The following is a 179233-nucleotide window of genomic DNA, read 5'->3' on the forward strand; positions in this document are numbered from 1 at the left end:
GATGTCCAAAACGCTGCCATCTTGCAACAAGTCAATGAGAACGGCATGACCACTTGTCAAGCCAGTGTCAGCATGACGCTACCAAGTGAAGACTTGTATCAAGCCAGTCAGGTACAAGCGGCCAATAATCAGCCAAGCTTACAATCACGTTTAGCGCAAGACAATATCCGTATCAATAACAATATGCTCGTTGATGACGCTTTCACTTACATCGTCGGTACTCAAGGCGGTCAAGTGCGTACGCGTATTGCAGGTCAGCCTGCTTTGATTACTGTCGTTGCAGATGTGATGGCAGGTTCTGTATTTAAAACTGCAATGGATGAGCAACGTGCCCAACGTGCTGCTGAGCGCCGTGCAACACAGAACAACGATACGACTCAAACAGCCCCAATCCGTCAGCCAAGAACCGTAACGCCAGTTGAGCCAATTCGTCCAACTGAACCTACGCCGCCACCAACCATCAATAAGCCTGCTGAAAATCAGAGCAGTTCGACTGCAAACACTCAAGCAGCAGCTGCTGAGCCTAGTAAGCCCGCCACACCAAAAGCCGTACCTAAAGATGAAACCATCGATATGGTCATCATTGAAGACAACAGCGCGACTTATTAATTGGTCATTGTAGTAAGAGATAGTGATTTCTAGTAAGCCGAATTGCTATCGCTCAATAATAAAAACCCCGCAACAATTATGTCGCGGGGTTTTTAGTGTTTAAGTGTTTAAGCTATTTATTGTCAAATACTTAGTTTGTCTTATTGATTTTCAGTGAACGTTTTCAATGCTTGACTGTCCCACAACACCTCAGAGACTTTTTCTGGGTCTGTACAAAAGCGTGCAGCGACAAATAACCAATCAGATAAGCGATTGATAAAGCTGACAGCAGTACTTCGAATCGCTTGTGGACGCTGCTGTTGCAATATCACAGCTTGACGTTCAGCGCGGCGACACACACTACGCGCCACGTGTAATTGACTCACCAATATAGAACCTGTTGGCAAAACAAAGTCTTTTAACGGTGGCAATGTGGCATTCATCATATCTATTTGCTGCTCTAACCATTCAATATGAGTGGCATTAACTCCTTCATATTCTGGCATGGCAAGCTCGCCGCCTATATTGAATAACAAGTGCTGAATGATGACCAGGGCTTCAGAGAACTCTTTCTCTATAGATTGACCTTTATTATGCTTTAATTGCGCACGTACCAAGCCGATATGCGAGTTGAGCTCGTCGATGTCACCCATGACGCTAAATAGATCGTCCGCTTTACTAAGGCGGCTGCCATCAGCCATACCAGTGCTGCCGTCATCTCCAGTACGTGTGTATATTTTGCTTAAGCGATTGCCCATCTTTACATCCTTAACGGTTTTTATGATTGAATAGCGTTAGTTGCACGCTCATTGTAGTATTTTACGCCTGTTTTCGCTAAGATAATGGGTTACGTTTTATATCACGACGTTTTTTAGTCTGAATTTTTTATTTTCTGGATTTATAGTCACAGTCGTTGGTATGGCTTATTCATACACCGCGGCTGAGATTTCACATTTCTCTATTTTATTTACGTTACAAGGCTTTTTTACTATGACCACACCACTTGCAGATGCGATGTCCCAACTTGCCATTTACGATTCATTGACTGGCAGCAAGCGTCAGTTTGTACCACTCAAAGCAGGGCAGGTTGGTATGTATGTGTGCGGCATGACCGTTTATGACTATTGTCATATTGGTCATGCGCGAGTGATGGTCGGTTTTGATATGGCCGTTCGTTGGTTGACACGTTTGGGTTATGACGTGAACTACGTACGTAATATCACTGATATCGATGATAAAATCATTGCTCGTGCTGCTGAAAACGGTGAAGAGATTGGTACATTGACGCAGCGTTTTATTGAAGCGATGCATGAAGACGCGACTGCCCTTGGTTGCGAGATGCCAAATGCTGAGCCACGTGCGACTGATCATATCGATGACATGCAGGATATGATTAAGACGTTAGTCACTGGCAACTACGCGTATGCAGGCGACAACGGTGATGTCTACTATGCTGTTGATAGCTTTGACGGTTATGGCAAATTATCAAAGCGCAATCTGGACGATATGCAGGCAGGTTCGCGAGTCGAAGTTGAGAATGATAAGCGCAATCCATTTGACTTCGTACTATGGAAAGCAGCAAAACCTGACGAGCCACAGTGGGCATCACCATGGGGTCAAGGGCGTCCAGGCTGGCATATTGAATGTTCAGCGATGTCGACTAAGTGCTTAGGTAGTACTTTTGATATTCATGGCGGTGGTCATGACTTACAGTTCCCGCATCATGAAAACGAAATCGCGCAGTCTGAGGCAGCAACTGGTTGTGAGTATGCTCGTAACTGGATGCATGTTGGTTTTATCAATGTCGATGGCGAAAAAATGTCTAAATCATTGGGCAACTTTTTTACCATTCGCGATGTAATGGCAAAGTACTTACCTGAGACGGTGCGTTTTTTCTTATTATCGAGCCATTACCGCAGCCAAGTTAACTTCTCTGATAGCGCATTGGATGAAGCACATAATAGCCTAAGCAGACTATACAATGCACTAAAACTGGCTGAACAACAAAAAGGACAGTCAATCGTAATCAATGAAGACTTAGTGGCAGAAGCTTACAATAGCGCGGTTGGTCAAGACTTCATCAAGGCGATGAATGACGACTTTAATAGCTCGACGGCTATCAGCGTCTTATTCGGATTGGCTCGTGATATCAACAAAGCCATCAAAGCGGAAGACGTCGATACCGCATGGCAATTAGCCCAGCAACTAAAAGCATTGGCTCAGGTATTAAATATTTTACAGCAGCCAGTGCAGCAGTTTTTGCAAGCAGTGACTGGTGATCAGGCAGAAGATGGTTTAACGGATGCAGTTATTGATAATTTAATTATCGAACGTGCAGAGTCTAAAGCCAACAAAAACTTTGCCCGTGCTGATGAGATACGTGAGCAACTAAAAGAGGCGGGTATTGAGCTCGAAGATAGCCGTGCTGGCACGACATGGCGCCGCGCTTAAAATAATTTTTGCCGCTTATAAGGTAAATAGCTACAAATCTCGTAATAAATTAAGTCAGCTTTAGGCTGGCTTTTTTTTGCTTACTGAATTAGGTTAAAGCAGCAACGATATATTTTTATACTTTCCTTTTGTAGACTGATGGCTTTGAAAACATGAATACTCTTAAAAACAATCCTATGGACCATCATTGTGCCGTTTTGCGCTCAGATGATAATCATCAAGTAGATGTAGAGAAACATCGTTTTCAAAGCCATGTGCTGCAAGTATTGTTGGGCTTTTTGATTGTCGCTCTAAGTGTCATCTATACACCTGTTTACGCAGCAAATAGTGAGAGCGGGCAGAATGCGAGCGAGTCAGAAAAACAAACGCCTAGTAAGCCTGATAGTTTTACTGAATATGCGGCTCAGCAAGTCAATGCGCTTAAAGATGAAAGTGTCAGTATTTCTGGTATTACTGAAGAGATATTCGACCCTACTGAGCGTAACGCAGTGGAGCAGGCAGGCAGGTTACAAGGTGATACGGCACTGACCGGAGAATATAGTGAGAGCTACTATATACTCGATAAACTAAATGCAGGGTTGCCGCCGTTATCTGAGCCACCTAACTTGGAGACGCCGCTTGCAGCCTTAGAGTTTTTTCAATCAGCGTTAATGAAGCAGCAGTATGATTTGGCCGCTTACGCGCTAAACATGAATTTGATTGATGAGAAAAGCCAACGTAGCCGTGCGCTTGATCTCACAAAGCGATTGGATTTCTTATTGTCCGAAAAAGAGCTCTATGTATTCGACGATATGCCAGATCGCCCCGATGGCTTAATTGAACCACCGCTTGGTAATAATAGCAGTGTCATGGGTATTGCCAGACGTTCTATTCAGCTTGGCTATGTCGATTATCGCGAGCGCCGTGTTCCTATCTATTTGCAGCGAGTGCGGGTAGGGGATGAAGCCCCTGTCTGGGTGTTTTCGGCGCAGACAGTAGGTAATATTGATAATCTCTATGAGCAGTATCATCCAGCCGAGTTTGAGCGTTATTTGCCCACTTGGTTAAAGCTAAAGTTTTTTGGAATTGCGCTATGGGAGTTTTCAGCGCTGATATTGTTCTTTTTATTAACCATGGGTATGGGTTGGCTACTGAGTAAAGGTACTGCAAAAATCATCAATCATTATATCGATGAAGAAAAATACAGCATGTATGTTGGCAGTACCAACGGCGTCGCAGATTTGGTTAGCAAGCTGACAGTACCATTAACCTTTACCATCAGTTTTTCACTGGTTTTTACCTTGGTTTCTGGTGGTTTTCCTTATTTAGATGCAGTCGCCTCATCTATTCGTCCATTGATTTGGATTGGACTGGTATTTAGTACCATGTGGTTAGGCATTCGTATCATTAACTTTTTTGCCAATCGCTATCAAGACATGCAGATTGAAAATTTGGCTGCAGAGCATTTCGATAAAGAACGTCGCCGCCGTACTTATGTATCAATATTTCGCCGTGTGTTTATTTTCGCGATGATTTTGGGAAGCTTCTGGATAGGTCTTAGTGAATTTGCCAATATGGAAGGCCTTGGCAAAACTTTATTGACTTCAGCGGGTATTGCAGGTGTGGTTATCGGTATTGCGGCACAGCCAATATTAGGGAATATCATCGCTGGTGTACAGGTAGCAGTGACGCAGCCAGTGCGAATCGGCGATAGTGTGATAATGGACGGTAATTTTAGTACGGTTGAAGACCTGCGTTACACGTATGCCGTGTTAAAAACATGGGATGAGCGACGATTGATCGTGCCAATGCGTGAGCTAATCACTGAACGAGTGGAAAACTGGTCACATACGGAAGTTCATCAGACCTGTCCTGTGTTTTTATATATCGATTATGGCGCAGATATCGACGCTATCCGAGAAGAGTTTATATCGATGGTCAAGGACAATAAGCTTTGGGATAATAAAACAGAACCCGAAATGTATGTGGTTGATGTGACCGAAAATACTATTCAACTGCGCGGCGCTGTTTCATCGGTAGGGCCTATAGAAGCATGGACGCTAGCCTGTGAGATACGGGAGCAAATGCTTGGTTACCTGCATGCGCAGCAAAACAAGTATCTACCCACAGAGCGTTTTACGTTAACAAAAGGCGATTAGAGATTGGGAATAGCGATGAGCTTTGCGAACTTGATTAGCTTCAAAGGCGAGCTATTAATGGTTTAAGACATGACTGACATCGATAAAGACGCACTTGTGTAAAATAATCTGACAAATATAGTGTGTCAGTGAGGCGCTTATTTGTTATAATGTGGCGTTATTTTTATAGGATAACTGAGTGGTTGGCTATGAGTCGGCACTGTGCTTGCAGCTGCAATGATTGATACGCTTAACCCTGAGCTCCTACCCATCAAAATAACCACCACTAGGGGTCTGTATGTTGCGAATTGTCGATGAAGCCTTAACCTTTGATGACGTTTTATTATTACCAGCCTATTCTGAAGTTCTGCCAAAAACTGCTGATCTGTCTACTCGTTTGACCAAAAACATCACACTTAATCTTCCGCTAATCTCTGCGGCGATGGATACTGTGACTGAGTCTGAAATGGCTATCACTATGGCACAGCTTGGTGGCATGGGTATTTTGCATAAAAGCATGGATATCGAGAAGCAGGCCACACAAGTACGCCGTGTCAAAAAATTTGAAGCGGGTACCGTCGTTGATCCTATCACTGTGCATCCAGAGATGACGATCGGTGAATTGCTACGTTTGACTCAAGATAACAATATCTCAGGTGTGCCTGTGGTCGAAAAAGGCACAGATAACGTTGTAGGTATTGTTACTCATAGAGATTGGCGTTTTGAGACCAATTTGTCATTGCCAGTTAGCCAGATCATGACGCCTAAAGAGCAGCTAGTAACTGTACATGAAGGTGAAAGCAACGAGAATATCAAAAGATTGTTGCATGAGCATCGCATCGAAAAAGTCATCGTTATTGACGATAATTTCCGCCTGCGTGGTTTGATTACTGTTAATGATTTTGCCAAAGCTGAAAACAATCCAAATGCATGTAAAGACGAGCAAGGTCGCCTACGTGTTGGCGCAGCTGTTGGTACAGGCGCAGACACTCAAGCACGCGTCGAAGCATTAATCGCTGCTGATGTCGACGTTATCGTCGTTGATACTGCGCACGGTCACTCAAAAGGCGTGATCGACAAAGTCTCTTGGATCAAGAAAAACTACCCGCATGTACAAGTAATCGGTGGCAACATCGCAACAGGTGAGGCAGCAATCGCTTTACGTGACGCAGGTGCTGATGCAGTAAAAGTAGGTATCGGCCCTGGCTCTATCTGTACCACCCGTATTATCGCAGGTATCGGTGTTCCACAAATCTCAGCGATTGATAACGTTGCTAGTGCTTTAAAAGATAGCATTCCATTGATTGCTGATGGTGGTATTCGTTATTCAGGTGACATGGCAAAAGCAATCGCTGCTGGTGCATCATGCATCATGGTTGGTTCACTCATGGCTGGTACCGAAGAAGCACCAGGTGAAGTTGAGCTGTTCCAAGGTCGCTACTATAAAGCGTATCGCGGTATGGGTAGTTTAGGTGCAATGTCAGGATCAAACGGTTCTTCAGACCGCTACTTCCAAGATGCAAAAGACGGCGTAGAGAAGCTAGTACCAGAAGGTATCGAAGGCCGTGTTCCTTATAAAGGACCAGTTGCGGGTATTGTTAATCAGTTGGTTGGTGGCTTACGTTCATCAATGGGTTATACGGGCTCTGCCACGATTGAAGATATGCGTACCAATCCGCAGTTTATCAAAGTAACCTCAGCGGGTATGAAAGAGTCGCATGTGCATGATGTGCAAATCACTAAAGAAGCACCGAACTATCGAGTAAACTAGATCGTTCCGTGAAATACTTCTCTTTTATAGTTTTAAAATGTATTGATGTTAGCTGAGACGTAAGGCTGCAGCGAGCTTAAGATACAAACAGCCAACAATGCTCTGTTATTGTTGGCTGTTTTTTTTGTAAAATACAGAAACAGATTATTACAACAATAGCATTGCCTGCGTATACGTTTGGCCTTTTATTTTTTTGACTTGAGGAACACATAATGAGCTATTTTGGCACTGATGGAATTCGCGGAAAATTTGGTGAATTACCAATTACACCAGACTTTATTTTAAAACTAGGCTATGTCACCGGGCTTGTCCTCATAGAAAAAAATGAAAATCCTACGCGTAAGCCAAGTGTGGTGATTGGTAAAGATACGCGTCTGTCAGGCTATGTGATAGAGGGAGCATTACAAGCAGGTTTTAATGCGGCTGGTGTTGATGTTTATATGCTTGGTCCATTGCCGACTCCAGCGATTGCGCATTTGACCCGTAGTTTCAATGCAGATGCTGGCGTGGTTATCTCAGCCTCGCACAACCCTTATTACGATAATGGTATCAAGTTTTTCTCAGGTGACGGCAAAAAACTTACTGATGAGATGCAAACTGCAATCAATGATAAATTGACGGCAATTATGAACGACGTTGGTAATGACGTTGCTATGATGCCTATTCTTGATCCTGCAAATTTAGGTAAGAACAATCGTATTAATGATGCAAAAGGTCGCTATATTGAGTTTTGCAAAGGCAGCTTCCCTTATCAATATGACCTCAGTCATCTGACGGTAGTAGTGGATTGTGCCAATGGCGCAGGCTATAGCGTAGCACCTAGAGTGATGCGCGAGTTGGGGGCCAACGTGATTGCCATCAATAATACGCCAGACGGCATCAATATCAATGCTGAATGTGGTTCTACCCATCCTGAGAGCTTACAGAAGGCTGTGCTTGAGCATGACGCAGATGTTGGTATTGCGCTAGATGGTGATGGTGACCGTATCGTAATGGTTGATGAGACGGGTAAGCTAGTCGACGGCGACGGTATTTTATATGTGCTTGCTACCCAAGGTAAAACCAAAGCTGAAGGTGTTGTCGGCACACTCATGAGCAATATGGGGTTAGAGCTGGCGCTAAAAGATGCAGACATCCACTTTACCCGTGCAAAGGTGGGTGATCGCTATGTGATGCAGGACTTAGAAGCTAATGGTTGGATATTGGGCGGTGAGCCATCTGGTCATATTCTCTGCTTAGATAAAAGTCGCACAGGGGACGCTATCATTGCTGGTTTGCAAGTACTGGCAGTGATGCAAGCCAGAGAGCGTGCGTTAAGTGAACTTGTTGAAGGTTTTGAAGTGTTGCCGCAAAAGTTAGTCAATGTACGCTTATCTCAAATGCAAGACCCATTCAAACATGAGGAGCTGGTTGCTGCTTTTGATAAAGCACAGGCAACGCTAGAGGGTCGTGGTCGTCTATTGATACGTCAGTCAGGTACAGAGCCTATGATTCGCGTGATGGTAGAGTCAGATGATGAAATTGAATGCGATGTAATGGCTAATGACTTAGCTGATCTTATAAAATCAGTACTAGGCTAATACTATTTAAGGCAATAATTGGTATTCAAAATAGTAACTGGTATTTAAGATAACAATATTATAGTTTTCAAATAAGGAACTGCTATGAGCATGGACTTTACCGACCAACGCCTCTCATACGAGAAAGGTGAGCTTGACCAACAGTCAGTACCAACGTCACCATTCGAGCTTTTTAAAGCTTGGATGAATGAGGCGTTAGCACAAAAGGTGCAAGAGCCTTATGCAATGAGTTTGGCGACATGTGGCGCAGACAATAAGCCTAGCGCCCGTATTGTGCTACTACGTGAGATTACTGAGACAGGTATCGTTTTTTATACCAATTATGAAAGCGCAAAAGGGCAAGATATTGCAGAAAATCCTAACGCTGAAGCGTTATTCTTTTGGCATGAGCTGGAGCGTCAAGTCCGTATCAGCGGTAGTATCGCTAAAATTGCTGTTGATAAATCGGCTGCTTACTTCCAAAAGCGTCCCCATGATAGTCAAGTAGGTGCTTGGGTGAGTCAACCGCAAAGTGGTGAAGTGGCCAATCGTGAAGTCATGGAGCAAACGTTTGAACAGCTGCAAGCAGCACACCCTGACAATACTACCGTGCCAACGCCAGAGTTTTGGGGTGGGTATGAGATTACGATTGAAAGTATTGAATTTTGGCAAGGTCGCGCCAATCGAATGCATGACCGAATTGTGTATACGCAGAGTAGCGACGACGACAGTGAAGGCAATAAAGGCTGGACAACTAAACGCTTATTGCCATAGTTGTTATAGCCTCAAGCTATAGATTATAGAAAACTAAAAAAGCCACTCTAAATCCAAGTTCTTTGGTGTCTAAAGTGGCTTTTTTACGTTAACTACTATTTACCTTGTTTGGCATTATTTCGTATTTAACTTTTTATTCAACCTTTCATTTAATATTGGTATCGACATCTACTGAGACTGACATGCCAGGACGTAAGCGTGCAAGTTCAGGCTGGTTTTGGTCTAGGTCGATGCGTACAGGAATACGTTGAGCGATTTTTATGTAGTTACCTGTCGCAGGGTTGGCAGCAGCAGCACTAAACTCGCTACCAGTCGCTGGCGAGATATTACTCACGTGACCCGTAAATTTGGCACCGCCAAGCGCATCGACATGAATGGTCGCAGGCTCACCGATTGCCATATTGGCTATTTGAGTTTCCTTAAAGTTTGCAATGATCCAAATGCCTTTTGGCACGATATACATGAGCTGCGTACCAGCGCTGACGTATTGACCTTCTTTGACACTGACTTGGCTTAGCTGGCCAGATTCAGGCGCAGTGATGATAGTATTGTCTAGATTGATTTGCGCTTGCTTGACGCCTGCTTCAGCATTTTTGATATTTGCGTCCAGCGATGAGCGACTGCCGCTAGTCTTTTCACGGTTTTCTTGAGCGGCTTGCAAATTAGCCTCTGCTTGCTGTACACCTGCTTGTGCTTGAGCCAATTGCGCCTTGATATGAGCAACTTCTGCTTTCGATACCGCACCAATAGCATCCAAACCTTGATAACGGTTGACATCTTCACGCGCGCTTTCTACATTGAGTTTGGCACTATATAAATCAGCTCTACGTGCTTCGATTTGCGCTTGGCTGGTTTGCGTATCTTGGTCATTGGTAGAGCGGTTAGTAAGGGCTACTTCGGTATTTGCTTGGGCTTGTTCGAGCTGCTGCTGAAAGGTTCGATCATCTATCTTTATGAGTAAGTCGCCAGCTTTTACGTTGGCGAAGTCTTGCACGGCTACCTTGGTGACATAGCCAGAAACTTGCGGGCTAATAATAGTCGTCTGACCTTTGACAAAAGCATTATTGGTTTGCTGTACCGTTGGGGTAAATGGTGGGAGCTTCCACGCATACAAAATCAATGTCACGCCAATGACAATCAATAAAATTAATAAGCCTAAGTTTAGATAGGATTTTTTCTTAGGCGACCAACCAGTAGTATCGGGTATTGGCTCTTTTGGTGGCATCGGTGGTTCATTGCTGTCTGAACTGCTTTCTATATCACCTTCTGCTGTCTTAGTTGCTGATGGCGAAGAAGTTGCAGCAGACTCTTCTTTGCTTATATCGGACGCTAGAGGTGTGTCTGTTGCTGGAGCATCAGTTGACGTCTGAGGTATTTTATTAAGCTCATTTGGTTTTTCTTGGCTCATGAAATGCTCCTAAATGTTAATAAGCAGATATCTGATGGGTCTGACTATAAATGAATATGATAAAAAATCACTAAGATAATAAGTTGAATTATTTTGTTTCGCGCATCTTGGCGATGACGGCGAGCTCTTTGGCCAGTGGATTGCGCTTGTGGTAACGGTTATAAAAATAGTTGATCAATAAAATGGCTGTAACGAAAGTAGCAAAACTGGCCATCAAAAAGAACAAATCGCTATAAGCGGAGACAGTTGCTTGGCGTTGAATCCCTTGCAACACTTGACTCATTGCAGCCACATTCGCTTGCGCTGCGTCCGTCGTTTGGTTTGACAATACACTACGAGTACCAGCAATTTGAGCGTTGAACGTAGGATCACCCAAGTTCAGTGAGCTGACCATATCTGCATAATGCACTTGTGTACGAATGGTCGTAAATGCCTGAATAGCCGCTGCACCTGCCAATCCGCCAACCGTTTGAGAAATACCAAAGATAACCGAAAAACTAATGATATAAGCAGGACCACTAGCAATAGCCCGCAGAAATCCTTCGAAAACCAAAGGTCCCATAAAATATACCGCGGCAAATGCAATCAAAAACTGGCTAATATAAAACATATAAGGTGCGGAGTTGATAGAGACCCCAACGTCCATCCAAGAACCTAAGGCAATCAATGCTACTGCAAAAATAACGGGACGGCGCAAGTCCATTGGATTGGTACTAAAAATACTAATGACCAAAGCCAGCACACTGGCAGCCATTATGACAGCATAAAAAGTAACCAGCTGATCGTTACCATAACCCAAATTAGCAAGTAGGCCTGCAGCACCGACATTTTGTTCAGATAGCAAAATTCGCATAACAGCGCCGGTAATCATAAAGGCAATAATATTGCGGCTACGCATCCAGCGGACTTGTAACATTGGGTTTTTGCGATGTGTTTCAATCCATAGAGCGATGCCAATCCCAACAATAGCAATCATAAGTGGATAGACGAGCCAAGGCGTCGTCCACCATAAAATCCTACCTTGCACCAAAATTACAGCCAGTGCCGCCAAACCGCTCGCAAAAAAAGCAAAGCTTAAAAAATCGAGTTTCTCAAATACTTTTTCGGTATTACCTGGCGGTAACTCCAATATGTTAATCAGTCCAAAACAAATCAATGCTAAACCAAATTGAAATAAAAATAAATTCTCAAGCTGACCGTCGATGGCGAGATAGGGCGAGATGATTCGTGATAATGGAATACCAAACTGCACCAAGCCAAAACCCAATATTAAGCCACTGGTCCGCTTGACGGTTGGCATGCCTTGCAAACAGTAGAATAACCCTAAAATGGTCATGCCACTTGCCACCATACCACTAAGTCCCCTGGCGACAATCTCTAGGTAATAAGGCTCAATTCCTATATTAGGCGTATCTAATAAGTGACTACTGATTAGCCACTGTAAACTCGTGGCGGCCAACAAAAAGAACAGAGTGATTTTGCTAAAAAGTGACATACCAAATTGTTGGCGAATTTTGTACAGCAGAACGGTGATACAGGCATTGGTCATATTATAGCTAACAGATATCCAGCCACCTTCAGCTGGCGTTAAGCCCAGTTGACCCTGAATTTGAGTAAGATTTGCGACGAGCAGACCGTTTTGGAAACTGGCAGTGAGACCAACGAAAATTCCGATCAGTAAGTAAAATAATTTGCGGCGTGCAGGATGATCAGGATTGGCAGGAGAGCCCACCATTATCGGTTGTTCGTGGGGCTTAAACTGATATTCATTACTCATGGACGTACCATAATCTGTATAAGGAAATAGAATGGCATAGAACAGATTCCAGACGCAAAATCAGGTCAGTACGATGAATGTTCATAGCTTAAAAACAGCGGAGTTACTGATATAAATGCTGGTCAAACTGGAAAGATAACCCAAGAAATGCAGGGCATATTTTATCATAATCTTTATAGCGCTTTTGTCATTAGCGCGTAACTCATTGGCGCTATTGAATAAAGATATAGCAGTATTTCGTGCAATATGACGAACATTAAAACAAGCGATGCAACAAGTAAAAAATGCTATACGCATAAAAAACAGCTCTATACAGAGCTGTTTGTGTGTATCGGAAAGTTGGTCTGTCAGTTATGATGCAATGCTAAACGGATTGGTCGTACTTAGCCTCTAGCTGCATAGCGCGCTGATAGCTATTGAGACTGGCAAGCGCTTCAGCATACTGCCTGATATTCGGGTAAGCGTCGAGTTTTTGACGCTTAGCGAGAATGATTAAGTCAAATGACAACATAAAGTCAGCACCACTTAGCTTATCACCCACAATGAACGACTTACCTTTAACCGAAGCATCCAGATATTCAAACAATCTGGTTTTTTCTGTATCGATATAGCCACTCAAAAACTCATTGTCATCAATGCCTGCTTTTTTGGTAAATAGCTCAAGCATTAATGGCAACATTAGCGAGCTTTCTGCAAAGTCAATCCACTGCAGATAATATCCATAATCTGAACTATCTGTAGCAGGGCGCAGACGCTCTGGCGCAAATCGTTCAATCAATAACTCTGTAATCGCACCGGACTCAGCGTAAATCTGTCCATCCATCTCGATAACCGGAGATTTACCGAGTGGGTGAACTGCCTTCAGGGAATCTGGTGCCAAATGAGTTTTGGCATCGCGCTGATGACTGATCACTTCATAAGGCACGCCTAGCTCTTCTAAGAGCCAAAGCGTACGCAACGAACGTGACTGATTAAGGTGATGTAAGCGAATCATGATATTAACCTTTGAGCTTGTTGATCAAACGCTTAGCCGCTTCTTCTGATGAGGCTGGGTTTTGACCTGTGATCAATAAACCATCTTCGACCACAAACTCTTCCCAATCAGCGGCTTTTTCATAGTTACCACCGTTGGCTTTCAAGACATCTTCTACTAAGAAAGGCACCACGTCTGTTAGGCCAGCCGCTTCTTCTTCTGAGTTGGTAAAGCCAGTAACGGTTTTACCTTTTACTAAGTACTCGCCATCAACTTTGACGCTTTTAAGCGCGCCAGGTGCATGACAAACAAAAGCAACAGGCTTGTCTTGCTTGACGAAACTCTCGATCAATTCGATAGAGTTCTTATCTACTGCCAAGTCCCACAATGGACCGTGACCACCTGGATAAAAGACTGAATCAAAATCTTCTACTTTCATGTCAGCAAGTTTCTTGGTATTGGCCAAGTGCTCTTGCGCCTCTTTGTCGTCTTTAAAACGCTTGGTATCTTTAGTTTGTGTATCTTCAGTATCGCTACTAGGATCTAGTGGTGGCTGACCACCTGCAGGAGACGCTAGAGTGACATTAGCACCCGCATCGAGAAACGCATAGTAAGGAGCTGCAAATTCTTCTAGCCAAAATCCTGTCTTTTTACCAGTATCGCCTAGACGGTCGTGTGAGGTTAGTACCATTAAAATATTCATAATTATCCTTATTTATTGTTTATATGTGAGTAAAACAAATTATTAACAGCCACATTTTTATTGATAGGGGATTCATTCAAATGGCAAGCCAGATGACCAAAACGTTATCAGTATAAGTGGTGACCGCTAATATTATTCCTGCTTCAGACGTAACTTTCAGTAGTGATCTTAGCAAGTTATGTTGTTAAGTTGTTATTAACAATAGTTATTACCTATCGTCAATTATTTAACAGTCAATTATTTAACATAAGTTACTGAACGTCAGAGACCTTAACCACTGTTTTACCAAAGTTATCACCGTTTAACATACCGACAAAGGCTTCTGGTGCATTTTCTAGACCATCAGCGATGTATTCTTTGGTTTTGACGTCGCCTGACTCTACCCATTTGCTCATGGTTTCTAAGAACTCTGGGAAGTGGTCGCCATACTCTTCAAAGATAATGAAGCCTTTGATGGTGAGGCGGCGGCTTAAGATAAGGCCAGTCAATACGCTCAAACGATCTTTACCTTCAGGCAGTTCGGTCGCATTGTACTGGGCAACAAGGCCACAGACAGGAATGCGAGCATGAGCATTGAGTAAAGGCATGACCGCATCAAACACGTGCCCACCGACGTTTTCATAATAGATATCGATACCATCTGGGCAGGCCGCTTTTAATTGCTCAGCAAAGTCATCGGCTCTGTGGTCGATACAGACATCAAAGCCAAGCTCGTTGACCGCGAAATCGCATTTCTCTTTGCCGCCTGCCACACCGACAGTGCGCAGACCATGTTGATTACCCACTTGACCGACCGTAGCACCGACAGGTCCAGTGGCTGCAGCGACAACTAACGTTTCGCCTTTCTGTGGTTTGCCGATATCAGTCAGACCCATGTAACCAGTGAAGCCGGGCATACCTAACACACCTAAACCATAAGAAGGGTTTGCCATGTTTTTGTCCAGTTTCAGGACGCCTTCGCCATCACTGACACTGTAGTCCTGCCAGCCGGAATTTGATACGACCAAATCACCGACAGCAAATTTATCGATATTAGACTCAACCACTTGAGCGACTGTGCCACCCATGATGACGTCACCGACTGCTAATGGGTCTGCATAGCTTTTTGCATCGCTCATACGTCCACGCATATATGGGTCTAATGACAGATATACCGTGCGTAATAACATCTCGTTATCGTTTGGCGTTGGGATGTCGCTGGTTGTCATGTCAAAGTTGTCAGCGGTTGGTTCGCCGTTCGGGCGGCTGGCAAGTTTGATTTGACGGTTGGTTTGTTGATTCTGTTGTTTGTCGAAGCTCATAGTAGGACTCCTTTATATTTATTAATTGTCATTATTATGGTGGTGTTAAATGTAGTAGCTACTCAGCATGGAATAGCTACTACTATAAATAGCATAACGATATGTACTTATTGTTACTGTCGCGATTTTTCTTATAATTCTTCTGACGGTTCTTGCTAAAGCGCTTATTAAGACGCTTTGCTAGTTACAGCGCGCTGCAAGATACGACGTGATACTTCTAAGTCGTTGGTACCATGTTCACCAAGCTTGACCATGTTATGCACTTCAAGCTGCTTGATGATTGGATCAATCGCTGATTCAGTCAAGTCAACGTCTTCTAGGCTAACTGGCAACCCAAGCTCGCGGAAGAAGTTTTCAGTGTAAACAATAGCCGTTTCGATAATGGCATCATCGTCTAGGTCAGTATCAGTAATGTTCCATACGTTACGCGCATACTGAAGCAGTTTTTCTTTTTTGCTTTCTTTTAGCTCACGCATGACTGATGGCAATACAATGGTTAGCGTACGTGCATGATCGATAGCGTGTAATGATGTCAGCTCATGACCAACCATGTGAGTTGTCCAGTCTTGTGGCACACCAGTACCGATCAGACCGTTCAATGCCATGGTCGCTGTCCACATAATGTTCTTACGTGTTTCTAGGTTTTCTGGATCTTGCTTAACCACTAGACCTTCATCAATAAGGATTTTAAGCAAGCTCTCAGCAAAGGCATCTTGTACTTTCGCGTTTACTGGGTAAGTCAGATATTGTTCCATTACATGAACAAATGCATCAGCCACACCATTCATAACCTGACGTTCAGGCAAGGTAAGTGTTTTGAGTGGATCTAGAATTGAGAATTTAGGGAAGGCAAGTGGGTTACCAAACGGTAGTTTTGCTTGACGTTCACTATAGTTGATCACGCCGCCTGAGTTCATCTCAGAACCTGTGGCTGGGATAGTCAATACAGCACCCAAGTCGACAGCAGAATCGATGTTTTTGCAATAACCAGTTAAGGCATCCCAAGCTTGGTCACGTGAGACAGTGCCGTCTTCTTCAGTTAATGAAGAAACGAGTGCGACAAATTTGCTACCGTCAATCACAGAACCACCGCCAACTGCTAATAAGAAGTCGATGTTGTGCTCATTAACCATATCAGCGGCTTTAAGTAGCGTGGTAAATTCTGGGTTGGCTTCAATGCCACCAAATTCAAATACAGTACGGTTACCGCTTGCTGCTAATGCAGTTTTTACTTCGTCTAAAGTACCAGTACGCTGTGCTGAACCACCACCATAAGTAATGAGTACACGCGCATCAGTAGGGACTAGATCTGATAATTGCTCGATTTGACCTTCACCAAAAACGATACGGACTGGGTTGTAGTATTGGAAGTTATTCATAAGATTCCTAATTAGTAATAAAAAGTTTTTAATAAAAACGATTCAATTAAATTGTTTTGACATGGGATATTGTCTGATATCAATCAATGAATGAAATGATAAGCAATGCTCGTATAGGCATTCATTCTTAATATTTGTGCGCATTGTACACCAATTAGACCAGTCGTCTAGCGATGTTTACAAAACTATCGTATAACTGTTTAAGTCATATGCAGATGTCATTAAGAAATTTGTTTAAAAAAGAGAAGGCAATAAAGCACACTGAACACTCAAGCATAGTACTGACAGCTGCTATCTATGAGTATTATGAATATTCAATGTGCTTTAATGGCTACGTTAGAAGTGCGGTCGATAGAAATTCAAACGGTTAACTATCAGCGTCCCATTTGGGTCGTGGTCATCTGCCAGATTTCTGCTAAAGGGGTATTGGTTTGGCTAATCTTTGCAATCAAGCTTGCGCCAAGCCATGCAAAATACCAACGCTTGGCCATACTCTCAGCCGAGATGTTATCGTGACGAGGGACAGACTCATCGAGCCAGCCAGCTTTGATCTGCTTAGCAAGCCACATGGTCGTCTGCTGATAGCCAGTATCAAGTGCCTTACGCATGGTTTCTGACATATCGGCTACCTCTGCGCTGAGCTTCACTACCAAGCATTTTTCATGGTCACAGCCGTTCTGCTGGGTGTCATACCAGTTTTGAAAATAGTCATATAGTTTTTGCTGTGCACTGACATCTTGTGCATCGATGACATCCAACCGAGTCTTATATAAACTAAAATAATGATTAATAATGGCTTCACCAAAGGCTTCTTTAGAAGCAAAGTAATGATAAAAAGAACCCTTTGGCACACCTGCTGTATCTAAAATCTGCTTTAGACCAACAGCGGTAAAGCCTTTTTTGGCTATTAATTGATAACCAGTCGCAAGTAAGTGCGTTTTGGTGTCTGATGTAGTAGCGTCTGTATTAGACATAAATAGGATTGTCTCCCTTGATGGTTCTGTGTATTAAGTAGTCAGTCGAAACAGTTAGCGTTCACTTGAACGTCATGTTGATGGCGTATTGTAATAGGATATAGTTATATGTGTTACGTTTTATCAACAATACTCACTGACAAAGTAGTCTTGTTTTATTAATAGCTATGGTAGCATTAGACCAGTCGTCTAGCAAGGTGGGTTTTATTCTCATCAGTCACTGGTTAGATATTTATTTTATCTCATAGCTTAATAAAGACTTTAAACCTACTACTTACAAGACAGCTTTAACCACTCTATTTAGATTATTAACAATAAATTCGTCAAACAACAAAGCAAAATAAGGATGATTATGTCAACCAACGATAGTAACAATAGCGCCTACAATGATTTTCACTTGCAATTCATCGCAGGCGAATGGCAAAAAGGTAAAGATGATAGCATCAATACCAATACCAATCCCTACAATGGCGATACGCTCGTAGAGATTCAGCAAGCGACCAAAGATCAGCTTAATGAAGCCTATGATACTGCGACCCAAGCTCAAGAAGCGTGGGCCAAGCAGACACCAGCAGAGCGTTCTGCAGTGTTGTATAAAGTCGTGCATATACTCGATCAACGCCAAGAAGAAATCGTCGATTGGTTGATTAAAGAATCAGGTAGTACCCGTATCAAAGCGATGGTTGAGTTCGGGGCTACACGCGCGATTACCCTGGAAGCAGCGACATTCCCTAATCGTGTCCATGGTGAGATTCGCCCATCAAATACTCCTGGCAAAGAAAACTTTATTTATCGTGAGCCAATCGGTGTTGTCGCTGTTATTAGCCCATGGAACTTTCCACTACATTTAACTCAACGCTCTATCGCGCCAGCCTTAGCACTTGGCAATGCAGTGGTACTCAAGCCTGCTAGCGATACGCCAGTGACTGGTGGTTTGCTATTGGCCAAAGTATTTGAAGAAGCGGGTCTACCAAAAGGCCTGTTAAACGTGGTTGTGGGTTCAGGCAGCGAGATAGGCGATGCAATCGTTGAACACAAAGCGTCAAGTTTTGTGTCATTCACAGGATCAACTTCAGTGGGTAAACACATCGGTGAGCTAGCTAATGGTGGTGAGCATATCAAACAAGTGGCACTTGAGTTAGGTGGAAACAGTCCATTTGTTGTACTCAAGGATGCAGATATTGATCAGGCAGTAAAAGCAGCCGTGTTCGGTAAGTTCTTGCATCAAGGCCAGATTTGTATGGCTATTAACCGAATTATTGTTGAAAATGAAGTGTACGATGAGTTTGTAGAGCGTTTCTTGTCTCATGTTAAAACGTTACAGGTAGGTGATCCTAACGATCAAGGTACTGCTATTGGCCCAATTATCAATGAGAAACAAGTTCAGTCACTTAGAGATAAGATTGATGAGGCACAGAAAGAAGGCGCAAAAATGCTCTTGAGCGGTGAAATCAATGGTCAATTAGTCCCACCCCATGTCTTTACCGAAGTTACTAGAGAGATGGATATTGCCTATAATGAAATATTTGGACCATTGATAGGCATTATTCGAGCCAAAAATGAAGAGGATGCTTTGTCGATAGCTAATGATTCTATGTATGGCTTATCTAGTGCGGTGTTTACCGCAGACATGCAAAAAGGTTTACGTTTCGCTCGTGGTATCCGAGCAGGTATGACCCATATAAATGATATTCCAGTAAACGATGAAAGTAACGTGGCTTTTGGTGGTGAGAAAAATTCAGGTATCGGCCGTTTCAACGGTGAGTGGGTACTAGAAGAATTCACCAGAACACATTGGATCTCAATGCAAAATGAGCCACGTGAATATCCGTTCTAATTGTCCTAAAATAGAATGCTAATAGCTAGTAAAAAAGACCGCTTTGATAGCGGTCTTTTTTTGTGAGACATTCAGTGTTTTACTGAGAGCGATATATTTGAAAGCTAGTCAATAAGTTATCTGGCATGAAAGCCAAGTAATCCTTCAATTTCTTCCATCGTCATCCGTCTTACCAGTGCTTGCTCTTCTACTGACAAGCGGTTGGTATGTTCTTTTATCATCGTATGAATACTTCGTGATATCTCAGAGGTGGTCGCGTAATACATTTGAGGCTGCTCTTTTGTCAACCTCATCAAAAATCGATTGATAAGTTTACGCTTTTCATCTGATTTATTTTCTTCAGCCGTAGTCTTATTTTGAGTCATGGTGTTCTCCTAGAGGTAAGTCATTTAAGCACTCAGACATATGAGAATCGATGCTTATAAGTGGTTTCTGGGGCTGACCTCATTGCCTTACAAGTATTAGGTTAGCATCATGGTTGAATGCTAAGTATGTTGGATATCGTATATGATATTTTGAGCTTAAAGTTTAAAAGTAATAAATAAGCGTTAAATAGCCAGAAGGATAGGGTATGTCAAATCAAGCAGCAAACAACTCAGAGAACAACAATGTTACATTGGTGTTATTTCACAATGACTTGCGATTAGCGGACAATGCAACTTTGCTAAAAGCATCTAAGATATCCATTAATGGAAAGCTGCTGTTTGTTTATGCCTCATCGTTGACAGATATATTAGACGATAAAGACCATTATGAGTCTATCGTTATGAGGCTATGGGTCAAGCTCGTCAGCAGTTTTTGCATGAGAGCTTGGCTGATTTAAATGCATCATTGATACAGCGTGGTAATAGGTTGCTGTATTTACAGAAAGGCGATGAAGCATTGAACGTCTTTACTCAGTTGAATGATCTAATTGCGCAGCAACAAGTGACGGATATCTGCATCAGTCAAACGGCAGATTATAATCAAAACAAAGTATATGACCTTTTACAGGCGAAGCATCTGGAGATACAGTGGCATGTTCAAACAACAGCGACTTTGTTTGATGAGTTGCCGTTAGAGCAGTTGCCCAAAAGCTTTACGCAATTTCGTAAACAAATCGAAACCGATTATGATTTGCTGCATGCAGAAAAAGATATAGCCATTTCTCCAACGCCAGCATCATTTGCTCCATTGCCTGATAATATGTTGAGTAGGGACGAGTGCTTTTTTGAATCGCAGTTGTCTAATCAGGCAGAGGTTGATAAGCCATCACAGCAGCCATCCAGTTTTACAGGTGGTGAGTCAAATGGTCTCAATCACTTAGATGCCTATTTCGATTCCGATGCGCCCAGCACTTATAAAACTACCCGAAACGCGCTAGATGAGTGGGCGCATTCCACAAAGTTTTCCGCTTGGCTTGCAAACGGCTCGCTATCTGTAAACACAATATTAAATCGTTTGCGTCGATATGAGCGCGATATCATCGCAAATGATTCTACCTACTGGATATGGTTTGAGCTGCTGTGGCGTGAGTATTTCTATTGGTATGCTGTGACCCATCGGCAAAATTTATTTTGGTTTAAGGGTATCGCTCAGCACGCGCCTTCAACTCAATTGATTGAGAGTCTGTTAGCGCAATGGAAAAATGGTACGACACCATATCCTATCGTCAATGCTTGTATGAACCAATTGCGCATGACAGGTTACATGTCGAATCGCGGACGACAACTGGTTGCCAGCTGCTTTATCCATGAGCTAGGGCTTGATTGGCGTTACGGGGCAGCTTACTTTGAGCAACATCTTGTTGATTATGATGTCGGCAGTAATTGGGGCAATTGGCAATATCTGGCAGGCGTCGGCGCTGACCCAAGAGGATGCAGACAGTTTAATCTCGACAAGCAAACTCAGCAATACGATCCAAACGGTGAGTTTATCTGTCAATGGCAAGGCAATACTCAAGAGGGCGATTAATGTATATTGAAAACTCTCACTCGACAGATGATAGCTATTATTAGACTAATTATAAGATAGGTTTAAACAATGAAGAAACCCAGTCCTTATCTCACTTTTGCAGGTGCTATTCCGTTTGTCGCCTGTGCATTTTTATTGATGGTAGACGTTGTTACCGTGCCTATACTTGGCTCAGTAGTCGATGTGTTAAGTGCTTATGGTCTAGTAATTGCATCATTTATGGCAGGCGCGCATTGGGGTAATCATTTAGATTTAGCTGAAGACAATAAGTGGGCAGTTAGGCTTCCACTGTATAGCAATGTCATTGGGCTTGGCCTTTGGCTTGGGTTTTTAATCTTATCAGCCAGTAGTTTTAGTTGGCTATTAGTGATTGGGTTTATAAGTCTGTTGGTTATTGATTATAATCTGCATCGAGCGCAGATTATCTGTCATGCTTACTTTAAAGTAAGGCAGTATGTCACAGCGATAGTGGTCATATCGTTAGTCGTTGCGGCATTACAGTTGTAAGTGGTATTGACTAAGTCATGGCTAAATAATAGTTAAAGAACAGCCAGATTGCTTTCTCTATTTTTATATAGTCAAATCCATATAAATCCGCTACATCGTCATCCTCGCTAAGCATACTAATGTATAACTTGCGCTCGGTTTCCTTGTATCGAAATTATTTGAATTCAACTATACTTGAGATTTTGCTTCTAGAGATTTCCGTAGGCGCTGCACTTTAATGGATAGAATATTTCAATAATCAGACTAAAGATTTATAAAGTTCATTTAAAATGAATGTTATAATTAAAGCCATCTATATTCTTTAAGAAGATGGCTATGCACTCTATCAAGTTACCTAGCAAACCACCAAGATCTCCGCATCCTATCTTTAATTTGAGCTTTCGCATATTTTTTAGTGCTGCTGCGCTATTTTCCGTAGTAACGATGCTGCTATGGGTGTTTGCGTTCACTGGTCACACCGATATCGATGCACAGGTTTTGAACCCGTTATACTGGCACGGCCATGAAATGGTGTATGGTTATGCTCTGGCAGTGGTAGCCGGGTTCTTGCTAACTGCGGTCAAGACATGGACAGGGGTAATGATGCCGCATGGTTATAAGCTGCTAGGCATCTTTGCCTGTTGGTTGTTAGCACGTCTGAGCTGGCTAAGTTTTGGGCTTGGCATAACGCTCATAGGTGATAGTATGTCGTGGTTATATATAGCAGTCCTTTTTGATGTAGTATTTGTCGCCTCGATGGCATATGTGATATGTCGAGCGGTATGGCAAGTTAAGCAATACAAGCAAATGGGTATCTTGGCAAAACTGGCACTGCTGACCTTTGGCAACGGACTCTGCTATTGGGGAATTATCAATGCTGATATGAATACAACTAAGATAGGGATTTATTTTGGGTTTTACTTGATCATTGGGTTAGTGCTAACGATTGGCCGACGTGTGGTGCCATTTTTTATTGAACGTGGTCTTAGTATAGATATGGAAACGTCAGAACCCATTAAACTACGTAATAGTAAGACACAAGATATCGCAAGCTTAGGATTTTTCTTCGCCTTTTTTATTAGTGATGTATTTTATCCAAACCAGTATCTCTTGACGGTTACCGCGCTCGGTGTAGCAGTGATTAATATCGTTCGTCTGATAGGGTGGTATCATCACGGTATTTGGCAAAAACCATTACTTTGGTCGTTGTATATTGCATTTTTAGGTATGTGTTTGAGTTTCTTATTGTATGCACTACAGCCTTGGCTCGGTTATCCGCACAGCATTGCTATGCATGGACTGGCGATTGCTGGTGTTGGTATGATGACGTTAGCAATGATGACTAGAGTATCTCTGGGACATACGGGTCGCAGTATTCATCAACCGCCAAAAATGGTAGGCGTTATGTACGGTTTGATGGTATTAGTATTTATCAGCCGCGTACTACTACCGCTAGTCGATATGAGTCATTACCTAGTATGGATTATGATTGCACAAAGCGCTTGGATGGCTTGTTTTGTGCTATTTTGCATCAGTTATCTGCCTATGCTGGCGCGTCCTCGGCCAGATGGTTTATTTGGTTAAAGCGGACTAATGATACTATTACCAGAAATATGATTTACTTTGTTCAAAATAATGTGTTTAAAATATTTATAAAAATAGGAGCGCAAGTACATGCGACTGACCAACTATAGTGACTACGCGCTACGCTCATTAATTTATCTGGCTGTGAGACCAGATCCGTCGCTGCTTGCCAATATTAGCGATATTGCTGACAGCTATGGTATTTCTAAAAGTCATTTGACTAAGATTATTCATCAGCTGGGTCAGCTTGGTTATATAGAAAGTGTGCGTGGCAAAAACGGTGGCATACGCTTGGCACGTGCGCCTAAAGATATTAATTTGGGCGTATTGATCAAACAGATAGAGCCTGATTTTAATTTGGTAGAGTGCTTTGCCGTACCAGCGTCTCATAAGGATAGTGAGCAGGGCGCTCATCCGGCGGATTTGCCAGTGACATTCATTGAGGAAAAAAAGAATAAATCACTAGGCTGCGTGATTAGTCCAGCCTGTCAGCTTAAAAGCGTGTTCTTTGAAGCGCTCACCGCATTTGTTAATGTGCTTGAGCGTTATACATTAGCAGATATTCTGAACAATGAGGATGAGCTGGCTACTTTGCTATTTCGGTAGTAGCTTCGATAATAGTTTCGATATGATTATAACCAGCTCACAAAAATGGGTCGCTACATTAGTAAGCACAGTAATAGCGACCCGTTTTTATGTTTGTCAAAAATATATGTCTAAGGTGTGAGAAGTTAGGCGTTTTCTAGTTTTGGACGTGCTTTCTTAACGGCTTTCACCAGTGCTTTCTCAAACCCACCTTCTTTGAACTGAACAAGATAAGAATGCGCAGCACAGAAATTGCGTACGTCACGCCATTCATGAGCCAAATTGGTCGCCCAGTCGCAGTATTGCGCGCCAGCGTTTGGCTCGTTTTTCAGTGCTTTTTTGGTTGTAGGATGCAGTATTAGCTCAGGCAATACAGCTTCTAATAGCTTCGTTGGTGGACTCATAAAAGTATCATCTACGTGCAAGCTTTGACTGGCAGGATGATAAGCCAATAAAGAACCTGCATGGATCATCTCATTGGGCGAAATATAGTAAATGCCCTCTGACATTGAAAACTTAAGTTCAGGATAGCGTGCAGCGACTGCGTCACTTTCTACCAAATCATCTGCCCAGTTGATTCCTGGCACTTTTTTATGGTGACGGCTACTGCCATAAAACGTCGCTTGCGGGAAGTCTTTGGCCATTTGAGCACAGCTGACTGTATGAAAAGGATGTACGTTCAGCACCGCTTCGACATCTTGACCATTGTTAGTGAGTGCCATGACCTCATCTCGAACATCACCGGTGAGGGCGTAACTGTCCAAAAAGATAAATTTTCCTGATGATAGCTTGACTAGCGAGCATTGAGTGCCGATATTTAGCACGCCACCGAGACGGAATGTTCCGCGTATGTTCCAAAATCCTGCGCCTAAATCATGAATGTGATCAGTCATTTATAATTTTCCTCGTCTAGTTAATTAAATAAAATATGTAAATAAAACGAAGCTACTTTTTCACCGTAAACTTTGTTTTTCGAGTTGTTTTAGTAGTATGCGTTCTAACTCTTTACACCTTTATGTTTGTTTTTATGCCTTCTCAAGCTCAGGGCGAGCCAGATCAATCGCTGATATAAGTGCTGACTCAAATTGACCTTCATCAAATACAACCAATCCCGAGTGGGCACCGCAAAAATGACGACCATCACGCCATTTGTGTGCCAGCTCTACTGCCCAATCACAATAGTGCTTAGCTGCGTTTGGCTCAGCTTTGAGCGCTTTTTTGGTAGTAGGGTGTAAGCCTAGGTTAGGCTGCACGGCATTTATTAACTTGGAAGGGGGTATCTCAAAGGTATCATCGACATAAATGCTCTGGCTAGCAGGATGATAGACCAACAATGAGCTGGCATGAACCGTCTCGTCAGGTGAAATGTAATGGATGCCTTGAGGTATAGAAAATTGGAGTTCAGGGTAACGCGCAGCAATGGCATCGCTTTCGACCAAGTCGTCTGCCCAATTGACTTCAGGTACTTGTCTCGGATGTCGGCTACTCCCATAAAACGTCGCTTGCGGAAAGTCTTTGGCCATTTGAGCACAGTGTACTGTATGAAACGGATGAACATTGAGGACGGCTTCGACATTTTGACCATCATTGGTCAATGCCATGACTTGCTGACGCACATCACCAGTTAATGTATAGCTATCTAAAAAGATAAATCGCTCTGATGATAGTCTTATGAGCGCACATTGGACACCGATATCAAGGATACCGTTTTTGATAAATGATCCTCGAATACTCCAAAATCCTGCACCTAAATCATACATTTCATCAGTCATCAACATTGCTCCTTAATCGTTCATTTATTCAATCATTTTACTTGTTTGTAGCACCCTACAGTCGGTCCAATATAATTTGGATACAAGGAAAGCGAGTGAAAGTACTACAAGTTGTAGACTAAGCAGGCCTGACACCGTATCCAATTTATAGAAGATTGACTATATGATTATTAATTTTTATAGCAGTAATGTCTGTAAGAAAAAAGATAGAAGCAATGTAAATGTGTAAAAATAAAAAAGAGTTGTTATTCAAATGTCATCATCAGCAGTGAAGGCTGTTCTCCCTTTCGTAAGTAGATTGAAAATAGCTTATAAACAGTCTTCGTAATCATAGGCTGAGATACGAGGATCATTTTTGTAGCTTTCATTGCCACATAAGAATTTATCGAAACGGGTATCACCATTAATATAACGTTGCATCCATGCGATAGCAGGCTTACTCAATAGCTTTTCGTTAAAACGATGACTGGCACAGAAATGACTGCCGTTGTTAATCTCGACCTTCATTTTTGGACCGTCAGCTTTTTGATAAAAGATATTGGTATATTTTTTATTCGGGGCGATACGGTCATTTTCACAAGCGATGAATAGAGCAGGCGTATCCATCGCGCCATAGCTCGTATCGTGATAGGGCGTTTGTGCAATGATGGCTTGCACCGTACTGCGCTTGGTTGCCAATCGTAGCGCTCCGCCGCCGCCCATTGACCAGCCAATCGCGCCCAAACGATTTTGATCTATCATATGACCCACTGTTTCATCAGCGAGGAGATGATCGAGAGCTGCGCTCAATTGCTCAGCACGGCTATCTGGATTGTCGTAAATGGAGCTAGTATTAATAGTAATAACGACAAATCCCCAAGAGGCCAAACGCGGTCCCCACCATTTGATAGAAGACTCATACGACACGTAACCTGGTACTACCGCGATACCACCTAGCAGACCACAGTTAGTAGCATCCGTTGGATAGTGTATGGTACCGCCACCGAAGCCATTGGCTGATTGACGACTCACGTGCTTGGTACTGATAGAAAACGGACCGTTATCGCGTGTTTTTGTGAGCTCAGTAGCAGTGATAGCGTCATCCTTTATACAGTCTACTGCCGCTAGTGAGTTTGTAGCGTCGAGTGATGATCCAACTGGGTTGAGACTTTTAACGCTAGTTTCGGTCACAGTTACTTCTGCTACAGCCATCGTAGAGAAAACCAATATACTCATCGCGATAATAATTTGTGAAAGCACCATATTTTTTGTCATAGTAAATCGTATTCTAAAAAGTTGTGTGGTCGTGTATGTCTATGGGTTAGAAAAGATAAACGTAGGTAGTGTTTGTTAACTGTCAACGTCATCAATCGTTAAAGCAGTTAAGTACTTAACAAGTGCGCAAATAGCATCTAACCATACTATCCTGTATGTGCAATAAACGTAACGTTGATCTTGACCTCCTGAGTCGAAAACTGTCTTCACCGTCTCAAGTCGAAATGTGATTCCTAGTCAAGTTTTTCTACGATAATCTCGAATCCAAATAAAGAATCTATCAAGAGGCAATAACACTTTTAAACCTGAGTATATTGGTGAATGTGCTACCATAATTTGCTTGTCATTATGATGAGCATTTATCGTTTAATAATGGTGATTTTTGCTTATACATTGAGCAAAAATCACCGTTATTCCTCTCTATCATCCACGCCAGTGACGGTTATTATTTACAGTCATGGTATAACCAATATAGTCAGATCCCCTGTGAATAATTCTAAAGATCAGATCCAAGATATAACAGCTGTGCCACCAGCTCCCTCCAATCATTCAACGTCATGGATATTGAAGCTCACAATTGGTCTAATAGGTATGTTTGCTTTTTTGCAAGTGTACTCTATCCAAGCGGTGCTACCAGTCATGATGGTGGACTTTGCTGCGACTGAAGTACAGGCTGGCATGATCGTTGGTGCCACTGTATTGGCAATCGCCATCATGTCACCATTTCTGGGTATGCTCTCAGATGCGGTCGGGCGCAAGTCGTTTATCGTTGGCGCTTTATTGTTTTTAGCGATACCAACAGCACTCATTGCCCAGAGCTCGAGCATTGAATGGGTCGGCATTTGGCGCTTCATGCAAGGATTGTCCGTACCGGGTATTACGGTGGTGACAATTGCCTATATCGGTGAGGAGTTTGAGGGCCGAGCAATGACTGAGCTGATGTCCTTTTATGTGTCAGGATGCGTGCTTGGCGGCTTTATGGGTCGGTTCTTGTTGGGGCATTTGCATGAGCTGATAGGCTGGCGTCATGGCTACTATGTGATGACGGCGATGACGCTATTGGGGGCAATATGGGTCGGCAAGATGCTACCATCGTCTCGTCACTTTGTGGCCAATCCTAATTTTCGCTCAGCGATACAGACGCTGGGTGAGCATGTCACCAATCGCTATGTGGTAACAGCATGTCTGCTTGGCGCTTGCGTGCTGTTCTCCCTTGTAGGCTGCTTCACTTTTATCAATTTACATTTGGCAGATAAGCCTTATGAGCTTGGTACTGGTGCGCTCGCCAATATTTTTGCGGTATATTTGCTTGGTGTTATTATCACGCCATTATCTACGACATTGCTACGCCGATTTGGATCGGCGCGTACAGTACGGGTGGCTATCGTCGTATCTATGGTTGGGGTGTTATTGACTCTGGTCACGCCATTATGGGGGGTGATTATAGGACTGGCTATTATGTCATCTGGTGTGTTTATTACGCAGTCAGCGACTATTAGTTATATAGCGGTCAATGTGAAAAAGGGTCGCTCATTAGCTTCGGGTCTATATTATATGGGCTACTATACAGGCGGTACGCTAGGGGCATGGCTGGGTGGCATAGCTTATGCGCGAGGGCAGTGGTCTCTTACCGTATGGTTGTTATTGTTTGTGCAGGTAATGGCGTTATTAATAGCCAGTTTTGGAATGATTAAAACCACAGTACGGGCAAAGTGATTGGCTGTCTGATTTAATGTAGGCTCGGTCGGCCATCTTATGATACTTAATGTAAGACCGCTTTACACAGCGCCGCTTTTTTCTTACTATCAATAACGATGTTATTATAAAAACTAAAATGGTTAGCGCAGTAGGTTTTATGCTGCTATTAACTTGATTGTTATTGTTATTTATCCCTTATCAGTACGACAAACAAGGAAGTCAGATCTATGTCAAACATTTACCACAGTGCACCATCTGCCTACGATTATCCATTACTGGTCAAGCAGTTATTAAGCCGTGCCAAAACGGTATCGCAAGATCAAGAGATTGTGTATGCGGACAAAAAGCGCCTGACTTATAAAGAGTTGTTTGAGCGTATCAATCGCCTGGCCAATGTATTGGCAGACTTAAAGCTTGATGCAGGTGATGTGGTTGCCGTGATGGATTGGGACAGTCATCGCTATCTTGAGTCTTATTTTGCCGTGCCAATGTCAGAGTATGTTTTACAGACCGTCAATATCCGTTTATCGCCTGAGAAAATCCTTTATACCATCAACCATGCCAAGCCTAAAGTGCTCATGCTCAATTCTGAGTTTGCGCCATTGGTTAAAGACTATCAGTTTGAAAATTCAAGTATTGAGCATATTATCTGGCTAGATGACAATGGTGTCACGGCTGAAGGTATCTTTGGTAGCAATCAAAGCCGTGTCACAGGCGAATATGAAGCGCTATTAGAAGCTGCCAATAGCGATTTTGATTTCCCAGATTTTGATGAAAATACCATTGCGACGACCTTTTATACCTCAGGCACGACAGGTGATCCAAAAGGGGTTTTCTTTAGCCATCGTCAGCTAGTGCTACATACACTAGCAGAAGCGGCAACCTTGGGTATGCTGCCTGATAAGCAAGGCGTGAGCTATGGTGATGTCTATATGCCGATGACGCCAATGTTCCATGTGCATGCATGGGGTTTTCCATTTACAGCGACCATGGTAGGTCTAAAGCAAGTCTATCCAGGTCGTTATGCGCCTGATACGTTAATGGATTTGATTGTCAATGAAAAGGTCAGTATCACCCATTGTGTACCAACGATTTTGCAAATGGTACTCAAAGAAGCACAAGATCGCGACGCTAGCTTTAATGGTCTAAAAATGATTATTGGTGGTTCAAGACTGACAGAAAGTCTAGCCAAAACGGCCATGGCCCAAGGCATTGAGGTCTATACAGGCTATGGTATGTCGGAGACAGCGCCGCTTATTAGTTTAACGGGATTTAGCCTCGATGAGCCTGAAATGACTGAAGAAGAAGACATTGCCCGTCGTTGTATGACAGGTAAACCAGTGCTTATGGTTGATGCTCAGGTATGGGGTGAAGGCAATAAGTCAGTAGGAACTGGACCAGACAATACAGGCGAGCTGGTATTGCGTGCACCTTGGTTGACCCAAAGCTATCTCAAAAATGACGACGCTGGCAAAGAGTTATGGGAAAATGGCTATATGCATACCCAAGATATCGCTTACATACGTCCTGATGGCTATATCAAAATCACCGATCGCTTAAAGGATGTGATCAAATCAGGTGGTGAGTGGATTTCATCACTAGAGATTGAGACTATTTTATCACTACATCCGTCAGTAGCCGATGTGTCAGTGATTGGGGTGCGTGATAAGCAATGGGGCGAGCGTCCGTTGGCTTTGGTGGTGCTAAAGCCTGATGCTAAGGATACTAGTGCTGATGATATCAAAGCGATTGCAGAAAAAGCGGTAGAGCGCGGTATCATTCCTAAGTATGGTGTGCCAAGCCAGTTTAAGTTCGTTGATGAGCTACCAAAAACCTCTGTTGGTAAACATGACAAAAAAGTCATGCGTGAGATGTATGCCAATCAAACTGAGATATAATTAGTATTAGTTAAATGTTCAAATATTTGTATTCGTCAAAATGTAGCGCGTATTACACACTTAATAGTTGACCTTTCCGATAGGCTCTGCTACATTTTAAACCGATACGATATGTATCGGTTTTTTAATTCTGGCAAGGATGACCAGTATTTACTAAGACATGGTTTTTTATAGTTGAAGCATTTTAGAGTTGGTAACAGCCAATTGCACGCAGACAGTGCACCGTGCGAGGTGAGTACCGTGACAACTTATTGAGTGCCTTAACTATAAAATACTATTGCCTCATTTCTCGTTTATGCTAAGGACAGCTACTATGAGCGACCATTCCCTATCCCCAGTTTCCACCCAAACGACAGACACGCCAAACTTCGCTGATATTTATCATGAGTCTATTACGGATCGAGAGCAGTTTTGGGCTGAGCAGGCGAAGCGTATCTATTGGCATAAAGAGCCTGAGCAAATTCTAGATGACAGTAATCTGCCTTTTGCCAAATGGTTCGTCGGCGGTGAGACAAATCTTTGTTATAACTGCGTCGATCGCCATCTAGCAGACCGGGCAGAGCAAGATGCTTTTGTGTGGGTGTCATCAGAGATTAATCAAGAATTGATAGAAACCTTTCCAGCGGTCGTTGATTCGTTTAAAGATTTAGGTAACAACGTTGAGTTTTATACAGACTATACCAAGCGACGCCTGACTTATAATGACTTGTATAAAGAAGTTAATTATTTCGCAGATGTGCTACAACGTCACGGTATTGGCAAGGGTGACCGTGTCATTATCTATATGCCGATGATATTGGAAGCCGCTTATGCCATGCTGGCTTGTGCGCGTATTGGTGCCGTCCATTCAGTCGTGTTTGGTGGGTTTGCCGCCCATAACTTGGCTATCCGTATGGATGATGCCGAAGCAAAAATGGTCATTACCGTAGATGCAGGGCTACGCGGCGGTAAGGTCGTCAATTATAAAAACCTAGTCAATCAAGGCGTCGAGCAAGCATCTGTTAAGCCAGAGCATGTACTGGTGGTCAATCGCGGTATATTGCCATTTGAGGCAAAAGACATCGATGTCGATTATGCGACCGAGCGTCGTCATAGTTGTGAGGCCAATGCAGTCGTAGATCCAGTTTGGCTTGAGTCAAACACCCCGTCTTATCTGCTTTATACTTCTGGTACTACTGGCACACCAAAAGGGGTGCAGCGGGATACAGGCGGTCATGCAGTTGCGCTGACGACGTCAATGGATTATGTCTATGATGGCAAGGCGGGCGAGACGTTTTGGGCAATATCTGATATTGGTTGGGCCGTTGGGCACTCTTATACGATCTATGCGCCGTTACTGGCGGGTATGACCAGTATCATGTATGAGGGCTTACCGCATATGCCAAACCCTGGCATCTGGTGGCGCATCGTTGAAGCAAATAAAGTCAATATTCTATTCACCGCACCCACAGGTGTGCGCATGCTCAAAAAACAAGACGAAAGCTGGATGACGCGTTACGATGTGTCTAGTGTGAAGTCGTTCTTTCTCGCAGGTGAACCACTTGATGAGTCAACGGCTAGTTGGTTGACTCAGCACCTAGGCGTGCCAATTTTAGATCACTATTGGCAGACAGAGTCTGGTTGGCCAATCTTGAGCCATACGCCAAAGTTCAATCATAAGCCGCACAAGCAGGGGTCACCTGGTTACCCGATGTATGGCTATGAAGCGCATGTCATCAATGAGGAGACTGGCGATTCTTGTCAGGCTGGCGAAAAAGGATTGCTTGCAATTAAAGCACCACTACCGCCTGGTTGTCTCACCACGGTATGGCGTAACGACGAGCGCTTTATTAGCAGCTACTTTGGTCTGTTTGATGGTCAGCAGTACTCAACCTCGGACTATGCAGTGACAGATGAAGAGGGTTATTTTTATATCTTAGGTCGTACTGATGACGTGATTAATGTCGCAGGACATCGTATAGGCACACAAGAGATTGAAGAGGCAATCAGTACGCATCCAGAGATGGCAGAGTGTGCCGTGGTGGGTATTCAAGACGAGCTAAAAGGTGAGCTACCTATTGCGTTCTGCGTCCTAAAAGATCAAACGCAAATTGAAACCACCGAAAACCGTTTCCGTATCGAGCAACAAGTGATAGGCGCTGTCGTCAAATCTTTGGGCGGCATTGCCCGACCAGCTGCTATCTACTTCCCGCAGGCACTGCCAAAAACTCGCTCTGGTAAAATCTTACGTCGCTCAATTCGTGCTCTAGCGGAAAACCAACCGACAGGAGATATGTCAACGCTTGATAACCCAACTGCTATTGATGCGATCAAGCAGGCGATGAAAGATTATTGATTGGTATAAATTAGCCTCATACAAAAATAGTGATGTTGTTCATCGCGTATCAAAGTCAGGTTAATTTCAAAAAGCTCATGAGTCATCATGGGCTTTTTTGTTTTTGTTATTTAAACAATTTTTATAAGAGCACGTGCTATTAAAATAAACTTAGCAAAAATTTCGATAAAGCGCTTGACCGTAAAAATGATTTATTGTTATAGTCAATAACGATACAAAATAAATCATTTTAAAATTTAGTTTTTAATAATGTTTTATAGTCAGATACTCATCGCTTTTATTTTTCTAATAAATATCTAGGTGCCGTCACACGGTAGTCTCGCAAAAAAGATAAGGATATCTTATGCACCACGTTCAACAGCTCATCAATGGTCAGTTCGTACAATCAAACACCGACGAATGGATTGATATCACTGATCCAGCGACGCAAGAAGTCATTGCCAAAGTGCCACAAACTACTAATGATGAGATTAACCAAGCTGTCGCAGCCGCACAGACTGCGTTTGAGACATGGCGCAAAACGCCAATCACCACGCGTGCGCGTATCTTTTTAAAGTATCAGTCTCTGATTCGTGATCATATGGATGAGTTGGCAGAAATCTTGACCGCAGAGCAAGGAAAGACGATTGCTGATGCACGCGGTGATGTGTTCCGCGGTTTAGAAGTGGTAGAGCATGCCGCTGGTATCGCCAATTTGCAAATCGGCGACTTTGTAGAAAACGTCGCATCAGGCGTTGATACTTATAGTATTTGGCAACCACTCGGTGTTTGTGCTGGTATTACGCCATTTAACTTCCCCGCGATGATTCCGCTATGGATGTTCCCAATGGCGATTGCTACGGGTAATACATTCATCCTAAAACCGTCTGAACAAGATCCGATGGTGACTATGCGCTTAGTTGAGCTAGCGATTGAAGCGGGCGTACCAGAAGGCGTGCTGAATGTGGTACATGGTGGTAAAGCAACCGTCGATGCTATCTGCGACCATCCAGATATCAAAGCCGTTTCTTTCGTAGGTTCTACTAACGTTGGCAAACATGTCTATGAGCGTGCAAGCCAGTCAGGTAAGCGTGCCCAGTGCATGATGGGTGCCAAAAATCATGGCGTTATCCTGCCTGATGCCAATAAAGAGCAAACGCTCAATCAGCTAGCAGGCGCAGCATTCGGTGCAGCGGGTCAACGCTGTATGGCGCTGTCGGTCGTCGTACTAGTAGGCTCAGCTGGCGAGTGGATTGATGAAATTAAAGCAAAAGCGGAAAGCTTGGTCGTCTCAGCTGGGAAAAATGACAAAGACTTGGGGCCACTTATTTCTCCTGCCGCAAAGGCCCGTGTCGAGCATTTGATTGGGACTGGCGTAGAAGAAGGTGCGAGCTTGATTCTAGACGGTCGAGGAATTACCGTTGAAGGGTTCGAAAAAGGTAACTTCGTTGGCCCAACTATCTTTGATAATGTCACAAGTGATATGCAAATTTATAAAGAAGAAATCTTTGGCCCAGTACTATGTATCATGCGTGCTAATAGCTTGGACGAAGCGATTGAACTACTGAACGCCAATCCACATGGCAACGGTACGGCGATATTTACTCAGTCAGGGGCGGCTGCACATAAATTCCAGCAAGACATTCAAGTTGGTCAAATCGGTATTAACTTGCCAATCCCTGTGCCACTTCCAATGTTCTCCTTCTCAGGCTCACGTGGCAGCAAGCTTGGTGACTTAGGTCCTTATGGTAAGCAAGCGGTCCAGTTCTATACTCAGACCAAGACTGTGACGGCACGTTGGTTTGATGATGAAGCAAGCCGCGGTGTCAACACAACGATTTCAATTTAATCGTCAGCTCATTGTCTTTTCAGTATGACATTTTGTGTTTTCGGTATGACGATCATGCGACTTGCGGTACTATTAAACGCACTTTTATTATCGTTATGCCGCTATCATGTCGCGCTAATGTCTTATAAAATCTCTGACCAACATTTTCATTAGAGCTTTTATTAACGTTTATCTGAGATTTAAGCCCTATATTTGATCTATAAGAACAAGGATGACCCTATGGATTTTTCATTGACCGATGACCAAGTCGCCTTTCGCCAAACCGCCCGTCAGTTTGCGCAAAAAGAGCTAAAGCCAAATGCTGCTGAATGGGATCGTAACTCGCATTTCCCAATAGATGTGATCAAAAAATCTGGTGAGCTTGGATTTTTGGGGCTATACACCAATCCAGAGTATGATGGCTTGGGCCTGCCAAGACTGGACTCAGCGATGGTATTCGAAGAGCTTGCATGGGGCGACACGGCTGTAGCAGCGTATATGAGTATTCATAACATGGCCGCATGGATGATTGGTGAATATGGCAGCGATACGCTATGCAAAAAATATCTGCCCAATATGGTCAGCGGTGAGTGGCTTGGCAGCTATTGCTTAACAGAACCAAACGCAGGGTCTGATGCAGCTTCTTTACGTACCAAAGCGGAGAAGCAAGGCGAGCATTACGTACTGAACGGTGAAAAAACCTTCATTTCTGGCGCAGGCTCAACCGATGTATTGGTAGTGATGGCGCGTACTGGTGATGCTGGGCCAAAAGGCGTGTCAGCGTTCGTTGTAGACGCCAATAGTGCTGGTATCGAATATGGCAAAAACGAGCACAAAATGGGCTGGAAAGCACAGCCGACACGCACGACTAGCTTTAAAGATGTAAAAGTGCCAGTAGAGAACCTGATAGGTGAGGAAGGTCAAGGCTTTCGTATCGCTATGAAAGGGTTAGATGGTGGCCGTATTAATATCGGTATTTGTGCGGTAGGTACGGCACAGGCTGCACTAGAGACCGCAACCAGTTATGTACAAGAGCGTAGTCAATTTGGTAGCCCAATTGCCAGCTTACAATCGGTACAGTTTAAACTTGCTGATATGTTGACTCAGACCATTGCCGCACGCCAAATGCTGTATCTAGCAGCTGATAAAGTTGACAACAACGATGGACAAGCGTCTACCTACTGCGCAATGGCAAAACGTCTGTCTACAGATCTTTGTTTCGATGTTGCCAATGAAGCCCTGCAGTTGCATGGCGGCTATGGTTATCTAAATGAGTATCCGCTTGAGCGCCATGTACGAGACTTACGTGTGCATCAAATTCTGGAAGGTACCAATGAGATCATGCGTGTGATTATTTCACGTCAAGTTCTACAGGATGAAGGGTTAAACCAGCTACGCTAATTTATCTCGTTTTACTGAAACAAGGATGTTTTATGACAGATTATACAAATCTACAGCTATCAATTGATGGTCATACCGCAACGTTGACGTTGAATAACCCACCGGCACATACGTGGACGATGGACAGTCTACAAGCGCTTAAGCAGCTCATTACCGACCTCAATGCTAACGATGATGTATATGCACTGATCGTGCATGGAGATGGCGAAAAGTTCTTTTCAGCCGGTGCAGATTTAAACAACTTCTCAGACGGTGATAAAGGCCGGGCAATAAGCATGGCAATTGCATTTGGTGAGGCGTTTGAAGCATTGTCTGCCTATCGCGGTGTCAGTATCGCTGTCATCAATGGCTATGCGATGGGCGGCGGACTAGAGTGTGCGCTCGCATGTGATATCCGTATTGCAGAAGCGCATGCCCAGATGGCACTGCCAGAGACAGGCGTAGGATTATTGCCATGTGCTGGCGGCACGCAAAATCTACCTATGTTAGTAGGGGAAGGTTGGGCTAAACGCATGATACTGTGCGGTGAGCGGGTTGATGCAGATACGGCATTGCATATCGGTCTGGTGGAAGAGGTCGCTGCAAAAGGTGAGGGATTGCAAATCGCTCAGGCCTTGGCAAAAAAAGTCGCAAAGCAATCACCCGTTGCCGTCAGTTATTCTAAGTCGCTTATCCAAGCGGCTAGAGACACCCCGCCTGCGCAAAACCTCATCAATGAGCGTGAAGCTTTCGTGAAGTTGTTTGATACCAACGATCAGCGCGAAGGGGTACAAGCATTCTTAGAAAAGCGTAAACCCAATTGGCAAAACAAATAAGCAGCGGTCAAAACGCTTGAGCCATTTTTATTATCTAATTTGTAGGTCACTTTTATGACAGCAGCTACGACACCGACGAACGACACTAACGCGCAAACATCAGTAAATAATGCAGAACAAGAAGCGTCTGTATTATTCAATACTGAGTCGACGGATTGCGGACATTTGATTGGGGTCATGACACTTAATACCCCAAAATCACTTAATGCACTCAGCGTTGATATGTGTCAATTGCTCTCAGCACAGTTAGAGCAATGGCAAGCCGATGACCAAGTGGTTGCGCTTGTATTAAAAGGTGCAGGCGACAAAGCGTTCTGTGCGGGTGGCGATATTCGTAAGCTCTATGACAGCATGTCTACCAGTGCACCAATGCCAAACCCGTATGCTACTGAGTTTTTCAGTCATGAGTACCGTCTCTATCGTCAAATGCACTTTTATCCGAAACCACTGATACTTTGGGGTGATGGCATCATCATGGGCGGCGGGATGGGGCTGATGGCAGGATGCAGTCATCGTCTGGTCACTGAGCGCACGCGTTTTGCCATGCCTGAGGTCACCATTGGACTGTTCCCTGATGCTTCTGGCAGTTGGTTTTTGCAGCGTATGCCTGCTAAGACGGGGCTGTTCTTGGGTCTAACTGGCGCGATGTGTAATGGCAGCGATGCGCTATTGGCCAATCTGGCAGAGTATGCTGTTGCTAGCCATGACTATGATACCGTCATGCAGCGCCTCAAACAGAGCAACTGGCAGGCAGTCGATAACACTAGCAGTTCAAATAATTGCCATGACAATAGTGCTCATAGTATTGTTAGCCGTGCACTTGCTGAACTGCCAGTCGCTGAGCTGCCTGATAGTAAGCTTGCAACATACTGGCAGCCTATTCAGCAACTGATGAATAGTGGTGGTCTGGCTGATATCGATGTGCTGCTACAAAGTGATACTGCGCTCGCACAGCTAAACCAAGACTTTGCAGAAGACAGCTGGACGCAGCGCGCAATCGCCACTTATCGCCATGGCTGCCCGGTAACGGCAGCATTAACCTATGCGTTGTATCACAAAGTCGCTGACCTATCGATCGAACAAGTACTGTATTTAGAGACCAATGTCGCAGTACATTGCGCGGCCAATCCTGATTTTAAAGAAGGCGTGCGGGCATTATTAATTGATAAAGATAGAAAGCCCAAATGGTCGCGTTCATTGGCAGACTGTCTAAGTGTAGAAGGGCAGGCGTATATCGATCAGCATTTTGGCAATCCTTATTCTAAAAACGAGCACCCTTTAGAAGGTTGGTTAGGTAGTGACGCTTTGGGTAGTCGATACGTCGGCTAACTGCCTAAAAGCACTCTATCAAGTAGGACATAAGCAAAATTCACTAATAAATACTGTTAAATAGTATGTAGCAATAGCTACATCATAAATCATCAAGGAGTGATGAGATGGGTACAAAGGATACAAGTACGATGGATAATAATAACTCTAAACCAAATATCGCCTTCATTGGGCTTGGTAATATGGGTGCGCCAATGGCAGAGAACTTATTAAAGGCAGGTTACGCGCTATCTGTGTTTGACTTGTCTGATGCAGCGACTAAGCGCTTGAAGCAAGCAGGGGCTAGTGTCGCAGAAAGTCCTAAAGACGCTGCAAGTAATGCTCAAGTCGTGATTAGTATGTTACCTGCAGGTCAGCATGTACATTCTGTATATTTAGGCGATAGTGGCTCTGATGGATTGCTCGCAGAGTTACCAAAAGGCACGCTTGTGATTGACAGTAGTACGATTGCGGCGGCTGATGCAAGGACAGTAGCAGAGGCGGCAAGTAAGCTTGGCATCGACTTCTTGGATGCGCCAGTCTCTGGTGGCACAGGTGGGGCAGTTGCTGGTAGTTTGACCTTTATCGTCGGTGGCGATGCTGCTGCTTTTGCTAAGGCTGAGCCAATACTTGCCGTGATGGGCAAAAACATCTTTCATGCGGGCGAGCACGGCGCAGGACAAGTGGCTAAAATCTGTAATAACATGCTATTAGGTATCTTGATGGCAGGGACGGCAGAGGCGATTAATCTAGGCGTCAAGAACGGTTTGGACCCTAAAGTGCTATCAGACATTATGCTACAGAGCTCAGGGCGTAACTGGACACTAGAAGTTTATAACCCTTATCCAAAAGTCATGGAAAATGTGCCCTCTAGCAATGGCTATCAAGGCGGATTTATGAGCAAGTTGATGCAAAAAGATCTAAACCTTGCGATGCAGACTGCTCAAGACACTGAAGTAGAAACACCAATGGGTGCTAAAGCAACAGAGTTGTATGCCTCACATACTGTAGAGAATGGTGATAAAGACTTTTCTAGTATTATCGGACGTCATGATGTCTCATTATTGTCTTAAACATGACTACCTTGACTATGCCTCTTTTGAATATAACCTTCTTAGACATGCTAATTTTTAGACCTACTAGTATTACGAATTTTTCGTATCACTAGTAGGTGGCATTAATTAAGAGACTGCATTTGCTAAAAAGAAAAAGGTCTACGCTAAAATCATAGCGTAGACCTTTTTTATGTCTAATAGACTCTATTAGCTTTGCAGATCGTAGACGAGCGCCTGAACGTCTTGTGCGGCTTTTTGTAGGCGTGGTACATGAGTCAGCAAATCATCTAATGATACCCGTATGGTTGGTGCATGCAGATAGAGAGAAGCCAGATAGCGTGACTTTTTGTCCAGTATAGGCACAGCCACTGCGACCATCTCAGAGATAAACTCCTCATTATCGATGCCGATACCAGTATCAGCAATGCGATCAAGCTCGGCATTTAATGCATCGATATCAGTAATCGTATTCTTAGTGAACTTATCTAGTGGCAACCCTTGTAGAATTTTCATACGGCTAGTCGTAGATAATTGGCTTAGATAGAGCTTACCAGTCGCTGTACACCACATAGGTGACTTTGCCCCGACAGGAAGATAAATCTGCAGTGGCAAGGTAGTCTGAGCGCGGTTGGTATAGATCATATCCATATGATAGGGAATGCCAATACCGCAGGTTTCTTTTAGCTCATCAACCAGTTTTTGCAAAATCATCTGTCGCTCGTTAAAGAACAGTCGTTGTTGCCATAACTCAACGCTCAAATTGCGTACGCGCTTACCAGGGATAATGCCGCCACCAATATCAACAGTCAAAAAACCATCATCAACCAAGTTTTGAATCAATCTATGAATGGTCGGTTTAGGTATATCTAGCTCCTGTGAGAGCTCTAGTGGAGAAAGCGGTTTTGAAGCATAGGACACTGCTTCGATGATTTCTAGGACACGGGTAATCGACGATACTTTAGGCATATATATGACTCAGTAGGAGTAAAGAAATAGAGCAGACAGCATCACAAAATTTTCATAAATAAGACAAATGGTGACAATACTGACGTTCTATAACAAATCTATTATAACAACTAATTTAGCATAATATTTGCTTGAGGCAAGCGTTAGTCGCGTTATATGAGATCATTTATATCGTTTTATTTGTTGGCGTAGATTCTCTTATATAAGTAACAATAGATACGTCAACTCACAAGGCATACTATTCTGTAAGGTTAAGCCGTATAACTGTCATTGAATCAAAGTACGTTCTAGATAATTATGTGGACATGTTTTGCAATACCCTTACATAAACATTAAGCAAGCAAAGTCTCATGTTTACGCTGTTTGGTTACTTTAAGGACGTTATGTAACATAAAGGCGAATTTTTGCAGATTGGTGTAGCAATTATTACAGTACCTATGCAATCTTTACATAATGGCAAATAAAAACAGCATCAGTAGGGGTGACTTTTTAAGTCAGAATTGTTTTAATCACCTCAACAAAATGATGGTTTAACAAAAGCACAATCATCGTTTTTTATGGGCGGGTTTATTTCACACTTTAGGAGAATAATTATGAAATTGATTAAATTGACGGCAATCTCTGCTGCTGTTCTAGCATCAACTGCTGCATTAGCTGCTGATCCAGTTATCGTTGTTGATAACAATGCTGCAGTTGCATATGAAGCTGAGCCAGTTGCTGTTGCTTATCAAGCAGAACCTGCTTCTTATGCATACAATGCTGACGCTGGTGTAGTAAGCAACACTACTGGCGCTGTTGTTGGTGGCACTAAAGGTTTCTTTAATAAAGTAGTAAACCCAGCATCAGTTAGCGCTGAAGTTGGTACTCTAGGTTATGGTGCGAACATCGGTTGGTCACTTAACGAAAAAACTGAATTGCAAGCTGGTTGGGCAGGTGGCGATGTAGCTGACCTTTTCGGCGGTGATTTTGACGCAAATGACATCAATTATGATGTTGATAGTGATTTTAGCAATCCTTACTTAGGTGTGCAATTGCGTCCTACTGGTAACTGGTTTACGATGGGTGCTGGTATCATCGTTCCTGATAACGATATTGATGTGCGTGCAAATCCTGAGGGTAGTGGTGACGACGCGTATTACAGTGTTAATGGTGAAGAGTATCTATTAAGTGACGTAGGTGCTTTAGAAGGGACTATTGAGCATCGTAACAAGTTAGCACCTTACCTAACAGTTGGTTTCCGTCCTAATATTACTAACAATTTTGGTTTGTTTGGTGAAGTTGGCGCAGCATATATGGGTAAAACCACTGCAACAATTAATCGCGTAGCTGGTAATACTAATCCAGATGCAGAACTTGTAGCTGACCAAGCTGAGAAAGATTTAGAAGATAAAGATTGGTTAGAGTGGTTCCCAATTGTTAAACTTGGTGCAACTTACCGTTTCTAATCTAATCACAGTTTAAAGACTGTCGTTAGTAGAAAGTAAAAAAACGATCCTTTTTAGGGTCGTTTTTTTATGCTTAAAATAAAGTATTAAAAGATATGCTAAAAATCAAGTTTGAACTTTACTGAGAAAACTCTGCTCAAAAAATGATGACAGTCTGCTGCGATTGTAACGTGGCAATACGATAAACAGATTGGTAGTCCGCATCCTTACTATCACTGAGTATAGAAGCAGAGTTAACCTCTTTTTTATTTTCAATCAAGCTAGGAATAAGGTGAGAGTAATCCATACCCAGACCTTGAGCTAATGTATATTGGTTGACTTTGATAAAGCTTTCTTTTATTTGCCATAACAGTTTGGCAGTGCGTTCTCGCTGATCTGTAGATAGCTCCTGTAACATAGCCAACTCACTCTCTGAGTAGAAACGCTTGACTACATGCCACGCAATATTATTGGTCTCTATATCGATACCAGCAGGACGCTGACGACTAATAACAACCGCTATTTTACTGTGTAAACGCGTCAAATTTTTCTGATTCGATTCTGTAGTTTGCTTCGAACTATTAGTTCCTGTATGGCTAAAGCATACATAATGCTGACTATTAACAAGCCGATAGGGAAAACTTGACTCATCCAAAGTGTCATCTATTTCTAACTTCTTAAGCAGCTCTTGCAATAGTTGCCTGACGCCTTGTCGCTGCTGCTGACGCTGTTTACGTGCTAGAGCAGGTACTGAGTGTTTAGGCACTGCTGTCGCCACCTGATAGTACCAATTTAGGCTATTGAACTTAGTGATGTCTTCATACGACGTATTACATGAAGAAAACCATAATGACTTGTTCCATAAGCTTCCAGTGACTAAATGACTGATTGACTCGCTCACTTGAGCAGTCACACACCATGTCGTGGTGTCGAGTTGAGTATACTGTATCTGGGTGAGGTTAGAAGTCGGCATATATTAATAGTCATCAAAAACGATTATTGTAGAATTGAATATATAAGAATGTGTAATTATGAACGCTATGTATTTGATACATAGATAGTCATACAATAGCTATATTTAAATAGTTTATATCTAATTCACCTACTAAAAATCCAAAAAGCCCAGCAATATACTCTTGCTGGGCTTTCATTAAACTATCGAACGCTATAAATAACGCTAAATCACAATTTAGTAAGACAACTCGGCACGACGGTTTTGTGCATACGCGTCTTCAGTGTTGCCAGCTGCTGCAGGGCGCTCTTCACCATAGCTAATCACACGGATGTTGTTTGCAGTGACACCTTGAGCAGCAAGGTAGTTACGAGCAGCTTGTGCGCGTCGCTCACCTAGTGCCATGTTGTATTCTCGGCTACCGCGCTCATCAGTGTGACCTGCGATAACGACAGTCGCTGCTGGGTTTGAATTTAGCAGGCTTACGTGTTGGTTAAGGACGCTCGCTGATTGAGCAGTAATTTCGCTGCTATCAAAGGCAAAGTAGACCACTGCTTGAATATTCTCAGCGCCCGTGATGACAGCGTTTGAGTTATCAACGATAACCGCACCATTATAGCCAACTTGTCCACCTGGGATACCTAGCGGGGCAACCACAACTTCTGAAGTAGTGCGCTTGGTAGCACAACCAGTGGTCAGTGCAACAGCGCTTGATAATAAAGCAAGAACAGCGATCTTAGAAAAACTGATTGACATGACGAGCTCCTAAAATTTTAATTAAATTTGTTTTTTTAAACTGCTTCCGATAAAACTTAGGCAATCTCTATCTATAATATACTAAATGTTAATTTATGTAAGTATTTTTACTGTAAATTACGATAGATAAAATTGAGTATATTACCAGCGGTGCTTGCCCCAGTTTTCAGGGTTAGCCCAGTAATCAGCATTGAGCCAATTCGGCAGTTGTTTGTAGTCATATAGATTAAATTGCCAAAGCGTCGCAGTAACGGTTGATGAGGTAATAGATTGAATGTCATCAATATTTAGAGATGGCTCATTCAATATATCAAATGGCGTAAAGCCGTAAGGTTTTAGGTCTATCGAGCTGTCCAATGCAATAAGCAAGTGCGCGGCATACAGGTCACGGTAGCGCATCAGTAGCGGCACATAGTGTTGAGTCAGCTCTTCTGACAAGGTAGGCAGCCAAAAGCAAGCAAGCTCATAACGATCAGGTACATGCTGTTTAGCAAGATCTGATAACGTTGACAAGTGTCGTGCGTTCAGCTTCGCTTCAGTGTTCTCATTAATAGATGTAGTATCGTCAAGTTGTGCTTGTAGTGCCAATAAATCGGCATTGTTATGTGTTACCCATAATGCTTCACTATTATCTTTGTTGTGCTCAGGTGACTGTTCTGTCTGAGCCGTCAATGAAGGTAGTAGTGCCTCAACATACTCTATAAGCAAAAGTAGGGTTATGTCTGCACGTTTCACCGTATTTTTTGTCATATAATAAGCCGTTAGTTAAATGATTGGTCATCAGTATGACTATTAAATCATTTTCAACGACATTATCCAATTGATAACGTATGTTTCATATTTAAATCATATTGAACCGACGATATCTTACTTTACATACTTGAAATTTGGCGATTTAGGTCAATCTAGCTATAAGCTTAACAAGAAAGTCAAATTAGTATAAAAGTTAGCTTAATCATTGCAAAGCTTGCCTATGTGCTTAGTTTATTAAGTGCTTAGTTTATTAAGTGCTTAGCTGATTAGTTAGCCTAAAGATAAAGTCTTTCTTGACACTAGTGCCTTTTGCAAATAGCGAAATGATATTACTCATTATTATATTAGTCACCCCTAGTAACAATAACTTATAACCAAATCAACGATAATAATAGGACACCATATGTCTACTGCTGAAACTGATGCACAAATCATCAATCCTGAAATGCCAGATGTGCCGCCTCATGCGCCAAGCAAGATTAATTTAAAAGACTATACCAAACCAAGTTTTGATGTCGAGACAGTACATTTAGATATTAAGCTGTTCGAAGACTATGCGCAGGTAGACAGTACGCTTGAGATGGTACGCCAAACGGCAGGGGATATTGTCTTATTTGGTGAGTCATTAGAGCTGCTAACGATTATGATGAATGGTAAGGCACTGAGCACTGAGGATTATCAGCAGGAAGCGGGTAAGCTGACGATTCATAATGCTCCTGAGCGAGCTACTTTAGATATTCGAGTGCGTATCTGCCCACAGACCAACACGGCGCTTGAAGGTTTATATATGGCAGGTAGCGGTGACGACACGATGTTTGTCACGCAGTGCGAGCCAGAAGGTTTCCGTAAAATTACTTTTTATCCCGATCGCCCTGATGTGTTGGCGATATTTACCACGCGACTCGAAGCAGATAAGCGTTATCCGACGTTATTGGCCAATGGTAACTTAGTCGAAGCAGGCGAAGTGGCCGATGCACCAAACCGCCATTATGCGATCTGGCACGATCCAACCAATAAGCCAAGCTATCTATTTGCCTGTGTGGTTGCCGATTTAGATGTATTGACAGATTCTTATACGACCAGCGAAGGTCGAGAAGTGTTACTTGAGTTGTACGCCAAGTCTGCTGATATCGATAAATGTGATGTCGGTATGCAAGCCCTAAAAGATGCGATGAGATGGGATGAGGTCAATTACGGGCGAGCCTACGATCTAGATCGCTACATGATTGTGGCGGTAAGCCAATTCAATATGGGTGCAATGGAAAATAAAGGTTTGAATATTTTTAACACCGCTTGCGTGTTATCTAGCCCTGAAACGACCACCGATGCTCGTAGTTTTAGCGTAAAAGCCATTATTGCTCATGAGTATTTTCATAACTGGACAGGTAACCGTATTACTTGCCGTGATTGGTTTCAGCTGTGTTTAAAAGAAGGCTTTACCGTTTACCGTGATCAGTCATTTTCAGCAGATCAACAGTCAGGTGCGGTGCAGCGTATTGATGACGTGGCGACCCTGCGTGCCCATCAATTTAGCGAAGATGCAGGCCCATTAGCGCATCCAGTACGTCCAGAGAGCTTCGTTGAGATTAATAATTTTTATACGACGACTGTCTATGAGAAAGGCGCTGAAATTGTACGCATGATTGCCAATACGTTAGGGCCAGATGATTTCCGCAAAGGAACAGATGAGTATTTCCGTCGCTATGATGGACAAGCGGTAACGGTCGAGGACTTTTTATCAGCACTTAGTATCACTGATGACAAAATCGAGAATTTTATTGATTGGTATCGTCAGCCTGGTACGCCAGTGGTATCGGGTTCTCAAACTTACGATAGTACCGCACAGACATTGACTATTACTTTGAATCAGCAAACACGCCATGTTAAAGGCTTTGATGCACCAAAACCATTGCCAATACCTGTAGCAACGGCATTATTTGACAAAGACTCAGGCGCTATCGTTGCTGAGCGTATGTTATTACTTGACGAAGCGACGCAAACGTTTGTCTTTGAAAATATAGCGAGCGAGCCTGTTGTGTCATTACTACGTGACTTTAGCGCGCCAGTCCAGCTCACTTATGACTATCAAGATGCAGACTTAGCGTTTTTGCTCAAGCATGAAACCAATGGGTTCAACCGCTGGCAAGTAACTCAAATGCTGGTAAATCGTATTTTACTGCAAGGGCAAGGTGCAAAGAGCAGCCCTGATGTATATTTGGAAGCATTGGCGCAGACGTTGCCTGTCTTAGCGGCTGACGATGCGATGCTAGCGGCACGGTTACTTGATATTCCATCAGCGCAAGAGTTGGCTTCTGCTATTTCTAAAGACTACGATCCAGCGCTGGTTAAAGAGCAGCGCGATGGGCTATACAAGCAAGTAGCTGATAAGTTAAAAGGCCAATGGGCTGAGCTGTATAATAACCTGCCAATGCAGTATTATGAGGATAGCGCTGAAGCTCGAGGTATTCGTGCGCTGCGTAATGTTGTACTTGATATGGCATTGACTGCGAATGTGGCTGATGCAGCAGACTGGGCACAGCAGCAGTATGATAATGCTAGCTGTATGACTGAGCGCTTTGGTGCATTGAAGGCCATGGTCAATCATCAGCTGGTAGATGCAGATAAGTACTTAGCAGACTTCTATGATCGTTTCCAAGCAAATGATCTGGTTGTCGATTTGTGGTTCAGTGTCCAAGCTGCCGCTGACGATGTGACGCCTGATATGGTTAAGTCGCTACTGACGCATACGGACTTTGATTGGAATACCCCTAACCGTGTCCGTTCAGTTATCAGTGCTTTTAGCTCACAACCGACGGTACTCTGGACGGCAGAAGGTCTAGAGATGTATACAGGCGTGATTCAAAAATTAGATGATGCCAATCCTGTGTTAGCCTCACGCTTACTGCAAGTACTCGCCCGCTGGAATACGTTGGCTGAGCCTCGTCGTCAAATGGCGCACGAGCAGCTGATAGATTTACAAAAGAATGTCTCATCTAAGCATGTGCTCGAAAGCTTAGAGAGTGTACTAGGTGCTGCAAATAGCTGATTTATATTCAGTCAGGTCATGTTTTTTTGAAGATTATAAAAGGCTAATTCAGTTAACTGGATTAGTCTTTAGATTATTCAATAAAAACGTTAGTCAATATATATAGCTTTACGCGAGACTTAGAAATGGAACCGATTAGCCAAGTAGCATATAGTGTATTGAAGTCAACCCCAAAAGTTTTTGAAACTTTTATAAAAGCTCGTGAGCAAATTCAAATAAGAAGGTTTTCAGAGTTTTTAAGTCATGTTGATACTAATTATGAGACCATGAGCGTCGAAGATAACGAGGAGCTGAATAACTTTATAAATAGCAAAGAAGGGGAGAGGTTCTTAGTAAATTATGCAGATGCTATTCTTCAAACTACAAGCAATAGGGTTATGATGGCACTAGCATTACTATATTGCAATAAAGATGATTTTAACGAGTTAAATAAAGTAAACTTTATCCGAGCTACAAAAAATTTAGATGATGATCTAGTAGATTTTTATCTAACAACGCATAACAATAATATTTCAGATATTACAGACATACCTTACAGACGATTAGAAGCTACAAGTGAAAGTTATAAGGACACTAGTTGGAATGAGGAAGATATAGCTACATACATTAATGAGCTTATACGTTTAAGGTTGTTATTACCTGATCCAGTTACAGTTCCAGTGTTTTCAGACATTGACGATCTATGGACTATATTTTATGGGATTGGAAAAAACACACAAAAATATGTGAATCTTTTAAATAAAGCAAGTAATATGCTGGCAACAGGGAATTTAGTGAAATAAAAAGCCCCTTTCGCATTAGTGCAAAAGGGGCTTTTTATGGTTTGCTCGACGATAAATTATCGCTGATAGCGATTAGCGATTTGGTAGCACATCTTTCACCATATCACGTAAGTCACGTAATGCTGTGACGGTGCTATCCCAATCTAGACAACCATCGGTGATAGATTTGCCGTACTCAAGCTGGCTTAAATCAGTAGTCAATTTTTGATTGCCGCCTTTTAAGTGACTCTCAATCATCATACCGATAATTGATTTATTACCATTTTGAATTTGTTCAGCAACGTTTTTGATAACCATCGGTTGTAGGTAAGGGTCTTTACCTGAGTTAGCATGACTTGAGTCAATCATAATCTTGCTATTGGTCTTGCCTTTTGCTAGCTCATTTTCAACTTGGGCTACCGCAGTTTCATCATAGTTAGGCTTGCCGTTACCACCGCGAAGTACCACGTGCGCGTAAGGATTACCTTTAGATTTGATGATAGAGACTTTACCATCTGACGATAGACCTAAGAAACTATGACCTTCTTTAACCGCTTGCATGGCATTTACAGCAACCGTCATACCGCCGTCAGTACCGTTCTTAAAGCCAACTGGACATGATAAGCCAGAGCTCATTTCGCGATGCGTCTGGCTCTCAGTGGTACGTGCCCCAATGGCTGACCAACTGATTAGATCCTGAATGTACTGCGGTGTATTTGGATCAAGTGCTTCAGTTGCGCAAGGGAGCCCTTTTTCATTCAAATCAAGTAGCAATTTACGAGCCGTGCGCAAGCCTTTTGCTATATCAAAACTGTCATTCATGTCAGGGTCGTTGATCATGCCTTTCCAGCCAACCGTCGTACGAGGTTTTTCGAAATAAACACGCATGACCACAAATACACTGTCTTCGATTTCTTTTGCCAATACGGCTAAACGATCGGCATATTCGTGAGCGGCTTTGATATCGTGAATAGAGCAAGGGCCAATGACCACAAACAAACGCTTGTCTTTACCATCCAAGATATCTTGAATAGTATTACGACCTTTTAGTACGGTGTTATACGCGTCGTCTGACAGAGGCAGCTCGGCTTTTAGCTCGGCGGGAGTAATCAAAGGAATAAATTTTTCAATATTCACGTCGTCAATATCTGCATTATGGGTAACTGATGTTGTCATGGTTATATATCGTCTAGCTGATTTATAGGAACATTCATTATGCGGACAAAAGTGTTGATTGACAAGGGTAGTCGAGCAGTTAATTGACTGATAACTGGAATGAGAAAACTAAAACTTAGTTATACTTATAGAGACTTAGCATGATATTTGACGTTCTAAATGCACGTTTAGCATTTGGTTTTTCTATCTATCAATAAGAGTTGATTGAGTTTTTGGTGCATAACGCTCAGATTTTATGCGTGAATTTCGCTATTTGTATCATCGTCAAGTATGATAGCAACATTAGCGATGGGTAGCCTAAACTGTGGCATTAAAACAGTACGGATGAGTGCGCACATTATCCGTGAGGTCGTATCGCTGATTTATTACGTTATATTTTATAATAACGGTTTATTTTATTTTGTGTATTTCTAATATCGAGAGCTTGTCATGACAGATTCTGCTACGTCTCATCACCATACTGACCTCATTCATCAAGCCGAGACGGATTCTCAAGTAGCAAATATAAATGCTACGCCGCTAGTGATAGGCATCGTCGCAGGTGAGGTATCTGGCGACAGCTTAGGCGCAGATTTTATGCGGCAAATGAATAATCTACGTGATGATATTGTCTGGGTAGGCGTAGGCGGTACGAAAATGCAGGCGCAAGGGCTACAGAGTATCTTCCCGTTAGAGCGCTTGGCAGTAATGGGTCTGGTTGAAGTCATGTCGCAGCTACCCGATTTGCTCAAAGCGCGCCGCGAGCTACTGAGCGCATTTAAGGCTTCTAATATTGATTGGTTCGTCGGTATTGATGCACCTGATTTTAATTTGCGAGTATCCAAAAAACTAAAGCCTCAGAGCGTGTTCTGTGTGCAGTACGTCAGTCCTTCTATCTGGGCGTGGCGCGAGTCGCGTATCCATAATATTAAAGCGGCGACCAATTTGGTGCTATGCCTATTCCCGTTTGAGTTGCCAGTTTATGAGCGACATAACCATCCAGCGATCTGTGTGGGCCATCCCTTACTGCGAACCATTGATCAGAACCTGATCGATACGCCAATCAATCAACGTCGCAGTGAGCTCGTTTGGGACAATGATGGGTTGCAGCAGTTCTTCATCGAACGATTTGATGATGTGAGTCAGCTTATTTGTGTGATGCCAGGCTCTAGGCGCGGTGAAATTACAGCTATTCTGCCATTGATGCTTGATGGTATCCAAAAGTTAATCCTATTAGATCCTAAGCTGTGCTTTATTATTCCAACGGTTGATCAAAACCATCAATATATCGTGCAAGAGGTGATCGACCAACGCTCAGAGCAGCTGCGTGCAGCAATCGTGGTGGTCTACGATGATACCCAGCCAGAATTTAGCCAACATGCCATGGCGGCGTCAGATATCGTGATGCTAGCATCTGGGACAGCAACGCTGGAGGCAATGCTGCTTGAACGGCCGATGGTAGTGGTCTATCAATTAAATCAGCTGACTTACCAAATTGCCAAGCGTCTGGTAAAAGTACCATATGTGGCATTGCCTAATATATTGGCTAATGCACCGATTGTACCTGAGCTGATTCAAGAGCAAGCAAGCGGTGACAATATTTGCCGTACCGTGATGCGATTGCTGCAACCACGCGCTTATGCCGAGCAATTACACGACTTACTAGTGACAAAGCAGTCGCTACAACAGCAAAGTAACCATGAGCCTTCAAACAGCGTGATTGAACAGTGGTTTATCCAAAATACCGATACCGTCAATCCTAATTAAACGAGAAAGACCTCCTAATATTATGCATATCAACCAACATACAGAAAGCTCAGTTCAAATAATTGATATTAATATCGAGCATATTGATGTCAAAGGAAAATATATTCAGTTAGCAGCGCCCATACACTTATATGGGAAAATGAATACCGCTGAACTGCTCACTCAATATCTGTCTAATGATAACCAAGATGCAGCGCAATCAATGCTACAAATCGGCGTTGATGAAGCAGGACGTGGGCCATTACTAGGCAGTGTCAATGTGGCGGCGGCAATATTACCTGCGACTTGGTCAGGGCTCATTGAAGAACAACCGCTTAAAGACACGCCGTTGTCGATACTGACAGACTCCAAACAACTGAGTGAAAAAAAGCGCGATATCCTTTATCCATTGGTTCAGCAGCATGCTATCGGTTATATCATCGCTGATATACCAGCAGCAGTGATCGACCAGGTGAATATCTTGCAAGCAACGATGCTTGGCATGCGCTTATGTACTGAATCATTGCTAGAAGTGATTTTTAAAAAATTCTCGACCACTAGAAATGATAAAAGCACGTCGCTCAATCAATTTAAAGTCGAAGTACTGTTTGATGGGAACCGTTGCCCTGACTTGAACTATGATAGTTTTAAAAAGTTAGAGGTAGCGCCATTTGCAGTTGATTGTCAAGCATGGGTAAAAGGCGATGCGCGTCATACTAGTATTGCAGCGGCCAGTATATTAGCAAAAGTAAGTCGTGATGAGACGATGTATGCACTGGATACTCAGTATCCGGAATATGGTATTGCCAAACACAAAGGCTATCCAACGCGTGCGCACATGGAGGCGATCGAAAAACATGGTGTCTTGCCAACGCATAGACGTAGTTTTGCACCAGTAAGAAAAGCGCTAGAAATACAGTAGCTATAAAAGAAGTAGATAGAAAGCTGATTTCTAACATGCATTATCTCGTTTTAAAGATATGATGGGGGCAGCTTTGATATTTTGGTTAACGATAAAACATTAGAACAGCAGTCATTTACGTTTACTACTGGTAAGGTAAATTACTGATAAGTATCTAATAATCTCTAAATATTTATCGTAAAAAAGAAGGTCTGAATCAGTGATATGATTCAGACCTTCTTTTTATGTAATAATTTTTTGCATAATAACTTTGAGTATCTTCAAGCAGTACTAGGAATCTCGCCTAAAACGATGAATTAGGCTGTTTTAAAAAGTTCTTTTCATCTTCTGTTGAGTCGCGATTTAGTACCTCGTTGCGATGTGGATATCGCCCGAATTGATCAATGATTTGTTTGTGACGATGTTCAAAATCTAATGTATTTGCATCATCTAATTGCTCAAATAGCGGTAGATAACGCTTATGAATCATGGCCGATTCAGAGTGCATAAACGGTATGATAATAAACCTACGCCATTGTATCGGTAGAGTATCAAAATAAGGCTGTTGAATGGCTTCTTGGGCGAGTGCTAATGCCATACCGTCTTGCTCAAATGCACTTGCTTGTCCGCGACATAAATTGCGTGAAAACTGATCCAGCACAATAATTTCTGCCAAGCGTCCTGCCAACGCCGTTATCGAGCTATTACCATCCAATGAGGACTCTGCGATACGCCAACTGACACATTCGCCTTGTTTCGCTGCATGCCAAATACCGCCAAACTTATCCTGTATTTGCTTATCAAAACGATCGTTTTTTTCAAACCAGTACGCTTCATTGTTTTTATCAAACCAAAAATCCAACACGGCACGCGCATCAGGATCTAGATAAGTCAAATCTATATTTTTCGGATCCAATTGTGATGAATGGGATCGACTGGCTGAGGTGGAATAATCGGTTGAGAGTGCCATAAGATATTCTAATTATGATGAATTTAGTCTACTATAGCGCAAATATTTATATCTGTCTGTCAAGATACCAACAGCAGAGTGTCTATTAGGTAATCTATTATGAATGCAAAAAATCTAGAGAATTCTATCAACGAGGCATTGCCACCAACGCCTTACTATGTGCTTGATGAAGCGGCCATCGTTGCCAATATGAAAATCATTGCTAGGCTGTGTGAGCTGTCTGGTGCAAAGGCATTATTAGCACTAAAATGCTTCGCCACATGGGGCGTTTTTGATGTGATGCAGCCTTATCTGCATGGCACGACTTCGTCTTCACTTAATGAAGTGAGATTGGGCTATGAAACCTTTGGCAATAACGATGATGCCAATAGCCAAGATAAAAAAGAAACGCATGCTTATAGCGTCGCCTATAGTTCAGATGAAATCCCTGAAGTGCTGAGCTATGCGGATAAAATCATTTTTAACTCAATCTCACAGCTCAACGCTTTTAAAGTGCAAGCCGCCGCGCAAAATATACCTGTAGGTCTACGACTCAATCCAAAAACCAGCAACTCATCGTTTTTGATTGCTGATCCTGCACGCCCATTTAGCCGTCTTGGTGAGCATGATAAAGATAAAATCGCAGCAGTACTTGGCGATATTACTGGCGTCATGATTCATAACAATTGCGAGAATGACAGTTTTGAAGCCTTTAGTGAAAGCTTGGCGGATATCGAAGCTAGATTTGGTGATGTCTTAGCGCAGCTTGAATGGGTGAGCTTGGGCGGTGGTATCCACTTTATCGCGCCTGATTATCCATTAGAGAAGCTAGCTGCACGTTTGAAAGCGTTTAGCGAAACCTATGGCGTGCAAGTGTATCTTGAGCCAGGTGAAGCCAGTATTCACGGTGCGGGCACGTTGGTGACTACTGTGCTAGATACCATGCATAATGAAAAAAACCTAGCAGTCGTCGATGCTTCTATTGAAGCGCATATGCTTGATTTATTGATTTATCGTGAGTCAGCACCGATTGCTGCGATCAATAATACTGCTATCAATATTGCACCTATTGGCAATCCTGCAGAAGCTGCACCATCTGAAGCGAATGCTGAGTCGGCAGACCATACCATTATTTATGGTCGTTCTTGTTTGGCAGGTGATATCTTCGGCGAGTATGCATTACCGAGTAATCTTCAGATAGGCGATCAGATTGCCTTTGGCAATGCTGCTGGTTATACGATGGTGAAGAAGAATTGGTTTAATGGGGTCAACATGCCAGCGATTGTCATCCGCCGGTTGGATGGCAGTATCGATATCCAGCGCGAGTTTGATTATCAAGATTATAAAGCCAGCTTGTCTTAACGCGATATTTCTAAGACTTTTCTACATTAGAAAACAAAGGCTTAGTCTTAATAACGGGTGATTTTAAGGTATCTGCTATTGATACATTATTTTTTACCGATAAGGGAATAAAAATTGTTATAATCGCGTCGGGCAAATAATGGAGTATTATTTGCCCGACGGGTGCGTGGGTTTTCCTCGGTCTTCCTTTTTAATTCACGCATATCATTCACTCGTTTCTGTTTTGCATAGCCGCTATCAATGGTATCGACAGGGACACAAAGGAGGATTGTTCATTGAACACAAACCAACAAGCTAAGCCCAACAAAAAAGACGTACTGATCATCGGAGCAGGCGGTGTCGCTCAAGTGGTCGCGCATAAGTGTGCGATGCATAATGATGTGCTTGGTGAGATTCATATCGCCTCACGTACAAAAGACAAATGCGATGCCATCGCCCAAAGTGTAAAAGAAAAAGACAGCTTTAAGCAGGCTGCGGTCTTGCATACGCATCAAGTCGATGCGATGGACAGCCAAGCACTCGTGCAGCTGATACAAGACACTGGAATACAAATAGTCATCAATGTTGGTTCGGCATTTATCAATATGACCGTACTAGAAGCCTGCATTGAGACAGGTACTGCCTACATAGATACGGCTATTCATGAAGACCCACGTAAGATTTGTGAGACACCGCCGTGGTACAACAACTATGAGTGGCAACGTAAAGAGCGCTGTGCAGACAACAATGTTACGGCCATTTTAGGTGCAGGGTTTGATCCTGGTATGGTCAACGCCTACGCGCGTCTTGGCTATGACATGATGGATGCAGGATCTGTGACGGATATCGATATCATTGATATCAATGCGGGCAGCCATGGCAAATACTTTGCGACCAACTTTGACCCAGAGATTAACTTCCGTGAGTTCACCGGTACGGTTTACTCTTGGCAAGACAGCAAGTGGCAGTCTAACAAAATGTTTGAAGTTAAACGTACGGACGACTTGCCAGTTGTAGGTGTGCAAAACAGCTATCTAAGCGGTCATGATGAAGTGCATTCATTGTCAGCTAACTTAGATGTACCAAACATTCGCTTTTGGATGGGCTTTGGTGAGCATTACATCAATGTCTTCACTGTCCTACAGAGCTTAGGATTGCTATCTGAGCAGCCAGTGATGACTGCTGAAGGCCAAGAAGTTGTGCCACTAAAAGTCGTTAAAGCGGTACTGCCAGATCCAAGCTCGCTTGCACCGAACTATACAGGCAAGACCTGCATTGGTGATAAAGTCAAAGGCAAAATCAATGGCGTTGAGACTGAAGTATTTATCTACAATGTCTCAGATCATAAAGATGCTTACAATGAAGTGGGTAGCCAAGGTATATCGTATACCGCAGGCGTGCCACCTGTTGCTGCTGCGATACTGGTCGCAACTGGCGAATGGGATGCAGGCAAGATGGTCAATGTCGAAGAGCTAGATGCCAAGCCATTTATCAATCTACTAAATAAGATTGGTCTGCCAACGCGTATCAAAGATAGCGAAGGTGACAGAGCGCTTGAGTTTGATATTTAGTTAGTCATCATATCTATTCTAAAAGCCCATCTGACTTTAATTGAGTCAGGTGGGCTTTTTATTTTATAAAGGAAAAATAAATTATCATTGTTTATTTAATTATAAAGAATAAACTATCAAATGATAATGATTTTCAATACCATCTATATTAAAAATAAGGTAGTATTTCACTTTTGTATCATTCGCTAGACATTCTGTAAAGGTAGAAATTAGATGTTTGTCAGTGAATAAAAGAGGGAGTAGTGAATGAGATACATACGATTTCTTCCTAAGAAGAAATGGGCCATAGCAGGCTTTACCTTTTTATTATATTCGGCGTCATTCCCTGCATTTGGTTCGGAGGCAACGATGCTAACGATTGAAAATCCCTTAAAAGGCGATTTAAATCATTCCAACAGGGAAAACGCTGATATCAAGCCACAGCCACAGCCACAGCCACAGCATAAGTCATTAGATTTTAGCGTTCCTTGCGATACAGGCGATTATCTAACCGGATATGTTGAGAGTGATAGAAGTATGATGACGCTAGATATTATCGATGCCACAGGAAAAGTATCGCGCCGTTTGATTGATCATAAAAGTGGCAAACAACACTTCTATTCAGTAGCCGAAAACTGTGCAGAGACCTGGCGACTGTCTGGCTCAGGTGCTTATCAGATAGTGCTCGAACAACGTGTTAGTTTAGCAGAGCAAGATTTAAAAGGTTCTTTAGAAAATTCTCTAGACAGTTCTGACACGTTACTCAGCCCCAGAGTATCGGCATTACTTGAGTCATTGCAGAAAGGGCAGAGTACAGATCGCTTTTGGGCGGAAGTGGAAGTATTAGGTACACCGCTGATTGAAGACACAGCTTTGGGCACTGTGATGACGTTTTTAGCGCGAGGAGACTATCGCAATGTCAAGTTAATGGGTGGCCCGTCCACCAATCATGATGCATTGCAACGATTGGTAGACTCTGATACATGGTACAAAAGTTTTATTGTGCCAAACAACACGCACTTATCCTATCAGATTGCTCCCAATACCCCTGAGCCACCTCTGTCTGAGTTTGCTCGTAGAGTCGCCATAAAAGCCGTGGCTCAAGTTGATCCTTATAATCACCATTCATGGCCACGTTCAGCCACTGATAAGTACACAACCAAATCTACTATTACGTTAAAAGACGCACCAAATAGGCGTTGGATAAAAAGACAGGCAGAGGTTCCCAAAGGAGCGTTGTCTACCTTTAAATTTACTAGTAGTACATTGGATAATACTCGCGATATCACCATTTACTCCCCAACTGTTAATAACAACAAGGAGAATAGTAAAGATGATGCGGTGCTGTTATATATCTTTGATGCTGAAGCCTATATTGATACGGTTGGATTGCCCACGATTTTAGATAATTTGATTGCAGAAGGTAAGGTTCCACCAGTGACAGCGGTGTTTATTAGTAATCCTGACAATGATGCCCGTGCACGTGAATTACCTGCCAACCCAATGTTTGCAGATGTATTGGTCAATGAGTTAGTACCACAAATAAATAAACGGTTGCCAGTAGCGATACCAACGGATAGAACGGTCATTGCAGGGTCAAGTTATGGCGGTTTAGCAGCGACGACTGTCGCACTACGTCACCCCGACATATTTGGCAATGTTATTTCTATGTCAGGGTCTTACTGGTGGCATCCAAAAGATCAGACAGCAGAAGATAAACACTTCGTAGCGTCTGAGGTAATAAAAATGGATAAGGCACCCGTTCGTTTCTTTTTGAGCGCAGGCGTGTTTGAAACGGCTCGTGGTAAAAGTGGTAGCAACGGTATATTGGGAACCAATCGTCATCTGCGAGACGTTTTATTGGCAAAAAGGTACGATACACATTATCAAGAGTATGCTGCAGGACATGATTACTTTGCTTGGCGAGGAATCATAGGAGATGGTTTGGTATCGCTTTTTCCGTCTAAGGAAAAGAAGTAATATCTCTTTTATTTAAACTAGCGCTAATGTTTAGCCTTTTACTACTAAATAAAATGATAGTGACTGAGTATTCATACTCTAACTTCTAATTTTCTATATAAAGTATTTTTTTAAAACCAACCTGCTAACAAGTAGCAAGTTGGTTTTAAATCGATTGTCATTAATTAGGATTATATTCTCTCAACGCCGCAATACGGTCATCAAGAGTGGGGTGTGAGCGGAATAGGTTTGCAATACTAAAGCCTTGCGTTTGTCCTGATGAGATCGCAAATGCTTTCATACTCTCAGGCATTTGGTCAGGACGCTGTGCAGAGGGACGCAACGCATCAAGCGCACTGATCATTTTTTCGCGGCTGGCCAATTTTGCGCCCATTTGATCCGCACGGAATTCACGTAAGCGTGAGAACCACATCACGATGGCAGACGCCAAAAACCCAAGTAAGATATCCATTACAATACTAGTGATAAAGTACCCAATACCTGGGCGATCACTGGTGTTTTTGAACACAGTACGGTCAACGAAACTGCCGACAATGCGTGCAAAGAACATTACAAACGCATTGACTACGCCTTGAATGAGGGCGAGGGTTACCATATCACCGTTAGCCACATGACCAATCTCATGTGCCAATACGGCCTCGACTTCATCTTGATTCATATTTTGTAGTAAGCCAGACGACACTGCTACTAGGGCTTTATTTTTATTCCAGCCAGTCGCAAAAGCATTTGGCTGCGAATTATTAAAGATACCAACCTCAGGCATACCGATATTTACGGCTCGCGCTTGTTTGGCGACTGTATCAACTAACCATTGCTCAGTAGCGGTGCGTGGTGATTCTATGACTACTGTACCAGTGGATCTTTTAGCCATCCACTTCGATATAAATAGCGACACCATCGAGCCAACCATACCGTAGATGCCACACATAACGGCAAGGCTAATGTAGTTAAGACCACCTGCGCTGTGCACGCCGCCAATCCCAAAAAACCTCGATAAAATACCAAACACAATGCTAAATACCACAATCACTGCTAAGTTGGTTAATAAAAATAATCCAATACGCATCATGATGCTAACTTCCTATTTACAATGTCGGTATGGCCTCGATAGACGGTTATCTAAGAGGTTTGTTTGTTATGATAGATTTTACTGTGATTTTGACTGTAATGTTAGAAAAAATAGCTTTTTATAAGTGGTGACAGAGATGGGATGATTATTTTGGGGAATGCCGTACAATACCTGGCTGGTTTTAGCAGATTAGAAAAGTAGTAGATGAGGAGTGGTAAGTTTTGACAGAATTAAAGACGGTTGGGTTATTTGCGCTTACTGCATTGGCTGAGATTGCAGGATGTTATCTGCCTTATCTGTGGCTGCGAGAAGGCAAGTCAATCTGGCTACTGATACCTGGTGCGCTGAGTTTGGTCGCGTTTGTTTGGCTGCTGTCATTACACCCAACTGCTGCGGGCAGGGTCTATGCGGCATATGGTGGCGTTTATATATGTATGGCGATTTTATGGTTGTGGACGGTCAATGGTATACGACCAACCATGTGGGACATAGTGGGTTCGATAGTGGCGTTGCTGGGAATGGCGATTATTATGTTTGCTCCGCGCGGAGCTTAATTAAAGACAGTGCTTAGCTAAAGGCCAATGACGAACCAAAAAAAAATACCAATCGAACGGTTACGTCAGATTAGCATATTGATGTATTGATTATTAATGTTTGCCTAGGATGCTACCGTTGTCGTCTTTCTTGGCTTGTTTGGCAGCTTTCTTCTCTTTAGCAGTCAAAAGGGGCTTTTTCTTAACATTTTTCTTACTATCTTGACCTTTGCTCATAATCGTTTCCTTTTTTACAGCACACTACTCATTACGCAAAGTTAAGCGAATTCAAGACAGTGTGAATACAGCTAACATAGCTGTTTACTGAATAGAGTATAGGCTTAAGCTTTAGTAATAGATAGCGCTCGCACAATTCCTCTACGATTCAATTATCGTTCAAATTCTTTATGTTTACGGTTAGTCCTAGTTTACCAATTGATTCGTTCAATCAATCATTATATTAATAAGTGCTTACTTACGGATACATGGCGATTTGCTATAATGAGCCATAAACCGATTCATAAACGCGGCAAACTCTTATTTATTAACATTTAGCACCATAGTGCTTACTGTTTTGGTCAAATTATTATGCGTATTCGTAAACTGTTCAAATTTGAAAATGCTCACATCGTTCGTAATTGTAGTTCTGAGCGTTGTAAGCATTCGATTCATGGTCACAGCTATCAGATTGAGCTGATCCTTGAGGCCACTCGTTTAGACCATGGGCAAATGGTTTATGACTTTGGCCTACTAAAATCTTCTATCAAAGACATTATCGATAGCTTTGATCATGCTATTTGTTTTTGGAACAAAGATGATCCTGAGTATGTCGCAGCGTGTAAGAAATTTAGCGCACGTTGGATAAGCTTGCCAGTTTCACCATCGGCAGAGCAGTTTTCACGAGTGATATTCTTTTGGGCGCAAGAAATACTACGTCAGACACAAATGCAAAATGGTGAAGCAGATGTCAGCGTGTACTCAGTGATTGCCCACGAGACGGCGACAGGGTATGCACAGTGTTTTGCTGATGATGTTGCAAACGCTCAAATGGGTAAGCTAGTTTTAGAGGACTTTGAATTCAGTGAGCAGGTTCGTGCTGAGTGGACTGACTCTGAGCTGTATGCCAAGCTGATTCGCGGTGAAAGCTTTACCAATCCAACCGTAACCATGCAGGTACAGACAGAGCAGGTTCAGCCTAATGTGTGATGGTCAATCTATAGAAAATGGCAAATACTTAAAGACTCTGATATTAAACTCTGAGCAAGATACTCAATCATTGGCTGAGCAATTAGCGACATTACCACTGACAGGTAGCGTGTGGCTGGCAGGGGACTTGGGCGCTGGTAAAACGACATTGACGCGTTATTGGTTACAAGCGCTTGGTCATACAGGTGCGGTAAAAAGTCCAACCTATACCTTGGTTGAGCCTTATAGTATTCAGCGAAAAGATGGTTCGATCAAGCCGGTTTATCATGCAGATTTATATCGTCTCCAAGATCCAGAAGAACTGTCTTTTATTGGATTTGACGAGTATCTTGATGAGCCTGAAGCGTTAGTCATCATCGAATGGGCTAGCCGCGCGGATAGCTATTTGCCACCGCCTACGTTATTCATCGATATGACCCAAAGTGTAAGCGGTGATAACGACACTGAAGCACGCCAAGTGCAGTTGAGAGTGTCAAAGGCAGGTCAAGCGCAGGGTTTGGATTTATCACAACTTATCATCTAAATGAATATCTAAATTATACCAAACGCTACTTTCCAAAAATATGACATCTATCTATGCCTGATAATCATCCTAATACCCGCATCAAAAAACTATCGCCGTTGCTAATCAATCAATTAGCAGCAGGTGAGGTGGTGACACGTCCAGCAGCAGTGGTCAAGGAGTTGCTAGAAAATGCCATCGATGCTGGTGCGACCAATATTGAGGTGCGCATCACTCAAGGCGGTATGGGTCTGATTGAGGTAGTGGATAATGGGGTCGGCATTCATCCTGATGACATGGTCATGGCCATCACTCGTCATGCGACCAGTAAGGTTGCTGACGTTGCTAACTTGCATGGTATTACGACATTGGGTTTTCGCGGTGAAGCGTTAGCGGCGATGGCTGCTGTCTCGCGTTTGACCTTAATCAGTAGTCATGATGAGAGCGGTATCGGTCGTCAATTACAGGTCGCTGGCGTATTAGTAGATGACACACCAAAACTGTTACCAGTTGTCCATAACCGCGGTACTACGATTGTCGTAAAAGATTTGTATTTCAATGTGCCTGCCCGCCGTGGCAACCTAAAATCTATTGCCACTGAATTTGGTCATATCGAAACCATCGTCCGAGAGGTTGCACTGGCGCGTGCCGATGTTGCTTTAACACTTTTTCATGACAATAAACAGCGGCTATCATTATCTGCAAGTGCTACGGGTATTAGTGGTAACAATGACAGTCGCTTGCCACTACCGCGGTTGGAACAAGCGACTGGTATGGCATTGACAGATAATGCATTAGCAATATCGATAGATTTGTCGAGTCTGGTGCAGTCGTCTGTAGCGTACGATGATAGCAATGTTAATCAAGCAGCGATTAGTGGTTGGTTATGGCCGCTACATTATGACAAATCTGACTTACCCAAGCTGATTTATGTAAATGGCAGACTGGTAAAAGAAGCATTGATTAGCAATCAGATACGTCAACTGGCGCAAGGTGCGCAGCTAGCAGGTATGGGGTATGCACTGTATTTTGATTTGCCAACTCAATGGTTAAATATCAATGTGCATCCATCTAAACAGCGTATCAAAATCAGTCCATTGAATAATATTATGGCGCACTTAGGCCATACAGTTCGTACGCAGTTGAAAACGATTGATGTAGCTAAGTTTGGGCTTGGAATTGATTCTGCATCTGCGTCCGTAGCGACGACAGAAACTGACAGCCAATACAAATCTGTGGAATGGGTAGATAATAATGCTTCTGAAGGTCGTTCGTCTGAAATGCCCATCTCAAGTAGTCAGTCTAGCAATAACCAAAGGCAGAATAATCAAGTAGAATCTACTAGACAGTCTTATCAGTCTACTGCAAACCAATCACTTTCAAGTAATCCTTTATTGCAAGAGTCATTGCGATCTCATATCAATGAGCGATCAGACCAAAGTAACAATAGTAACAACAGCACTTCACATTATTCTGATGGAGCAGCTACCTCTGCATCTTTACCAATTTGCTTAGATATCATTAACGATGTAGAAGCTGTTGACATGGACTTAAACACAGATGATAAAAAGCTACCTTGGTTATTATTTTATCACCAAGGGCAGTGTGCACTGATAAGTGCTAAAGACTGGCAGTTTAAAGTAAGCCAGTTGTTCGAATCACTTACCTCTAGTCATCAAGTATTCAAAAAAGATAGATTGCCAAGCAGTGCTACTGAGTTTAATCAGCAACTTATAACGGTCAATGCGCAAATGTCTGCGCAAGATTCAATGGTTTTAGTGAATGATTTCACTGAAATAATTATGAAACATACTATTAAAACGATAGATAGCCACTGCTTAGTAAAGCTAATGCTATCCTGAATATCTCAAGACGGTTACAACATCTTAAAGCAATCAAACCAGTTGTTATCTGAGTTATCCATATATTATGAAAGGCCACTTTATGCAATATTCGTCTGATAGCCTACCTCACAAGCTGGCGGATAATAGCGTAGTTTGTCTTATGGCACCAACTGCTAGCGGCAAGACATCACTGGCATACGAGCTATACGATACAGGTCGTTTTGAATTAATTTCTGTGGACTCAGCGCTGATATATCGTGACATGAACATTGGCACAGCCAAGCCAACAGCGGCTGAGCTGGCGCGTTATCCACATCATTTGGTCGATATCATCGATCCTACGCAAAGCTATAGCGTGGCGGAGTTTGTCAGTGACGTCGCTCGCCTCATTGATGAGTGTCACAGAAATGGCAAGATACCATTATTAGTAGGCGGTACCATGATGTATTACATGGCGCTACTCGATGGGTTGTCTCCTGTGCCCGATAGCGATGACAGCGTACGGGCGAGCGTAGAGCAGTGGCGTCAAGAAGAAGGTATTAGCGCTCTATATGATTATTTGGGGAGTATAGACCCTATAAGTCATGAGCGCTTGAATGCTACTGATACTCAGCGTATCACGCGAGCAATTGAAGTCTATCTACAAACACGTATTCCAATAAGTGACTGGCAGCGTAAGCCAAAGCAAGCATTGGCACATAATCCGAATCAACAGTGGCACGCGCTATCGGTAATGCCAGATCGTCTATGGCTACATGATCGTATCGAACAACGCCTAGATATCATGTGGAATGAAGGGCTGGTGACTGAAGTCATAGACTTACTAAAAAAGTATCCGCTCACGCCTAATATGCCTTCGATGCGCTGTGTGGGTTACAGGCAAGTACTAGAATACTTGGTGCGTGTTGACCATCCGATATTTGATGAGACTCATCTGGATAAAGCTCAATTTTATGACGTTTTTGAAAAGCATATAGCTGTCAACGAAAAAAAAGAAATTTCAGATAATGTTGCTCAGTCAGCTGCTCAACCAAACATGGCTAATCAAGAGACCAAGGCGCTTGCTTGTCAGGAAATGCAAAATAAGGCATTATATGCTACAAGACAGCTAGCAAAACGACAGTACACATGGCTAAGAAAGGTAATGCAATTGCCTAGCACATCATCAACTGGGGTAGTAGAATCTGAGAGCGGGGCTGATGCTAGCAGTCGTATGATATTACAAACGTTTGAAACCATGGCCGAAGCACGAGAGTACTTGTCTTAAGGTGCAATGATAGCTAACACAATTAGTTTCAAAAATTGACATAGATAGCTGTTATAATTTGGCTCAGTGCATTGAGCATCGTTACGATGTCTGACCTATGAACTTTTGTAGACAGAAAGTATTAACGAAACAACCAGTTACTTAATTATTTACAATAATAACGTATTCGCGATAAAGTGGAATCACTTAAGAGCAACGAATATTTATTTAGATACGTTTTATAAAGAAAACACCTTATTGTATCTACCTTTTAGCCATTATAATTAAATTAACACTTAAAATAATTGGCACTCAAAACATAACTATATAATATTTAGGAGAGATTTCATGTCAAAAGGACAAACTTTACAAGATCCGTTCTTGAACTCGCTGCGCAAAGATCGCATTCCTGTCTCTATTTTTTTGGTAAATGGTATTAAATTACAAGGCCAAATTGAATCATTTGATCAATATGTCGTTCTCCTGAAAAATACAGTGAGCCAAATGGTATATAAGCATGCCATTTCAACAGTCGTGCCAGCACGTAACCCACGTAGTAGCACAACGACAGGTACAAGTGCTCAGCCTCAGAGCGCAGCACCGACTGGATATCAAGGCGGTGGCTTTGAACGTGGTAGTAACCCTGTTGCTGGCGGCTTTGAAGAACGTGGATTTGCATCGAGCCGTAGTGGATTTAATCGTGGTGGTTTTAGCCAAGGTCAAGATCGTGGTTTTGAGCGTGGTGGCTTCGGTCAAGGTCAAGAGCGCGGGTTTGAGCGTGGTGGCTTCGGTCAAGATCGTGGGTTTGATACCACGGCAGATAACACAGGCTTTGAAGATAAGCCAAACGACGGTTCTAATGATAGCAATAGCTAACTCGTTGCATTAATTGAGCATGTTGTCTAGAAAATATTAAGACATGATTTATTCGTTTAAAACCTGCTGATATAGTGGGTTTTTTTTGTATAGATAGCAGCAAGCTCTTTATTCCGTATGAAGCACTATATTAGTGTAGATTTTGTAGACCATTACTAATATTAAACATAGTGTAGTAAAATAGCGTATTGATTCATTATAAAAATAGAGCGGATTCATGAATGATACCAAAAACAACTTAACCCATGAGCAATTTATTACCACTGCTATCGAGGCCATTAACACAGAGATATCTGCGTTAGCACTACTAACAGAGCAGATTGACGACAGATTTGCCCAAGCATGTGACATCATCCTGACTTGTAAGGGTCGAGTGGTAGTTACAGGCATGGGTAAGTCAGGGCTAATTGGACGCAAGATTGCAGCGACTTTTGCCTCAACTGGTACGCCTGCTTTTTTTATGCATCCTGGTGAAGCAGGACATGGTGATTTGGGGATGCTTGTGAAAGGTGATGTGCTGCTTGCTATTTCAAACTCAGGTGAGTCAGATGAAATCAAGATGCTATTACCAGTGGTCAAACATCTAAATATCCCTCTCATCAGTATCAGTCGTGATAAGCGCGGTATGTTACCACGAGCAGCTGACATTGTATTAACGCTCGGTCAGTCGCAAGAGGCTTGTCCACTTAATCTAGCGCCTACCTCCAGTACGACAGCTACTTTAGCGCTCGGGGATGCGTTAGCGGTTGCTTTAGTACACGCACGTAATTTCACTTCTGAAGATTTTGCATTATCGCACCCTGCTGGTGCCCTGGGTCGTCAGCTATTGACACGTGTCGAAGATTTAATGCATACCAATTCAGAAGACTTGCCTTTGATTCATCAGCAGGCCCCATTGCAACAAGCTTTGTTTACTATGTCTGCCGGACGACTGGGCATGACAGTAGTGACTGACGATAACAACAAGGTCGTCGGTGTGTTCACAGATGGTGACTTGCGCCGAGGGTTAGAAAAAGGCATCGATCTACAAACGCCAATGCATGAAGTAATGGTCAGTAATCCACGCCATATCAGTAAAACGATGCGTGCGTCAGATGCGCTGAGTGTCATGAATGAGAGTGGTATTAGCCAGTTATTGATCATTGATAATGAAGATCGTTTAGAAGCTATTATTACCGTGCATGATTTGCTGCAAGCTGGGGTCAAATAAGGTTTGTGAGTTGCCGTTGAAATAGTTAAGCTATATAGAATGACGCTTCGAAAATAAATATTAAAAAGAGACAAATAATGCAGGACTTGATACAGAAAGCCGGACAAGTAAAACTATTGGTCATGGATGTCGATGGTATTTTATCCAATGGTCAAATTATCTATGATGCCAATGGTGTTGAGACCAAAGCGTTCTCCGTACATGATGGTGTGGGTGTTAAGTCGTTAGCACGCTACGGTATTTTGACAGCCATTATTACCGGCCGTAGTAGTGCAATGGTGAATAAGCGCGCAGCAGAAATGGGCGTCAACCATGTGGTTCAAGGCCGTGATGATAAATTAATCGCATTAAACGAGCTGCTATCGTCTTTAGATCCTGCCCTGAATATCACTGCTGCCGACTGTGCCTATATGGGCGATGATTTACCGGATATCAAAGCAATGCAAACAGTAGGATTCGCGGCAACCGTACCTAACGCGCATGCTGAAGTTATCAAGCGCAGTGACATGGTAACGACTCGTGCTGGCGGTACTGGTGCAGTGCGCGAGATATGTGACCTTATTTTAAAAGGTCATGGACATTATCAAGACTTTATCGCGCATTACACGCTTGATGAGGCGCAAACTCAGGATAACCAGTCGTGAATACACGTGTCTTAATTGTATTAGCCTTAATTATTGCTGGTATCGCAGGTTGGTTTTTTCAGCAGCAAGGCGACGTAACGCCGCCAGTCAATATTGAAACGACAGATGTCGATTATGAAGCTACCGATATTAAAGCCGTACAGACCAATGAACAAGGTGAAACCGAATACGAGCTTACCGCTGAGTCTTTGACGCATAATCCTGAGACCAATCAGGATGAAATGTCAGGTATTACCATGAATTGGGAGCCATCTGCAGAGCAACGCTATCGTATTCAGGCGGCCAGTGCAGCCATCAGTCAACAGACAGGGGAGCTCAGTTTATCAGGTGGATTTACACTGGTGAGCGAAGGCAATAAGAGTACCCCTGATATCGAACCGATAAAAGTGAATGGTAGTAGGCTAAAAGGTAATACGAAATCAGGCAAAGTATACAGTGATGCGCCTGTGAAAATCGAACAAGGCATGAATCGATTTGAAGCCTCTAGTATGACTGCCAATCTTGAGACGGGTGAGTACGAATTTGGCCAAGTGGCTGTTGCATTTTCTCCATCTGAACGCCAAGATAAAGCATTATTTTAGTCAAAGTCTTTCTTATTTACCGTGTCAAAAAATAGCAGCTAGCATAAAGTTTGCAAATCCTACCACCTATTATGAAATGAGTTATTTATATGAAACTTAAATTTTTGCCTACTTTACGTGCATCATCATTCTGCTTGCACAAATTGCGCGCACTGCCAATGGTGATGTTATTGGCGCTACCGCTATATAGTCATGCATTGCCATCAGATTCTAATCAGCAGATCAAATTACTAGCGGACAAAGCCACTTATAGTGAGCGTACTGGCGTGACCAGTTATGCAGGTAATGTTATTATTACTCAAGGTACGTTTAAGATGACGGCCGATAACATCACGGTCAATCTTTCTCAACAGCGCAGCATTAACTCAGCGGTAGCAACTGGCCGTCCAGCGACTATGCAGCAAGTAGTCACGCAAGAAAAGGGCTTGGCAAAAGGGCAGGCTAACAAGATTGACTACAACGCAGTGTCTGGGATTATTACGCTAACTGGCAATGCAAAGCTGGTTCAGAATGGCGCAAGCTTTGCTGGTAACGTCATTCGTTATAGCCTAAAAGCAGGTGATGTTGAAGCAACCGCTGGCGGCAATCAGCGCGTTGAACTGGTATTCCCGCCTAACAATGGTACAAATCAGAGTGGCGTACGTTAATCCAAATAAACAGGCTATGAGTAAATAAGTCTGCCTTTAGCAATGCTTAAATTTTGTGAAAGTAAGAGTAAGTTATGAGCGATGATAAAAATCTAGACCTATCGGCATCAAATACCAATACGGCGCCTGTCGCTCGATTGACTATGCAAAATTTAGGCAAGCGCTATGGAAAGCGTTGGGTAGTCAAAGACGTTTCATTTTCTGTCGAACAGGGTCAAGTCGTCGGACTGTTGGGGCCTAACGGTGCTGGTAAAACGACTAGCTTTTATATGGTGGTGGGACTAGTCAATATGGATAAAGGCCGTGTTACGCTAGGTAAAATGGATTTATCTAAATACGCAATGCACGAGCGAGCGCGTGCAGGTATCGGTTATTTACCACAAGAGGCATCAATCTTTCGTAAATTGTCTATTGAAGACAATATCTTAGCTATTTTACAGACTCGCACAGAATTAAGTAAAGCTGAACAACAGCAAGAACTTGAAAAGTTGATTGGCGAGTTCCATTTAGAACATGTACGCAAGTCTCAGGGTATGAGCGTATCAGGCGGTGAGCGTCGACGCTGTGAGATTGCGCGAGCATTGGCCGCTGATCCTAAGTTTATCTTATTAGATGAGCCTTTTGCAGGGGTAGATCCTATCTCTGTTGGTGATATCAAAGACGTTATTTTAACGTTAAAGAATCGCGGCATTGGCGTTTTGATCACCGATCACAATGTTCGAGATACACTGGCTATTTGCGAAAAGGCTTATATCGTATCAGAAGGGGCTATCATTGCAGAAGGCACTTCGGCTGAAGTGTTAGAAAATGATTTAGTAAAATCTGTTTATCTAGGTAAAGACTTTCAAGTATAAGTGAGAGCGTTAAACCCCTTATCTCATACTCTATTTTATATAGTGCGCTCAAAACAAAAAGGTGCCGTTAAAGTAGAGTTATGCTGTTATAGATTTTCCTTACTTCCTATGCATTTTGCTTTACAAACGCTGCGTAAAACTACACCAATAACTTTGTGTTTCCTGATTAACTAATAAGAGCTGGCTAAAACTATTTTATATAGAGCTTATAAGCCAGTTACTACTTATATCTACAATTAACACCATTCTCTTTCAAGTACAGCTTCCAAAACCAATAGCTGACTTATCATAACAAATATTTTTGAATCAGCGCTTATAAAGCGTGACAATACTTTCTTCATTATTCTCGATTGACCCTCTGAATAAGGCTTATAAGCTATGGCAAAAAATAAAAGCAGCTATGTCTGTCAGCATTGCGGTGCGCATTTTGGTAAATGGGCCGGGCAGTGTACGGATTGCGGGGAATGGAATAGCTTGGTCGAAGCCCCAAATGTCAGCATGCCTCATCACAATAAGAGCACCGCGAAGCCTAATAACGCACGAGCTGCTACTCGTGGTACCAGTGCGCCAGCTGGTAACTACTCTGGTACTCACAGTGCTGTCATGCCGCTTAATGCAGTAAGTGTAACGCTCGACACGCGCCTACCAACCGGTATTAGTGAGTTTGATCGCGTACTGGGTGGTGGGTTAGTGGCAGGTTCTGTGGTGTTAATCGGTGGTGATCCAGGTATTGGTAAATCAACTATCTTGCTGCAAACAGCGACCAATATGGCACGGGCAGATTCACTGGCAGGTAGTGCATTATACGTGACGGGTGAAGAGTCACTTGCACAGGTGGCCATGCGAGCCAAACGCTTAGACTTGCCTGCTGATAGACTGCGTGTACTAGCCGAAACTAACGTAGAAACTATCTGTGCTGCATTAACGCAAGAGCAGCCAGCCATCGCTATCATTGATTCTATTCAGACGATTTATACGGACGCTATTAACTCTGCGCCAGGTGGTGTCAGTCAGATTAGAGAGTCTGCTGCGATTTTGACTCGCTATGCTAAGCAAACGGGAACGGCGCTATTTTTAGTAGGACATGTGACCAAAGAAGGTACGCTAGCGGGTCCGCGAGTATTGGAGCATATGGTTGATACCGTACTTTATTTTGAAGGCCAGTCTGACTCGCGTTTTCGTATGATTCGTGCGGTCAAGAATCGCTTTGGTGCGGTTAACGAACTGGGTATCTTTGGTATGACTGATATGGGGCTCAAAGAAGTCGCCAATCCATCAGCGATATTTTTGAGTCGTTATGACAAACCTGTTGCTGGGTCAGTTGTCATGGTCAGTCGTGAGGGAACAAGGCCGCTATTAGTAGAAGTGCAGGCCTTGGTAGATGATTCACAAGGCTCACCTAGAAGAATGGCGCTGGGTTTAGACTTCCAACGTTTATCCATGCTACTAGCAGTGATGCATCGTCACGGCGGGATACATACTAGTGGACAAGATGTCTATGTCAACGTTGTTGGTGGCGTCAAAGTTATAGAAACGGGATCTGATTTGGCCGTACTGTTGGCCTGTGCTTCAAGTATTAAAGAGAGAGCGTTACCATCTTCATTAGCAGTATTCGGCGAAGTTGGTTTATCTGGCGAAATCCGTCCAGTACCTAATGGACAAGAGCGCCTGAAGGAAGCGATGAAACATGGGTTTAAGCATGCCATCATTCCAAAGGCCAATGCGCCTGCTAAAGATGCACCTCAGTTTAAAGGTATCAACGTGATTGCTGTTGAGCGCCTGGATGACGCTATCGAAAGCGCATTTGAGTTATAAGGTATATAGAATTAGTAGTACTTTGTTTTGAGTAGTCAAGTCTCTACTATTAGCCTAGAGCGATAAATATGAACCATAAAAAAAGCCTAACTAATGATTAGTTAGGCTTTTTTTGCCATATAGGCTAGCAATATTATTGGTCTCTAAAACCGATATCTAAAATTAAGGTCCTGCAACGCGCTCGATAGCAACGTTACCCACGCCTTTGCTCGTAATACCGAGTTTTTTGGCAGCACCATAAGATAAGTCTAATACACGGTTACCATGGAATGGGCCGCGATCGTTCACTTTTACTACGACACTTTTGCCATTAGTCTTGTTAGTGACTTTGACATAGCAGTTCAACGGCAATGAGCGATGCGCTGCAGTTAAACCGTTCATATCGAAAGTTTCGCCACTGGCAGTCTTGCGACCATGAAACTTACGCCCATACCAAGACGCGAGACCAGTCTGCTTAAATTTGCTGACAGAGTTAGAAGCAACAGCTGTTAGGCGCTCTAGTACGTCTTCATCATTGGTAACTTGTGTCGTATCATTGGCTAACAATGAGCTGCTAAGTGCCAATGAAGTCGGCTGACGAGCTGACTTTACCAAACTTGATGCACCATCATGTTGACGGCTTAATTCACCAAGTACACGGTCAATGTGGGAGGCGTTATCTTGCGAAATCATAGCAAGTGTGGTCTTTGCTTCTACGGCATTTGCATTGGTAGCGACTGCAGATCCAGCAAATAACATTGCTGACATTGTAAGTAAACCAGATAAACGCTTGTTCATAAATACCTCTATAACTTATACATCAAAACCTAACTCTAAATATTTTAGATTGAGCATGGCATTAATCTATTATTCTCATATTGATTAATGAATGGCTCTTATAGATATTAATATATGGTAATTTTTCATTTCATTATCATCAGTATTCAGTACATCTAATAGAGAGACTGACGATACGCTCAAATGATAGTTAGCGATAAGCATTGAATACAAAGTCCAAAATCAGGACTGAGTGACAATGTCACTATATGTCGTATTTACATGATGTGCGATATACAAACTTCTTTAGAATGCTAAGTTAATAAAAGGTTCAGAGGACATCGCGTATTGCTTTGTTATCAAACCGTTAATTAAGTAGTGTATTTGAAAGTCTGGAATCTACAAGATGCTAACTATACGGCTACGCTACAACCTAAATATATTTAAATGCAAAGTTTATTAGTAGCTATGTACGGGTTATGTATCAGAGTACAGTAAAACGAGGTTAACGCAATTTTTTGTAAAAAACAAGGAATAAAATCTTTCTGAACTTATAGGCGATTAACTCATATTGAAAATCATGTCTATTTACTATTAAAAATAAGAGGCGCTAAAACGAACAATTATTTCAGATTTGTAACTATTATAGTGATTGATACGAACATACATTATATGAAGAGCATTAAAATAAAAAAGCCATAACGCGAAGAATAAAACTCTTCTTCGCGCTATGGCTCATTGTCTTTTATCAAATCATTAGTAGTACAAAACAATTTATCTTAATGGTACTACCATAATTATTATAACGACTTACTTGAAAGACGAATTATACAGAAAGTATCCTATCCCAGTTAGCCAGATTTATGTGTATGGATAGACATGAGTAAGCCAAATCCTGCCATCAGAGTCACGATAGCCGTACCACCATAACTAATGAATGGTAGTGGAACACCTACGACAGGCAAAATACCGCCAACCATGCCGACATTGACGAATATATAAACAAAGAAAGACATGGCGATAGCACCAGCCAACAATCTACTATAAACATCAGGATGAGTGAAAGCGATATATAAGGCGCGTGAAAGAAGGCAGAAATAAATGAACATCAGTAGCATCACACCGAGTAAACCAAACTCTTCGGAGAAGGCGGCAATAATAAAGTCAGTATGGCCTTCTGGTAGGAAATGTAGGTGTGATTGCGTGCCTTCTAGATAGCCTTTTCCAGTAAGACCACCAGAGCCAATGGCTGTCTTCGATTGAATGATGTTCCACCCAGCACCTTGTACATCTGCTTCAGGATTAAGGAGTGTCAATACCCGCGTACGCTGATAGTCGTGGAGTAAAAAGTTCCAAGCAAAAGCAATAAACGGCACAGCTAAAATTACAGCAGCAGAAATCAATCGCCACGAGAGGCCTGCTAAGAAAAGCACAAATATGCCGCTAGCAGCGACCAGTAACGACGTACCAAGATCAGGCTCTTTAGCAATTAATAGCACCGGTACAATGATCAATGCTAAGGTAATAGCAATGCTAGATGCTGACGGTGGCAAATCACGCTTAGACAAAAACCAAGCACACATCATTGGCATACCCAGCTTCATAAACTCTGAAGGCTGCACACTACCGAACCCAGGCAAATTGATCCAGCGCTGAGCACCCATACGTACTTCACCGATAATATCTACCAATACCAATAATATAAGTCCTAAGACATAAAATATGGGCGTAAAAGTACGATAGAGACTGGGCGGTATCTGCGCCATGGTAAACATTACCGCGAATGCCACTCCATAACTGACCATTTGGCGAATAACCATACCAATATCTTGGCTGGCGGCGCTGTATAGAATCGTCAGACCAATACAACAAACCGTCAATAACAGTAAAGTTAACCATGGGTCGATATGAATACGTTGCCATAGCGTCGGTGCATGACCTTGACCCAAATGATGGCTCTGACGTGAAAAACGATATTGCGGGTTAGAAGACATAGGCAGAATTTGGCTAACAATTGGTGTAGGAGGGAAGTACTAACTAAATTATCTCATTGTAAATAATGATGAGAAGCGTACTTAAAAGTACCGACTTTAATAAAAGTATGCGAGCACGCGATGGCTATATCATTCACAAATAATAATAAAGTCACTCAATTATAAAAGTTGTAAGGATAAGTGTTAATTATCAATATTGGACTTCAAATTAGAAGCGATAGTTTAGCCTGCTTGTTGAAAATTTGATAGTATCGATAAAACGTTTTTAGCGGTAGTTTATTGCAATGATAAAATCAAAAATCCATGCGTATAGGCAAATTTGCCAACCTATTATCACTCTTATCCTATGTGCTGGCAGTGTCAGTGCTCATGCCGTTATCATCAGTGATGATAGTGAACGCCGTATTCAAATACGTCAAAGTAGCAGTACAAGCAATAACAGTAATGCGTATATAACGCCCTCTACTAACAGCTCATATCAGCGTCCTGGTGTTACCATGTTGAGTGGTGCGAACGCATCAAATAGCGACAGTATGCAAAACTTGATTGTGCAAAAGCAGCGTGATTTCGAGATTGATGCTAGGTTGTCCATTGAAGAAAACAAACGTGTGAATGTAGTGAGACGCGGTACTACTTATAGTACAGCAAACAACACCTATAATGGTGCTTATAACGATTCTATGAGTATGGACTTTAACGCATGGTTAAATAGCAATAGCTATCGTGCCAGACAAGTAGCAGATTACGAACGCTATCTCAGCGCCCGAGTCGGGCCACAGAATGTACCGCCATTGTCGCAACTGCTGACGACTGCCCGTAGTTGGAGTAAATGTGGGTATGAGCCGTATCAATTGCCGCCTCAAGAGTTATGGTCTAACATTGTACCAACATTGCGCCTTTATAGTGAGTTGAAAAACCAAGGTATTTTGCCACTCAGCAGTGAGATACGTTCGGTATATCGTAACCCAGGTTTGAATGACTGTGCGGGCGGGGCAGACGGTAGTAAGCATATGAATGCAAGTGCTATGGATATCTGGGTACCTGAGTACGAAGACAATTTATGGCGCTTGAGTACCATGCATGATGGCTTATGTCAGTTTTGGCAGTATCAAGGACAGCCTTATAACTTTGGCTTAGGATTATACGCGACGGGAGCTATTCATTTAGATACGGATGGTTATCGTAAATGGGGATTCAATCACGCTAGTAGTTCCTCTTCTTGCCGCTATTAATTGACTTATCAAGAATTGAGAATTCAAATGAATATAAAGTTAGCCGAGATAACGCTAGATATATATTCATTTTTATATATACTATTCCGGTGTTTACTAAAAATAATAATTTTGTAATTATTTGGTAGGATTCGTAGGATAGACACATGAGTTAATTAAAAATTTGTTTGGTCTTTAAAAACTATGCTTTAATAATATGTGTTATCAATCGCCTTTATATTTTCATGGCTTATAAAGAAAACCACCAAATTTACTTTAAGCGAAAACTATGAAAAATCAGCGCTCGACAATGAAAAACTATCATAAATTAAATAACGAGAATCAAAGTTTTTTGCACTCGAATTATAAGTATGGTGCTTTGTTTACTTCTGCACTTATGTCGGTATTATTGATTAATGCGTGTAGTACAGAGATGTCCTCTGAAAACAATATGATAGTGACGGATAAGTCTGATAGACATATACAAAGCTCTAAAGAGATAGAAGATAGTATCAAGAACTCTTATGCTCGTTTGGCATCTAAGCGCTCTGATGTCTGTCCAAAATTAATTCAAGAAGAAACAGGTAATCAGGTTATCGAACGTATATCAGAGGTCATGGTAAATGACTACTGTGATTATTTCTTATATCCGCGAGAGGGTCAGCGCCTCAATGTTAAAGTAGATAACCGTCAAATAGAAGCGCTATTAATTGTGCCGACGCTACATAACTTTGCCAATGGTAATTATAAAGTGACGTCTTATGATAAGCATGTTATCCGTTTGAGCTATAACGGGGCTACCCATAAGCCTGAGCATTTTGTCTATGATGTTGCGCTAAAAATTTCTGACGCCAAGTATTCCTAATGCCAAGCATTAAGAATGTTCTGCTTCTTATTTAAAGATTATAGCCGTTCAAATATTTAAATGGACATATTATGAGTAGTATTTTTTACCATTTATAATACGTCCATTGGATTGATAACGCTTATTTCTAATATTGCTTCCTAGCGATTTATTTCTTACTGGTTTTTTCTACCACTTTCTTTTCTTTCCAAGGATCTTCTTGCCCAACCGTAACTATTAAAAAGTTATCAGGCTTTAGCGTATCTCGCATGGTTTGATTGACCTCTGAAAGTGTGACTTGATCAATGCGATTGGTATAGTCAGCTAAGTAATTATTCGGCAATTGGTAAAAATTCATCATTCCAAGTAAGCTATTAATACCAGCATTGCTCGCAAACCCCATCGGGAAGCTGTTTTTCAAATTATCTGTAGTTAAGCGCATCTCCTCATTGGTGATACCCTTGTCTAGCGTCTCATTGATAACCGCTAAGCTTGCATCAATGGCCGCACGCGCCTTGTCATTACGTGTTGAAAAACCAATCTGGTAGGGACCTCGAGAGAGCATCGGATTCATCGATCCCGAGATTCCATAAGTATAGCCGAGGTTCTGTCTTACCTCCGTCATTAGTCGCGCATTAAAGTCACTGCCTGCCATGACTTCGTTTCCAACAGCAAAGTTGGTTTGCTGCTGCTGTGCTATTGGGTCGGTAGCTCGTTTGCTACCTAGCTGTCCCATGAGTACAGTGGTTTGAGTGCTTGGGAATGGAATATGAACGTGCTGCGCTTTGGTAAGCGGTTTCGGCTCAGGTAAATCAGTGGCAGCTTGGCCAGTAGGCAATTTAGCAGTGATGTCTTCTGCCAGTTTTTTGGCTTGTTTTAATGTCAGGTTGCCGGTCATAGCAACAGACGCGTTGGCTGCAACTAGATATTTATTTTTAAAGTCTATCAGTTGTTGCTTCTCAATCGTAGGAACGCTTTCTAGCGTGCCGACTGATGGATGCGCGTAAGGGTGAGTACCATATAGAGCCTCGTTGAAAGCGATACTTGCTAAGCTATTAGGATCTTGTTTTTGTTGCTGCAGGCCTACCAACAGTCTTGCTTTATTGCGAGCTAGAACTTGCTCGTCAAACGTAGGCTCACTTACCATCTGTGTCATTAAGTCAATGGCTGGCAGGAGATGCTTATCATCAGATAGGCTACGCAGTGAAACGATGAACATGTCCTTATAGGCGCTACTGCTTAGATTGATGCCCAACGTTTCCACTGCACGCGTAAATGCGTTTTCATCTAGGCTTTTTGAGCCCTGTTCGAGCATCGTCGCTGTCATATTAGCAATACCAAAACCTTCTTTTTTGATACTACCATCACGCGCGCTACCAGCATTAAAACGCAAATCAACATCGACAATTGGCAAGGTGGTCGTTTGTACAAACATAACAGGTACGCCAGACTTGGTCTTAAACTGTTGAATGGTCGGTACGGTGACTTTTAAAGGTTTGTCATCGGCTAAGCTGGTCAGTTTAGATAGAGCAGCAATTGGCGCACTTGCATCGACTGCAGCAGGTGAGCGGTAATCTTCAGCAGCTGTTGTATCAGCTTGAGCAGTAGTAGCCAAGATGCTAAAAGCAAAAATTACGCTAGCACTGAGATAAGATCCCTTTTTAGATGCGATAGTGCTTCTTATAGAGGCTGAAGCAGTTTTAAAAGATTTTGCTTTTGCTTTAGAGTCGTATTTATTCTGAATCATGAGTTTCTTCTTATTAAGAATACGGTGCTATGGCCATTTTTATGAGACGTTTGATAATAGGCAGCGACTATTTCGCTGGGGTTTTACTGTCTTTAGGTGGCACGACATGCATCACTGTTAAGTTGTCTTTGACCAAATATTTTTTGCTGGCAGCCTGAATGTCAGCCACACTGATACCGTCGAGCTTAGCTGGTAACTTAGCAAGCAGTCTGTCATCTAGACCGATAGATTGTAACGAGCCAATCATACGTGCCTGTCCTTCCATGCTGTCTTGCGCATAAATCAAACCAGTAACCGTATTGGTCTTGGCGCGACTGATCTCGTCATCGGCAATAGGATCGGTTTTTAGCTTTTCTATTTCCGAAGTTATAGCTTGTTGTGCTTGCTCTAAGCTGACGCCTTCACGCGGTGTTGCTTGAATCAAAAACAGCCCATCACCGCGATCTAGCAAGTCGTAAGAAGTACCAACCGTCGTCAATATACCTTGCTCACGTATCAGTCGACTCTCTAAGCGTGCAGATAAGCCGCCATCGAGCACATCTTGCGCAAGTGAAAGGGCATAAGCTTGTTTTTCATTGTTTGAGCCTGCCGTTGCAAGGCTTGGTACGTTGTAACCCATCAGTAGAACGGGCACTTGTACGGCTTGCTCAGAGTCTACCTTTTGATAACCACGGAAGCCTTTTTGAGTCACAGAGGTACGTTTGGGTAGGTTGCTTTTTTCTAAATCACCGAAGTAACGTTTGACTTGAGTAAGTACTTCTTGTGGTTGCACGTCGCCGACGATGACTAACGTTGCATTATTTGGTGCATACCATGTCTTATACCAGTCTTTTAAATCTGAAAGTTTAATCGATTCTAGCTCGCTCATAGGCCCAATAACAGATTCGCCTTTTGGGCTATCAGGTAAGGCCAGCAGACGAAATGACTCATACGCTTTGGCAAGCGGATTGTCATCAGTACGTTGGCGGCGCTCCTCCATGACCACTTGATGCTCTTTTACAAATTCTTTTTCATCGAATATAAGGTTTTTCATGCGATCTGCTTCAAGCTCTAACGCTAACGGCATACGATTGGCAGGGAATAGCTCGTAGTACCCCGTATAGTCATAACTGGTAAAGGCATTGTTGACGCCGCCAAACTTAGCAATTAGCCGCTCATAATCATCACTAGAAACGTTGGTCGTGCCCTTAAACATCATGTGCTCGAGTAAGTGAGAGATACCACCTTTATCAAGAGGCTCATCTGCCGAGCCCACTCGGTACCAGATTTGTGTCATAGCGACTGGGGCACGGTGGTCTTCTTTTATGACAACTTTTAGACCATTTTCTAACTGATATTCATGTCGACCTGACATATCCATTGTCAACTCAGATGGCTGTGTGTCTTTGCTCGTTTTATTTTCATCTGATATGTTTTGAGCCAAGCTATCAGTTGCGATTGAGCTTGTCGCAGTTGCAGAGTTAATAGGCATCGTATTGGTTTGACATGCAGCAAGTGACGCTGCTACTGCTAAGGCACAAGCAATGCGTAATGGCGCAGCTGCTAGAGGTAAAGACAATGGCATGGTATGGTCTACTTATATAAAATAATAATAGAAGAATTAAATGCTAATCATAGCGATAGAAGGCATTACAAAGAGGTCTGAGCACCAACCATAACGCTAGCAGTCGGTCTAAACTCTTGCGTCGTGGTGCAACCCGTCACCAATATAGTCGTCGTTAATAAAACAGCCACACTGATGCTGCTGATTTTTTTGTAGTGCTTAGAGAGTAATGACATAACAGATTCCTAATAAGTATTTATCGAATAAGTCTTGGTAGAGTAGGCGAAGTCTGACAAGTAACAGGTCAGAATTTTGTGTCCAAACCTTAAGCAAAACTTTCTCAAATCATCGAGTGATTTTTTAAACAGATAAATTTTGACGATAGTCTAATAGGGTAAGGGCTGAGCATGACTTGAATTATGCTAAAATAGGTCAAAATTAAGCGTCATGTCGCTCGTAGCCAGATGACAACCTATAAATCCATTAACAATAAACAAATAATTGATTGTGATAACTTTTAGGGCAAATTTATGAACAACCCAAACAACAGTAACCGCGTAGTCATTAACCTTGATGCTGGTCTTGACGACTTAGATGACGATGATATTACCTTACCCAGTCTACCGGTGCAATCTGTGCCCATTATTGATGAAACAGAGAGTGTTGCTCCACAAAAGGATAGTACGGTAAACCAAGACGTCTCTAGTAATGTTGCTGCGGACAATATTGCTTTGGCGACGCCAATTGTTATGACAGAAGAGCATAACGTCCCTAAAGGTAATTCTGAAAGCTTTTCAAGCGCTACAGAGACAGCCGCTACAAGTCAAACTAATACTGCGTCAACCATTCCTGCTATGCCGTTGCAAGAGCAATTGGGCGATACACCAAGTGTAAACCCAGTGGCTGAAAGCGACACACAGGCAGCTACTACCAAAGAGCCTGCTACAGAGTCACAAGAGACAAAAGAAAATAAGAAAAAAGGCAGCTGGTTTAACCGTATGAAAACGGGCCTCAGTAAGTCACGCAAAAACTTAGCCGAAGGCATGGTCAGTATCTTAATCGGTGGTAAAGAGATTGATGACGAGTTATTAGAAGAAGTCGAAGATCAGCTATTGGTAGCTGATATCGGCGTCAACGCGACGAACCGTATCATCAAGAGCCTCACCGAACAGACAGATCGTGGTGACTTGATCTATGCTCATTCTTTATATAAAGCATTGCAAAGTGAATTGGTTGATATCCTCACACCAAAAGTTGAGCCATTGGTGATTGATACTAGCAAAAAGCCGTTTGTTATATTGGTAGTAGGTGTCAATGGCGTAGGGAAAACCACAACGATTGGTAAGCTTGCCAAGCGCCTACAGGGTGAAGGCAAATCAGTCATGCTGGCAGCGGGTGATACGTTCCGTGCGGCAGCTACTGAGCAGCTACAGATTTGGGGCGAGCGCAATCATATTCCAGTGGTAGCGCAAGGTCATGGTTCTGACAGCGCTTCTGTCATTTTTGATGCGATGCAGTCAGCCAAAGCGAAAAATATCGATGTGCTCATCGCCGATACTGCTGGACGTCTGCAAAACAAGACACATTTGATGGCAGAGTTAGAGAAAGTCGTACGTGTCATGCGTAAAGCGGATCCAAGTGCTCCGCATGAAGGTATGATTGTGCTAGATGCTGGCACGGGTCAAAATGCTATTAACCAAGTCGAATTGTTTAATAAAGTTGTGCCGCTGACAGGCATCACCATTACTAAGCTAGATGGTACGGCTAAAGGTGGCGTGGTGTTTAATATTGCCGAAACGACAGATGTGCCTATCCGCTATATTGGTGTAGGTGAGTCGATTGATGACTTACGTTCTTTTAGTCCGAAGCAATTTGTCGCCGCTTTGTTCGAGACCGATGATAAAGAATAAGAGAGCCAGTTTTAACTGGTAAATTATTTTTAAGACAATAGGGAAGTAGACGCTATGATAGTTACCACAGCAGCCTTTGGGTCACATCGATTAACACTGATTGCTCGTGTCAATGTGCATGGTCAGCCTATGCTCGTTGAAGCCAACTGGCTGCTGGCAGGTAACTCATGGCATAGCTCAAAATCTGTACCCAAACTTAAAAAGTACTATGGTCTGACAGATGAAGACTTTACCTTTATAGATAAAAATAGCCTAAGCATGAATGAACCTGCTCAAGCGTTATTAATAGAAACGATTTTCCAACTCAAAGATTATGCTGATGGTAAACGTAAGACGTTGGATTTGCCTTTAGACTTCTCTATGGGTACTGAGTTTCAGCGAAGAGTATGGCAGGCACTACAAGGTATTGAGTACGGCGAAACCATCAGCTATGCCACACTCGCGCAGCGTGTCAACAGTCCAAAGGGATTCCGTGCGGTCGCGCAGGCCAATGGCAAAAATCCTTTTAGCATTATCGTGCCTTGTCATCGAGTGATTGCGAGCGACGGTAAGCTTGGTGGCTATACAGGCGGGCTAGATAAAAAAGAGTATTTACTAGCACTAGAAGGAAGTTGGACATAAAACTGAGTCTGGAGCTATCTTAATAAAAAAGGGCCAAATACTTTTAGTATCTGGCCCTTTTTACTGAACAATTAATAAGTTTATGCTTCAAGCTGCGCCATAACGTCAGCAGAGAAGTTCACGTTAGTATAAACCTCTTGCACATCATCAGCATCTTCTAGCATATCAATCATCTTTATGATCTTTTCAGCATCATCGACATTGTCGATCTCAGCCGTGGTAGATGGTGACATAGTGACCTCAGCGTTGTCAGAAACAAGACCAGCCGCATTAAGGGCATCTTGGACTTGACCGAAACTTTCCCATTCAGTGATAACGAGTAAGCTTTCGCCATCATTTTCGATATCAACGGCGCCCGCATCTAGTGCAACGAGCATGACCTCATCTTCTAAACTAACATCGTTAAAAGTGATTTCGCCACGTTTAGTGAATAGATACGCCACTGAGCCTGATGTGCCAAGATTACCATCATTCTTGGTAAAAGCATGACGTACTTCGCTGACAGTACGGTTAAGGTTATCAGTCATGGTTTCGACCAATACAGCCACACCACCGACACCATAACCCTCATAACTTACTTCTTCCATGTTTTCATTATCGCCGCCGCCGGTACCACGGTCGACAGCACGATTAATCGTGTCGCGCGTCATATTGACGGATAGGGCTTTTTCGATAACGGCACGTAAGCGTGGGTTTTTGTCAGGATCGGGATCGCCTTGTTTGGCAGCTGAAACGATTTCACGAATAATTTTGGTAAATATCTTACCCCTTACTGCATCCTGACGGGCTTTACGGTGTTTAATATTTGCCCATTTTGAATGGCCTGCCATATAACATCCTTAAGTTCTACGTACTATTTTTATGGGTAAAAAAAGTGATCAACAACAACCTTCGATATCTGATTGCCTAATTTTATACTATCATTACTTTGTCTATTTGAGGTAGTAGCGCTACTGGCACGTTAACGATTTGTATGTTGTTGAGAGTGCTTTTTTGCTACACTGTGGCAACTTATAGATTGTATTCACTGTGATAGGTGAGCGATATTATAAACCAGTTTTAGCTATTTTGACCAACTTGCCCTTATCCATCACATTTTAAGTCATTGCGTGCTATCAAGCCATTGATTTTATAAAGTACTGATTCTATGAAGCAACCAACCGCCGAAGCTCTTACGCACTTGCGTAACCGTACGCATATCATTATTGAAGGCACAGATACTCGTCTGGGCAAGCTCTTTGATATTGTATTGCTGATTGCAATTTTAGCCAGTGTGGCCGTCGTCATGCTTGATAGTGTGCTATATATGCGTTTGCAGTATGGCACGTTGTTCTTTTATGCAGAGTGGTTTTTTACCATTTTGTTTACTATTGAGTATGCGTTAAGGCTGTTTTCAGCACCCAACCGCTTACGCTATGCTTTTAGCTTCTTTGGAATAGTAGATTTACTGTCTGTATTGCCAAGTTATTTGAGCCTAATGTTTGTGGGCGTACAATATCTACTCGTGATACGGGTATTACGTATTTTACGTGTGTTCCGCGTTCTTAAGCTCAAAGCCTATATGCAACAGGCTGGGTTTTTGGCGTCTGCATTAAAAACCAGTCAACAGAAAATTACGGTTTTCTTCTTATCGCTTGTATTATTGGTAACCATCTTCGGTTCAATTATTTACGTGGTAGAAGGGCCGGAGAATGGATTTACCAGTATTCCATTGTCTATCTATTGGGCCGTTGTTACGATGACGACGGTTGGCTATGGTGATATGTCACCCAAAACACCACTCGGGCAGGCGATTGCAACCATGGTCATGATCACGGGTTATTCGATTATTGCGGTACCAACAGGTATTTTTACGTCAGAGTTAGCACGTAATATGCGTCCACAACTTAACCCAGTGACTTGTCCAAATTGTGGTAAGTTCGGCCATGCAGTAGGTGCAGACTTTTGCGATCGTTGTGGACACGCGCTACATATCTAAAGATAGATTTAATCATGACAGTCAACATACCTACTACGCGTCGATATATTTATCAACCAGTGGTGACAGGTCGATCTCGACGCCTAGATTGACCAGATTCCAGTATTGTCCTGATACAGTACGATCTAGCATCATAGTGGTGGCTGAGGGTTGAAACTGACCGAAGTACTTCAAAGACGTACGCATCTGTGCGATTGCCTCGTGATGGACTTGGCTACTCCCAAAATCAAATTCGCCTTCTTGATAGGGGTTAATGGATAAAGGTTTTAGACCGATTGATAGCCACTTTTCATAAAACTCACCAGGGATGTTCTTATCATCTTCGCGGCGAATATCTAGGGCAATCAAATCCTGTTCAAGTGCAGTGACGTCACCTCTTAATGCATGTTTGACAAAGCGTTTGAATAGCTGCACTTCGCTATCACTATAACTGCGGATACCACCAAAATCATAAGCCACGACGCTACCGTCATGACGGAACGCAAAGTTACCTGGATGAGGGTCGCAGTGCATACGGTACAACCCAAACAGCTGCCCTGCGGTAAAATGAAACAGACGCTCTGCTATTTTTTGTTTGACGTCATTGTCCCACGTCGCGGCGACAGTCAATGTCTCTCCCATCTCTTCGGTCAGCGTTAAAATCCGTCTAGAAGAATGGCTGCTAATCACTTTGGGAATAATAAGGCCTTCATCTTCTGCATGAAAAGCGCCGAATACGCGTAAGTTATGAGCTTCTTTGACATAGTCCAATTCATCGTGCAGGCTCTGGCGAATCTCATTAAAAAGCTGTTCTTGTAGTTGCTTACTCATATTGAGCACGCCAGCGATTTTTAATGCCATACGTACTTGTTTGAGATCGCTATCGCAGTTTTCATCGACATCAGGATACTGGACTTTGACCACTACTCTTTGACCCGATGGCAACGTCGCTTTGTGCACTTGTCCAATGGATGCTGCGGCAAAAGGTGTCTCTTCAAACTCGCTGAATAATTCTAAGATCGGCGCTTTTAGCTCACGTTCAACTTGGGCTTGTATCTGCGCATACGGCATTGGCGGCGCATCTTTCTGTAGCTTTTCGAGCGCTGACGCAACCTCAGGCGGGAATACATCCTTATATTGTGAAGCAATCTGACCGACCTTCATTACCGCGCCTTTCATTTCACCCAACGTTTCGGCAATTTGAACGCCCACGTCTTGCATCAGATCTGAGCGAGCTTGCAGACGTTTTTCTTCGTCACTTGAGAGATGCTTAAATGAGTTTTTAGCGGCTTTGCCAGCAATACTCGCTGTCATGCCAGCGAGTTTCATAAAGCGTTTTCCGGACGATTTTGCCATTCATGTCACCGTATAATGGGTTGTTTGCTCAGTCGTAATTCTATTATTTTAATTGCAAGATTACTGTTTGACTAATGTGTGAAAACGCGAGTAATTATTTATAAAAAAGTAAGCGCAGTAATATCATTTGCTTGTGTCAACTGCATACATATTGCTCAACCAGTAATCAAGCGCCATTTGATAGCCCAATTGTCCCAAGCCGCAAATAACACCGACCGCAACGTCACTTAGATATGAATGATGACGGAAAGGCTCACGGGCATGAACATTGGATAAATGTACTTCTATAAATGGTTTTTGGGTGGCCAATAGCGCATCGCGTAGAGCCACTGAAGTATGCGTAAAGGCAGCCGGATTGATGATGATAGCATCGACTTGAGCAGATTTGTCTGCCAATAATCCATGATGCTGAATATCATCTACTAGCTTACCTTCATGGTTGGACTGTATACATATTAACTCTACACCGTGGCGAGCGGCGTGCTCAACTAGTTGCTTTTCTATATCAGCAAGTGTCGTATGACCATAAATGTGCGGTTCCCGCTTGCCTAGTAAATTCAGATTTACCCCATTTACTAGTAGTAGTTTATGAGTCAGTATTTGATTTGAATTTTCGTTAGTCGATTGTTTAGCTGCTTTTATCGAAGTAGAGGAGGTCATAATGGTCTCGGTAACTATTGAGAGATGTTAATAATTTATAATAATATATGAATAATTTAAGGCGCGAGCTGCCAAGCTAAATTGGCTTCAACGCATTTTGCTCTTTATCATAACAGCTTGCCAGCTAGGTTATAAAAATTTGTCTAAAAAAATTATCTAGATATCAAAAAGCATATTAAAAGTCTTTATGTTGCTAAAAACCCGTGCTATGATATTTTTTATGCAATAAATATTGCAAGTTTGTTGCTATCATCAAATTTCATGACGATAAGTGCGTTTGGCGAATTCGTTATAGAAGCACTATGTAGGTAATTAAAGCACTATATATATGATGATAAGTAGAGTAGTAATACTCTTAATTTTTGATTTCATAATCTTAGACCCTGTTTATATGCAATGTCGCAAAGGAAGCTAGGGCTAAGCGGACTTTTTTAGGAAGTAATATTATGTCAGCTCGTGAGCAAGGTATCGTTAAGTGGTTTAATGACTCAAAAGGCTTTGGTTTCATTCAACGTGACAGCGGAGAAGATATTTTTGTCCATTTCCGCGCGATTCAGGGTGATGGCTATCGTTCTCTAAAGGATGGCGAAAAAGTTGAGTTCAGCGTAGTAGAAGGTGACAAAGGTCTGCAAGCTGAAGAAGTCAGAAAGATAGAAGAGTAATTTACTCAGGCATTAGAGCGGTTTAGTTATAATGTCTGTACAAACTACTGATATACTACTGAGTCAAGCCCATCTTATCTTACCTATGTTGAGTGAACTGCAGCATATTTGGTAAGATTGGATTTGGGCTTGGCTTTTTTTATGCCTACATTTCTTATGGTTTTCCGCAGACTCGATAAGGCTACTTTTACTGATTACGGTTTAAATGCTGCATTTGATACTATAAAGGTTGATTTTGAACCTATTTATAATTAATAAAATACGAGCAATTCATTTAAAAGGATATTTTTTTGAGCAATTTTACAACGTTTACCGATTTGCCACTTTCAACAGCGACCCTGCGTGCAGTAAGTGATCTAGGTTTTACTGAATTGACGCCCATTCAAGCAAAGATACTACCGCATACATTGGCACATCAAGATGCTATCGGACAAGCACAAACGGGCACAGGGAAAACAGCGACTTTTCTACTGACTATTATGGAAGCCTTGCTTAAGCGTCCATTTACCAACGACGAAGAGCGCTATCTTGGTGAGCCGCGCGCTGTGGTCATGGCGCCAACTCGCGAACTGGCTCAGCAAATATTTGATGACTGTATTGCATTAACCAAATATACCTCGCTACATAGCGTCTGTATTATGGGCGGTACTAACTATGAAACTCAGCAGCACGAGCTTGAACGTCAATACGTTGATATCTTGGTAGCGACGCCTGGCCGTCTAATTGATCTTGCTAACAAAGGCATGGTCTATCTAGATAGAGTAGAGGTGTTGGTGCTCGATGAAGCCGATCGTATGCTAGATATGGGGTTCATTCCTGATATCAAACGCCTAGTTGGTCGAATGCCTGCCAATACCGATCGTCAAAGCTTGCTGTTTTCTGCAACCTTTAACCAAGATGTGATGAATTTAGCCTATCGTTGGTTACATGAGCCTCAGTTTGTTGAAATTGAGCCTGAACACAAGACCAGCGAGTTAGTAGATCAACATTTTTATTTGCTGACAGAAGATCAAAAGCTGGACGCCTTGCAGCGTATTATCAGTGATGAAGCAGTAGAGAAGGTCATCGTCTTTGCCAATCGTAAAGATCAAGTAAAGCGTCTGTATCACAAGCTGCGTCAAGCGCATAATATTGTGATGCTCTCAGGCGATGTCATTCAGCAAAAACGTGAGAAATACTTACAGCGCTTTAAAGATGGTCACGCGTCTATCTTGGTGGCGACAGATGTAGCAGGGCGCGGTATCCATGTCGATGATATCAGTCATGTGGTTAACTTTACTTTGCCTGATCAGCCAGATGATTATGTGCATCGCATTGGACGTACGGGCCGTGCGGGCCAGACAGGTATTAGTATCAGCTTTGTGAGTGAGGATGATGCTTTTAATATACCGGCATTAGAGAAGCATTTAGAAACCAAGTTTACGCTTGAGCAATGGCAGGAATAATTGCTATAAACTGAGCATTATTCAAAAAATAAAAGCCCTCAATATCGAAAATGGTATTGAGGGCTTTTTTATATGCTAAGTGTTAATAGTATCTGTTACCGATAATTTTATTGAGCGTGTTCCATCATCTCAGTATGCTCATGGTGATTCATGTCCACTGATTCATCACTCATGTCATTCATACTATGATCCATATGGTCGTCCATATCCTGCATGTTGTGATCCATGTCTGCTGCCATATCCGTATCATGATTCATTTGGCTCATGTCGTGAGAGTCCATATCAGACATCATAGCAGTGTGGCTACCATGATTCATCTCACCATGGCCGCCATGCATATTTGCCATGACCATCGGCACGACCGCTACTGCCAAACCTGATATCACCATAACCGCACCGTTTAGCTGTCTTAGGCGAAAACGTCCGATCTTATCACGTAGCCAACCGACCGTTTCATGCGTCGCAACCAACATCGGTATGGTTCCTAGACCAAAGACAAACATCAATGCAGCACCGCTTAATGGATTATGAGCAACGACGGCAATCAGTAGAGCGCCATATACCAAACCACAAGGCAAAAATCCCCAAAGCAAACCTGCTGTTAGTGCTCGCGGAAAAGTATTGAGTGGAAATACCTTTTGACGCAATGGGCTAAGATACTGCCAAAAGCGCATACCAAAACGTTCAAGCTTAGTCAAAAACGGCGCACCAAGCATCGTCACACCGACGAATACCAGTACCAATCCTAATAAAATACGCGGTGTACTATTACCCATCATCAATGGCTTTAATACAGTAATACCGATAAGCCCTGCGATTAAACCCAATAATGCGTAACTCGTTAAACGCCCAAGATGATAAGTGGCCACCAAAGCACGACGTTTGGCGGGGCTGACATCTTTCATAGATAGGCCAAACGCGGTCACCAGACCGCCACACATGCCTAAACAATGTGGTGAACCAAAGAATCCCATTAGTAATGCCGCCACAAGTAAGGCGATGGTCATGAATGCGTCTCCTAAGAATGGTAAAGGGCGAACTTGCTATTGCTGAATTATTTAATAAAACGGCACCAATAAATTACGCATTTATAAGGTAGATAAATTAGATGTTTGAATCTTTATTTATCTCAGAGTTATCGTTATTTCCATCAGTTGCCGCTGTTTTATCTTTTTGCTGGGTAGGTGCTGAGCGTTCATGAGCCTGCATGGTTTGGCGGCGTTCTTGACGGTCATCCAATATAATACGCTGTGATGCATTGTCCAGATCTTCGAATTGATTTGACTTGACCGCATAACGCACTGCCCAAATAGCAACCACAAACAGCATGAGACTTAATGGAATTAATAAAAATATACTGAGCATGGCAAATCTCTTAAATAGCAGTGTCTCTTATTATTATACACCCATCACAAATGTAGTGGATGTTCGGTAGCATTTAGAATGCGTCTCTCAATAGTATCGTATATATCTTTAACGTTTATTCGTCAGAGTTTTTTGCGGCATTGCCTCTTGGGGTCAATAGCTGCTGTGAGGTTACGTCATTGGCATGGCGGCAGTCCATTTGGGGACGTATCACATCGCGCAAGTAGGCTGCAACCTCATAGACAGCGCGCCTTGAGTGACTTAAGTTGTGCGCAGGCTTCATCCAGTCGCGTCTCACAGGCAATGGCGCAGGAAGTGGTGTGCTATTGATACCATTTAAGGCAAACTGTCTGCGTGCACGCGCCATATGATAGCTATCAGTAATCAGATATACATGGCGTAGCGGAATGCGTTTGGCCGTAAAACGGGCGTTTTCACATGTATTCATGCTGGCATTTTCACTGATCAGTCCATCGATACCGTGTTCCATCAACCATTGACCGAGCCATGGGGCTTCAGCGCCACTCAGTACGATCGGTAGGGGTAAGTCATGGTAAGCGCCTGCAGCGGTACGCGCGCGATTGAGGCTATAGCGATTTAGGATAATTTGGTTGTTATGGTCGTTGGTCAGACCGCCGCCTAGGACTACATATGCGGTAGGCGGTGAGCTCATGGCAGCAGCAGGCATATCAGGTAGCGGCAGTAGAGAAAAGATATAAACAATTGCTTGCGAAAACAACGGAGTAAATAGGCTAATAATCACTAAAATGACAGACGTAGAGCCTAGTATAAAAGTAATATTGATAATGCGAAAAAGCGTCACCATGCGTTCAGAAAACCGCAAGTAATATCGCCATAATCGTTTAGATAATAGCCGCTTAGACCATGATTTTTTAGGCCACATGCTCAGCATATCCAATTGAGCCATCAGCATTTACCCAGACTGGCTCACGTGACAATTGAATGGCAAATTTTTCATAGACAGTAGCAGCGATATATTTCTGCGCTATGGCTACATCCTTTTGCGTGGCTCGCTGAGGCGTATGGTTAGTCAATACTAGTGCTTGCTGCTTATGCGTAAAAATAGGTGCAATGCCGCCGCCTTTTAACCCTGCTTGCTCAATGAGCCAACCAGCCGCAACCTTTACCATTGCATTAGGCATCGCATAACCAACGATAGCTGGATAAGTTGCTTGCAGCGCTGTGAACTGCTCCTGAGCGATAATAGGGTTTTGAAAAAAACTGCCACAATTAGGTAGCTGCTTCGGGTCTGGCAGCTTTTGTTGTCTAATATCTATAATGGCTTGCATAACGTCAGCAGGCGTCGCTTGCTCGCGCCCTTGTTGCTCCGCATAGCGCTGCGCCACAGTCTGTACATCGCCATAACTGGCTAGAATGTTAGCAGGATCAGTATGTAGTCTGAAACCTACACGACTAATCAGCCAAGTGTTTGGTGTGCGCTTAAAAATACTGTCACGATAGCCAAATTGGCAATCAGCAGCTGATAAATGGTGCCAAGTTTTTGTCGGCAAATGATAGGCGCGTACATACTGTAAGCGGTCTTCTAATTGTACGCCGTATGCACCGATATTTTGTATGGGTGCTGCACCCGTCAGACCCGGTATTAGTGCAAGGTTTTCCAATCCATACCAACCTTGATTGACCGTATGTACGACCAAATCATGCCAGTTCTCGCCAGCCATTACTTCGATATCAACATAATCGTCAGTTTGTTCGGTCAGATGAATACCACGCATCTTTGGCTGCAATACTATGGCTTTTAACGCGGCAGGCAATAAAACATTACTACCGCCAGACAACACAAACAAGGGCAATTTGTCTGCTGTATCTTCTATATAAGTTGCCATAAAACTGTCAAGCTGCGCCTCATTCTCTAACGTCACTACAGAGTCAGCAACACAGGCCAATGCCATAGTATTGTCGTGTGACAAGTCGATTGAATCATTGACTACGGCAGTCGCTGAATCATTCGAAACATCAGAGCTGATGGTAGACTGAGCACTGTGGTCAAGGCGTGAAGCTTGGGTCATAACATAGCCTATGTGGCAAAAGGATAATAAATGATAAGGTAGTTATAGTTGATTCAATTTAAAAGAGATACAAGGCAACTGAGTGCAGACGTAACTGTGATACTTCAAGCGAGGTTAACGCTGTAGCTCTTTTATAGAGGATTAACCATATTATAGAGGATACCGGATGCAAGAGTAGCAGAAATATAGACGTTATGGCTAGCAGGCTTTCCAGCTTTCTATCCAAGCTTGAGCGCTTGATTCGATACGTTCGATCACTTCTTCGAAGTCATCGTTATCGCCCTTATAGGGATCTGGCACATCGCTGCCGCAGTAGGTAGGGTCTTCTTCACTGAATAGGGCTAGTGTTGCCAAATTATCTTCTGACTCTGTAATGCTGTCTTTGATCGCTTGCAGATCAGCTAGATTTTGTGAATCCATGGCTAATATTAAATCAAAATCACGAAAGTCATTGGCACTGACTTGACGAGCGACCAGCTTATTAATTTTATAGCCGTGTGACTTAGCATGACGTTGCGAGCGAGCGTCAGGCGCACTGCCAACGTGCCAATCACTGGTGCCTGCTGAATCTACTTTTATGGACAGTCCAGCAATCGCTGCTTGCTGCCGGAAAACTTCTTCAGCGGTAGGGGAGCGGCAGATATTTCCTAAACATACCAATAATACAGACGAGGGAGTACAGGCTTTCATCAGCATAATATGACCTTCTATAACAAAAAAAACATGCTATAAGAGACCGGCATTGTTAATGCGGCTTTTATTAGCATGCAATCGATTGAATCAGCTGCTAGCGTAACGCTTAATGCTTGGAATGGCAAGGATAGAGACTAAACAATAGCGTCATTTAACAATGAAAATTTGGCCATATGATGCATGGCCAAAAGGTGAGATAGTGAAACGGTTTTAATCTTGATTACTTTTGAAACGCTGTAGATCGCGTCGCTCTTTTTTGTTGGGCTTGTTGTCAGGACGAGCAAGATTAGCCAGTTTTCGCTGTTCGGCATAGTAAGCACGGCGCGTCTCGCTCTCTTTAGTCTCTGAATATAGTACCTCAGCGGCGGTCGCATTGCCACGCTGTGCAGATAGCGCCTCAACAACGACCGTCTTTTCGGTCATAGCGGTCGCTGAGCCTTGACGAATGGTTAGCTCATCTCCGACTGAAATCTCTTTACTGGTTTTTACCCGGCTACCAGCATAGTGCACGCGTCCACTTTCAATTGCTTGTTTGGCAAGGGTGCGTGTACGATAAAACCTAGCTGCCCATAGCCATTTATCAAGACGGATTTTCACCAAACCTTGGTTATTATCATCAGTATTTTTCTTCATAAGCGTCACTCTGCATTCGTTTTTATATTAAATCATAGTTTTATATAAACAATATTAGGGCAACTTTAATATTTGCAAATAGATTTGATGACTGTGGGTTAGTTGCACCATTGTTGTTCACAAGGTACACCATCGTGGTTACCATCCATTTTGGTATTGGGACAGTAGTTTGTAAAATAGGTGGCTTCTGCACAGGATGTCATTTGTGAGCAATGTGTTCTGCCGTCACATGAAAAGCTTGAGGCCGGTTGTGTCGATAAGACTGGAGTTGCAGTTGGCGCTGATGTTGAAGTGGTACCTAAATCAACGTATGTCGGCGGTATGTCATCAATGTTATCGACGTCAGTAGAAGTAAGAGTAGGTCGCGTTACGATATCAGCCGCTGCATTGGTTGCAGGTTGATGTACCGTGTTTTTAGGTTGAAGGACTCTATAACCTATAAGCACGAAAATCAGACAGGTCAATATCACTAATACTTTGTTTATCACTGTGCCATACCTGCCAGCTCATAATTATTATTAATATGAAAATGGCAGTTTTCAATCGACTTAAAAACTGCCATTAGGTAAGAAATATGATATCTATTTTTACTATCTCAAAAACAACTGATAGCCAATGTTGTCATTGACCGTAGCACAGTCATAACCAATATCTAAAAGCGCGTCTTGTAACTGACGAGAATTGCCTTCAGAGGCCTGCAGGCCAACCAGTACACGACCTTCAGCAGCCCCATGGTTGCGGTAATGGAATAAAGTAATATTGAAGTCATCACCCAACTTTTCTAAGAATGTTAGCAATGCGCCTGGACGTTCTGGGAATACCACTTGTAGCAATTGCTCGTTTTCGACATGAGCATGACCACCAATCAAGTGACGGATATGTGATTTGGCGATATCATCATCAGTCAGGTCGTGAGCAGTGTAGCCATCGTCTGACAATTGGTTACTGATGGTTTGACGCTCTTTTTCGCCTTCTTTTAAAGCAATACCGACGAAGATTGAAGCAGGCTCCATTGAGTCTGGTGACTTTTTGCTGTCAGCACGGTAGTTAAACTCTGTGATGTTACGGCCATGTAGACTACGGCAGAAGTTCAAGAAAGCGCCTGTTTGTTCAGGAATAGTAACCCCAAAGATGGCTTCTTTTTTCTCACCAATTTCAGTACGCTCAGCGATATAACGTAGGCGGTCAAAATTCATATTGGCACCGCAAATGATGCCGACGCAGTTTTTGTCTTGAATATTATTAGCTTCGATATATTTTTTCATACCAGCAACTGACAACGCACCAGCAGGCTCAACGATGCTGCGGTTTTCTTCAAAGATATCTTTGACAGCCGCACACACCTCATCATTGGTACAAGTGATCACTTCAGGCTCAACGATAGGGCCTGAGTTATCGCTTTTTTGCGTACGGACGACGTCAAAAGGCAATTCACCAATCTGTGCGACTGCCACACCATCGACGAACAATCCTACTTGCTCAAGCTTGACACGCTCACCTGTTTCAAGCGCCGCTTTTAGACAAGCTGACTGCTCGGCTTCTACCGCAATCACTTTGACATGTGGTGCAACTTCGCCTAAGAATGCGGCCACACCAGAGATTAGGCCACCACCACCAACGGCAACGAATACATAGTCCATGTTGCGCCACTGTTGGGTCAGCTCAAGACCGATGGTACCTTGTCCTGCGATGACTAGCTCATCGTCATAAGGCGGAATAAAAGTAAGGCCTTCACGTTCAGCGCGGTCAATCGCATAACGGTTTGCTTGATCAAAACTATCTCCGTGTAGATCTACATTGCCACCAAGTGCTCTTACCGCATCCACTTTGATGTCGGGAGTCGTGGTTGGCATGACGATGATGTTGTTCAGTGATAGTTTGCGCGCAGAGTAAGCCACGCCTTGCGCATGATTACCTGCCGAAGCACAAATCACACCGCGCGCTTTTTGCTCATCGCTTAACTGACTGATACGGTTATAGGCACCGCGCAATTTAAATGATTTGACCGGTTGTAAGTCTTCACGCTTAAATCGAATGTCATTGGCAAAACGTTGGGTCAGCTTGGGCGCCGTTTCAAGTGGTGTTTGAATAGCAACGTCATAGACGGTGGCTTGTAAGATGGCTCGTACCCAGTGTGACAGCATAGTAATCCCTAAACAGAGTGAATATAAAAAGTGTAGATGAATATAAAAACGAAATAGATTAGCCTATGCCGATTTTTAGTATCTTGCAAGACTCAATTGCAGTTTTCTTGGGATTTCGTGCTTGAATTTACATGAAGTGCAGGTATTTGCCTAAGTTAAGCCTTAGCTACGTACTATAAGACTCACAAATTAGCGTCATGATGCGCTAACATCCGTTAATATCATCGGTTATAATAGCCGCGCATTTTACCTCTTTTAGCCTTTTACTTTTTTTAAGACCATACGTTTATTTTCCAAGGATTTATGATGAGTGATCAGCAAGCACAAAAGCAAGCCGCGGCCAAAGCTGCTCTAAGCTATATCGAAGACGATATGATACTTGGGGTAGGGACAGGTAGTACGGTCAACTGTTTGATTGAGTTGTTGCCACAATTGAAGCTTGCTGGCGCTGTCGCTAGCTCACAGGTGACAGAAGACAAACTTCGTGCGCTTGGTATCGAAATAGTCGATTTAAACTTTGCTGGTACATTGGATGTTTATATCGATGGTGCGGATGAAGTTAACGAGCACTTGCAACTTATCAAAGGCGGCGGCGGTGCATTGACTCGCGAAAAGATTGTGGCAGCCGCTTCAAACAAGTTCGTCTGTATGGTCGATGATAGTAAAAGTGTTGATATATTAGGTCGCGCGTTTCCAGTACCGATTGAAGTATTACCACAAGCACGCTCGTATGTGGCTCGCCAATTGGCCAAATTGGGCGGTGAGCCAGTATATCGTGAAGACTTTGTCACTGATTATGGTAACGTTATCTTAGACACCTATGACTTGGATGTGAGTAATCCAATCGCGCTCGAAAAAGAGCTAAATAATATCGTAGGTGTGGTTTGTAATGGTATCTTTGCAGCAAACCAAGCAGATGTTCTGCTAAAAGCAGGTGCTAATGGGGTGACAACGCTCACGCGTTAATCTATCTCTAAATCATTTGTATAAACAAAAAAGCCGTCCAGATCTGGACGGCTTTTTTATTTAGGAACTTATTTAGGAGTTTGTTAGCAAGTTATTTTACTATTGATCTCACTGTCTTTTTATAGAATAGCCTAAGTTATGCAGGTAACTTGATTTTGTCTTTAAGTAAAAACTCCATCAATGCTTTTTGTGCATGTAAGCGGTTTTCAGCTTCGTCCCATACGACAGAGCGTGGGTCATTAAGCATATCATGAGAGATTTCTTCGCCGCGATGGGCTGGCAAGCAGTGCATAAATACCACTTCAGGGTCGGCCTTGTCTAATAGAGACGGCGTCACTTGATAAGGAGCAAAACGACGTGCACGCGTATTTTGCTCGGATTCTTGACCCATACTTGCCCACACATCGGTGACAATTAAGTTAGAATCTTTTGCCGCGTCTTGTACGTTTTCTACCAGACTGACGCAGTGTGAAAAGCGTTCCATAAGTTTCGGATCAGGCTCAAACCCATAAGGTGCTGCGACACGTAATTCAAAACCAAACTGATTGGCAGCTTGCATAAATGATGAGCACATATTGTTGCCATCACCGACCCACGTGACGATTTTATTTTCGATACTACCACGATGCTCGTAATAGGTTTGCATATCAGCGAGCAACTGGCAAGGATGATAGTCATCGGTCAACGCATTGATAATCGGTACGCTTGAGTATTCAGCAAAGGTTTCAACTTTTTCGTGCCCGAAGGTACGAATCATAATGATATCAACCATGCTAGAAATCACGCGTGCTGAATCTTCTAGTGGCTCGCCGCGACCGAGCTGCGTATCGTTTGGTGATAAAAAGATGGCGTTACCACCAAATTGACCCATGCCTGTCTCAAATGAGATACGGGTACGCGTTGAAGATTTTTCAAATATCATGCCAAGCGTACGACCAACAAAAGGCTGATATATCTCGCCTGCGTGTTGCATCTTACGCAATTCGCTTGCGCGTTTGATTAAGTTTTCTAGTTCTTGTTTGGTTAAATCAGATAAGGTCAAAAAATGGCGCAAACTCATAGTAATCCTAGCAGTCGATCGCAGTCAGTGAAACGTCATCAGTCTTCAATAGCATCGCGTCAGTGCGTATACTGGGTTGACAACAAACTTTTAGTATAGCGTATTTACTTTCAATGTAAACGTTCATTTTTATCAAGATCAAATGGCTTGTTAAATAGACCGAAATCACATTAGCAAGCCATGATATCTTGTATGCTAATGACTGTGCCGTTAATGATTATGCCTGTGTACGGTTTGGACGTATGCTAAGGCGACATAATAGCTCATAGCTAATCGTCCCAGCATGACCTGCGACTTCATCGACACGCGGCGCATCGCCCCAGAGCATGACCTTGCTATCTATAGCAAGACTCTCAGGTGCGCTACTGATATCAATAACAATCATATCCATAGCCACACGCCCAATCACTGGGCAGCGGTAGCCTTGATTGTCATTAGCATCCATGACAGTGACATAAGCCTCATCCGTGACCACACGTGGGTAGCCATCGCCATATCCAACGCTGACCAACGCCGTTCTGGTGTCTTGCTGCGCACGCCAGCGGCTACCATAGCCGATCGCATCATTCGCGCTAACGGTTTGTAGAGCAATGATTTGAGCACTAAATTCCATCGCAGGCTGCAAGTCTAATTCTTGTGCGCTTTTATCAACCACAGGCGAGCTACCATATAAGATAATGCCTGGACGTACCCAGTCATAATGGTACTCTGGGAAGTTGACGATACCAGCAGAGTTGCATAACGAACCTTGGATATCTGGACTAATGGTGTCTTTCAAAGTAGCCAGTACGCTTGAGAAACGCTCAATCTGCATCGCATTTAATGGGTGATCGTGGTCGTCAGCATTGGCAAAATGCGTGGCTAGGATCAGCTGATAACCTGCTTCATGTAGGCGTTTTGCTGCTGATAGCACACCTTCAGCGTTAAAACCCAAACGGTTCATACCTGTATTGTATTTGAGCCAAGTCACTCTAGTTGCACTGCCAGCTGGCGGGACATTTTGCAGGGCCCATTCTAGCTGTGGTCCGTGGTGAATCACGCAGCTAATCTCATGATCAATCGCTTGCTGCCACTCATCAGCGGTAAATGCACCTTCTACTAGACCGATGGTTTTCTCCCAACCTAACTGTCTGGCTTCTAGCGCTTCAGTCAACGTAGCGACACCGATACCATCTGCTTGCTGCAGGGCTGGCAAGACCGCCGCCACGCCATGCCCGTAAGCATTGGATTTGACCATAGCCAATACCTTAGACTGAGGTGCTCGTTGTTTGACTTGATTTAGGTTATGAGTAAGGGCTTTTGGTTTTATAGTAATTGTGCGCATAATCGCCTTCTGTATGAGTAGAATTATGAAGTTATAAAGCCAGTACTGCATCGATTGGGTTGATGCGGTACTGGCTATTGTGCTAAAAACTGGTTACGTAAAATTATTTATTAACCTATGATTAAACCTGAGTTTATATAAGGCTTAGTCTTGATTAAGCTTAAATTTTATAAGGTTGGTTACTCATCATTCTCAAAACTCACACCTTGGTAGTACTCTGGCGTTAGATTAATAAAGCGGGTAAATTGACCTTCAAAGCCTAGACGAATAGTACCGATAGGGCCGTTACGTTGTTTACCAATGATGATTTCAGCCACGCCTTTGTGGTCTGAGTTTTCATTATAAACCTCATCACGATAGATGAACATAATCAAATCGGCATCCTGCTCAATCGCACCAGATTCACGTAGATCCGACATGATAGGGCGTTTATTTGGACGGTTCTCTAGACTACGGTTAAGCTGTGATAACGCAATCACTGGACATTCAAGCTCACGTGCTAGTGCCTTCAGACTACGAGAAATCTCAGAAATCTCGCCAACACGGTTACCATCTAAGCTGGGTACTTTCATCAGCTGAAGATAATCGACTACGATAGCACCCAAGCGACCGTCATGGTTTTTGGCAATACGGCGGCAGCGAGAACGCATCTCAGACGGCGGTAGGGCGGTACTATCATCAATATACAAATGCTTTGATTGCAAATGTTGAATGGCGTTCATCATCTTTGCCCATTCATCTTCATTCATTTGCCCAGAACGCAGATGCGTCTGATTAATCGCACCCCATGAGGACAGCAGACGCATGACGATAGATTCGGCAGGCATCTCCATCGAAAACACGACTACTGGCAAATCTTCATTAAACAAAATCCCTTCTGCCAAGTTCATCGCAAAAGTGGTTTTACCCATAGAAGGACGCGCAGCGACAATAATCAAGTCACCCGCTTGCAGACCTTGCGTTTTATTATTCAGCTCGACAAATGGCGTTTGTAAACCAATCATGCCGTCAGGGTTGGATTTTAACTCTTGAATCTTATCGATAACATTGGTTAAGACAGAGGTAATACCGACAGGGCCACGCTGTTCCGCGCGTTTATTATGCTGCTCATTGATACTAAATATCTTGCCCTCGACATTGTCTAGAATGTCACTAACGCTTTGGTCTTTTGGATTATAGGCCAGTGTCAGCATGTCATTACCAGTGGTAATTAGTTGACGTAGGGTTGATAGCTCACGCACACGCTGGGCATAGGCAGTCAGGTTAAACAAAGTCGCCGGACTTTGGCTCAAAATATCGGCTAAGTAGCTGTCTCCACCTGCGCCTTTGAGGAGCTTTTGTGCCTCTAACCAGTCGTGTACCATGACGGTATCATAAGGCTCATTCACTGCCGCCAAATGGGCAATGGCATCAAAAATATATTGATGTCGCCCGGCATAAAAGTCATCTTTGGTGACAATATCGGCAATCTTGTCGTACGCCTCTTCGATACTCATCAAAGACGCGAGCAATGCCTTTTCAATATCAATATTGTGCGGCGGTGTCTGATTGAGTAAGTCGTCGGTTTTGTCGTTTTCTGCCATGAGTGCCTAATGAGTTAAAATGGGTATGGAAAAGGATGTCGATGATAGAGCAATACAAACGTAGCGCGCCTCTACGATAGAAGTACCAAAACGCGGTCTCAGGTTTGTCTGTAAATGCTACAATCAGATGCGAAAGTTTAACACATAATGTGGTTTTTTAGACTTGATAAAGAACTAAATCTGAAGTGATTGTTTTTAATGAAATAAAAAACACCATAAAGCATCTAAGTGTAAAAACTTAAAATATTAATTATAAATACAATAAAATCAATAATTTGAATAACATAAGGCTATTGTTATGACAGAAGAAAAGCGCCCACTATTAATCACGACAGGTGAGCCTGCGGGTATTGGCATGGACGTAGTACTAGGACTAGCAGCAGAGGGGAAGTTGCAAGATTTTGCTCGGCCAATTTGGGTGACTGCTGATGCGAGCGCAATGCAAGTGCGTGCCGATGAGTTGGTTAAAGCTGGTGTTTTTGAGAGTACACCTAGTTGGCATACTATCAATACAGACATAAATACCGATAATTTCGATGTTAACTTGGTAGAGCAGATATCGCAGCAAGATATAGACGCTGATAGTGCTTTTATCCTACTGAATATCCCTTGTGCCGCACCAGTTGTCTGCGGGCAAATCAATATCGCTAACTCAGCGATGGTGGCTCAGCAGTTAGATATTGCTCATAAACTGGCAATAAATAATACAGTCGCTGCCATCGTCACTGGGCCATTGCAAAAATCAGCGTTGATAGATGCTGGTATCAAGCTGTTAGACGGCACCATGTTTAGTGGTCATACTGAATTTTTTATGCAGCAAAGTGGCTGTGAAAAAGTCGTCATGATGCTGGCCAATCAAGCGATGAAAGTCGCGCTTGTCACTACGCATTTGCCATTGAAGGACATCCCTGCTGCGATTACTGCGGATAACGTACGCCAAACGGTACGAATCGTCATCGATGATATGCGAGAGAAGTTTGGTCTCACGCAGCCTCGTATCTTGGTCTGCGGCCTCAATCCACATGCAGGCGAGGGCGGGCACTTGGGAAGTGAGGAGATTGAGATTATCAATCCCGTGTTGCAAGAATTCATCGATGCAGGTGTCAATATATCAGAGGCGATGCCTGCCGATACGTTATTTACCACCAGACATTTAGCAACCTGTGATGCGGTCATTGCCATGTATCACGACCAAGGTTTACCAGTATTAAAATCGCACGGTTTTGGTGATACCGTCAATCTAACCTTAGGCTTGCCTTATATTCGTACTTCTGTCGATCATGGTACGGCGCTAGACTTGGCAGGAAACGGCGGTGCGAGTGCGACTAGCTTATATCAAGCACTAAGTATGGCTAATGAGATGGCTGATAAATCACTTATCGATGTACCTGCTGTATAAGTCAGTGCTTATAGATATTTTTCACATAGTACTTAATAATTTTATTATCAGTAATGCCTATCTAAAAAGGCAGCCGCCTAAGACGATTTAGTAAAATTTTTATCGTGCATGAGGAACAGCATCTGTCTTAAACACAGGCTCGAAAGCCTAGGATCAGGACCCTAAGCTTGTCTGGTGACGGATACCGATTGGTTGATCAGCTCCATGGATCCGAACGAGGTTAAGAACGCGACGCTGGATGCATCGGACCCAACACCGATGCGGGCCATTGTGTCGGCACCTGCCATGCCAGTCGGATCAATGAGGTGCCAGCTCCCTTCAAGATAGACCTCGGCCACGGCATGAAAGTCTTGTGGTGTCACATCGGGCGCATAAACGCTCACAAACCTAGCTGGTATCGACGACGCGCGGGCTAGTGTTACGAGAACATGCGCAAAGTCGCGGCATACGCCCTGACGTTGAGCGAAGCTGTCGAGCGCGGTGGTTTGTGCATGGCTCGATCCGGGTACATAGCTAAATGCCGACTCGATCCAGTCGCGCATCGCGGCAATCCGTGCGCCGCCAGTGAGATTGCCAAACTCGGCGTCCACAAAGGCATGGAACTGTTCTGATGGGCAATAGTGAGACGGCATTAAATGCCTGATTGTCTCTCCGGGCAAAAGGTGCAGGGGCGTTTGGGACAGTACCGATATGTCCAAGGCAGGACGGTCAACGGTGATTTCTGCGAGGTAAGTACAGCTAAAGTCCCCTTCAGCGTGAATCCAAATCCGCTCTCCTATGCCATCATCGGCGGCGACCCGTGAAAAATGCGCAACGTCTGATGTCCAAATCTCGGTCGAACGTACCCGCTGATCCGCAAGATCGGCAGCTTCAATCTGAAGTAAAAGATCCATTGGCTCTGAAAGTCGATAATGGAGGGTGACGTTAAGTTTCAGGATCATATGTGAATTCCCTAAGGGTATTTATCTGGCAGGTTGACGATCGCGTAGGGCTGAAAAGCCCCGACTATATCAGAGACTGGCTTACTGGAGTCAGACAGCAATGCCTGACAGGGTTAAATTATCATAATACCGCTTTTCAAACTCAAAAGGTGAGACATAACCAATGGCGTTATGCAGGTGGGCTTTATTAAACCTAACAATCTTTAAAAATCAATTAATTATCGATTTGGTTTTACGCCGCAATCGTTATGATGACTTTATCTTTGGTCTTGTTTCTGTCTGCTAGCGCTTGGTTTGACGCTGCCATTTAGCATCATCAGAGTTTATATTATATGGATGTAGAGGTAAAAAGTTACCGAGTCAATTGCTCGAAAGCATGGCTCGTCTGTTGATAATAATTATTCAAAAACACAGCCTAATTATGAGCTGTGGTATAATTTGTCATTATAAAGTCAGCGTATTGCTGCCATTGCATTATTATCGCCCATTTATCTTTTATACATTAAGACTCTTTTATGTCCAAAACTTCATTTGATGCTCAAACTATTTCTAACAGCTTACGTGCTGCCAAACATCAGCCGCGTAAGCGCTTTGGCCAAAACTTTTTGCATGATACTAGCGTCATTCGCGAAATCGTCGAAAGTATTCGTCTAGAGCGCGATGACAATTTGATCGAGATTGGGCCTGGTATGGGCGCATTGACCGAGCCGTTATTGGCAGAAGTAGATGCAATGACAGTCGTGGAGCTGGATCGAGATTTGGCAGATAGCTTGCGTATTCGTATCGGTGCCAATAGCCATCCAAACTTTGAGATTATCAAAGACAACGCGATGCATGTGGACTACCGTGAGCTATATAGTGAAGAGCGCGGTAAGCTGCGCGTGGTGGGTAACCTGCCGTATAACATCTCAACGCCTATCTTATTTCATCTGCTTAGCTATGCCGATGTGATTCAAGACATGCATTTCATGTTGCAAAAAGAAGTGGTCGAGCGTATCACAGCCGATGTGGGTAGCAAGACTTATGGCCGCTTATCGGTCATCATGCAATACCACTGTGATACAGATTACTTGCTGACCGTTCCTTGCGGTGCGTTTAATCCACCACCAAAGGTAACTAGTGCTGTATTCCGCCTGACGCCGCACATCAACAAACCAGTAGTCGCAAATGATGAAGAGCACTTTGCGATTGTCGTACGTGAGACTTTTAACCATCGCCGCAAGACGCTACGTGCTATCTTCAAAAAATCAACGTTGCTGCCGACATTGAGCGAAGACGATTTTGCAGCTTGTGGTATCGATCCGCAGGCACGACCTGAGACATTAAGCGTAAAAGACTTTGTGAACCTGAGCAATCATTCACAACAGCTAGACGTATAATGTATTTTTGATACATAAAAGCATGCTACTAACCGTCAATTATAATGGCGGTTTTTTATGCTTTATTTTTGTGATTAGCGCTTAAGTCTTTATTTCTTATCAAGCTGTCTTTAACTATCGTGTTTAAACCATTGAGGTATTATGAGCTTTCGCCATCAGTATGTTATCGGTGACTTGCAGGGTTGCTATGCTGCGTATCTACAATTGCTAAAAACACTGGACTTTGATCCTGCCCAAGACAAATTATGGTTTGCTGGTGATTTGGTAGCACGCGGTGAAGATTCATTGAACACACTGCGTCATGTCAAAACGTTGTGTGAGCAGGGCGCTGCGGCAACGGTATTGGGCAATCATGATCTTAATTTGATAGCAGTCTGGCGCGGGGCCGCCAAGCTTAAAAATAAAGATAAAACGGCACCTATCTTTGCTGCGGATGACTGTGATGAGTTGCTCGAATGGTTACGCAGGCAGCCGATATTAGCCTATCCTGATGAGAAAACGGTGTTGGTGCATGCGGGTATTCCACCGCATTGGAGTATTGAAGCCGCTGCAGGATATGCACAGCAATTAGAAGCTCAGCTGCAAAGTAATTTGAATCAGCTAGATCAATTGCTACCGAATCTATATAGCAAAGAAGCGGATGAATGGCATGCAGGTATCGAAGGATTTACCAAAATGCGGGCAATTGCTAATTACTTGACGCGTATGCGCTTGTGTAAGCAGGATGGGTCACTTGAGTTTAGCTTTTCAGCAGGTTTAGATGAGAATATGCCAACCGATTTTTTGCCTTGGTTTGAGTGGCAAGTACCGCGCACTCGTAAGATACTATTTGGACATTGGGCTGCGCTAAAAGGCGAGATTGATTTGCCACATGCGCGCGCACTTGACGGGGGCTGTGTGTGGGGTAATTATCTATTAGCTTATAGATTGGGGGACAGTAAGGTAATAACTTCAAGCGCACAGTGTCTGAGCCCATAAAGAGGGTTATAAGCGTCTTAATATACAAGGCTAAATAAACAGTCTGTTATAAGTGGTTCCATTATAGCAGTCTGTTTTAGATGGTCTGTTAATAGATTTGCAGGGTGAGATAGTTGGTTCCTTTGAGGTATACCTATTTTCAATCATTTCTCTTACAATTTTTTTACTCACCTGAATAATTTTCAAGCATTTGTATTAATTCTTGAAAATCAGGATGATCACCTCGAAAGCCTTTAATTGCTTCAAGTAAGTAATCTTTTCCATTATAGTAGTTAACATCCCCACCATTTTTTAACATCAGTTCTAGTACATCTAACCTATCAGGCATCAGCAAAGTCATTCTCAGAGGTATAAGGTTATCTCTATTAGGAATGTTTGGATTTGCTCCTGCTTCTAATAAGGCAATCGCCGCTTCTGCATTTTCCCCTCGCATAGCATAATGAAGTGGTGTCATGCCATAAATGTCTTGAGCATCAATAGGCACTCCTTTTTCAATAAAGAATTCAATAGTTCTTTTCGGTGGTTCATCTGGATTAAATCCCATTGAGAGCTGATGTAACCAGTTCCATTTATCAGTTGGAGCTGTTTCAAAGTAGTCCATATTATTACTTTCAAATAATTCAACAGCTTCTTTTAATTGACCTTGTTTAAAAAGCCTAAAAATTCTCATTCTTAGTTTTCTATGTTCGTCCATAATTACTCCTATTGACTTCTGTTTTTATCAAGAAACATTTGCATTTCTTCTATTAGATCATCAGGTATATTCTTACCTTGCATCTCATCAGCATGACTAATATTAAGCTATGCTATCAACTCCTTAGTCATTGAAGTTATTTCTAGCACTAGAAGTTAGATGCCTGTATAGCGCACCGATCACGATTTATTAGTATTATTAAGGTTTTTCTGGTCCTTAATACTTAATGTCTATTTTCACTAAAGCATCTTACGTGTTTTGCCAAAAATACTGGCATCAGCCAAATTGCCAAATAACATGTATCTTATGTCTAAACATTCTAAACCTTAAGAGGTGTACATGATTGAAGTTTGTCCATATCATATTGGAGGATTACTTAACTTAGTTTTTTCTCAAGATTCAATCGAACATTATCGTGAAGAAGAGGAATTTGAGAGTTTGGATTTTAGTTGTGAACCAGATGCTCGCTACGCTATAAGACGATGGATAGGTCACGGTTCAAAAGATTTGCCAGAAACATCTGAGGATAGTTTTGGAATTGGCTATCACGATGGGCTATGGGATTCGAAACAGAACAAAAAACTTTTTAAAGAAGATCTTAGATATATATTAACTAAGAATCTATTAGTTTCAAGTGCTGAGTTACCAGGAATTGATTTTAATATAAAAGATACGGTAGATAATTATGACGAATGGAGTGCACAACAAATAAAAAACTGGGAAGATCGACACCATAATTTTTTAATGTTACTTTGGGACGAATGGTTTGATGAACCATTTGAACCAGCCAACTTAGAATTATATCGTGAGAGAGTCGATAGTGGATTTGTTTCATATCCATTTGCACCAAATTCATGGGGAAGTCCTGAATACAAAGAAAATTAACTCTATTCTCAAAAAACCCTTTAAGTACACTGAGAAGTATCCTTCTACTACCGCAATAATTCAAAACCTTGCTACCATTAGCCTATAGCCAGATGTTCGAGTCCTCACTAGGGAACCGTATCCTTAGGTTGAGCTAAACATATATTTTTGGGCGTACCGGATTTTTTGCCTTACCACCTCACTCTATAAAAAATTCAAATTTCATACTGCATGTCGATCGAATATTAGTTCGATTAGATTAAAAACTTCCTTCTCGTCTAAAATTAATCCATTGTAGAGCATAGGTTTTAATGGTTGTCTTATAGAGCTACCTGCTTTTAGATAGATAGTCAATATCCAGTGATTAGTATGACCGCGAGTTAAAGGGTGTAAATCTAACCTTTCGATATCCCGCCATAATATTAAGTGTTGCTGATTTGACTTAAACACATGAAAAAAAGAGACCCCAGCTTGTTCAATCGTTACTATTGGCTTTTTACCTAACCAAATATAAGATAAAAGTAAAAGACCAAAGCTACCACCTCCTATGAGCAACCATCCAATACTAACTATAATCCAATCTCCTTCTTGCTTAGCGATCGGAGCAACAAAGCAACCTAGCATAAATATAAATATCGAGCCAATTATATTCATGAAATGCTGTTTGACGGTATAAGTTAGTTTGATTGGATAAGGAACCAAGTTGTTACTAATTTTTATCCCCTTTTTGAAATGATTCATAATCTGTTTTAGTATCAACTCTACCTTCAAGTCCTTTTACTAAGTCTATCATCAAATCCTTATCCCCCTGCTAGTCAAAAAATCCAACAAATTGTCAGCTGTATATTCCTTTAAACCACCTACTGAGTCATTCTCTAAAGCATCCACAAGAAAAGCACCCAATAGTATTTTTTGCCGGGTCAGTTTCTTATCTAACCTCTGTTCCTCTTTTAAATCATTACTATCAAGTAAGCTCATATTTTTTCCTTGAATTAGCAAATCTATTTATTCTTATAACGGACGTTATGAAAAATGACTTTATTATCAACAGTCGATCGAGCATAAAGCCACCGCAACTACCTATTTAACTAGGCAGCTTTGGTGGTTTTTTAGGTTTTGGTAGAGGTGTTTTTGCGTCACCAGTCTGCTTGTCATCAGAGTCAGTATGGTGTGGCTCATCACTAACAACGTCGCTATCAACCGCACTTATCGTTTTGGTAGCCTTATCGTATTGAATATCATCAGTATAAGGAACGCTGTTTAGTTCGTCATCGACTAAACCATCATCCAAATCCATTACCTTTTCAGGAGAGTTATACGGCTGCGTATGCTCATCTATTGGCTGTTTTTCATAGTTGATGTCTGTGTTGGTCTGTGAATGTTGAGCATCAGCATGTTTAGATTCAGGCAGTATCCTGACATCAGACAGACGCCTTACCACATAATTACTTGGTATAGATTTGCCATTTTTTTGTGCTGAAGTGTCATCAAATATCATGTGACCCTGACTATCGATACGCGCATATTTCATTGGCTTATCACGTGGCCAGAAAAAGTCAGACGGGTGACTAATAATATGGCCAAATACCAGCTTTGTGAGGCGACTCCATTCAAAAAAGCGAACTTCTTTAGAACGTAGGGCGACAAACAGTGCCAGTGAAAAGCTAACGATTAAGTTGACCAGACCAATAAGTGCCACACCAAGTATAGAAATTAGAATGAGGCTCCAGCTGATATCATCAGCAGATATGTTGAATAGTCCGTGTGCCAAGTTTGCTGAAGCAAAGGCAATGTGACGAATATCAATTGGTAAGCCGAAGATATAGCCGATAGTCGCGGTACTACCTAAGAACACCCCGAATAAGAAGTTACCCATGATAGCGCCCAAATTGGCTTCTATAAAGCCGCCTAAACGCTGAAGCCATGAGCTAGGCAATATGTATTTCAACAATCTGTGACGTTGTATACGTGCGCCTACGTTGTTATAAACTGCCAAGTTGTCGTAGTAACCGGCAATCAAACCAGATAAGAACAGGTAAACCCCAGCAATGGCAGCATGGGGCAGCGCTAATGAGTGAAAGGGGTCAAGATCATGTAGCAGGTGTCCTGCTTTCTCAGTGTCAATCATTGGCGCGCCAGTATATTGCAACCAAGCAAAAGATATGATCAAGGCGACGGGTACGGCCAACATGACATTACCCATGATAGCGATAAACTGGGTACGCAAGATATCGACGACCAATTCTGATAGCTTAGTCAACTGATGTGATTTTTTACCAGAGCCTTCAGAAATAGTAGAAGCGATTGCAGCAGCGGTCATGGCTGGCTGCTTGGTCGCGACTGTGCCGCGAATAACATGAATAAATACGAAGCCCAAACCATAGATCATACTGTTGATGAACGCGCGTCCCATGGGTGCGAGCGCTAAGTGGTACGCCAGTATTTTTATGGTTGCCATAAATGCAATGATAAAGCCACCGATAGAGGCTTTTTTGAGCATTTTTTGATAGCCAGCTTTATCGGTACTAATATAATGCTCACCGACGCGACTGGCATTTTCTGTGACTTTGCGAGAGAGTAGTTTGGTATTGTTATCAATTAAATAACCAATACTATAGCGCTGATTGGCCGTAGTGATGAGCGCCTGTATCAGCTCGATAACAGCGCGATCTCGCTTTTGATTATCGTCTGTGACCAGCTCAGTCAAAATCCGCATACGCTGCAAGCTTTGATCTAAACGCAGCATCATATTAGTCAAACGGATAGAAATACCGGTCTTATAAATCCGCTTACGTACGGTAGCGACGATATCTTCGCACTGTTCAAGCATGACCAATAATGGCGCGGGGTCGACTGCTTGCTCGGGTGTGATATCTGTCAAGGTATCAAGCTCATGTGCTTGACGATATTGATTGACGAAGAGTACGGCTTCTTGGTTTTGTGCAACAAAAGATGCTGAGTAGTTCAGTATTTGTGGATAGGACTCCATCAAATCAGGATGCAAGCCGATACCGCTGATGCGGTAAGATAAGATGATAATGGCGTTTAAAATACTGTTTTTTGCGGTAGCGACTAGGTTTAAGTGTTTCTCTTCTACGCGAACCAGCTCAACCAGTTTGTCCCATTTTTCCTTTTCGATATTGGCAAGCCAGCGTTCATCAGAGCGTTTATTAAATAAGTAGCCCACCAGTTCAACGACAGAGTCATCTTGTGGTAATAATGGTAGAAACCGATGGCCTATTAAACGGCGTAAACTATTGAAGAAACCTTGGTCGGACATAATACCAGTATCGGTATACAGCGCAATTTGTCGATATTGGATAATCAGTTTTAGCACAAAACTAGACAGCCCATCTCCATATTCTGGATGCTGATGTATGATATCAATAAGGGATTGAATTTTTTCGTTGGCCAATGCAGGTTCTTTATCACTGACTCGTAGCTCATCAATCAAGCGTTTGAGTACCGCAGGATCTGGCACGTCGCTCAAGGCGGTAATCTGTTGTAAAATGCGTTTTAATTCTGACACGTCGCACCCTTTATCATGGTTGTTTCAATCGTTTTTATTATTTAAGTCGGTATAAGTGGTTGGGTAATGTTTGCCAATCGTTCAATTGTAGTCGAGCGACATCTTGTCTTGCGTTATTTTAATCGGAACGGCCAATTGATATTGAATTATTTTGTTAGCAGTTATTTTGACAAAAAAAAGGACAGTAACACGACTGTCCTTTTAATCAAGGTATTTTAGGTTAGTTTTAAAGCTAACTTAGCTTGCAGGAACGTCGAAATAAGCAAGATCAAAGTTCATCATTGGGTCACTACCAGCTTTGACCATTTGTGCATGAGCATCGATACGCGGTAGGACACGGCCAACGAAATAGTCAGCAAGCTTGGCTTTATTGGTATAAAACTCGCCTTCTTTGCCATTAGCGGCTTCTACCATCAACGCAAACATGTACGAGTAGGCGAGGTAGCCAAACGCATGCATGTAGTCAACCGCACAGCCATTGATTTCGTTTTTGCGTTCGCCGATGTTGTTAAGCACAGTGGTGGTTAGCTCTTCGATAGTATCCGCTGCATTCAACGTAGCTTGTTTGATAGCGTGGTCTGCTTGCATGTTGCTAACAAAGTCACGAATCTCACCCAAGAAGTGAGTGACGTACTTGCCGTTGTTACGAGCAACTTTACGACCTAGTAAGTCAAGCGCTTGAATACCGTTGGTACCTTCATAAATCTGTGCAATACGGGTATCACGAACGATCTGCTCCATACCCCATTCGCGAATATAGCCATGACCACCAAAGACTTGCTGACAATCAACAGTTGCTTCTAGTGCCTTATCAGTCAAGAATGCTTTAGCAACTGGTGTCAGTAGGGCAACACGAGCTGCAGCCGCTTTGGCTGACTCAGGATCGGTACTAAACTTCTCTTCATCAAGGTTTTTGGCAACGTACATCGCAAAACAGCGCGACGCTTCAGTGTTTACTTTGGCGTTCAATAGCATACGACGGACGTCAGCATGATGAATAATAGCATCAGCAGGTTTTTCTGGGCTTTGTAGCTGGGTATCGCTACGGCCTTGACCGCGGTCATTGGCATATAATGCTGCATTTTGATAGGCAAGCTCAGAACCACCAAGGCCTTGCAAGCCCATAGTGACACGCTCGTAGTTCATCATGATAAACATTGATGATAGACCAGTGTTTTCCGCGCCAACCATCCAGCCTTTGGCGTTATCAAAGTTCATGACACAAGTCGCAGAGGCTTTGATACCCATTTTGTGTTCGATAGAGCCTACCGCTAATGTGTTGCGCTCGCCTAAGCTACCATCTGCATTGACCAAGAATTTTGGTACGACAAATAGTGAAATGCCTTTTGAGCCTTCTGGCGCATTAGGTGTTTTTGCCAATACCAAATGAATGATATTGTCAGTAAGGTCATGCTCACCACCAGTGATAAAGATTTTGGTACCAGAGATATCATAGCTACCATCATCATTAGGCACGGCTTTGGTTTTGATAATACCCAAGTCAGTACCAGCATGCGGCTCTGTCAAGCACATGGTGCCAGCCCATTCGCCGTTATACATTTTTTCTAGATAAGTTTGCTTTTGCTCTTCAGAGCCAGCCGCATTTAAACAAAGCGTCGCACCGACTGTTAGGTTTGGATATAGGGCAAATGATTGGTTGGCAGTGAAAACCATTTCTTCGGTGAGCATGGTAACCATTTTAGGGAATCCCTGACCGCCGTATTCAGCATTACCGCTTAAGCCAACCCAGCCTGATTCAGCATATTGCTTATAGGCTTCTTTGAATCCTGTCGGAGTTGTGACGACGCCATCACCTTCGAAAGTTGCGCCTTCTTCATCACCGCTACGGTTAATAGGTAGTAAAATGTTTTTTGACAGTTTTCCCATTTCTTCTAAAATCATATCGACAGTTTCCATGTCGACATGAGCCAAGTTTTCGTTGTTTTGCCAAAACTCTGGCGCCTTGAATACGTCATTTAAGATAAAGCGCATGTCATTAAGAGGGGCATTATAAACAGCCATAAACATTCCTTTGGTTCAAATAATTAAAATTGAAGTTGTTAAGATTATCAACTGTTCTTTTGGTATAACCTTAGCGATTAATAATCAAAGTTTAACAAATAAGCTTGTGAGCGAGTGTATTTCTTCGTGAATTGTGCGTACACCAAAAGTTAGCAGCTGCTATTGAAGTGCTTATAGATACCTTGCTGATAACTATAATGTGAGAAGGTAGACGGGTCGGTGCTTATAGATAGTTGCTACTGTCAAAACTATGTTGATAGTTGTCATAAGCACGCGCAAAACAAAGCGGCAACACACCGAAGTATATTGCCGCTTAAGAGTATACGATTACAAAGTTTAGCGCTTTAATTAAAAGGCAAACTGATCAACGTCCATGCTCATATATGGCTCTACACCAGTGCTGATACGCTGTACATGCGTAGTCGTACGTGGCAATAGCTTAGCAAAGTAGAACTGAGCTGTTTTAACTTTAGCGTCATAGAATGCTTTTTCGCCAGTACCGTCTGCGATAGCAGTCTGAGCAACCAGAGCCATACGCGCCCATAAGTAAGCTAGGGTCACATAACCGCTGAAATACATATAGTCTACCGCAGCGCCGCCGACAGCGTCTGGCGTTTCAGTTGCTTGCATACCGATGCGTGCAGTCAAATCGCCCCATTCTTTAAGATGCTTGGTAAGTGGGCGAATAAACTGACCCATCTCGTCATTTTCTTTGTTTTCTTCACAGAATTCTTGGATAACATTCACAAAGTTCGCAAGTAGCTTACCTTGTGAACCCAAGACTTTACGACCTAACAAGTCAAGCGCTTGAATCTCTGTGGTACCTTCGTATAAGCAAGAAATGCGCGTATCACGTACGTTCTGCTCCATACCCCATTCGCTAACGAAACCATGACCACCATAAACCTGAATACCGTGGTTAGCGGCTTCTAGACCTGTTTCAGTCAAGAAGGCTTTAGCAATTGGTGTCAGTAGTGACAACATTTGATCAGCAAACTTCAACTCTTCGCCTTCACCTTTTGCGACGGTATCTGCAAAGTGTGAGAGATAATAAACTAGCGCACGACCACCTTCAGCAAAGGCTTTTTCAGTTAATAGCATGTTACGAACCGCTGGATGTACGATGATAGGATCAGCGGCTTTTTCTGGTGCTTTCGTACCTGATAGTGAACGCATCGCTAAGCGGTCTTTTGCGTAAGTCAATGAACCTTGGAATGCATACTCTGCTGCAGTCAAACCTTGTACAGCAGTACCGATACGTGCCACGTTCATAAAGGTGAACATGCACTGTAGGCCGCGGTTTTCAGGTCCAATCAAGTAACCCGTTGCGCCATCGAAGTTCATGACACAAGTTGCAGAGGCTTTGATACCCATTTTATGTTCGATAGAGCCACAAACGACATTGTTGCTTTCGCCAACGCTACCATCTGCGTTAACCGTCATTTTCGGGACGATAAACAATGAGATACCTTTGGTGCCAGCAGGCGCGCCTGGTAGACGAGCCAATACAATGTGGATGATGTTGCTAGTTAGGTCATGCTCACCGGCAGAGATGAAAATCTTTTGACCCGTGATGCTATAGCTACCATCTTCTTTAGGCTCAGCTTTGGTACGGATAATACCCAAGTCAGAACCCGCATGCGCTTCAGTAAGACACATCGTGCCTGACCATTCGCCAGTGACCATTTTTTCTAAATAAGTTTGCTTTTGCTCATCAGTACCATGATGCTCGATGGTTTGAATAGCACCATGTGATAGGCCAGGGTACATAGAGAATGACCAGTTAGCCGTACCAACCATTTCATTGATGACAGTAGACAATGAGAACGGCATGTTTTGACCGCCAAAATCTTCTTCAGCAGATAAAGCAGGGAAGCCAAGCTCACAATACGCGTCATAAGCTTCTTTAAAGCCTTTTGGCGTGGTAACGACACCATTGTCAAACTTACAGCCTTCAGCATCACCGCTTTGGTTCAATGGTGACAGTTCGTTTTCAGCAAAGCTTGCAGCCATTTCAAATAGGCTGTCCATTAGCTCGCGGTCAGCTTCTTGGAACGCAGGCAAAGTTTTGTAGTGGCTTTCACTATCGAGTAGTTCATGCATAACGAATTGGATATCACGTAAGGGCGCTTTGTATTGCATAACTTCCTGTCCTTTTTGGAATGTAACCGATCATAGCCAATAATGAGTATATGGTCGCACTATCCTCTAGTGCGTTATTCTTACCTAGCCAATCTGAAAATCTAAATAAAGGATAAACAGTAAAGCAGGTCAACCATGCTATCGATTACATAAAATAGTGTTAAAAAGAGTGGTGATTGTCAGAGTCAATGAGAGATTAAATATGCTCTAACAAATTCACTATAAAAGATAGGCTTTCATAGGTGATTATACAAGTTTGGTGACAGGACTGATAAGTCATGAACCTATCTTGCATCGGTTATGCAATCGACGTTAGGCGCTAGGAAACAGCAGCATTAAGCATATGAAAACTCTAACGTTACTAAGATAGATAGGCCTTTATATGATTAGTATTAACATGAAAAAATGACAGGCAAAAAAATAGCGTTCGCCAGAAAGACAAACGCATCGGTATAAATTACAACACTATTTGGTAGAATCGAGCATGTAAGTTATTTCACAGATATAAACATTAGACATGCTCGTATGCTAGGAGTCTGAACATAGTAGTTTATGATTAATAAGTTATAACTTATAACGAATAGCTTAGCGTTTACTCAGAAGCATTTTGTTTAAGCAGCATCGCAGTGGCGACATCAGCAGCCACGGGTTTGCTAAACCAATAGCCCTGACCAATTTTGCAACCCATATCTAACAACACATCACGCTGCTGCTTAGTTTCGATACCTTCAGCAACGACTTGCATATCTAAAGCGACTGCTAAGTCTAAAATGGCTTTTACAATTGCGTGTTGGGTACGATCAGTTTCAATATTGGAGATAAAGCTCTTATCGATCTTGATAAAATCAAATGGGTATTCTTGCAAGTAGCTCAATGATGCATAACCAGTACCGAAATCATCGAGCGCTAGACGTACGCCAAGCTCTCTAAGCGAGTTAAGCTGTTTTTTTACATTATCATGACGCTGAATCAAAGACGATTCGGTCACTTCGATATGCAATTGATGGGCAGCAACGCCATTCTCTGTCAGTAGTGTGCTCACCATATCAAAGAAGTCAGGGTGGCTAAACTCAGCGGCATCAGCGTTGATACAGACGTGTTGATGAAACCCTTGCTGTTGCCAAACGGCTAGTTGTTTGACTATTTTAATGGCCAGTTGCGAAAACAAATCAAAGGAGAGCTTGTGCGCGATAATGGCATTGATAAAATGAACGGGTTTGAGTAATCCGCGAGTAGGATGTTGCCAACGTACCAATGCTTCAAAACCTGTGATAGCCCCAGTTTCCAATGAGAACTTTGGCTGATAATAAGGAACGAATTGACCTTCAAGGGTAGCAGTCCTAAGCTCAGACTCTAGCTCTAAGCTACCAGCGGTAGCGCTTTCAATTGCCTCGTCGTACCAGCGAATATCATCGCCACCATGCTGCTTGACATAGTCCAATGCTTTTTCTGCTTTGGTCAATAAACCCGTTACTTCGTTATCATCTTTTGGAAAACAGCTGACACCCACAGAAATATGGTAATAGATATTTGCATCTGTTGCATGGCTCTTATCAGTAGAGAAGGGGCGTTCACACATTTGCATAAGTGTGTCTAGTTGATGACGTACCATATTGGCATCTTTAACTTCAAACAGTAGCGCAAAATCATCACCACCAAAGTGAGAAAAGGAGCGTAAATTATGCAGCTTGAGCTTTTCGACTCCTTCTACAAAGTTTTTTATTAAGTCATTGGCACCATCAGGCCCTAGTAGGCTGGCAAGATTGCGATAGCGGTCAATGTTTAAGCGTACAAGGACAACCTCTTGGTAACTATCTAATAGCATGTCACTTGTTTGACTCAAAAACACCTTGCGGTTAGGAAGCCCCGTGAGTTGATCATAGTTGAGTAAATGCGCGACCTGTTTTTGGTCTTTGATAACGGATGACATGTCACGCAACATACCGACATGGTAGGCTGTCTGCTCGACATAAATCTTGCGATAAGTGACATGGCAATCAATAGGTTCGCCATAACGATTGATCATCGAAAAATCAAGTTCGTAAAATCCATGACTGTCTAGGTTTTTACTGATGTCTTTCAAGATAAGCTGCTCTGCTTCTGATAAAAATTCGGCAGCATAAATACCAAGTGGCCGACCAACTAAGAACTCTTCTTTGTAGCCAATCATAAGCTCATAACTGGCATTAACCGCTAAATAACGTAGATTTTCGTCTAGTATAAATATGGCGTCTTCAAGCTGTTCACATAGCGTACTCATCAACTGCTGCTTGATTGATACTGGAATAGTGTCAAAATTGCTCATAATAATGGCTCACAAAAGATAAGGGCTTATAAAAATAAGAACTGCATTATCAATTTATTAACATTGAGTTGGCATCGCATTTTACTGTGTACGATACAGAACAGATATTATTTTTGACTATAAGCATAAAGGATAAAAACTACGATAGTCATACTAATACTTATCAGTTTTTACTAGGTGCTTAAGGCGTGTAAAGTAGCTAACGCTACTACTGGTGCAGTTTCGGTACGCAAGACTCTTGTGCCGATCTGCCAAGGCTCAAATCCAACACTCTGTGCCTGCTGACATTCATCTTGACTCAGACCACCCTCAGGTCCGATCAACAGTTTGATATAAGGGGTCTGTTGTTTAAGAATATCAGATAGAGCGTTAGGCGTGGCGGGTTGTCCTGCTGCTGGTACGCTCATCTGCATACACAGATCTGCAGCGTTTGCTAATACTTGGTAGTAAGAATTATGACTAAGCACAGAAACGATAGAACTGACGGCCATTTGCACCTTCGTAACATCAGTAGCCATAGCTTCAGTAGTCTTAGCATCAGAATTGGTATTACTTAGCCATTCGTTGATAGATTGTGGCGCAAGAATAAGAGGCGGACGATTAAGACCGCATTGTTCACAAGCGGCGATTGCTACTTGTTGCCAATGCGCCAGTTTCTTTTCAACTTGGGCAGGTTTCAATGTGACTTCACCATGGTGGCTGCTGAGCAACTGAATGGCAGTCACTCCAAGCTCAGTTGCTTTTTGGATAGCATAGTCCATACGCTCACCACGGCTCATTACCAAACCAATCTGAGTGATAGTAGGCGGCGTACGATCGTCGTCTATATGTGTAAGCAAAGTAGCAGTGGCATTTTTTTTACTGATTGCCTGTAGCTCTACTGTATATTCGCCACCAAATCCATCGAACAAAACCCCTTGATCGCCAATATTTGCTCGTAGTACACGGCACCAGTGATGGACAACGCTATCTGGTAATTCGACATTGCTACCTAGCGGTAACTCACCCAATTTAGGTAGTGGTGAGGCATCAGCGTTGTCGTTGTTAATGGCATAAAAAAAACGTCGCACGTGGTCTTATTCCTATTATTTGATTGAGTATAGTTATTATTAGATCTATAGAATATCACTTGAGACAATTAATGACATTTGTTTTATGAGAATTTTTCTTAATAAAGATAATTATTTTTAGAGCAGCATTATTGCACAGTGAAGAAATTTTTAAAAATTAAATAAGATAAAGTGTATGAATAAAACGGTAAAGGGTTATTGGTCAAAATTCTGGCAATAAAAAACTGGCGCTCCTAAAAGCGCCAGTCATTAATAATGTATTCAGGAATGATTAAGGGGTATTTTAGAATGCTTACAAATTTAAGCGGTCAATCCCAACGCTTCTACCAAGCGTTTGTTTGGCTCAACTTTGTTCATACTATAAAAATGCATGGCAGGTACGCCCTCGGCAATCAAGCGTTCACACAAGCGATAAACCACATCAAAGCCAAACTCACGAATAGCCTTACGATCATCACCAAAATCCGTCAACTGCTTACGTACATAGCGCGGAATATCAGCGCCACAGCTATCAGCAAAACGCAAGAGATTGCTCGAATTGGTAATTGGCATGATACCAGCGACCAAAGGCTGAGCTACTGTATCAATACCGCGTTTCTCTAACTTATCACGCAAGTACAGATAGCTGTCAGCGTTGTAGAAAAACTGAGTAATCGACGCATTGGCACCAGCTTGGTATTTATTTACCAAGTTATCAATATCAAACTCAAAGCTACGCGCTTGTGGGTGCATTTCAGGGTAGGAGGCCACTTCGATATGGAAGTGATCACCTGAATGCTCACGAATGTACTTTACCAAATCTACCGCAAATGGTAGTTCACCCATGCCCACCTGACCTGATGGCAAGTCGCCGCGTAGCGCTACTAAGCGTCTAATACCTAAAGTCTTATAATACTCGAGCAATTCAGCGATTTCACTTTTATCATCACCAATACAAGACAGGTGCGGCGCGACTTCAGTGGTACCACGCGTACTTAGTGCCTGTACGATATCTAAGGTGCGGCTACGGGTTGAACCGCCCGCACCATAAGTTACCGAAAAATAAGCTGGTGACAACTTATTAAGCTCATCGTAAGTGCTGAGAAGCTTTTCGTGACCTTGCTCGGTCTTTGCAGGAAAGAACTCAAAGGAGAAAGCAGGCTTACTCACAGTCAGGCTCCTTTTAGTATTTATAAGCGTCAGGCTTGAATGGACCTTCAACTGGTACACCCAAATACTCAGCTTGCTTTTGGGTCAGCTTAGTTAGCGTACCGTTAAAGCCTGCAACCATCGCAGCGGCCACTTCTTCGTCTAACTTCTTAGGCAATACTTTTACGTATAGGTTGTCAGTACGTTGGTCAGCTGGCAAGTCAGCAAACTTCTCTTCGAACAGATACATTTGAGCCAATACTTGGTTGGCAAATGAGCCGTCCATCACGCGTGATGGGTGACCAGTTGCGTTACCTAGGTTCACTAGGCGACCTTCAGCAAGCAAGATCAAATAGTCGTTCTCATCGTCTGAGCGGAAGATTTGATGAACTTGTGGCTTGATTTCAACCCAGCGCCAGTTGTCACGCATAAACTGTGTGTCGATTTCGGTATCAAAGTGACCGATGTTACATACCACAGCACCAGGTTTAAGGGCTGCTAACATATGTCTATCACAAACATGGTAGTTACCAGTAGTCGTGACGATCATGTCAGTGTCTTCAAGCAAACGCTTGTTGATGCTGGCTGCGCCGCCCGTGTTATCACCGTCGATGTATGGTGATAAGACTTCAAAACCGTCCATACATGCCTGCATAGCACAAATAGGGTCAACTTCTGAGACCCGTACGATCATGCCTTCTTGGCGTAAGCTTTGTGTAGAGCCTTTACCTACATCGCCGTAACCGATAACCAAAGCGCGGCGACCAGCAAGGAACATATCGGTAGCACGTTTGATAGCATCGTTTAAGCTATGACGGCAGCCGTATTTGTTATCGTTTTTAGACTTGGTAACCGCATCGTTGACGTTGATGGCTGGTACTTTAAGCGTACCTTTACCAAGCATCTCAACCAAGCGATGAACGCCAGTAGTGGTTTCTTCTGAGATACCATGGATGTTATCAAGCAGCTCTGCATAATCGCTGTGAATCAAAGCAGTCAAATCACCGCCATCATCTAAAATTAAGTTAGCATCCCAAAGTTGGCCTGACGCTTCGCCGCCAACATGTACTTGCTGACGTAGGCACCACTCGTACTCTTCTTCTGTTTCGCCTTTCCAAGCATAAACAGAGATACCAGCAGCGGCAATTGCAGCAGCAGCATGGTCTTGAGTTGAGAAGATGTTACATGATGTCCAGCGTACTTCAGCACCTAGCGCGACTAGTGTCTCGATAAGTACGGCAGTCTGAATAGTCATGTGGATACAGCCAGCGATTTTCGCGCCTTTAAGCGGCTGGTCTGCTTCGTAGCGACGACGCAAGCCCATTAGGGCAGGCATTTCGGCTTCAGCAAGGGTGATTTCACGGCGGCCGTAATCAGCAAGGCTGATGTCAGCGACTTTGTAGTCAGTGAAAGAGGGATCGATCGTATGGGCAGATGGTGTAGTAGACACTGCGTCCATAATATGCTCCTATCAGTGGTTAACGAATGATAAAAAGAATAAAAACGCAGGTGCCGTTGTTTGCGCTGTGAGCGACCAAAAATATGGTCTTTCGACAGTTAACCGAGCCTAACATAACCTGTGATTGCATAACTATAGAATGTTAATGCAGTAAATCACTGTTATGGCGCAACACCTCTCGGAGGTCGTTATTGTAATAGATGAGTGGTTAATTGTCACCTATTGACTGAGATAAATGATAAGCAGTCATGGTATAAGTACCTGTATGTTTTTCATAGGTATAAAAAAAGGCCACCTGTAGATGACCTTTTATATTTAAATAAGCGCTAGGTTTTTAATTGCTAAATTAGCTTAGTACCAGTTATAAGTTAAAGAGGTGAAGAAATTGGTGCCGTCTTGGTTATAACGTGAAGCATATTGACCAAAGCTTTCATTGGTCGAGTAATCTACATTTGTTATATTGTTAATACGACTAGTCCATGTCAGATTTGGGCTTACATAATAGTTACCGCTAATATTAAACAATGTATAGTCATCTATAAATGTACTGTTATCTGAAACATTATATGTTTTGCCAACATACTCAGCTTCAGCACGAATGTCAAATTCGGCAGCTTGGTATCCTATATATACTAAGCCAGTATGCTCTGGTCGATAGACCAACTGTTTGCCTTTATTGGCGCCAGAAAGCTCTTCTGCATTGGTATAGGTATATTGGCTACCTAATAGCACATTATTGATCTGCCAGTCTGACGTTAAGCTGTAACCAGACAGTTCTGCTTGATCAATATTAGTTGCTTGATACTTGAAAGTTGATGGATCATATTCATTGCTAATAAGATTCTTGACGCGGCTATAAAATCCTGTCAGACGAGTAGTCTGTAAATCACTATTCGACTCGACAAACAATTCTAGGTTCTTACTTTTTTCAACTTCTAAGTTTTCATTGGGTACATAATAAGCACTTTCAATATATAAGTCATTCAGAGAAGGTGCTCTATAACCAGTAGCGAAGCTAGTACCAAGGCGTAAACTAGGTGCTAGCTTCACAGCATAACCTAGGCTATAGGTAGTTTCGCTATCGAACTGTGAATTTTCATCAAAACGAACGTTCGCTTGAAGGTCATAAGCCTCTTTGTTTAGCTGATAGCCAAGGAAACCGCTCTTGATGATACGATCATTTATCTTATAGCTATCGTTATTATTACTAGGAGTATTGTCATTAATATCTACTTCTTGCTTTAGCCATTCTGCACCAGCCTGTAGCTGTCCTGTAGGTAAGCGATAAATACTTAACAAATTTGCTTGTTTTTGTTTCGTTTCAAATTCATCACCAACTTTGTTATCAACTTTATCCAAACTTTGACCTGTTGATAGCCGCAAGGTCATCTTATCGTTTTCATATTGCGAAAACGCTGATACTGCACCATTTTCTTGATCAATTTCTGCATTTTGACCTGGTCCAAAACTATAGTTATCAAACTCAGTATTTGACTTAGAAAAAAGACCTGTTGCACCGATAGTAATGTTGTCCGTTAAAGGGACGCTTGTATTTAGTGCAAAGTTATTACTTTCAAAACCGTCATCATCTTTATCGTTTCCTGATCGATTTTCAAGAGCTGTAATACCTTTAGTTTGGTTACGATTAGCAGATAGACTCAGTTTGGCACCTGCTTCATTTGCAAACTGCGCGGCTACGCCATAGACATAATGGTCGTTTGAGCCAACGCCAGCAGTCACAGAAAAGTTGGTCTGTTCGATGTTAGAGCCTTTAGTAAAGACTTGAATAACGCCACCCATTGCGTCTGAGCCATAGATACTAGAACCTGATGCACCATATAGTATTTCAATACGATCAATTTGATCGACTGGTAGTAGGGTTAATGCAGGCTGTCCGGATGACATTGAGCCATAACGTACACCGTCGATTAATACCAATACGCGTTTGCTATCATAGCCACGAAGGTAGAAATTGCTGCTTTGACCCATGCCGCCATCTTGTTTAATACTAAATCCTGGCTGACGTCTAAGCACTTCCATTACCGTTTGACCTTGATAACGTTTGAGCTCTTTACTATTTACAACACGTGTCTGAGCAATCACATTACTGACTTTAGTAGGTGTGCGAGTCGCTGTGACGACGATCTCATCAAGTTCAACTTGTGGCAAATTGCTATCGTTGATGGAAGTGTTTTCAGAGGTAGCTGCCATTGCGGTATTTACTGCAAGTAAGCCAAGCGCGCTCAAAATACTTAAACGAAGATAGGTACGTGAAGATGCACGTGATACAGACATAGTCGATTCCAAAGTAATCAAGTTAAAAATGCAGAAATGAGAGGTAACTATCATGACGTAAAAGGGGTCAAAAGTTACAAAAAACAGTATATAAGCAAAACTGCGCTCATTATCTACAAATTAACCCACTTTATAAACTACTTTAACCTAATGTTTATTCAAGGTAGGCTGAATGCTACTCATGTTAGCTTGCTAAATAATCTATTAATACTTTACTTAGATATCCTACGAGAACTTATTCAACTTTATAAGAGAAGCCTATCCTTATAAACACCTACTATTAAGAGCGCACGTAGAGTAAGAAACCAAATACCAATACAGTTAGCTACAAAATTGCGTAATCAAAAGCACTGCTGTTATAAATAATTGTTACTATAGTATGGACGCCACCTGTCATTTATCATGCCATTTTTAAACTAAGAGGTTTGTTTTGTCTATCAAGCATAATCTGACTCCCAGTCCTTCGCCTAATTTATTCTCTGCTATTACTAAAATACCATTTATAGTCGCGATGCTATTACTGACTATGCTGTTGAGTATTGCCTTGCCAAATAATGCTTATGCTGTGGAGGCTGGTGCGCTTGGAGTGGGTAATGACAGTAGTGGAGAGACCGTAAGTACGCCATTGCCTGATTCATTTGGCCGAGATACACCGCGTCATACGGTACAAGGGTTTATTAGTGCGCTGGGTGAAAATGATTATCTGCTGGCAAGTAATTATCTCAACTTATCAAAGTCTGATAACCCAACGACCGTTGTGCGACAGTTCAAACAAGCACTGGATGCAGGAGGGCGTTTTCAGCCGGATCTACAGATTAGCAATTCACCTGAGGGTAATCTAACTGACCAACTGCCACCTAGCCAAGAAAATGTCGGTGTGATTAATATTGGAGAGCGAAGTGTTCCGCTATTGCTAGAAAGGGTGGTCTCAAAACAAAACGAACAATATTGGCAATTCTCTAGCGATACGCTGACCTCAGTACCAGAAGTAATAGAAAATACTGAGCCGACCCTAGTCTCTCGCTATACGGTTGACTCTTTAGATGGTAAAAAGCTTTTCGGTTATCAACTAGCTGATTTGGTCGCCGCGCTCACCATGATTGTGACTAGCTTTGTACTTACTTATGTCGCGGTATGGTTGCTATACCACTTATTAAGGATTGTTTATCCGTATTTGCGTGGTACGCCATTGCCATTACCTAACAAGGTAATATTGCCACTTTCTGTGGTCATTATGGCCCTGATACTATCCGAGGTGATGGTTTATGCAGGCGTATCGGTGACACTACGTGAGCCAGTCAATCGCTTTACGGATATCGCTTCTTGGTTAGCGCTGACTTGGCTACTATTGCGAGTGATTGACGCGATATTTACCCGAGCGGTAAATCTAAGCTACAAGAAAAACTATACTGAGCGAGTCTCAATTTTGGGACTGCTGCGTAAGGTCGTCAAAGCGCTATTACTGATATTTGCAGTGATTGTTATTTTTGGCAATTTGGGTTTTGATTTGACCACTGGTATTGCCGCACTGGGTGTGGGTGGTTTGGCGTTAGCCCTTGGTGCGCAAAAGACGATTGAAAACTTAGTTGGTAGTGTCGTCGTCGTCGCAGATTCACCTGTGCGTATCGGTGACTATTGTAAGTTTGGTACTTACGAAGGGACAGTTATCGACATTGGTATTCGCTCATCGCGTGTACGGACCTTGTCGCGGACGATTGTTACGGTACCAAATGGTGACTTTTCATCGATGCAGATCGAAAACTTTACCTCTCGCGATATGTTTCGTTTTTTCCACTACTTATATATTAAGCGTACCGCTGATCTTGACGTAATATTCAAAATGGTTAATGATTTGGATGAATTTATAAAAGAGCATGATTTAACTAATCAAGAATGGAATCAGGTCAATATTTTGGAGTTGCGCCAAGATTGCTATGTTATTCAGTTGCAAGCTTATGTAAATGCTATTGGTATCATTGAGTTCTATGACAAACAAAACGCTTTGTTTGTCGATATATTAAAGAAAGTCGCGGCATATAAAGTAGAACATGCATTGCCGACTCAGCAGTTGATTGTTAATCAAACGGAGCTTGAACATCATGTGGGAAGTAGCACTGATGAATCAGCAGAAGGAAATGAATCAGATAACAGTAGTAATTCTGCTAATAATGAAGTGTCTGATAACAAGGAAGTAAACACAAGCGTATACAGGAAAGATTACAACGACGATGGCGTTAATATTCGTAAAGATAGCGACAAGGCTAAAAATGATGTTGCAAGTCACCACAAATTCTCTATGGCGACCGTCAGCAGAAGTGGTGCGCTTAAGGCACTAAAGCATAAAAGTCATATGCTAAGAAAAAGTAAGTTTAAGCACACTAAAAACAAGTCTGGTTTTTCTATATGGAATCAGCCTTAAAAGAGACTCTTTTCTTATGAGTAGTGGTGAGTAACACTGGCTATTTCTTTGCTCAGTTAGTTATAAAGGTACTGCAGTTTTATCACGTAATGAGCCGTAGTACGACCAAAGCAATAGACTGGCAGCACTACGATAAGGTGACCAGTGCTGAGTTAAGTTTTTTAGCTGCTTGGGTGTTGGGCGCTCTGCTAAGCCTAACAACTCCATGGCTGCAACTTTAATGGCCAAATCATCGACAGCGAGTATGTCTGCACGTTTTAGCGAAAATAGTAAATACATCTCAGCTGTCCAGCGCCCAATGCCTGTCACGGCTGTCAAGGTTGTTATGACTTCTTCATTTGGTAAAGTTTCTAAGGCTGCAAAGTCTATATCATGATCTACTAATGAACGTACATAACGAGTTTTTTGCTTAGACAATCCTTGCGTCTTCAAACTATCGTCTGTCGCTTCACGTATCGCTTGCGGGGTGATCAATTCTGCATCAACCAACCGTTTCCAAATACTGGCAGCGGCGGCAACTGATAACTGCTGACCAACCATCGCTCTCATCAACTGCTCAAACCCACCTGCATTATGCCTAAGATTAGGTGTCCCGACCTGCTTATGGACAGGAGCAAACCTTGGTTCAATGGTAATCAGTGCAGCAATCTGTCGTTCTAGTTCGTTAGTGTTTTCAGTAGTCTGTATGCTCATAGTGATTCCGCTTTGATAATTAGAAGGAGCTCAAGTCAATATATTAATGCAGAATGAGAAGCTAACATTAAATGGAATGTACATTAAAGAGAGCGTTCATTGAAGGAAGCATTGTTACAGTCCATGTCTGAGCCATGGATAATTGATAAAAAAAGGACTGCAAACAAGCAGTCCTTTTGATGTAGTACCATATCACTAACAGTAGACCTATTCGCCATCTGCTTTAGGTTTTTTAAGTAGTACCAATACAGCACCGTTACCACCATCTTTTGGTGGCGCAGAGCAAAAAGCTAATACTTCTGGCAATTGACGCAACCAGCCATTGATACAGGTTTTTAAAATCGCTTCACTACCTTTACCATGGACGATTTTTACCATAGTTTCGTTTTTCTGCTTGGCTTGGCTTAATAGTTGAGTCATCGCTTCGCGAGCTTCTTCTATCGTACAGCCATGGATATCTACCGCATCATACCAACGCAGCTTGCCTTTTTTGAGTTGATCAAAGATTTTATTTTGCAGTGTTGGCTGCTTATAAGACAAATAAGCTTCAGCAGCGACAGGGTTCAGTAGTGCTTGCATATCTGACAAGCCTGCGCCTAGATCACTGGCTTCACTACCTTGAGCTGCAGCACGTTTTGATAGTGTCGCTGCATCAGGCTTACCTGCTTTAGTTGCGCTGGCAGGTGAGCGGACATTTTTGTCTTCTAGCTGATTGACACCGTGCATGGCTTGCATAAACAGAACTTTATCGTCATCGATATGTTCACTATCTAGCTGCTTAACCGTCTTTTTTACTTGCTTTTGAGTCGGTAGCGATACCGGTTCAGTTGGCTTTTGATTCTCACCTTCAGGTGAATTGGTATCACGCCCCTTGCTCAGCTGGCCTTTGAGTTCTTTGAGCTGGTCTTGCATTTCTTTTGAAAACAGAGAGTTTGACATAAAAGTTAACGTATCGTTGATTGATGAATGGTTGATTGAACTATGTATATAGCGCAGACATTGTTCAAGCTATTAGCATATATTTAAGCATAAATTATTGAGTTACTTTACCCGTCTGCTGCGACGCCCGCAAGTAAGGATTGTAACGCTTGCCCTGGATGGTCGGTTTTCATAAATTGTTCACCGATTAGAAAGTGCTGAATATCATGACTTAACATCAAACGAATATCATCACTGCTATGAATACCACTCTCGGTTACGATAAGTGGTTTTTGTTCAGCGCTATCAGCAGCGAGTGCGTCGTTTAAAATATTCTTGAGATCAAGCGTGGTTTGTAGGTCCACATCAAAGGTATTCAAATCACGGTTATTGATACCATAAATATTGTGCGCTGAGCGTGGCAATTGTAGCGCACGCTCAAGCTCAGATTTGGTATGCACTTCTATCAATACGTCCATACCAAGCTCAATACTGAGCGCATGTAGCTCTCGTACTTGGGCATCATCTAGGCAAGCCATAATGAGTAGGATGCAGTCAGCGCCCATTAGGTAAGATTGATAGATTTGATAGACATCAATCATAAAGTCTTTACGTAATATCGGTAAGCTTGAGGTATTAGCAGCCTGAATAAGATAGGTATCATCGCCCTGAAAATAATCGCGATCAGTCAGTACTGATAGACAGCTGGCGCCCGCTTGCTCGTACTGCTGAGCAAATAGAGCAGGGGTAAAATCGTGATTGATGATACCTTTAGATGGCGAGGCTTTTTTGATTTCAGCAATGATGCCAACACCATTGTTTTCAGTGCTAGCAGCACGTAAGGCAGCAGCAAAACCTCGGCGCGGTTTGTTATCAGCTGCGACTTTTGCTTGCAAATCTTTAAGCGATAGCGCCGCGCGAGCTGCTTTTACTTCTTCTACTTTGGTTGCGACAATGCGCTGTAGTACCGAAGGTATGTCTGAATGAGTTGTGGTCATGCTGTTATCCGAATATTGTTAAAGGTAAATAGGCAGTGATATATATATATTTGCACTGTATTGGTGCGAGTATAAATCAACCCTCAGTCACTAGCTGCTGCGTGTATTTGGCCAAAGACTCAAGCTTGAGTAAAGCATCACCATTTTGGATAATTTTTTGAGCTCGGCTAACGCCATTAGGATAGTTGCTGGCAAGTCCAGCAGTGTATATTGCCGCACCTGCGTTCAAAGCAATCATGTCACGGGCTTTAAGTACAGCACGGTCATGGGTATCAGCACCAGACAGAGCAGCACGGATCAGTGCAAGACTTTGCTCTGGAGAGTCGACATCGAGACCAATCAGGGTTTGCGATTCGATACCTGCATCTTCTGGCATCATCTCATAAACGGATATTTCACCGTCTTTTAGTTCAGCAACTGTGGTCGAGGTTGCTAGACTGATTTCATCCAGACCATCTTTTGCGCCCACGACCATGACATGCCGTGCGCCTAGGTTTTTCATGACTTTGGCAATTGGCTCACATAGCTGCGCGGTAAAGACACCAATAACTAAATTGGGTGTACCAGCAGGGTTGGTTAGTGGGCCTAAAATATTAAAGATGGTACGCGCTTTTAGCTCACGGCGTACAGGATTGGCATAACGCATGGCGCTGTGATGATTGGGCGCAAACAAAAACCCAACTCCTTCGTTCTCGATACAATCTTTTGCTTGTTCTGGAGTCAACGCAAGACTGATGCCTGCTTGCTCAAGTAAGTCTGAGCTACCAGATTTGGTTGAGACGCCGCGATTGCCGTGCTTGGCAACTTGTGCACCAGCTGCCGCAACAACTAATGCCGATGCAGTTGAGACATTGAACAAGTTAGCACCATCACCGCCAGTACCAACGATATCTACCAAGTAATCGCAGTTCTTTGGTTCAATGTTGGCGGCTAGTGCACGCATGGCGCTGGCTGAAGCAGTAATCTCGTCAATGGATTCGCCTTTCATGCGTAATCCCGTCAAGATAGCGCCCATCATAGCGTCGCTACATCTACCTTGCATGATGATGAGCATCACTTGATACATCTCATCAAAAGTTAAATCGATGTGTTGAAATATTCTGCCCAAAGCTGTGGTTAACAGTTGATGTGTTTGTTCATCAGACAATTTTGCAATACTCTCTGGCGTGTGCGTTTCTTCTATTTTTGTCGTACTCATTATGGTCTCACTTACTATTATTTTTTATATGAATCTGTGTGAAATTTGGCATAGGCTTATGAAAGCAGCATTTTTTACCAAGGTGCTTTTAGTCAAATTTAGCCAACTTGCGGTAGCTCATCGGATGTCAGAGTAGCCAAGCCATGAGTCTGTAAAAAGTTATTGAGCAATTGATAACCTGCTTCGCTCAATATCGACTCAGGATGAAACTGAACACCTTCTACGGGCAGCTCCTTATGGCGAATACCCATGATTTCCTCAATACTACCATCGGCATTTTGTGTCCATGCGGTGAGTTCAAGGCAGTCTGGCAAGCTTGTCTTATCAATGACGAGCGAATGATAACGCGTAACCTGTGACGGATTAGGTAATCCAGCAAACACACCTTGCTCGTTGTGATAGATAGCTGATAAGCGGCCATGCATGACTTCACCAGCTTTGACCACTTGACCACCAAAAGCTTGACCGACAGCTTGATGACCCAAGCAAATACCCAGTATGGGAATAATTCCTTTAAAGGTCTCAATGGCTTGCAGCGAAATACCTGCACGGTCAGGATTGCACGGACCTGGGCCAATCACAATCACATCAGGTGCAAGGGTTTTAATCTGCTCAATGCTGACTTGATCATTACGCCAGACAGTGATGTCCTGCTTTAGCTCACCGAAGTACTGTACGATATTGTACGTAAAGCTATCGTAATTATCGATCATCAAAATCATTAAGGCTTCAACTTATCAGTTTTATTATATTTTTAACATGAAATTGGTTTTCACTGTTATCGAGTCACTTGATTGTCAAAGACAAGCAGCTATGACTATAACAGAGGGGGTTATTGCGCGCGGTTATCTTACCACTATTTTGTTTTCTATCAAATGTAGGGTATAGGCTATCTAAGTAAGCACCAAGTAAAAACATATTTTTTATTATTATGTCGATAACTAGGATAGTTTGCCCAGAGACAATGTTATAAATTCAGATATTAACATTGCACCAGAAAGTAGCATTTCAAGAATTCACATACTTGTATTTGCACCAATTAAGTGCCTTTGGTTCTCAACTGGTGCTCTGATTAAGTGCTATTCTAAAACTGAACTAGATGAGAATTAATTAATATCCAATGATATTAAACATATAAATAACTGTAATTATTGATAATTGCATCTGCCTACAACTATATCTGTGGTTGGAGTGCCAATACATTGGCATAGCCTTTGCATTATTGCTGTTATGATTATTTTTAAAGCCAAAAAACTGGTCTAAAAATAATTATTAACAAGAGCCCGAAGAGTTCAGCATTATGAGTTGTATATTGCTAGAATGTCGTTAGGATTGAATTGGCGTATGTTGGACCATGTGCACAAATATTGGTCTGATTGAGTAAACGCTTTAGATGAGCATCTTGACTAATACGCAAAATAGTGCTGATAATAAGCATAATATCGAATGCGCTGTTTTAGTATTGAGAGCACATCTGACATTCTTGGACAAGAACATCATATTAATAATTTTAAATCGCAATTACGTGATCAACACAACGGAGACTATTCATGTCGAATAAACTATTAGATCTTATCCAATCCTCTAATGCTAAATGGGTTGATTTTCGCTTTACTGATACACGCGGCAAAGAGCAGCACATCAGCTTCCCAGCGCATACCGTTGATGAAGATGTCATGGAAGATGGCAAAATGTTTGATGGCTCATCAATCGCTGGTTGGAAAGGTATCGAAGCGTCAGATATGATCTTGCGTCCTGATCCAGAAACTGCTTTTGTTGACCCGTTCTTTGACGCGGTGACTGTGGTAGTGACTTGCGATATCATCGAGCCATCAACGCTACAAGGTTATGACCGTGACCCACGTTCTATCGCACGTCGCGCTGAAGAGTATTTAAAGTCTACTGGTATCGGTGATACTGCTTACTTCGGTCCTGAGCCTGAATTCTTTGTATTTGATGATGTGAAATGGTCAGTTGATATGTCTGGCGTTAGTCATAAAATCACGGCTGAAGAAGCAGCGTGGTCGACTAACGAGACTTACGAGTGGGGCAACATGGCGCATCGCCCACGTGTGAAAGGCGGCTATTTCCCAGTACCACCAATCGATAGCTCACATGATATGCGTGCTGTTATGTGTGAACGTATCGAAGAAATCGTTGGTGAAGGTTCGGTTGAAGTTCATCACCATGAAGTAGCGTCTTGCCAGTCTGAGATTGGTGTTGCATTCAACACGATGGTACGTAAAGCGGATGAAGTTCAGCAATTGAAATATGTTGTTCATAACGTTGCGCATCAGTTTGGCAAAACAGCGACCTTTATGCCTAAGCCAATCGTTGGTGATAACGGTTCAGGTATGCACGTACACATGTCCATCTCAAAAGACGGCGTAAACACATTCTCTGGTGATGAGTATGCTGGTCTGTCTGAAACAGCATTGTACTTCATTGGCGGTATCATCAAGCATGCGCGTGCGTTGAATGCGATTACCAACCCATCAACGAACAGCTATAAGCGCCTAGTTCCTCATTACGAAGCGCCTATTAAACTTGCTTATTCAGCATCTAACCGTTCAGCATCTATCCGTATTCCACACGTAAGCAGCCCGAAAGCGGTACGTGTAGAAGCACGTTTCCCTGATCCAACGGCTAACCCATATCTAGCGTTTGCTGCACTATTGATGGCTGGCCTTGACGGTATCCAAAACAAAACGCATCCAGGCGAAGCTGCTGATAAAAACTTGTATGACTTGCCACCAGAAGAAGAAGCACAAATCCCAACGGTTGCAGAGAGCTTAGATGTTGCACTACAAGCATTGCGTGACGATCATGACTTCTTATTAAAAGGCGATGTATTCACTGAAGACATGCTAGAAGCGTTTATCGCTTTGAAAGAAGAAGAAGTACAACGTCTGAACGTAACTGTACACCCTGTTGAATTTGACATGTACTACAGCTGCTAATTAGTCGCTAAAGCACTCAATTATTTTGAGTCAAAAAAACCAGCTAAGGTTAACTTAGCTGGTTTTTTTATGCGTATCAATAAAGCATATCAGTCCAATTGCTGAATTTTCTTTGAAATCGCTACTGATTTCATGTCAAAACTCGCGCATAATAGTTTTATAAAATTATATTAATAGTAGACACTATCTAGGTTGATGGATTATGACTTTATTAGCAAAACCGAGTTTCTTAAAAGGTAAGATTAGAGTTGGGTTATGGACTACGGTTGCTCTTGTTAGTCTTTGTGCATCTCTCACAAATGCTGCACCTATTTATAAAGTGGTTGATGAGCAAACCGGTCAAGTCACCTTTACTGACCGTCCACAGGATTATGAGCAGCAAGTTGGCAAACAAGTCAGTCAAACGGCTATTACGACGGGTAATGAGACGAGCAGGTCAACTAGTCTGAATACGACAACCAATTCTAATACAAGTCGCCAATCATCAAATGCATCGCAGACAGCGACTACTACTGAGTCGCCTACGATAAATACCAAGACCACTGCGCCAGTAAACTATCAGTTAGCCATTACCGAACCTAGCGAAGAGAGAGCCTATCGTCGTCCCGTACAGAATATCGATGTCAATGTACGGATTCAGCCTGCGTTACAGGCAGGTGATAGTGCCAGTATTTATTTTGATAATAAACAGGTTGCACAAGGTTTGAGCGCATCTATTACTACTGTTGATGTTTTGCCAGGTACTCATACGATCAAGGCGGTTGTACAAAGCGAAACTGGCCAAACACTTGAGCAAATCACACGTACTGTATATGTGATTCAAAACACGACCACATTGCAAGACAACAAAAGAAAGGCTGCGCAGCTGTTGGCTTATCAAAAGCTAGCTTGGTATCAAAAATTGATGCTAAAGCTGCGTCAACAGGAGGTTGCTCAGTCACAATAATGGTCTCAATAATGATTGAATATAATGAATAGATATCGCTAGCAAAATAAAAAGGCAAGCACCGTTAACGATGCTTGCCTTTTTTGATGCAAATCACTTATTTTATTTTAACTATAAGCTATCTTATTTAGTTAACTCGATAGTACCGTTAGCAGTCACCGAAATAGTGCTATTACCAGACTCAAAGCTTTGGCTTGGTACAGAAGATTCAAGCGAATCTGCTTTCATGCTCATAGCGCTATACATTGGACGTGGATAGTTGCTACCTGTGTTTAGGTTAACATTGATGACGCGGTAGCCACGAGCATCCCACGCGCGGGTAAGGCTCTTAGCTTGCTGCTGAAAAGCACGAGAGGCCTCGGTCATTAATTTTTGCTCTAGAGCATCCTTTTTAGTATCTGATACGCCAAAATTAAGATTATCCATCACTAAGGTTTCTTGTAAGTCAGCAATTAGTTGGCTAGTCGCCGAAAAGTCTGTGCTTTTTAAGTCTATGTTTGCTTGACCTGTCCAACCGATGATTTTATCGTTTTTGTCGTAGCGTGGATAGGTGCGCTGTTGTCCTGTGCTCACGGTCACGCTAGGGTAGCGCTTGGCGATTTTCATGGCATTGTTGATTGACGTATTGAGCATTGTGGCTAAAGTCTTAGAGTCAGTTGCCTGTGCTTTCTTGTACAAGCTGGCGCGTACTTCGTCGTTCTGAATTTCTTCTTTTATTTCTGTCTGAAACGTCAGTTGATCATAGCCTGTTGGCTCTGCATGGGCGCTACCCATCATCGCTGTCATGAGACAAACCGTACCAGAAGCTAGTGCTGCTTTATTCAATAAAGTATTTTTCATTATTATCTCCTAAGTTGATTCTAATAATATATAAATGACAATTATCAACGCTCATTTATACACGAAAAGTTGTCCCTGTTGTTTTTTAAACATCGACATGGGTGCAACTTCATTCACTAAAATAGCAAAATTCATATAAGTTGCTGTGAGAATTTTGTGACCTAAGTTACTGATATAATTTATGCTGATGCGTTGCTGATATAAGCTAATGAACTAAATGACAGTGCTATTTAGGGTCTAAAGCAAACAGTTTTAAGATAGGGGTTGTAAAATTAAAAAATTCTTGTATAATTTGCGACTGGTGGCTCCATTGGTAGCCTCGCAACATTGTTCTATGAATCCCGCCAGGACCGGAAGGTAGCAACGGTAATAGTTATAGTGTGTGCCGAGGATGTGCTGATGGAGTCGCTTTTTTTTGCCTAAAATTTGATATTTATATCAATGAAGTACAAAAGACATATTTGTGATGTATGAAGCCCTTCATTGTAAAGGGCTTTTTTTTGGTCAAAATTTTGTCTGATGGTTATCTATTTGCTTATGGAGATTGCAATTTAATTTCCTGTTCGATTTCCTTTGTAGTTCTTATCTAGTTCTAAAGTTTTATTGATTAATATGAGTTAAAATACAATGTATTAACTTTTTATTAACATTCTAGACACTTTGGAGTTTGATTATGAAGATGTTTGTTTGGCTATTCATTGCATTTGTGGTGTTGGTAGTTGTGTTTGGAGTATCCATTTTTAATAGATTGGTACGCGCACGTAACCAAGCAAAGAATGGCTTTGCTCAAATAGATGTGCAATTGAAGCGTCGTCATGATCTGATTCCAAACTTGGTCGAAACCGCCAAGCGTTATTTGAGTCATGAAGAAGAAACACTCACTCGCGTCATTAGCGCGCGCAATCATGCCCAAGATCTACAAGACTCTAATAAACATCAGCCAGACTCACTAGAACATATGGCACTGTTTGCAAAAGCAGAAGGTATGTTGTCCAAAGCATTGAGTCAGTTCTCTGCTGTCGTCGAAGCCTACCCAGAGCTCAAAGCCGATAATATGATCAAGGAGCTCATGGACGAACTAACCAATACGGAAAATCGCATTGGATTTGCGCGTCAGCATTATAATGACAGCGTAATGTTTTATAATAATGATCGCGAAGTCTTTCCTAATAACCTCGTTAGTACGACTTTTGGCTTTCGTCCGCTCAGTCCGTTGGTATTTGAGGATAGAAAAGCGATTGCTCAGGCACCGATTGTCAATATGGGCTAAGGTTTAGATAATTTTGGCGAACTCTAGGCAGCCTAATCTGATGGATTTTTTTGGTGAACAGCGGATACGTACGCGGCGCAGTCTATTACTTTATGGACTGTTTTTCCTGATTGTACTTGCTCATATGGCTGTAGGACTGGCTGTCATGTCTATACTGTTGACTGTATTTACAGGCGGTATATATCATTGGGTATTGGTTCTGGTCATTGTCTTGACGTTAGGCAGTTTCGTTGGTGGTAGTTTTTTAGAGTATCGACGCCTGCGAGCAGGTGGCCGCGCTATTGCTCAGCGAGTAGGAGCGGTTAGGCTGTTTATCGATAACAGTCAAGAACCATGGGAGCACAGTCAAGGAGTCGCTCATCAACACGAAGCTGAAGAAAAGGTTCGCTATAGTTCACGTCATATAGTAGTACGTGACGAGCGCGATTTTCCGCCCGTCTATCGCCGCTATTATGAAATTGCACAGCAACTGGCCATTGCGGCAGGTTTGCAAACCCCTATTTTATATGTGCTACCTGACGAGCAGGGTATCAATGGTTTTGTCGCTGGTCGCCATAGCCAAGATATGGTACTTGTCGTTACCCAAGGTGCGCTAGATAAACTGTCTGATGAGGCGCTATACGGACTCATCGGTCATGAATATGGTCATATATTGCACGGTGATGCTACGTTCAATTTACAGCTGATGGTGGTATTGGCAGGCTTGCAGATACTATACGACTGGAGTGACCCTATATCAAATCATATCTCTAATTACCGTTATTTTGATAGCGATAGTATCTCCCAAAAGTCTTTATCACAAAGACAGGTTGATACGCTTGCACGCAATACAGAAGCGCAAACGGCCAATTTCAACACGCATAGTGAATGGGTCGCCTACTGGCAGCAGCAATCACAACAACAGCAGTCCTCAGCCAAGCGTCAGTCTAAATGGGTACAAACATCGCCTATAATAGATCGTCAAGCCCCGCGTAGTGTCTGGACATTGCTACTGCATGGTTTAAGCTTCTCTAGCATGGCAAGCGCGCAGTTGATTAAGCACAGTTTTAATCGTGAGCGCGAGCTACTTGCTGATGCCACCAGCGTTCAGTTAACACGTACGCCTGCGATTATCGAAACCTTAAAAGCCATTCATCAAGACTCGCTCGGCTCGCGTTTGTCTGGCATCGCCGATATCAATGGACTCAGCCATTTTTTCTTTGCTAGTAGTGGGGCAGACTTAGGGGATGTGTCGTGGTTTGCCACCCATCCAAGCCTGACTGAGCGTATGAGCGCTATTAATGCGGATGCTTATCATAAGTTCGCGGTACAAATCGCTAAAGAAAAGCGAATAAATCAGCAAAAGGTCAAAGAAATATATAGGCAACGCCGCTTAGGTGATTGGGGAGCAACAAAAGAAAATAACCTACATGAAAAATCGCTAGAAAAAAGCGTGCAGCATTCGTCAGTATTTGAGACTCAAACAGCTGCAACGATTAATACAGGTGACACTAAACAGCCAGATGATAGAAAAGTTCTTGCTGAATCTATAAGCGACAATCGTAATACGGATAGTAGCGAATCAGGGATTGATGACGGTTTAGAGTTTGCCGTAGAGGCTGATGTGGTAATTGATGGGCGACTTCAGGTACAGGCCGAAGACGTTGGTACTCATCAGCTGTTAAAACCGTGGCAGGCCAAACCGGACGCCGACCTACCAGAAAACACACTAATTGAAGTTAGCGATATTAAAAAGGTGTCATTACCTCAGTATATACTCAATCATAGTTATCATCCTTTAGGTGCGCTAGCATTAGTCGAAGCTGTCTTGCTTTGTCATCAGCATCCATCATTATCAACGACTGTCATGTATAGTTTGAATGATATTTGGAATGATATTTGGAATGATGGCTTCTCTGTTGCGACTGACACGACCCGCAATGAGCAAATACTACCGCATACGATAGACCATCAGCTACTGACGATAGTGTCCCGTCTTGATAGACGTTTAGACAGCGCTTTGATTGAGCTCGCTTTAAACCAATTGCGTCAACAGGATTTATCTGAACTATGTATCGAAGATCTAAAGCTCAAAAGTAAACACGATCATAGTCACGACAGTCATCAGTACTATAAAAAACAAGAAAAATGCCGTACGATGTTGTTGCGTTATCAGCAGGGCATATTTGAGTTGTTTAACCAACAGCTGACATCTGACTTAACCAAAAGCTTAGCTTATGATTCGTCAGATCAAAATATACCTAGTGATAACGCTCATGCGATTGCCATTGCTCTGAATAACTCGTTAGCTTTAACACTTCAAAAATCGCCAATATTATCACTATGGCAAGCGCTACATTTGCAGCAGTTGCTACCGATATTGTCTAAAGTTTTACAAGATACGGATGCGCAGTCTCTATGGCCGCAAATACTGAAGACTGGTATGGAAGACGTAAGGGCGCAATTGGACCCTTCAGGTCAGGTGTTTACAGGACTTAGTAAATCAGAAGTATCAGTTGTTGTCTTATTGGCTTATCGACTATCAAAAGATGCAAAAGGCCAGATGATTTCAATGCATGACCGATCGTTATTGAGTGAGGGTAACGACAGTGTGGCGCATTATATTGTAGATTTGAGACGGCATGCGCGCTTGATTAATATTGATCTGGTGACAGTAAGCGACGTTAATTTACAGTGGCTATTATTGACCGCACAGCACTTGAATAGCATTCAGTTATTGGCGATTATTTCTGCGGTTCCTGTCTCTACCAATCACTCTATCAAGCGCTTGGTAGATGCTCAGAATGCTGATAATTATCGAGAGAAGCAACAGGACGGTAGCCAAATAGATTATAATGAAAGTGAGATAAGTCAGCCTACTCATAATGAATACCGCCAATGGCTAAGTACGTTGCATACGGTGATGTTACACGATACGATAATCAGCCAAGATGAATACGATTGTTTGTTGGCAATATCAGAGCGTTGGCTCGGTATTCGACAGCTATTTTGATGAGTATGAATCTAGTATTTGATTAATAGTGTGAAGTATATTCTGTGAGAGCTGCCAAAACCATAAAAACATCTATAAATGATATAAACAAAATGAGTAGGATAGTAGAGTCGAATGAGTGATACCCAAGACCCGCTAACTGTATTACAGCGCCGTGTGCAGCAACGCCAAATTCTAGCGATGATGGGTATCAATCAGTGGGTGCAGCCTGAGTCAAAAACCATCAATATGGCTGACATTACGACAGCTTCGGTTGAGCAATCACATATTGATTCCACTGTTATTGAGGCTAACAACAACGAAGTAGTGAGCGCTAAAGCTGTAAACGCAGTTGATCAACCGGCTGATGGTTATCATATCAATGACTATAATGCTAACGGCTATGTTACCGATGAGTATGATCCTGATTTGCAAGCTACCACTGAACAGATGGCTAGCGAGCAGAGCCCTGTTACTTATAGTTTTGATTCCGTTGATTCGAATACGGTCAGTTCAGATGCGGTTAGCTCAAGTGCTGGGTTTAACTATCATGACATCCCAAGTGCTGCATCGAACCAAACTGCTGTAACCTCTACGAATGCACCTATTGAGCAACCTCAATGTAATAATGATGACAGCATAAATGATGATAGCTTGAAAAAAGTAGCACCATTTGACTTGCAAGGTGGCCGCTATAATGACTGGGTAATATTGGTTGATATCAAAGCGCTAGATAGTGACAGTCAAAAGCTATGGCAAAACATCACCCAAGCGCTATCAATCACTTGTGAGACAACATCATTTCCGATTTGCGACGGTATGGACACTGCTGAGCTTGCCAATGCCAGTCTTGCAGGATATATCTTTCGAATTGGCCGAAGCGAAGAGATACAAGTTGCTGCACTGACGGCGCTGCCTGCCGGCCTCCAACATCCCAATCTGACTACTGTGCCGACATTAGAAGAAATGCTCGTAGACAGTGATGCTAAACGTCAGCTGTGGGAGCAGATATCTCATTGAGTTGTATGAAAACTGACATCGATACCAATGCCTTTATCAACAAACTGAAATAAAAAACATCCTTTTATTTCATCATACCTAGGACTGTGATTATGCCTACAACCCCAACGTCTACAGCAACTGCCACACCGCATCGCCTGCCAAATTTTTGTGCTGGACCTGCTACCATGCCAACAGCCGTATTAGAGCGCGCGCAGAGCGAACTGCTTGATTGGCAAGGTCGCGGCCTGTCGGTCATGGAAGTCAGCCATCGTAGCAAAGAGTATATGGCCATTACTGACAAAGCAGAAGCTAAGCTACGCACGCTTATGGAAATACCAGATAACTACAAAGTGCTATTTTTGCAAGGCGGCGCAAGTTTGCAGTTTTCTGCAATTCCATTGAACCTGTTAAATGGTGGACGCGGTGACTATTTGACGACAGGTGCATGGTCAGGCAAAGCGATCAAGGAAGCCAAGCGCTATGAAGCACTGGGTCTGGGCGAGATTAACCTAGTTGCGACTGGCAAAGAGAATAACTTTACTGACCTACCAGCGCAAAGCGATTGGAATATCAGTGAAGACGCCGCTTATTTTCATTACTGTGCCAATGAAACAATTCATGGCCTACAGGTATTTGAGCCACCACAAGTAGATGCGCCAATTATTGCTGATATGTCATCTTGTATCTTGTCGCAGCCGATAGATGTGTCTAAATTTGGCATGATCTACGCGGGCGCACAGAAAAACATTGGTCCTGCAGGTCTGGTTATTGTCATTATCCGTGATGATTTGATGGGGCAGGCCAGCGAATGGTGTCCTATGCTGCTGAATTATGAGCATCAAGCTGATAAAGAGTCTATGTCTAATACGCCAGCGACGTACTCTTGGTACTTAGCTGGGTTAGTGTTTGATTGGTTGGAAGAGCAGGGCGGTGTGGCTGCTATCGGTAAAATAAATCAGCAAAAAGCCGACTTACTTTATAAGACAATCGATGACAGCAGTTTTTATAATAATCCAGTAGATTCTAAGTATCGCTCTATCATGAACGTGCCGTTTACTTTAGCAGACAGCAGCCTTGATAAAGTATTCCTAGAAGAGTCAGAAAAAGCTGGCTTGTTAAATCTAAAAGGTCATCGTGATGTGGGCGGTATGCGAGCCAGTATCTACAATGCCGTGCCACTTGAGTGGGTACAGCAGCTGGTTGACTTTATGATTGCCTTTGAAAAAAAGCACGCCTAAGCAAAATAATAACTGCTAGCGTATAAAGTCTTTATACATAAACTGCACGTTAAGAAAGGCGCAACTGATCATGGTTGCGCCTTTTTTATATGTATAAACAAACAGTTTGGTCATGCTAGCACGTAGTAATAATGGTTTGCCGTGGATATGACTTAATGCTATCACCATTAAGTCATATCCACGGCAAACCATTAGGTTAAAAAACCTAAGTTTGTTATGATAAAATTTTGCTATAACGCTGTTTTGCTGTCAGGCTTTACGTTTTGATATTTATATTGGTTAGCATAGAGGTTTGTTATAACGTCATGATAATAAAAAACGCCCTGTTAAAAGCTGTATTGCTAACCATCACCGTCAGTTGGATACCGAGCAGTATCGCTGCACCTATCACGACGACTGCGCTTGGGCACAATAGCCCTACTGAGTACATCAATGCACCTTACTTACCTTATGCCAATCCAAAAGCGCCATCAGGAGGCACGCTTTCTCTAGATGCTCGCGGTACGTTTAATAGCGCCAATAAATGGATGACCACAGGCGTCGCGATGATTGGCACAGACTATCTGTATGATACTTTGATGACTGGCTCATTAAATGAAGCTTTTACGATGTATCCGCAGCTGGCAAGTAAAGTGACATATGATCCAGATAATACAAGCTGGATTATCTATCATCTTAATCCTAATGCTCGTTTTTGGGATGGGTCGGGTGTGACCAGTCGCGATGTAAAAGCAACTTTTGAGGCGATATTGAATAAAGGCCCCATGTATATTCGCAGTTATCTAAGTGATATCAAAGACATTCAAATCATTAATGATCAACAAGTAAAGTTTGTCTTTGCCTCTGCTGAAAACAAAGAGATTTTACTGACTGTTGGCCAGTTTCCTATATTTGCCAAATCTTCTATTGATACCGATTTTGAGAAAATCAGTCTGTCACCATTGATGGGTAGTGGTCCTTATAAATTGGGGCGAGTTGATGCAGGGCGTTCGGTAAGTTATATACGTGATCCCAATTATTGGGGGCGTGATTTGATGGTCAATCGTGGCCGCTACAATTTTGATATGATCAAGTTTGTTTATTATCAAAGTGATGAAATTGCCTTTGAAGGTTTTAAATCTGGTCAATACCGCTTTCGCCCCGAAAATAAAGCATCGAACTGGGTAACTGGGTATAATTTCCCCGCAGTGAAAGCAGGGCTTATCCAAAAAGAGACGATAACCAGCCAAAATCCAGTACCGATGCAAGCGTTGGTGATGAATTTGCGCCGTCCCATCTTTCAAGATATCAAAGTTCGTCAAGCACTGACAGCTGCCTATGATTTTGAATGGATGAATAAAACCCTATTTCACGGTCAATATGAACGCTTGCAAAGCTTTTTTCATGGCTCAGAGCTTGCCGCAAGGGGTACGCCATCTGATGCAGAGATGCAGGTATTGACGCCGTTATTATCTGAGCTTGAACCGACACAGCGAAAAGCAACATTAGCAGAATGGCAGCTACCCACCAGTGATGGGAACGGCTTTAATCGTCAAGGGTTATTAGAAGCGCGCCAGCTTCTATTAGAGGCTGGGTTTTATTATGAGGATATGAAACTATATCAACCTGATGGGTCGCTTGCTCAGATTGAGATTTTGATGACAGGCGAGACCATGGGCCGTGTCTTGTTACCTTACATTCGCAATCTAAAACGCTTGGGATTTAATGCTACTTTGCGTCAAGTGGATGGGCCGCAATATTATGAGCGTATGCGCCGTTTTGATTATGATATGGTCGTGGACGTATTTGCTCAAAGTCTCTCTCCTGGTGCTGAGCAAGCGGCATTCTGGGGAAGTGCTGCTGCTGACGAGCCGGGTAATCATAACAGTGCTGGTATCAAGAGTGCAGCTGTCGATAAAGTCGTTGCTGCCCTTGGTAATGCTAAAAATCGTGACGAGATTGTACTGTATACACAGGTGTTAGATAGGTTATTGCGGGCAGGACATTATGTTGTACCGCTATACGGTAAGTCTGGCACCAATGTCGCCTACTGGGATCAGTATCGCCATACCGAAAAACTACCGACCAATGCTGTTGGTATCGATTATTGGTGGGTGGATAAAGAGGCAGAAGGGCGTATCAATAAATATTTAAAACAGTAAACAGTGTTTATTATAAAGTTTGACCCGATAACAACGGACAGCTGAGCATATATGCTGTTTTATTAAATATATGCTGTTGCTATCAAATAACAGTTAGATTAGGGCGTGTCCTCATTTTAAAAATGGTGATAAAAATGAGATAAATTGCCATCAAACGAGGAAAATAGTGCAGATAATATCAAGATACTGACCAACTATTTGACGATGTTTGGCAAAATTTAGCTGTTTTTAGCCCATTTAGAGGACACTCGTTTGAATTGAGGAAACGCCCTAGATAATTCAAAATAACACGTAACAAAAATAACTACCGGTAAGGATTTAATATGAGTATTCGTATTCACCCAATCAAAGCATTTAGTGATAACTATATCTGGACATTGATTAATGAAAATAATAAGCAGGCGATTGTCATTGATCCAGGTCAAGCCCAGCCGGTCATTGATTATCTAGAGACGCATGAGCTCGAACTAACATCGATTTGGACGACTCACCATCATCATGATCATATCGGCGGCGTCGCAGAGTTGCAGGAATCGTATCCGATGACTCATCTGGTTGCGCATAGTGAGCATGGCGTCGATGAAGATCAAACTATCAAAGACGGTAGCACGGTGAGCGCATGGGGCTGCTCTGCGCAAGTCTGGGATGTATCAGGGCATACCGCTAGCCATATGGCCTATATTTTGGATATCGATGGGCAAAAGCATTGTTTCTGCGGTGATACGTTGTTTAGTGCAGGTTGTGGACGTGTGTTTACTGGTACGATTGAGCAACTGCATGAGAGCTTTAAGCGTTTGAACGGCTTGCCTCATGAGGCGCTACTGTATCCGGCGCATGAATATACGGCCAGTAACCTACGTTTTGGTCTATCTATTGAACCTGACAATGAATCGATGCAGCAAGCCTTAGCACGAGCAGAGGTACAAACTGAACAAGGCATGGCAACGCTACCAGTGACACTAGAGCATGAGCGCACGGTAAATGTGTTTTTACGTACACAAGAGCCGAGTGTAATCGCAGGAGTGAAATCCAAAATGTCTATCGATGATGAGAAGTCATTGACGGTATTTGCAGCGTTACGCGAGCTGAAAAACAACTTTTAAAGTAAGTTTTTAACAAATAGTTTGCTTTTAAGCACCTATTTAATACACCGCAATTCGCTGCTGAACGTCATTGCTATCTCTCTTTATTTAGGAAGTCGCCATTATGGGTCGTTATATCTTAAAAAGACTACTACTGATATTGCCGACACTATTTTTGATCTTGCTTGCCAACTTTGTAATAGTACAAGCAGCACCTGGCGGGCCTGTAGAGCAGCAGCTGGCACTTATCGAACAGGGCGCAAAAGACAATGCGCTTGGCGGTAATATCGGCGCGGGCAGTGCAGGTGGTAATGACAGTACTTATCAAGGCACGCGTGGTCTCTCTGAGGAGATGGTCGCCGCACTCAATGCCCAATATGGCTTTGATAAATCTGCCCCAGAGCGGTTTTGGCTCATGTTAAAGAACTACGCTCAGCTAGATTTTGGTGAGTCGTTTTTTAAAGGGCAGTCGGTGACCGATCTTATCGTAGAGAAGCTGCCAGTCTCGATATCGCTTGGGCTGTGGAGTACGCTGCTCATCTATATGATAGCTATTCCATTGGGGGTCTATAAAGCGATGCATCATGGCTCAGGCATTGATAAAGCCACGGCTATGCTGCTTGCTATAGGACATGCGATACCTGTGTTTGTCTTTGCAGTGATTTTATTGGTTTTCTTTGCGGGTGGCAGCTATTGGAATATCTTTCCATTACAGGGATTGACGTCCGAAAATTTTGATCAGCTAAGCGCTCTTTGTAAAGTAAAAGATTATTTTTGGCATTTGGCGTTACCGCTGCTGGCAAGTACTGTAGGCGGTTTTGCAGGTTTGACCTATCTGACTAAATTCAGCTTTTTAGAGGAATTGGGTAAGCAGTATGTACTGACCGCTCGCGCTAAAGGCTTAGGTGAGCGTCAAGTGCTATACGGCCATGTTTTTCGCAATGCGATGTTGATTATCATTGCAGGTATTCCAGCCGCTATTGTTGGTATCTTCTTTGCGGGTAATTTTTTGATTGAGATTATTTTTAAACTTGATGGTTTGGGATTGCTAGGTTTTGAAGCCATTCAACAACGCGATTATCCAGTGATATTTGGCACACTATTTATCTTTACCTTAGTGGGGCTGCTACTGCAGTTAATCAGTGATTTGAGCTATCACTTAATCGATCCTCGTATTGATTTTGAGGGGCGCTAATGTCAAATAATCAACCTTCATCAAAGAGCAGTCCTATTAATAGCGAACCAGATAAAGCGCCAATGCTTGAGCAGCTATCTACCACAAAAAAGCAACGATTGAACCCTGTATGGCAAGCGCGTTTAAATCGCTTTCGCCAAAATCGACTTGGAGTGATATCGCTGTTTGTTTTCGCAGTGATATTTGTCATCTGCATGGCAGCTAACGTCATTGCCAATGACAAACCTTTACTGGTTCAATATCAAGGCGATTATTACTTTCCGGTATTAAAAGCTTATCCTGAAACGACGTTTGGCGGTGTGTTTGAGACCGAAACCAATTATAAAGACCCTGCAGTGCAGTCGCTGATTGATGAGCAAGGTTTTTATCTAATGCCGCCTATCCCGTTTGCCGATCAGACGCCCAACGTCGAGCTTGGTCTGCCTTATCCAGCAGCACCCAATGCTCAAAACTGGCTTGGCACTGATGATATGGGTCGTGATGTGCTGGCACGGATACTCTATGGTATGCGAGTGTCGTTACTGTTTGGTTTGGCCTTGACGCTTGCGGGCGCACTGATTGGGATTATCGTTGGTGCGGTACAAGGCTATTATGGCGGCTGGGTAGATCTGGCAGGGCAGCGATTTATGGAAGTATGGGGCGGTATGCCTCAGCTATTTATGATTATTATTTTGGTCAGTCTGTTTAGTCCTAGTATTATTATGTTGTTCGCCATGATGCTACTGTTCGGTTGGATGGGTCTAGTCGGTTTGGTACGGGCAGAGTTTTTGCGAGCCCGCAACTTTGACTATGTGCGAGCTGCACGCAATTTAGGTGTTTCGGACAGCCAAATCATGCTCAGACATATCTTACCCAATGCATTGGCCTCAAGCTTGTCGCAGTTACCATTTATTTTAACGGCTAATATTATCGCCTTAACCGCGCTAGATTTCTTGGGATATGGATTGCCGCCTGGCTCGCCGTCTCTTGGTGAGCTAATGGTACAAGGGAAGAACAACCTGGATGCACCTTGGCTTGCTTTGTCAGGATTCTTTAGTTTGACCTTTATTTTGTCATTGCTCATCTTCGTTGGCGAAGCACTGCGTGACGCGTTTGATCCGAGGCGTTCTTAATATGATTAAAAATATTGTCGCCACCGAGCACAGCAACGCACAAAATGAAATCCCCAATCGTGCACAAGATAAGCTTATGCTAACCGTAGATAAGCTTACTATCATAACTGCTACAGGCATCCAGTTGGTCGATGCGCTGTCTTATGAGCTAAGACAAGGGCAAACTTTGGCTATCGTTGGTGAGTCAGGCTCTGGCAAATCAATTGCCAGTCTTGCGCTATTAGGTCTGTTACCTGATAGTTTGACCATCACGGGTGTGGTACAGCTGGCAAATACGGCAGGTATGTCTACCTTGCCCATAGCGAATGATAAGGCGCGTAATGCTGCACTACGGTCTATTCGTGGACAGCGTATCGGTATGGTATTTCAGGAGCCGATGACCGCATTAAATCCGTTGCATACAGTCGCTAAACAAATTGCTGAATCGTTGCGTCTAAGCGGAATACCTAAAAAGCAATGGCGAGACACCAGCATTGCTTTGCTAAATGACGTCAATATTACAGATCCTGCTGACAAGTTGAACCGTTACCCACATGAGCTATCAGGTGGTCAGCGTCAGCGAGTGATGATTGCCATGGCATTGGCTCAGCAGCCTGATATTTTAATTGCTGATGAGCCAACGACTGCGCTCGATGTTACCTTGCAGCATGAGATTTTGGCGCTACTAGATGATCTCAAACGCAAGCACAATATGGCGATGATACTAATCAGTCATGATCTTAATCTGGTCAGGCGCTATAGTGATGAGGTTATCGTTATGCACCAAGGTCAAACGATTGAACAGGGCAAAACGTCAGCGGTATTTGATCAGCCTAAGGCTGATTATACTCGCACACTTATCAAGCAAGACTTTGGGCAAGCATTAACCATAGAAGACGATAACGTAGATAAACAACCAAGCGTACTAGAAGTGAAGCGCCTTAATGTACAGTTCCCAATTGAAAAAGGTCTGTTTGGTGGTACCAAGCGCTGGTTTGACGCGGTCAAAGATGTCGATATGACACTGCAAAAAGGTCAGGCATTGGGTATCGTCGGTGAGTCTGGCTCTGGTAAAACCACCATTGCGCTGGCGCTTAGCCAACTACTGAGCAACCAAGCACGTGTGAATGGGCAGATAGTGGTCAACGGGCAAGATATCTCAGCATTGTCCAAAAAAGCGCTACGTAACTTCCGCTCGCAGATACAGATGGTATTTCAAGATCCGTTTGCCAGTATTAATCCGCGTATGACGGTCATGCAAATCGTGGAAGAAGGATTGTTAGTACAAGGCGTGGATAAAGTCGCCCGTCAGCAAGCGGTGCTAGATAGTCTGGCTACGGTACATTTACCTTTAGCATTTGCGCAGCGTTATCCGCATGAGCTGTCAGGTGGTCAGCGTCAACGCGTGGCACTGGCGCGTGCCCTCATTATGAAACCAAGCTTACTTATATTGGATGAGCCGACCTCTGCGCTCGATAGTACTACACAGGTAACAGTAGTTAGTTTATTACGTGAAATTCAAGAAAGACTACAAGTCAGCTATGTCTTTATCAGTCATGATCTCAAGGTAGTACGTGCACTGTGTCAGCATATTATGGTGTTAAAACAAGGGGTGTGTGTGGAATCTGGACGTACCGAAGATCTCTTTAATCATCCACAACATACTTACACTCAGCAACTGTTAAAGGCAAGTACTGACTAGTTTAAACGACTTACTGTAGTCACTGAGATTGATCAATCAAACTAAGCGACTAAAATAAGCGGCTTGGTATAAAATTGACACATCGCAGTTCATAATAATAGCGACATATTGAAAAAAGCAGTGGTACAATAATTTTAGAGAGCTGCCCATTTTATAATGCTGTGATGCGTATCTTTATACATTCTGGCGCTCGTAAATTAGTAATATTTAACTGGCTGCCCCAAACGGTCTTTATTGCCGTTAAAACCATCATTAAAAAGGATTTTTGTGCTCATGAAAACACAAAACAGTATTACTAAATTGGTAAAGAACAACAGTTTGCAGCATGCTGGTTATTTGGCTGTCGCTAAGACTCGGGCAAAGGTATTAAAAGCGGTATCTTATGTGATACCTATCAGAAGACCGATGCTCTTTGTCGGTGAGACTGCCTGTGATGAGCTGTGCGATATGCTTATCAATGAAGGCAATACCAATGTGTTTATCGTCACGGATACGGTGCTCAACAAACTGGGCATACCTGCGCAAGTCACTGATTATCTAGACGCGAAAAATATCAGTTATCACATCTATGATGGTATTACGCCAGATCCTACTTTTAAAGTAGTTGAAGAAGGGCTCCGTCAATCTATAGAAGCCAATTGTGACTCTATCGTAGCCATTGGCGGCGGCTCAGTGATCGATGCGGCCAAAATGATAGCCATGTCTCAAGGGAACAAGTGCAAGCCAAAGCAGCTAATCGGTATTCTTAAAGCAAGAAAGCCTGCGACTCCGCTATACTGCGTACCAACGACGGCTGGCACGGGTTCAGAGGCGACACTTGGTGCAGTAGTATCGGATGATAAAACGCACCAAAAAGCATTGTCTATCGACCCAAGAATGGTACCACTAGCTGCAGCAATTGACCCAGTTATCATGAAAGGCATGCCAGCCCATATCACAGCAGATACTGGTATTGATGTATTGACCCATGCACTAGAAGCATGGATGAGTGCCAATGCCAGCGTAGAGACAGATTACTATGCAGCCTCTGCCGTAAAATCTGTTATGCATTATCTACCACTAGCTTATAAAGACGGTGGCAATCTAAAAGCAAGAGAAGAGATGGGTATCGCTGCTCATTACGGTGGGATTGCTTTTAATAAAGCAGGTCTGGGTTATGTGCATGCTATCGCGCATCAGTTAGGCGCTTACTATAGTATTCCTCATGGCCGTGCTAACGCCATCGTGCTGCCTTATGTGCTCAACGTCAATCGCAAAGCGAGCAAAAAAAGACTGGCTGCACTGGCGAAAAGAACTGGTATGGTACAGGATGGTCAAGCAGCCAATGGCGATAGTGAGATAGCAGATCACCTTATCACGCAAGTTAGAGACTTGATTGCAGATCTAAATATTGATCCGACTGTCAATGGTATGCAAACTAGCGACTTTGATGATATTGCAAAGGCAGCTGCAAAAGAAGTCAGTGATACTTATGCCGTGCCAACCTATCTATCAGCCGCTGAGATCAAAGAAATTCTAACGAAAATTAAGCAGGCTAGCGATGAACATGCTGATAGTAATAATGAAACAGCGTCATAGTTTTTTATAGAGCTAGTGATATTAAAATAAAAAAGTCTATTACTCTTTGGAGGATAGGCTTTTTTAATGCATTGAAATAATAAAGTTTCCGTCTTATTTCTATAGTCAACTCATACTAAAATGTATAATCGTTATCAAATGAACGTTTAATTTATCTTGTAATTAAACTCAGTTGATAAAAAATATCTTAATAAACTGTAAATATATAACAGTATAGGAATGTTTCAGTGATACAAAAGCGTTAGGATATTTAAAGGACATTACGCTTAGGAGATTTTCATGAATCGCATATTACCATCTAGAATTATAGGGTTAGTTATCATAGCGAGTAGTGCGATTTACGCAGGCTGTGCATCAACTGAAAACAGCTCTGCTGTAAAAAACACAACTGCCGCTAACCCATATGCACCGACTACGCCAGGATTGGCAGTAGCCACAGTAGCGGGTGGGTGTTTTTGGTGTGTTGAAGCAGGTTATGAAAAAATCCCTGGCGTGGTAGAAGTCGTATCTGGCTATACGGGTGGCACCGCCGAAAACCCAACCTACAAGCAGGTGTCAGCAGGTGGTACTGGGCATACAGAAGCGGCGCAGGTGTATTATGATCCTAAGAAGATTACTTACAACGGCATAGTACAGGCGCTATGGAGAATCGCTGATCCTACTGATGATAAAGGGCAGTATGTTGATCGCGGCACACAGTATCGTCCCGCTATTTTTTACAACAATGCGCAAGAAAAGCAAATCGCAGAAGCGGCCAAGCAATCACTGCAAGCCTCTGGCGTGTATGAAAAGCCAGTAGTGATCGAGATTGTTCCTGCTAGCACTTTTTATCCTGCTGAAGAGTATCATCAAGATTATTATAAAAAGAACCCGATACGCTATAAAGCCTATACCTTCAATTCTGGTCGTTATCAGTTTATCGAGAGTGTCTATGGTAAAAACTATGAGCTTGATTTTAGTAAGTTTACGCCCGAAGCAGATAGCACACAGCAAGTGACGTCAAATAACACAGCGGATAGCAAAGTAAGCAAAGGTTTTAACCCAGATACATTTGTAAAACCTTCACAAGATGCGCTAAAGAAGTCCCTTAGTGATATTCAGTACAAAGTCACCCAAAAAGAAGGTACTGAGCGCGCCTTTGACAATGAGTATTGGGATAATAAAGCGCCTGGATTATATGTAGACGTCGTATCTGGTGAGCCACTGTATTCTTCGCGTGATAAATATAAATCTGGTACGGGCTGGCCGAGCTTTACTCGCCCATTGGATACGAGCTTAGTGGTTGAAAAGCCAGATCGAGGGATATTTGGAACCCGTACTGAAATTCGTAGCCGTTACGCGGACTCACACGTGGGACATGTATTTGACGACGGTCCAGCACCGACAGGCAAGCGCTATTGCATGAATTCAGCAGCGCTCCGCTTTATTCCGCTTGCAGATATGGAAGCTGTTGGTTATGGTGATTGGATCGATGATGTAAAACCAGTTGGTTAGCATCAATTCTTGATATGAAAAATGCTCACTACTGTCTAGACGGCATAGTGAGCATTTTTTTGTTCAATGCAATATTATTTCTATTTAGTAAAAAAAAGTGTTCTTCTGAAGTATTTTTTATAATACACTTACTAAAATGTATAATTTTAGTTAATTTTTTAATCAAAGTTTCCGTTACTAAATTGTGAAACTACTTCAAAGGACGCAAGCTATGTTGAAAAAATCACAAGGTGCAGTTGCATCTGCAATAACAGCTATTCCCACTCATAAAGAAGGTCATAAAACAAGCAAGAAGGCATCGTATCTAGCAATTAGTATTTTTGCAGTTAGTGGCATATGTCTAACGGAAGAGTCCGTAGCAGCAACCTACGAAGAGTGTCTGGAGTTTGGTATTCCATTATTGTGTGTGGAAAATGGTGGTCAAGGCATACAGGGTGAAACAGGCCCCAAGGGCGATAAGGGTGACAAAGGAGATAAGGGCGATACTGGTTTGACGGGTGCCCAAGGCGAACAGGGTATGTCTGGTGCTACTGGTGCTATGGGTCCTATGGGTATGCCTGGTATGGATGGTGCTCAGGGCGTGAAAGGTGATACTGGTGCTAAGGGCGAACAGGGCATCCAAGGTCTGACTGGTGCCAAGGGTGATAAAGGCGACATCGGTCTGACTGGTGCTACTGGCGCCCAGGGTGATAAAGGCGACATCGGTCTGACTGGTGCTACTGGTGCCAAGGGTGATAAAGGCGACATCGGTCTGACTGGTGCTACTGGCGCCCAGGGTATCCAAGGTCTGACTGGCGCTCAAGGTGAAACTGGTGCTCAAGGCGAACAGGGTATCCAAGGTTTGACTGGTGCTAAAGGTGATAAAGGCGATATCGGTCTAACTGGTGCTAAGGGCGAACAGGGCATCCAAGGTCTGACTGGCGCTAAAGGAGATACAGGTGCTCAAGGTGAAACTGGTGCTCAAGGTGAAACTGGTGCTCAAGGTGAAACTGGTGCTCAAGGTGAAACTGGTGCTCAAGGCGAAACTGGTGCTCAAGGCGAAGCAGGTAAGGATGCTAATATCAATGTCGCTATACAAACCTCTAATAGTACAACCACACCAGCCCAAGCGACAGGCAAAGATGCCATTGCGATAGGTAATGGCGCAGTAGCTGAAGGCAGTCAATCTATTAGTATTGGTGTAGGTAATTTGGTAACAGGTAAAAACTCTGGCGCGATTGGTGATCCAAGCACAGTCAGTGGTTCAGGTAGCTATAGCTTTGGTAATAATAATACGGTAACTGGCAACAACACGGTCGTTTTAGGAAATGGCATTAGTACAGCAGTCAACAACGCAGTCGTTGTTGGAAGTGATTCAACATCAACCCGTGATAACACAGTGTCAGTTGGAGCAGCAGGTAGTGAGCGTCAGGTGATCAATGTGGCTGATGGTACACAGAATACAGATGCAGTCAATATCAGACAGTTGAATACCGCAAAAATCAATGCTGTAACCGAAGCTACCACCTATACTGATAACAAATATGATGTTTTGAATAGCAGTTTTCAAAGCTATTCTAACGGTATAAATCGTCGAGTTGATGATGTGGAAAAAACTGCAAATAGTGGTGTTGCGATCTCTTTAGCGACACAGCAGGCTATTCCCAATCTCAGCCCAGGTAATGTCGCTGTGTTTGGCGGGATGGGTCATTATGAGGGACAGAGTGCTGTGGCTATTGGTGCTGCTACTATGCTAGATAATGGTCGCACGTCAGTTAGCGGCGCATTTGGCTTTGCTGATTCAAGGTTTGGTGGACGAGTTGGTGTGTCTTATATATTCGGTCAATAAATACCTTTTATACATTAAGCAGTCGTAGTTTAAATCTTCAACCAAACAAAAAGGACGCATTATATGCGTCCTTTTTATTTGGTTATTATTCACAACAGCCTAAGCAATTAACAGCGAATTAAAACGCTGGCTGACGCTTAGGTACAGCGCCTAAAAATTCATTACGGGCTTGATTATTGTGTTGATATTCGCCAAGCATCGCGGTGCTACGCGTGGTTGAATGCTGTTTGCTAACACCGCGCATCATCATACACATGTGCGATGCATCCATAACGACTGCGACGCCGCGGCAGCCAGTAACATCCATAATGGTCTGCGCAATCTGCTCACTTAGGTTTTCTTGTATCTGCAAACGACGAGCAAACATATCGACGATACGGGCAAATTTTGACAGTCCTAAGACTTGGCCGTCAGGTAAGTAGCCAATATGAGCGACACCATGGAACGGTAGCATATGATGCTCACACAATGAATAAAACTCAATGTTCTGTACCAGTACCAGCTCGCGATTGGCTGATGGAAACACAGCATCATTGACCACTTCTTCTATGCTTTGATGATAGCCTTGGGTCAGATGGGCAAAGGCCTTTGCAGCACGTACAGGCGTATCTAGCAAACCCGGACGATCTAAGTCTTCGCCAGTTGAAGCAATCAGTTGGCGATAAGATTCGGTACTTTCTTTATAATCTGGGGTTATGATGGGGGTGTTACTCATAAGTTTGGCAGCCATCCAAAATGTGGGTGTAGCTTAACGTTGAATCCTATCATGTGAGGATTCTTATAAAAATTGTGCAAGCTGGGAAGGGCTGTGATTATACTCGAAATCTGCTGAACTTCATACTGCTGTGGCTAGCAGTTGAGTCTTTAATCAATAAAGGGGTGCTTGGTACTTAATCGAAACAATTGTAGTGTTGATATTCGAAGTGCAATTTTTCTCATAAAATAAGCAAACTACTATAGTCTGAGTATTTTATCGTGAAGCGTTGATGCTAAAATGCAATCTAATAACTCGCGAAAAACTCTCATTGTCGATACTACTTGAAGTGATAAGTTGTTGTTAGGTATTTCTATTCTATTAGATGTTTATATTAGTCAATCCAATAACAAGAATCAAATACAGTTTACGACTGTTTACTTAAATTAATTCGTGTATAATAACTCATCTTTTCATTTGTACTATTTAGTAGTCTCAATCTTCTAATTACTCTAAATAAATTCTTATTCTAAATCATCTCGATTGATTCAAAAGGAAATCTTATGCTATTGCAAGGACAACGATTTGTCGTAACTGGCATCGCAAGTAAACTTTCTATCGCTTGGGCTATCGCAGAAGCGCTGCACCGCGAAGGAGCTTCACTAATTCTGACTTACCCGAATGACAAAATCAAAAAACGCGTCGATATGGCCGCTGAAAAATTTGAAGCAGATTTGGTTCTAGAATGTGACGTAGCTTCTGATGAGTCAATTGCTGCATGCTTTGAGCAAGTGACTGCTCACTGGGGTGACGGTATTGATGGTGTGGTACATGCCATTGGATTTGCACCGATGGATCAGTTGGATGGCGATTTTGTCAATGCCACGACTCGTGAAGGCAGTCACATCGCGCATGATATCTCTAGCTACAGCTTTGTTGCATTGGCAAAAGCAGCTCGTGAGTTACTAGCGATGCGTCATGGTTCTATGCTGACATTGACCTATGAAGGCAGCATTTCAGTATTGCCAAACTACAATGTTATGGGTATGGCAAAAGCCAGTTTAGAAGCCAGTGTTCGTTATTTAGCAACGTCTATGGGCGGTGAAGGTATCCGTGTTAATGCGATATCTGCAGGTCCTATCCGCACGCTAGCAGCTAGTGGCATTAAGTCTTTCCGTAAAATGCTTGATATCAGCGAAAAAATTGCGCCACTACAACGCAACATCACACAGACAGAAGTAGGCAATGCCGCATTGTTCCTATTGTCGCCTTGGGCATCTGGTATCACAGGTGAGATTATGTTCGTTGATGCAGGCTTTAATACAGTAGCTATCAGCGAGCAGTTGATGATGCTTGATGAGCCAGCACAGTAATTGTTATAGATGATTCGTTTGATAATAGAAAAGGCAGCCAATTGGCTGTCTTTTCTAGTTATACTATGAGTCTTTTGGGCTACGTGCTTTTTTAGCAATGCGCCTTTTTAGCTGCGTGCCTTTGGACGAGGGATATGATAACCAAGTTACCAAAGTGGATACTATGGGGCGGGGCAGTATTGGCATTTAGTGCTGGTTGCGTAAATACGACGGCGTTAATGGGGTTTGCCAATTTATCAGTGTCGCACGTCACGGGCAATGTAAGCTTGTTTGCAGCGGCTATCGCTCATTCAGACGCGCGTAGTATTTTATATATTGGTACCTTGTTGCTGTCCTTTTTGGCAGGGGCTATACTAAGCGGCTTTGTCATTGGACAGACATCATTGAAACTCGGTCGTCGTTATGGACGAGCGCTATATCTAGAAGCAGCGCTACTGTTGGTTAGCTATTGGTTGTATCAGCAGCATGACTACTTAGGGCAATTAGCAGCAGCAATGGCATGTGGACTGCAAAATGCGATGGTCGCAACTTATAGTGGGGCGGTCATTCGTACCACTCACTTAACAGGGCTAACATCAGACATGGGTGCAGCAATCGGTAACTGGCTTGCGGGTCGTTCTATTAGTAAGCCAACCTTGGGGTTCCAAGCCATTATCTGGTATTGCTTTTGCGGCGGTAGTGCAGTAGGTGCTTTCTTGTTTGCAAAAGTCAGCTATGATGCTTTGTTCGTTCCCATCGCCATTGTGTCGACAGCAGCATTTGTATACAACTATGTCTCAGATCATTTGCCAGAGGTTAGAGAACCAAAAAAAGATAGGCGCTTATCATAATGATAAACGCCTATCGTACCTATTATTAGCCGTATTGGTTTTTGCATGTTTATTTATGTGTAGAATAGCGAGCTATCAAAACATGCTTTGGGCTTATTCTTTATGATCTTCGTGCTCATGCATCCCTTGCATCATATCGAGCATAGAGTCGTCAGTACGTTGTTGATCTTCTTTGGCTAGGCCATCTTGATTGATGTCTTTTGGTGCCATTTTGGTCGTTGAGTCCGTTTTATTTGAGTCTGTCATAAAGTACTCCAGTGTTTTTATTTACTTCTTAATAGAGATGTTTTAATTAAATATTTATTTGTTGACGCTCGTATTTAGTAGCGCTTGGCTTTTATTTAACTTATCTAGTATGCAGTGTGGTCATAGTCTTGTACATATACAGAGTACACTTGTTTAGTGACTATGTGTAACTGATGCTGCACTTAACGATGCAACTAATAATGAAGCTGATCACGTGGTTAATGACTAAGTTTGCGGATTTCTAGCATAAGTTGTAGAAATACGAGTTTCGACGTATATATTTCGAGTGATATCTGTAGATAATTAGATTTACCTCAGTGTTCATGTATTTATCAAAATACATTAACCAACAATTTATGTTTTATTTTTAGGTTTCTTACACCGTCTTTGATTCAATAAGGACATTCTATGTCAGAGCAAAAGCTAGATAGCCATCTTCCTAATGATGGCAATGAATATTTATTTACTGATACCTTCCCAAAAGGTACAGGCAAAGGGCTAATCGTTGTCGCGATTGCCGCGATTATTGCGTTGATTATTTATAATGTGTTGCCGTTCGATATCAATGCGAATAAAGGGCTAGCAATGCTGTTTTTTATCGGCGTGCTATGGCTCACTGAGGCGATACACGTCACAATCACTGCGATCTTGGTGGTTGTGGTTGGGACATTAATTGGCATTCCTGATTTTAATGCTGAAGTCGGTCTGCAAAGCTTTGCTAGTCCCATTATTTATCTCTTCTTTGGTGGTTTTGCCTTGGCGGCCGCGTTACATGTACAAAAGCTTGATAGAAAGATTGCGCTAAAAATTCTATCGTTGTCGGGCGGCAAGCTCAGTACAGCAGTATTTTTGATATTTGGTGTGACGGCATTCTTGTCCATGTGGATATCGAATACAGCGACAACGGCAATGATGCTCCCATTGGCACTCGGTATTTTAACGCAAGTTGATAGTAAAGAAGATCGCGGTACTTTTGTGTTTGTACTGCTTGGTATTGCTTATTCAGCAAGTTTGGGTGGTTTGGGCACGATTGTCGGCTCGCCACCAAATGCCATTGCTGCAAAAGCATTGGATATCGCATTTGTTGATTGGATGAAGTTTGGTATCCCAATGATGTTGATACTATTACCAGTACTGTTGGGTGCGATGTATTTGTATCTAAAGCCGAACCTAAACCGTACTATGCAGCTAGAGCAAGATGAAATCATTCCTTGGACCAAAACCCGCCTATTAACAATTACTGTTTTCATTGTCACGGCAGCTAGCTGGATGTTGTCTAAACAAATTGGGGCTGCATTTGGTATCGAAGATACAGATGCCGTTGTCGCGTTGCTTGCAGCAGTGGCGGTCGTGAGCTTGGGTCTAGTTTCTTGGAAACAGGTATCAGACAACACGGATTGGGGCGTGCTCATGTTATTTGGTGGCGGTATTGCGCTATCAAATATCCTAAAAGTATCAGGTGCGTCATTAGTGTTAGGTGAGACGGTTGCTAATGGCTTACAAACAGCGCCACTATTGGTGGTGATGCTTGCAATCTCAGCCTTTATTATTTTCTTGACAGAGTTTGCATCAAATACGGCTTCAGCAGCGCTCTTAGTACCTGTGTTTGTGGCAATTGCCGAGCATATGGGTATACCGAGTGAGGTCTTAGTACTTATTATTGGTATCGGTGCGTCTTGTGCCTTTATGCTACCAGTTGCTACGCCGCCGAATGCTATTGTGTTTGGTACAGGTTTGATCAAGCAAACAGAGATGATACGTACAGGTGTCATCCTTAATATTATCTCTACTATCATCGTTGGGTGTTGGGCATACTTTTTCTTATTGTAGTTAAATAACTCATGTAGACACAGTCATATGTACAAATGCTAAAAACCCCAATGTTCAAGACAAATTGAACGTTGGGGTTTTTTATGGCTTATCGTATGAGATAACGGTATAGAATGTTTATTATTAACGTCATCTTATTAAATGGATTTGATCACATGACACAGTACTTATTAAAAGCAACTGTTCTGATATTACTAGGCGCAATTGCCGTGTTAATGGCATTTATAGCAAAATATTGGGCACTTGATCGTACCATCGCTGAGTTAAAACAATGGCAACTACCCAACAGCGAATTTATAAACATACAAGGTATGCAAGCGCATGTATCGCAGTCAGCTAATTGTCATGTAAATCGTGGCAATACAGCTGAAAAAGATCAACCTGAAACAATCGTTTTATTGCATGGTACATCGGCGAGTTTGCATACATGGGAGGGCTGGACCAAGGCGCTATCTGAGCAATACTGTGTCGTGAGTATGGATTTGCCAGGGTTTGGTTTGACCGGTCCTTATGTGGACGAAAGCACGCGATACAGCAGCGAAAATTATGCGGCGTTTGTTATTGAAGTACTCAATCATTTGAAGCTGGACCTTGTCACGCTAGCCGGTAATTCATTGGGAGGCAAGGTAGCGTGGCGTACCGCTGCTTTGTATCCTGAGCGTGTCAATCGATTGATACTGGTAGATTCAGTTGGTTATCCAGCAACGCCAAAACATATTCCTATTGGTTTTAAACTTGCTAAATATCCAATGATGTCACCAATTTTAAATCGTATCCTACCCAGAAGTGTTGTTGAGAAAAGCGTTTTAAGCGTGTATGCCGATGACAGTAAAGTCGACGAGAAATTGATTAACAGATACTATGAATTGACCTTGCGCCAAGGTAATCGGCAAGCATTGAGTCGTCGCCTAAATGAAACTGATGATGCCAGTGACCAAGCGCAGATAAAGCAGCTGGACATACCGACTTTAATCTTATGGGGTGCAAAAGACGATCTTATTCCTGTAGAAAACGCCGCGTTATTTCATAGAGATATACGTAATAGTCAGCTTAAGATATTTGATAACTTAGGTCATGTACCGCACGAAGAAGATCCGTTAGCAACCGTTGACGTTGTAAAGCAGTTTTTGATTAGTGAGTCAGAAAATGGATAACTTAGAAAAGAAACAGATAACAACCATCGCTGCGATTTCAGATATTCATAGTAATGTCTACGCCCTTGAAGCTGTGCTTGCTGATATAAGATATCGAGATGTTGATCAGATTGTCAATCTTGGTGATATTTTATACGGGCCAATAGCACCTCATGCTACCTATGAGCTATTAATGGCAAATCGAGATGATATTATTACCATTAGAGGCAATCAGGATAGGCAGATTTATGAAGCTACTATGGCAGAAATTGCTAATAATCCAACCATGGGTTTTATTATCAAAGATCTCTCTAAAAAAGCGATTGAATGGATGCGGTCTTTACCATTTGATTTTCATGTAAGTGAGGATATATACCTCTGCCACGGTTCACCGTCCGATGACATGATATATTTACTAGAGGATATCGAAACGGGTCAACCAATAGTGCGTAATGATGCGACTATATTGGCGTTACTTGATGGTATTGATAATGATGTTATCTTATGTGGTCATACACACATCCCGCGAACAGTAGTACTGTCGTCAGGACAAACTATTGTGAATAGTGGTAGCGTTGGCTATCCAGCTTACGAAGATGATTTGCCTATTATTCATAAGATGCAAACTTATTCGCCTCATGCTAATTATGCTCTTATCAAGTGTATTGAGACTCAACAAGGTAAACATTGGCAAACTGAGCATGTCAGGGTCGCTTATGACCATGAAGCAGCAGCAAATATGGCTCTAAGAAACGGACGTGAAGATTGGGCATTTGCATTGAAGACGGGTAGAGTGATTCCAGTATGACAGTACTTAAAAACGTTCTATCCTAGCAATGACAGCATTACCTTTAGATTAACTATGGGTTTTTATTTAATAGAGATTACGTAAAATGCTAACACTATATATGGTTCAATTGGGCGGCCGTCCTAAAGGCCGTCTGATTGAGCAACACGATATTTTCTTTGGTGCAGCCAGTCAAGTGAGTGACTTGATAGGAGATATCAATGAACATTGGCCTGAGGTAAAAAATAAATGGCATATTGATTCGTATCGAGCGATTGCCAAAGTGGGTAGTTATGCCATTAAGTTAATTGAACCAAGTCAGCAATTAAAGGCTGCTGCTGACTTAAAGTTATTCTTTATCAATCTAGGTGGCTATCAGCAGGACAGTTTTGAAGAATTCCATTATAAGCTACTCATCGTTGCACCTAACCAAGCTGACGCGATCAAACAAGCAAAAAAAAGTGATTTTTATAAGCAATCTACTTTTAAAGATAAAACGTCACCTTTCAATGCAGCTTCTCATATTGATGATAAGTTTGCAGTAGATATAGATGACATATATAACGTAAATGATCTTATCTCCAATGTTCAGCTTTCGATTGAGCCTATTAGTGATACAGATGAGCTGAATGCTAAAGAAGACAAAGAGTACGTCGGCTATCTAAGCATCAAGAATTTAAAGAAATTGGCGCTATAATAGATTTATCTAAATTTCATAAAAGTAACTCAATACACGCTTGATTAAATAAACCTAATGGACAGCTTACGAGAGCAATCAGGACTCGACTAACTTGAATCATACCCCCATTACCCCCATAATCTAACCAATTCTACATAATAAATAGCCTAAGCAAATATGCCCAATACTTCTAAGCCCAATATTCCTGAAAACAGCGATTCAGATACATCTACTGTAAATGAAACTCAAGATACTAAGAAGCCAGCAGTACCACTGGCGGATCTACCAGTACTTGCCAAGGATAGCTATTACTTAAGCCGTCTTGAACGTGAGCTGGCACGTGCTGCTGTGCCTAAGAATAAAAAATCTAATCATGATTCTGAGCAAGAAAAGAAGCTAGATGATGTACTCGCTAAAAAACGTGCTCAGTACGAGAAAATAAAAATGCGTTCTCAAGAAGCTGTGCAGGCACGTATCAATAGTATTCCAAGTGATTTACCTGCCAAGCTAAATCTGGATCTGCCTGTTAGCCAACGCGCAGAAGACTTAGTACAAGCGATTATCGATAATCAAGTTATTATCGTTGCTGGCGAGACGGGTTCTGGTAAAACGACGCAGTTGCCTAAGCTTGCAATGCTAGCAGGGCGCGGTATTACAGGGCAGATAGGGCATACACAGCCGAGACGATTGGCTGCTCGTAGTGTGGCAAACCGTATCGCAGAAGAGCTGGGTGAGCCATTAGGTAATACGGTCAGTTTTAAGATTCGCTTTAATGAGCAAGGGACAGCGCAATCTATTGTAAAGCTCATGACGGACGGTATTCTGCTCGCTGAGTTGGGTCATGATCGGTTTTTGAGTAAGTACGATACGATTATTATCGATGAGGCGCATGAGCGTAGCTTAAATATCGATTTTATTATGGGTTATCTCAAAAAGATGCTGCCCAAGCGCCCAGATTTAAAAGTCATTATTACGTCAGCTACCCTCGATACTAAGCGCTTTAGTGAATATTTCAGCCGTTATGACAATAAGCTCAAACGGCAAGTTCCTGCGCCTATTTTTAATGTAGAAGGGCGTAGCTTTCCAGTAGAAGTCCGTTATCGTCCGTTGACAGATGAGCCAGTGAACAGCTCAGAAGATGACAGCTACGATGATTTTGAAGAGAACCTGCCGCGCGCTGTGGTTGCTGCGGTCGAAGAGTGCTTTAGCGACGCGCAGAGTAAAGGTCACGCCGATCAGGCTGATATTTTGATATTTGCTGCAACTGAAGCTGAGATTCGTGAGACGCAGGAAGTGCTTGAGCGTCATGGCCCTCGCCATACAGAAGTACTGCCATTGTTTGCACGGCAGACTTATGAAGAGCAGCAGCGTATCTTTCAACCATCGGGTCGAGGTCGCCGTATTGTTATCGCGACCAACGTTGCTGAGACCGCATTAACCGTACCGGGTATTCGTTATGTGATTGACTTGGGTTTTGCGCGGATTTCGCGTTACTCATATCGCTCACGCGTACAGCGTTTACCGATTGAAGCAATTTCACAAGCAGCTGCCAATCAGCGTAAAGGTCGCTGTGGGCGTGTTGCTCCAGGTGTTTGTATTCGTCTTTATAGTGAAGAAGATTTTAGTGGCCGCCCTGAGTTTACTGAGCCTGAGATTTTACGTACTAACTTAGCGTCAGTAATCTTGCAAATGGCCAATCTACGTCTAGGTAGTGTGGATGACTTTGAATTCATTGAGCCGCCTGATAGCCGATTGGTCACTGATGGTCATAAATTGCTAGATGAGTTGGGCGCTATTACTTCCAAGAAAGATACCGCTGCTCAGGACAAAGCCAACAAGCCAAAAGTGAGAAAAGGGCTTGACCATCTACGTTTGACAGCAACTGGTCAGAAAATGGCACGTATGCCAATTGACCCAAGGCTGGCACGTATGCTGGTGGCTGGTTCTGATTTTGATTGTATTCGTGAAATGCTGATCGTTGTGGCCGCGCTCGCTGTACAGGATCCACGCGAGCGGCCTGCCAATAAACGCACGCAAGCGGATCAAAAGCATGCGGTTTTCCGTCAAGACGACTCTGACTTTTTGTTTTATTTGAGTCTATGGAAGGCACTGTTTGAAAAAGATGAAGACGGCAACAAACTGTCTGGCAATCAGCGTAAGCAGTTTGCTAAGAAAAACTATTTAAGCTTCCCGCGTGTACGTGAATGGCATCAGACGCATCGTCAGTTGGTGCAAATGGTCACTGAGCTGAAGTTAACTGATGTCAATGAGTCAAAAGCTTCTGATAAAAATGTGGCTGTCAATGATCCGACAGCGATCGAAGACGAAGAATTAAAAGCGGTCAAATATGCCAATCTGCATAGAGCACTGTTAACAGGATTGTTGTCTATCATCGCGCACAAGACCGAAAGCCGCGGTGAGTATTTGGCTGCGCGTCAGCAAAAGGCCAAGATATTCCCAGCCAGCACAGTGTTTAAACAAATACCCCCTTGGGTGATGGCATTTGAAATGGTGGAGACTTCACAAGTCTTTATGCGTACTGTTGCCAAAATCGAACCAGAATGGATTATTTCAGCGGCAGGTGATTTGCTGAAATATCATTACTTCGAACCACACTGGTCCAAGAAAACAGGACGCGTCAAAGCTTACGCGCAGATTAGTTTGTTTGGCTTGATCATTATCAGCAAGCAGCTGACTAACTATGAGCAAGTTAATTTAGTTGAATCACGAGAGATATTTATCCGTGATGGCTTAGTGACGGGCAACTTTGGTCGCAATGCACCATTTTTACAACATAACATGGATAAGATTGCTCATGTTGAGCGTATCGAAGACAAGCTGCGTCGCCGCGATTTGTTGGTAGATGAAGAGACGCTGTATCAGTTCTATGATAAGAAAATTCCTGAGCACGTTGCCAGTCGCAAAGCGTTTGAAGATTGGCGTGCAGAAGTGGAGAAACATGATGCCAAGCATCTATTCTTTACTGATGAAGACGTACTTAATAGCCAAGCGCCGACCACAGGGGACTTCCCAGAAGTGTGGAAGCTGGGCGATCTAAAGCTGCCACTCCGCTATATCTTTGATCCAGCCAGCGATGATGATGGTGTGACCATACGTGTACCGCTTGCCGCATTACCGCAGCTCGACGCGATTGAGCTACTGTGGGGCGTGCCCGGTTGGCGCTATGAATTGGTGTTGCAGCTGCTCAAGTCGCTACCAAAAGAGATACGTCGTCAAATCGTACCGATACCCAATACTGCAGACAGTTTGTTTGATGAGTTGCAACCAAAGGGTGGACAAGGGTTACTGAAGCAGCTGTGTCAGGCATTACATCGTCGCGGTATCATGTCGGTGACGCCAGAGAACTTCAATCCATCTACGATTGATCGTTATTTGCAGCCACAAATCTGCGTGGTCGATGAGAAAAACCGTATCATCGAAAAAGGCCGTGATCTACAAACCCTACAGATTCGTCATGCATCTGAAACCAGTCAAGCGGTAAATGAGCAGCAAGGCGTGCATACTGAGTTCCCTGAGCATTTTGCTTTTAGCAAAAACCATCATAGTGCAGGTGTGGTGATGAAACAGTTTGCAGCGCTTGTCGCTGATGAAGCGGGAGAAGCTGTATCGATTCATCAATACACTGATGTCAATGCAGCACTTCAAGCACATCGTATCGGGGTACTGACTTTAATCAAAGGCAAACTTAGTGCAAAGAAAAAGCAGCTAACGAGCCAAATCGACAGTATATTTAAACTGGCATTTGCGCCACTTGGCGACATGGATAAACTCAAAACGATTGTTATAGATGCTGCGTTAGACGCGGCTCTCGAAGAGCACTACGTCTTATTTGATCATTCTGAGAATTTACCAGAAAGCGCCGATGATATTGCAGTCGGATTGAGCGAAGAGCTACCGTTTACCTCTGAAGAGTATACCCAGACTCTCGAAGTGGTAGTGCATAACTTTTTATTAACTGGTCAAAGCGTCATCAAAACGCTTAAGCATGTCTACACTCGTTGGCAACGTATTCGCCAAGGGTTGCTAATGTTAGATCGTGAAATATTTGGTGAGTCTATCGATGATATCGAAGATCAGTTAGAAGATTTACATTTGGCTGATTTTGTTTATCGGATGGACTATAGCCACTGGCAACAGTACCCACGCTATCTTGAGGCGCTACAGATTCGATTAGAGCGTCTGGAGCACAATCTCGATGCAGACCTTGATGGCGTATACGCGCTTGACTTGCATATGGAGCGGCTAGCAGGACGTGCGGACAAAGAAGCCATTAGTGAGTATCGCTGGATGGTGGAAGAGTATCGTATTCAACTGTTTGCCCAGCCTATGAAAACTCGTATGGCAGTATCGCCCAAGCGTCTAAGCAAGATGTGGGACAAGGTGAGTTAGGCTAAATCTTAGGCTTGTATGGTACGTTATGTTATAGAGCGCACATTGATCTTAAGATACGGGCTCTATAACTAAGCGTTCTAAATGCCATATGTTACCTACTAAATTGGATATCAATCTCAAATAAAAGGACAATTAAAATGTGGGATGAACGCTATAGCGGTACAGAGTTCGCATTTGGCACCGAACCTAATGATTTTTTGAGAGAGACATTTGAGCAGATACCTGTAGGTGGACACGTACTTTGTCTAGCAGAGGGCGAGGGTAGGAATGCAGTATTTTTAGCTGAGCAAGGCTTCAAGGTGACTGCGATGGATCTGTCCGAAGTAGGTTTGAACAAAGCGAACAAGTTGGCCAAAGATAGAGGGGTAGCTATTACCACCCAAGTAGCTGATTTAGCAGATTACAAATTTGGTCAGGATAAATGGGACGCCATAGTTTCTATCTGGGCACATGTTCCTAAAACGGTACGTCAATATGTACACGCACAAGTTGGCACTGCTCTCAAGCCAAATGGAGTATTTATCGTCGAAGCTTATACAGAACGACAGCTTGAAACAGAGGCAGTCGGTGGACCACCAGCCAGTCAAAGGGAACGTTTTGGCGCTTTAGAGAACTTTCAACATGAGCTTGTAGGGCTGAAAGAGATTGTTGGTGTAGAGAAGTTGCGTATGGTATCAGAAGGAAAGCGGCATCAAGGGTTTAGCGCTGTAGTACAGTTTGTTGGCAAAAAAGTCAGCAACTAGCCGTTGCAAGTTAAATCTATTGGTCGTTTTAGTAGCTATATACATAGTTAGAGAAGATAGTTTGCAAACCATCTTCTCTATGAGCTATTGAGGCTTAATATCTGATAATTAGTGACTGGTATCTAATGACTAGTATTTAATGATTGGTACTTGATAATTGATACTTAATGATTGGTATTTAATGACTAATCTTTTCTGTCAGTACACCCATGCTATAAAGTACATAGGCAATCACGGTTAATGCGACGATAAATGGAGTAAGCATCCAAATCACAATATTGATCAAAAGCGATGGTAGCAATCCATTGAACAATTCAATATCTGGTGCGAAAAAATCGGTCATGACATCGACGGCACGCTTAGCAATAGGGAATAGCAAGGTGCTAAAAGCTAACATGTAAATGTACTTGCTAAAGCCAGGGTCACTCATGACTACCATAAAATAGAACACTGTAAAAAACGTGATGCCAAGTGCCCAGCATTTTAGAGTGTAGCTTAAACGAATCATGTTATCTCCTCCCTAAGCTTTCTATTGATCGCTTTACATCGATCGTACACAGAGTAAAGCTGCTCCTATACATTCATTATTTTAAATATATATAATATGTTATAATACGAATATATAGTCACGTCAACCAATTTTTCTATTTATTTAAAATACTCCCTAAATTATTCAATTTAAAAATGATGTTTTTTTAAGGAAGAACTCCATAGATATAATAGAAAATAGCCTAAGCAAATTAAATTAATTCTATAAAAAAATGAGATTATAACTACAGCTCGTTACTCGGGCTCAGACCAAAAAACCGCTTATATTCTCTGCTAAACTGACTAGGACTTTCGTAGCCTACTTGCAGCGCTATTTGTGATATTTGCGCTCCCTGCACCTTGATTAAGCGTCTGGCTTCCATTAAACGTAAGCTTTTCTGATACTGTAACGGACTCAGCTGGGTTATTTCTTTAAAGTGCTGATGAAACCCTGAGACACTCATGCCGCATCTACTAGCCAAGCTCTCAACCATGATAGGTTCATCTAGATGTGCCTTTATCCAGTCAGTCGCTTGGGCAATACGGTGTGTATGGCTACCGCTAACGACCAATTGCTTAAGTTTGTTGCCTTGCTCAGCCAAGAGTAGGCGATAGTATATTTCTTGTTGAATTAAAGAAGACAGAAAATTAATATCGTTTGGATAATCAAGCAAGCGTATCAATCGCTCAAACGCGTCCATTATGGTGTCATCTAAGTGCCACTTTATTCCTAAATGACGGCCTGCTACTGGGTGCGTGGTCGGTATCTGCGCTAATACATCTCTAATCATAGCTAAATCTAATTTCATTGATAAAACGATGACAGGGTTTTTTATCGAAGCGTGCTTGATATGCATACTTAGCGGTATATTAACTGGACAGAACATCAAGTTACTATTGTCAAACCTTTGACAGTCAGCACCCAAGTAAATCTCTCGTTCACCTTGCAGTACAATACAAATACTTGGCTCTTGAATATAACTCACGGCTTTGCTTGGTTTATCCGCGCAGTAAAAGAACAAGCCTGAAACAGCAGATTCAATGGTTTTATTTCTAGGTAGTACTGCTAAAAGTTGGTCAATAGTCGTTTGATTCATCACGAGTGCTTATTTTATAGAATTGCCTGATAGTATAAATATTTGTAGGATTAGGCAAGAGTTATAGAGGTTTGTTCTAACGTATAAGTGCAGAGGATTCTATAATAACCTCATCGCAACAGCGTAAGTACGACCTCTAATAATATGAAACAAGGAATAATTACTCATGAAAATATTTTATAAAACGCGCGCAACCGCTACTGGTGGACGTTCTGGCCATACTGGATTAGACGATGGTTCGTTAGGATTTGATTTGGTGTCTTTTCAAGAGCAAGACAAAGAGGGCGTGAATCCAGAACAGCTTTTTGCCATGGGTTACGCGGCTTGTTTTGATAGCGCTTTGAGCATGACTGCACAGCACATGAAATTGCCTGTGACCGCTTCAAAAACTTCTGCGCAAGTGGGTATCGGTATGAAAGCTGACGGTAGCTACAACTTAGAGATAGAATTGTCTGTAAAAGTATCAGGTATTGATGAAGCGCAGGCGCAGCAGTTGATCGAAGCCACGCATCAGGTGTGCCCGTATTCTAATGCTACTCGCGGTAATGTCGATACTCGTCTAGAAGTGACTGTTGCTTAAATGCTGTTGTTCAACGACTATCGACCGTAGACTAGCAATATTAAAATAATAACTCGAATACAAAACGCCCCGATTTATAAGAGTCGGGGCGTTTTATGTTGTCCGGTAACGTAATTAGCTGGAACCTTTTCTGAGCAGATTATTAATGATAAATCACTAATAGTCTTAATTTATACCGGTACTTTTTTATTTAAGGTAAACACCAAGACCGCGCCCAAAATGACTGTGCTTGCAACTATAAATGGCATAGTTAACTGCTCAGATAAAAATATCACACCTAGCAACGCAGCAATCACAGGGACACATAGCTGAACGATAGCGGCTTGTGTGTTTTTCAATAGTGGCATCGCTGTATACCAGATACTATAGCCCAACCCTGAGGCGATCGCTCCTGATGCACAGGCGAGTAGTACACCTTCAGTCGTAATACCTTCCAAATTGATATTTTTGAAACCTAAGTTATCTAGATACGTCATACCTACCAGTAATAGTATAGGCACAGCGACTAAACTACGCACAAAGTTAAACCCTGTCGCTCGTAGCGGTGAGATACATGACTTGCCTCGTATACTGTATATTCCCCAAGCTATGCCACTCATAGCCATTAACGCTGCTGCTAATGGTGACGGTATGGCAGCCGATGGCAGCATCAGATATACAAACCCTGCAACTGCAACGACAAACGCTAACCACTGTAGGGCACTGAGCTGTTCTTTTTTATAAATACCCCAGCCAATCATCGTCAGCTGAACCGCTGAAAACAAAATCAATGCCCCAGTGCCAGTATCCAGCTCTACATATGCAATCGAAAAGCACAGCGCATAAATCACCAAGCTGAGACTACTCAACCAACTGCCTTTATCATTTAATATAGCGTGAACAGTAGAGTTGTCATGATTAGACGTTTGGCGTCGCAGTCTGTAAGCATGTATAGCCATGATAATGCCTAGACAAGCTGTAGCACTCACTAGCCTGATAATTGTAAAGCTCCAAGCGTCGATATAGCCTTCTGCCAATGCCATTCGGCAAAACAGGGAGTTTGCGGCAAAGGCGATTAACGCAATAATAGTATAAATAGTGGCTTTCAAAAGTAATTCCTACAATGAATAAATGGCACAAAACGGGCAAACATAGGATTTTAGTTTTAGGTCTTGATATACGCTGTTATAACGAACGCTTATTTCTTAGCAAAGAGAATAGATTTATAAATTATCAATCTGATCTATAGCTGTCTTACAAGACAGGATATTTTGTCGTACTTATGGCAAAAAGTCTCTTTTAAATCAGAATAACGATAGTTGTATTGACGATAAGGTCTAAAAATAGGGATGATGTGCTTCGCGTCAAACGAACTATTAGAACAACACTCATGAAACACAATAAATAAGATAAATAAATAGGAAAGATAGTATGAATTGGGCAAGTATTTTTATTTATGACACAACTTGGCTGTTTGCCGTAGAAATTTTAATACGTGTCACTGTAATGTTTGTATTAATTATCACATTTTTGCGCTTCACTGGTAAGCGCGGCGTCCGTCAGCTCTCTATTTTCGAGCTAACTATTATTTTATCGCTAGGCTCTATTGCAGGTGATCCTATGTTCACCGAAGATCTGCCCATTATCCAAGCGGTATTAATCATGGGTACGGTCATTTCACTCTATAGGCTGTGTACTTGGGCGATGATGAAATTCCAGCCTTTTGAGGACCTGCTAGAGGGGCGCTCAATGTATATTGTAGAAGATGGCATGCTGGTGCTTGATAAAATTAAACAGGGGGAAATGTCACACGATGAGTTTTTTGCTGAAATGCGCCAACAAGGGGTTGAGCATTTAGGGCAAGTTCGTGTTGGTTTGCTCGAAGCTGATGGCAATTTTAGTATCTTGTTGCATACCTCTGAAAAAACAGACTACGGGATGCCGCTTTTCCCCAAGCAATACCGACCGGTCGAGCAAGTAGAAGCAGGAGTTTATTATGCTTGTATGTATTGCGGTTATGTTGATGAAATCTCTGACCCTAATCATTGTTGCCCGCGCTGCGAGGATAATTGCAATAACTGGGCTAAAGCGTTAAACAATCATATCGTCAAATAATATTATTATTTAGCTCTTTAGCTCAGTTGATAAGCTAAGGTAGCCAAGTGCTTTTTTCCTTTAAAATTTCAATTCAAAATAAAGAAAGTAGGTTAAGAGGCTTGCATCATTTATTTCACTTTATACCAGTCGAGTTTGCGAGTCATCACCATCACGCAGGCAAGTATCACAAAGCAGAATATCGCACCTAGTAATAGATTGAGATCTGCTGTACTTAAAATACCGAAAAACGCAGCGTATAGTCCAGCAAGTGTCGCAGTAAAGATTAAAGCCCGTTTGAAACCACCAAATACATAGTAACTATACCAACCGATAAGCCCAACACAAGCACTGGCTGCTACCATATAGGCTTGCCAAAATGCGATTTGTTCTGCAAGTGGTAGTAATAAGACATAAAAGACAAATAATGCGCAGCCGACTAACAGATACTGAATAGGGTGGATGCGACTTGATTTGAGCACTTCAAATAAAAAGAAAGTACCAAAAGATACCAACATTAATAGCAAGGCATACTTCATGGCTCTTTCAGTTTGTAGATAGACATCTTTAGGGCTTGCAAAACTAACGCCAAAGCTGTTTAGCAGAACACTTTGATTACTACCAGCTACTGCTGCACTGTCTGTCATCAGGCCTCTTGATGCCTCAAACGAAACAGGGTTGTAAGACTGGCTATCGGTATTGAGCGTTGATTCACTTATGACAGTACATTGATGGTTAGGTGTGCTGAGACATTGAGAGAGGTACTGATTGTTTGCAACGGTTAAATACTGATTTTGCCAACGGGCATCAAATCCTTTAGCGGTAATGCTCTTGGTATTTGGCAGTGCTTTACCGATGAAGTTTGGTGTCTGCCAGTCACTGTGCATAGACAGAGTAAAGTTCTGCCCAGTTGGGACAGTCGTTAAATTACTAATGCCAGCTAATGGCAAGTCGATCACAATATGAAGCGCTTGATTGTCTTTAGGATTAGATAACTGGCTATTTACCTCTGATTTATTTAGATATGTATCTATTGAGTCTGTGGCGATAAGGTCATCTTTATTATGCTGGCTAGTAGGATTGATTAATTGATCCAATACATCTTTAGGAATATCTACTTCGACATAGGTTAAGTTCTCTATCATTGGTATCTGCGGATAGTTTGCTGCAATTGATTTATGATTGATTGTGACAGTAGGCAGGGTAGCGACACCGCGTAAATCAGACACAGGAATGATAAGTTTTGCCTTGTTCCAGTGGGTAATGGTTTTGGCTAGTTGTGTCTTATCTACATCATTGTCAACTGTAGTGCCAACCTGATCTAAATTTGCTAAAGTCTCATTAAGCGTATAACTCTGATCGAATGTCAGCTGACCAGCATAGCTAGTAGCGCTATAGATACCGCGTTTATAGGTGTCTGTGTTTACTTTTAGGTTTTGTACAGCTTGCGTCTGAGAGGCAAATATCGTCTCAATTTTCGAGTATGACGGTTCACATTTGCTCTTTACATTTGGTGTATTTGTTGCATCTGACTGACATGCAAGTGTGATTGTCGTAGGAATGGCGATAAATGGGTTAATGACCTCTTGTGGATTGACATGCTGTTGGGTGATTTCTTTTATCACTGACTCTGCGTAGTGCTGCCTCTCGTATATGATGTCGCTAATCATAGTGAGTCCGATTGAAAAGACAATACAAAGTCCTACAATGATGGATAACTTAGTCAATAATGTTTTTTGCATGTTGTCGCCTCCTAAGTGTCTTTAATCTACAGCTGCCGAGATAGCAGACTGTGGCTTTAAAAGACATCATAAAGAGGGCATGAAGAGAAGATGTGCAGGAAATATGGAATAACTGTGAAAGGGTAAAAGTTGATATTCTCGGATAATTATTTTTCGATTATTAATGTGTTTAATGCTTTTTCGTGTCGCCAACGACTTTATCCATAATAGCGAATAACAAGCCAGAAAATACAAAGGTCATATGAATAATAACCTTCCACATGAGTTTGTCGGCATCAAGTTCACTCATTCCGCTAGAGATATCCATAAAGGATTTTAAAAGGTCAATTGCCGAGATAGCGACGATCGCTCCGATGACTTTGAGCTTTAGACCAGAAAAGTCCACTTTGCCCATCCAGCTAGGACGATCATCATGAGTGCCAGTATCGATTTTTGAGACAAAAATTTCATAGCCACTGAATATAATGATAAGCAATAAACTGGCAACCAGAGAGATATCAACCAATACCAATATATCTACAATCACACTGGCTTCAGAGGCCGTCAAAATGTCAGCGAACATGTGCCATAGCTTTTGAACAAACTTAATAAATAATAAAATAATGCCTAACACCAACCCTAGATAAAAAGGTGCCAGTATCCAGCGGCTATTAAATATGGTTTTTTCTAAGTAAAGCTCAAACTTCTTTAGCATGGGTATCTCTTAGGTTTCAAATACAAAAAGTCTTAAAGACACAAGTATGAATAAGTTTTTGGGTATAGCTATTTAGCTTTAGTCAGGCGATATTTTATCTATATTAGCGAGCTGCGCTACTACTTGCTGAACGCGCGCTTTTCTATCGCCACTAATGCGTTGGAATGATTTCTGATGCTTGATTAATTGACTGGCGAAATAGTTGCTTATCTCATCGCGTTGATGCGGACTGTCTCGCAGGTCATCAGCCACCCATGGCGTATCAACATCAGTCAATAATATCAAATCATAATGATGGGCCAATGCTGCTTGCTCAAGGGCAGTAGGGCAGTCGCCATAATACCAATAAGAATAAACCATCAGCTCAAACAAACTGGTATCGCAAAACAAATAATAACAGGCATTATTCGTCTGAGCGACCTGTTTGGCTAAGGTATTCTCTAGTGTAACCTGCCCCTGTGCGATAGGGAGCAGATCTTCCCACGTACAAGTCAGCTGCTCATCATCCCACTTTGCCTGTAAGTAGGTGCGCATATATTCTGACACCCAAGGAGTATCAAAATGCGCGGCCAAATCACGACATAAGGTCGTTTTACCCGTACTTTCTGCTCCTAAGACCGCAACGTTGATGACAGATTTAGGCGTATGCTGCTCGAGATTGTACGCGGTAGCGTCGTTGCCATTCATAGTATGCCCAGATTGCGATAAGAGTGAAGACTACATATTGTAGCGCGGTAAAAGTAAAACCTTTATAGAAGTATAGCGGTACCGATATCGCATCAGCGATGATCCAGAGTATCCAATGCTCGATTTTACGTCGTGCCATGAGCCACATTGCCATCAGAAATAAAGCCGTAGTGAGCATGTCAGTATAGTCGACCCAAGTAAATAAATGGAGTCCAAGTACCGCACCATCGAAACTAAAGCCATTATTAATCACTGGGCGGAAATAATAAACCAATCCTACAAAAGCTATCGTTCCTGCTGCCAAAGCAGAAAGTATAGGGATGTCACCTGCATGCAAATGCTCAATGCGGACATTATTGGTATCTGACTGCTTATGCTCAACAGACTGGTTTTTCTTGTTCTTTGACCAGTTAATCCAGCCATACAAGCTCATCACGGTATAGTAAGCATTAATGAACATATCGCCAAACAGCTGCCACTTCCACAGTAGGTACACAAATATAGCAGTGCTGACCAGACCAATAGGGAAGACTAAAATATTGGTTTTGCTGGCGAGTAAGACACTTGCTACGCCGAAGACAACGGCAATCAGTTCAAGAATGATGAATATTGTAGAGTAGTCAGCGTATTGACCAAATAACCAGTTGAGAAGTTCTGCCATTAGCATTCCTAAGTATGAGCGTGTATCAATGTTTTGAATAATTAAGATAGTTCGACGAATAGTACAAAATAAATGATGCCAATTATAACGTAGCTACCGAAAAAGGACGGCAGTCTTTGCTAATTTATGGCAAGAAACAGATTATTTGTAACAAAGTATTAGAAAAATTATAATATTCAGGCATAATAAACACACTGATTTTAAGTTTACAGTTATTCACTGAATTTGAATGGCTATTATTTTTCCACTTTTATGCTTATTCCAAGCACCACAGTAGTAGACAAGGAAGCTTATCATGACGACTTGTATCACAGGCACTGGTCTTTATATCCCACCTTACAGCATTAGTAACGAAGAGCTAGTTGAGTCATTTAACCAGTATGTTGAAAACTATAATACCGAACATGCTGAAGAGATAGCTGCAGAGACAGTGACGGCACTTGAGCCTTCTTCAGCTGCTTTCATCGAAAAAGTATCTGGTATCAAATCACGTTATGTGATGGAAAAAGAAGGTATCTTAAATACTGAAATCATGGCGCCAGTTATCCCTTACCGCAACTTGGGCGAAGAGCTGTCGGTAATGGCCGAAATGGGTGCAGCAGCACTTAGAGACGCTTTGGCTGATGCTGGACTTGAGGCCAATGACTTAGACGGTATCATCCTTGCTTGCTCAAACTTCCAGCGTACTTATCCTGCAGTTGCTATCGAAATCCAGAACGAAATTGGTATGATTGGCGGCTTTGCTTATGATATGAACGTTGCGTGTAGTGCGGCGACTTTCGGTCTGTCACAAGCACATGGTTCTATCATCTCTGGTTTGGCCAAACGTATTGCTGTGGTCAACGTTGAGATTACCTCAGCGCATTTAAACTGGCGTAACCGTGACAGCCACTTTATCTTCGGTGATGTGGCGACTGCTTCTATCGTTGAAGAATTAGATACGCCAAAAGGTTACGAGATTCTAAACTCTAAGCTATTTACTCAGTTTTCGACCAACATCAAAAACGAATACGGCTTTATGGATCGCTCAGAGTATCTAGCAGCGCAGACCGAAATGTATCCAGATATCAAAGCACCAGTCACTGATAAGCTGTTTTTGCAAAACGGTCGTAAAGTATTCCGTGAAGTCTGTCCAAAAGTGTCAGAGATTATCACTGAGCACTTGCAAGAAAACGACATCCCAACATCTGATGTTAAGATGATGTGGTTGCATCAAGCCAATGCCAATATGTTGGATTTGATTCTGCGTACCGTGGTTGGTAAAGATGCCGATAAGTCGATTGCTCCAAGTGTTATTGCTGAATTTGCCAATACTAGCTCAGCGAGTCCTATGATTGTATTCCATCGCCACAAAGATGACTTAGTATCAGGTGATTTGGGCGTTATTTGCTCATTTGGTGCAGGTTACTCTATTGGTTCGGTCTTAGTTCGCAAGGTCTAATACTTTAACTACCTGTCCTGATAAAAATAGCTAAGAATATTCTTAGCTATTTTTTTGTCTGTCGTTTTTGCTATTGAAATTACGTCGTGACATCTAAATATAAACAGAGATGTTGGAAAAGATAACATCGAGATTACCGACAATATCAACAAGAATGATTAGAGGTTTTAATTTACCCCAAAAAATTTGCTATAATCACGGGCTTATTCCTCTTATCCAATTAAAAGTCCTTTTATGAAAGAATCCTTACGCCTGCGTTTAGACCAGATGGTAGACCGTTATGAAGAGGTCACTGCTTTATTATCAGATCCTAGTGTTATCAGTGATAATAATAAGTTCCGTGAGTTGTCTGTTGAGCACAGCGACTTGATGGAGATCACGACGCTGTGGCAAAACTACGTGGGTGCAGAAACGGATCAGGCTGATGCAGAAGCGATGCTAGCCGATGCAACAGATCCTGACATGAAAGAGATGATGATCGATGAGATTGAGAGTGCGCGTGATACCATCGTAGAGATGGAAGAAGCGCTTAATCTGATGATGCTACCAAAAGATCCTAACGATAAAGTACCAGCGTTTTTGGAGATTCGTGCCGGAACAGGCGGCGATGAAGCAGCGATTTTCTCTGGTGATTTGTTCCGTATGTACCAAAAATACGCGCAGAGCCAAGGCTGGACACTAGAAGTACTCTCTGCAAATGAAGGTGAGCATGGTGGTTATAAAGAAATCATCACTCGCGTATCTGGCAATAGTGTATATGGTCGCTTGAAGTTTGAATCAGGCGCTCACCGCGTACAGCGTGTTCCTGAAACCGAGAGCCAAGGTCGTGTTCATACGTCCGCTTGTACGGTCGCAGTCATGCCAGAAGTTGAGATTGATGATACCGTTGATATCAATCCTGCTGATATCAAGATGGATACTTTCCGCTCAAGCGGCGCTGGTGGTCAGCACGTGAACACGACTGACTCTGCTGTCCGTTTGACGCATATTCCAACGGGTACCGTGGTAGAGTGTCAGCAAGAGCGTAGCCAACACAAAAACCGTGCGCATGCTATGAAAATGCTGGTCTCTAAAATCCAACAAGCCAAAGTGCAAGCACAGGTCGATGTGGCGGACTCTATACGTCGTGACTTGGTCGGTAGTGGCGATCGCTCAGAGCGTATTCGTACCTATAATTTTCCACAAGGTCGCATGACCGATCACCGTATCAACCTTACCTTATACAAACTCGACTCCATTATGGAAGGCGACTTGGACGAGATTCTTGATGCACTATTACGTGAGCATCAGGCTGATTTGATGGCCAGTATCGGTGGCAATGACTAGTAGTTAGTCTTTAAAAGTAATAACAGTTTTATCGTTTTTATCACCATGTCTGTTCTTATAATAATAAGTATTGATTTAATTTTTCTGTTTTCGTTTATCCATTTAATTACCTAAAAATATTGAGAGTGTTATGTCAAAGCACAATAATCAGAACCAAGATCAAACCCCAGTCGTAGAAGATGCTAACGAGCTAATCGCACAACTGCAAGCCAAGCTAGACGATATCAGTGCTTCAGGTAAACAGCCGTATCCTAATACGTTCAAACGCACTGATTATGCGCAAGACTTACAGACGGCTTTTGATGGTGTCTCAAAGCAGGAAATTGAAGAAAAAGCAGCGAATGGTGAAAAAACACAGGTCAACGTGGCAGGTCGAGTCATGCTCAACCGTGGTTCATTTATCGTGATCCAAGACATGACAGGCCGTATTCAGTTATATGTAGCACGTAAAGAGCTTGATGAGGAAACGCGTGCGAGCATCAAATCACTAGATTTGGGTGACATCGTTGGTGTATCAGGCTATATCGGTCGCTCAGGTAAAGGCGATTTGTATGTGCATATTGAAGAAATTACGCTATTGACCAAATCACTACGTCCAATGCCAAACAAGTTCCATGGCTTGGCTGATGTCGAAGCGCGCTATCGCAATCGTCATCTTGATTTGATGACCAATGAGACGACTCGCAATACCTTTATGGTTCGTAGTCAGATCGTCAGCGGTATTCGTCAATTTATGCTCAATGAGCGTTTTATGGAAGTTGAAACGCCAATGATGCATCCGATACCAGGCGGCGCAGTAGCTCGTCCGTTTGAGACACATCATAATGCATTAGACATGCCTTTATACCTACGTATTGCGCCTGAGCTTTATCTTAAGCGTCTAGTCGTTGGTGGGTTTGAGCGCGTATTTGAGATTAACCGTAGCTTCCGTAACGAAGGGGTTTCAACCCGTCATAACCCTGAATTCACCATGATTGAGTTCTATCAAGCATACGCTGATTATCATGACTTGATGGATTTGACTGAGCGTCTGTTTAATCAGTTAGCAATAGATGTATTGGGCACAACGGAGCTTACTTATCAAGAAGAAGCCATTAGCCTAAAAGCACCATTTGCTCGTCTATCAATGTCTGATGCGATTGCAAAATATGCTGAAAACTTTGACATGACACGTATCAATGATCGTGAATACCTAGCAGAATATGCATCTACGACACTTAAGCAACAAGTCAAAGATGTGTTTGGTGTGGGCAAACTACAGACGATTATCTTTGAAGAAACGGCTGAGCATCAACTGCGTCAGCCAACGTTTATTACTGAGTATCCTGCTGAGACTTCACCACTAGCGCGCCGTAGTGATGACAATCCTGAGATTACTGATCGTTTTGAGCTGTTCGTTGGTGGTCGTGAGTTGGCTAATGGTTTTAGCGAGCTTAATGATCCAGCAGACCAAGCCGAGCGTTTCCGTGGTCAGGTTGCTGAAAAAGACGCGGGCGATGATGAAGCTATGCATTTCGATGAAGAGTATATCGAAGCATTGTCTTATGGTCTGCCACCGACAGCCGGTGAAGGTATTGGTATCGATCGTCTAGTAATGCTATTTACCGACTCTGCTAGTATCCGTGATGTGATCTTGTTCCCGCACATGCGCCGCAAACAAGACAGCTAAGATGGGTTTGCTTGCTGTAAATCCAAACTGATACTTAACTCAGCATAAAAAGCTTTTGCTCATTTTTACAGAATGGGTATAAGCTTTTTTGTGAAATATCGTTTATAGAGGTATTATGGATATTCAGCAAGCATCACATGCGCCATGGCAAAAAATGATTCAGCAATGTTTTTTATCATTGTATGAGTTGCCTGATGACAAAATCACTGACTCTGATCATTTTCAGGGTTATGATTTTGTTTTTAAGTTTTCTGGCGCTACTATTTATTTGCTCGTCAATACCGTCGTGATGCAGGCAAATAAGCAAGAAGTGGATAATGCTAAAGTTCGTGAGTGGAGAAAAGAAGTTGTTAACCAACTTATCAAACGCCACGCTCAGATTTATCAAAAAAACGATAGCCTAATTGTAGACAGAAGTGCCGCGACAACTGATAAAGCAGTTTATTTTATTGGCTTAACGTCATTGTCTATCAATCATCAAGACGATCAATCGGGCCATTCATCTTATGCAGTTGGCTACGAATATGGCAGTCGGTTTTTTGCAGAAGACTGTGTTTTAGACTTAGATGATGAGCAAAGTATCCTACAAGTCTTTAGTCATCAAAACTTCGTTGATATCCTCAATCAGTTGGTTACTCCAAGTGATTTGACAACCTTTTTAGACTTCTATCGTCGTCAACTATCTAGCTTTGCATCATTTCAAAACGAATCGACATTACTTAAACAGTTTCTACAATCACCTGACTTTCATCAACGAGCGATTAGGGTACAAGAACAGCTAATTGATAACGAGTTAATTGAGCAAGTTGAATTACGCTTACTCAAAGCAGTAGAGCCGAATCAGACTGTATTTGCCGATGCCTTAATGACTGAGATGCAAAAAAATACTGGTATGTGGTTCAAGCTATTTAACAGTGTGATTGAGCGTTATTATGAAGCGGGTAGACCTTTACCAAATGAGCAGGTTGATATTTTGGTAGATGAGTCAATGTATACCTATGCGTGTCTAGTAGAAAAAATCTTAGCTTATAGAACCATGGATCAAGACTCGCGTTGGAATGGATACGTCCGCCATGAGCATTCTTATCATGTATTTGGACGCCATTATCTTATGGTGTTTTATGCGCAAGACGATAGCAGTTCGCTGAGCGCAGAAAATGTTAGGCTCTCTTATAAAGATTTATTGTCAGATATTAATGTCCAATTACAAGAGCCTGTAATGGATGATTTGTTTTTACTGGGCGTAGAGTTTAGGCCGTGCGAAGATAGCGTAAATACTGAGGTTTATCTGGATATATTTCATCAAGCAGGCTCATTTATTGATGAAAGTACTCAGCGCTTATATGATCGACTGGCCCAACTTCAAGCTCAGTTATAACCTAAACATAGTACGATTCATTAGTTTGACGCTTCCTTTATATTTGTATTATTTACATTGGCATTTATTATGACGCAGCAATATCAAGTTTTAGCTCGCAAATACCGACCAAAAAACTTTCACGAGTTGATTGGGCAGACGCATGTGTCTCAAGCGCTGATTAATGCGATTGATTATAATCGTTTGCATCATGCCTATCTGTTTACAGGTACGCGCGGTGTGGGCAAGACGACGATTGCGCGTATTTTATCTAAATGCTTGAACTGTGATACTGGTATTACTAGTACTCCTTGCGGCGTATGTGATAATTGCGTTGCTATTGATCAGGGGCGTTTTATTGATCTTATTGAGATTGATGCCGCTTCTCGTACCAAGGTCGAAGACACGCGTGAGCTATTAGACAATGTTCCTTATGCGCCTAGCCAAGGGCGTTACAAGGTCTATCTGATTGATGAAGTACATATGCTGTCTACGCACAGCTTTAACGCGCTATTAAAAACGCTAGAAGAGCCACCGGAGCATGTGAAGTTCTTGCTAGCGACGACTGATCCACAAAAGCTACCAATTACGATTATTTCACGCTGCTTGCAATTTGTACTGCGTCCATTACCTCAAACGTTACTTAGTGAGCACTTGGCAAATATCTTGACCAAAGAGCAGGTAGGCTATACTCAGCCAGCGATTTGGCAGTTGGCAAGTGCAGCCAAAGGTTCTGTACGTGATGCGTTATCATTGACCGATCAAGCCATTGCTTTTGGTCAAGGCGCACTGGATGATGCGACTGTCAATGCAATGCTTGGTCTCATTGATGCTGCTGACTTAGTGCGTCTAATCACAGATATTTATAATCATGATAAGTCGGCGGTTGCTGCTCATATTGAGCAAATGCGTGCGCAAATGGTCGATGCGACTAGTATGTTTGATGGGCTTGCTGAGCTGTTACATCAGTTGGCATTGACTCAGCTGTTGCCTGAAGTCGCTCTCAATGTTAATGAGGCGCAAGCAAAAGACATTTATACGCTAGCTCAGCATATCAGCCCTGATGTCTTGCAGCTGTATTATGAGATTGTTGTACAAGCCCGTGAAGGTGTTAAGTTGGCAAGTACACCGATGCAAGCTCTTGAGATGTGCATCTTGCGATTGCTAGCGTTTCGTCCATTACCAGTCGATGAAGTCTTGAACAATACTTATGATAGTGATGGGTCTGCTACCAAAGTACCAGCTATAGAACCAGTATCTTCTGCATCAGCTCCAGATGCTGCTGCACATGAAGCGTCAGCACCACCGCCAGAACCTTATAGTGTTGATTATCAGCCACCAAGTCACGATGAGTTGCAAAGCGGTATTGATGATAATGACAATTTAGCACAGTCAATGGCTAGTGCTATGCCTGAACCTGTTGTTGAGCCTGAACCTGTTGTTGAGCCTGAACCTGTTGTTGAGCCTGAACCTGTTGTTGAGCCTG

The 179233-nt window shown here is 42.6% G+C and carries 149 protein-coding genes and 1 other RNA gene (1 of these 150 only partly in view); 84 read left to right on the forward strand and 66 right to left on the reverse strand.

All coding sequences use genetic code 11. The features are described from left to right. On the forward strand, positions 1 to 609 hold the 3' portion of the coding sequence (locus Q0788_RS01920) for a hypothetical protein (RefSeq protein WP_298807495.1). Its footprint begins 330 nt before the window's first position; only the last 609 of its 939 coding nucleotides appear in the window; the start codon falls outside the window, past its left edge; it ends in the stop codon at positions 607 to 609. 140 nt (positions 610 to 749) lie between these two features. Here Q0788_RS01920 and Q0788_RS01925 read toward each other — a convergent pair whose 3' ends face one another. Continuing rightward, positions 750 to 1346: a cob(I)yrinic acid a,c-diamide adenosyltransferase gene (locus tag Q0788_RS01925; RefSeq protein WP_298807496.1), complete on the reverse strand. Its 597-nt coding sequence runs from the start codon at positions 1344 to 1346 to the stop codon at positions 750 to 752. Between the two features lie 232 nt (positions 1347 to 1578). On the opposite strand from Q0788_RS01925, the gene cysS reads away from it, so the two are divergent. The 5 genes from cysS to pdxH all read left to right on the forward strand — a co-directional run bounded on the left by cysS (position 1579) and on the right by pdxH (position 9260). Continuing rightward, the gene (cysS, locus tag Q0788_RS01930) at positions 1579 to 3039 is read left to right on the forward strand and encodes a cysteine--tRNA ligase (protein ID WP_298807497.1); all 1461 of its coding nucleotides are present in this window, start codon (positions 1579 to 1581) and stop codon (positions 3037 to 3039) included. 152 nt (positions 3040 to 3191) lie between these two features. After that, positions 3192 to 5177, forward strand: a complete 1986-nt coding sequence (locus tag Q0788_RS01935) for a mechanosensitive ion channel family protein (RefSeq protein ID WP_298807498.1) — start codon at positions 3192 to 3194, stop codon at positions 5175 to 5177. Positions 5178 to 5454: 277 nt separating this feature from the next. Then, a complete protein-coding gene (gene guaB, locus Q0788_RS01940; protein ID WP_057760534.1) occupies positions 5455 to 6927 on the forward strand; it encodes an IMP dehydrogenase in 1473 nt (490 codons plus the stop codon). Positions 6928 to 7139: 212 nt separating this feature from the next. Continuing rightward, complete coding sequence (gene glmM / locus Q0788_RS01945) at positions 7140 to 8507, forward strand: phosphoglucosamine mutase (RefSeq protein ID WP_298807500.1); 1368 nt, start codon at positions 7140 to 7142, stop codon at positions 8505 to 8507. A 90-nt stretch (positions 8508 to 8597) separates the two neighbouring features. After that, on the forward strand, positions 8598 to 9260 hold the full coding sequence (pdxH, locus tag Q0788_RS01950; protein ID WP_298807670.1) for a pyridoxamine 5'-phosphate oxidase: 663 nt from the start codon (positions 8598 to 8600) through the stop codon (positions 9258 to 9260). Positions 9261 to 9405: 145 nt separating this feature from the next. Here pdxH and Q0788_RS01955 read toward each other — a convergent pair whose 3' ends face one another. The 7 genes from Q0788_RS01955 to Q0788_RS01985 form a co-directional block, all read right to left on the reverse strand. Next, positions 9406 to 10668, reverse strand: a complete 1263-nt coding sequence (locus Q0788_RS01955; protein WP_298807502.1) for an HlyD family secretion protein — start codon at positions 10666 to 10668, stop codon at positions 9406 to 9408. An 88-nt stretch (positions 10669 to 10756) separates the two neighbouring features. Beyond that, entirely contained in the window at positions 10757 to 12445 is a 1689-nt protein-coding gene (locus tag Q0788_RS01960; RefSeq protein ID WP_298807504.1) for an MFS transporter, read from the reverse strand. A 364-nt stretch (positions 12446 to 12809) separates the two neighbouring features. Next, a complete protein-coding gene (locus Q0788_RS01965) occupies positions 12810 to 13439 on the reverse strand; it encodes a glutathione S-transferase family protein (protein WP_298807506.1) in 630 nt (209 codons plus the stop codon). Positions 13440 to 13443: 4 nt separating this feature from the next. Beyond that, entirely contained in the window at positions 13444 to 14121 is a 678-nt protein-coding gene (locus Q0788_RS01970; protein ID WP_298807508.1) for a type 1 glutamine amidotransferase domain-containing protein, read from the reverse strand. A gap of 251 nt (positions 14122 to 14372) precedes the next feature. Continuing rightward, complete coding sequence (locus Q0788_RS01975; RefSeq protein ID WP_298807510.1) at positions 14373 to 15422, reverse strand: NADP-dependent oxidoreductase; 1050 nt, start codon at positions 15420 to 15422, stop codon at positions 14373 to 14375. Between the two features lie 167 nt (positions 15423 to 15589). Further along, on the reverse strand, positions 15590 to 16801 hold the full coding sequence (locus tag Q0788_RS01980) for an iron-containing alcohol dehydrogenase (RefSeq protein WP_298807511.1): 1212 nt from the start codon (positions 16799 to 16801) through the stop codon (positions 15590 to 15592). A gap of 374 nt (positions 16802 to 17175) precedes the next feature. Beyond that, a complete protein-coding gene (locus Q0788_RS01985) occupies positions 17176 to 17775 on the reverse strand; it encodes a TetR/AcrR family transcriptional regulator (RefSeq protein ID WP_298807512.1) in 600 nt (199 codons plus the stop codon). 352 nt (positions 17776 to 18127) lie between these two features. On the opposite strand from Q0788_RS01985, the gene Q0788_RS01990 reads away from it, so the two are divergent. Then, the gene (locus tag Q0788_RS01990; RefSeq protein ID WP_298807513.1) at positions 18128 to 19612 is read left to right on the forward strand and encodes an aldehyde dehydrogenase family protein; all 1485 of its coding nucleotides are present in this window, start codon (positions 18128 to 18130) and stop codon (positions 19610 to 19612) included. 116 nt (positions 19613 to 19728) lie between these two features. Here Q0788_RS01990 and Q0788_RS01995 read toward each other — a convergent pair whose 3' ends face one another. Next, entirely contained in the window at positions 19729 to 19977 is a 249-nt protein-coding gene (locus Q0788_RS01995) for a hypothetical protein (protein ID WP_298807514.1), read from the reverse strand. A gap of 206 nt (positions 19978 to 20183) precedes the next feature. Between Q0788_RS01995 and Q0788_RS02000 the strand changes: the two genes are divergently transcribed. The 5 genes from Q0788_RS02000 to Q0788_RS02020 all read left to right on the forward strand — a co-directional run bounded on the left by Q0788_RS02000 (position 20184) and on the right by Q0788_RS02020 (position 24241). Beyond that, the gene (locus Q0788_RS02000; protein WP_298807515.1) at positions 20184 to 20435 is read left to right on the forward strand and encodes a hypothetical protein; all 252 of its coding nucleotides are present in this window, start codon (positions 20184 to 20186) and stop codon (positions 20433 to 20435) included. Beyond that, positions 20387 to 21565: a DASH family cryptochrome gene (locus Q0788_RS02005; protein WP_298807516.1), complete on the forward strand. Its 1179-nt coding sequence runs from the start codon at positions 20387 to 20389 to the stop codon at positions 21563 to 21565. Before Q0788_RS02000 ends, Q0788_RS02005 begins: the two co-directional genes overlap by 49 nt. A 69-nt stretch (positions 21566 to 21634) precedes the next feature. Next, a complete protein-coding gene (locus Q0788_RS02010; protein WP_298807517.1) occupies positions 21635 to 22072 on the forward strand; it encodes a DUF3429 domain-containing protein in 438 nt (145 codons plus the stop codon). Positions 22073 to 22387: 315 nt separating this feature from the next. Then, the gene (locus Q0788_RS02015) at positions 22388 to 23635 is read left to right on the forward strand and encodes an NnrS family protein (RefSeq protein ID WP_298807518.1); all 1248 of its coding nucleotides are present in this window, start codon (positions 22388 to 22390) and stop codon (positions 23633 to 23635) included. Positions 23636 to 23725: 90 nt separating this feature from the next. Beyond that, positions 23726 to 24241, forward strand: a complete 516-nt coding sequence (locus tag Q0788_RS02020) for an Rrf2 family transcriptional regulator (RefSeq protein WP_075106063.1) — start codon at positions 23726 to 23728, stop codon at positions 24239 to 24241. Positions 24242 to 24366: 125 nt separating this feature from the next. On the opposite strand, the gene Q0788_RS02025 is transcribed toward Q0788_RS02020, so the two are convergent. From Q0788_RS02025 to Q0788_RS02035, 3 genes are all read right to left on the reverse strand, one after another. Further along, entirely contained in the window at positions 24367 to 25113 is a 747-nt protein-coding gene (locus tag Q0788_RS02025) for a hypothetical protein (protein ID WP_298807520.1), read from the reverse strand. Positions 25114 to 25245: 132 nt separating this feature from the next. Further along, positions 25246 to 25992: a hypothetical protein gene (locus tag Q0788_RS02030; RefSeq protein ID WP_298807522.1), complete on the reverse strand. Its 747-nt coding sequence runs from the start codon at positions 25990 to 25992 to the stop codon at positions 25246 to 25248. A gap of 309 nt (positions 25993 to 26301) precedes the next feature. Then, positions 26302 to 27246 (reverse strand): dienelactone hydrolase family protein, encoded by a 945-nt coding sequence (locus Q0788_RS02035; protein WP_298807523.1) that lies wholly within the window; start codon positions 27244 to 27246, stop codon positions 26302 to 26304. 561 nt (positions 27247 to 27807) lie between these two features. Between Q0788_RS02035 and Q0788_RS02040 the strand changes: the two genes are divergently transcribed. The 8 genes from Q0788_RS02040 to mmsB all read left to right on the forward strand — a co-directional run bounded on the left by Q0788_RS02040 (position 27808) and on the right by mmsB (position 39581). Next, complete coding sequence (locus Q0788_RS02040) at positions 27808 to 28962, forward strand: MFS transporter (protein ID WP_298807671.1); 1155 nt, start codon at positions 27808 to 27810, stop codon at positions 28960 to 28962. 209 nt (positions 28963 to 29171) lie between these two features. Beyond that, on the forward strand, positions 29172 to 30842 hold the full coding sequence (locus Q0788_RS02045) for a fatty acid--CoA ligase (protein WP_298807524.1): 1671 nt from the start codon (positions 29172 to 29174) through the stop codon (positions 30840 to 30842). Between the two features lie 313 nt (positions 30843 to 31155). Next, positions 31156 to 33177 (forward strand): propionate--CoA ligase, encoded by a 2022-nt coding sequence (locus Q0788_RS02050; RefSeq protein WP_298807526.1) that lies wholly within the window; start codon positions 31156 to 31158, stop codon positions 33175 to 33177. Between the two features lie 343 nt (positions 33178 to 33520). Next, positions 33521 to 35005, forward strand: a complete 1485-nt coding sequence (locus tag Q0788_RS02055; protein ID WP_298807529.1) for a CoA-acylating methylmalonate-semialdehyde dehydrogenase — start codon at positions 33521 to 33523, stop codon at positions 35003 to 35005. 219 nt (positions 35006 to 35224) lie between these two features. Beyond that, entirely contained in the window at positions 35225 to 36385 is a 1161-nt protein-coding gene (locus tag Q0788_RS02060; RefSeq protein WP_298807530.1) for an acyl-CoA dehydrogenase family protein, read from the forward strand. Positions 36386 to 36417: 32 nt separating this feature from the next. After that, positions 36418 to 37200: an enoyl-CoA hydratase gene (locus Q0788_RS02065; protein ID WP_298807531.1), complete on the forward strand. Its 783-nt coding sequence runs from the start codon at positions 36418 to 36420 to the stop codon at positions 37198 to 37200. 54 nt (positions 37201 to 37254) lie between these two features. Beyond that, entirely contained in the window at positions 37255 to 38529 is a 1275-nt protein-coding gene (locus tag Q0788_RS02070) for an enoyl-CoA hydratase/isomerase family protein (protein ID WP_298807532.1), read from the forward strand. Between the two features lie 131 nt (positions 38530 to 38660). Beyond that, positions 38661 to 39581, forward strand: a complete 921-nt coding sequence (gene mmsB, locus Q0788_RS02075) for a 3-hydroxyisobutyrate dehydrogenase (protein WP_298807534.1) — start codon at positions 38661 to 38663, stop codon at positions 39579 to 39581. A 189-nt stretch (positions 39582 to 39770) separates the two neighbouring features. Here the strand turns inward: mmsB and Q0788_RS02080 are convergent, their stop codons facing one another. Next, complete coding sequence (locus Q0788_RS02080; RefSeq protein WP_298807535.1) at positions 39771 to 40529, reverse strand: IclR family transcriptional regulator; 759 nt, start codon at positions 40527 to 40529, stop codon at positions 39771 to 39773. Positions 40530 to 41122: 593 nt separating this feature from the next. Between Q0788_RS02080 and Q0788_RS02085 the strand changes: the two genes are divergently transcribed. Next, positions 41123 to 41974: a hypothetical protein gene (locus Q0788_RS02085; RefSeq protein ID WP_298807537.1), complete on the forward strand. Its 852-nt coding sequence runs from the start codon at positions 41123 to 41125 to the stop codon at positions 41972 to 41974. A gap of 136 nt (positions 41975 to 42110) precedes the next feature. Here the strand turns inward: Q0788_RS02085 and Q0788_RS02090 are convergent, their stop codons facing one another. The 3 genes from Q0788_RS02090 to Q0788_RS02100 form a co-directional block, all read right to left on the reverse strand. After that, a complete protein-coding gene (locus tag Q0788_RS02090; RefSeq protein WP_298807539.1) occupies positions 42111 to 42926 on the reverse strand; it encodes a 4'-phosphopantetheinyl transferase superfamily protein in 816 nt (271 codons plus the stop codon). Positions 42927 to 43142: 216 nt separating this feature from the next. After that, a complete protein-coding gene (gene pal / locus Q0788_RS02095; RefSeq protein WP_296206728.1) occupies positions 43143 to 43661 on the reverse strand; it encodes a peptidoglycan-associated lipoprotein Pal in 519 nt (172 codons plus the stop codon). A 141-nt stretch (positions 43662 to 43802) separates the two neighbouring features. Continuing rightward, positions 43803 to 44411 carry a DUF6231 family protein gene (locus Q0788_RS02100; RefSeq protein ID WP_298807541.1) on the reverse strand — a complete coding sequence of 203 codons (609 nt, stop codon included), beginning with the start codon at positions 44409 to 44411 and terminating at the stop codon, positions 43803 to 43805. 448 nt (positions 44412 to 44859) lie between these two features. Between Q0788_RS02100 and pepN the strand changes: the two genes are divergently transcribed. Both pepN and Q0788_RS02110 read left to right on the forward strand, forming a co-directional pair. Then, positions 44860 to 47460, forward strand: a complete 2601-nt coding sequence (gene pepN, locus Q0788_RS02105) for an aminopeptidase N (RefSeq protein ID WP_298807673.1) — start codon at positions 44860 to 44862, stop codon at positions 47458 to 47460. Between the two features lie 125 nt (positions 47461 to 47585). Next, a complete protein-coding gene (locus tag Q0788_RS02110; RefSeq protein ID WP_160022652.1) occupies positions 47586 to 48242 on the forward strand; it encodes a hypothetical protein in 657 nt (218 codons plus the stop codon). A gap of 72 nt (positions 48243 to 48314) precedes the next feature. Here the strand turns inward: Q0788_RS02110 and Q0788_RS02115 are convergent, their stop codons facing one another. Continuing rightward, positions 48315 to 49397 (reverse strand): 3-deoxy-7-phosphoheptulonate synthase, encoded by a 1083-nt coding sequence (locus Q0788_RS02115; protein ID WP_298807545.1) that lies wholly within the window; start codon positions 49395 to 49397, stop codon positions 48315 to 48317. Positions 49398 to 49826: 429 nt separating this feature from the next. On the opposite strand from Q0788_RS02115, the gene lpxB reads away from it, so the two are divergent. Further along, positions 49827 to 51143 (forward strand): lipid-A-disaccharide synthase, encoded by a 1317-nt coding sequence (lpxB, locus tag Q0788_RS02120; protein WP_298807547.1) that lies wholly within the window; start codon positions 49827 to 49829, stop codon positions 51141 to 51143. A 22-nt stretch (positions 51144 to 51165) separates the two neighbouring features. Continuing rightward, positions 51166 to 52044, forward strand: a complete 879-nt coding sequence (locus tag Q0788_RS02125; protein ID WP_298807549.1) for a ribonuclease HII — start codon at positions 51166 to 51168, stop codon at positions 52042 to 52044. Between the two features lie 283 nt (positions 52045 to 52327). Here the strand turns inward: Q0788_RS02125 and Q0788_RS02130 are convergent, their stop codons facing one another. Next, positions 52328 to 52993 carry a DUF924 family protein gene (locus Q0788_RS02130; protein ID WP_298807551.1) on the reverse strand — a complete coding sequence of 222 codons (666 nt, stop codon included), beginning with the start codon at positions 52991 to 52993 and terminating at the stop codon, positions 52328 to 52330. 99 nt (positions 52994 to 53092) lie between these two features. On the opposite strand from Q0788_RS02130, the gene Q0788_RS02135 reads away from it, so the two are divergent. From Q0788_RS02135 to Q0788_RS02145, 3 genes are all read left to right on the forward strand, one after another. Next, entirely contained in the window at positions 53093 to 54334 is a 1242-nt protein-coding gene (locus Q0788_RS02135) for a carboxynorspermidine decarboxylase (protein ID WP_298807552.1), read from the forward strand. 275 nt (positions 54335 to 54609) lie between these two features. Then, positions 54610 to 55884: a saccharopine dehydrogenase family protein gene (locus tag Q0788_RS02140; RefSeq protein ID WP_102091503.1), complete on the forward strand. Its 1275-nt coding sequence runs from the start codon at positions 54610 to 54612 to the stop codon at positions 55882 to 55884. A gap of 246 nt (positions 55885 to 56130) precedes the next feature. Continuing rightward, positions 56131 to 57843, forward strand: coding sequence for an alpha/beta hydrolase-fold protein (locus tag Q0788_RS02145; RefSeq protein ID WP_298807553.1), 1713 nt, complete (start codon positions 56131 to 56133; stop codon positions 57841 to 57843). Between the two features lie 160 nt (positions 57844 to 58003). Here Q0788_RS02145 and htpX read toward each other — a convergent pair whose 3' ends face one another. Continuing rightward, entirely contained in the window at positions 58004 to 58912 is a 909-nt protein-coding gene (gene htpX / locus Q0788_RS02150; protein ID WP_101205045.1) for a protease HtpX, read from the reverse strand. Positions 58913 to 59133: 221 nt separating this feature from the next. Here htpX and Q0788_RS02155 point away from each other — a divergent pair, with 221 nt between their 5' ends. After that, entirely contained in the window at positions 59134 to 59466 is a 333-nt protein-coding gene (locus tag Q0788_RS02155) for a YnfA family protein (protein ID WP_102091506.1), read from the forward strand. A 93-nt stretch (positions 59467 to 59559) separates the two neighbouring features. On the opposite strand, the gene Q0788_RS02160 is transcribed toward Q0788_RS02155, so the two are convergent. Further along, complete coding sequence (locus tag Q0788_RS02160) at positions 59560 to 59682, reverse strand: hypothetical protein (protein WP_021815223.1); 123 nt, start codon at positions 59680 to 59682, stop codon at positions 59560 to 59562. Between the two features lie 351 nt (positions 59683 to 60033). Here Q0788_RS02160 and Q0788_RS02165 point away from each other — a divergent pair, with 351 nt between their 5' ends. From Q0788_RS02165 to radA, 11 genes are all read left to right on the forward strand, one after another. Beyond that, complete coding sequence (locus tag Q0788_RS02165; RefSeq protein WP_160022666.1) at positions 60034 to 60651, forward strand: 6-carboxytetrahydropterin synthase; 618 nt, start codon at positions 60034 to 60036, stop codon at positions 60649 to 60651. Next, a complete protein-coding gene (gene tsaE / locus Q0788_RS02170) occupies positions 60644 to 61174 on the forward strand; it encodes a tRNA (adenosine(37)-N6)-threonylcarbamoyltransferase complex ATPase subunit type 1 TsaE (protein ID WP_298807556.1) in 531 nt (176 codons plus the stop codon). Before Q0788_RS02165 ends, tsaE begins: the two co-directional genes overlap by 8 nt. A 53-nt stretch (positions 61175 to 61227) precedes the next feature. Then, positions 61228 to 63015, forward strand: a complete 1788-nt coding sequence (mutL, locus tag Q0788_RS02175; RefSeq protein WP_298807557.1) for a DNA mismatch repair endonuclease MutL — start codon at positions 61228 to 61230, stop codon at positions 63013 to 63015. Positions 63016 to 63097: 82 nt separating this feature from the next. Continuing rightward, positions 63098 to 64264 carry a tRNA (adenosine(37)-N6)-dimethylallyltransferase MiaA gene (miaA, locus tag Q0788_RS02180; RefSeq protein WP_298807559.1) on the forward strand — a complete coding sequence of 389 codons (1167 nt, stop codon included), beginning with the start codon at positions 63098 to 63100 and terminating at the stop codon, positions 64262 to 64264. A 327-nt stretch (positions 64265 to 64591) separates the two neighbouring features. Beyond that, complete coding sequence (gene hfq, locus Q0788_RS02185) at positions 64592 to 65119, forward strand: RNA chaperone Hfq (RefSeq protein WP_298807561.1); 528 nt, start codon at positions 64592 to 64594, stop codon at positions 65117 to 65119. A gap of 217 nt (positions 65120 to 65336) precedes the next feature. After that, on the forward strand, positions 65337 to 66329 hold the full coding sequence (locus Q0788_RS02190) for a KpsF/GutQ family sugar-phosphate isomerase (RefSeq protein ID WP_298807563.1): 993 nt from the start codon (positions 65337 to 65339) through the stop codon (positions 66327 to 66329). Positions 66330 to 66406: 77 nt separating this feature from the next. Further along, entirely contained in the window at positions 66407 to 66973 is a 567-nt protein-coding gene (locus tag Q0788_RS02195) for an HAD family hydrolase (RefSeq protein WP_102091770.1), read from the forward strand. After that, entirely contained in the window at positions 66970 to 67554 is a 585-nt protein-coding gene (gene lptC, locus Q0788_RS02200; protein ID WP_298807566.1) for an LPS export ABC transporter periplasmic protein LptC, read from the forward strand. Before Q0788_RS02195 ends, lptC begins: the two co-directional genes overlap by 4 nt. Positions 67555 to 67712: 158 nt before the next feature. Beyond that, a complete protein-coding gene (gene lptA / locus Q0788_RS02205; protein WP_179799007.1) occupies positions 67713 to 68201 on the forward strand; it encodes a lipopolysaccharide transport periplasmic protein LptA in 489 nt (162 codons plus the stop codon). Between the two features lie 74 nt (positions 68202 to 68275). Next, on the forward strand, positions 68276 to 69055 hold the full coding sequence (gene lptB / locus Q0788_RS02210) for an LPS export ABC transporter ATP-binding protein (protein WP_101205036.1): 780 nt from the start codon (positions 68276 to 68278) through the stop codon (positions 69053 to 69055). A gap of 378 nt (positions 69056 to 69433) precedes the next feature. Next, positions 69434 to 70870: a DNA repair protein RadA gene (radA, locus tag Q0788_RS02215; RefSeq protein ID WP_102094543.1), complete on the forward strand. Its 1437-nt coding sequence runs from the start codon at positions 69434 to 69436 to the stop codon at positions 70868 to 70870. A 162-nt stretch (positions 70871 to 71032) separates the two neighbouring features. Here the strand turns inward: radA and Q0788_RS02220 are convergent, their stop codons facing one another. Then, entirely contained in the window at positions 71033 to 71647 is a 615-nt protein-coding gene (locus tag Q0788_RS02220; RefSeq protein ID WP_101205034.1) for a septal ring lytic transglycosylase RlpA family protein, read from the reverse strand. A gap of 830 nt (positions 71648 to 72477) precedes the next feature. Then, a complete protein-coding gene (gene rodA / locus Q0788_RS02225; protein ID WP_057760433.1) occupies positions 72478 to 73620 on the reverse strand; it encodes a rod shape-determining protein RodA in 1143 nt (380 codons plus the stop codon). Between the two features lie 284 nt (positions 73621 to 73904). Here rodA and Q0788_RS02230 point away from each other — a divergent pair, with 284 nt between their 5' ends. Together Q0788_RS02230 and Q0788_RS02235 are read left to right on the forward strand one after the other, a co-directional pair. Continuing rightward, entirely contained in the window at positions 73905 to 74852 is a 948-nt protein-coding gene (locus Q0788_RS02230) for a D-Ala-D-Ala carboxypeptidase family metallohydrolase (RefSeq protein WP_298807568.1), read from the forward strand. A 268-nt stretch (positions 74853 to 75120) separates the two neighbouring features. Further along, positions 75121 to 75696: a hypothetical protein gene (locus Q0788_RS02235; RefSeq protein ID WP_298807569.1), complete on the forward strand. Its 576-nt coding sequence runs from the start codon at positions 75121 to 75123 to the stop codon at positions 75694 to 75696. Between the two features lie 148 nt (positions 75697 to 75844). Here Q0788_RS02235 and Q0788_RS02240 read toward each other — a convergent pair whose 3' ends face one another. From Q0788_RS02240 to Q0788_RS02250, 3 genes are all read right to left on the reverse strand, one after another. After that, complete coding sequence (locus tag Q0788_RS02240) at positions 75845 to 77422, reverse strand: pitrilysin family protein (protein WP_298807570.1); 1578 nt, start codon at positions 77420 to 77422, stop codon at positions 75845 to 75847. A 67-nt stretch (positions 77423 to 77489) separates the two neighbouring features. Then, on the reverse strand, positions 77490 to 78986 hold the full coding sequence (locus tag Q0788_RS02245) for a pitrilysin family protein (protein WP_298807571.1): 1497 nt from the start codon (positions 78984 to 78986) through the stop codon (positions 77490 to 77492). A 65-nt stretch (positions 78987 to 79051) separates the two neighbouring features. Further along, entirely contained in the window at positions 79052 to 79201 is a 150-nt protein-coding gene (locus Q0788_RS02250) for a hypothetical protein (RefSeq protein ID WP_165598598.1), read from the reverse strand. Positions 79202 to 79819: 618 nt separating this feature from the next. On the opposite strand from Q0788_RS02250, the gene ftsY reads away from it, so the two are divergent. Together ftsY and Q0788_RS02260 are read left to right on the forward strand one after the other, a co-directional pair. After that, positions 79820 to 80875 (forward strand): signal recognition particle-docking protein FtsY, encoded by a 1056-nt coding sequence (ftsY, locus tag Q0788_RS02255; protein WP_298807674.1) that lies wholly within the window; start codon positions 79820 to 79822, stop codon positions 80873 to 80875. A 54-nt stretch (positions 80876 to 80929) separates the two neighbouring features. After that, positions 80930 to 81496 carry a methylated-DNA--[protein]-cysteine S-methyltransferase gene (locus Q0788_RS02260; protein WP_298807572.1) on the forward strand — a complete coding sequence of 189 codons (567 nt, stop codon included), beginning with the start codon at positions 80930 to 80932 and terminating at the stop codon, positions 81494 to 81496. 80 nt (positions 81497 to 81576) lie between these two features. Here Q0788_RS02260 and Q0788_RS02265 read toward each other — a convergent pair whose 3' ends face one another. Continuing rightward, positions 81577 to 82326 (reverse strand): YebC/PmpR family DNA-binding transcriptional regulator, encoded by a 750-nt coding sequence (locus tag Q0788_RS02265; RefSeq protein WP_160022690.1) that lies wholly within the window; start codon positions 82324 to 82326, stop codon positions 81577 to 81579. A 317-nt stretch (positions 82327 to 82643) separates the two neighbouring features. Here Q0788_RS02265 and Q0788_RS02270 point away from each other — a divergent pair, with 317 nt between their 5' ends. Next, positions 82644 to 83474: an ion transporter gene (locus tag Q0788_RS02270; RefSeq protein WP_057760421.1), complete on the forward strand. Its 831-nt coding sequence runs from the start codon at positions 82644 to 82646 to the stop codon at positions 83472 to 83474. Positions 83475 to 83507: 33 nt separating this feature from the next. Here the strand turns inward: Q0788_RS02270 and Q0788_RS02275 are convergent, their stop codons facing one another. Further along, complete coding sequence (locus tag Q0788_RS02275) at positions 83508 to 84809, reverse strand: AarF/ABC1/UbiB kinase family protein (RefSeq protein WP_298807573.1); 1302 nt, start codon at positions 84807 to 84809, stop codon at positions 83508 to 83510. Positions 84810 to 84932: 123 nt separating this feature from the next. Continuing rightward, positions 84933 to 85469 (reverse strand): type II 3-dehydroquinate dehydratase, encoded by a 537-nt coding sequence (gene aroQ / locus Q0788_RS02280; RefSeq protein WP_298807575.1) that lies wholly within the window; start codon positions 85467 to 85469, stop codon positions 84933 to 84935. A 446-nt stretch (positions 85470 to 85915) separates the two neighbouring features. On the opposite strand from aroQ, the gene Q0788_RS02285 reads away from it, so the two are divergent. After that, positions 85916 to 86131, forward strand: a complete 216-nt coding sequence (locus Q0788_RS02285) for a cold-shock protein (protein WP_057760416.1) — start codon at positions 85916 to 85918, stop codon at positions 86129 to 86131. A 290-nt stretch (positions 86132 to 86421) separates the two neighbouring features. Further along, positions 86422 to 87576, forward strand: a complete 1155-nt coding sequence (locus Q0788_RS02290; protein ID WP_102091784.1) for a DEAD/DEAH box helicase — start codon at positions 86422 to 86424, stop codon at positions 87574 to 87576. A 107-nt stretch (positions 87577 to 87683) separates the two neighbouring features. Here the strand turns inward: Q0788_RS02290 and Q0788_RS02295 are convergent, their stop codons facing one another. From Q0788_RS02295 to Q0788_RS02325, 7 genes are all read right to left on the reverse strand, one after another. Continuing rightward, positions 87684 to 88583, reverse strand: coding sequence for a sulfite exporter TauE/SafE family protein (locus tag Q0788_RS02295; RefSeq protein WP_102091785.1), 900 nt, complete (start codon positions 88581 to 88583; stop codon positions 87684 to 87686). Positions 88584 to 88680: 97 nt separating this feature from the next. Next, positions 88681 to 88941 carry a cbb3-type cytochrome oxidase assembly protein CcoS gene (gene ccoS / locus Q0788_RS02300; RefSeq protein WP_298807580.1) on the reverse strand — a complete coding sequence of 87 codons (261 nt, stop codon included), beginning with the start codon at positions 88939 to 88941 and terminating at the stop codon, positions 88681 to 88683. 115 nt (positions 88942 to 89056) lie between these two features. After that, the gene (locus tag Q0788_RS02305; RefSeq protein WP_298807582.1) at positions 89057 to 89785 is read right to left on the reverse strand and encodes a YdcF family protein; all 729 of its coding nucleotides are present in this window, start codon (positions 89783 to 89785) and stop codon (positions 89057 to 89059) included. Between the two features lie 49 nt (positions 89786 to 89834). Then, complete coding sequence (murB, locus tag Q0788_RS02310; RefSeq protein WP_298807675.1) at positions 89835 to 90875, reverse strand: UDP-N-acetylmuramate dehydrogenase; 1041 nt, start codon at positions 90873 to 90875, stop codon at positions 89835 to 89837. A 315-nt stretch (positions 90876 to 91190) separates the two neighbouring features. Beyond that, the gene (locus Q0788_RS02315; RefSeq protein WP_114700090.1) at positions 91191 to 91688 is read right to left on the reverse strand and encodes a low molecular weight protein-tyrosine-phosphatase; all 498 of its coding nucleotides are present in this window, start codon (positions 91686 to 91688) and stop codon (positions 91191 to 91193) included. A 207-nt stretch (positions 91689 to 91895) separates the two neighbouring features. Next, positions 91896 to 92318 (reverse strand): S4 domain-containing protein, encoded by a 423-nt coding sequence (locus tag Q0788_RS02320; protein ID WP_102091790.1) that lies wholly within the window; start codon positions 92316 to 92318, stop codon positions 91896 to 91898. Between the two features lie 98 nt (positions 92319 to 92416). Further along, complete coding sequence (locus Q0788_RS02325; RefSeq protein ID WP_201579448.1) at positions 92417 to 92521, reverse strand: excalibur calcium-binding domain-containing protein; 105 nt, start codon at positions 92519 to 92521, stop codon at positions 92417 to 92419. On the opposite strand from Q0788_RS02325, the gene Q0788_RS02330 reads away from it, so the two are divergent. Further along, entirely contained in the window at positions 92499 to 92720 is a 222-nt protein-coding gene (locus Q0788_RS02330; protein ID WP_298807682.1) for a hypothetical protein, read from the forward strand. The genes Q0788_RS02325 and Q0788_RS02330 overlap by 23 nt on opposite strands. Positions 92721 to 92908: 188 nt before the next feature. On the opposite strand, the gene ilvA is transcribed toward Q0788_RS02330, so the two are convergent. Beyond that, positions 92909 to 94462 (reverse strand): threonine ammonia-lyase, biosynthetic, encoded by a 1554-nt coding sequence (ilvA, locus tag Q0788_RS02335; protein WP_101205019.1) that lies wholly within the window; start codon positions 94460 to 94462, stop codon positions 92909 to 92911. Positions 94463 to 94768: 306 nt separating this feature from the next. Between ilvA and rpiA the strand changes: the two genes are divergently transcribed. Further along, complete coding sequence (rpiA, locus tag Q0788_RS02340; RefSeq protein WP_057760400.1) at positions 94769 to 95428, forward strand: ribose-5-phosphate isomerase RpiA; 660 nt, start codon at positions 94769 to 94771, stop codon at positions 95426 to 95428. A gap of 136 nt (positions 95429 to 95564) precedes the next feature. On the opposite strand, the gene argF is transcribed toward rpiA, so the two are convergent. The 3 genes from argF to dnaB form a co-directional block, all read right to left on the reverse strand. Continuing rightward, positions 95565 to 96488: an ornithine carbamoyltransferase gene (argF, locus tag Q0788_RS02345; protein ID WP_057760398.1), complete on the reverse strand. Its 924-nt coding sequence runs from the start codon at positions 96486 to 96488 to the stop codon at positions 95565 to 95567. A gap of 217 nt (positions 96489 to 96705) precedes the next feature. Beyond that, positions 96706 to 97812: an alanine racemase gene (alr, locus tag Q0788_RS02350; protein ID WP_298807586.1), complete on the reverse strand. Its 1107-nt coding sequence runs from the start codon at positions 97810 to 97812 to the stop codon at positions 96706 to 96708. 179 nt (positions 97813 to 97991) lie between these two features. Further along, the gene (gene dnaB, locus Q0788_RS02355; protein WP_298807588.1) at positions 97992 to 99395 is read right to left on the reverse strand and encodes a replicative DNA helicase; all 1404 of its coding nucleotides are present in this window, start codon (positions 99393 to 99395) and stop codon (positions 97992 to 97994) included. Positions 99396 to 99693: 298 nt separating this feature from the next. Here dnaB and pdxA point away from each other — a divergent pair, with 298 nt between their 5' ends. Continuing rightward, a complete protein-coding gene (gene pdxA, locus Q0788_RS02360) occupies positions 99694 to 100794 on the forward strand; it encodes a 4-hydroxythreonine-4-phosphate dehydrogenase PdxA (protein ID WP_298807591.1) in 1101 nt (366 codons plus the stop codon). A gap of 161 nt (positions 100795 to 100955) precedes the next feature. Here the strand turns inward: pdxA and Q0788_RS02365 are convergent, their stop codons facing one another. After that, positions 100956 to 101735, reverse strand: a complete 780-nt coding sequence (locus Q0788_RS02365) for a transglutaminase family protein (RefSeq protein ID WP_298807592.1) — start codon at positions 101733 to 101735, stop codon at positions 100956 to 100958. Between the two features lie 515 nt (positions 101736 to 102250). Between Q0788_RS02365 and rsmA the strand changes: the two genes are divergently transcribed. Next, a complete protein-coding gene (gene rsmA / locus Q0788_RS02370; RefSeq protein WP_298807593.1) occupies positions 102251 to 103114 on the forward strand; it encodes a 16S rRNA (adenine(1518)-N(6)/adenine(1519)-N(6))-dimethyltransferase RsmA in 864 nt (287 codons plus the stop codon). Between the two features lie 141 nt (positions 103115 to 103255). Then, the gene (locus tag Q0788_RS02375) at positions 103256 to 104092 is read left to right on the forward strand and encodes a symmetrical bis(5'-nucleosyl)-tetraphosphatase (RefSeq protein ID WP_298807595.1); all 837 of its coding nucleotides are present in this window, start codon (positions 103256 to 103258) and stop codon (positions 104090 to 104092) included. 163 nt (positions 104093 to 104255) lie between these two features. Here the strand turns inward: Q0788_RS02375 and Q0788_RS02380 are convergent, their stop codons facing one another. Beyond that, positions 104256 to 104786 carry an ankyrin repeat domain-containing protein gene (locus Q0788_RS02380; protein WP_194363066.1) on the reverse strand — a complete coding sequence of 177 codons (531 nt, stop codon included), beginning with the start codon at positions 104784 to 104786 and terminating at the stop codon, positions 104256 to 104258. A 339-nt stretch (positions 104787 to 105125) separates the two neighbouring features. On the opposite strand from Q0788_RS02380, the gene Q0788_RS02385 reads away from it, so the two are divergent. After that, on the forward strand, positions 105126 to 105671 hold the full coding sequence (locus Q0788_RS02385) for a hypothetical protein (protein WP_298807596.1): 546 nt from the start codon (positions 105126 to 105128) through the stop codon (positions 105669 to 105671). A gap of 201 nt (positions 105672 to 105872) precedes the next feature. Here Q0788_RS02385 and Q0788_RS02390 read toward each other — a convergent pair whose 3' ends face one another. The 10 genes from Q0788_RS02390 to Q0788_RS02435 form a co-directional block, all read right to left on the reverse strand. Then, complete coding sequence (locus Q0788_RS02390) at positions 105873 to 106391, reverse strand: hypothetical protein (RefSeq protein ID WP_114700081.1); 519 nt, start codon at positions 106389 to 106391, stop codon at positions 105873 to 105875. Between the two features lie 51 nt (positions 106392 to 106442). Continuing rightward, positions 106443 to 106628 carry a hypothetical protein gene (locus tag Q0788_RS02395; protein ID WP_298807599.1) on the reverse strand — a complete coding sequence of 62 codons (186 nt, stop codon included), beginning with the start codon at positions 106626 to 106628 and terminating at the stop codon, positions 106443 to 106445. 106 nt (positions 106629 to 106734) lie between these two features. After that, positions 106735 to 109179 (reverse strand): site-specific recombinase, encoded by a 2445-nt coding sequence (locus Q0788_RS02400; protein ID WP_298807600.1) that lies wholly within the window; start codon positions 109177 to 109179, stop codon positions 106735 to 106737. Positions 109180 to 109416: 237 nt separating this feature from the next. Further along, entirely contained in the window at positions 109417 to 111201 is a 1785-nt protein-coding gene (locus Q0788_RS02405) for an acyl-CoA dehydrogenase C-terminal domain-containing protein (RefSeq protein WP_101204979.1), read from the reverse strand. A gap of 348 nt (positions 111202 to 111549) precedes the next feature. Further along, on the reverse strand, positions 111550 to 113343 hold the full coding sequence (locus tag Q0788_RS02410; protein ID WP_298807601.1) for an acyl-CoA dehydrogenase C-terminal domain-containing protein: 1794 nt from the start codon (positions 113341 to 113343) through the stop codon (positions 111550 to 111552). A gap of 592 nt (positions 113344 to 113935) precedes the next feature. Next, a complete protein-coding gene (locus Q0788_RS02415; RefSeq protein ID WP_298807603.1) occupies positions 113936 to 115648 on the reverse strand; it encodes a bifunctional diguanylate cyclase/phosphodiesterase in 1713 nt (570 codons plus the stop codon). A gap of 173 nt (positions 115649 to 115821) precedes the next feature. Then, positions 115822 to 116718 carry a 16S rRNA (uracil(1498)-N(3))-methyltransferase gene (locus Q0788_RS02420; RefSeq protein ID WP_298807605.1) on the reverse strand — a complete coding sequence of 299 codons (897 nt, stop codon included), beginning with the start codon at positions 116716 to 116718 and terminating at the stop codon, positions 115822 to 115824. A gap of 300 nt (positions 116719 to 117018) precedes the next feature. Beyond that, positions 117019 to 117867 (reverse strand): methylenetetrahydrofolate reductase [NAD(P)H], encoded by an 849-nt coding sequence (metF, locus tag Q0788_RS02425; RefSeq protein WP_298807606.1) that lies wholly within the window; start codon positions 117865 to 117867, stop codon positions 117019 to 117021. Between the two features lie 13 nt (positions 117868 to 117880). After that, positions 117881 to 119305, reverse strand: a complete 1425-nt coding sequence (gene ahcY / locus Q0788_RS02430; RefSeq protein WP_191113667.1) for an adenosylhomocysteinase — start codon at positions 119303 to 119305, stop codon at positions 117881 to 117883. Positions 119306 to 119656: 351 nt separating this feature from the next. After that, complete coding sequence (locus Q0788_RS02435) at positions 119657 to 121600, reverse strand: TonB-dependent siderophore receptor (RefSeq protein WP_298807607.1); 1944 nt, start codon at positions 121598 to 121600, stop codon at positions 119657 to 119659. Positions 121601 to 122030: 430 nt separating this feature from the next. On the opposite strand from Q0788_RS02435, the gene Q0788_RS02440 reads away from it, so the two are divergent. Continuing rightward, positions 122031 to 124019 (forward strand): mechanosensitive ion channel family protein, encoded by a 1989-nt coding sequence (locus Q0788_RS02440; RefSeq protein WP_298807608.1) that lies wholly within the window; start codon positions 122031 to 122033, stop codon positions 124017 to 124019. 60 nt (positions 124020 to 124079) lie between these two features. Here the strand turns inward: Q0788_RS02440 and Q0788_RS02445 are convergent, their stop codons facing one another. The 5 genes from Q0788_RS02445 to Q0788_RS02465 all read right to left on the reverse strand — a co-directional run bounded on the left by Q0788_RS02445 (position 124080) and on the right by Q0788_RS02465 (position 128548). Beyond that, on the reverse strand, positions 124080 to 124712 hold the full coding sequence (locus Q0788_RS02445) for a DNA-3-methyladenine glycosylase 2 family protein (RefSeq protein WP_298807609.1): 633 nt from the start codon (positions 124710 to 124712) through the stop codon (positions 124080 to 124082). Between the two features lie 207 nt (positions 124713 to 124919). Further along, positions 124920 to 125651 carry a Smr/MutS family protein gene (locus Q0788_RS02450; protein ID WP_179798976.1) on the reverse strand — a complete coding sequence of 244 codons (732 nt, stop codon included), beginning with the start codon at positions 125649 to 125651 and terminating at the stop codon, positions 124920 to 124922. A gap of 107 nt (positions 125652 to 125758) precedes the next feature. Next, the gene (gene trpC / locus Q0788_RS02455; protein ID WP_298807610.1) at positions 125759 to 126628 is read right to left on the reverse strand and encodes an indole-3-glycerol phosphate synthase TrpC; all 870 of its coding nucleotides are present in this window, start codon (positions 126626 to 126628) and stop codon (positions 125759 to 125761) included. A 76-nt stretch (positions 126629 to 126704) separates the two neighbouring features. Continuing rightward, complete coding sequence (trpD, locus tag Q0788_RS02460; RefSeq protein ID WP_298807612.1) at positions 126705 to 127826, reverse strand: anthranilate phosphoribosyltransferase; 1122 nt, start codon at positions 127824 to 127826, stop codon at positions 126705 to 126707. Positions 127827 to 127924: 98 nt separating this feature from the next. After that, positions 127925 to 128548 (reverse strand): aminodeoxychorismate/anthranilate synthase component II, encoded by a 624-nt coding sequence (locus Q0788_RS02465; RefSeq protein ID WP_298807613.1) that lies wholly within the window; start codon positions 128546 to 128548, stop codon positions 127925 to 127927. Positions 128549 to 129376: 828 nt separating this feature from the next. Here Q0788_RS02465 and glnA point away from each other — a divergent pair. Both glnA and Q0788_RS02475 read left to right on the forward strand, forming a co-directional pair. After that, entirely contained in the window at positions 129377 to 130786 is a 1410-nt protein-coding gene (glnA, locus tag Q0788_RS02470) for a type I glutamate--ammonia ligase (protein ID WP_298807615.1), read from the forward strand. Positions 130787 to 130988: 202 nt separating this feature from the next. Next, entirely contained in the window at positions 130989 to 131732 is a 744-nt protein-coding gene (locus tag Q0788_RS02475) for a DUF4124 domain-containing protein (RefSeq protein WP_298807617.1), read from the forward strand. Positions 131733 to 131855: 123 nt separating this feature from the next. Here the strand turns inward: Q0788_RS02475 and Q0788_RS02480 are convergent, their stop codons facing one another. Continuing rightward, positions 131856 to 132572 carry an SIMPL domain-containing protein gene (locus Q0788_RS02480; RefSeq protein ID WP_298807619.1) on the reverse strand — a complete coding sequence of 239 codons (717 nt, stop codon included), beginning with the start codon at positions 132570 to 132572 and terminating at the stop codon, positions 131856 to 131858. Positions 132573 to 132880: 308 nt separating this feature from the next. Between Q0788_RS02480 and ffs the strand changes: the two genes are divergently transcribed. From ffs to Q0788_RS02545, 13 genes are all read left to right on the forward strand, one after another. Beyond that, an RNA gene (ffs, locus tag Q0788_RS02485) (signal recognition particle sRNA small type) lies at positions 132881 to 132977 on the forward strand. 268 nt (positions 132978 to 133245) lie between these two features. After that, positions 133246 to 133842 carry a LemA family protein gene (locus Q0788_RS02490; protein WP_298807620.1) on the forward strand — a complete coding sequence of 199 codons (597 nt, stop codon included), beginning with the start codon at positions 133246 to 133248 and terminating at the stop codon, positions 133840 to 133842. A 13-nt stretch (positions 133843 to 133855) separates the two neighbouring features. Then, positions 133856 to 136834, forward strand: a complete 2979-nt coding sequence (locus Q0788_RS02495) for a M48 family metalloprotease (protein WP_298807621.1) — start codon at positions 133856 to 133858, stop codon at positions 136832 to 136834. Between the two features lie 114 nt (positions 136835 to 136948). After that, on the forward strand, positions 136949 to 137833 hold the full coding sequence (locus tag Q0788_RS02500; protein WP_298807623.1) for a DNA polymerase III subunit psi: 885 nt from the start codon (positions 136949 to 136951) through the stop codon (positions 137831 to 137833). A gap of 92 nt (positions 137834 to 137925) precedes the next feature. Beyond that, on the forward strand, positions 137926 to 139053 hold the full coding sequence (serC, locus tag Q0788_RS02505) for a 3-phosphoserine/phosphohydroxythreonine transaminase (protein ID WP_298807624.1): 1128 nt from the start codon (positions 137926 to 137928) through the stop codon (positions 139051 to 139053). A gap of 308 nt (positions 139054 to 139361) precedes the next feature. Next, positions 139362 to 141194: an extracellular solute-binding protein gene (locus tag Q0788_RS02510; protein WP_298807678.1), complete on the forward strand. Its 1833-nt coding sequence runs from the start codon at positions 139362 to 139364 to the stop codon at positions 141192 to 141194. Between the two features lie 323 nt (positions 141195 to 141517). Next, positions 141518 to 142297 (forward strand): hydroxyacylglutathione hydrolase, encoded by a 780-nt coding sequence (gene gloB / locus Q0788_RS02515; RefSeq protein WP_298807625.1) that lies wholly within the window; start codon positions 141518 to 141520, stop codon positions 142295 to 142297. A gap of 103 nt (positions 142298 to 142400) precedes the next feature. Next, positions 142401 to 143471, forward strand: a complete 1071-nt coding sequence (gene yejB / locus Q0788_RS02520) for a microcin C ABC transporter permease YejB (RefSeq protein ID WP_298807626.1) — start codon at positions 142401 to 142403, stop codon at positions 143469 to 143471. A gap of 98 nt (positions 143472 to 143569) precedes the next feature. After that, a complete protein-coding gene (locus Q0788_RS02525) occupies positions 143570 to 144583 on the forward strand; it encodes an ABC transporter permease (RefSeq protein WP_298807680.1) in 1014 nt (337 codons plus the stop codon). A 76-nt stretch (positions 144584 to 144659) separates the two neighbouring features. Continuing rightward, positions 144660 to 146264 (forward strand): ABC transporter ATP-binding protein, encoded by a 1605-nt coding sequence (locus Q0788_RS02530; protein ID WP_298807681.1) that lies wholly within the window; start codon positions 144660 to 144662, stop codon positions 146262 to 146264. A 273-nt stretch (positions 146265 to 146537) separates the two neighbouring features. Then, on the forward strand, positions 146538 to 147842 hold the full coding sequence (locus Q0788_RS02535; protein WP_298807628.1) for an iron-containing alcohol dehydrogenase: 1305 nt from the start codon (positions 146538 to 146540) through the stop codon (positions 147840 to 147842). Positions 147843 to 148121: 279 nt separating this feature from the next. Beyond that, the gene (gene msrB / locus Q0788_RS02540) at positions 148122 to 149336 is read left to right on the forward strand and encodes a peptide-methionine (R)-S-oxide reductase MsrB (protein WP_298807629.1); all 1215 of its coding nucleotides are present in this window, start codon (positions 148122 to 148124) and stop codon (positions 149334 to 149336) included. A 211-nt stretch (positions 149337 to 149547) separates the two neighbouring features. Continuing rightward, positions 149548 to 151164 (forward strand): YadA-like family protein, encoded by a 1617-nt coding sequence (locus Q0788_RS02545; RefSeq protein WP_298807631.1) that lies wholly within the window; start codon positions 149548 to 149550, stop codon positions 151162 to 151164. A 118-nt stretch (positions 151165 to 151282) separates the two neighbouring features. Here Q0788_RS02545 and folE read toward each other — a convergent pair whose 3' ends face one another. Then, positions 151283 to 151879, reverse strand: coding sequence for a GTP cyclohydrolase I FolE (gene folE, locus Q0788_RS02550; protein WP_191113649.1), 597 nt, complete (start codon positions 151877 to 151879; stop codon positions 151283 to 151285). Between the two features lie 542 nt (positions 151880 to 152421). Here folE and Q0788_RS02555 point away from each other — a divergent pair. Together Q0788_RS02555 and Q0788_RS02560 are read left to right on the forward strand one after the other, a co-directional pair. Further along, on the forward strand, positions 152422 to 153231 hold the full coding sequence (locus tag Q0788_RS02555) for an enoyl-ACP reductase (RefSeq protein WP_101205004.1): 810 nt from the start codon (positions 152422 to 152424) through the stop codon (positions 153229 to 153231). 134 nt (positions 153232 to 153365) lie between these two features. Continuing rightward, entirely contained in the window at positions 153366 to 154061 is a 696-nt protein-coding gene (locus tag Q0788_RS02560; RefSeq protein WP_057760330.1) for a YoaK family protein, read from the forward strand. A gap of 93 nt (positions 154062 to 154154) precedes the next feature. Here Q0788_RS02560 and Q0788_RS02565 read toward each other — a convergent pair whose 3' ends face one another. Next, a complete protein-coding gene (locus Q0788_RS02565) occupies positions 154155 to 154307 on the reverse strand; it encodes a hypothetical protein (protein ID WP_166739249.1) in 153 nt (50 codons plus the stop codon). Positions 154308 to 154715: 408 nt separating this feature from the next. Here Q0788_RS02565 and Q0788_RS02570 point away from each other — a divergent pair, with 408 nt between their 5' ends. The 6 genes from Q0788_RS02570 to Q0788_RS02595 all read left to right on the forward strand — a co-directional run bounded on the left by Q0788_RS02570 (position 154716) and on the right by Q0788_RS02595 (position 163892). Continuing rightward, a complete protein-coding gene (locus Q0788_RS02570; RefSeq protein ID WP_298807633.1) occupies positions 154716 to 156137 on the forward strand; it encodes a DASS family sodium-coupled anion symporter in 1422 nt (473 codons plus the stop codon). Positions 156138 to 156292: 155 nt separating this feature from the next. After that, a complete protein-coding gene (locus Q0788_RS02575) occupies positions 156293 to 157291 on the forward strand; it encodes an alpha/beta hydrolase (RefSeq protein ID WP_298807634.1) in 999 nt (332 codons plus the stop codon). Then, positions 157284 to 158078, forward strand: a complete 795-nt coding sequence (locus tag Q0788_RS02580; RefSeq protein WP_298807635.1) for a metallophosphoesterase — start codon at positions 157284 to 157286, stop codon at positions 158076 to 158078. The genes Q0788_RS02575 and Q0788_RS02580 overlap by 8 nt, the downstream gene beginning before the upstream one ends. Before the next feature lie 85 nt (positions 158079 to 158163). Then, the gene (locus tag Q0788_RS02585) at positions 158164 to 158754 is read left to right on the forward strand and encodes a DUF1543 domain-containing protein (protein ID WP_102091714.1); all 591 of its coding nucleotides are present in this window, start codon (positions 158164 to 158166) and stop codon (positions 158752 to 158754) included. A 159-nt stretch (positions 158755 to 158913) separates the two neighbouring features. Continuing rightward, complete coding sequence (gene hrpA / locus Q0788_RS02590) at positions 158914 to 163146, forward strand: ATP-dependent RNA helicase HrpA (RefSeq protein ID WP_298807636.1); 4233 nt, start codon at positions 158914 to 158916, stop codon at positions 163144 to 163146. A gap of 140 nt (positions 163147 to 163286) precedes the next feature. Continuing rightward, entirely contained in the window at positions 163287 to 163892 is a 606-nt protein-coding gene (locus Q0788_RS02595; RefSeq protein WP_298807637.1) for a class I SAM-dependent methyltransferase, read from the forward strand. A 178-nt stretch (positions 163893 to 164070) separates the two neighbouring features. On the opposite strand, the gene Q0788_RS02600 is transcribed toward Q0788_RS02595, so the two are convergent. Both Q0788_RS02600 and Q0788_RS02605 read right to left on the reverse strand, forming a co-directional pair. Then, positions 164071 to 164400 (reverse strand): hypothetical protein, encoded by a 330-nt coding sequence (locus Q0788_RS02600; protein WP_102091713.1) that lies wholly within the window; start codon positions 164398 to 164400, stop codon positions 164071 to 164073. 265 nt (positions 164401 to 164665) lie between these two features. Beyond that, positions 164666 to 165517 carry an AraC family transcriptional regulator gene (locus Q0788_RS02605; protein ID WP_298807639.1) on the reverse strand — a complete coding sequence of 284 codons (852 nt, stop codon included), beginning with the start codon at positions 165515 to 165517 and terminating at the stop codon, positions 164666 to 164668. Positions 165518 to 165683: 166 nt separating this feature from the next. On the opposite strand from Q0788_RS02605, the gene Q0788_RS02610 reads away from it, so the two are divergent. Continuing rightward, on the forward strand, positions 165684 to 166097 hold the full coding sequence (locus Q0788_RS02610) for an organic hydroperoxide resistance protein (protein WP_298807640.1): 414 nt from the start codon (positions 165684 to 165686) through the stop codon (positions 166095 to 166097). Positions 166098 to 166267: 170 nt separating this feature from the next. On the opposite strand, the gene Q0788_RS02615 is transcribed toward Q0788_RS02610, so the two are convergent. Continuing rightward, entirely contained in the window at positions 166268 to 167185 is a 918-nt protein-coding gene (locus tag Q0788_RS02615; RefSeq protein WP_298807641.1) for an EamA family transporter, read from the reverse strand. A gap of 322 nt (positions 167186 to 167507) precedes the next feature. On the opposite strand from Q0788_RS02615, the gene Q0788_RS02620 reads away from it, so the two are divergent. After that, a complete protein-coding gene (locus Q0788_RS02620; RefSeq protein WP_298807642.1) occupies positions 167508 to 168191 on the forward strand; it encodes a DUF421 domain-containing protein in 684 nt (227 codons plus the stop codon). A 110-nt stretch (positions 168192 to 168301) separates the two neighbouring features. Here Q0788_RS02620 and creD read toward each other — a convergent pair whose 3' ends face one another. The 4 genes from creD to pnuC form a co-directional block, all read right to left on the reverse strand. Continuing rightward, the gene (gene creD / locus Q0788_RS02625; RefSeq protein WP_298807643.1) at positions 168302 to 169912 is read right to left on the reverse strand and encodes a cell envelope integrity protein CreD; all 1611 of its coding nucleotides are present in this window, start codon (positions 169910 to 169912) and stop codon (positions 168302 to 168304) included. A 169-nt stretch (positions 169913 to 170081) separates the two neighbouring features. Further along, positions 170082 to 170606, reverse strand: a complete 525-nt coding sequence (locus tag Q0788_RS02630; protein WP_298807645.1) for a TIGR00645 family protein — start codon at positions 170604 to 170606, stop codon at positions 170082 to 170084. 78 nt (positions 170607 to 170684) lie between these two features. Beyond that, positions 170685 to 171293: an ATP-binding protein gene (locus Q0788_RS02635; protein WP_298807646.1), complete on the reverse strand. Its 609-nt coding sequence runs from the start codon at positions 171291 to 171293 to the stop codon at positions 170685 to 170687. Then, positions 171244 to 171954: a nicotinamide riboside transporter PnuC gene (gene pnuC / locus Q0788_RS02640; RefSeq protein WP_298807648.1), complete on the reverse strand. Its 711-nt coding sequence runs from the start codon at positions 171952 to 171954 to the stop codon at positions 171244 to 171246. The genes Q0788_RS02635 and pnuC overlap by 50 nt, the downstream gene beginning before the upstream one ends. A 295-nt stretch (positions 171955 to 172249) precedes the next feature. Here pnuC and Q0788_RS02645 point away from each other — a divergent pair, with 295 nt between their 5' ends. From Q0788_RS02645 to dnaX, 5 genes are all read left to right on the forward strand, one after another. Further along, a complete protein-coding gene (locus Q0788_RS02645) occupies positions 172250 to 173395 on the forward strand; it encodes a beta-ketoacyl-ACP synthase III (RefSeq protein ID WP_057760302.1) in 1146 nt (381 codons plus the stop codon). 234 nt (positions 173396 to 173629) lie between these two features. Next, positions 173630 to 174721 carry a peptide chain release factor 1 gene (gene prfA, locus Q0788_RS02650; RefSeq protein ID WP_057760300.1) on the forward strand — a complete coding sequence of 364 codons (1092 nt, stop codon included), beginning with the start codon at positions 173630 to 173632 and terminating at the stop codon, positions 174719 to 174721. A gap of 130 nt (positions 174722 to 174851) precedes the next feature. Beyond that, complete coding sequence (lysS, locus tag Q0788_RS02655) at positions 174852 to 176390, forward strand: lysine--tRNA ligase (protein ID WP_102090341.1); 1539 nt, start codon at positions 174852 to 174854, stop codon at positions 176388 to 176390. A gap of 115 nt (positions 176391 to 176505) precedes the next feature. Continuing rightward, positions 176506 to 177768 carry a hypothetical protein gene (locus Q0788_RS02660; RefSeq protein WP_298807652.1) on the forward strand — a complete coding sequence of 421 codons (1263 nt, stop codon included), beginning with the start codon at positions 176506 to 176508 and terminating at the stop codon, positions 177766 to 177768. 69 nt (positions 177769 to 177837) lie between these two features. Further along, positions 177838 to 179233, forward strand: a 1396-nt coding sequence (gene dnaX / locus Q0788_RS02665; RefSeq protein ID WP_298807654.1) for a DNA polymerase III subunit gamma/tau, incomplete at its 3' end; no start/stop codon positions are given.

This window comes from uncultured Psychrobacter sp. (assembly GCF_947500265.1).
Classification (GTDB): domain Bacteria; phylum Pseudomonadota; class Gammaproteobacteria; order Pseudomonadales; family Moraxellaceae; genus Psychrobacter.

Coding starts and splice junctions, on each gene's coding strand:
- Q0788_RS01925 (WP_298807496.1), bottom strand. CDS start 1,346: ATGGGCAATCGCTTAAGCAAAATATACACACGTACTGGAGATGACGGC.
- cysS (WP_298807497.1), top strand. CDS start 1,579: ATGACCACACCACTTGCAGATGCGATGTCCCAACTTGCCATTTACGAT.
- Q0788_RS01935 (WP_298807498.1), top strand. CDS start 3,192: ATGAATACTCTTAAAAACAATCCTATGGACCATCATTGTGCCGTTTTG.
- guaB (WP_057760534.1), top strand. CDS start 5,455: ATGTTGCGAATTGTCGATGAAGCCTTAACCTTTGATGACGTTTTATTA.
- glmM (WP_298807500.1), top strand. CDS start 7,140: ATGAGCTATTTTGGCACTGATGGAATTCGCGGAAAATTTGGTGAATTA.
- pdxH (WP_298807670.1), top strand. CDS start 8,598: ATGGACTTTACCGACCAACGCCTCTCATACGAGAAAGGTGAGCTTGAC.
- Q0788_RS01955 (WP_298807502.1), bottom strand. CDS start 10,668: ATGAGCCAAGAAAAACCAAATGAGCTTAATAAAATACCTCAGACGTCA.
- Q0788_RS01960 (WP_298807504.1), bottom strand. CDS start 12,445: ATGAGTAATGAATATCAGTTTAAGCCCCACGAACAACCGATAATGGTG.
- Q0788_RS01965 (WP_298807506.1), bottom strand. CDS start 13,439: ATGATTCGCTTACATCACCTTAATCAGTCACGTTCGTTGCGTACGCTT.
- Q0788_RS01970 (WP_298807508.1), bottom strand. CDS start 14,121: ATGAATATTTTAATGGTACTAACCTCACACGACCGTCTAGGCGATACT.
- Q0788_RS01975 (WP_298807510.1), bottom strand. CDS start 15,422: ATGAGCTTCGACAAACAACAGAATCAACAAACCAACCGTCAAATCAAA.
- Q0788_RS01980 (WP_298807511.1), bottom strand. CDS start 16,801: ATGAATAACTTCCAATACTACAACCCAGTCCGTATCGTTTTTGGTGAA.
- Q0788_RS01985 (WP_298807512.1), bottom strand. CDS start 17,775: ATGTCTAATACAGACGCTACTACATCAGACACCAAAACGCACTTACTT.
- Q0788_RS01990 (WP_298807513.1), top strand. CDS start 18,128: ATGTCAACCAACGATAGTAACAATAGCGCCTACAATGATTTTCACTTG.
- Q0788_RS01995 (WP_298807514.1), bottom strand. CDS start 19,977: ATGACTCAAAATAAGACTACGGCTGAAGAAAATAAATCAGATGAAAAG.
- Q0788_RS02000 (WP_298807515.1), top strand. CDS start 20,184: ATGTCAAATCAAGCAGCAAACAACTCAGAGAACAACAATGTTACATTG.
- Q0788_RS02005 (WP_298807516.1), top strand. CDS start 20,387: ATGGGTCAAGCTCGTCAGCAGTTTTTGCATGAGAGCTTGGCTGATTTA.
- Q0788_RS02010 (WP_298807517.1), top strand. CDS start 21,635: ATGAAGAAACCCAGTCCTTATCTCACTTTTGCAGGTGCTATTCCGTTT.
- Q0788_RS02015 (WP_298807518.1), top strand. CDS start 22,388: ATGCACTCTATCAAGTTACCTAGCAAACCACCAAGATCTCCGCATCCT.
- Q0788_RS02020 (WP_075106063.1), top strand. CDS start 23,726: ATGCGACTGACCAACTATAGTGACTACGCGCTACGCTCATTAATTTAT.
- Q0788_RS02025 (WP_298807520.1), bottom strand. CDS start 25,113: ATGACTGATCACATTCATGATTTAGGCGCAGGATTTTGGAACATACGC.
- Q0788_RS02030 (WP_298807522.1), bottom strand. CDS start 25,992: ATGACTGATGAAATGTATGATTTAGGTGCAGGATTTTGGAGTATTCGA.
- Q0788_RS02035 (WP_298807523.1), bottom strand. CDS start 27,246: ATGACAAAAAATATGGTGCTTTCACAAATTATTATCGCGATGAGTATA.
- Q0788_RS02045 (WP_298807524.1), top strand. CDS start 29,172: ATGTCAAACATTTACCACAGTGCACCATCTGCCTACGATTATCCATTA.
- Q0788_RS02050 (WP_298807526.1), top strand. CDS start 31,156: ATGAGCGACCATTCCCTATCCCCAGTTTCCACCCAAACGACAGACACG.
- Q0788_RS02055 (WP_298807529.1), top strand. CDS start 33,521: ATGCACCACGTTCAACAGCTCATCAATGGTCAGTTCGTACAATCAAAC.
- Q0788_RS02060 (WP_298807530.1), top strand. CDS start 35,225: ATGGATTTTTCATTGACCGATGACCAAGTCGCCTTTCGCCAAACCGCC.
- Q0788_RS02065 (WP_298807531.1), top strand. CDS start 36,418: ATGACAGATTATACAAATCTACAGCTATCAATTGATGGTCATACCGCA.
- Q0788_RS02070 (WP_298807532.1), top strand. CDS start 37,255: ATGACAGCAGCTACGACACCGACGAACGACACTAACGCGCAAACATCA.
- mmsB (WP_298807534.1), top strand. CDS start 38,661: ATGGATAATAATAACTCTAAACCAAATATCGCCTTCATTGGGCTTGGT.
- Q0788_RS02080 (WP_298807535.1), bottom strand. CDS start 40,529: ATGCCTAAAGTATCGTCGATTACCCGTGTCCTAGAAATCATCGAAGCA.
- Q0788_RS02085 (WP_298807537.1), top strand. CDS start 41,123: ATGAAATTGATTAAATTGACGGCAATCTCTGCTGCTGTTCTAGCATCA.
- Q0788_RS02090 (WP_298807539.1), bottom strand. CDS start 42,926: ATGCCGACTTCTAACCTCACCCAGATACAGTATACTCAACTCGACACC.
- pal (WP_296206728.1), bottom strand. CDS start 43,661: ATGTCAATCAGTTTTTCTAAGATCGCTGTTCTTGCTTTATTATCAAGC.
- Q0788_RS02100 (WP_298807541.1), bottom strand. CDS start 44,411: ATGACAAAAAATACGGTGAAACGTGCAGACATAACCCTACTTTTGCTT.
- pepN (WP_298807673.1), top strand. CDS start 44,860: ATGCCAGATGTGCCGCCTCATGCGCCAAGCAAGATTAATTTAAAAGAC.
- Q0788_RS02110 (WP_160022652.1), top strand. CDS start 47,586: ATGGAACCGATTAGCCAAGTAGCATATAGTGTATTGAAGTCAACCCCA.
- Q0788_RS02115 (WP_298807545.1), bottom strand. CDS start 49,397: ATGACAACATCAGTTACCCATAATGCAGATATTGACGACGTGAATATT.
- lpxB (WP_298807547.1), top strand. CDS start 49,827: ATGACAGATTCTGCTACGTCTCATCACCATACTGACCTCATTCATCAA.
- Q0788_RS02125 (WP_298807549.1), top strand. CDS start 51,166: ATGCATATCAACCAACATACAGAAAGCTCAGTTCAAATAATTGATATT.
- Q0788_RS02130 (WP_298807551.1), bottom strand. CDS start 52,993: ATGGCACTCTCAACCGATTATTCCACCTCAGCCAGTCGATCCCATTCA.
- Q0788_RS02135 (WP_298807552.1), top strand. CDS start 53,093: ATGAATGCAAAAAATCTAGAGAATTCTATCAACGAGGCATTGCCACCA.
- Q0788_RS02145 (WP_298807553.1), top strand. CDS start 56,131: ATGAGATACATACGATTTCTTCCTAAGAAGAAATGGGCCATAGCAGGC.
- htpX (WP_101205045.1), bottom strand. CDS start 58,912: ATGATGCGTATTGGATTATTTTTATTAACCAACTTAGCAGTGATTGTG.
- Q0788_RS02160 (WP_021815223.1), bottom strand. CDS start 59,682: ATGAGCAAAGGTCAAGATAGTAAGAAAAATGTTAAGAAAAAGCCCCTT.
- Q0788_RS02165 (WP_160022666.1), top strand. CDS start 60,034: ATGCGTATTCGTAAACTGTTCAAATTTGAAAATGCTCACATCGTTCGT.
- tsaE (WP_298807556.1), top strand. CDS start 60,644: ATGTGTGATGGTCAATCTATAGAAAATGGCAAATACTTAAAGACTCTG.
- mutL (WP_298807557.1), top strand. CDS start 61,228: ATGCCTGATAATCATCCTAATACCCGCATCAAAAAACTATCGCCGTTG.
- miaA (WP_298807559.1), top strand. CDS start 63,098: ATGCAATATTCGTCTGATAGCCTACCTCACAAGCTGGCGGATAATAGC.
- hfq (WP_298807561.1), top strand. CDS start 64,592: ATGTCAAAAGGACAAACTTTACAAGATCCGTTCTTGAACTCGCTGCGC.
- Q0788_RS02190 (WP_298807563.1), top strand. CDS start 65,337: ATGAATGATACCAAAAACAACTTAACCCATGAGCAATTTATTACCACT.
- Q0788_RS02195 (WP_102091770.1), top strand. CDS start 66,407: ATGCAGGACTTGATACAGAAAGCCGGACAAGTAAAACTATTGGTCATG.
- lptA (WP_179799007.1), top strand. CDS start 67,713: ATGGTGATGTTATTGGCGCTACCGCTATATAGTCATGCATTGCCATCA.
- lptB (WP_101205036.1), top strand. CDS start 68,276: ATGAGCGATGATAAAAATCTAGACCTATCGGCATCAAATACCAATACG.
- radA (WP_102094543.1), top strand. CDS start 69,434: ATGGCAAAAAATAAAAGCAGCTATGTCTGTCAGCATTGCGGTGCGCAT.
- Q0788_RS02220 (WP_101205034.1), bottom strand. CDS start 71,647: ATGAACAAGCGTTTATCTGGTTTACTTACAATGTCAGCAATGTTATTT.
- rodA (WP_057760433.1), bottom strand. CDS start 73,620: ATGTCTTCTAACCCGCAATATCGTTTTTCACGTCAGAGCCATCATTTG.
- Q0788_RS02230 (WP_298807568.1), top strand. CDS start 73,905: ATGATAAAATCAAAAATCCATGCGTATAGGCAAATTTGCCAACCTATT.
- Q0788_RS02235 (WP_298807569.1), top strand. CDS start 75,121: ATGAAAAATCAGCGCTCGACAATGAAAAACTATCATAAATTAAATAAC.
- Q0788_RS02240 (WP_298807570.1), bottom strand. CDS start 77,422: ATGATTCAGAATAAATACGACTCTAAAGCAAAAGCAAAATCTTTTAAA.
- Q0788_RS02245 (WP_298807571.1), bottom strand. CDS start 78,986: ATGCCATTGTCTTTACCTCTAGCAGCTGCGCCATTACGCATTGCTTGT.
- Q0788_RS02250 (WP_165598598.1), bottom strand. CDS start 79,201: ATGTCATTACTCTCTAAGCACTACAAAAAAATCAGCAGCATCAGTGTG.
- ftsY (WP_298807674.1), top strand. CDS start 79,820: ATGCCGTTGCAAGAGCAATTGGGCGATACACCAAGTGTAAACCCAGTG.
- Q0788_RS02260 (WP_298807572.1), top strand. CDS start 80,930: ATGATAGTTACCACAGCAGCCTTTGGGTCACATCGATTAACACTGATT.
- Q0788_RS02265 (WP_160022690.1), bottom strand. CDS start 82,326: ATGGCAGGCCATTCAAAATGGGCAAATATTAAACACCGTAAAGCCCGT.
- Q0788_RS02270 (WP_057760421.1), top strand. CDS start 82,644: ATGAAGCAACCAACCGCCGAAGCTCTTACGCACTTGCGTAACCGTACG.
- Q0788_RS02275 (WP_298807573.1), bottom strand. CDS start 84,809: ATGGCAAAATCGTCCGGAAAACGCTTTATGAAACTCGCTGGCATGACA.
- aroQ (WP_298807575.1), bottom strand. CDS start 85,469: ATGACCTCCTCTACTTCGATAAAAGCAGCTAAACAATCGACTAACGAA.
- Q0788_RS02285 (WP_057760416.1), top strand. CDS start 85,916: ATGTCAGCTCGTGAGCAAGGTATCGTTAAGTGGTTTAATGACTCAAAA.
- Q0788_RS02295 (WP_102091785.1), bottom strand. CDS start 88,583: ATGACCATCGCCTTACTTGTGGCGGCATTACTAATGGGATTCTTTGGT.
- ccoS (WP_298807580.1), bottom strand. CDS start 88,941: ATGCTCAGTATATTTTTATTAATTCCATTAAGTCTCATGCTGTTTGTG.
- murB (WP_298807675.1), bottom strand. CDS start 90,875: ATGGCATTGGCCTGTGTTGCTGACTCTGTAGTGACGTTAGAGAATGAG.
- Q0788_RS02315 (WP_114700090.1), bottom strand. CDS start 91,688: ATGCTGATGAAAGCCTGTACTCCCTCGTCTGTATTATTGGTATGTTTA.
- Q0788_RS02320 (WP_102091790.1), bottom strand. CDS start 92,318: ATGAAGAAAAATACTGATGATAATAACCAAGGTTTGGTGAAAATCCGT.
- Q0788_RS02325 (WP_201579448.1), bottom strand. CDS start 92,521: ATGACATCCTGTGCAGAAGCCACCTATTTTACAAACTACTGTCCCAAT.
- ilvA (WP_101205019.1), bottom strand. CDS start 94,462: ATGCTGTCACACTGGGTACGAGCCATCTTACAAGCCACCGTCTATGAC.
- rpiA (WP_057760400.1), top strand. CDS start 94,769: ATGAGTGATCAGCAAGCACAAAAGCAAGCCGCGGCCAAAGCTGCTCTA.
- argF (WP_057760398.1), bottom strand. CDS start 96,488: ATGAGTTTGCGCCATTTTTTGACCTTATCTGATTTAACCAAACAAGAA.
- alr (WP_298807586.1), bottom strand. CDS start 97,812: ATGCGCACAATTACTATAAAACCAAAAGCCCTTACTCATAACCTAAAT.
- dnaB (WP_298807588.1), bottom strand. CDS start 99,395: ATGGCAGAAAACGACAAAACCGACGACTTACTCAATCAGACACCGCCG.
- pdxA (WP_298807591.1), top strand. CDS start 99,694: ATGACAGAAGAAAAGCGCCCACTATTAATCACGACAGGTGAGCCTGCG.
- Q0788_RS02365 (WP_298807592.1), bottom strand. CDS start 101,735: ATGATCCTGAAACTTAACGTCACCCTCCATTATCGACTTTCAGAGCCA.
- rsmA (WP_298807593.1), top strand. CDS start 102,251: ATGTCCAAAACTTCATTTGATGCTCAAACTATTTCTAACAGCTTACGT.
- Q0788_RS02375 (WP_298807595.1), top strand. CDS start 103,256: ATGAGCTTTCGCCATCAGTATGTTATCGGTGACTTGCAGGGTTGCTAT.
- Q0788_RS02380 (WP_194363066.1), bottom strand. CDS start 104,786: ATGGACGAACATAGAAAACTAAGAATGAGAATTTTTAGGCTTTTTAAA.
- Q0788_RS02385 (WP_298807596.1), top strand. CDS start 105,126: ATGATTGAAGTTTGTCCATATCATATTGGAGGATTACTTAACTTAGTT.
- Q0788_RS02390 (WP_114700081.1), bottom strand. CDS start 106,391: ATGAATCATTTCAAAAAGGGGATAAAAATTAGTAACAACTTGGTTCCT.
- Q0788_RS02395 (WP_298807599.1), bottom strand. CDS start 106,628: ATGAGCTTACTTGATAGTAATGATTTAAAAGAGGAACAGAGGTTAGAT.
- Q0788_RS02405 (WP_101204979.1), bottom strand. CDS start 111,201: ATGGCTGTTTATAATGCCCCTCTTAATGACATGCGCTTTATCTTAAAT.
- Q0788_RS02410 (WP_298807601.1), bottom strand. CDS start 113,343: ATGCAATACAAAGCGCCCTTACGTGATATCCAATTCGTTATGCATGAA.
- Q0788_RS02415 (WP_298807603.1), bottom strand. CDS start 115,648: ATGAGCAATTTTGACACTATTCCAGTATCAATCAAGCAGCAGTTGATG.
- ahcY (WP_191113667.1), bottom strand. CDS start 119,305: ATGGACGCAGTGTCTACTACACCATCTGCCCATACGATCGATCCCTCT.
- Q0788_RS02435 (WP_298807607.1), bottom strand. CDS start 121,600: ATGTCTGTATCACGTGCATCTTCACGTACCTATCTTCGTTTAAGTATT.
- Q0788_RS02445 (WP_298807609.1), bottom strand. CDS start 124,712: ATGAGCATACAGACTACTGAAAACACTAACGAACTAGAACGACAGATT.
- Q0788_RS02450 (WP_179798976.1), bottom strand. CDS start 125,651: ATGTCAAACTCTCTGTTTTCAAAAGAAATGCAAGACCAGCTCAAAGAA.
- trpC (WP_298807610.1), bottom strand. CDS start 126,628: ATGACCACAACTCATTCAGACATACCTTCGGTACTACAGCGCATTGTC.
- trpD (WP_298807612.1), bottom strand. CDS start 127,826: ATGAGTACGACAAAAATAGAAGAAACGCACACGCCAGAGAGTATTGCA.
- Q0788_RS02465 (WP_298807613.1), bottom strand. CDS start 128,548: ATGATTTTGATGATCGATAATTACGATAGCTTTACGTACAATATCGTA.
- glnA (WP_298807615.1), top strand. CDS start 129,377: ATGTCGAATAAACTATTAGATCTTATCCAATCCTCTAATGCTAAATGG.
- Q0788_RS02475 (WP_298807617.1), top strand. CDS start 130,989: ATGACTTTATTAGCAAAACCGAGTTTCTTAAAAGGTAAGATTAGAGTT.
- Q0788_RS02480 (WP_298807619.1), bottom strand. CDS start 132,572: ATGAAAAATACTTTATTGAATAAAGCAGCACTAGCTTCTGGTACGGTT.
- Q0788_RS02490 (WP_298807620.1), top strand. CDS start 133,246: ATGAAGATGTTTGTTTGGCTATTCATTGCATTTGTGGTGTTGGTAGTT.
- Q0788_RS02500 (WP_298807623.1), top strand. CDS start 136,949: ATGAGTGATACCCAAGACCCGCTAACTGTATTACAGCGCCGTGTGCAG.
- serC (WP_298807624.1), top strand. CDS start 137,926: ATGCCTACAACCCCAACGTCTACAGCAACTGCCACACCGCATCGCCTG.
- gloB (WP_298807625.1), top strand. CDS start 141,518: ATGAGTATTCGTATTCACCCAATCAAAGCATTTAGTGATAACTATATC.
- yejB (WP_298807626.1), top strand. CDS start 142,401: ATGGGTCGTTATATCTTAAAAAGACTACTACTGATATTGCCGACACTA.
- Q0788_RS02530 (WP_298807681.1), top strand. CDS start 144,660: ATGCTAACCGTAGATAAGCTTACTATCATAACTGCTACAGGCATCCAG.
- Q0788_RS02535 (WP_298807628.1), top strand. CDS start 146,538: ATGAAAACACAAAACAGTATTACTAAATTGGTAAAGAACAACAGTTTG.
- msrB (WP_298807629.1), top strand. CDS start 148,122: ATGAATCGCATATTACCATCTAGAATTATAGGGTTAGTTATCATAGCG.
- Q0788_RS02545 (WP_298807631.1), top strand. CDS start 149,548: ATGTTGAAAAAATCACAAGGTGCAGTTGCATCTGCAATAACAGCTATT.
- folE (WP_191113649.1), bottom strand. CDS start 151,879: ATGAGTAACACCCCCATCATAACCCCAGATTATAAAGAAAGTACCGAA.
- Q0788_RS02555 (WP_101205004.1), top strand. CDS start 152,422: ATGCTATTGCAAGGACAACGATTTGTCGTAACTGGCATCGCAAGTAAA.
- Q0788_RS02560 (WP_057760330.1), top strand. CDS start 153,366: ATGATAACCAAGTTACCAAAGTGGATACTATGGGGCGGGGCAGTATTG.
- Q0788_RS02565 (WP_166739249.1), bottom strand. CDS start 154,307: ATGACAGACTCAAATAAAACGGACTCAACGACCAAAATGGCACCAAAA.
- Q0788_RS02570 (WP_298807633.1), top strand. CDS start 154,716: ATGTCAGAGCAAAAGCTAGATAGCCATCTTCCTAATGATGGCAATGAA.
- Q0788_RS02575 (WP_298807634.1), top strand. CDS start 156,293: ATGACACAGTACTTATTAAAAGCAACTGTTCTGATATTACTAGGCGCA.
- Q0788_RS02580 (WP_298807635.1), top strand. CDS start 157,284: ATGGATAACTTAGAAAAGAAACAGATAACAACCATCGCTGCGATTTCA.
- Q0788_RS02585 (WP_102091714.1), top strand. CDS start 158,164: ATGCTAACACTATATATGGTTCAATTGGGCGGCCGTCCTAAAGGCCGT.
- hrpA (WP_298807636.1), top strand. CDS start 158,914: ATGCCCAATACTTCTAAGCCCAATATTCCTGAAAACAGCGATTCAGAT.
- Q0788_RS02595 (WP_298807637.1), top strand. CDS start 163,287: ATGTGGGATGAACGCTATAGCGGTACAGAGTTCGCATTTGGCACCGAA.
- Q0788_RS02600 (WP_102091713.1), bottom strand. CDS start 164,400: ATGATTCGTTTAAGCTACACTCTAAAATGCTGGGCACTTGGCATCACG.
- Q0788_RS02605 (WP_298807639.1), bottom strand. CDS start 165,517: ATGAATCAAACGACTATTGACCAACTTTTAGCAGTACTACCTAGAAAT.
- Q0788_RS02610 (WP_298807640.1), top strand. CDS start 165,684: ATGAAAATATTTTATAAAACGCGCGCAACCGCTACTGGTGGACGTTCT.
- Q0788_RS02620 (WP_298807642.1), top strand. CDS start 167,508: ATGAATTGGGCAAGTATTTTTATTTATGACACAACTTGGCTGTTTGCC.
- creD (WP_298807643.1), bottom strand. CDS start 169,912: ATGCAAAAAACATTATTGACTAAGTTATCCATCATTGTAGGACTTTGT.
- Q0788_RS02630 (WP_298807645.1), bottom strand. CDS start 170,606: ATGCTAAAGAAGTTTGAGCTTTACTTAGAAAAAACCATATTTAATAGC.
- Q0788_RS02635 (WP_298807646.1), bottom strand. CDS start 171,293: ATGAATGGCAACGACGCTACCGCGTACAATCTCGAGCAGCATACGCCT.
- pnuC (WP_298807648.1), bottom strand. CDS start 171,954: ATGGCAGAACTTCTCAACTGGTTATTTGGTCAATACGCTGACTACTCT.
- Q0788_RS02645 (WP_057760302.1), top strand. CDS start 172,250: ATGACGACTTGTATCACAGGCACTGGTCTTTATATCCCACCTTACAGC.
- prfA (WP_057760300.1), top strand. CDS start 173,630: ATGAAAGAATCCTTACGCCTGCGTTTAGACCAGATGGTAGACCGTTAT.
- lysS (WP_102090341.1), top strand. CDS start 174,852: ATGTCAAAGCACAATAATCAGAACCAAGATCAAACCCCAGTCGTAGAA.
- Q0788_RS02660 (WP_298807652.1), top strand. CDS start 176,506: ATGGATATTCAGCAAGCATCACATGCGCCATGGCAAAAAATGATTCAG.